Here is a 230,686-nt window from a genome sequence, read left to right on the forward strand (position 1 = left end):
TGCTGCCTCTAATTTAAATTCAGCACTAAATAATCGTCTTGTTCGTTTTGTCATGATGTCACCTATCCATGTTAAGAGGTGATGATATCACCTCTGAGTAGGTGGCCAAATTTAATGTACCACTACAGGGGTTATCACGTAATAGTCTCCACAACCATTTTTGCCAATAATTAGATAACGTTCAGGCCACTTTTCGCCAAAGTAGCCGTGCTCTCTAACTTCCAGATTTTCAGAAATAATCTCTTCTGGATCATCTAGCAGCCCAAAGTCAGGAGCATCCGAATCTAATAGTTCAGATGGGTAATTAGTGACAATATCCACATAACACTTTGGAAACGTCAACCCAGTTTCTTTCTCAATTCTCTTTACATCATCCGGTGTCATGAGAGATCTCACTAAAACATAACGCCCACTTAAGCGGACAAAAATTGTTGGCTATACTTGTTGAGGTACGAAACAAAGCCAACTGTTTTTGTTCCGTTTAAAGTGCTTGTTAGCATTTTACTTTTTCCCATGCACCGAGTTCTGCAACATGTATTTCTTGAACAAACTCATACATTTGATGCGCACCTTCGTTATTTGTAAGGTAAGGCTTAAATTGTAATACTCCCTTTTCAAAACCTAAGACATTTACAAATCCAGTTACGTCTCGCTTTTCCATGTTATTTAAATCAAATACAGTCGTTAATATACCACGTAAATTTCTCGTGATTGATAAGAACCCACCATTTTCGGATATTGCGATTGAGCGCCCCCAATATTGGTGATCACTCTCTTTAATGCCGTTTATATACAATTCAAATAGTGGATCACCAAAAGGAGGTTCAAATGAATATTTAAGAACAATAGAATGCTTCAATTTAGGATGCGATAAAGTTATTTCATCCCCCCAAGCTGAGGTAGTGTTGCCATCTTCAGGCAATTGAAGAGTTTCCATACGGTCTCCGAATGAATGCTAACAGTATATTAATAAGCATTCTTACTTTTACGCTTTATTAATACAGCAAATATTCAACATTCTAATAAATAAAAACATTTATTTTCATTGCCTTAGTCGCAAAAATTAGCATCCACCCGATATATTTACGTTGGTAAAAGTAAGAACGGTATTTTGTCCATCGGATTAAATACAAAAACAGCAAAGCTAGTTATTTAATATCAATAAGTTAAAATCACCACTGAGATAATTAAGAAATTTTTCTGATTAAAAACGAGACTTAATCGGCAAAATTTACGCTTTTCATTATAGCTGGGTAAAAACACAGGTAGTCTCATTACCAGCAAACAAAAGCATTTCGCCTAAATTAGAATAGGAATAACTGAAGTATTAAAGAAGGAAATAGACATAAGAGAGATGGAGACAAAGCAGGGTTCATATCCATGTTTAGGAATTATTGTGGCTAGTGGTCATAATAAGAAACAGCTTAAAGCGAACCAATTTATGTTCATGTTAGCAGGACAACTGACGTTGCCCTCACCGAATAAAACGGTACGTATAAAAGCCCAACCCTTTGCCCTGCTGCCAATATGTCATGCAATTAACGGGAATATTTCGACACAAATAACCGACGTTCAATAATAAGGATAATGGCTTTCACGCTGCAGAACAAAAGAGGTTTTTATTATAAATCAGTGTATTAAAATTACTGGTTTACACCAAGGATAACGCTCGACTTCTTTTTGGCATCACCCTTCATTATCTTTCCAATATTTACTTATATAAGGTGGCTTGGGCTTGTCCAACACTTCGGATAGGTGTCGGCTTCGCGACACATATCCTTATCTGTTATAGGAGGTTACATCAAACCAAGTTTTGGTAATGACGTTATAAAACCATTCAGAGCTATAAATATAAGAACATTTCCAATACTTGTTCCACCGTCACTACGTAATGCTTCTCCAAAGTGCATTTCAGGTATTCGAGAGTTTACATAACTTTCTACCTGCTTTCGTGCATGATTAAAATAAGCTCTATTAGCGTAGAATCCTGTAAAAATCATCATAGTGAAAATTCCCGCTGTAACCGGGTATATAGCGAAAATCGGGTCGAACTGATATTTTTTGACAGATACCAAACCAGCAGCAAGAATCAGACTTTCAGCAATAAAGAGGATTAACCCAAGCTTGTTCAATTTTCTAAAGAAACACCACCTGTACGTCAGTAAAAAAGCTGAAAAATTAAACCCTGTAGAACCTTTCCCTTCTTCGATTTTACTCTTCCACTGCTGAGGGTAATAATCACTCCAGGTAAAAGCCTTATAAGCTTCAATTGATGCCTCTTTAGAAATAACGAGTCTTTCTCTTTCTTTTACAACTTCCATTCCTGTTGGAATCATCTTTCCTCCTAAAACGTCAGCTTAATGGGCTAAAAACGCACTACTCGTGCGAAACAACCACCTTAAACACCAAAATTTAAAAAGACTAAAAATTGATCCAGTACTATCAGTCCTATTCAGCCCTTGTTGAACGAAGCAGCTGCGCGGCAAAGTGAAAAACCATAAGCTCAACTACGGTAAATACACCTTTCCAAAATGAGTATTTATCATGAATAAAGCACAGCAACATCGTTAATTTTATCTTTATGAACATAACCTTACCCATCTCACCTTGCAAGGTAAACGTCCCGCTACGATTGATGCTTATAGTCGTGCACTACGTCACATCACACATCAACTGGATAAATCGGCAACAATTTAACTACCGACGATTTGAAGCGGTATTTTACACAACTGATCAAAACACATTCATGGAGTACCGTGAAAATTGATCGCAATGACTTACAGCTTTTCTTTAGGCATGTGCTTCAACGTTATTAGAGATGGATATTGCAGTATATATTACCGAAAGGATTTCGTCGGGTACGTGATTATGCTTTACTGCGGGGTCATAATAAGAAACAGCTTAAAGCTATCCAATTTATGTTCATGTTAGCAGAACAACTTACGTGGCCCACTCCGAATAAAACGGCACGTATAAAAGCCCAATCCTTTTGCCCCAGCTGCCAACATGTCATGCAATTAACGGGAATATTTCGACACAAATAACCGACGTTCAATAATAAGGATAATGGCTTTCACGCTTCAGAAATAAAGAGGATTTTATTATAAATCATGGCATTAACATTATTGGTTCACACCAAGGATAACGCTCGACTTCTTTTTGGCATTCCCCTTCATGATATTTCCAATATTTACTTATATAAGGTGACTTGGGCTTGTCCAACACTTCGGATAGGTGTCGGCTTCGCGACACATATCCTTATTTGTTATATTTTTACAAAGCCCCTCCGTAAAGGTTTTTGTATTTCTCACTTAGTAATTCGGCTTTGGATAACTCAAACCCCTTACCAATTTTAGGTAAACTCTTTAAGAATTTTTCTACATTTACTCCATTGCTTTTAGCGGTCATGTACCAAGCATACGCTTCGTTATAGTCTAACTTGGTTCCATATCCATAATGATAGCTTGATGCTAACATTCTTTGTGCTTTTCCTTCTTTTAATTTTGCGGAACGCAAGAGTAGCTCATACCCCTTTTTTTGATCTTTGTTAACCCCTTGCCCCTTCATATACAACGTACCTAAATTGATCATTGCAACTTTATTATTATTTGAAACAGCTTTCTTATACCAATATACGGCTTCTTCCAAATTTTTTGATTTTTCAAAAATTACAGCTAGGTTATTTTGTGACCTTGAGTTTCCGCCAGTTGCTGATTTTTGATACCAATAAATTGCTTTATTTTTGTCTTTAGGGAGGCCACGCTTACCGTCAGCATAATAAGAAGCCAAAAAATACTGAGCGGCATGGTCTCCGTTTTCAGCTTTTTCTATGGCTATTTGAGCAAATTTGTCAGGTTCTTTTCCAGTCGAATTGCCAGTTGAGTTACAACTGACGATCAAACAACAATTTATTATTATCAATAGGAACTTTTTCACTATGCCCTCATAGAATATAACGCCCGCTTAACCGGCGCAAAATAGCAGGCTAAAATTAGCGACGAAGGAGCGCAAGCCTGCTGTTTTGCGTCCTTTAGTTCAAGCGCTTGTTATAAACCACTTGCAACTTTATAGTCTGCAACTAAGCCTACATTCTTTATTGGTGAAGGCAAAATATCATCAGAGGTGTTTAGTACGCCATCACGACCATAAGAGCGAATATGGTATGAGCTTTCATTAATTAGCATGTAATAGTAAAGCTTCCCTTCTGTGTTTACTTGCGCTGCATCATGAAGAAAAACCATAGAGTTCTCTGGTAAGGACTTTTGCAACACTTCTAATGACTCAGGGTACTGTCCATTTTGCACTTTATAAAACTCTATTGCTTGTACAGCACTTGTTAATTGTGTTTTAGTCAGTTCACTGCGTAAATCATCATAAACGCCTCCCTCTTGTACAAAGCCAAAGTAACCCAACGAACTATAAAGAATTACAGTAAATGCAATACCGCATGCACCAACAACTTTTAGCTTTGTATGCTTTATTGCAAAGCCCCATATAATGGCAACTATTCCGAATAAAACACCAATTAATGGAATAAATGACATCCCACCAATAACATAGCCTAGACACCCAGCTTCTTTCTTATTTTCTTGTTTATTTTCCATACTACATTGATACTTCTTGTGGTTTATAACAGTATATTAATAAGCATTCTTACTTTTACGCTTTATTAATACAGCAAATATTCAACATTCTAATAAATAAAAACATTTATTTTCATTACCTTAGTCGCAAAAATTAGCATCTATCCGATATATTTACGTTGGTAAAAGTAAGAACGGTATTTTGTCCATCGGATTAAATACACAAACAGCAAAGCTAGTTATTTAATATCAATAAGTTAAAAGCACCTACTGAGATAATTAAGAAAATTTTCTGATTAAAAACGAGACTTAATCTGCAAAATTTACGCTTTTCATTAACTGGACAAATAAACAGGTTATTTCATGGCCAGTAAAAAAGCATTTCGCTTCATTGAAATAGGATTATCTGAAACTCGCAAAGAAAGGAAATGGAGATAAGAAATATGGAGACAAACCGCGTTTATCTCCATATTTAGGAATTATTGTGGCTTGTGGTGATGATAAGACACAGCTTCAAGCTATCCAATTTATGTTCATGTTAGCAGGACAACTGACGTTGCCCTCACCGAATAAAACGGTACGTATAAAAGCCCAACCCTTTTGCCCCTGCTGCCAACATGTCATGCAATTAACGGGAATATTCCGACCCAGATAACCGACGTTCAATAATAAGGATAATGGCTTTCACACTACAGAATTAAAGAGGATTTTATTATACATCAGGGTATTAATATTATTGGTTCACACCAAGGATAACGTTCGACTTCTTTTTGTCATCACCCTTCATGATATTTCCAATATTTACTTATATAAGGTAGCTTGGGCTTGTCCAACACTTCGGATAGGTGTCGGCTACGCGACACATATCCTTATCTGTTATTTACGTTTCACGGCGACCACTGAATATATGTGCCAATGTTTCGTTGCACCTATTGTTGTTTGACCTACTTCATCTCGTTCAGACCAACTAACTATGTCAAAATTAGTTAGCATTGCTCGAATCTCTGATTCTGTGAAAGGTGAAGTTGGAACGCGAAAACCTGAAGCCCAACTATCTTTATAACCCATAAAGTCGCCAGCAAATACCCCACCGACAACTAATGAGGATTCAATGTTATGCCAAGTCGTCGAAAACACAGTTGGGACTGCAAAAAACAAACTGTTATTTGCAATTACTACCCCCGATTTTGGGTACCGAAACGATTCAAACGAAGATTGCTCAATGTTAATTTGTGGATTTGAACCAAATCTATCATTACAAATAGTTATTGAATCAGGATTAACGTCAAACCCAAACACTTTGTAATTTTGACCCGATAGATAATCGATATCACTGCCGGTTCCACAACCACAGTCAGTGGCTACTTTGAGGTTTGATTCATTAAGTCTGACAGCAAATTCAGTACGTTTTGAATGTGGGCGAGACAGTGCCTTTTCGTAGTACTGACGCCAATTTTCAGTATTTTCATCCATAAATATCTAATTTTCCGTAAAAGTACATAACACCTTGCTAAGCGGCAATAAAATAGCTGGCTAAAATGTGAAGCGAAGGCCAACTATTATTTTTCCGTTTAAGCAACTTGTTAGCTTTTAAGAGCCGTCCTTCTAACTTTTCTTCTTCGTTTTTTTATTTTCTTGGTTGATTTCTCTTCCTTCTACCCATTGTATTAAACCATTAAACAAAGGGAAGAATAGTGGCTGATCAAGGCCATCCCAATTAAAAGCACTGTTCTCCAAGTGAAGGACTTCCTTTGCAGATTTTGCATCGATCGCCTTAATGCTAGCAACGTAGTTATAACCGCCTTTCCATTCGACATAAGGTTCAATAATAAGAAAGTTACCTATATGTTTTTGCAAGTTATGAAGACCTATTAAATCAGAGACACTTGAAACCTTATCAGTTAGGTCTTTTTCAAAAACGATCATCTCCATACCTTTTACGTCTACAACCTTTTCAAATTTCTTTGTATTTTCAACGGATTTAAGAAAAAACTCATTATATTTTTTAGATTTTTCGTCAGTTTTTATGAAGACAAGTTTAGAGTATTCTTCTTTATAGTCTTCATTAAGCTTTACTCCTCCATATGAAATCTTATGGTTTGTTTTGAATTCACCTGTTGTGGACCCTACAGTCGTGGGCTTAAGAGTGGTTGAACAACCGCTTAATAAACCAAAAAAAACAAACACTGCATACAAATTTCTTTTCATAATTCTGCATCCCTAGTTGATTTTAAAGTAAAAGCTAACAGCATATTAATAAGTATTTTTACTTTTACGCTTTATTAATACAGCAAATATTCAACATTCTAATAAATAAAAACATTTATTTTCATTACCTTGGTCGCAAAAAAACACTCTCAATTGATTAATTACTCATGATAAAAGTAAGAACTGTTTTTAACCTGTCTGATTAAAAACACAGCTATGAATAAAGCATCATATATATCAATGCTTTATAAATAGAAGCTGAGATAATTAAGCATTTTTTCTTATTTAAAACGAACCCTAAGCGTCAAAATTTACGATTTCCATTATAACTGGGTAAATAAACAGGTTGCTTCATTAGCAGAAAACAAAAGCATCTCGCCTTATTGAAATAGGATTATCTGAAGCTCGCAAAGAAAGGAAATGGAGATAAGAGAGGTGGCGACAAAGAAGGGTTCATCTCCATGTTTAGGCATTATTGCGGCTTTTGGTGATGATAAAAAGCAGCTTAAAGCGATCCAATTTATGTTCATGTTAACCGGGCAACTGGCGTGGCCCTCACCGAATAAAACGGTACGTATAAAAGCCCAACCCTTTTGCCCCTGCTGCCAACATGTCATGCAATTAACGGGGATATTTCGACCCAGATAACCGACGTTAAATAATAAGGATAATGGCTTTAACGCTTCAAAAATAAAGAGGATTTTATTATAAATCAGAATTTTAAAGTTATTGGTTCACACCAAGGATAACGCTCGACTTCTTTTTGTCATCACCCTTCATGATATTTCCAATATTTACTTATATAAGGTGGCTTGGGCTTGTCCAACACTTCGGATAGGTGTCGGCTTCGCAACACATATCCTTATCTGTTATGTGACTATTGATTGAATGCTGATTTGTATAGGTTAAAGCTAGTATTTAGCGATTGTGTTAGGTCAGAAATTTCATTTAGAACAAGCCCCATATCTTCTCTTTCTGTTACGATATAGGCTTCGAACCAAAAACTTAAAGTATCACCGAGCTGGACTTTGTCACCTACAATGGGCGGCAAACCAATAGCTCGAATTTGAACATTATCACCTGACCTAGATAGGTCACGAACCCACCATGAGAGAAATTCTAATGCTTGTAATCCTAATGCATTTTTTTGAATCTCAAAGGCAACATTAATTAAAATTTCATTATTAAGGTTTCCTCCACTCCTCCTATACATTGATATTGGTAGATCAGCATATTCCCCAGAAAAATAGACCTCGTTTAATGTAACAATATCTTCTTTCGAGAAATGATGTTTACCTACTTCGGCACTCCTAATTCCAGGTATAGCTTGAAATGCTTTTTTAAGTGCAAGCACCTCTGAAGGCATATCATTTGCGTAAACAGAACTAGCCGTAAAGACTAAAGCAATCAGTATTAATCGAAACTTCAAAATTACTCCTTAGCACATAACAGTATATTAATAAGCATTCTTACTTTTACGCTTTATTAATACAGCAAATATTCAACATTCTAATAAATAAAAACATTTATTTTCATTACCTTAGTCGCAAAAATTAGCGTCTACCCGATATATTTACGTTGGTAAAAGTAAGAACGGTATTTTGTCCATCGGATTAAATACACAAACAGCAAAGCTAGTTATTTAATATTAATAAGTTAAAAGCACCTACTGAGATAATTAAGAAAATTTTCTGATTAAAAACGAGACTTAATCGGCAAAATTTACGATTTTCATTATAACTGGACAAATAAACAGGTTATTTCATGGCCAGTAAAAAGCATTTCGCCTAAATTGGAATAGGAATAACGGAAGTAGTAAAGAAAGGAAATGGAGATAAGAAATATGGAGACAAACCGCGTTTATCTCCATATTTAGGAATTATTGTGGCTTGTGATTTTTAGCTAAAAACGTATCTAGTTTGTTAGCGAAGTTTTGACGGTCAGCTTGGCTTAATGGTGCAGGGCCGCCTGTTTGTACGCCACTGCTGCGCATAGTTTCCATGAAGTCACGCATTTGTAAACGCTGCTTAATAGTGTCTTTAGTATACATCTCGCCGCGAGGGTTTAATGCATGTGCGCCTTTGGTGATCAGTTCGTCTGCCAATGGGATATCAGCGGTAATCACCAAGTCCCCTGCTTCGGCTTGTTGCACAATATAATTATCCGCAACATCAAAGCCTTGCTCTACTTGAATCGAACGTAAAAACGGTGAAGGTGGCGTGCGAATGTATTGGTTAGCCACCAGCGTTACGTTCACTTTTGCGCGATCAGCAGCGCGAAATAGAATCTCTTTTACAACGTTTGGACATGCATCAGCATCTACCCAAATTTTCATAGATAATCCTTTCATTCTTTCTCTACGTGCCATAAAACACGTAAGCTTTATTTGTAAAAAAGCCGCCCTATCTAAAGGCGGCTTTCAATTAACTTTTTGGCTTAGCCTGTTTTATTAAGTAAAAACTTAACCAACAAGACCTTTCTTCGCGATGTACTCATCGTAAGTACCGTGGAAGTCTTCTACGCCGTCTTTAGTGATCTCAAGAATACGTGTTGCAACGGATGTTACAAACTGGCGATCGTGAGATACGAACATTAATGTACCTTTGAAGTTCTCTAACGCAAGGTTAAGTGCTTCAATAGATTCCATGTCCATGTGGTTTGTTGGTTCATCCATTAGTAGGATGTTAGGACGTTGCATGATTAACTTACCAAACAACATACGACCTTGCTCACCACCCGAAATCACTTTAACTGATTTCTTAATGTCGTTTTGTGAGAACAGCATACGACCTAGGATACCACGAACAGTTTGCTCGTCATCACCTGGCTTTTTCCACTGGCTCATCCACTCAAGCAATGTAATATCTTCTGCGAAATCAGCACTGTGATCCTGTGCGTAGAAACCAATGTTATTGTTTTCAGACCACTTAACCATACCCGCCATTGGCTCCATTTGGCCTGCTAGCGTGTTTAGGAATGTTGATTTACCGATACCGTTCTCACCGATAATCGCAATGCGCTCACCGACTTCTACCAGTAAGTTAACACCGTTGATTAGGATGTTTTCGCCGTAACCTTGCTTCAAACCTTCTACTTCTAATGCGTTACGGAACAGTTCTTTTTCCTGATCGAAACGAATGAATGGTGTTTGACGGCTAGAAGCTTTTACTTCTGTTAATTGGATTTTATCCAATTGCTTTTGACGAGACGTTGCTTGTTTCGCTTTAGATGCGTTAGCAGAGAAGCGACTTACGAACGTTTGTAGTTCAGCCATTTGTGCTTTCTTCTTCGCATTATCTGCATGTAACTGCTCACGAGCTTGCTCTGCAGCCATCATGTATTCGTCGTAGTTACCAGGGAATAGACGAAGCTCACCGTAATCTAAGTCAGCCATGTGTGTACATACACTGTTTAAGAAGTGACGGTCGTGCGAGATGATGATCATAGTGCAGTTACGCGCTAGTAGGATCTGCTCAAGCCATGCAATGGTGTGAATGTCCAAGTTGTTCGTTGGTTCGTCAAGTAGCATGATGTCTGGGTTAGCAAACAGTACCTGAGCAAGAAGCACACGAACTTTAAGACCCGGAGCAACGGCACTCATTAGGCCGAAGTGCTGATCTTCTGGAATACCAAGACCAAGTAGTAATTCACCTGCACGCGCTTCTGCTGAGTAGCCGTCCATTTCTGCAAATTCTACTTCTAGATCCGCAACACGCATGCCGTCTTCTTCTGACATTTCAGCCATTGAATAGATGCGATCGCGCTCTTCTTTAATTGTCCATAGCTCTTTGTGACCCATGATCACAGTGTCTACTACGCTATAGTTTTCGAATGCAAATTGATCCTGACCTAATTTAGCCATACGCTCATTAGGATCAAGTGAAACAGTACCTGCAGACTGCTCTAGCTCGCCACCCAAGATTTTCATGAATGTCGATTTACCACAACCATTCGCGCCGATTAGGCCGTAACGGTTGCCGCCACCAAATTTTACTGAGATGTTTTCAAACAATGGCTTATCGCCAAACTGCATTGTGATATTAGCTGTTGAAATCAATGTACTGTTCCAAAATTTATGAATATATCAAGCATTAAAAAAGCCGCCTACTACAAGCGACTTTTCTCTAAATTGATGCAGAGTATAACAGATTTAGTGACTTACATCACCTTTAAATTAACAACAAAATTGTAACTAGTAATATTGCTGATAACTGTCCTCTTTTTCTTATTTCATAGTCACCTTATTTCAATTAAGTATGTATTTACATTGAGTTAATAAGATTCGAAAAAAGAATAATGAAATATGAAGTTATGTTTTTGTGTAATGATAATGTTTATTCAAAGCGTATAGTAATTTTCAAACATTAGGTTAATAAATAGGGAGTTATTATGAATATCCATTCTTTCGGTAACTGGCTACCAAAAAGCAAAGCACATGTTAATGCTTGGATCCAACACTTAAAAACACACACTGAGCAACATCCAGCAGAGCTTGTTCAACCTATCCAAGAATTTAAAGATTTGGTTGATAATGATGAAAGCCTAAAAGAACTCGCTGAACGTATGTTTAGCTATGCGGGTAATCAAAAAGAATTAACGCCGCTAGGTACACCAGAAGTCATGAGTTTTGATGAATTTATTGTGCTATTAAACGCGATTATGACGCAAGCGCCTGAATGTACTGAATATACCGACCCTAAAACCGGCGAACTCAATCCTTGTGGTTTAATTGGTTTTCCTATTAATGCGTTATTAGATTGGCCGATGGCAACTCCTGCTGGCTACACATTCTTCTCAAATGCATTAGTGAATCAGCAAATTAAGAAAATATTAACTTACTGGTCTTCTTTCCTTTCAAGCTCTGACTCCCGCTACGTATTAGTAAACGATGATCTTAATCGTACACCGAAGGTGTTAGGTTGGTTAAATCCAACAGCTAAACGTGAAATGGTTGGAGTCGCTTGCCAAGCCACTTCTGATCCAGCACTTAAAGCATTACCGTTTGAGCACTTTTTCCAATGTGATCCTGATGATAAGTATTATGGCTTTAAATCATGGGATGACTTTTTCACTCGTGAGTTCGTAAAAGGTGTTCGTCCAATTGCTGAAGGTGATGACATTATTGCTAATGCATGTGAATCAGCACCGTTGCAAGTGGCAGAAAACGTGGCTGAAAGTGCAGAATTCTGGCTAAAAGGTCAGCCTTATTCACTACAGAATATGATGGATTTTGATCCACTCGCGAAACAATTCGTGGGCGGTACAATTTATCAAGCATTCTTAAGTGCATTAAGTTATCACCGTTGGAATAGCCCTGTTTCAGGAACAGTGAAAAAAGCCTTCATTGTTAACGGTTCATATTACTTAGGTAATAAATACCAAGGTTTTGATAATCCAGAAGGGGCTGATGACAGCGCGCCGAATAACTCTCAGCCTTTCTTAACCGCAGTTGCAACTCGCGCAGTGATCTTTATTGAATCAGACAATCCAAAGATTGGTTTAATGTGCTTTATTGCAGTAGGTATGGCAGAAGTGTCGTCTTGTGAAATTACCGTAAAAGAAGGTCAACACTTAAATAAAGGCGATGAATTAGGTATGTTCCACTTTGGTGGTTCTACACATTGTCTTGTCTTTGGACCGGATGTGAAGTTAGCGTTTGACTTCCACAATACAACACCAGGTTTAGATGCAACCAATATTCCTGTTTGTTCACGTATTGCAACCGTATTATCCGATAAATAATACCAAGATTTAAATTAGCTGATCACTAAATACAACAACGCCTTATTACTATGTCACTTTGTAATAAGGCGTTTTTTTATTGCTTAAATATCAGCTTACTCGTAACTAATACTTACTAAACAAAATTATCGACGGTTACGACCACCGCCACGGCTATTACTGCGACCGCGAGAAGCACGTTCTTTGTAAGCTGAAGCCGCTTTTGCTTGCGATGCTAGAATTGATTCAACGGTTAGTTCCATTGGCTCTTTTGGTACAATGCCATCAGCAAAGGTACGCATACGTGGTGGAATTTCTAATTCAGCGGCTGTTGCTCGTGGCATACGCTTAAAACGTGATAGGTAGAAAGCTTCTAGTTTCTCTCTCGCCCACTCTGTTTTCTTCAAGTATTTCACACTACTCGCAATAGACGGTTTAGTATTGAAACAGTTAAAACGCATTGCCGTGTCTAAAATTTCCCAACCGTAGTGATCGACGAGTTCGGTTAGCATTTTTTCAAGGCTCAAGCCATGAAGCGGATTATTTTGTAAAAGTCGCTGCTCTAGCGTTAATTCTTTTTCTTTTTTTGCTGGTTGAGCAGGTTGCTGTTGTTCTTGCATTACCTTTCCTAACGGATATTTACAGATATCTTTGTAGTATAAAGGCTACGAGCAAGAAGTTATAAACAATTTAATTTGTAATGGAATGAAATTTTAAAAGCGAAGGAAAGTATGACGAATAGTGGCAGTCATAAACAGTCAAAATATGTCTGTGGTGTTCGATTTGAATAGCACCGTCAATTCAACCTATTAATGAGATATCGTTGACGGTGCCGTTTTTATTATGTCGATTAAAAAATAACGTTAAATGTTATTCCCAATCAAGAATAACCTTACCAGACTGACCAGAGCGCATAACATCAAAGCCCTGTTGGAAATCATCAATCTTGTAATGGTGAGTAATGATTGGTGATAGATCTAAACCTGATTGGATCAAGGTTGCCATCTTGTACCATGTTTCAAACATTTCACGGCCATAGATACCTTTGATGATCAAACCTTTGAAGATCACTTGGTTCCAATCGATTGCCATGTCTGATGGTGGAATACCTAGCAGGGCAATTTTACCGCCGTGGTTCATGCTTGATAGCATGCTGTTGAATGCCGCAGGGTTACCCGACATTTCCATGCCCACGTCAAAGCCTTCTTTCATGCCAAGCTCTGCCATCACATCCGTCAGGCTTTCTTTAGCTACGTTAACCGCACGGGTCACGCCCATTTTACGAGCAAGATCTAAACGGTATTCGTTCACATCCGTGATCACAACATAACGCGCACCCACATGTTTTGCTACAGCCGCAGCCATAATACCAATTGGGCCTGCACCTGTGATCAGCACATCTTCACCCACTAAGTCGAACGACAGTGCGGTGTGAACAGCATTACCAAACGGGTCGAAAATAGATGCAACATCATCTGAAATATCATCAGGAATTTTGAATGCGTTAAATGCCGGGATCACTAAGTATTCCGCAAATGCACCTTCACGGTTTACACCCACACCAATGGTGTTACGGCATAAGTGAGTACGGCCACCACGACAGTTTCGGCAGTGACCACACGTGATATGGCCTTCACCCGAAACGCGATCGCCAAGAGCAAAGCCACGCACTTCCTGCCCCATCCCAACCACTTCACCGACATACTCATGACCAACAACCATAGGTACAGGGATCGTTTTTTGTGACCACTCATCCCAGTTGTAGATATGAACGTCAGTACCACAAATTGCTGTTTTCTTGATGCGGATAAGCAGATCGTTATGACCGACCTCAGGCTTATCTACTTCAGTCATCCAGATGCCTTCTTCAGGCTTTAATTTAGAAAGAGCTTTGATTTTCATTATATTAATCGCTTATTTCTTTAGGATACAACATGCTTTTCAGCGTCCATCTACCACTGCATGTTATTGAACCTTTGCCTTACCATGCAGTAGTAGCAATATGTTTTCGTCACATTGAATAACGTAAAGCTTTAATTAGATAATGCCCATCTCTTTACCCACTTCGATAAAGGCATCAATCGCTTTATCCAGTTGTTCTGGTGTGTGTGCTGCTGACATTTGCGTACGAATACGTGCTTTGCCTTTTGGTACAACAGGGAATGAGAAACCAACCACGTAAATGCCTTTTTCTAGGGCGCGCTCGGCAAACTCTGCCGCAATTTTTGCATCACCTAACATGATAGGAATGATCGCGTGATCAGCCCCTGCCATCGTAAAGCCAGCTTCTGTCATGCGAGTACGGAAATGCGCCGAGTTTTCCCATAAACGATCGCGAAGTTCGCCGCTTTCCGCTAATAAATCAATAACGCGATTTGAAGCAGAAACAATTGCAGGTGCTACTGAGTTAGAGAACAAGTATGGACGTGAACGTTGACGTAACCAGTCAATCACTTCTTTCTTACCTGCGGTATAACCGCCTGATGCACCACCCATCGCTTTACCTAATGTGCCGGTAATAATGTCGATACGATCCATAACGTTATGGTATTCATGCGTACCACGACCATTTTCACCCATAAAGCCAACTGCGTGAGAGTCATCAACCATCACTAGTGCGCCGTATTTATCCGCTAAATCACAAATCGCAGGTAGGTTCGCTACAACACCGTCCATTGAGAACACGCCATCAGTTACGATTAATGTATTACGCGCACCTGCTTCTTTTGCTGCAATTAATTGTTGCTCTAATTCTGCCATATCATTGTTGGCATAACGGAAACGCATCGCTTTACATAAACGTACACCGTCAATGATTGACGCGTGATTTAATGCATCAGAAATAATCGCATCTTCTGCACCTAAAATCGTTTCAAATAAACCCGTATTTGCATCAAAGCATGAGGTATAAAGGATCGTATCTTCCATACCAAGGAAATCAGACAGCTTACGCTCTAACTCTTTGTGCGCATCTTGCGTACCACAAATAAAACGTACAGACGCCATACCAAAACCGTGCTCATCCATCCCCTCTTTAGCCGCTTTGATCAACTCAGGGTGGTTGGCTAAACCAAGGTAATTGTTGGCACAGAAATTTAAGACTTCTTGACCCGATTGGATATATACCGCTGCTTTTTGCGGTGATGTGATCACACGCTCAGATTTGTATAACCCTTCACTTTTTACATCTTCAATTTGTTTTTGGATTTGGGTATAGAATGCAGAAGTCATGATGTCCCTCACAGTATTATTATGGTTAATGTTGGTTAGCGAAAATTAGCTCACAACATTCTCGTCACATGATATAAACAACTATCATAGCAACTATATCTGAATAAAAATCGTAGCTAGACCTTGTTTTAAGCTATTTGTATTCCTAAATCACAATTAATCCAATACAGATAACTACAAGCTAATATTGCCATTCTAAATCATGCTAAAAACAACTATTATCCCCTGCGATGGAAAATGATTAATGAACTGTAGGCACAAATAAATGGATACACATAAGCTCATCGCACTAATGCCAGATTTAGCCACCTTCATCGTTATTGTAGATGAAGGCAGTTATACTGCCGCTTCACGCAAATTAGGTGTTACGCCATCCGCACTCAGTAAACAAATCGCACGGTTAGAAAAAGCCTTATCGGTAAAGCTGTTAGAACGTACAACACGCAAATTGATGATCAGTGAGTCGGGTAATCGTATTTATAAACAATGTACTCAAATGATTGATGCGGCTAAACAAGCAATTGAAATTTCAAGCTCTGAGCATACTGTGCCCTCAGGGACTGTCACAATTGCAGCACCAAAAGCCTTTATGAACATTCTTCTTCAACCTTTAGTTAAACCTTTCTTAACACAATATCCTGAAGTAAATTTAAAACTAAAAGCCTGTGATGGTGATATTGATATTATCGCTGAAGGTATTGATGTGGTATTTCGTTTAACAGAAAGACCCTCTGAAGGCTTAGTACTAAAGAAAATTGGCAAAGTGAATCTGACGTTGTGTGCCAGCCCTAACTATATTGCCCAACGTGGGATGCCAATACATCCGCGCGATTTGAAACATCACGATTGTTTATACCTTGGTGAAAATAACATCGATCACATATGGGATTTTGATAAGAACGGAGAACAAATAACCGTTGCTGTTTCTGGTCGATATGCCGTCAATCACTCTCAAATGCGATTGAAAGGCGTAATAGATGATTTGGGTATTGGGATATTTCCTGACTTTGTGATTAAACACGATCTTGTTGCTGGTAAGGTGATCCAAGTGTTACCAGATTGGACTATTCGAGGCAATTATCACGGTGATATTGCACTGCAATACGCGCAAAGTAAGTTTATGCCAGCAAGAATTCGTGCAGTCATTGACTATTTTACGGCTCATTTGACTCTTTAATGAAAATTGAAGTTGAGTAATTTGCTCAATCTCTCCTTTTTGGCGTTAGAGTAATTATTTTAATAACAATTCATCGATTATTCTTTCGTGATGGTTGATACTCTATCATCACTAAGTAATTATAAATAAAAGCATTTTTATACAATTAGACGTTAGAAAATGCACTAATACATCAAGGATAGAGCATATGAATGCTAAAATTATCGAAAACCACGATGAGTTGATGTACTGGATGAATTTAGTTGAAAAAGAGTATGGACACTCAATTTTGATTAATACTTCGATTCATTTTGTATCTGGTACATATGAAGATGGCACGACAGGCCATGCGATTGAAATCACTAATGATCAAGAAGAGCTGATTGCACGCTCTCCAGTTAGCCTTGAACTAATGAATTTTGCCAATAAGATGCAATCAGTCGTTTCGGATCAAGGCGTACAAAGTTTAAAAGGCAATACGACTAGATTACATTAAAGATAAAATCCTATTTCCTTTTCTAAAGAATTCTAAAAAGCCACTAACCCAGTGGCTTTTTTGTTAGATGTAAAGCATGATTCAATGACTGATATAAAGTGATTACGATCTTTCAATTAGAAAAGTACGTATTAAGTGATTTGTAGCAAGGGGTCTTTCCAACACTATGAGTAAGAATAACAACAAAAGGCTCAGTATCCTTTTAAAGCTTAAGACCTACATTACACCGTATAAGTGGCGTGTGGTTGCTGCTTTAGCATCTCTTCTCACCACAGCCAGTCTTACACTTTCAATTGGTTACGGGGTTCGTATTTTGATTGATCAGGGGTTTGCCCAACAATCACTGACCGACCTTAGCCATGCCATTCAATTTATTATTGGCGTGACTATCTGTATCTCAGTTGGCACATATTTTCGTTTTTATCTCGTCTCTTCCGTTGGTGAGAGAGTGAGTGCTGATATCCGTCTTGCCGTATTTAACCATGTTATCTCACTACACCCTAGTTACTTTGAAACTAACAGTAGTGGCGACATTATGTCACGACTAACGACTGATACCACTTTATTGCAAAATATAATTGGCTCCTCATTTTCAATGGCCATGCGCAGTGCATTATTATGTTTCGGCGCCATAATCATGTTGTTTGCGACCAACTTTAAACTGACATTTATCGTTCTTGCTTCTGTTCCTTTTATATTGATACCTATTTTATTTTTCGGACGACGTGTACGCGCATTATCAAGAAAAAGCCAAGATACGATGGCTGATATTGGTAGCTATGCAGGAGAAGCCATTGAGCATATTAAAACAGTACAAAGTTTTAGTGCTGAGCAATATGAAAAGCAAGCTTTTGCGGAGGAAGTAGAAAAAGCCTATGAGGTGGGGCGACAACGAGTAAAACAACGCGCTATTTTAATAGCCGGTGTCATTGCCATCGTTTTTAGCGCAATTGCAGGCATGCTATATGTTGGTGGCAGTGATGTAATAAAGGGTGAAATGTCAGCTGGTGATTTAGGGGCTTTCGTTTTTTATGCCATCATGGCTGCATCTTCAATGGCAAATATCTCAGAAGTGCTTGGTGAGTTACAAAGAGCAGCTGGCGCGACGGAAAGACTCATAGAAATCCTGCAAGTAAAAAGTGATATTTGTACGCCACATGATCACGAATCAATTGGCTGTTCTCAGCCATCAGACATTCGTTTTAACAATGTGAGCTTTCACTATCCTTCTCGCTTAAATCATCCTGCTATCAATCAATTAAACTTAGTTGCTGAACAGGGTAAAGTGTTAGCTCTTGTAGGGCCTTCAGGTGCCGGTAAAACAACGCTTTTTGAATTACTTCAACGCTTTTACGATCCACAACAAGGTCAAGTTTTAATTGGTAATAAAGATATTCGTCAATTTGCTCCAAATGAACTTCGTCAACACATGGCACTCGTTCCTCAGCAACCTGCATTATTTAGTAATGATGTATTCCATAACATTCGTTACGGCAACCCAGATGCAACAGATGAAGAAGTGATTGAAGCGGCAAAAAAAGCCCATGCCCATGCGTTTATTGAAAAACTACCTAATGGTTATCATAGCTTCTTAGGCGAGCGAGGCGTGCGTTTATCTGGTGGTCAAAAACAAAGAATTGCGATTGCACGGGCTATCCTTAAAAACCCTAAAATTCTTCTACTTGATGAAGCAACCAGTGCGCTAGACAGTGAGAGCGAACACCATGTACAGCAAGCACTTGAAGAACTAATGAAAGATCGTACTACATTAATCATTGCTCACCGACTATCAACGATACAGCACGCAGATAAAATCGCTGTATTAGAGGGTGGCGAACTTATTGATGAAGGCGATCATGAATCATTACTTAAAAGCTGCGAACTCTACCAGCGCTTAGTCCATCTTCAGTTCAAGCATTTAAAATAAGACTATCTCGATATTACTTATTCACTCGTAATATCACTTCAATAGCCGACACTCCGTCGGCTGTTTCTTAGATCAATTTCAAAACCTTTTGGGCTATTCGCCTATATTTTGGTTTCACTTTTAAAATATATGCAAAGCACTTCGTTAAAATCTATTTAATTATGAAACAGTAAGCTCTAAAGTATGGCTACAGCCTTGTAATATGTATGGAATTTGCGATGGAAAAGTATATTGGCCTAATGTCTGGCACTAGCATGGACGGTGTTGATGCTGTGTTGGTTGAAATAGATAACACTAAAATCACCCTATTAGGCAATTATGACCACCCAATGCCGAGTGATTTAAAGCAAGCATTACTCGACGTTTGTATTGGACAGTCAACCAATCTCCTAGCCATTGGCGAGCTTGATCACCGTTTAGGCCATTTATTTGCAGATGCAGTAAATGGATTACTTGAGAAAACAGCTACCTCAGCAGAGAGTATCAAAGCCGTTGCCAGTCACGGTCAAACCGTTTTCCATGCTCCCGATTCACCCTATCCTTTTACCATGCAATTAGGTGACGCCAATATCATCGCTGCTAACACAGGGATTACTACCGTTGCTGATTTTCGCCGTAAAGACATGGCATTTGGCGGTCAAGGTGCGCCATTAGTGCCTGCATTCCACCAGCAACTATTTAGCGATAAAAACATTAATCGTGTCATTTTAAACATTGGCGGTATTTCCAATATAACCGTTCTGACACCGAATAAACCCGTAATAGGTTTTGATACTGGTGTTGGCAACATGTTAATGGATGCATGGATCAACCTACACCTTCAACAAAGCTATGATAAAAATGCACAGTGGGCATTATCAGGAAAGGTTAACTCAAAGCTATTAGCTAACCTACTCAGCGAACCTTACCTATCACTATCTGCACCGAAAAGTACTGGACGAGAATTGTTTAACTTGCCTTGGTTAGAGCAACATTTATCAGGTTTAACCATTAAGCCTGAAGATGTACAGGCAACCTTAGCGGAATACACTGCAGTAACCATTGCCAACGATGTAAGAAAAACAGCGCAAGATACGCCCGATAACATGCCTAATGAGTTATTAGTGTGTGGTGGCGGAGCCCATAACCCATTAATAATGCGTCGTTTAACAGAACTGCTAATTGATTGGACAGTGACGACCACCAATGAGCGTGGTGTCGATAGCGATAACATGGAAGCAATGGCATTTGCATGGCTTGGCTATCGCACGCTACATGGATTATCAGGTAATTTACCCGAAGTAACTGGCGCATCACGATTAACCACATTAGGTGCAATTTACCCTGCGCCGTGATTTCTGACGCTGACCTAAAATAACGAAGAAACAATCTGTTATACTCATTGCCATCTTTAAAAACCACGCTTTTCAGTGGTTTTTAACATGGCACACGCTAAATTGAAGACAGATCTAATATGAATACAATGAACAATAATGCGTTAGATTCCGATCATATTTGCGCAAAAGATTTGAACCAAATCGCCCTAATTTCATGTTCAACTCAATATGATGAACAAAGCGTCAATAACGTGGTTGATACTTTTATTGCCCATGGTTACATGGTTACCACCAAATATTTAAACCAAGTGATTTCCGACATCGGTTATGTGAATACAGATCAAGAACGAGCAAATAACCTTATTGCCGCTTTACTGGATCCTACGATTGATGTCCTATGGTTCTTCCGTGGTGGTGGTGGCGCGTTAAACCTCTTGCCATTTTTGCACGCTTACAAGACACAGTTGCAGGAAATAAAACCAAAAATGATTGTTGGTTTTAGCGATGTTACAGCTATCCATAGTTTTATTAATAACGAATTAGGCTGGCAATCAGTCCATGCTGTGAACGCCTCAACCAATCAAGCGACCAACGGCGGTAATGAGCAACCTATTCCTGATTTAAAAACCTTAATAAATGACGGGGTGAGCTACAACAACGTATTGCCTCTCAATGATTTAGCTAAGAGCGCATCTGTATCGGGTCAGCTTATCGGTGGTAATCACACATTAGTTTCAGCCACCTTTGGCACACATTACCAACCTGATTTTTCAAATAAAGTCCTACTGCTGGAAGATATTGGCGTTACTTACCGCCAGCTTGATCGCTATCTTCAGCAATTACTGTTCTTAAAAGACTTTGACGTTAATGCGATTGTGTTTGGTCAGTACTACAACATGGATCCTAACGATCAAGACCGTCTAATGTATAAACATGTGCTTGAACAATTTGCTAAACAACTTGGCAAACCCGTGTATTACTTCCCTTTTATCGGTCACGGTAAATATAACCAACCGGTTATTTTTGGTCGTCAAGTTTCGTTACAGCGTCACGAATTAAACGAGTATGGTATGCCATCTGATTACTGTAATTTGACGCAAAATTAAGACATAAAAAAACGGTGAGAGGCTATCAACCTTTCACCGTTTTTTCTAAGCGAGAGTGAATTACTTCGCTTGTGCCTTCAAGAATTTCTTCACTTTCTTCATTGCCATTTGGCGCTTAAGAGGTGATAGATAATCAATGAATAGAATACCTTTTAGGTGATCAATTTCATGCTGTAATGCGATAGCAAGGAAATCATCACGCTCAAGGTGAATATCATTACCATCACGATCAAGCGCTGTTAATTCGATTTTTTCAAAACGCTCTACATCTGCGTAGTAATCAGGAACAGATAGACAACCTTCTTGACCAACAACAGGATTTTCACCACGAACAATCTTAGGGTTTACGAATACCTGTGGCTCGTTGCGCTCTTCAGATAAGTCGATAACAATGATAGATTCTTTACGGCCAACTTGAGGTGCCGCTAAACCGATACCATTACCCGTTTCGTACATGGTATGAAGCATGTCATCAATCAGCGTTTGAATGTGCTCAGCTTTCACGTCTACAACATCTTCTGCTTGAACGCGTAGCTTTGGATTTGGTTCGGTTAAAATTTCTAAAACTGCCATTTTCTCTCTACTTACTTAATGGTGTTAAATACCTTGCTGGGTCGTAACTTATCAGATAGGCGCTAACTCTCAAAGTGATAATTCATATCGATACTTTATGACTAATAAATTACAGAAAATAGCGTGTAAAAAACAATCGTTTTTTTCAATTAGACTGATAGGCAGTATTAATAGGTAGGATAATTTTTTAAATATTGGCAGCCCAATATTCACCATGTTCATTATCAAATGCACGTAGTAAGCTTTTATAAAGCATGATTTTTTCAATCGGTTTCGATACATAATCATCCATACCGACACTTAAACAACGTTTCTTCTCTTCCTCCATGACGTTTGCTGTTAAGGCTATGATGATAGGTCGAGACATTGACGGCATCTTTCTAATTAATTCTGTCGCCTCTAATCCCCCCATATTAGGCATTTGACAATCCATTAATATCACATCGGCGGTATTTTCTATCATATACTCAACCGCCTGTACCCCGTCATTAACAATGGTGATGTTTTTCAAACCAAATGCTGTTAAAAATGCCTTAATTAATTGTTGATTAACCATACTGTCTTCAACCACTAAAATCTTACGATCTTCATACATGCTAAGATTAGTGATTAATGCATGATCTTCGCCATTTTCATTTCTCTGAATATCCGATTGTTTTAGTGGAATATCGAACCAAAACTCTGTGCCATTACCAATCGTACTTTCAACCTGTAATTTTGCTGACATTAATCGACATAAGCTGTTAGATATAGATAAACCAAGCCCTGTTCCACCAAATTGGCGAGAAATAGAGCCATCAGCTTGGGTATAAGAATCAAAGATAAATGCGAGTTTTTCTTCAGCAATGCCAATCCCCGTATCTTTCACTTTAAAGCGCAGCCATTGAATATGTTTATCGTTATATTTTTTTAATTCTTCGCACTGCTGCTCAGGCGGTTCTCGCTTTTCAACCACTAATGTCACAGAGCCTGTATGGGTAAATTTAACCGCATTACCAATAAGATTAATCAGAATTTGTCTTAATCGACCTTCATCTGCAGTATAGCTATCTGCCAACCCCTCACCTATTTCTGTTGATAATTGTATTTTTTTTATCTTGGCTTGATGGATAAATGGAGTCGCACAGCTATGCACAAACGGCTTTAAATTAAATGGCGTCATGTGTAATTCCACATTACCCGACTCTAGTTTAGAGTAATCCAATATTTCATTAATAATAACTAACAATGAATAAGCCGACTCTTTGATATAACCAATCTGCCGTTGTGATTCTTGATCTAAATTTCGCTCTTCTAAGCATTGTACAAAGCCAAGGACTCCATTCATTGGCGTTCTTATTTCATGGCTCATATTCGCCATAAATTCGGCTTTTATTTTTATTGCTTCGCTTAAATCGTTGGCCTGCTCTCGTAATTTTCTATTTAAGCCTTGTAGCTTGCTTTCCGTATTGTAAATACACTCATCAGCTTTTTTTAATTCACTGGCTAATAATGACACCTCCCCTTCTGCATCTTCAACTTCCGCAATATTCACACCACCCGAACCAATTTTAGGAAGTTGACCAATCAAAAACGTTAGTGGTCTTGTCACTTTGCGGTACATGTACACTAAAATAAAGATAATAAAAAACAAGAACGGGAGAATAAAAACAAAAAGCTGTATTAATATCGTCCGAATAATGTCAGCCGAACTGTAATATATAACGTAATTAAAAATATTATCGCCATTAAAAGATACTGGATAAGTAAGGGTATAGTTCCCATCATAAATAGATAAACCAGGGGCTTGTGCTAATGGTGTATAAGTGTTGCCATCATTCTTCTCATAAAAATGGATTAAATCCCCATCTAAATCATACAATGATAAAGAGAGTATTTTTTTATGGGTTTCCAATGAGCGATTTAATTCTATCGACGTTTCTGTATCTTTATAAATAGCGGCATCAATGATTAATGGTGAAAAGGTATTCATCATTACTTTAATGTCTTTGACGACTCGCTGGGTATTGTTGTAATAACTAATATATAGCGCGGTTAACATCACACACAGTAGAACACTGCTCATTACCAGCGCTATTTTACTGAATAAACTCGTTTTATGGTACAAATGATGCACATCAATATCATGTGATATCTTGGCGTTTAATCGCTCATTCTTTCCATTTTTAAGACAATTATCGTCCAATTTATTTTTCATCATTAACCCTTTAGATAATATTACTTCTCTATGGGTAGTCCTTTTGCAGACCAATCTAACCATGAACCATCATAATGAGCGACATTAAATCCAGCTTGTTTAAATAAGAAATAAGATAACGTTGAAGCCGTACCTTTATTACAGTATGTAATTGTTTTCTTGTTATTATCTAATTTACTTAATATGTCAGACAATTCTGATTTAGGTTTTAAGATTTTTTGACCATCTGCATTAGTCGTAAAAAACTCATTCAACTCGATATATTTAGCTTTAGGTATTCGACCATATTTATCAGTCACGGATTTTTTCCCTAAATATTCATCATATGTGCGGCTATCATAAAGCTCATAATTAGGGTTATGGACAGCGACTTTTGCTACTGTCGTACTCGCATAAATATTCGATTTTAAGACAGGAACAAAATCAGACTTAGGTAATCTATTTGCTGTTTGGGACAAAGCATTATGTTGTTGCCATGCATTCAATCCGCCATTGAGTATGGCGACATTTTTCACACCATATAGCTCTAATACCCAAAATAAGCGTGACGCATGCATAAGCTCACCTTGATCATAAACAATTATCTTGGTGTCTTTTGTTACCCCTTTTTTACGTAAAAGAGGGGCAATAGTGACCTTATTTTTAACGTAATACACACCGTCTTTGATAACGTAAGTATCATCCACAGGAAAACTGATTGCGGTAGGTATATGGCCTTTATCATAATCTTCTTTCGCACGGGCATCGAAAATCACAACAGGCTGTTTATCTGCAATCTGCGCTTTTAACCAATCAGGCTCTGCGACCATATCTTGCTGTGCAAAGGCATTACTACTCAATAACGCCCAAGTCATAAACATAAAAGATGCTACGAATTTCGAGAGATCTCGCCTTTGAATCATTCTTGCCATCCTTATCACCCTGCAATACTGAATTTTATCAACACACAATCAAGTGACTTACCTAAAAACAGAGCAATTAACCAGCCAATTTATCAAACAGGCAACTTATTGATTTATCAGGTAATTAAGTCTTATTAATTAAAACTGTTATTCTCAAAATGCATTTTGCAAAGCATATTTGCGCTTTATGGCTAATTTTTTAGACATGATCATTGAATAAAAATAGTGTTTTATATCAATATGATATTTATCTATATCTTCGTTTTATTACCTTTCATAAGTATAGGATGATTACCAATAGATATTTGTTTTATGCTGTTTTAGAATATTATTTTATCGGAAGTCTTTATGATGAATAAGAAGCCCGACCGTAAAACGGCGATGTTGAGTATAATCAGCCAAGTAAAAGAACAATTTCCTCTTTATGATGAAAGTACGTTTGTCTGTGGCCCTGATAACAAATGCGTCGGTTGTCCTAAAAAATTGTTAGAGCTCGTTGATACTGATTTAACCTATTGGGAATCCGCTATTTCACGAGGTGAAACACCGCAATTTGATGAGATCCGTCGATTTGGCAAACTTTGTAATAATGTCCGCCGCGCATTAGTGAGAAACAACATCATTAGTAACTAGTTGCTTTTGTCTTCTCTGCCTGACTACATACAGCTGATTGTTAAGCGTGGTATAATATGTACGTATTTGCGTTAGTTAGTGCTCCGCATTAGCTATTTAATGATTTATTTTGAGATTCTACATGCCATTCTCTAAGCTTGGATTAAACGATTCTATCGTTAAAGCCGTAACCGAAATGGGTTACACCTCTCCTACTCCTATTCAAGAAAAAGCCATTCCTGTTGCACTAACCGGTAAAAACTTGATGGCAGCAGCACAAACAGGTACGGGTAAAACCGCCAGTTTTGTACTGCCTATTCTACAAATGCTAGATGATGGCACCAAAGTTCGCGCAAAACGTATACGTGCGCTCATTCTTGCGCCTACACGTGAATTAGCCGTTCAAGTAGAAGACAATATTAAGCAATACAGTAAGCACTTAAATTTAACGTCAATGGCAATGTACGGTGGTGTTGATTACGAACCACAGAAACGTCGCTTAATTGAAGGTGTTGATATTCTTGTCGCCACTCCCGGTCGTCTATTAGATATGTACACTAAGCGTGCAATCCACTTTGATGCCATTGAAATTCTTGTACTTGATGAAGCTGACCGTATGTTAGATATGGGCTTTATTGAAGACATTAATAAGATTGTTGAGCGTTTACCTGTTGATCGTCAAAACATGCTGTTCTCTGCAACGCTTTCTGATCAAGTACGCTTTCTTGCAAAAACAGCGGTGCGTAATCCCATTGAAATCTCAGTTGCAAAAGATGCTTCTGCTGATCCAAAAATCGATCAATGGCTTGTTACTGTTGATAAAGACATGAAATCAGCACTGCTGAGCCATTTGATCCAAGAACAAAAGTGGGATCAAGCATTAATCTTTATCGAAACTAAACATGGTGCAGCAAAACTGGTTACCCAATTAGAAAAGCGTGGCATTTCCGCTGAGTCTTTCCACAGTGGTCGTAGCCAAGCCGTACGTTCTCAATTACTGGAAGATTTTAAAAACGGTAAATTGCAATATCTTATTGCCACTGGCGTCGCTTCGCGTGGTATCGATATTGAGCAACTGACTCGTGTTGTTAACTACGATCTGCCGTTCCCACCAGAAGAATATGTTCACCGTATTGGTCGTACGGGTCGTGCAGGAGCATCGGGGGAAGCGATTTCATTTGTTTCACGCGATAACTTTAAAAATCTATGCATGATTGAAAGCCTACTTGGTCATTTGATCACACGTAAAGAAATCGAAGGTTTTGTTCCGAAAAAAGACGTACCGGTTTCGGTTTTAAACTATAAGCCTAAGTTTAAAAAACCAATGACATCTCGTGACGGTGATAGCGAAAATTCTGAGCGTAAACCTCGTCGCGATACACGCTCGAAAAACAATGCGCCACGTGGTGAAAATACAAAATCAACTAAGCCTAAACGTCGTAAACCAATTACTGATCGTGATACGGGCATTCCACGTAACCCACGAAATAAAGCGAAACCTGCTCAGTAAACACAACGTTAAACTTTAAGCAAAAAAATGGCGAGATGGACTGAATATACTTTCTAATAAAGTGTATTCAATACATCCCGCCATTTTTATATCTGTCGTTATATTACGCTTTTGCTGTATCTAGTTCTGTTGCCGAGTTTTGCTCTGGACGCTTTAATATCGCGTAAGAAATACCCGTTACTAATGTACCTGCAATAATTGCAACAAGGTAAAGTAGTGGCGGTGTGATGGCGTTAGGGATCAACAGTACAAACAGACCACCATGTGGAGCCATTAGTTTTGCACCAAATAACATCGACAATGCGCCTGTTAATGCGCCACCTAGCATACAACATGGAATCACACGCATAGGATCGCGCGCTGCAAATGGAATCGCACCTTCAGAGATAAAGCATAAACCTAATACGAAAGAGGCTTTACCCGCTTCATTTTCACTTGCTGCAAATTTACGTTTTGCAAGGAACGTTGCTAAACCCATGCCCATTGCTGGTACCATACCTGCAGCCATTACCGCAGCCATTGGCGCATAAGTATGTGACGCTAATAAACCCACACCAAAGGTGTAAGCTGCTTTATTCACTGGCCCACCAAGGTCAAAACACATCATACAACCTAAAATCACACCTAAAAGCACAGCATTTGCAGAGCCCATTGTATTTAGGAAGTGGGTTAATCCTTCCATTGCTGCCGATACTGGACCACCAACAATGTAGATCATTACAAGACCGGTAATTAAACTCGCCACCAGCGGAATGATTAAAATAGGTTTTAATGCATCCATTGATTGTGGCAGTTTCACTTTTTCGGCTAAGAATTTTGCACTGTAACCTGCGAGGAAACCTGCAACAATACCGCCTAAGAATCCCGCACCTGTCGCACTTGCTAACATACCGCCAATTAAGCCAGGTGCTAGACCCGGGCGATCTGCAATGGAGAAAGCGATAAAGCCAGCTAATACAGGAACCATCAATGCAAAGGCAGATTCACCACCAATTTTCATTAAGGCCGCCGCTAATGTGCCCTGCTCTTTAAATGCCTCGATACCAAAAACAAACGACAGTGCAATAGACAAACCACCGGCAACAACTAATGGCAACATGTAAGATACACCTGTCATTAAGTGTTTATAAACGCCTGCTTTTTCTTCTTTCTTCTCGCTATTTTCTTTAACGGTATGTGTATAAGGCGTTGCTTGTTCAAACGCCTTCTCTATTTCTTGGGCTGTTTTCTTTAGTGCCAATCCAGTACTGGTTTTATACAGTGCTTTGCCATTAAAACGCGATAAGTCGACATCAATGTCGGCGGCGATAATCACTAAGTCAGCAGCTTCAATTTCATCGGCTGTTAACTGGTTTTTAGCACCAACTGAACCACGTGTTTCAACTTTAATCTCATAACCTTGACGTTTAGCTTCGGTCTCTAGCGCTTCAGCTGCCATAAACGTATGCGCAACACCTGTTGGGCACGCGGTGATTGCGACAATCTTTTTCTTGGTCGATATCGCTTGAGTTGCCACACTTTCAACCGTCAGTTCTGATGCCAATTCAACCGCTTTTTGTAGCCACGCGGTTGGGTTTTCCATGCAAGCGGTAACATCTGCACGAAAGACTCGCTTACCAACAAAACGTTGCTCATCAATGGCGAGATTTTCATTAGCGGCAATCACAATACAGTCAGCTTGTTCGATCTGTAGTTGTGTCAGCATATTGGTTGCTTTTAACGATGTATGGCGCTCAATATTGGCTTGCCATTTTAATTCGGCGGCGGCTTTTTCAAGTAAACCGGCAGCAATTAAGCTTGTTGCGATACCGCTTGGACATGCGGTAATAATACTAATATTCATTATTCGACCTCTGCACTTTTCACGTTATATTTTTATGTTGTTATGAAAGCTGAACGTTTTCTTCGATTGCTTTGACTGCGTTTATATCATCAACGCCAACACCCACTTGTGTGACCGCATACGCTGATAGCGCCGTTGCAAAACGTAATGTCTCTGATTTTGTCCAATGCTGTAGATGCCCCCAACACATACCTGCAACTAAGGTATCACCTGCACCAACAGTACTAACTACCGTCATTTTAGGCGGCTCGGCACGTAACCAACCTTCATGATTGCGCCACATCACTCCTTTCGCACCCAGTGACACCACTACATTTTCAATGCCTTTAGTAGCAAGCTGCTCTGCCACTTCAATGATTTCTTCATCGCTGTGTAATTCGCATTTTGCCCAGTCCGCTAATTCTTCATCATTCGGTTTAACCAGCCATGGTTTTGCGTCTAACCCTTCAGCAAAAGCCGCTTTACTGCTATCAAACAACACCTGCTTACCTTGCTGTTGAAGTTGCTCAATCCATTTCGCACATTGCTGGGTTGAAATTCCACGGGGTAAACTACCTGCGATAACAAAAACGTCATGGCTATTTGCCAGTTCAAATAATGTCGCTTCAAATTTCGCAATGTCAGTAGCATTTACTTCAACACCGGGGAAGTTTATGTCGCTTACTCGCCCATCTTGCTCAACCAATTTAACGTTAATACGTGTTGCGCCTGCGACCCTGACAAATTTATCAGTAACACCGATCTGTTCAAATAACTGACAAAAACCGTCTTGATTTTCACGGCCTAATAATCCCGTTACCGTTACTTCCGCACCTAATTCCGCGAGTACTTTTGCAACATTAACGCCTTTACCTGCTGGATGAAGTGAACCTGAATCCACCACATTTACCGTACCGGCAGTAAGAGATGATAGGTGCCCAGTTAGATCCAAAGCAGGATTTAACGTCACGGCGACAACTTTAAGTGACGGTTTAATTTCTGTTTCGCTCATTATTTTCACCCTTAAAGTTTCTCGCCTAAACCATCGGCAATAGCTTGTCCGATCGCCGTTAGTGCTTGTTCAGCATCACTACCACTGGCTGTAAATTTCAATTCGTTACCACATTTAACACCAAGCCCAATCACTTTCATTAAGCTCTTTGCATTAACCGCTTTGCTGCCGCCAGAAACATTAACGACTTGTATATCTGCATCAAACTTCTTGGTGGTATTAACCAGCATTGCCCCCGGACGAGCATGTAAGCCATGCGGGTTTTTAATCGTAAATATTGCGCTATTGCCTTCTAATTGAGTTTGAGAAAGCACTGCACACATTTGCTCTGGGCTTGATGACAAAAACGCATCAACCGTTTGGCTATAAATCAGCTGAGTGAGTCGTTCAATATTGGCAATATAGCTACTGTTTTTCGCCGCAATAACAATTACCCCTTTAACTGGATGATTGTGCTCTTTAAAGATTACTGATGGTGTCACAATAGCAATCGCTGTTCGCTCAACCTCTTGATTGCAACTTATTAACCACAATCCCTGACCTAAGTAACTCGGCTCTTTTGCGACAACATCCGCCACCATTTGCTTGCTCGCAAAGCCTTGATGCTTTATTAAACCGGCAGCAACCGCACTTAGCTGTAATAAATCAGTTGCTGGAAAATCTTTTAAAACAAGTTGAGCATTGCATTCTGCTTCCGATTGCTCTGAACCCATTAAAATCGTAATAACTTCATCTGCTGAATCACAACGCTTTAATTTCTCATCGATACCATCTGCTGACAGCACTTTGGTTAATTGCTTTAAAATCTCAAGGTGCTCATCGGATTTAGCAGCGATCCCAATGGCTAAATAAACAGTTTGCCCCTCGCCCCAGTCTACGCCTTGAGGAAAATGATGAACCTTTACACCGGTTTTATTAACAAGATTTCGCGTCTCTGTTGTACCGTGTGGGATAGCTATACCATTACCAAGATAGGTTGAGTTTTGGGCTTCACGCGCCAACATACCATTGACGTATCCCGTTTTAACTAAGCCTTCTGACTCTAACTCTGATGCCAGTACTTTGATTGCATCTTGTTTATTGTTTGCTGATTTACGCAAAGCAATATCGTGTTTTGATAATGACAACATCTCTAACTCCGATAGTATCGAATCTTATTCATATTGGCTGAATCGTTTCAGCAAATGGGCAAATTAAAAGTTTCAGTCGAATTATGGGAACATTTTATACCTATAGATTCTGCTGAAACCTTTCAGCTTGAATACTGAATCGTTTCAGCTTAAATTACAATTGATCAACGCATAGCGATTATTAGATCTATGATGAGACGCACAAATTGGCCTTAAATCTATATCTAATGTTATGAAATAAGGATAGGAATTGCTATTTATAGCAAAACGCGCTGAGAAAACAGCTTTAAATGGAAGTATCAACTGATGACATTGAATGAAATTGCCAAGCTTGCTGGTGTATCAAGAACCACAGCTAGCTATATTATTAACGGTAAAGCTGAGCAATATCGAATCAGTAACAAGACACAACAAAAAGTCCTCGCTGTGGTTAATGCGCACAATTATCGCCCCAATCACGCGGCGTCTTCCCTTCGTGCAGGAAGTAGTCAATCGCTAGGTTTGATCATCCCCGATCTCGACAATACGAGCTATGCAAAGATTGCTAAGTTACTAGAGTTGAATGCTAGAACTGCAGGTTATCAAGTTATTATCTCGTGTAGTGATGATGATCCTGTCACTGAAGTAGACGTCGCAAATCTATTATTAAGTCGTAAATTAGACGCACTTATTGTTGCGAGTGCCCTTCCTGCTGATAATGAGTTTTACAAAAAAGTACAGGCAAAAGGTACCCCAGTTATCGCCATTGATCGCGCGTTAGATGACGAATACTTTGCATCCGTTATCAGTGAAGATCTTGATGGTGCCTATGCATTAACGAACGCATTGTTAGATCAATCTATTTCATCGATCGGCTTAATTGGCGCCGTCGCGGAACTGGGTGTTTCTATTGAGCGAGAGCAAGGTTTTCAAGCTGCAATCAACAATCACCCTAAAACAATGAATGTTAGCCTTGCCTATGGTGAGCAATTTAGCCAACACCATGGTGCACTAATTGCTCAACAATGGATTGATGAAAACTGTTTTCCTGAAGCTATCCTTGCCACTTCTTATACCTTGTTTGAGGGTATTCTAGATTGTTTGTTAAAGTATCCCGATGTAATGGCAAAAACATACTTGGCAACCTTTGGTGATAATCGATTACTTGATTTTTTACCCAATAAAATCCAATCACTCCCACAGCAATTCGATTTAATTGCTGATCATGCGCTACAACTCGCCCTCTCTGCAATTCAAGGTCATTATCAGCAAGGCGTTGAAGTCGTACCAAGAAAAGTGATCCGCCGATAAATAAATATCCATTACAAAATAACAGCATAATTTTTAGTAACCCGTTAGATACCCGATACCTACAACACATAAATAGGTGGATAGACTATGATTTTAATCGCATAATCACAGCAAGTAATTACCTAACTTTATGGCACGCTATGTATCTTCGTTTTAAAAATTTGCTGTTAACGCACGCACAATTTTCTCATGCCCTTCGTGTCACTATGGCTATCGCATTTAGCTTGGTCTTTTATCACTTTATTCCAGTACCTCATTCAATGTGGGGACCAGTCACAGTCGCAGTGGTGTTAATGCAGCCTTATGCAGGCGTGATCAAACAAAAAGGCTTTCAACGTGTAGGTGGAACATTACTCGGCGCCATTTTAGGTTTAGTTACTGTCTTTTTTCCACAAAACCTCGTTGCATTTATTCCTATTTGGATACTAACCTGGTGTTTTTTACTGTCGCTTAAGTCACATGGTAAAAATACATATATCTTTTTCTTAGCCGTAATGACGCTGATCATCGTGGCATATCAAGGTAACAGTGCCCAAGAAGTCTCTGTTGCATTATGGCGAGTCACTAATATCATTATTGGTAGTTTGATCGCGATGTCTTTTTCAATGCTCTTCCCTATTCGCGCTAAATATTCATGGGATATGCTATTTAATCAAAACATGCATGATTTACGTCAGCTTTATCAAGCACATGCATCAGCCCATATACCAAGTATTAAGATCCTAGCGCGGATCAAAAACCAAGTGAATGAACGCCAAATAAAAATGATTAGTTTGCTGGCGAATGTACAAAAGGAAAACCCAAAGTCAACAGGACACTATAAAGCGATTGTAACGATTCAAAGTTCAATGATTAGCTTAATTGAACAACTCATCGAAACCCATTGGAGCTCAGATATCGGTCGCCGTAAGTTATTAGAGCAAACAGGATTGAAAAACTATCAGCAGCAAATAGTGTTGATTTTAAATCAATTAGCCGATGATAAAGATCTTAATATTGAACTGCCGGACATTCATCAACTAAAACAGATGGCATTACAAATATCACAACCAAAAGACTCGATTTTATTGGGCCCTTATGGTTATCTATGGCTAACACGTCAATTGGTTTATCGTTTAGATGAGTTAATTGTGCAATTGAAATTAATTAAGAATACAAAACCTTATCATGATGATACGAATGGTGAATAATCGGTTTTGATAACAATTTTGACACTTGCATTATGTCTAAAAGAAAGAAATGCCAAACGGTAAACAACAACGTAAACTGACTCAATAATATATTTACAGCTATGTCGGGAGAATCAGCAATGACTCATAAAACGAAAACAATGGAAGTACCTGTAGCCATCGCCGATCGAGTACAGGCTTTAATTGATGCTTTTGAAGCCAAACAAAAGTTTAATGCTAAGCAGAAAGAAATAGTAAACAACTTCCTTGCTATGGATGGTTTGAGTTGTGAAATGGCCGTTTATAGCCTACCTCAAGCAGAATTAATGGATACATTACGCTTTGCTTATGAGCTCTCAGGTACGAACAGTAAATTTGTCACCAGTATTTTGACGCTAACCCGTGAAAACCCGAAAAAAGTTTTATCTGACGCTCAACGCGCTTCAGCAAAAAGCTTGTTATTTAACCTAATCAACGATCCTTCTGTTGTTTCTGCTATGCAAGAAATGGATTAATTCAGCCTATTCTCTTTATAAAATACAAAATATAACGGCATGGTTAAAATTAACCATGCCGTTTTTAATTCTATAGCACTAACTATTTAGCATTAGCTCAACATATAACGTGAGTGACACCTTGCTCTTGTAACCATGAACTAAAACGTGGTGAGTCTTCAATAAAACGACTGTATACCAAGCACGGCTTATTCGAGTTTCCAACCGAGGTTAATAACATTTTCACTAACAAAAGTAGCGCGTCGTTTTGTGCATCCGACATGTAGTTTAACGATGTATTCTCAATATCTTGACCAAGAGTAAATTGCGCTAATTGTTCAACATCAACAATAAAACCATCAAAATACTGCAAGAATGTTTCTGCTAATAATGCATTAGAAGGGACACTACACATCATAAAGACTTTTAAATCATCAGCACCGCGACATAATCCTTGCTCAGCCAATAAATCAATCACTGTTGCCGCTTCACTGAACGTACGAACAAACGGTACAACAAGTTCGATATTTTTCGCATCAAGGCGTGCGCGTTTAATCGCTTCACATTCTAGCTCAAACTCTTTTCGGTAATCGGCATGACCTAGTCGAGATGCACCACGTAATCCCATTGCTGGGTTAATTTCGTCTGGCTCTACTTCCGCACCTAATAAATGGCTACGAGAATATGAGTTATCACTGGTTAAACATACTTTTAACGGCGCATCACCTTGTGTGGCTGCCGCTGCAATTAATAACTGGCTAAGTTTGGTTACAAATAACTCAGCGACAGGCGTTTGATTATCGGCTTCTAGCGCATCAAAAATAGCCGCTGTCGTTTCAGTAGAAAGTGATTCATGCTTTGTAACAGCACAAGGGTGAACACCAATATCATGAGCAATAAGATCATCGAGTGAGACAATCCCCACCTCACCACTTTCAAGTCCAGTTAACTGCACTGATGACGTCAACATTGCAGTTAACGTTAATTCATTTTCAGTTGTCATAAAACACCAATACTTCCTTGTTAATAAGACGAGTATTTAAATAAATCGTCATCTAAACCCTGTGTATTCAAAAATACATTAAACACCATTACTGTATATCGACCTTACTTTGTGTTGAATTATGAGGCAAGAACTAAAGCTAATTACTGATAACTTATTCATATCAATCAAACTTTAAAGTTAGATCATTTCTTGATTACAAAATCATCATTAGTTTTCAATCGTAGTCATAGGATGGTTAGAAAGCTAAGTGATATCACAAGTTTGGTTTATTAAAATCGATTTTTGGGATATCTTAGCGGTGTTATTACAGAGATCCCCAAGGTAGGCAAACATATTATGCCAATGAAAACAGATGAACTTCGCACCGTGAGTTTAGGCTTGATGCCAACTCCTGCTGAAATTGAAGCAACATCACCAATGACTGATGAAATTGCGGCGCATGTAGACCACTCTCGCAAACAGATTGAAGCAATTTTAACGGGTCAAGATTCCCGTTTACTGGTGATTGTTGGTCCATGTTCTATACATGATACCGATGCCGCAGTTGATTATGCGAAACGCCTTGTTGCTGTACAAGAAACATATAAAGACCAATTGTTTATCGTAATGCGTACCTATTTCGAAAAGCCACGCACTGTTGTTGGCTGGAAGGGTTTAGTTACTGATCCACATTTAGATGGCAGTTTAGATTTAGCAACTGGTTTAAAAAAAGCACGCAAACTATTAATTGATATTAACTCGCTAGGCTTACCTACTGCGACTGAATTCCTCGATATGATCACTGGTCAATACCTTGCTGATCTTATCAGTTGGGGAGCCATTGGTGCGCGTACTACCGAATCTCAGATCCACCGTGAAATGGCGTCAGCACTGTCGTGTCCAGTTGGCTTTAAAAACGGCACTGACGGTAATACCAAAATTGCGATTGATGCTATTCGCGCCACACGTGAATCTCACCTTTTCTGCTCACCAGCAAAAAATGGACAAATGACAATTTACCGTACTTCCGGTAATCCTTACGGTCATATTATTTTACGTGGCGGTAAAATGCCAAACTACCACGCTGAAGACATCGCAACAGCATGTGAGGCATTAGCCGAGTTTGAATTACCACAGCGATTAATTGTCGATTTTAGTCATGGTAATTGCCAAAAACAGCATAAACGTCAATTAGATGTTGCTGCTGAAATTTGTGAACAATTGAAAAATGGTAGCCATTCAATTGCGGGCATCATGGCAGAAAGCTTTATTGAAGAAGGGAATCAAGCGGTTATTGAAAACAAACTTGATGAGCTTGTTTACGGTAAATCTATTACTGACCCTTGTATTCATTGGAAAGACACGCTTAAGATGCTCGATATGCTAGCGGATGCTGTTAAAACAGCACAACGCTAAAATATCAATAAAAACAATTTGATGATATATAGTACCGAGATAGAAAGAGAGGCATAGATTGCTTCTCCTTCATTAATAAACGGTATACTATTCGTGTTAATGTAGATGGGAAATATTCCCTTAGACTTATGATAAGAGGCCATAAACATGCCATCTTTTGATATTGTTTCAGAAGTAGATTCCGTAGAAATCAAGAATGCGGTAGACAACTCAAAGCGTGAATTAGACACGCGTTTCGACTTCCGTAATGTTGAATCAAGCATTGAATTAAATAAAGAAATCGTAAAAATCACATCTGAGTCTGAATTCCAAGTAGACCAAATTGTTGCAATTTTACGTAGTAACCTTGCTAAACGTGGTGTTGATGCTAATGCGCTTGAGCGTAAAGCAGTCACTTTCTCAGGTAAAACTGCGTCTCAAAATATTGAATTTAAGCAAGGCGTAGAAACCACAAACGCGAAGAAATTAGTGAAAGCGATTAAAGACGCTAAACTGAAAGTTCAAGTTTCTATCCAAGGTGAGAAACTGCGCGTAACGGGTAAGAAGCGTGATGATCTACAAGCGACTATGTCACTGGTGCGTGAACAAGAGTTAGGCCAACCATTCCAGTTTGATAATTTCCGCGACTGATTTTATCCAAATAGTTAAAAAAGGAAGGCTCTTTGCCTTCCTTTTTTTAAACTTTTTTTGCATGCATTAAAATAATATTGTAAAAAATATACTCAAGGCGCATTATTCAAAAATATAGCTTAAAAGTCATTTTAATCATACAAATTGCATATTTTATCCAATATATACACTTTTATGACATAAAACCCCTACCATTATCACTACATAATAATGTTATTAATATAACGTTAACGCACTTGCATGCTTTTTAAGCAAACGTAAATTTTTTCTCTGCAAAATTTGTTGAACCCAAGTTTTTTCCCCTATAATGCGCGCTCTTCGATAAGGGGACTATTTACAAGGTTATTATAAGAGAGAATCACAGCAGACATTGTTTATAACTTGCTTGATGTAAGTATGGAAACACAAGAATGACAACGGACCCGTCACTGAATATAGAGTATATATCCTATATTTCACCATCAAATCGCACGTTCACTACTTCTTATTTTTTGAAGCTTTATCTGTTGCTCTTCGCGTATGCGACCAAGGAAGATCAGAATAACTCAGCCCTTTGAAAGTTAAACATAATACTTATAAAGGAGATGTCCATTATGGACACCGCACAAAATTTAACGGCGACGACTTCTGCACAAAGCAAAAAATTAGGGTGGAGCAAAAGTGATACATTATGGATGCTTGGCCTATACGGTACCGCCGTGGGTGCAGGTACTCTATTTTTACCCATTAATGCGGGTGTTGGCGGTTTAATTCCATTACTTGTAATGGCCGCTCTTGCATTTCCAATGACATTCTTTGCCCACCGTGCGATGACACGTTTTGTGTTATCAAGTTCGAATCCGGGTGCTGATATTACAGAAGTTGTTGAAGAGCATTTTGGTAAGGGCATGGGCAAAGTGATCACATTACTTTATTTCTTTGCTATCTACCCCATTCTATTAGTTTATAGTGTTGCACTAACAAATACAGTTGAAAGCTTTATGCTTAACCAGTTAGGTATCGAGCCACCAGCACGTGCAATTTTAGCGTTAGTATTGATCCTTGGTTTAATGGCAATTGTTCGTTTAGGTGAGCAGTTAATTGTTAAAGCGATGAGTATCTTAGTATTCCCATTCGTTGCTGTATTATTAATGTTGGCACTGTTTCTTGTACCGTACTGGAATGACTCTATCTTCCATAACATCATCCCAGCAGACGGTGGCTTAAACTCAGTAATGCTTGCTGTATGGTTAATCTTACCGGTAATGGTTTTTTCGTTTAACCACTCACCTGTTATCTCATCATTTGCTGTCGCTAAGCAAAAAGAATACGGCGAAAACGCAGAGCGTCAAAGTTCACGTATTCTAGCCCGTGCACACATTATGATGGTATTAACCGTAATGTTCTTCGTTTTCAGCTGCGTATTAAGCTTATCACCTGAAAATCTAGCAGAAGCTAAAGCAAATAACGTATCTATTCTAACTTACTTAGCGAACCACTTTGATACACCGATCATTGCTTACGTTGCGCCGATTGTAGCGATTATTGCAATTACTAAGTCTTTCCTTGGCCACTACTTAGGCGCCAGTGAAGGCCTAAATGGTTTAGTGATCAAAGTTACTCGTGATAAGAATAAAGAGATCTCAAAAAAAGCACTAAACCGCTTTACAGCAATCTTTATGCTAGTAACAACATGGGCTGTAGCGACACTAAACCCAAGTATTCTAGGTATGATTGAAAGCTTAGGTGGCCCTATTATTGCGATGTTGCTTTTTATTATGCCAATGTACGCAATCAAAAAAGTACCATCTATGAAGAAATACTCAGGCGCAATCAGCAATGTATTTGTGACGGTTATCGGCCTTGTTTCTATCTCTGCAATCTTCTACTCATTATTTATATAATGTATAAACAATGAGTTAAAAGGCTAGCTTAGTGCTAGCCTTTTTTATTTTTAACTCTTACCACTCTCAATATTGTTAAAAATTTGCTACATTAATCATAACGTATGCCATTTTTTATGACTTAAATATTGGGAAGCCAATGACTAATCAGCCAATTGATTTTCAACTCGAACACGAGAACCCGCTTATTTGGCCGATCCTGTCCTTACTGCAACACCAACCAAAAAACTGGATGATCCACACCCTTAGCCAAGCATTACGTGAAAAAGAAATGTTAGATACGCTTGATAGTGACAGCAATAAGGATCTCTTCAAACGTAATTTCTTATTAATGAATGCACTCTACCAACTCCAGATTTTATTGTTTCCAAAACAGTGGCTACAAGTTCAAGCAATGGATATTCAACTGCTTAATATTGTTTATCAGACCCATCATATAGAACAAGAAGATCCGCTACGGGAGTATTATTTAGACTGGAAGAACTATCATGCTAATGGCGATGCGATAGAGCAACTACTGAGCTCTTTTTGGCGACGATACCAGCAACATATTAATAACCAGCCAATTAATATTACCACGACATCCATTGATGATGATTTTGATTTATTTTCTTTATCCAATACAGCATCACTAGCGGAAGTCAGAAAACAATGGCGTCGTTTAGCATTACAATGGCACCCTGATCGTGAAAATGGTGATAGTGAGAAATTCAAACTACTTTATAACGCTAACCAACGATTAATTAATTACTTAAAGAATAGATAGCGACACTGATAATCATACGGCTGATATTTCACACATAGCTATCACACAGTTCTGACAGCACATTAACCTTCATCACCTACATTGTCCGCGACATTTATTTTTGGCTGCGAGACAATGAAACGATACTCTATATTGCTACTTTCCCCCCTTTTGTGTCAGATGGCTTTCGCAACAACGTCATCCAATACAGCACAAAGTACCCCAGCCTTTGATGGTTCAGCAAAGCTGGGCTTTATCTATTCAAAAACGACCAACACTTCTATGTCGTTAAATTCCGGTACTGATTTTAATTACGATAAAAATAATTGGTCGAATAAATTATCATTAAGCTCTTTTTATACCGATAGCACTAAAGAAGAAGATGGTGTTAATAAATACCAAATAGCACTAAAAAATGAATATGCTATCGGGCCTCATTCTTTTACTTATTTAAGTAATACCTATAACCACGATCAATTTGGCACATACCACAGTGAATATATTGTCTCGACCGGTTTAGGCTACAAATTTTATAACACCAAAACAACAAAACTAACGGTTGGTGGTGGTCCGGGTTATCGTCATAGTCGTCGCCAAAAAAATGATCCCGATTATCCAAATCAAACTGAAAAAAACATGATTGCCAATGTATTCTTGCGTGCAAAAAAACAGTTCACTCCGACTTTTTCTGCTGGGCTTGAAAGTAATATTGACTATGGTCGTTCAAATACAACCTATGATGTAAAAGCCTTTGTAAAGAACCGATTAATTGATCATATTGCACTCATGTTAGATACCCAATATATCTACAATACAGAAGTAGCAAGTGATAAAAGTAACGATGAGATATACAGTACGGTCAGTATTACTTACGACTTTTAATATTTTCCCTGATAGAAAATATTAGGTTAGATATAAAAAAGCCGAAGATAATAACCTTCGGCATTTCTATTCTCTCTTTATATATTCGCTATCTTTGTCTAACTACTTATATAAACATGGTTCACCCTCTGGGCGAGTTTTAAAGCGGTGATGTAACCACATATATTGCGAAGGTGCTGCCAAAATAGAGTGCTCTACCGCTTTATTAATATAAGCCGCAGCGGCATCTGGGTCGTTGTGTGGAAACGCTTCCAAAGGTGGAAATATTTTCAACGTATATTGACCGCTATCAGTATCACGGATCATCGCAAAAGGTAATGGCACCGCATCAGTATTATCAATCAATAAACTGGTACCTGTCGTTGTACACGCTTGCTCTACCGCAAATAAAGGTGCGAATGTGGAATTTCGGCCACGACCATAATCATGATCCGGTGCATACCACAGCATTTCACCCTGTCTTAAATCCTGAAACATGCCTTTTAAATCTTTACGATCACGCATATGTTTATTTGAACGGACACGCCCTTTAAATTGAAAGAAATCAAAACATGGATTGTTATTAGGACGATATACGCCGACACCTGGCGTATGTAAACCAAAAGCACGCGCACCTAATTCAAGGTTCAGTGAATGAACAGCAATTAACAAGATCCCTTTTCCTTGTTCTTGCAGCTTATAAACATGCTCTAAACCTTCAACCTTAACGTGGCGCTCAACCCGTAAGTCAGGCCAAAACCATGCCATACTGGTTTCAAATAACGCTAGGCCAGTATTATCGATATTTTGTTTAATAAGCTTATTACGCTCATTAATATCCATATCTGGAAAGCACAACTCTAAATTACGCTCAATCGTTTTACGTCGGTCACGCATAAAATGCATTACTAAACGTCCAACATTTTGACCTAAGCGAAATTGTATAAAATAAGGCAACCAACTAATTAAATACATCACTGCCATAGATATCAGAACAGGCCAATATCTAGGATGTAAAAAAGATGAAGTAAACGTTGGAGCTGTGAACTTTCTCATAGCGACGATAATCCCGTTACAATGTATGTCTGCTTAGTGAAGTATAAATTTCTAATTATATTGATAGTATTTCTAAGCAGTTAGTAACAGTATTTTATGTTGAGTTATGGAATAGTTGCAAGCTCAAGTGTGATCATCATCGCAAATAGACAGCTTGCGTTAAGATTTTGAAAAATAAAAAGCCTGCAATATTTGCAGGCTTCAAAGTATTAATCAGATAGCTTAGGTTATTTATACAAGCATTCTTGCCCTTCTGGGCGAGTTTTAAAGCGACGATGTAGCCACATATATTGGCTAGGCGCAGCCATAATTGATTCTTCAACAATTTTATTGATGAAGGCTGCAGCTGCATCAGGATCTTTTTTCGGAAACCCTTCAACCGCTTTACGTAAGGTTAGTGTGTAATGCCCTTTATCGTCTCTTACCATAGTAAAGGGTACGATAACGCAATCAGTATTATCAACTAACAAACTTGTACCTGTTGTTGTACACGCTTGCTCTACTGCAAATAATGGCGCAAATGTTGAACGACGACGACCATAATCATGATCGGGTGCATACCATACTCGCTCACCCGTTTTTAATGCCTGCAACATTGATTTTACGTCTTTACGATCAATCAAAGTACGGTTTGAGCGTGAACGACCTAAATACTGAAAGTAATCAAAACAAGGGTTACTATTAGGACGATAAACCCCCATACCTGACATTTTAATGCCAAACGCACGCGCACCTAATTCAAGATTCATTGAATGCACAGCAACCATTAATGCGCCTCTGCCTTCTTTGGCAAGTTGTTCCATTTGTTCAAGACCCACAATTGTCACATGGCGATTCACGCGTTCATCAGACCAAAACCATGCCATGCCAGTTTCAAACAGCCCCATACCTGTATTATCGATATTTTCTGCAATTAAACGTTGTTTGTCTTCTTCCAGCATCGTAGGAAAACATAGCTCTAAATTACGCTCAATTGTACGGCGACGTTTTTTCATCAATTTAATCGCTAGGCGACCGATGTTTTTACCCATCGTTAATTGCCATGAGTACGGAAGACAACTCAGCAGATACATTACGCCAACGAGAATAAGCGTCCCCCAATAACGGGGATGAAGAAGAGATAGGGTAAATTTTGGAGTGTTATTTTTTGTCATATTTATAGCCTTCTGCCTCCTATCGTGCAAAAAGACAACAGAACGCATAATCATGTAGACGGACATAATAAGCGGTTAACAACTAATGAGGTAGTAAAATATTGTAAATAAATTATTTCCCCTAATTCATTTGATATACATCTCAATATTTACTCATAACATCGTACTAAAAGAATCATTATTGTAAGTTGGTTTTATTTAAAAATTCGTTAACCAATTAAAAAATAAATGTTTATTATTTAAAATTAGCTCATAATTAAAGGTATTAGTTCATTTTGTAATAAGTTTAAATTTTTACAAAAATAGAACATAAGTTTATTGACTTATCCCCCAGGATAATTTTTCAACTCAACGGAATCTGTATATGGAATTAAGCAAAACAAAATCGAGTTTTTATCGTCGTCTTTATATCGCTTATTTAATCGAAAATGGCATTAATAATGTCCCTAAAATTATTGCCTTTTCAGGTATGCCTCGCCGTACTGCACAAGATACTATCAAGAGCTTGATTGAACTTGATATTATTTGTCAATTTACCCAAACCAAGGGTGAGCGACATCAAACAGGCCATTACAGCATTGAACAATGGGGAGCGATTAATAAAGACTGGCTTAACCAGAATATTGAACAGATAAAAGTAGCACTAGATTATCCATAACTCGTTACACATTTACGCTATAACATTGTGCTTTTTTCCGTATAATTTTCTCACTAACCTTAGATAGACAGGTAACGCATTGGAACTGCTTCAACTAGATGACTTTTTAGGTAAACCGCTTCGTTTAGAAGGTTCACTTGCAGGCTGGCAACAGTTGTTCTGGGACAACACGCTAGTTTCACAAAAAGATGCTTCAGCATCAGATAATAACAATTTTCATCACCAATTTGCGCTTCAAAATGGCGATGAAACCATTGAATGCCAGCTATCAGGTAATCTTTCATGGCAACCTTTTTTGATCAGTTACCAAGCGCAAGTGAATAACCAAGTTATCGCGCAGGGTGAGCGTAACGAAAAAGACATAGAGCGCCAAACGCCTCATACACCAATTGTTGCTGAAAGAAGATTCAGCATAATTGGTCTAGTCTCGCTCGGTATGAAGGCATTAAAAAGTGCCAAGCTGATCAAAGTGGTATTAGCGTCAGCCAGCCTTGCTGCCTATTCTTGGCTTTTCTCATTTCAGTTTGCTTTAGCACTTATCGCTTGTTTAGTTTTTCATGAATACGGTCACGTCCGTGCCATGAAATATTTTGGTATGAAAACCAAAGGTATTTATCTTGTGCCTTTTCTTGGTGGGCTTGCGCTAAGTGATGAGAAAATAAATACTCGCTGGCAAGATGTGGTTATCTCTATTATGGGACCACTCTTTGGTTTGATCATGTCTTTGATCTGTATGGTTGCCTATTGGATCACAGGCGAGATGTTCTTTGCAGGTCTCGCGGTATTTAATGCTTTACTGAATTTATTCAATCTACTGCCTATTTTACCGTTAGATGGTGGACATGTACTGAAAAGTATCAGCTTTTCTATGAACAGTAAGCTTGGCATTATTCTATGTGCCGGCGCGGCTATTGGTGGTGTCATTCTCAGCTATAAACTAGGATTAACCCTCTTTGGTTTTTTACTTATCATGGGCTGTATTGAAATCGTTTTTGAATGGAAACAGCGCCATCATAGTCATTTGCTTCCACTTGATCGCTATGGACAGATTTTCTCTTTCGTTTGGTATGTCGGCCTTGTTTCGTCGCTAATGGCAATTATTTGGTACTTTGCAAGTATGGGCGATACCTTACTGAGCCTGCCATTACAGATTCTAGGCACCTAATAGATATTTCAAAACGACAGAAACAAAAAAGGGACGAATTATCGTCCCTTTTATCTTTCTAGCTGGCATAAGCAAGTTATTACTTTTTGCCTTTTTCCATCATTGCTTTTAAATCTGCAAATGGGTTGAACGTAGCAGCTTCATGCTCATTTTCACCAGCACGGATAACACTACTTTGACCGTTATCCGCATCAGTATATTTCTCATGCTCATGGTCGTGACAGAATAAACAAAGTAGTTCCCAGTTACTGCCATCTTCTGGATTATTAGTATGATCATGATCTACGTGGTGAACGGTTAATTCACGGAGATTTGAATATACAAATTCACGAGAACAACGACCACATACCCACGGGTAAATTTTTAATGCTTTTTCACGGTAACCCGCTTCTTTACGTGCATAAGCGGCACTGGTGCCGTAGAAATCAGATGACATATCTTGACCTATCTTCTAACACAACAGCCCATACACTTAAGAACTATCATGCTTTAGTACTAATTTTGCTGTATTGAACCACCACCAAAGTGGTTATATCAAGCTATTCTTTTAAGATTAATGACCTTGTTATCGAATTTTAAGCCATATCTTTTTAATACAATCAGTTAGCTTGAAAACGTCACCCTCCATCCCCATTTTAGCTACATGTCAGAACATCGATGTGTCAAATACGCTAAATACACTAGTATTTAACGTAATATATTGATTGCAAATTAGGCTAAGAAACCGTTTGTTCTCGCTTTTAAGCAAAAAAACACGCTCTAGTAGGCATCTTTTGCATACGTCTATGTTAATATTCGACTAATTATTTGAAGCTGATTCACACTTAATATTTAACCGAATCGCCCTTTAACCGCTAAGAGTAAACAAATATGGCTTTTGATTTTTCTAAGATGCACGTTGATTTGTCGGCAGTGCCAACTACTATCGACATGGGTCACGCATGGTTAGGCGCTCTAGTTCTAATTCTATTGGTTATGTACCTCACGAAAAAAGGCAAGCCAGTCGAAGTTGAAAAGATTATCGAAAAAGAAATCGAAGTAGAGAAGATCGTCGAAGTTGAAAAACCGGTTGAGAAAATCGTAGAAAAGATTATCGAAAAACCCGTCGAGAAAATTGTCGAAGTTGAAAAAGTTGTTGAAAGAATCGTTGAGGTTGAAGTTGAACCTAAGCTAAAAACATCGACCCCTGATGCTGCATTACAACTTCTTTCTCTGCTTCAACAAGAAGCGCGCTTTATCGACTTCATGCAAGAAGATCTTAAAGGCTATGCTGACGCCGATATCGGTGCCGCAGCGCGTGTTATTCACGAAGGCGGTCATAAAGTATTAAATGAATACTTCAGTTTTGCGCCAGTTCGCACTGAAGAAGAAGAGACACGTATTACCCTGCCACAAGGCTTCAACGCATCTGAAGTTCGCCTAACAGGTAATGTGGTTGGTGAAGCACCATTTAACGGAACTTTGATCCACCGTGGCTGGAAAGTAACAGAGGTTAAATTGCCTAAATTGGCAGAAGGCCACGATGCACATATCATCGCAGCCGCTGAGGTAGAATTATAATGCAAGACACACAACAACACCGTTACAGCGTTGGTATCGATTTAGGTACAACACACTGCGTACTCTCTTATGTTGATCTTCAAGATGAGAACGCTGATGTTACGGTTATGCCCATCCCACAATTAACCAATCCGGGTAATGTGGAAGAAAAGAACCAGCTTCCATCGTTCATGTATCAAGCACATGAATCTGAACTGGCTGAAGGTGATACTGCACTTCCTTGGAATGCAAAACCGAATGCGATTGTGGGGGCAATGGCACGTTCATTAGGCAGTAAGACTCCTATCCGTCTTATCTCTAGTGCGAAAAGCTGGCTATGTCACGGCGGCGTAAACCGTCGTGATGCATTCTTACCATTAAATAGCCCAGAAGAAGTGGTCAAAGTATCACCTCTTGAAGCCACACAACAATATCTTGAGCACATGGCTGATGCATGGAACTTTCAGCATCCTGAAACGCCTATTTTTGATCAAGACGTAACGATTACTGTACCTGCTTCGTTTGATCCCGCAGCGCGTGATTTAACCGCAGAAGCAGCACGTAATGTTGGCTTTAAGTACCTTACGTTGCTTGAAGAGCCGCAAGCGGCAGTATATAGCTGGATTAAAAACAACGATGAAAGCTGGCGTGATCAAGTGTCTGTTGGCGATATTATCCTTGTGGTTGATATCGGTGGTGGTACAACAGATTTATCGTTAGTCGCTGTCACTGAAGAAGACGGCAACCTTACTCTGAATCGTGTAGCGGTTGGCGATCACATCCTACTGGGTGGCGACAATATGGACTTAGCTCTGGCTTATCGTTTAAAAATGAAGCTAGCGCAAGAAGGCAAACAGCTACAACCTTGGCAAGTATTAGCGATTACGCATGCATGTCGTGATGCTAAAGAAGCATTACTTAATGATGCTGAATTACAAGCAATGCCAATTGTTGTTCCTAGTCGAGGTTCTAAATTACTTGGCGGCACACTTCAAACTGAACTGACTCAAGAAGAAGTGCAACAGACACTTGTTGAAGGTTTCTTCCCACAAACATCTGTTGAAGAGCACCCAGTTCAAGCTCCACGTGGCGCATTAACCCAAATGGGCTTACCTTACGCACAAGATGCGGCGGTTTCTCGCCATGTGGCAAGTTTCCTTAGCCGTCAAAGCCAAGCAGTTGATGAGCTTTTTGAACAATTTGAACAAATGCACGACGGCTTCATCCGCCCAACTGCAATTTTGTTCAACGGTGGTGTTTTAAAATCAAATCTATTATCTGATCGCCTACTGGGTATCATTAATAGTTGGTTAACTACAGGTGGTTCAGAGCCAGCAAAATTACTTCAAGGTTTAGATCTTGATTTAGCAGTTGCAAGCGGCGCATCCTACTACGGCTCTGTTCGTCAAGGTAAAGGCGTTCGTATCCGTGGCGGTATCGCAAGTAGCTACTATGTCGGCATCGAAAGTGCTATGCCTGCAATCCCAGGTATGGAACCACCACTTGAAGCACTATGTGTTGCACCATTTGGTATGGAAGAAGGCTCTCAAGCTAACGTACCAAGCCAAGAGTTTGGCTTAATCATTGGCCAACCCGTACAGTTCAAGTTCTTCGGTTCTACAGTACGCCGTGATGATGTTGCTGGTACTCATCTTGATTGGTGGCAACCGGAAGAGATGGAAGAATTACCATCGATTCAAATGACACTGCCAGTATCTGATGGCCGTACCGTAGGTGAAGTGGTTCCTGTTAAGTTAGCATCACGCGTAACAGAATTAGGGACACTTTGTCTTGAAGCGATTTCGACTGATAACGGTCAGAAATGGCAGGTAGAATTCGACGTTCGCGAAAGCTAATATCGAACTAACGGCGCATCTTTTGATGCGCCGTTTATCTATATACATACTCGTGGGTTTATAGTTATAACAATACACAATCATCTACCTTCTGTAGGGCTTTCATTTATTCCCACTTGTCAATTTTCCTATTTTACTTTGTGGAGTCGTCATGCCTTCATCTTCCCCTCGCTATTTAGTCGGTATCGATCTAGGGACAACGCACACCGTTGTAGCTTACGCTGAAATTACAGATGACCTTGAAAATAGCCCAATGCATATTTTCAATATCGATCAACTTATTGCACCGGGCGAAGTCGCTCGTAAACCTCTACTGCCCTCTTTCCGTTATCACCCCGCTCAAGGTGAAATGGATGCAACTCAACTTGTCTTACCATGGAACCCTGAACCGGTTAACGGCGAAATTGATACCGTAATCATTGGTGAGTTAGCCCGAGAACTGGGCGCAAAAGTTGAAGGTCGCCAAGTGGTGAGTGCGAAAAGTTGGCTATCTCATCCCAACGTTGATCGTAACGAAGCTATTTTACCTTGGTCATCAACGGCATCTAAATCAGATGTTAAGAAAGTTTCTCCTGTCATTGCGAGTGCCAGTTACTTAAACCATGTTCGTCAATCATGGGATTATCACCATAAGAATGCCAAGCTTGCCGATCAAGAAGTAGTGATAACTGTGCCTGCATCATTTGATGAAGCTGCACGTGCGTTAACACTGCAAGCAGCAGAGTTAGCAGGATTAAAAAAAGTCTTATTGCTAGAAGAGCCGCAAGCAGTATGTTACGACTGGTACGCGCAAAATAAAGATAACGCTGATGAATTATTAAAAGACATACCACTATTAATGGTGTGTGACGTAGGTGGTGGTACAACCGATTTAAGCTTAATAAAAGTCGGTAGCAAAGATAATAAGCTCACCCTTGATCGTATAGGGGTTGGCGATCACTTAATGCTTGGTGGGGATAACCTTGATTTATCCCTTGCTCATGTTGCCGAGCAACGTCTGAACGGTGAATCAAACAAACTCAGTCAATCTGCGCTATCAAAACTTATACAGCAAACACGTAAAGTGAAAGAAAGCTTATTATCAGGTAATGCACCAGATACAGCAAAAGTAACCATGTTAGGTAGCGGCTCACGATTGATTGGTGGTGCCAAAAGTATTGAGTTAAATCGTGACGAAGTGCATCGCATTGCGCTTGACGGTTTCTTCCCTATGACAGCATACAGCGAGCAACCAAGCCAACGTCAAGCGGCTATGGTCGAATTTGGCCTACCCTATGCGGCAGATCCTGCTATTAGTAAACATATTGCACAATTTATCGATCTTCATGATCATGTGTGCCGCGATGCGTTCAAAGAAAATGGTATTGAAATCGATGACGATAAACCAGCGATTCCTGTTGCCGTACTGCTAAATGGTGGTGTCTTTAACAGCCCATTACTGACTGAGCGCACACTTAACGTCATTTCATCATGGCGCGACGATAGCAGTATTACAGAGCTTAAAAACCTACATCCCGATCTTGCGGTTGCCTTTGGTGCGGTTGCTTATGCCAAAGCCCGTCATGGCGCACAACTAAAAATTGGCGGTGGCTCTGCCCGTTCTTTCTTCCTTGTTATTGGTCAAAATAAAGACGTAAAACAAGGTATCTGTTTATTACCAAAAGGTATTGAAGAAAGTACTGAAGTTAACTTAACTCATCGTAAATTTGCTTTAACCTTGGGTGAGCCCGTGCGTTTTAACCTTGTTTCTACCACTGATGAAAAATACTCAGAAGCCGGTGAACTGGTTGAAATTATTGGTGATGGTTTTGTTACTCTACCGCCATTTATTGCGACTCTTGATAGTGAACGAGATCGTAGCGAATTAGCGGCAAACCAGAAAGATCGTGAAGAGGTAACCTTAGCATGTCAGCTAACTGAAGTCGGCACCCTTCAGATCGAAGCGGTTAGCATAGCAGATCCCAAAAAACGCTGGAAAGTTGAATTTGCGATCCGAAAAGATCTCGCAAAATTACATCGTGGTGATGTCGACAGCACCCTTGCTGAAAGTGAGCTTCCTCCACGAATGAATGACGCCATTGATGCTATCAAAAAAGTTTATGGTGGCAGCAAGAATAGCGATAACAGTAAAGCGGCGAAAACGTTGCGTAACGATCTTGATAAGATGCTGGGAAAACGTGATAACTGGGAACCCCCCTGTTTACGTGAATTAGCTAACGCTCTGTTAGAAAGTAAAAAGCGTCGACGTCGTTCAGATCTTCATGAGCGTAACTGGTTAAAACTTATAGGCTTTACCATGCGTCCGGGTTTTGGCTACCCTGCTGATGATTTCCGTATGAATGAAATTTGGGCATTGTACCAACAAGGTATTCAATTTGAATCCAATACCCAAACTTGGTGTGACTGGTGGACCTTCTGGCGTCGTGTTGCCGGTGGTTTAACCCAAGAGCAACAATTAGTGATCTATAAAGACATTGCTAAATACATCACTCCTGGTGCTAGTCGTAATGCCAAACTGAATAAAGAGCTTCAAGAACGTAGTTATGAAGACATGGTACGTTTAGCCGCCTCACTTGAACATTTGCCTTTTGACAAAAAGCTTCAACTTATTGAGTGGTTATTTGGACGCTTACAGAAAACCCAATACGCACAAGCGCATTGGTGGGCGATTGGACGTATTGCTACACGTACGCCTTTCTATGGTTCAACTCATAATCTTCTCTCAGCAGAACATGTCTCTTTCTGTTTACCAGAGCTGATGGAGCTTGATTGGCGTAAAGAACCCTATATTGGCTTTGCGGCTGTTATGATGACGCGTAAAACGGGTGATCGTAACTTAGATATCAATGATGCTTTACGACAGCAAGTTATTGATAAACTTAAAGCAAGTCGTGCACCTGAAAGCTGGATTGAAATGGTATCAGAAATTAAAATATTAACTGAAGATGAAACCAAGCGCGTCTTTGGTGATGCTTTACCTAATGGTTTAAGATTAATTGGCTAATCTGCTAATTTATAAAAGTTAACCTTACTTTTAATTAAAAGGATGAGTTTTTACTCATCCTTTCATCATTTATGAAATATAACATCTGTATTTTATTACTTATCCGTTGATAAATATAAATAAACAAAGAGAATCTATTAAAATTATGAATCAATATCTACTTTTAATAACGAAAGCCTAATCTATTAATCTTCTGTTAAGGTTCATCTTGTTATTGTCTTATTAACAGCATTTGTTTGCTTGTTTTATTAACAAGTAAAGCTATTGGGGGACTCCCTTTAGCCCCTCAATAAAGACATTTAAATATATAGAAGAGTAGAAGTCGCTATGAATAATTCTCAATTCCACATCATCGCACAACGTATTTTTAAGTCAGAAAATCAACGTGTTGCAGTAGCAGCTGTTGTTTTTGATGGCCTATCAAGCTATGAGGCTGAAAAACGTTACGAACTTCCTAAAGGCACATTATCACGTAACGTGCGCAAATATAAAAATGAAGTAAAGTACATTGAATCTGTAACAGCAGCTTAATCTAAATTATAAAATAATAAGCTTTCCCATGCATATAACTGTATAGATAAAAAAACAAACGAAAGCTTAATACCGGTGCGTATAAAAAAAGGAGAGTTGATACTCTCCTTTTTTATTGTCTACTGTTTATTTTCCCGATCTAAATCTGACAGTGAGAATAAAGAAAATAACCGCAATAATGAATAATCCCATCAATGTTGGGCTACCTATTGCCATTAATGTCCCCCATGGGTGATCACTCATTAATATATTAATTGACAGATTGTTGACTTGACTTATCCAATCACCAATGGCACTTGAATTAAAAACAATAGATCCCATTATTTTAGTAAGTAAGATAATCACAAATATTGTAATTAATGGATGCTCATTAAATTGAGAAATAAAGAATATAATACAAGCGACAGGCAATAACGCTAAACTCATGGCTGCCATTGTCGATATAAATTCGCCATAATGCTGTCCCAATGCCACAAGATTAACTGAATAGTCCGTTAATAAACTTTGTGGAAGAAACCATTGTCCGACACACCAAACAGTAAGATCAGCAAACAACAATAGGAAAGAAGTAATAATCGGTATAATCACTAAGGCAAAAATAAGTTTTACAGCTATCGCTTTAGCATCCGATACTGGCATTGAATGCCAAAACGCTAAACTGCCCTCTTTTCTCTCTTTCGACAGTGTTCTCGCTGTATAGGTGAAAAAGCTCACTAATGTCACCAACCCTGCCAGCATGAAATTAATTAGCCCGGCAATACCCGCAAAAGAATCGCTATGAGTAAAATTTGGCGACCAATTTTCTAACCCTGATGATTGCACATTAAATGAGAAGTTCTGGCTATTACTCATAATTAATATGATGCAAATAATCGAAAAAGCAGCAAGAAACAGTGGTAAGCGAGTGACAAGCTTATGCTCAAGCAATTCTTTAGTTAACAATGCTTTTATTGGGTTCATAAAGCCTCCTGTTGCTTGGCAATAAATATATCAGCAAGACTTGGCTTAGTAACTGTACCTAACATTGCTAATTCAGTTGGTGAAATATTTTCAAACAATAAACGGTGTTGGCCTAAACCTACTTTACAACTAATCGGTTTTAACTTTTTCGCTTGATCAATATGTTGATCATCAACCGAAAGGATATTAAAACGCTCAGATAAATCGCTAAGTTGTCCTTGTAAAACAGTTCGCCCTTTTTTCAACACCAACACATTTGTCAGCATATGAGCTATTTCATCAACTTCATGACTTGCAATAATCAACGCTCTTTCGCCCTCATGAAACCATTCCATTAAATAACGATAGAAGGTTTCACGGTACATTAAATCAAGGCCTAGCGTAGGCTCATCAAGAATTAAAACATTCACATCTGTCGCCATCACAAGTGCAAGATGCAACTGTACTTTCATCCCTTTAGATAGCGCGGCAATTTTACTTTTTAATGAAATATTGGTTTGAGCTAAGTATGCTGTCATCTTCTGTTGATCATAGCGAGGATGTACACCTTGTACATATTTCATCACTTGCTTAACAGTCATCCATTCAGGTAATACTGCAACATCCGATATATAGCCAAGACGCTCTACAATTTTTTCCCGTTGTTTTTGTGGCTCTAGACCAAAAATAGTTAATTCACCACTATGGTTATGCATCCCCAGCATTGCTTTAATTAATGTCGACTTTCCTGCGCCATTATGCCCAAGTAAGCCTAAGACTTGTCCCGATTTTAACTCAAAATTAACATCACTTAATACTTCATTATTTTGGTACGCTTTACTGATGTGTTGGGCTGAGATAAATGTTAGATCTACAAAACTTTTATTCACGTCCGCTTCCTTTGGAAATACCTAATAACGGTTATTTATTGGCTTGCTTATAGTAAGAGTAACGAGAAGTTCGGCAATGAATCAACTGTTAATAAAAGAATGGCTTTGCATCGTTTGATTTTTATAATGAAAATCGACAAAATTTGAAAGTCTTTGTATTTAGATGAAATATATGAAGATAAAAGTTAATCGTACTCAGCCTAGCAATAAAAGATCTCATTTATGCAAACTGATAAATAAGAAACGCCTTTATGAAGCTAAATAGCATTATAAATTTATTCTTCTCACGATTATTTAGCTAATGTCGAATTATCATTTCATTAAAAGAAACATCGTGGAAAATTGGACTATCAAGTAATATAGATAGGCTAATAGAAGGCATGAACAAGCGTACGCAGAGCATTGAATAAGCATACGCTCTGCATACGACAGCAATTCGGAGTAATAAAGCAATCTATTATGAATGCGATATATAATTTACATATAAAAGACGATACAAACCTTGTTGTATATTCTATATATAATTATCATTCTTTTTATAAATCAATAAACTGCTTTTTACTGTTTAATCTTCATATTCATCATCTAACAGCTCATAAGGAGAAACATCATCTTTTTCCATCATGGCTAATATTTCAATCATACGCGTTTGGCGTGATTCTTGTTTAAATTCATGCAGAACAGCAATAAGGTTGTTTATTTTTTGGAGTGGTATTCTTTTAATCACTGCTTTTTGACGACCCGGGACTTCATCGGCAAAATCAATCAAAATTTGGCGGTAGTCGACACGTGTTTCTTTAACAACGCCCGTCTCTTCTACACTCTTTAACATTGCACTCAGCGCTTTTTCTGCAGCTGCGAAACTATCCATTAATTACCTCGAGGACACAAATTCGCTACGGTAAAAGTACCGTATCATTTATTCGTAAAATTACTAATACCAAGCTTGATTTTGCATTAGTTTCTACATATTTAGTCTTAATGATATTAACCTCCCAACAAAGGATCGTGGGATGATAACTGTAAACACTAATGAGTTGTTCACCAAGTAGGTCTTATGCTTTAATTATAATTGAAATTTACAATTTCGTATAACAGGGAGTGTTACTTAGACAGATATTACTCTCTGTTTTGATGATTGTGAATACATAATTAAGTAAAAATTTAATTCATAACTTAGAACACACTGGCCACTAATAGAATTGTACAAAAAAAAAGGGCACAATAATGACTCGTCATTCATATTTATAACCAGAATCACATATTGATTATTGTCACTATCATGATGTTTCAATTGAGATTTGTCTAGATAGACTGGTCGATAGCTAAAATCTAACTTTTACAATGACAAAAAGTCACAACTATTAAGGTTTATAAAATAATAGACTATAGTTAGCGCCATATCATCTTTGTTATAGGTTTTACTGTGCGTAAACATCAACAAACACTAACAGCGCTTTGCTTAGGTACACTTTTCTCTTTCTCTAGTTTTGGCTCTTATGCCTCTATTGCCACATCTGGTGGTTTTACAGCAACACAAAATTGCGAAGCCTTCCAATCCTTTCGTAAGCAAACGAACCCTGACGACACTAAACTTGTCGTCGGTAAACAATATCAAATAAAGGCACTCAATGAACGCGATTATCGCTGGGTTCATATACTTGTGCCAGATGCTAAACCTGCTGTTCGCTGGGTAAGTAAAGATTGCGGTACTGTGGATTTAAGCCAAAGCATCAGCGCCCCCGTCAAAAAGCATGACAACAAATATTCGAACTCTCGTAAAAGTTGCAGCACTGTGGGAGATTTTGATTCTTATGTCTTAGCACTTACTTGGCAGCCAGGTTTTTGTGAACACTTTCGCTATAAAGGTACAAAGCCTGAATGTAATGCAATTAACGATGGTAAGTTAAAAATCACCAACCTAACATTGCATGGCTTGTGGCCGAATAAAGCCAGTTGCGGAACCACCTATGGTTACTGTGATCGTTACGCTCGATTAGACCTTTCTCGTAATACCATAAACCAAATTGCACCGTGGATGCCTAACTTCTATTACCAAACAAAGTTTGGTGAATATGAGTGGAAGAAACATGGTACTTGTCAAACGCGTGATGCTAACGACTACTTCTTAACAGCAACAAAGCTGGTTGAAAAAGTAGACGCCTCTCCTATTGGCTTATTTATTAAAGATAATATAGGTCGTAACGTTTCTGTATCTAGTTTCAAGAAGAAACTCGTTGCCAGCTTTGGTAACAATGCCGTTGATCGTATCAGTCTATCTTGTACTCAGGGTAAATACCTCAATGAAGTACGCCTTAATTTAGGAAAAGATATCGATTTGAGTAAACCTATTGTTGATTTACTTAATGCTGGTCCAAAAGGCAGAGCGTTTTACGGAAACTGCCGTAAAATAATTTATATCGAAGATTCTGGTAAATAATATAAAAGGGATAAACATTGTTTATCCCTTACTCTTCACATGTATATTCTTATACAGTGTAAATGTCATTCAATATAATCATATATATGACTATTTATCTCCATTTACACTCCTCTCAATCTACTGTTAATTCTCTTATCTCGCGCGTTATAAAAAAATAAAATGCCACTTAAAAAGTTTAAATCGCTCGAATATTCTTAACCTGTGATAATGCACAGTGTTTATTTGAGTAAGTTCACTATCACCGTATACAAAAATATAACTAATTGATTAAAATAAATAAAACACTGTAACACACAGCGAAATGTAACGCGTTACATAGAATTGATTCTTTTTTTGTGATATAAACCCACTTGGATTTTTAGTGATTCGTGCTACCTTTCATCGCCTTTAGAGCAGCTAAGTCGGTGAGATGGTTGTGATATGTTCACTATAGAATATTCATTCATATTAATTATAAAAAATACCATCATACAAGCCGATAAATTAAGAACACTCACTAAATATGAATGTTCCTATTCACTTAATTATCTTGATGATTAAGTTTTATTTACAGGAAAAATTATGAATTCTACGAATGAAAATTTGCTTACAACTATTAACGATAGTCTGTTAGCAATCATTGGTTCAATCAATGGTGTACTGTGGGGACAAGTATTAGTGTATTTACTCGTAGGCGTGGGTATTTATTTCTCTCTACGTTTAGGTTTTATACAAATCCGTCAATTCGGACATGCGATTAAGGTGCTTAGAAGTGGCCGTGAACTTGAAAATGGAATCAGTTCATACCAAGTATTTTGTACATCAATGGCGGCGCGTGTTGGTACCGGTAATATGGCAGGTATTGCAGTAGCCTTAAGCATTGGTGGACCTGGTGCTATTTTCTGGATGTGGGTTATAGCTTTATTTGGTATGGCAACCGCGTTTATTGAATCCACTCTTGCGCAAGTATACAAAGTAAAAGACGTTGATGGTCAATATCGTGGCGGCCCTGCTTATTATATGGAAAAGGGCTTAGGCAAGCGTTGGATGGGAACGCTATTTTCTATCTGCTTAATTATCGCGTTTGGCTTTGTATTTAACGCAGTTCAAGCAAATACGATTACAGATGCGCTTCACCACTCTTTTGGTTTTAATGAAACAACTCAAGGCATCGTACTCGTCATCTTTTCTGCTTTCTTTATTATGGGCGGTCTTCGCCGTGTTGCTTCAGCATCAGCTAAAATTGTTCCTGTGATGGCAATTGGTTACCTCGCTATTGCTGTTATCGTCGTAATAATGAATATCACAGAAATCCCTGCTGTTCTTTCTCTTATTGTGAAGAGTGCATTTGGCTGGCAAGAAGCGGCTGCAGGCGGTGTCGCATTTACAATTTCACAAGCAATGCAAACCGGTATTGCACGTGGTTTGTTCTCAAATGAAGCGGGTATGGGCTCGGCTGCTAATATCGCAGCAAGTGCAACACCAAACCCTAACCACCCTGCCTCACAAGGCTTTGTACAAATGCTAGGTGTATTTGTTGATACTATTGTTATCTGTACTGCATCTGCTGCGATGATCATGCTTTCTGGTGTGATGGATATGCCAAATGCGGGTCAAGGTATTAGCTTATTACAAACCGCACTGTCTAACGAATTAGGTAACTGGACAACATACTTTATTGCCGCAGCAATCTTGTTATTTTGTTTTTCATCAATTATTGCAAACTACTCATACGCTGAAACAAATATCATGTTCCTAAATGGTAATACCAAAAAAGGTCTGATGCTTTTCCGCTTGTGTGTACTAGGCATGGTGATGTTTGGCTCAGTCGCTTCTCTACCTGTGGTATGGAACTTAGCTGATGCATCCATGGGCTTAATGGCATTTGTTAATATCGTAGCGCTAATTTTCTTATCAAAATTAGCTATCCGCGTTATTAAAGATTACGAGCATCAGATAAAACAAGGAAAAACGCCTGAGTTTGACCGTTCTAAATTCCCAGAGCTTGAAGATCTTGACGGTGCATGGCACCCCGATACCATTGCGAAAGCGCGCCGTAAACACGGTAACCATTTCACTAAATAATCTATAAGCGTTTTTAAAAGCCAGTATTGATATTCAATACTGGCTTTTTTCTTTTCTAATCTCCGATATTACATCTTCAATTGTTGCGTAATTGCAGCAACCATTTCATCACTTGTTGGTGATAGACTTGATGGAAATACGCCGACTACTTGCCCTTGTTTATTTAATAAATACTTTTGGAAATTCCACCCAACCGACTTACCAGACTGTGCGATTAAATGTTTATAGAATGGATTGGCCTTACTTCCCTTAACACTTGTTTTTGTCATCATAGGAAACGTTACGCCATAATTGCTATAGCAGATATTAGCCGTTTGCTGATCGCTACCTCTATCTTGCTTAAAGTCATTAGATGGAAAACCAATAACCACCAATCCCCTGTCTTTATACCTTTTATATAATTCTTCCAGCTGTTTAAATTGAGGTGTAAAACCACATTGGCTAGCCGTATTCACCACTAATACCACTTTGCCAGTCAATTGCTGGCAAAAATCATAATACTCATCGCTATTGAGTTTCTTTAAAGGATGTTGATAGAGCGTTGGGCAACTTGAAGCATTCGCTGATGTTGTAACAAGAGAAGTAAAAAGGATCGAACTTATTAATAAAATAAGTCGTAAAATAAAACGATTATTACTAACCACTTGCATGCTGTTTCCCTTCTATTTATCAATTAATTATTTAGCTAATTAGTCAACAATACGAAAAAGGGCTAAAGAAAGTTTATTTCTTTAGCCACTATTGAAGAGAATAAAACATTAGATATAACCGTTTTGAAATTTCCACGCCTCGCTCATCTTATCAATAACACAAGCAGGCAATGGTCGATGTGCTTTAGCTGGCTGCGTAGCAATATTTCGATAACCGCACCGTTTTAAGCGCAAATCAAACGCACGATCGATTTGCATTCCAGCACGAGCGAGATCCCAACGAAATACTCGGAGAGCTAAATATTCATGCTGCTCTAATTCACCTCCAAATGGGTATTTAAGCACTTTATTGTACGCCGTTTTTGCTAAATCGAAGTTCACTTGAATCATAAGTTCCTCCTTAGCTTTCAGCCATTAATATAAATTATCGGCTAACTTCAAGCTAAAACGTTACAGTGTCGCAAGCAAGCTTTTTCGCAATAGAAATGACAAGAAAGTGCAAATTTAGATAAATAATGTGATGTAAATCCGCTGATAATTGGTTGTTAATAGTAAATATGGCTAACAATCAAACAAAGCATAAAGAGATCTACCATCGATTTTGCTTTTCGGTAAGAAAGGCTTTTATCCGTAATTAAGCTGAATTATTATGCTTTATCGAACAACGCTAGGAACTCAATATGCAACAAATTAAAATCGCCGCTAATTCGCAGATTGCCGTTATTTTTAAGACTTGGTCATCTGAATGGGAATCGGAAGTGGAAGCAGATAAAAAAGATGCTGCGAACAAATTCCATACAGTTTATAACATTGCCGCTGAGTTGTTCGCAAAAGGCGGAGAAATTGAAATTTCTTTTATTTCTGCGCTATTTAATGATTGTAAGCAAAAGACTGAAATGGCAGAGCAAATGATCAGCAAGATCAAAGCTAGCCTAAAAGATGATCCAGAACGAGCAGAGAAATACATCGCTAAAGTTAATACCGCAGCGCAAGATGCTGCATTTTCGATGAACTACCTTGGCCAACTACTCTTAAAATCAGCTTAATGTCGCCACTTTCTAGAGCCCTTAACACAAGGGCTTTATTGCATTTATTTGCTGCAATATTTAACTAATAAGCACTAAATAAGTCTTATACTGAGAATCCTCTTGTAAAGCCTCTTTCATGGGCATACATTACGCTATAATATACCTCTTACGAATTCCGTTAGTTTTATACTAACTCATCTCTATATTTCTTGCGTTTGTACTGTAACTAATGAAAAAGCACTCTCTTCGCTCTCTATGGTCTCGTTGGTTTTCTAATGCGGCAGATATACCTGACTCTATTCGCATTACCATTCCTATGGTGATGTCACTCGGCTTATTCTATTTTTTTGGTTTTACCGCTGCTGGAATATCAGGACTCATCACCGCTTGGCTACTCGGCACTCAAGCGCGCGATCTCCCCTATTTAAAGCGCTTACAAATCTTATTGATCTCAGTGCTTTTAACCGCTTTATCAACCTACCTCGCTTTTAGTGTCTTTGATAACTTATGGCTTAGCGCCATTACATTATGTAGCATTGCAATTGTATATGGCTTGATGTCTAACCAACGTCCGCATATTCGTTCGTTTGGTTATAATTTTGGTTTCACTTACATTATGTCCATTCATTTTGCGAGCACCGAAAATTCCTTTTTCATCATTCTGTTCGCGAACCTGTTTGCCGCAGGCAGTGTAATACTAACGTCACTGATCTTATGGCCTTTTTTCAAAGGACGTATTTTACAAAACCATATACACTCAGTGACGTTTACTCTTGCTGACTGGCTAAATACAGTCCGTTTAACCGATGATGAATCTGTTCTAGAAGAGAAACGACAGCAATTTTATTTATGCGCGCACAAAGTCGCTTACTACAGCAATTCAATTACTTCAGTTAAACGAACTGAACAAGTGCGTATGGATTTACAACGTTCACTTGAAGTTGCTGAATATGTAATTAGTCTTGAGCGTATTTTAAGTTTCAATTTACAAGAAAATACGCGCAGCCGTTTATCTAATTGGATTGAGCAAGCTGCGAGAGAAATCAAACACCACCAGCAAATTACAGCGATCTTTGATGTCAACGAGCATAAAAACAACCAATACATTGTCGATTTATTAGAACAACTTAAGCGCTGTTATAATTTCTCAACCTTTTCTACACTCGATTACAGTAAAAATATTTATCTTTTCACCTCAGATACGGTGTCCTTTTTACGTAATTTTAAGCATGCTTTACATCTTAAATCTAAAGAATGGCGACACGGTGGTAAAATAGCCATTACATTAGCGATTACGCAATTTTTAACGATTTTCTATCAAATCCCTCAAGGTTATTGGATTTCATTAACAGCCTTTATTGTATTACTCACCTCGTCAATAGGTGTAACTAACCACCGCATTTGGCATCGTTTTTATGGTACTGCATTAGGCGGTTTATATAGCTTTGTATGCTTATATTTTTTTCCAAATCAACACTTGATTATACTAACTAGCATCTCTGTCTTTTTTGCTTTTACGACATACCATAAAGAGCGCTATGACATTCACGTATTCTGGTTAACATCGATGATTGTATTCTCTATCAGCTTACTCTCACCGGATAATACCTATGTGACGTTTTATCGTATTATTGATACCTTATTTGGTGTAACCATTGCCTTTTCTATTAATTATTTTGTCGCGCCGAGTTGGACAATGCGTTGGTTAGATCTCTATATTGCACGCATGATACGCTCACAGATTTTGTATGTAACAGTACTCAATAAGCCACTGTTTGAGCAGAAACTAAACCTGTACAAAGCACAGGATAATTATTATGCCCTTAAAGCTGAGATATTTAATTTACTAAAAGAACCAAATCTTAGCCCTCGTACCTCTCAAGATTGGAAGAGTTTGTTGGTTATCTTACGCCGTTTAAGTGATTCACTTTTATTAGCAACCAAGCTTGGACTGAATACTCCTGATGATAATAACTATACCCAGAAGTGGATTAAACAGCTTTCTGACATTGAAAAACGATTCCCACAACGATATGAGATAGATCAACCTATTGATATTGATACGGATAATTATGAACATTCGGCTGATATGCTATGTTCATTAATTGAAGAAGATATTAATCAATTAGAATTGTGGCTATGTTATCAACAAGCATTTCCATTAAAATAAGCTAGGTTTACAGTTCAGAAAAATCTACTTTCACTGTTTATTTTGAGAGTCATTCACCCTTCTAACACTGCCAGTCGCAACATTCACGGCTAAGTAATGTTGCTGACTGTTAGCATTATCAAGTTCTTCATAACTAAATAAATAGCAGGTTTGACAATCAAAAATCGGCTGGTTGTAATCAAGCTCTAAATTAGTCCCGTTCGCTTGATAATATTCACTATCTATTGCTAATCCTACGGCTTCTAATGCTTGTGCTTTATCCGTATATTTAGCTGCTGTCGTTATCTTTTCATTATAGGTTTTATCTGAATATTGAATGATATACGTTTGATTATTAGATGTTAATAAAATATCTTTCCAACCGTTATTCGTATCATCACCTACCAACACAGGTTGTTGAATTTTTTCCCACTTTGCCATTAATTGATATTGGTCATCAAATAAATAGGCCTTACACTCATCTTTCTCACAATAACGTTCGCTCTGCATAAGCACAAAGGTTTCTTCTTTACCGTTATTATTTAAATCCGCTCGCCCATAGAGGTAATAAGGTAATTTCTGATCAGTATTAGGTAAGGTTTTATCTGGGGGTAAGATCTGTTTTTCTATCGCGGAGGCTAACTTTTCTTCCATACTTTGTTGATGTACTTCTTGTTCCCTTAACGCAAACACAACAAGAGCAATTACAGTGATGACAATAGAATAAAATACAATGTGGCGGTGTCCCATAATGCCTTCCTATTGATAACAACACACTCGCTCCTATTAGTGTAAGTCTAATTCAGCATCCTTGCTTTTATTGCTATAAGAACAGTTGTAATAATCTATCCATTCAACTGTTTTTTCTCATCAATGCGTTTACGGTGCCAGATAGAATAATGACGTAATCCCGCTGGACCATGGGCAATAAATACTGAAAGTAAAATCACTGCTATATAGATATGTGCTTGATGTGCTGGAAGCCAAATAATAGATAACAACATGAATAATTTAACAAAGGTTAAAATACCTTTAAGCTGAATGAGCCATAGTTTTGAACGATAAATTTCTAGCGACATCATGGTAACACCGCTCATCATGGCTAAAACCCACCAATTGATCCAAAGTGCTTTATCAACAGCGAACATAAAACCAGCACTAGATACTGCAACCCCTAAAATATGTAGTGCTCTGATGGTTGTTTTTGCTAAACGCTGGCACCAAAATCGCGTTTCAGAAATAGTGTAAGGCTGGCCTTTATTCGGGTGTGGTTTATGTGTTCCACGTTGATGCGTTGATTTTTTATCGGTCATAATCGTCGGTATTAAGCGAGTAGGCGCGCAAGCATAACTGATCTTCAGTTAACACTACATATTTGCAGGGCGGAATTCTTTCATTTCTCCACCAGCGACTAAATAACAGTCCATGCCTGCCGATTTAGCTGCTTGGCAACCTAATTCGGTATCTTCAAACACCACACAATCTTGTACTGCAATACCTAATTTTTGTGCCGCTAATAAGAACGTTTCAGGAAGCGGTTTATGCTGTGTAACATCATTGGCAGTGACAATAGCATCAAGATACGGCATTAAGCCTGCACTGGTTAAAATTTCTTCAGTGTGGCGACGCTGACATCCCGTCCCTATTGCAGTTGGAATACCTTTCGATTTTGCTTGTTTCAATACCTCGAAAGTCCCCGTTATCACCTCACCTTTATGTGTAATATCATCAAAGTGATGGAGTTTTGATTCAGCAAGATAAACAGGATCTACATCTAACTGATATTTTTCAATGAGAGCTTTTGCCGTATTTAAGGTTGGTGAACCGCCCATGGTATAAAACCAATCGTGATCAAAAGGAATATTGTGCGCTTCACACGTGAGTTGCCAAGCATAAATATGAGCTGGCATAGAGTCCACTAAGGTTCCATCCATATCAAAAATGACTGCTTTGTATTTACTAATATCCATTGATTAAATCCCTTCTCAATCGTTTATCGTTACTTTTTTGCGGCGTAACCTGTCATAAATAAATCAACACAGCTTTCAATATAAGCATCATTTTCTTGCTCTGTCATATCACAAGGTTGACCTAGTTGCGCTAAAAATACCATTCGACCATGCAACATTAATAATAACTGCATCGCTGCGTCAGAGGCTGAAATTGAAAAATTCAACACACCTTGTTGCTGTTGAACAGATAAGTATTGAGCCAACATTTCAATAGTCGTTTCAGGTCCGGCAGAAACAAACACTTTAGCCAGATCAGGATGCGATTCTAACTGACGAATCGCTGTTCTATAGGTCAAAATAGCTTCTTCTGTTCGTAAAATCGTTTGAAAACGTTTAGCAAAATCACACAATACATCTCGTGGCTTTCTTCTATCATCTAATGGCAATTTATCCATCTGGCTTTCCATGCATTTAGCACGAATACACGTTTCAAACAGATCATCTTTAGTTTTGAAATGCGCATAAACCGTTTGTTTAGAAACATTCGCAGCCAATGCAATGCTATCCATAGAAATCGCATAACCATGTTGAGTAAAGAGCTCAGTCGCCGCATCTAATATTTGTTGTTTCTTTAATTGACTTCTTGCTGTTAGCAATTTTCCACCTACGAGCACATAAATGCTAATTATTTACATAAATACACGCATTCAAACTAGACAGTCTAGTTTGAATGGTATACTTTTTAGTCATATGGACTTGCCAGTCTAGTTTAATATTAGGATAGCCATTAATGCAACGGATAACCAAATCTTCTTTAGTGTTATATGTGATAATGAGCACTGCTACGCTAACTGGGTGTGATGCGCCAGCAAAAGAAGAAAATAAAGCATCATTACAACTGCTTAGTGTAGACACTCATCAACTCAAGCAACAACAAGAGTTTGCGATTGAGCGTGAATACGTTGGATTTGTTCAAGCAGGTCAACAGGCAAACCTTGGCTTTGAACTCGGCGGTAAAATTGACAGTATTTATGTCAATGTGGGTGACACAGTTCAGCAAGGTGATCCTCTTTTAGCACTCGATACTTTATTACTTGCAACTGAAGCCGACCAATTAAAAGCCCAACAAGCTCAAATATCAGCGCAACTTGAGTTAGTTAATGCTAATTTAAAACGCCAAAAATCACTAAAATCCAAAGGCTTTAGCGCGGCATCGGATATAGATAGCCTGACAAGCCAACGTAAAGAGCTGCAAGCGAACTATCGTCAACTCTCAGCGACCCTTGCAGCAAACCAACTACGGTTAGTGAAATCCACCATTATTGCTCCCTACAGTGGGGTCATCAGCGCCCGTCATGTTTCCCATGGCGATGTTGTAAACGCGGGCTCCCCTACTGTTACTCTGCTGGCGAATAAAAACAAAGAAGTACATATCGGTATTCCTATCGACAAGGTACAAGGCGTGACCCAACAAAAATCATGGACAGTACGAGTAGGTAAAGATACTTACCCTGTCACCTTGCTCAATCCGGGCGCTACCGTGAACCTTAATAGTCGTGCAATTAATTTCCGTTTTTCATTGCCAACGAATGCCAATGTTATTAACGGTCAATTAGCCTATCTCAATTACAACGATACACAACAGCAAGCAGGATTTTGGGTTCCCTTATCAGCGTTAACTGATGGTATTCGCGGTACATGGAATATTTTTGCGGTTGTTGAAAATGGTGCGGGGCCGGAAGTTGAACGACGCTCAGTACAACTCCTCTATGCGGCAAATGATAAAGCCTATATCCAAGGTGCCATTGATGAAGGCGAACAGATTGCCGCAACAGGATTACATCGTTTAGTACCGGGCCAAATCGTAACAATAAACCCAAACGTAACACCGAAACAAAAAACAGCCACCAAGCCAGCATTAACTGACGATAATGGGGCTTAAGATGAAACGTATTCTTTCTAATACTCGCCTACTGGTTTTGGCTGTTGCTTTATTGATCGTTAGTGGTCTTTCTGCCTTATCTTCGTTACCAAGAGCTGAAGATCCAATTATTAACAATCGTAACGCTTCGATTATTACCCATTACCCAGGGGCTACGGCTGAACGTGTTGAAGCGCTCGTTACCGAGAAAATTGAAAATAAACTACGACAAATAGATGATATTAATAACATTACATCGGTTTCTCGTCCGGGTATTTCGCTTGTCAGTATAGAACTAAAAGACAGCGTTACCGATTCAGAACCAGTATGGTCTGATGCAAGAGATAAACTCTCTGATATCACACCGAACCTACCAGAAGGTGCTTCTGTTCCTAATTTAGACAGCGATCATTCTTATGCCTTTACCGTCATTACCGCGCTTACTTGGCAAGGTCGCTCTCCCACAGATTTACTCACTCTACGCCGTTATGCCATTGAACTAGGTAACCGCCTACGTGCACTTAATGGTACAGAGTTTGTTGATGAATATGGCTTACCCGAAGAAGAAGTGGTGGTAAAAATTGATCCTGTTGCCGTTAGTGCATTAGGACGCTCAGCCATTTCTATTTCTTCTGCCATACAAGGTGCAGATGCAAAAAATGCTGCCGGTGAACTGGTAAATGGACAAAGTCGATTTAGTTTAGAAATTGCCGATTCTTTAGACTCACTCGACCGTATCAGACAAGTACCTATCACTATTGATAGTAACGGTCATCTTGTGCGGTTAGAAAATATCGCCACCATTCAACGTCAGCAAACAAACCCAGCAGCTGAGATAGCTGTTATCGATGGAAAGCTCGCTGTTATTGTTGCTGCGCGTATGCAGCCTCATCTACGCGTTGATCAATGGACAAAGAGCGTTAATCACTTTCTGACTCAATTTGAACAAGAGCTCCCGAGTAATATAAAACTCAATCGTATCTTTGAGCAGCAAGGATATACACAAGTTCGTCTTACTGATTTAGCCCAAAATTTATTGCTCGGCTTCTCGCTTATTTTAATCGTATTATTTATTACGCTTGGGATCCGTTCTGCGTTTATTGTGGCACTATCATTGCCACTTACTTGCTTATTCACCCTCGCTTTAATGCATTTTACGGGGTTACCGATGAACCAAATGTCGGTAACGGGGTTAATTGTTGCGCTTGGGATCATGGTCGATAATGCGATTGTAATGGTAGATACTATTCAACATTATCGTAAGAAAGGTTTTGAACGAATCGATGCAGCCTTAAAAGCTATTCAACATTTATGGGTTCCGTTACTCGGCTCAACACTGACAACCATTCTTGCCTTTGCCCCTATTTTCCTAATGCCAGGTCCTGCTGGTGAATTTGTAGGTGCTATTGCTATCACCGTATCTTTTTCTCTGATCGGTTCTTATCTTATTGCTCATACTCTGGTTGCAGGATTTGCAGCGCGTTGGCTTCCTAAACAAACCCAACATAATGAATGGTACCAAACAGGCTTAACCCTACCATGGCTTGCCAATGCATTTGGCAATACCGTAAAAATGGCAATTAAGCGTCCGTTATTAGCGCTCATTACAATGTCAGTATTACCTTTTGTTGGTATCTGGAGTGCATCTCAGTTAACCGAACAATTTTTCCCACCTTCTGATCGTGATATGTTCGAGATCCAAGTGTTTTTACCGCCACAAGCGAGTATCAATGCAACAGAAGCAACCACGGAAAAAATCGATCACTTACTTAAAGAATATAAGGATATCGAACAAGTTAATTGGTTAATTGGGACTAATTTTCCCTCGTTTTACTACAACATGGTCGCCAACCAACAAGGCACACCTAACTTTGCTCAAGCGATGATCAAAACCACTAACTTTAAAGTTGCTAATACGCTGATCCCTAAACTGCAAAAGCAATTAGATAATGCGATCCCAGAGGCGCAAATTTTAATACGTAAGTTAGAACAAGGCCCTCCGTTTAATGCGCCACTTGAAGTACGTTTATACGGCAATAACCTTGATATGTTGAAAACCATTGGTGAAGATATCCGCTTATTGATGGCGAGTACGCCAAATGTCACGCATACCCGTGAAACATTATTATCAGGTTTACCGAAAGTCAGTGTGGATGTGAATGAACAAGCCAGCCAATTAAGTGGTTTAAACCTCTCTCAAATCGCAGATCTCTTGCAAGCATCACTGATTGGGATCACTAACGGCAATATTATCGAAGGTGCAGAAGCAATCCCTATTCGTGTTCGTGTGGATAACCTCTCTCGCGAAAATATGACGAACTTAGCAAACCTTCATATTCCAGTGGTTAATAACCATGCAAGTGAGCAGTTTTCAGGTATTGCTATTTCATCCATTGCTGATCTATCACTGACCCCAACACGTGGTGCAATACCACATCGAAATGGTCAACGCATTAATGTTATTGAAGGTTATTTAGAAGCCGGTGTTTTACCGCAAACAGCATTGAATGCATTTAAAGTAAAGCTCAATCAATACATGACGACATTACCTGCTGGATATACTGTTGAAATTGGGGGGGAATCTGCACAACGAAATAAATCTGTAGGCAACCTCATCACCAATTTATCCATGGTATTTACACTCATGATCATGGTGGTTGTGATTTCATTTAATTCCTTTAGATTAAGTTTGATCATTTTCACCGTTGGCTTTATGGCATCAGGGTTAGGGCTGCTCTCAGTATGGCTGTTTAATTATCCGTTTGGCTTTACCGTCATTATTGGTTTACTCGGTTTAATTGGTTTGGCAATAAATGCCGCTATTGTCATCCTTTCCGAGCTAAAAGCAGATCCTAATGCATTAAATGGCGATAAACAGGCCATTCATATTGCCGTAATGAGTTGTACGCGACATATAACCTCAACCACGATTACAACCGTTGGTGGATTTATTCCTCTGATGTTAGAAGGTGGTGGTTTTTGGCCTCCGTTTGCCGTTACCATTGCAGGCGGTACAGTATTAACAACATTACTTTCTTTCTACTTTGTACCTGCTGCTTTTACACTATTAATGAAGCGTAAACAGCAACATGTAATGCCATTACAAACAGCCTAATAAAAACAAAGCCCAATGCTTATCACTTCAAGTGAGGCATTGGGCTTTATTTATAAGCCGTTATCACAACGCTGTTGCAGTATTTTATTAGTATTTAAAAAAGAGGTATTAGAAAAATACTCTCTATTAATTTTAATACTTTGACTATTTACCCAGTGATCCCGTTCTGAACCTATCCCATAGGCAATGTTATAAACCAAAAAATTCTGCTGCTGGTACATAAAACGTAAATTAGCGGGCAATGCCGTTCGTTGCTGAGTCATATTGACATAATAATAAAAATGACGATCACAGCGCTGCACAATGTAAGAACCTACTTGATTACGTATTGCAATGTAAGGTGGTTGATCTGTTGGTTGGAATAAAGTCCATTCTCCGACGATTTGTGTTAGCTCTATTGGTCGATGTGTCGTTAATTCTGGCTTAGGGGAAATAAGCTCTTCAACAGCGACTTTTTGTGGAACTAGCGATGGCTCTATCAACCTATTTTCTCTTTTGAAAATTACACGATCAACAACATTAGACTTGGTAAGTGTTATTGCAGCAACTGCTAATCCAACATTTAATACAACAGAAGATATAACTAATCCATATTTAATTATTCGATATCTTTTTTCCCACGTCTTATTTTCATAAGGCAGCACTGTGCTAACAATCTTTTTTCTTTGTTTCTTTTCTAACGTTTCCGTTAATCGTTTATTCTCACACGATTGATGTTCTAATTTTTTTCTTAATTCTAAGACTTGTTGTTCTAACTCAACATTCTTTCTTTTTTGCAGTGCTAACTCTTGCTTTACTTTTTCTGCATACTTCTTTGTTAATAATATTTTTTCATGATTAATATGGGTTAATTCGCAATGCCTATTACCATTACCACATAATACTTCATTATAAGCATGCGAGATTAATTGCATTAAAATAACAGAACCTGATTTATCAGGATGCAATCGATGAGATAACAATTTATAACGTTTTTTGATATCACTTCTTGTGAAGTCTTCTGTTGTTCCCAGCAGTTCATGGTATGTTGTCATTGTGAATATTAGTAACGGTGACGTTAAAATACTCTGCAATGAAGATGTTCGTTAGGCAACTATTAATTAAATTTACTACAAAAAAATTCATTTTTTTTGACGACTGGCACGAAATTCACCAGGGGAACAACCAATATGCTTTTTAAATACTCTTGAAAAGTAAGACACGTCTTTAAATCCAGCAGATGAGGCAACGGCTGATATTTTTTCTTGATCTGAACTTAAGAGGCCACAAGCTAAATCTAACCGCTTTTTAATAATGTACTGCTTGAGTGTCACTCCCATTATGTTGTGAAATAAACGAGAGAAATACGTCGATGAAAATTGACACGCGCTTGCTAACTCTTCTTCCCGCAAGGGGGCACTGATATCTTTGTCGATAATTGTTAAAGCAGGAAGGATCGAAAGTTCTCGCTGAGAAATATCTTCAACATTTATCATATTATCGTCATGGGTATGTAAGCGCGTTAAGCAGGCATCAACTTTTTGACGGATTGCATTACTCGATAAAATATCTTCAGCACCAGATCGCAAAGCAGACACAGCCAATTCAGCGTCTAAATCATGATAAACAATAACAATCTTCACATCAGGAAAGCGCTGCTTTATGGTACGTAATAATTTAAAGCCATTTGATTGTGAGTCTTGTATTTCAATGAAAATTAATTCAAAACCAGTCATTGTTGATAGTATTTCAAATGGCGATACATCAACGAGATTGTGATACTGCAGTAGAATATCTTTAGTGCTGGTATGTTTTTCTTTATGACAACAATTTACCCAAATCACATCATCACCTGTTTGGTTATTCTCTTAATAAAATTCTTTAATGATCATCCTTTATCAAAAAATAATATTGTTCCTAATTTACTCAGATATTAATTATTAGATACTTATTAATATGGCTAATAATGGTTATAAACACTAATTTATCCAGTCATATTACATATTCTTAATTATTAATAACGAGATAACTATTTTGTTCTAGTCCGAATTAATTATCAACTATATACATATATTTGTTATTTATAGTGATTCCTTTATAACATAACGAACCATCCAACATCCGTTAAAATAACAATTCAGTATAAAAAAAACAGAAATACTTTGTAGCAAAAAAAAAACAAATACCGTATTTCTAATACAAATTTTTACATGTAAAATTTTCTTTTTAGTGTATCTTTGTGATCATTGTCATAATGTATAACAATTCACATAACTCAATAAAAACAAACAACGATAGTATACTTGTTTTATATTAATTTATGTTTCGCGATTAGGGATCTATCAATGCGTTATTTCTTACGGAATTATTATCTTCCCGTTATTACCGCAACTTTAATTAGTTGTTTCTTTTCCAATCAAACCGCAGCTCAGTCAATAACGCACTCAACACCTGTTATTGCTGCATATTATCCAGATTGGAAAGTGTATACCCCTAAAACGCCATACAGTGCCAACATGCTTCCTGTTAATGATCTAACGCATATTATTTATGCTTTTCTTGCTGTGTGCGGACCTGTTGATGCCTCTCCCGACAACATAAAAAAAATAATGAAAACCCAATGTAAGGATAAACCAATAGGTACCGCTATTGTCTTAGATGACTATGCCGCACTTCAAATGAAACTAAAAGGTAAGACATCAAGTAAAGTCAGTTACCGTGGTAACTTCGGTCAACTAAAGTTACTTTCAGACGAAAATCCAAATTTATCTATTCTTCCTAGTTTTGGCGGCTGGACATTATCAGAGCCTTTCCATACAGTCGCGTTAAACGATGAATACAGAAAAACATTTGTGGATAGTGCTATAAAATTAATCCAAAAATATGATTTCTTCGACGGCATTCAAATCGATTGGGAATACCCCGGTGGACATGGTTTATCAGGCTTAGGCAATGATAATGTGGAAAGTGAACGTCTTGCATACACAAAGTTAATTCATGAACTTCGTACCCAATTAAATACGTTGGCTATAAAAAATAATCGCACTTACCAACTTTCAGCGGCAGTAAATGGTGCACCTAAAACATTACCCGGTATTGATTGGAAAAAAGTATCACAAGATCTCGATCAAATATTCTTAATGAGCTTTGACTTTTTAGGCAGTTGGGGTCCTACGGTTGGTCACCATAGCAATTTATATAGTACGCCTTTAACGCCTGATGACATGTCAGTTGACAACCAAGTAAACGCTTTATTAAAACAAGGCGTTGACAGACAAAAAATCATTATTGGCAGCCCCTTTTATGGTCGTGGATGGAAAGGTGTCGACAAAGCTTCTGCTGAAAGACTCGAAGGGCTAAGTAGTAAAGGAACAATGGAGAAAGGTTCAGATATTGCTGACCCTGGTTATTTTAACTACTCAGATATTATGAAATATCTAATAAATAATAAAAAATTGGGTTACCAGTACTATTACGACGAAAAAGCTGAAGCTGCCGTCTTATTTAGCCCAAAGAAAAATGAATACATTAGTTTTGAAGATAAGCGTTCGTTACAAGCTAAAGCTGATTATGTGAAGAAACATCAACTCGGTGGCGTTTTTGGTTGGGAAGTGACATCAGATAACAACCATGAGTTAATAAAATTACTCAGTAAAAACTTCAAACAATAACGACGTCTTGTTTATATAAACTGATTCCACATACTAATAAGCTTACTTTCCCGATAAGTAAGCTTGTTTTTTGTCCACCAACAAATTTCTGCCCCCATCACCCGCTTATTTTTTTCACATTTAGACTTTTTTCACTGTTTGCACATTTTTTTTGCTGACAATCACATTTCATTCCCCTAACATTGCAATCCGAAATATGAGTTCCGATGAAGACAGCAGGAGAGCGGCAAAAGAAATTACCATGATGGTATCTCTTACGCCCGCCGAAGAAGTAAGCGTTTTTAATAAGTTGAGCCCTCAATTTATTAAATCGTAAATCTTTCAGGCACCATGTCGTATTTTACGATAGGTATGGACTGTTGTTGGAGGAGCCTCTGGAGAGACTCGTTAAATCGAGCGCCGAAGGAGCAAGCCCTATATGGGTGAAACTCTCAGGCAAAAGGACAGAGGAGATAAGAGCAGCAACCAGATATTATCTGCATCCAACATTTATGTTGTTCTATATCTCTTCCTTTGAAGTTTAAAGGAGGAATAATGAATCCACTACACGATACAATTTTTAATTTTCTTAAAGCCTTTGACAGTCTTGTTTGGGGACCGCCATTACTGATCTTACTAGTCGGTACAGGTTTGTACTTAACCATCCGTCTTGGTTTTATCCAAGTCCGTTATCTACCACTGGCATTGCGCTATGTATTTGGTGGCAAAAAAGATGCTGATAGTAAAGGTGAAGGCGATGTTTCTAGCTTCGCCGCACTATGTACTGCCCTTTCTGCAACAATTGGTACCGGTAATATTGTTGGTGTAGCCACTGCAATTAAACTTGGTGGCCCTGGTGCACTTTTCTGGATGTGGCTTGCTGCTGTATTAGGTATGGCAACTAAATATGCAGAATGTTTATTAGCGGTAAAATACCGCGAAGTTGACAGTAACGGCCAAATTTTAGGCGGCCCAATGTACTACCTCGAAAAAGGTGTGGGTAGCAAATGGCTTGCGAAACTGTTCGCACTTTTTGCTGTTGGTGTTGCATGTTTTGGTATTGGTACTTTCCCACAAGCGAACGCCATTGTTGAAGCCGCACAGCTTTCTTTCAATGTACCGAAAGAAATCACCGTTGTTATTTTAACTGTATTGGTTGCGACAGTGACACTGGGTGGTATTAAATCCATTTCAAGTGTTGCAAGTACTGTTGTTCCACTCATGGCTGGTTTTTACATCATTGCTTGTATCAGTGTATTAGCGAGTAATTTTGACGCCATTCCAAATGCTATTAGCTTAGTTATTGAATCTGCATTCACAGGGCATGCCGCTACAGGTGGTTTTGTTGGAGCAGGGATCATGCTTGCTATTCAGTCTGGTATTGCGCGCGGGGTATTCTCAAATGAATCTGGCTTAGGTAGCGCACCTATTGCAGCGGCTGCAGCACAAACTGATTCTTGTGTGCGCCAAGGCCTTATTTCTATGACAGGTACTTTCTTTGATACCGTCATTATCTGTACGATGACAGGTCTAACATTGATTGTTACTGGCGCTTGGTCTTCTGATTTTGCTGGTGCTGCAATGACAACCCATGCTTTTGCTGAAGGTCTACATTCGAGCTATTACGGTCCATTAATGGTCTCTGTTGGCTTAATGTTCTTTGCCTTTACCACTATTTTAGGTTGGAATTACTATGGCGAACGTTGTATTACTTACCTTTTCGGTGTGAAAGCGATTTTACCTTACAAGTTATTTTTCCTTGTACTTATCGCTGGCGGCGCCTTCATGCAGCTAGATATGATTTGGGTAATTGCAGATATTGTTAATGGCTTAATGGCTATCCCTAACCTTATTGGTCTCGTTGTATTACGCCACGTAGTCATTGCTGAAACACAGGCTTTTTTCGCAAAATTAAAGCAAGAAAATAGCCAACCTATTTCAGCGCTATAAAATAGAATATCTATGGGCCTCACTATTGTGAGGCCCATTCTTCACTCTTTGCTTACTTTTACACAGCAAAAATCATCTTTTTTGACATTACTTACGTAATATTGATTTAATCTATAAGTAGATTAAACAATCAGCTTTATCCATCACTCGTCTATATTAGTAGTAGATGATGCGTAGGTCACTTATTGATTATCCCCTACTTTAATAATTAATAAGTTAAATGAGTTGAAACTCATGTGCTTAAAAAAGGACATTGCAATGAAAAATCAATCTTCACGTCGACGCTTTTTACAATTGACTGTTGGTGGAATTATTGGTCTGAGTATTGGAAGCAAGCTATTAGTAAAACCGGCCCAAGCGGCTGAACTTCCACATTTGTCTACCGATGATCCACAGGCAAAAGCACTAAAATATGTTAACGAATCCACTAAAGGCGACAGTAATTGTAATAGCTGTATGCTTATTGAAGGTGATGCAAGCGCGGCATGGCGCCCATGTAAAATATTCCCTGGTAAGCTTGTTAATGCTAAGGGATGGTGTTCTGCTTACGCCCCTAAACCTGCCTAGCTCTTTTCAAATAAAAAGGCCATATCAAAGGCCTTTTTATCACTTTATTAGAATTAACGGTAACAACGTTCAGCCCAACGTGCTAATCCAGCAGTAACTGAACCAAAAAAATTACCACTTACAATAGGAATATCTGGCAACTGCAGCTCAATACACTGCCTCAAAATTGGAGAACGTGCGGTTCCTCCCGTCATAAACACCACATCTGGTTTTTTATTACTCTGTGCTAGCACTTCCACGATAAGATCACGCATCTTATCTGTCGGGGTTGCGATCGCTTCTGCAAATTGCTTAACAGTAATATCGACTGCAAATACGTCGTTGATTATTGCCATATCAACACGATATTTATTTTGCTCAGATAACGCTATTTTAGCTTCTTCTGCACGTCGTACAATTTGGTATCCCAAGGTCTCATGATAAACATGAATAAGGCGGCTTAGTTTTGCAGGATCTGCAGCGTCATAACGTAACTTTTCTAACGCGCGTAAATTGGCTTCAGAATAAAACTCAGTTTGTGCCGCAACATTATTAATCGCGATAGGATTCCAAAATTGATTAAACGGCATATCAATGCCTCGTGCAGTTCTGCTCCCTAAACCAAATTCTGGCATCAATTGCTTAAAAGCAAGATGAATGTCTAAATCATTCCCACCCACACGCTGTCCGCTATGTGCAAGTAGAGACTGTGTTCTATCTTGCTCATTAATCCATTTAGGCCCCATTTCTATGAGTGAGCAGTCTGTAGTACCACCACCGATATCAACCACAAGTACTGTCTTATTCTCAGTTAATGTTGATTCAAACTCTAAACCAGCTGCAACGGGTTCGAACTGAAACGAAACATCTTTAAAACCTGCGCGTTTCGCTGCTTGAGAGAGAATTTTTTCAGCCTGAATATTTGCAGCTTCCCCCCCTGTCCCTTGAAAGTTGATCGGACGACCAATCACGGTTTGTGTAATATCTGATTGAAGATGCTGCTCTGCATTATGTTTAATATTCGCCATCATAGCGCAAACAAGATCTTCAAAAAAACTGATCTGCGCGTCACGTAAGCCATTGGCACCAAGAAAAGATTTAGGAGATTTAACGTAATAGACTTCTTCAGGATCAGACAAATAGGTATTTAGTGCGGCTTCACCAAACTGTAAATCACCACGGAAAATTTCAATATCTTCTTCACGGTTAACAGCCATTGCGCGACGTAATACTTGCTCTCCAACACTGTCTGTTGGGGATATCCCCATAAAACGGTATAGATACTCTGATACCGCCTCTCGTGTAGGGGCACACAACGTTGATGGAATAAAATGATTATTGTGTTCTAGCGGTAACAGTTCGGGGTTACCATTTACCATTCTTGCGACTGAACAATTTGCCGTCCCATAATCAAATCCAATAAACATTTGAAGCACTCAAAGCAATAATAAAGCCAGCAATAATACCCCATCAACATAGGCTTTTCACTGAGTTATTCACACTATTTCTTTACGTTTATTCATCAACAAAATAACGCTAACATTAGACAATTTGGTGTTATTTTGTAACTTTACGATGCAATGTTATTTAATTATCGCCATAATACTCTTTATTTAATTCTATAAAGAAGACCACAATGAAACGTATTTACCAATCTTTCTTCGTTGTACTATTAGCAGCACTAACATTAACAGCATGTTCTGATTCTAAAACACCCCAAGAAGGCGATAAGTATTCAATAATTCCAACCCCTATGCCTAACATGCCCGCTGTCACAGAGATTTTTTCACTGTCTTGTGGGCACTGCCGTAATATGGAAGGTATGCTGCCAGAAATTCAAAAATTAACAAACACTAAAAACATCAATCAAGTACACGTGACTTTCAATGAAAGCGCGCAAAAAGCGGCTTTTATTTTCTACGCAGCAATGATTCAAACGAATAACGAACCTAGCCATAAACTAGTAGAAGCGTTATTTTCTTTCGTACAAGACTCACCAAAAGATATGACAGATGCGCAACGTAAAGTCGCATTATCGAAAATCTTCCATGATAACGGTTTAAAAAGTCCGTATGAATTAACAAAACAACAACAAGCTGAAATCTTTAAGCTACTCCAACAATCTGAAGATACCGTTCGCAATGCTGCATTACAATCAGTGCCCGCATTCCTGATTAATGGCAAATATCTTGTAAATACAAGTGCTCACGACAGCTTACAAGATATGGCAAACACAATTACATACCTTAAAAACAAAAAATAAATACATGCTCTAAAAAAATACCTACCTCATTGGTAGGTATTTTTTTATCGATGCAACCCTTATTTTTATTCCCCCCAATGTAAAAGTCTGCAACAACCGCACTATTAATTGAATAAATATCAAAGATACATCTATCAGTAATATTTTTCTCTTATCATTACATAAACTTATATGTGCATACTACACAGCAAACGCTCTCGTATGCATATCAGTGATTAATAATGGATAAGGCAAATGGAATTATGATCAACACACTTAAGCACAAATTATTACTACTAAGCTTATTGCCTATGATCGCTATTCTCGGTATAGCGATGTGTATCGTCATCTATTTAGAGAACCAATCTCTAACAAAAAATGTGGCACATTATAAGCAAGAGCTTATTTCAGAAAGACAACAAGAACTCAAAGACGCGGTTATTATTACCAAGCACGCCATTGAAAATATCATTTCTAAAAACAGTGATGAAGCAACACAGCTTGTAGAAATCCGCCAACTTATTACGCCTATTCGATTTGCAGCCAATGATGCAGGTTACTTTTTTATCTACACAATGGAGGGAGTAAATGTTGCTCACCCTCTTAAGCCTTCAATTCAAGGTACTGATCAAATTGGCGCGACGGATGCTAACGGCGTTGCGTACATCAAAGTATTAATTAATGCGGCTAAAAATAATGGACAGTTTGTTAAATACAGCTTTCCTAAAAAAGCGAACCAGCCAGCCCAACCAAAAGAAAGTTATGCGATTACACTTAATAACAATAAATGGTTTATTGGTACAGGCTTATATCTAGATGACATAGATAACAGTGTTGAACAATACACAGCACAGATTCATGCTGATATGAAAGATCGTATCAATACCGTCGCTTTTATTTCGATCATTTTAGCCGTAATTTCTGCCATGATTATTTTATTGATCACAAGCCGTATCATTAAACCAGTTGAGCGTATGGTTAAAACACTTAATGATATTGCAGATGGTGAAGGTGATCTAACCAAACGTCTGGTGGTTGAAGGTAATGACGAAATTGCACAACTTGGAAAAGCATTTAACCGTTTTGCTAATAAACTACAAAGCATTATTTCCCAAGTTTCAGCGACGACAGATAGCCTGACAACAACGGCGCATAATGTACATAATCAAACTAATGCCTTAACTGCTAAACTGAACGAGCATAATTGCGAGACTGAACAAGTCGTTGCTGCCGTTGAACAAATGAGCCTAGCTGCAAATGAGATAGCAGAGAACACAAACGATGTTGCTTCTGGTACTGAAAAAATGAGTGATGTTGCGCTTATCGCTCAACAACAAGTGGATACATCATTAGTATCAATAAATACATTAGTAGATGAAGTAACCCAAGCCTCTGGCTACATTGATGCACTAAATCAGCAATCGCATAATATTAATAATGTACTAAAAGTGATTGGCGATATTGCTGAGCAAACTAACCTACTTGCATTGAATGCCGCTATTGAAGCTGCGCGTGCTGGTGAACAAGGTCGCGGTTTTGCCGTTGTTGCTGATGAGGTTCGTGGGCTTGCGAGTCGTACTCAAAGTAGCACATTAGAAATTAATGAAATGCTAGACCAATTACATAACTTGGTTACACAAGCCGTTCAAGCGATGGATAAAAGTCAGACGTCTTGTAATGATGCGGTAAGTTCGACGAATCAAATTTCAAATAACCTTATTTCAGTCACAGAAGCTGTGACTGAAATAAATGGTAAGATTAATCAAATTGCAGCGGCCTCTACCGAGCAAAATGCAGTAACAGGTGAGATAAGCGGCAACATGGGTTCTATCCAAAATATTGTGACCGACTTGATTCGAGAAAATAAAAACTCTGAACTTATCGTAAGTCAACTGGATGATGCGGGTCATAAATTGCAGCAACTAGTAGGACAATTTAAAACACAATAATTGCCATTCAAGCTAATAATAAAACCGACTAAAGGCACTCTATAGTGCCTTTATTTTTATCAAACGTTCACCAACCTGACACATGTTTCAGGTAAATGACGAGTTCAATCCTCACAATTAAATAGTGACTTTCATCACATTCTTTGTATGATTTAGAAAATTTTAACGAATGTTTTGTATGAAGAATTATTCTCGCTTTGCAATCAAATATTTCCGCCAACTACTTGTGTTTCGCGTGTTTGTTGCACTTAGTATTATTGTCTCTATTATTCAAATATTTAGCTTACCTTATGGCTCATGGGCGCTGATTACTACAGTAACAATCATGGGCAGTATTCACTTTCTTGGTGGTGTTTTATCCAAAGCTAATCAACGAATAACAGGAACTATATTAGGGGCGATTATAGGTTTATCTCTCTATTTAATACCCACTTCATACAGTTGGCTCCACCACATTATTTTAATCACTACGGTGGTTACAGCAATTTACTATACACAAGGTAAGTATTCTTATGCGGCACTTGTTGTTGCTATTACTGTTGTTGTGGTTGCCGGCGGTGGCCCAGAGGATTTACATGCTGCAATGTGGCGCACAATCAATGTGTTTTGGGCCGCTATCGTTGCTATTTGTTGTAGCTTATATATTTTTCCTGCTCGTGCAACGGAGCATTATCTTAATTACACTCATCAGTTCATCAAGCTCTGTTGTAACTATTATCATCAGCATAACCAGCAAATAGCGGCAGAAAACTTTCAACTTATAGATATCAATCCCCTATCAAACATACTTGATAAACAAACTAGCCTTCAGCCACATACTAAAAATGAGAATATTGCCAGTAAACAGCTCTTAACTGAGATCATGCTGACAGAAGAACAAATATTTACCATGATGGGATCAATGCTACACACAAGGTGGGATAAACAGTTAGGACAGAATAAAATTAACGACATGCCTGGTCTAATGGAGGCAAAAGAGCAATTAGCAGACCGATTCTCACGTCTAGCTATTCAAATAGAAAACCAACATATTTTACCTGTTAAACAAGAAGAAATAAAAATGCTCTCACTTTTACCTCCGGCAGAAAACCATGAGCAAAGTGATGCCAGTAATATTAGTTATTATGGTTATTTATGGCTTAACCGTGAGATAGCTCGCCAATTTTCAGTGCTTACTCATTTATTAAGTGAATACTACTCTCACTTGAATAACAAATAAAAATAAGGGCATAACGTTATGCCCTTTTACCTTATAAACATTAAATATGTTCAAGTAGCACCATAACTTCAACATGCTCTGTGTGCGGGAACATATCAAACCATTGTAACTTCATTACCTTATATCCTGTTAACCTCGCTAAGTCTTGCTCTAGCGTATAAGGGTTACAACTTGAATAAATAATATGTTTTGGTGCAAAATCATTTAGTTGTTGGCACAGTTGTTCACCAATCCCCCGCCTCGGTGGATTCACCAATACTAATTCTGGCGCACTTTTATTTGATTGCGAAAAACTGGTTGAATCTAAAGCTGCAAACCGTAAATTCGTCACCCCCATAATTTCAGCAGAATGTTTAGCACTCTCAATGGCTTCTGGCTCTATTTCGATACCAGTAACATGCTCTACCTCTTCAGCGCAATGTAACGCAAAACCACCAACACCACAGAATAAATCCCACATAGAAGCTGGCTTTATCTCACTAACCCAACGTTTTGCTGTTGCATAAAGGCTCTCTGCCACTTTTGGATTGGTTTGAAAAAAGCTTTTAGGTCTTACAACTAATGGAACATGATTAAATTGTTCTAATAAATAATGATCAGAGGTTAAGAAAATTTCTTCTTCCCCTTCTAAGCGTGCCATGTGTACAGGCTGAATATTCACCGATACGACTTTTACCGTAGGAAATGCCGCCATTAGTTCAGGTAAATTATTAACAATACGAGCGATAGCCTCATGGCTTCTCAATACAAATCGAAGCATAAACTCACCTCGACTATCACTGCGTGTTAATAACACAAATTTCAGCTCACCTTTCTTTTTCTTTACGTTATAAGGTGGAATACCAGCACAACGAATCCAACGCTCAATATAGATCAACAACGCTTGCATATCTGCGGGATACAAAGGACAAGTACACAAACTAATCGGTTTAGATCCTGCCGTTGAATCCTCAGTCTGCTTTTGAATACCTAAACATGGTTCATGAGCTGCGCCCAGCACCACCATTTTGGCTTTATTACGATAGCCAGAAATGGCACTTTCTACTGGTGCTAACCATTGCTGTGGGTGATGTTCTGAAAACAAACTACGTAACACATCATCTTTTTGTTTAATCTGCTGCGGATATGAAAGCGAAGCTAAAGGGCACGATTGGCATACCCCTTGAAGTGAGAATGGACAATGCATAGTTCAAACGTTTACAGGAAAAAATGGTAGTCTAACCTGTGAAATAAAAATGACTATTTAGATTACAAATCATCATAATTAAAAATTTTTATCACCCATTTAAATGTCGCATTTTATTACTGCATATCATCAATAAATCAATACCATTTGCCTAATCAACAAATACTAAATTTTCAATGCCTTGATAATTCACTTTTACAATCCCAGTACTAAATACCTTCTCTAACTGTGAAACAATCATTACCTCCTGCGTCCTACCAACAGCAAAACAATGGCCTGCTTCTAGCAATACCACTTTGTCGGCTTCGCGTAATGTCCGATTCAAATCATGGTTAGCCATAATCACTGCGATCCCTTGTGACGCAATCTTCCGTATCAATTTATACATAGACGCTTCTTGGCCAATATCTAAAGATGCAGCGGGTTCATCAAGTAATAGAAATTTAGCGTCGGGATTTAATGCAGGCCAAACTTGTAAACAAGCGGAAGCTAATCTGACTCTCTGCCACTCACCACCAGAAAGTGTTTGTATACTTCGCGATAATTTATCAACAATACCTAAATACCCACACACTTCATCAATTGCAGCTTGTTTAATCACGTCTTTTACTTCACCCAACGCCGTAAAAGACATTAGAAGATACTGGTATACAGGAATGGCAAAATTTGGCTTATCTTGCTGAGACATATAACTACGCACACGCGCTAATGAAGCAAGATCATAATCCATTAGATCAATTCCTTCCAAAGTGACATTGCCAGCCGCAGAAAATAACCCAGAAATAAGCCCTATTGCGGTACTTTTGCCACTACCATTAGGACCAATAAAATGCACGATCTCACCGCTATCAACAGAAAAGGTTAAAGGCTCTAATCGATGTTCAGCAGCAATACGATTAATCATTAACATATTATTAATCCAGTTGTGCTCGCATAAGCATCCAAATAAACACTGGTGCACCCAGTGATGTAGTCACAACGCCAACAGGAAGATCAGCAGAAGGCAGTAAAATACGTGATAACGTATCGGCGAAGGCTAATAATACCCCTCCAGCTAAAGCAGATAACGGCAACAAAAAACGATTTTCTGTGCCTAACATCAAACGTATCAAATGCGGAACAACAAGCCCAATAAAGCCAATAATCCCAGCTAACGCGACAGCACTACCGACTAATAACGATACCATTAAGATCAATTTCCAACGTAGAGTCGCTACGTTCAAGCCAAGTTGCCGCGCATGGAGCTCTCCCAACATTAAAATATCGAGTTTTTTCCCCTGACAACATAAAACAGCTAACACAGGAACAATAAAAAATAGCAAAGAGAGTTGCTGCCAATTAACCCCACCAAGGCTTCCCATAAGCCAGTACATTAACTGTCGCATATTAAGATCATCACTAAAATAAAATGCCCAAGTAATAACAGCACTAGACAAAATACCCAACGCGACACCAATCAGTAATAAACGAGTCATTGAAACACTACGTCGACGTGAGAGCCCTACGAGAATTAATGTAAATAATAATGCGCCTCCCATCGCTGTAAACATGGTAAGCATTGGAGATGGTGCAAATGGCAAAAAGAATAATACTGCAACTAGTGCTAAACTTGCACCACCGGAGATACCCAATACACCCGGCTCTGCTAATGGATTACCAAGTAATACTTGCAGAACGGCACCAGAACTTGCTAAAGCAGCCCCTATAGCCAGAGCAGCTAATAACCGAGGCAGACGTAACTGTAGGAGTAATTGTTGTTCTAAGCCGCCTTCAGGTGCCCATGGTGTGATCCACAACTCCCCAACGGATAAGGAAAAAAAACAAACAAGAATAAGTAGTAAAACTATTAGCCAAAAACTAAACCGCCAGCGTGATTGCTGACGGGCTAATAATGCATTAAGAGACATACGATCCATCGTCAAAATGGTAAAAGCCCCCTACCCTACAACCTTCGTAAAAGAACAAAAGTATGAGATTGTAATAATGAAAAACATGATTTTTTAAAACTTATCCACATAACCGTATCTGCTCATCAAAGATGATATGTGCTTTTTTTACCATTAATGCTGCTCGTTGGCCTAAAGCTACATTCGCATTAGGAAAAACAACAGCCTCTCCTTTTTCATCCGCAATAAACTCTTGTTCTTTATCGCTACCTAAATAGGTGCCTTCTTCGAAAAATGTAAAATTTGGCAAGTCATTCGGAAAAGAGAAATTGAAATCGTCAGATTGCTTCAGCAGAGTGCGGCTAACGCGGTAGACCTCGACATCATTATTCCATGTAATAGGCAAGGAGCTTTCAGTCACCAACTTCATCATCGCTCTACTAAAATGCGCCAATAGCGCTAAATTGTTATTGCCAAAATCTGCAACTTTACCCAGTTCAATCGTCAGCGCTTGTGCGCCATGATATTCCGCACTAAACCAACTAAAAGTAGAAGAAGGATCGTTTGCCAATAACACCGCTTCTATTTTTGCATGCTGAATAAAACTAAACAGACTATTGCTACGTGATAACTTATGGCTATATGGACTAATCGCAAAGGTATAGTGTTCTGAGCGTCGAATTGCACAGTGAAGGTCAAGATGCCACTTTTCTGGTTGAATAGCTGTAGAAGAACCATAAAAGCTATTTACAGCCTCTTGCAGTTGATTTGCAATCGTACAGTCAATGTTCCTTTCTTGATTCCGAACTTTGAATAAACGATTCATATTTTCATCAATGAAGCGTGTTTTGTTATTAATAGCTTCAGGGTGAGCAATAATTAACAGTAACCGATGAACAGGTTCAATATGCCCAAGTAAAATACCTTCCGCTAACTGTTGTATTAATTCTATTGGCGCCGTTTCATTACCATGCACACCAGAAGATAAAACAATATCTTTTGCCGTACTTATTTGCTCTACCGGCGTGATTTGTAGTACACCACGCTGCAACAATTTACAATGAATACCAGATTCCAATATCCATTCGCCGACCGTGAATGGTAATGATAAATCACAAGTTGCCGATAAAAAACGGCCTTTTTTCACTTCATCAACAAACGTCATATTACCTCCATGTACATAAACGTTATGAAATACAATCGCCCAATAGCTTTAACCTCCAGTATAAAACACCAAACTTTAAACACAATAGCAACATAATGACAACCAACAGCCTCATGAAGGTTCACTTATCTCAGCAAGAGGTAATAAAAAACCCAAGAGAATAAATTCACTTGGGTTTCGATTTGACTAAGCGTTAAACGGGCTTATTTAGGTACTTCTAATGTTTCTACACGTGCTTTTAGTTTCTGACCTGGACGGAAAGTGACTACACGACGCGCAGAAATTGGAATATCTTCGCCAGTTTTCGGGTTACGCCCTGGTCTCTCGTTTTTGTCTCGTAAGTCAAAATTACCAAAACCAGACAGTTTTACTTGTTCGCCATTTTCTAGAGCCTTCCTAACTTCTTCAAAGAAGACTTCCACCGTATCCTTGGCGTCCCGTTTGCTTAATCCAACATTCTCAAACAGGTTCTCAGCCAAATCGGCTTTTGTGAGCGCCATAGATAACTCCCTCAAGACTATGTTGAATGTATAGTAACAACACTGGCATCATTCCAATTTGTTACTGTGAATAAGGTTACGTTAATAAGGCTAATAACACCTATAGTTGGTGCTTGAAGAGATTAACATCTCAACTTCCTTATCAACTAGAGTCAAGTCTAAGCCAACTTGCTGATTTCCGCCAACTTTTTTACGTAAACTTCACGTTAATTTCTTAATATATTTTTGCTTCACACACTTTCCATTGTGCAATCAGTTGAAATAAAAACAAAACAGACCAACAATAAAATCATTTAAAAACAAACAGTTATCATCTTATGTATTTTATAAAACATAGAAAAAGTAAAAAATATCTATTAATCAGAGTCTTATTAATTTTTTGGAGAAAGATCAAAAAAAAAGCAGCCGTTGCTGGCTGCTTTTAAAAAACAAGGAGTTAAACGCGTCAATATTTTGTAATTAACGCTATTAACTTTTATTGACGAGTCTTAGTCACGTAGTGATGCACCGAACTTTTCAGCAAGTGCAGCAACAATAGCTTCTACTGCTGATGCAATATCGGCTTCTTCTAATGTGCGCTCCGCTGATTGTAGCGTTAGTGCGATTGCAAGGCTCTTGTTACCTTCTTCAACGCCTTTACCCGTGTAAACGTCAAATAGGTTAACATCTGTCAGTAGCTCGCCACCGTTTTCACGACAAGCAGCAACAACATCACCAGCTAATACATCTTCGTTTACCACAACGGCGATATCACGACGGTTTGCAGGGAACTTAGATACAACTACCGCTTCAGGAAGCATACGAGTGTTAATTGCCGCCCACTCGATTTCAAACATGATTGTACGACCATTCAAACCGAACTTACGCTCTAGCTCTGGGTGTACAGTACCAATGAAACCAACTTCTTTGCCGTCAACAACGATTGCTGCTGATTGGCCAGGGTGAAGTGCTGGGTGTTTAGCGGCTTTGAAACTAAATGCTGCTTCATTAGCTGTTAGCTCAAGTACGGCTTCTACGTCACCTTTAAGATCAAAGAAATCTACAGTGTTAGTTGCAATATCCCAGTGCTCATCACTACGGTTACCTGCAATCACACCAGCAAGCATCATTTCTTGACGCATACCGTTTTCTGCTGATTGCTCAGGAACAAAACGTAAGCCCGCTTCAAATAGACGAACACGTGGTTGCTGACGCTTCTGGTTGAACACAACTGTATTTAGTAAGCCAGTCCACAAGCTTAAACGCATTGCTGACATATCTGCAGAAATTGGGAAAGGCAGAATCAATGGCTCAATTTCAGGCACGATAAGTTTTTGTTGCTCAGGCTCAACGAAGCTGTAAGTAATCGCTTCTTGGTAACCACGATCAACAAGCAGATCACGTACACGCTTAAGCGGAAGGTTCGCTTCTTTGTGTAAGTTCATGCTTAGTGCAGCAACTGGCGATTGATTTGGAATGTTGTTGTAGCCGAAGATACGACCCACTTCTTCCACTAAATCTTCTTCAATTGCCATGTCAAAACGCCACGCAGGTGCTGTTGCTTTCCAGCCAGCATCTGTAGTTTCAACGTCACAGCCTAGACGTGTTAGGATTTCAACCACTTCCTCAGAAGCAATTGAGTGGCCTAATAGACGGTCTAACTTAGTGCGACGAAGTTCAATCGTTGCAGCTTTTGGCAAATCAGCTTCTGATTCAGCTTCAACGATTGGCGCAACTTCACCACCACAAATTTCAACGATAAGTGCTGTTGCACGCTCCATCGCCTTCATTTGTAGTGTTGCATCAACACCACGCTCAAAGCGGTGTGAAGAATCAGTGTGTAGGCCATAGCTACGAGCACGACCACGGATAGCATCAGGAGCGAAGAATGCACACTCAAGTAGTACGTCTTTCGTCTCAGTGTTAACACCAGAGAACTCCCCACCGAAGATACCAGCAATCGCTAGTGCTTGCTTGTTATCAGCAATGACTAGGGTGTTGTCGTTAAGTTCAGCTTCGTTACCGTCAAGAAGTGTTAGTTTCTCACCTTGCTCTGCCATACGAACAACGATGCCACCGTCGATCTTAGCAAGATCGAATGCGTGCATTGGTTGACCCATTTCAAGCAATACGTAGTTAGTGATATCTACAATTGGATCAATTGAGCGTGTACCACAACGACGTAGTTTTTCTTGCATCCATAATGGTGTTTCAGCTTGAACATTAACATTACGAACAATACGACCAAGGTAACGTGGACATGCCGCAGGTGCTTTAACATCAATAGCAATAGTGTCAGCAGCTGTAGGTGCAACGATCTCAAATTGAGGCTCAGTGACTTCAGCACGGTTAAGTACGCCAACTTCACGAGCAAGACCTGCAATACTTAGACAGTCAGCACGGTTAGCAGTTAGATCAACGTCGATAGTAACATCGTCAAGACCTAGGAATTCACGGAAGTCAGTACCTAATACTGCATCCTCTGCAAGTTCCATGATGCCGTCAGATTCAACATCAATACCTAGCTCAGTGAATGAACAAAGCATACCGTGAGAAGGTTGACCGCGTAGTTTTGCTTTCTTAATTTTAAAATCACCAGGAAGCACAGCACCAACCGTTGCAACCGCAACCTTGATACCTTGACGGCAGTTAGATGCGCCACAAACGATGTCTAGAAGCTCTTCAGCACCTACATCCACTTTTGTAACACGAAGTTTATCTGCGTCTGGGTGTTGTGCACACTCAACCACTTGACCCACTTTAACGCCAGTGAATTCACCAGCAACTGCTTCAATACCGTCAACTTCCAGACCAGCCATTGTGATCTGGTGAGCTAGCTCTTCGCTGTTTACTGCAGGATTAACCCACTCGCGTAGCCAAGATTCAGAGAATTTCATAGATTTCTAGCCCCTAGTGCTTACTTAAACTGTTTTAGGAAACGTAAGTCGTTCTCAAAGAACGCACGTAAATCGTTAACGCCGTAACGAAGCATAGTTAGACGCTCAACGCCCATACCAAATGCAAAGCCTGAGTATTTCTCAGGATCGATGTTAACTGAACGTAGAACATTAGGGTGTACCATGCCGCAGCCTAATACTTCTAACCACTTACCATTCTTGCCTTTTACATCAACCTCAGCTGAAGGCTCTGTAAATGGGAAGAACGAAGGACGGAAACGTACTTCAACTTCTTCTTCAAAGAAATTACAAAGGAAATCGTGAAGAATACCTTTTAGTTGCGCAAAGTTTACGTTTTCATCAACTAACATACCTTCCACTTGGTGGAACATTGGTGTGTGAGTTTGATCGTAGTCATTACGGTAAACACGACCAGGAGCAATGAAACGGAATGGCGGTTGACCATTTTCCATTGTACGGATCTGAACACCTGATGTGTGCGTACGTAGCATTAGATCTGGGTTAAAGAAGAACGTATCGTGGTCGGTACGTGCTGGATGATCTTCAGCAATATTTAGCGCATCGAAGTTGTGGAAAGCATCTTCGATTTCAGGGCCAGCTTCAGTTGTAAAACCAAGCTCACCAAAGAAACTTTCAATACGCTCAATGGTACGTGTTACTGGGTGTAAGCCACCATTTTCAATACGACGACCAGGCAGAGAAACATCGATAGTCTCAGCCGCAAGCTTAGCTTCAAGCTCTGCACGTTGTAGGCCATCTTTACGCTCTACAAGGAGTGTTTGCACTGCTTGTTTCGCTTTGTTGATCTCTTGACCAGCAGTACGACGTTCTTCTGGTGGTAATTTACCTAGGGCTTGAAGTTGAAGAGTTAAGTGACCCTTCTTACCTAGGAATTGAACTCGGACTTCGTCCAGAGCGACTAATGAATCAGCCTGCTCAATAGCTGCCGTTGCGTTGGCAATAATCTCGTCTAGATGTTGCATCGTATCCTCATCCACCCACAGGTGGCGTCCTTAAGGGAGATATAAAATCGCGTATTGATACATACTAAAGAAAGCAGCGTCTAAATCCAAATTGAATCGTACTAAAAGCGCAAGTTTGGACGAAAAAAAAACGTCTTTATCAGTTGAACGGCAAAAATTGAGGATTTCAATCAATTAGCGCCTAACAATAAGAAAATCATTACATTGTATGAGCATTCCTATTTATCATTTTTTTACCTATCAAACTTTCTCTACTGAGAGTAATTTTATTACGTCTTTTTTGAGGGAATAACAGTGGACATTAAAGATTTCACAGCACTATTAAAAATCTTAAGAGTCACATTACTGCTTTGTATTGCCCTCATAATCATGGCCAATATGGGTATGTTCTCTAGCATGCCTATTATGGTTTAAGAACCGTTAATAACTCAGTTTTATATCGACTATATACATGTGCTGTATTACTTTGCTTTTAATGGTTTATTTGTGGGATTTCTCATCTCTTTATTAATGAGTTTTAAACACACTAAAACACAGACCAAAAACTATATTCAGCAACATTGAGACCCTTTTATTTGTTAAATAAAAGCCAAAATTGATAACAAAATATCAATATAGATACGCAATCATTATCGTCGCTTTTTTTATACTTCTGACGATAAATAGTGAAATTAATTATCAAACCTGTTTTAAAATTACATTTTTCAGTGTAAATTATGATCAAAATCAAAGTTAGGAAGTCTCTGATGAACAATAAAGATCTAGCTGCACTATTAAAAATATCAACAATTGCAATGATCCTTTGCACCGCATTACTTGCTCTTGGTAACTACGGCCTAGCGCATTCAATGCCTATTAACTCAGCTGCAGGATTTAACATTGTTAACCTTGTATTCTTCATTGGTCTTAACGCTCTTTTAGTTCCATTCCTTGCGTTTCTATTTAAAACTCGTGCTCGCGCAAACAAGCAGCGTCGTATGATTAAAGCATAAGTTTTATTTTCTTTAATTTTTAAACCAGCACCTCTTTCTAAAGTGCTGGTTTTTTTATATCTGATAAAAATAAAATACACTGTTGAATTATTTAGCAATATCACATATCATAATCGAACACTGTTTTATTTAATTAGGATATAACATGAAAAAACAAGATAACTATTGGTTAACGTATGCTAAGGCTACTTTTGTCATTGCGACCATCGCAATGATCATTAGTATCGTCAAATTACCGGGCGATTTAATCGTGAAAGGCTATTACAGTATTTGTAGCTTATTTCTTGTCAGTGCAACGATCACTTTAAGTAAAGCTATTCGTGATGAATCTGAATCAAATCGTTTAATCAATCGAATAGAAGAAGCGAAAACAGCTAAATTACTTAATGAGCTCGATGAATAACATAGCTATCAGCCATGACGAATATTTCCTTCAAATACCTCTACTTTCAATATTCGCAATTAAAACAAGTCATAACAACATTGGAAGTAAAGAAGAGTCAGTTGCTTGAGGATGAAAAATGCCTCAAGCAGCAACTTACCGATGCTGATCAACATTTCTTAATGCTTATTAACAATCCACTACCAGAGCCTCACCCTTCTAGACCAAGAATATTAAAAGATAACCCTCAATTAAAACCTAAATGCACAAAGCCTATTCACCATGCTTTATTTGCATTAAGTAAACAGCAACAACAATTAAACAAAGATCTCATCAAACGACAAAAATATAAGGAGAAGACTAAACGTCTTTTAATTCTTTTTAAAAAAGCAATATCTAATGAAGCTTACTTAGATATGGAGCATAGAATGCAAATAGAACAATTGAGTTTACAGTTAGAGCTATTACTTGCAAGCCATCTATAAATCAATAGAGAAGTGAATATTTAGAAGAAATAAGTATGATATACAACGAAAAAAGGAGAGCCGAGGCTCTCCTTTTAACTTAAAAACTAAACTGAGAAATTACAGTGCAGCTTTTGCCTTTTCCACAAGAACAGTGAAAGTAGCTTTGTCGAATACAGCGATATCTGCAAGGATCTTACGATCGATTTCGATAGATGCTTTCTTCAGACCGTTGATTAGACGGCTGTAAGACATACCATTTTGACGTGCAGCAGCGTTGATACGTGCAATCCAAAGTTGACGGAAAGTACGTTTCTTCTGACGACGGTCACGGTAAGCGTATTGACCAGCTTTAGTAACAGCTTGGAAAGCTACGCGGTAAACACGTGAACGTGCACCGTAATAGCCTTTAGCTTGTTTAAGAACTTTCTTGTGACGTGCACGCGCTTGTACACCACGTTTTACGCGAGGCATAGGAGACTCCTAACTAAAATAATAAAATATAAAACTAAAAACGATTAAGCGAACGGAAGCATACGAGCAACTGCAGCCACTTCACACTTAGGAAGGATTGCATTTGGACGAAGCTGACGTTTGTTCTTAGTAGTACGTTTAGTCAGGATGTGACGCTTAGTAGCGTGCTTAAACTTAAAGCCACCAGCTGTTTTTTTGAAGCGCTTAGCTGCGCCACGATTTGTTTTCATCTTTGGCATGAGATGATAACTCCGCATTGTTGATAGTTAATAATCACAGTAATAGGGCGAACAAAAAGCGCTGCTTAAGCAGCGCTTTTAGCTACTTGAATGCCTTTATTACTTCTTCTTTGGGGCAAGCATCATGGTCATTTGACGACCTTCTACTCGATTAGGGAAGCTTTCACAAACCGCGATTTCTTCAAGCTCACTCTTAATACGATTTAGAAGTTCAATACCAATGCCTTGGTGGGCCATTTCACGACCACGGAAACGTAGCGTTACTTTACCCTTGTTGCCCTCTTCTAAAAAGCGAGTCAGGTTGCGTAGTTTTACCTGATAGTCGCCTTCGTCTGTACCAGGTCGGAATTTAACTTCCTTGATCTGGATTTGTTTCTGGTTTTTCTTTTGCTCTTTAGCAGCCTTGCTCTTCTCGAACAGGTACTTGCCATAGTCCATCACACGACAAACTGGTGGCTCGGCATTAGGGCTAATTTCAACTAGATCCACACCAGCGTCTAGAGCAACTTCCATTGCTTCATCAAGTGAAACAACACCAACTGATTCGCCATCAAGGCCAGTCAGGCGAACTTCACGTACGCCACGAATTTCTTCATTTAGACGATGCGCGTTTTGCTTAACTGGTGCTTGGGTTCTTTTTCCGCCTTTAATACCTTATTCCTCCACAATATTGAGCTTACGACTGCTAATTTCTTCTTGCATAAATGCAACAAGTTCATCAATCTTGAATTTACCCAAATCTTTACCCTTGCGAGTACGAACTGCTACAACGCCTGCTTCGACTTCTTTGTCGCCACAAACCAGCATGAAAGGCACTCGCTTCAAAGTATGTTCGCGGATTTTAAAGCCAATCTTCTCATTTCTCAAGTCCGCATTGACTCTAATTCCACATTTTTTCAATTTTTCTACAATTTCTTGCACATATTCTGACTGAGCATCAGTAATATTCATCACTACAGCTTGTTGAGGCGCTAACCATGTTGGGAAGAAGCCTGCATAATCTTCGATAAGAATACCGATGAAACGCTCTAGTGAGCCAAGAATTGCACGGTGAATCATAACCGGTGTGTGACGTTCATTATCTTCACCTACATAAGTAGCGCCTAAACGCTCTGGTAATGCAAAATCTAGCTGAACGGTGCCACACTGCCATGCGCGATCAAGGCAATCGTGAAGAGTGAACTCGATCTTAGGACCGTAGAACGCACCCTCACCTTCTTGAATTTCAAATGGAATTTCCATTGATTCAAGCGCGGTAATTAAGTCTGATTCAGCTTTATCCCACATTGCATCAGAACCTACACGTTTTTCAGGACGTGTTGATAATTTAACAACAATGTTGTCGAAACCGAATGTCTTGTAAGTATCATACACCATTTCGATGCAAGATGTAACTTCTTGTTGTACTTGAGCTTCTGTACAGAAAATATGCGCATCATCTTGGGTGAAACCACGTACACGCATAATGCCGTGAAGTGAACCTGATGGTTCGTTACGGTGACATGAGCCAAACTCAGCCATACGCAATGGAAGATCACGGTATGATTTCAGACCTTGATTAAAGATCTGTACGTGACCTGGGCAGTTCATTGGCTTGATAGCGTATTCACGGTTCTCAGAACTTGTTGTGAACATCGCATCTGCGTACTTATCCCAGTGACCAGAACGTTCCCAAAGCACACGATCCATCATTAGAGGACCTTTAACTTCTTGGTAATCGTATTCATTTAGTTTTTCACGAATGAATACTTCTAGCTCACGGAAGATAGTCCAACCGTTGTGATGCCAGAACACCATACCCGGTGCCTCTTGCTGCATATGGAACAGATCAAGTTGCTTGCCGATTTTACGGTGATCACGCTTAGCCGCTTCTTCTAAACGAGTAAGGTGTGCTTTTAATGCTTTTTTATCGTGGAATGCAGTACCGTAGATACGTTGAAGCATCTTATTGTCGCTATTACCACGCCAGTATGCACCCGCAACGCTTAATAGTTTGAAGTTTTGACAAAAGCCCATGTGAGGTACGTGTGGACCACGACACATATCAATGTATTCTTCGTGGTGGTAAAGACCTGGACGGTCATCACGCGCTACGTTCTCATCAAGAATTTCAATTTTGTAAGTTTCGCCGCGAGCATCAAATGCATCACGTGCTTCTTGCCAGCTTACTTTTTTCTTAACAACCTGGTATTTGGTTTTAGCAAGCTCAACCATGCGCTTCTCAATCACTTCAAGATCTTCTTGAGTTAGTGATTGCTCTAAGTCGATATCGTAGTAGAAACCGTTATCGATTGTAGGACCAATAGCCATTTTCGCATCTGGGTAAAGCTGCTTAATTGCATGGCCTAATAGGTGAGCACATGAGTGACGTACAATCTCCAAACCATCGACTTCATCTTTTGCAGTGATGATTTCAAGGCTTGCGTCGTTTTCAATTAGATCACATGCATCTACGCGTACACCATCAACACGCCCTGCGATCGTTGCTTTAGCAAGACCAGGACCGATTGAAAGTGCCACGTCCATAGTTGATACAGGCGCGTCGAATTGACGTTGACTACCGTCAGGAAGAGTAATTACAGGCATGAATAATGTCCTTTAACAGTGGTGCCACACACCAAGTAGCACATGTTGAATTTATAAAGCTTTCAGAAGCTTTTACGAATAAAAAACGCCTTACTTTCGATACCGCAATACTGAGCGGCACACTAAAAGAAAAGCGAGGCTGTACTATAGCAAACGGATTAAAAGGATTGCAAAGAATCCTCTTAAATTAATAACAATAATTTAGTCAACGAGGGTGTAACTAACAACGTACAGTTTTTCTATCCCAGGATAGATATCTTGTATAACGCTTTTAAGCACATCGAGTGTCATATTTTCTTGTTTAGCATGAAAATCATTTAGTTCAGAAAACAAGATAGGCTCTACCCTATCGATTTGTAAGGTACAAAATTCACGGCCATCTTCAAATGTGGAGACTTTTACTTGTGAACCTGGAACATAATGACTTTCAGACTCATCACGAATAGTGATTGTCTTTTTTCCTGAAAGAATATCGGCTTCAAAACGTTCAAAAAATGTCATGTCTGTTGGTATGATTTTCTGGTTCATATTTTATATCTTTTCCTAAAAGTAATGTGCTGTAGATTACCTGCATTCTCAACGTGAATACATTTTGTTTTGTAAGTATCTTTATCAATTAGTGTCTAATTACTTTTTATTGAATCGCCATCTAAGATTTACGCATATTTTTACGATGTGATTATTTTTTATTTAAAAAAGAAGAACATATATTTTATGCGGTGGTTTATTTTAATACTTTGTTTTTGTTGTTCTTTCTATCGTCTGAATTCTAAGTTTTTAAAAACAGTAACTAAAATCACACTGAGTTCACATTTCTTCACTCGATATATAGTCTAAGATGTTGATAGACAAGTTGTATACATAAGTTTCAGTGCGGAGGATGATTATGTGGCAAGCCATTTCTCACCAACTGTCAGATGTACTAGGTCGACCATTTAAGATTATTGAGCGACAAACGCTTGAAGGGGGCGATGTCAATGAATGCTATTGCGTTAGCGATGGTGATCAACGTTTTTTTCTCAAACTCAATGATAAAGAACAGCTCGTTGTCTTTGAAACTGAATCAGAAAGTTTACGTATTCTTAATGAAGCCAATTGTGTTCAAGTACCTCAGTATATCCATGTTGGTACATGCCGCGATAAATCCTTCCTCACACTGAATTATTTACCAACAAAAAAAGTCGATGATAATGCTGGTTATCAATTAGGTCAGCAATTAGCAAAACTGCATTTATGGGGTGAGCAAGCTGAATACGGTTTTGATTTTGATAATTATGTTGGTTTAACGCCACAACCTAACCGTTGGCATCGCCGGTGGTGTCGTTTTTTTGCAGAGCAACGTATCGCATGGCAATTACAACTATGTGAAGAAAGAGGCATTATATTTGGTAATATTGACATTATTACTAGCAATGTCATTAAACACTTAGTTAACCACCAGCCGAAACCTTCTTTATTACATGGCGATTTATGGCATGGCAATACTGCTCTAACTGTATCTGGCCCAATTATTTTTGATCCCGCCACATACTGGGGGGATCGCGAATGTGATATTGCTATGACAGAACTGTTCGGTGGTTTCCCAAACAGCTTTTATAAGGGTTACAATTCAGTCTATCCTCTTCCCCCCGAGTATCAAGAGCGTAAAGAGCTTTATAACCTTTATCATATTCTTAATCACTGCATACTCTTTGGTGGCGAATATATGGGCCAAGCTGAATACATTATAGCCAAGCTTAATCTATTAGATGAGTAATTAAATTCTATGTATGTGTCGACGTAAGGTATGTATAAGCTTTTGCATATCTTTCGTCGTACATTAGTTTTCATTGATAGCTATTATCACCACAGTAAAATAAGTTTACCTGCAAACGCTTTTGCCAGCGTCTAGGCTATCAATAGTATTTTTAGTTATAGCGAATATTATCAACATAACCTAAATTAAATTTGCTGCTGATAACTGACTGCGAGTGAAGGAGTGCAATAATGAAAAACTATTCAGAACAAAGCGTTACCTGTCCCCATTGTGGACAAATCATACGCATTGAATTAGATGCAAGCGCTGGTAGCCAAGAGTTTTATGATGATTGCTCTGCATGCTGTAATCCGATTCATATCAATATGCAGGTTGATGATCTCCACAAAACCATTAATTTATTTATCGATGCTGATGACGAGCAAATTTTTTAATACTAATTCCATGATCAATTAACTAGACCAGTTACGCTAAGCGGTCTAGTTAATCTCTCGTTTATGATTTTGCTGCCATTACACGCTCAACAGTATCAACTATCGCTTGGGTTTGAGGATCTATTTCAATATTAATCACATCACCAATAACACGACTTTTTAAATTTGTACGCTGTAATGTTTCAGGGATTAAATTCACATTGAAACGATTTTCGACCACATCACCTATGGTGAGGCTTATACCATCAATCCCTATATAGCCTTTAGTGAATACATACTTCATCTGTGCTTGCGGTAAAGTAAACCAGATCTGGTGATTATTTTCTGATGTAACAACATTAGATACTTCTGCTGTACACATAATATGTCCAGACATAGAGTGCCCACCGATTTCATCGCCAAACTTTGCTGCACGCTCAACATTGACGACATCACCTTCTTTAACTAAACCAAGATTAGTGATATTTAGTGTCTCTTGCATCAAATCAAATGACCACAAATCATCATTAATCTCCGCCACTGTCAGACAACAGCCGTTGTGAGCAACCGAAGCCCCTAGCTCTACATTACTTAATAAATTAGCAGGCATACGTATTACGTGAGTTTGAAAATCTTGTTTCTTACTAATCGAAATAATTTCTGCTGTTCCCTGTACAATTCCCGTAAACATAACGCTCCTAACTGAGTTAATAATTAACTTAGGCTGTTAATCAGTATCTTGATTTTATAGCTCTTTTTTATAGAAAAACTATCAAATAAGCCAATATTTAAAAGTGAGTATTCAATGTCTTACTTTTACTTTTCTTATACAGCATTGATTAACCTTTTCTATGTTATTCACCAATGACAATTAATTGTCAAAAAAACAACTTGGCAATGAAATCCATATCCCTTCTGAGAATAAAGTTATAAAGTGTATTCTTACAGCAATAAGATAACGAATACAAAATAATATAGGTATATTATGACTATTGATGTCGCTAATGATGCCATGCCAATAAGCACTAAAAAAAACCATTCTTGTACAACATTACGTATTACGCTACTAACGTTAATTACGATCTTATCGTGTTATTATCTTTGGGTTTTATATAAAGCAGTAACCCCGAACGTAAGTATTGCGTACAAGGCGTATTACATTAAAACTCAGACTCTCTTTTGGCAGCCTAAAGAGCCTAACCTTGCTCTAAAGATTCCATCATCGCTAGAACTTTCAACAAAAGTTCCCTATTTATCACGCGCAGGATGGAATGAAGACGCTGATAATGGTGCTCGATTATTAACAAGTACTGGCGGGTTTTATTTCACGCTTCCGCATAAGGTAAAGCAAAAGGTTAAAGTCAGTATCACATTAGCATCTTCACTATCCTCACCATTGCACTTTTCAGTAAACCAATGGCATGGCGTTTTTGCACCAACAAAACAATCTAATGTGTTTGATGCCATTATCCCAGCATCTGCATTTAAGTCTGGCGATACATTACAAACATTGCAGATAAAGGCATTAACACCGTTGGCATTTAAGTTGGTGGACTTTGCCTTTTTATCTAAAAACGATAGTCATCAAGCAACAAAACCAACAATCGCGTCACCTTTTAATGATCAATAACTAAGGTAAATAATATGAATAATAACCTTAAAAATACAGACTATACCCTGTCACTTATCGTTCCTGTATATAACGAAGAAGTCGCTATTGAGCCATTTATTAACGAAATCAATAATAAGCTTTCCTCCATCCGCTCACATATTGATATTGTTTTCATTAATGACGGTAGTAAAGATAAAACACAGTCTGTAATTGAAGCTCAAATAGCCAAAGATGATTCAATTAGCTTAATTAACTTCGCTCGTAATTTTGGCAAGGAAGCAGCCATGACCGCAGGCCTTAATTACGTAAAAGGTGATGCTGCTGTGATTTTAGATGTTGATTTACAAGACCCACCAGAACTGATCCTTGAATTTATCCAATTATGGCAAACAGGGGAATACGATACAGTTTATGGTGTTCGTGTTGACCGTTCACAAGATACTTTGTTAAAGCGTGTGACTGCAGGCGGTTTCTATCGTTTCTTCAACTTTTTATCTGCAGAAACAATCTTACCCGAAAATGTCGGTGATTTTCGTCTCATTGACCGATGTGTTATTGAAGCAGTAAAACAATTACCTGAACGTAACCGCTTTATGAAAGGTTTATTGGCTTGGTCTTCATTCCGCTCAATCGGCGTCGATTTTCAGCGTCCTGAGCGAAATGTTGGTGATACTAAATTCAACTATTGGAAGTTATGGAACTTCGCAATGGATGGTATTACAAGTTTTACTGCTTGGCCTCTACGTGTCTGGGGGTTTGTTGGTTTTGGTATCTCGTGTTTATCTTTTACCTTTTTAATGTATGTATTAGTCAGTACTGTTTTCTTTGGTATTCATACACCAGGGTACGCATCAACCATTTCCGTTGTTCTGTTCCTTGGGGGGATTCAATTAATTTCATTAGGCGTAATTGGTGGCTATATCAGCCGCATTTATACCGAACTAAAGCAGCGCCCTATTTACCTTGTTGAAGGTGTCTATGGGAAATATAGTGAAAAAAACACACAACCTCTTGTTACAGAGACAGAAAAAGAGTTAGAAACCATCAATGAATGAGTCATTTTTAAAGCACTTTTGGCAATTAAATCGATTTGCAATTATTGGCTTACTTGCAACAGCCGTACACTTGTCTGTTGTTAGACTATATTTTTTCCAAATCCAAGATCCATCAGAATACAGTGCCAACGTGATCGGTTTTAGTATTGCTTTTTTAGTGTCTTACTTTGGACATCGCCACTTTACGTTTGGACAGAAAGGATCATTTTTAAAATTTTTGGCCGTATCATTGATGGGCTTTTTTATTAACAATTTAATCCTTGCTTCATTGTTGAAATCTGCAATGTTCTCAGGTTGGCTGGCGGTAACAATATCAACCCTTTGCGTACCTGTAATTACCTTCATCTTGGCTAAATTTTGGGTGTTTAAATGACTACATTAAGCTTACCTTCAATCAAAATTAGTCAACAAGAATGGCTGACCATTATATTTGCCGTTATTGTGAGTCGCACCGTTATCTACTGTTTAGGTTTATGGGGAGTAGCCGAGTTTGCTTCTGGACATTATGCTGAACAGCCTTTATTGCAAACTATTTGTCGCTTTGACTGTGTCTGGTTTTATCGGATCATCGAAAATGGCTATGATTTAGTGCCACAATGGCTAAGTCAAAAGAATGCGGCTAACTGGGCATTTATGCCTCTACAGCCCTTTATTGGTTGGATCTTTTCAAAATTTTTCTTTTTTGAAAACCCAATTAACAATGCCCGCTTAGGTTTAGTCATAGCGTCAAACTTAGCGTTTTTATTCAGCCTGCCGATTATTTTAATGGCGTTAAAGCAGCTTAATTTCAGCAAAGCAACGCAGTCTGCTGCTATCTGGTTATTGTGCTTTTCACCTTATACTGTGTATTCAACTGCAGGCTATACCGAACCGCTCTTCATTGTTTTCGTGACTGGTGTATTCCTGTTTAGTTATCGCCAACAATGGGGATGGGTCGCTATTTTAGGTCTATTAGCCGCTATTACCCGTAACCTTGGCGTGTTCTTGGTTTTTCCTGTACTCATTATTGCGATTCAACACTACGGTATAAATAGCTTTTTTCGCTTAAAAACCCCGGCACTGAAAGCAATTTCAGCCATATGGGTGATCCCTTTCGGCTTTTTCACCTATATGGCTTATCTCTACTTTCATGTAGGTGATGCGCTGGCTTTTGGACACATCCAAATTGCATGGGGACGTCAATTAACCAATCCGTTTCACTGGCTCCTCTATGGTTTTGAAACAGGCGGCCCTAAGCTTTACTTAGCCATCATGGCGATACTCGCGTTTATACTAAATATCTATTTGGTCGCGCGTAAATACTACGCTGAAGCCATATTTATGTTCATTTGTTTGATATTACCGCTGTCATCAAATTTAAATGCGATGCCTCGTTATGCGTTTGGGTTATATCCAACCTTTTTTGGCTTACTTTTACTTATTGAACGTTATCCGAATATTAAAACACCAATGCTATGTGTCTTTAGTGCAGCAAGTACTTTTATCGCGATTGGCTTTTACAGCCATATGATGTTTACGGTTTAACTTTCTCGATAAAACAGCAGCTTAATGAGTAAACACTATCTACTAAGCTGCTGTTATTCCCACCCCAAAGCAATAATTATGTAAATTGCCAATATTCTGTTTTGGTTATACGCCTTTTGTTTATATAATCCTGAAAAATCATTGGCAGTACAAAATAGAATGCCATAGAAGCATTTTAATACTTGACTCCTCCCCTTTATATTCCTCTTTTTGGAGCCAAAAATAGTGCATAACTATAAAAAAGAAACCGCGCAGCTTATAAAGCTTGCCGTGCCTGTGCTCATTGCCTCTGTTGCACAAACATCGATGGGCTTTGTTGACACAGTGATGGCGGGTAGTGTCAGTGCGACTGACATGGCAGCCGTTGCTGTTGCTGCAAGTATTTGGTTACCTTCTATCTTATTTGGTGTTGGTTTACTTATGGCACTTGTGCCCGTGGTGGCACAACTTAGCGGCTCAGGTAAAAAAGAGCGTATTCCGTTTGAAGTTCAACATGGCTTCTACCTTGCGATCTTAATATCCATCCCAACCATGTTGATATTGTATAACGCGGGTTCTTTAATCCATTACATGAATGTAGAGCCTGTATTAGCAGAAAAAACGGTCGGTTACTTATATGCCGTACTTTTTGCTGTACCTGCTTTTTTGTTCTTCCAAACTCTAAAGAGTTTTTCTGAAGGTTTATCTTTTACCATTCCAGGCATGGTGATCGGCTTTTTAGGCTTACTGGCCAATATCCCACTAAACTGGGTTTTCGTTTACGGAAAGTTTGGAGCGCCTGAATTAGGCGGGATCGGCTGTGGTGTGGCAACAGCTATCGTCTATTGGTTCATGTTTTTTGCGTTACTAGCGTATGTCTTAATTAATAAACGGTTAAAGAGTGTTGGGGTATTTAGCACATTTTATCGCCCTCAATTAAAAGCGCTTTCACGTTTATTTAAACTAGGCTTTCCCGTTGCAGCTTCGCTATTCTTTGAAGTTTCACTGTTTGCTGTTATTGCCTTACTGATTTCACCATTAGGCCCAAATAAAGTAGCGTCGCATCAGATAGCGATGAACTTCTCATCACTGGTGTATATGCTGCCAATGAGTATTGGTGCAGCGGTGAGCATTCGTGTTGGCCACAAAATGGGACAACAAGATATTGATGGTGCACGTATTGCAAGCCATTGCGGTTTAATTGTCGGTACGGCTTTAGCTATTTGTACCGCTATGATGACGGTTATTTTCCGCGAAGACATTGCCGAGCTCTATACTCATAATCCACAAGTCATCGTGCTTGCTGGGCAATTATTACTACTTGCAGCGATCTATCAATGCAGTGATGCCGTTCAGGTTGTTGCTGCAGGTGCGTTACGTGGTTATAAAGATATGCGTGCCATTTTCTTTTGTACATTCATCGCTTACTGGCTAATAGGACTACCATCAGGTTACGTCTTAGGCCTAACAAACTGGATTGTGCCAGCAATGGGCCCGCAAGGTTTTTGGATTGGTTTTATTCTCGGCTTAACTGCGGCAGCCATTATGCTTGGTTGGCGAATACACCATGTGCATAAACTTGATGCTGAAAAGCAACTTGAAATGTCATACCGATAACACAAAAAGGCGATCATCAGATCGCCTTTTTTGATCTAATATTGATAATAATCAGTATGATGAATATTCACTTAATGCTTTAAGAGACGCCTATGCCTTTATCTATCTCTACTTTCCTTCATAGACTGTCTCTACTACTGATCATCTCAATATTGTTGATAAGCTGTAAAAACAATAACAATGAAGAAGCCTTTAATACCTATCATCAACGTTTAGCTAATGTACTCGATATAGACAAAGCCCCCTTTCCTGAAACGCCTTTACTGGTTTTACCCACAAAACGAGAGCTTACTCAGCCTTTAGCGGATATTAGAATTGGTCTACTTGATGCCTATGAATTACGGCAATGTGGCTTATTCCAATTGATTGCAGAGCGAAATTCGATTTTGGGTAAAGTTCAAGATAAAACCCGCGGTCTCCGCTATGAACTTTTACTATTAGATGGGCTACAGTATTGTTTAGAAACACTGCCTAAAGACTCTGATTTATTAACCGAGCTAGCACCTATTTATCAGCAAAAGAAACAGCAGCTCCCATTGGTTTTTTGGAACACGCTTTTTACTGGAGAAGAATGGCGTAAACAGTTAACGCTAGGCCATCATCTACTTGAAAGTAATCAAACCACTCAATTTAACGCTAGCCTAAGCGCATTTAGCTATATCAATAATTTACTTTCAAATAGCATCAAACGCTCAAATAACATCACTGCACCTTATTCTAACAAGGATAAATATCAGGATCTTTTTGAGCACCAACAACAAATTTATAATAGCCGATATATAGGTGATCTTTTCTATTCAATGCAACGCACCACAACATTGCTGAACACAATTACAGAACAACTTACTCAGTCACAAGATGCAATTTTGTGTGGCAAAAATATGAATCAACAAAAAGCACAATATCTTCGTAATGTTTTCTATAAGTTTTATGTTCCAACTATCCAGCCTTATTTATCAACACTTGATTCACAATATCGACAAATACAGCCCGTTTTACAGCAGATACTTCAACAATTGAATCAACCGAATATTCACCTCTCCTCACCGATGCAAACCTATATAGCATTCTATGTTGATGGCGATCTGTATCAGCAATTTCATGAAGCCACATTAGCGCACGTTAAATTCTGGCAACGTCTGTTTAAACAATGTAAATTCAAAGTTGGACAATAACTTTATTCTAATTTGATAGAATAACTTTGCTTCAAAAATTTGAGCTTTAAACTAAAATTTAAACTCAGCTTCTACAGTCGCGAAGACAATAAATTTGTATATATTTTCGCTAAGGGATATAGGAGATACGCATGAAGAAAACCAAGAATGAAGCAAAACTTCTCAAAAAAGCATTAGAAATAGGCTTTGCATTCGCGAAAAAACAAGGTTTTGGCGATTTAGACCGCAGTGTTGGCTCTACCGACCGTGTTGAGTGTATTTATCGCTTACTGGTTGATTGTAAACAAATCACTCCTCTTGCCGTGGATCAAGAGGACGGCGTTCATATGAAACATAAGCTGGTTTTATGGATCAGCCGCTTACTTCCGCCCGATCACGAACTTTTAAACTAACCTATCTGCTTGTGTAGCGCACATTCTGTTGCGCTACACATTACATTTAATTGGCAATGCCCTACTTAAAAATATGACTTCGACTATTTCATCACCATAATTTTATTAAAACTGGCTATTGTGCAAGCAAACGCACTGAATTTACTAAAAAATCCAACTTTAATACTTGCCTCGTTACAAGTGACTCGCTAATATGCTTGTCGTTCACTAGAACATATTACGAGCGTAGCTCAGCTGGTTAGAGCGCTACCTTGACATGGTAGAGGTCGGTGGTTCGAGTCCACTCGTTCGTACCAATTTATGATTAAAACCAGAAATCATAAATATACAATTTGCGTCTGTAGCTCAGCTGGTTAGAGTACTACCTTGACATGGTAGGGGTCGGTGGTTCGAGTCCACTCAGACGCACCATTTATATGTGCATACTTATTTAAGTAAACGCTATAGAAAATTGGAACCGTAGCTCAGTTGGTTAGAGTACCGCCTTGACATGGCGGGGGTCGGCGATTCGAGTTCGCCCGGTTCCACCAAATTTCATTCGTTGTTTTAAGATGCCGTATAGATAACATATTTGGATCCGTAGCTCAGTTGGTTAGAGTATCGCCTTGACATGGCGGGGGTCGGCGATTCGAGTTCGCCCGGATCCACCAAGTTTCATAAAAAAGCCAAGCGTTGTGCTTGGCTTTTTTGTATCTCTATCAAACAAATCTTAAATTCCTACTTTATCAATAAGAATTAATGTGAATTTATCTTCATTACCCTTTTTCACTATCTTCGATTTAAAAATCAAAAAACAATCAATGTGACCAAAAATCACGAATTACTGAGCACCTTTTATTTTGCAATTAAGTCAGACTCATGTAACCGTACTATAAATCAATAAATCTCATGACTTTCTCAACATAAACTACTTTGAGTTATTGTCCCAATCTAATTTATTTTTCTCTTTACGGTCGTTATCGACTTTGAAATTCGCTGTATCATAATCCAAGGACGCCACTCGAAATCTATAATCTTTTTCGATTTCAATGAGTTCCTCATTCGTAATTGGGTCTAGCTTTTCATTACAGAACCGACACTTTTTTGCCTCTAACCGAACTCTTTCTGCACATGTCGGACACTTTCGTAATTTATCTATTTGCGCTTGTTGTAACTTAATATTATTCCTTTTTCCAGCATTAGAAAAATAACCTAAAACTAAAAATAAAATGATAAATAATAAAATCCAAAACATACCTCACTCCTTAATGATTGATTATTTTTAAAATTAGAAATAACTCTTTACAGCTTCTCTAATTTTCTATCTTTTAGGTAACGCTTAAATGGCGGCCAAACCATAACAACGATTGTGATAAGGGTAATAAAACCCGACAGAATCCAATAAACAGGCGTCATCTGATCGTCGCTAAGAGCCATAATTGTTGCAATCGAACTCGCTGGCACTAACAGTGCAGCCACAAGGGAAACCAGTAAAAGCACCGTATTTGTAGATTCTTCTCTCTCCTGTTTCCAAAGCGCATGATTGTGCTCTAATTCAATAAACGTTTTATCTTCAATCGACGACAAATCAGCTTGCTCGCAAAAGTACTGGTAAAGCCTTTCAGCAAAGGGATATGTCGAAATATGCGTTATTTTGTATTGCCTTCTGAAATTAGAAATACGCTCATATAACTCGCCACGCTGCTTATTACTACAAAGCATCATTTCATCTTTAAAGCGATTTAATATCGTTCTTTGATAAATAACAGCGGCAAATAAATCGAGGTAATAGTGATTAGTAGATAGATTCCATTTCAAAGACGATTCTTCAGGCGTTTGATCCACAAAAACTAAACGATTTAGATTAAATTGACAGCGCCAATCTGCCCAATAATCGAATTGTGAATCGACCAATCTCTGCTTCTCTGTTTTAGACAGTTTATACCTTGGATCATTGCAATTAATGCCTGCACTCAACTCACTAACGCAAATAGACTTATCGTCTTCGAATCCATTTATTTGCTTAATCCAAGTACAATTAACCAGTTCATGTCCGAATGTATCTTCTTCATAATGACTGTCTTGCTGTAGGGAAATATCTAGCAACTCGCTAATATGCTGTTTTAAGCCTTGGGTCTTATCTTCAGCACTAAGCCATTGGCTTACTTTATGTTTTTCAGTTCTTGGCTCCCACTGAAAAACGGTTTTATTTAGCTTAGAAATATCAGATTCAGTAAATGTTAATGGTGAGTCAAAATGAATATACAGCAAGCTCACCTCACCTAAAGCAAGTAACTGTAGCTGAGTAATATTAATAACTTTTTCATCATCTTCATTTTTACTGGGTAGTGACAACGAAAATAGTGGCTTAGTATCACTGCCCTGACTTATCACGTACCTTCCAGACTCAATTGGTCTTAATAAATCAGCACAAGAACGCGAATAAAACCTTCTTTTATCCTTAATTTCATCAACCGTCAGATCTTCTGTCCAATGTTGCCACTTTTCATCGCTGACAATTTTTGCGAATGCTTGCTTAGAAATAAAGAGGGGGAAAAAACCCCACCCTTGCCATTTATATTCCGTCATTAATCTACCACTACTTCCTGTTTGGGTAAGGATTTACTAATCCGTGTAATCGAGTATCGCTCTGCAAGTTCTCGTAACTGTTCAATTTCCTTACTCGGTAGTGTCTTCTCTACATATTTCGCAATCGTTGGGTACTCTCTTTCATCCCTTGGCGTTAACATATATGCGTCACACATCTCCACATATTTACGCAACTTAGCAGCGTCATCTTGCAAATTCTTTTCTCTAAGAAAATAGCGAATTGTCAGCCCAGATAAACTTGAAAACTTGCCCCATGCTTTTAAACCTAATGGTTTAGCGGCTAAATCATCAGTTCCACACATTAGAATACCTTGTTGTCTTGACTCTACGTCTTTAGACAACCACTCAACATTCGCTTTAGTAATGTTGATAATAGGCAAGCCAAATTCATCAAGCGCAATCTCACCTTCACCAAATAATAGTTTTTGTTTTTTCTCTTGTTCCTGATTGAACTCACCCAGTTTTCGTACAATGTTAGGATCTTTTAATGCTGTAATCGTCGCTAAGATTTCCTTTAAATCATATTCGATACACGTCTTACCAAAAGCGACCATCGCTCTCTCTGGCTTATTCCGACCCACTAAAAATAACCTTGTTTGCAGGTATCCTGAGGAATAACCCACGATATCACCAAATGCGAGTGCTTCATCTGTAATGCCAAGGTCTCGTTTAGATTCAATTAGCGAGAGATCCATCCCTTTCAAGTTAACTAGCTGTGACTCTTCTAAAATATGGCTTGATATTATTTTTCCTGTGAATTCCTTACTTCGTAAGCTATCCAGCTCTGTATAAGGTAGTTGGTATGCCTCTCGCGGCAACAATTGTTCTGATACCGCACAATAACGAAAAGCACGCTGAACAATTCTGACAGGCACACCATGTTCAAGGGTTTCTTCACCAAGATCCGTCAGCAGTAATTTACCTTCATCCATTTCGACAAATGAACGGCCAGCCATTTCACTGATATGTTTTGTCACCAACTTCTCAGCAAGACCGGTTAAGACCACAATTGAATTAATAGAGCTAATACCTTGTTCTATTAACTTGAAGATCATCAAGTCAATATCACTGAGCTCCTCTCGGCTACGCTCTTTGACTAAAATTTTCACGTTGAGTATTGGTAATAAATTATCACGAACGTAAAACAGCGTTTCATCTGGCTTTATTTGAGAATTCAAAACCTCAGCGTAGCTTTTTGACATATTGAAATAAGGGTTAGTTGTTTTCTTTTTTTTAGCCATTTTCACTCACCAACGTTTTCTTAGCAGATCGAGTATTTGAGTTTTTACGGTTATTTGATGCGGTATTATATTTTGGTCTTTGAACCGTTTTTGCATCAGGAAGGAAGCGTGAAGCTTGCAGCAATGCGCCTTTCTTATGACACTGACTTTTTAGCAATACCATTGCTTTTTTAAACTCAACATCATGGGCATTCTGTCTGTCAGCACCTTTGGTCAGCGTCTGGGAATCACCAATCATTACCAATTGTTTCTTAGCACGTGTTTGCGCCACATTCAGACGTCTCCAGTCTGATAAAAAGCCCACTTTGCCCTGTCGATTTGAACGCGTAAAAGTGAAAATAATCAGATCGCGCTCTTGCCCTTGGAAGCTATCTACTGATGCAACTAACTCATTTAGAGGCATGGTTAACTCAGACAATTGCCCTCGTTTCTGCTCTCTTCTTATTGCTTTTTGAATCGCCTTTACGTGATTAGCGTAAGGAACAATAATCCCAATCTCGCGATTTTCAGCAAGCTCAGGCATCTCTTTTATTGAAGACTTAAGCAGCGCGATAACAAGCTCAGTTTCACAGACATTGTCTTGTACAACAGCGCGTCCATCTTCAGACGTTGCTTTTTCAGCCTTTTCTTGGAGCCAAGTAGTATCAATCCAGATCATTGGCTGAGGACAATAAGAAAGTAATGGTTGCTTCTTATCCATCCCTACACCCGCAAAATACTTACCTTCATAGAATGCTTCAGAAACAAAATCACTGATCATAGATGGACATCGGAATTGCGTGTCTAACATAATTTTGCGGTCTTCAGGGGCGCCATTCCAAAGGTGTTCAAACCAGCTAAGACGATAGAGATCTTTATAATCACCAAAATCTTTAGCTTCGACTTCTTCTAGAACTTCATCACTCACAACAGGTGGAAGTTGTTTGTGATCGCCAACAAGAATTGCCTTATTAGCACGTGATAACGGAACGATTAAATTATGAAGTTGGATTTGTCCTGATTCATCGACAATAACAACATCAAAATCGAGTTCCCTAAACAACGCCTTCGTATTGATACCAATACAGGTAGCCCCAACCACGTTTACATTTTCCATTAAAATCTTATATAAGGCTTGCTGACGTTCCGTTTTTAATTTATTGAACCATTCGGTAAGGTTGGTATGAATACTGGAAACCTTTACTAGTAGCTCATCAAGACTTTCCATCTCGAATTTAGTCACTTTTTTTCCACTGCTTCCTGGAATATTAATATCATCAACCAGTGAGGTGACTTGTTCGAAATAGCCTTCAATCTGACAATGAATACTGTCCATAAGGCTGTGAGCTTGAGTAATTTTCGATTCAGTTTCCTCAATAGTATTGCCAAGCTGAAAACGCTGATCTTTTAACTCACTCGTCTTGAGATTAACTTTATTGATCCGATAATTAATTAAACTTATTTTTTTGTTATTGAGCCAACGCGACACAGATTTAAATATTGGCCATTCTTTTTGTTGAATCTCACTAATTTGTTCACTTAGTTGCTCTAAGGTATTATTTTTTAAAACAATATCTCGCTCAATTTCAACCAAGCTATCTTTAAGTTCTAATAAGGTGTTGGTATGGTGAGTATGATCACTTTGAGCCAGTTCTGCAGCGTCTAATTGTTCAATGATCTCATCTTTACTAACAAGTAACCCTTTTATATGCGCCAATTGCTGCTCAAGTACTTTCAGCGTTTCATCTGCCGAACTGAACATCCGTTCCTGTAACTTCGCAGCTTTGTTGTCTAATGTAATATCTTCAAGGCATGAGCTGATCTTATTCTCATTACCGATACGAAGACATTCAAAATCATCCTCTTCAGCAAGGCGCTCTAAAACGTTATCAACGGCTTTATTATTTTGCGACGTAACAAGTACCCGTTTACCTTGTGCAGCAAAGTACTTCACCCATTGAAGAATAACTGTGGTTTTTCCCGTCCCAGGAGGCCCTAGAACAAGGGTATAGTCATCACTACCCGCTCCACTATCAATCGCTTTAACTTGAGAAGGCGTTGGTGGGAATTTGCTTGGAGGAACAGGTACTTTTACTGGCGTTAATGGGGAGTGATCGTATACACCTGCAGCCAAAGATAGCAGCCAAGGGTTTTTAGATGTTTCTGACTCAAGCGAATCAACCACTGCATTACGCACCTTCTTCAAGGTTGGTAATGCCGCAACATTCAATAACGCTTGCTCTGGTATTTGCGAATCTAATGCTTGTTTTTCAATACTGACATGGATAATAGGTTCATTCTCAACAGGGTTAAGATCTGCTATCTCCATTAAGATATCTGTCGGTTCACGCATCTCATTCAGCATTTCCAACAATGTTGGCTGCGTCTCAACAAGGCGAGAATAGTCAAACTCATCAAATTTCAATTCATAATGAAGTCGGTAAGTCGTCCTTTCACTTCGCGCAGTGATAGACGTTGCTTGAAAAGGCATACATTGCTGGGCGGCTATCCTTTCAAGTTCGTACTCCGAGTCAATAAAACAGCGAAGTACTTCAACCATTTCTTGCTCTTCAAAAGACAACGACTCTTGTGTTATATCATTCTGCTCTCGCTCTTCTCCTTCAACATTCCAAGGTGACTTAATAATATCCAAAAGCTCTGAAGCGTATTCTCCTGAGCTGTACCTATAGTCAGTCTTTTCTAAGCCAACACCGAACTCTCGGCCAGATAAAAGCCGTACACCACCAAACTCTAAAAGTACGCCCTTTTCAAGCATACGTTGGCGATCTTGGTTGTTTGCATAATAAATACGACCTAACCACAAGCGAGGATTATCATCACTTTTGGCAACATTCATGGTTACTTTGTACTTACCTACAAGCAAGGTAACAAATATGGAATCATTCCTTTTAAATGAGGTAACCCATCCCTTTTGAGCCGATCTTATTTGTTTAATAACCGCTTCTTGAGACTCACCATTATCGGGCCAATTTTTATCAAGATAATTTTTCTCCACTTTATAAAGTAAAGGCAAAATTGATGGGTATTTAGCGGTTTTTTCCTCTGGCCAAAAAGGAACGGTTTGATTGTGTGCCAACATAGTCATTACCTTTTGCTATTTAATTGTTTTGATACGTCTTGTAGCGCTTTCACAATGGTAAATACCTGCTTACTGCGCTTTCGTACGTCAAATTCCAAACCCTGCATTAAGGTATCTTTGAGTTTCTGAGGAATGAGTGGCGGTAATTCAAGGTTCAATTCATCCCAACCAGAACCATCAAAATTAGGTTGAAGTAGAATCGGTGAACCCGTTAATAAAAAATGAATTAACTGAGAAAATGAGAAAATATCAGAAGCATGTGTAAGCCCTGTCTGCCTTACAAATTCCTGTTCGGGCGAGCGATAATGTGCAGTTCCCTCTTCCATCTGGCGTTTTTGGTTAGATAAACCAAAATCGATAAAACTCACATCTCTGACATTGGCGTTTTTATCACAATGAATGATGATGTTTTCCGGTTTCAAATCCCTATGAGTGACATTGTAACGATGAAGTTCAACTAACTTCCATCCCACTTTTTCCGCTATTTTAATTCGCTGAGCGAACTCACGGCGATTTGTTGGTGCTGAACGGATAAATTCATTAAGAGGAATCCCCTCTATCCAGTCCATCAATAAAAAATGCTTATTTCCTTCTTGCCAATACTGATGACATTTTGCAGCAATGCCAAAAGGTAAACGGTTTAACGCAATGATTTCATTTTTAATTTCTTTTATTGCTCTCGCTTCCGCTACCTCAATTTCTTTAAGCCCGTAATACAAGCCAAGTTGAGGAAGCTTGACACGATAAAAAGCCCGTTTAGTTGCATGGCATTGATAAATTACTTTATCTCTAGGGTACTGTTGTGCATAACCACTTGTTGTCATTTCCATGTCTTTAAGACCTCTAACACTTGTTCAATGGTTGGGCGATATTTTGGTGTCACATGAAGAATTCGCTGCCAGAATTCAGCATGTTTTGGTGATACATCCAGCTGTTGACATAACTGCTTCCAAAATACAGGGCGGCGTCCTTTGGTTACCAATTCCTTGGCAGATTGTTCAAAAGGCAATTCGCCAGTTAATGAAAACAATATAATTAAGCCAAAACTGAAAATATCGGCCGCAAAAGTCAGTGATTGACCAGGCTCATTCACTTCTGGCGCTTGATATTTTTGCTCAAACGTTCGGCGTGCATTAAGCGGTAACGTTGCCACCATTTCTTGTTGGCAAAGCTCAAAGTTAATCAAAATAGGGTTACTGTCGTCACCAACACGAATATTCGATAAGTTAATCGCACGGTGAATGATCTCTGGTTCGCCAACAGACTGAATTTGTTTCATTGTCTCAGCGATAGCAATAAGAACATTCAGCCGTGCTTCTTTCGCTGGCTGCGTTTGTAACCATTGTGCCAACGTTGTCGTAGGGGCTTTTTCAACAAACACATAGAATTTATCGTCAACCAACTCCTTATCTTGATAACGTTGCACGCCTTCAACTCGACTCAACCTTTTCAGTACTAACGCTTCTCGACCTAAACTTTGAAGTTCACTTTGGCGATGAACCGCACTCAAATGGTCTAGATCAAAACACTTGGCCCATACCTGTTCATTAAATAAATGGGCGTTATATACGGTGAAATAATCAGTCGATTCAGCTTGTATCGGTGTTAATTCCAGCTCGTAGTCACCTACCGTAATAGCTCCCTGTGCAGGTTGCGTTGGCAACGTAGTCAAATCTTTTACTAACTGATTAATCTCAGAATCTGTCAGTCTTTTCTTCAACTTTTTGCCAAACCTTGCACGGCAGAACTGAAATAGCAGCTCGCTTAATTGCGTTGATTTAGCCACCATAACCTCACCTGCGTGCATAAATGGCGCAGGTGTCGATTGCCCATCAAACACACATTCAACCTCAGCATGATGCGAGGTAAAAATCACAAGACCGGCGTTTTTCAACTCAGGCGTTAAGCCTTTTAATTGAGGCAAATCGCCAAATCGCCTTAAAGATTCACGTAATTTTGTGGCTGGGTTTGATAAATAACTTCTGCCAAGATCGTTTTCCACCAGCAAGCTATTACGCTTATTCGTTCCCATATCAATGGTAATAGCGCCATGATGATCTTTTAATTCCAGCGGAATAACACCGAATGGGTACACCAATAACCCATCAAACAGCCGAGACGAGTTTTCACTTAAAATCGGCGGGCACGAGACAATGCGAAACCCTTCAAACATCGGTTGTTTGAATAGCTCTGTCGCTATTTCAGCCAGGCCTCTTCGTTCATGTAAGCGATCTTCCTGTGGCCCAACAAAAGGGTTATAAGGCCAGTGATGATTAACAAATGACTGGGCATTTGCCATTGGAAAAACAAGTGCCGACCAATCTTGATCACACACTGCTGGCAGTAATTTACGATGTAACTGACCACCACTCAGTGTTTCTGAACTCAGCGCTAATGAGCGCATAAGTGAGCTGTCTAGCCCGTCACTGGTCACTATAAATTTAGTGTGATGATCAGGGGTGAATACCGTGTGCTGAATATGTGGTGAATATTCACTGCCGACAACAGATAAAGGATGGATCTCATCCCCCACCTCTTTGATCTGCTCAACCTGTTTTTCTACTCTGTACAGCCTTATATTGCCCACTAAATGAAGTTCAAAACAGGCTTGTTGTTGCGTGATAATACCTAGCGTCGATTGAACGTTGTTTGCCTGAAACAAATCATGCAGTTCCGCAATCACTTGTTCAGCATTAAAAGGTTCATTCGTTTGATTAACTGTTAGCCAACTACTTAATAAATCCAGACCTTTGTGAACATCAGAACCCGATACCATGTCCGCAATTAACGCTTGACGTCCAGACTGGTGTATCCACGTAAAATCCCCTACGTTGTCTTTACCCGAGACATTTTTAAACTGCAATTCCATTGTCGTTTTCTAGCCATTTTTATATTTATCTTTATCCCAAAAGCTCACAGCTTTCAGGGTATTGTTTTTGGTATTCTTCGATCCGTTTTTTGGTCTCTCTGTATTCTTCCAAACCACATAAGCTGATGCTTAAATGGTCAGACTGAAGCCCCTTTTCTGGCGCAACAGCAAAGCCTTGCCCAGCCTTAATTGCTGCTTTATCAGTCAGTACATATCTATCGTGGATAAACTGATTTGGTACTCGTACATAACTGATTTTTATTGCTGTATCGAGCAAGTGTTTATATTCACGGTCAAACACCCCCGAAAGATTGCTGCACTCCATCGTAGTAACAAGCGTTACTTTCTTTATTTCACCTAACATCGCTTTTTTTAAAATGGCTTTAAATAACGCGTTGTTTGGTAGCTTAAAATAGGGATCGGCAATAATAAGCTCTCGGCCAACATGTATTAATGGCTCGACCACCGACACAATGTCTTCAATACTTTTATCAATCCAACGTGTTGGCGGCATTGCCCATATTTCCGCTCCCTCGATAATTTGCTCATAATTAATGTAAGCCGCCCCGTCTTTTTCAGAAACAACGGCATTAAAACGTCGTAACGATTGTTGTGACCCAATCCATTGCAGCCAATTCTCATAGCCCTTTTGGGTTGTTAAACAAGCGCGATCTGTAGGTAACACAATTAATGGATGCGCCTTTTCCCTCTGTAACTTATTAAGAAAATTCGTCACCGATTTTTGTTTTGTCGGCGAGATGCTAGAAGCCTTAACACTTTTGTAAGCCTCTCTGACCCATTCTTTGGTAGGCGCAATAACATAACGCCCGCTTTCAAACCCAAACGCACTTTTTAACAGACCGTAATAATGAAATTCAGACATACAGTGAGGATCGAGTGCTATCTCTTTATACATCAGAACAACTCCTCATCCCTTTCATCAAAGAAGCCGTTAGGCCAATCTGTTTCAAGATCGCCATCATCAGTTAATAATGTTCTATGCGCGATAACGCCAGACTCAGCAGTTTCGAGATAAATAATCGAGATATCTTCTTTTTTAACCGGCGTTAAATGTTTAGCCAATGTGCCCTCAGTGGTTTCACGCACACGGCGAAGTAAACGTAAAATTAAATGTTCACTGTGGGTTTCAATTAAAAACTGATTTTTCTCATCAACTTGGGTTAATAAATCTCCCAACCCAACTTGCGCTTTAGGATGGATATGTAACTCGGGTTGCTCTACGCAAATTAACCCTTTATTCGCGTAAGCGGCTGCGACAATTAAAGGAAATACCTGAGAAACACCGGCACCAATATCAGCGGCTGATACTTCAATATCATTATGGAGATCCCAAAGCGTAATATTGTTGTTACGGTAAGCCATGGTGGCAATATAAGGCGCAGGCAACGCTTCATCGCGCCCGCTGTCAATTAACTCCTGCGTTGCCTCGCTGAAACTATCGGGATCATGGATATATTCAATCTGGCCTTGTTCACATTTACGAACCAGCGCATAGCCTAAATCCAACTGATCTTTACCTGCCAACCAATGGTTTATTTTTGATAACAACGTTTGCTCAGCATGAAAAACAAGATCCCAACTGGCTTTTCCGTTGTACCAGTCTCTTTGCTTAATATTGGTGTCTGCATCAAAGGTCGAATCAGGAATATGGCGCAGTGGGCCAATGGTTAAGCTGTCTTGCAGCAACTCCTGTAAGTTATCTAAACTGGCAACAAAAATATCACTAAATATTTCTTCTATACGTTTGGTATTTAATGCATCATCCGCTTCAATACTGGTTGTTAGCACTTTGCCAAGCTGAGGAAGTACTCCCCCCATCGATTTGTACTGAAATAACGCATGTTGCTGTATTTGTTGAAGGTGTCGACTGTACATGGTTTCTGCTTCTGAGGTTGCAGACGCCAAAACAAAATCATGAAATTCACCACAAAGCCCCAAAGTACTCGCTTCATGCCCACTAGATATTGATGAATGAACACCTTGCCCCTTGTCTTGACTAGCAAAGTCAGGATGAAATACGCCACCAGCCTCTGTTGACGCGACCCACTCATCTTGCTGATCGGTAATTAACAATGGATGGAGATAATTCACGACATGGACCTGCGCGTTCGGTGAATATTCCGTATTGACCGACTCAGCAATAAACTCGTTGTCTAACCACACAGCCTGACGACATACAAACGCGGTATTCGCAGCCTGCGACCAAGCAATTTCGATTTCGACAGCAATATTATTGGCCCACTCTATCGGGCTACTCATCGATAACAGCTTACGTTGTGTGCCTAATGGATCGTTATTTTCTCTTTCTTTACAATCATCAATAAAAAACAAACTATCGTCATAGCTATGACCAGCCATGACTTCAGGTTTTTGATATTCCACCTTGATCGTAATATTTTTAGATAAATCTTTGCCATGAACGAGATGTTGAAAACCACCGACATACTTGTTATTCATCGCTTCAAGGCGCTGTGGGTTGCACTGGCCTTTTTCGACTATCTGTTGCAGGTAGAATAGCGCCATCAGTACCGTACTTTTCCCCACACTATTAGGGCCAAAAAGCAAAGTAACAGGGGCAAACTCAATGGTTTGAGTTTGTTTAAAAGAGCGGAAATTGGTTAGTGATAACTTTGTAATCTTCATCATTCATTATTTTTCGTTATTGATTATTCGATTTTTGCCTATATAAAAACAGTCACTTAGGTAAAAAGCTAACACCTGCTTAGATATAATCACAGTTTGAACATCACAATTTATAAATAATTTTAATTTTAAAGTTTCGCAATGTTATGCAAAGCAAACATTTGAAATTAATTGCAAAAAATAACTTGTCACTTCCAGCCTTTGTTCTAAAAATTTCACTGCCTAGCAGCAACACTTCAATCGTCACCAGAGCCAGCCTATATAAAGCACCTATCCTCTGTTGTTCTTAGATACTTCCAATAAACACGCCAAGTTATAATTCATTGTTTTTATTGAAAATAGACAAAATCACCCAGCATAAAAAGTAAAATAATTTACTAATGGTAAATATTTTTACAGACATAACAGCGGAGAAAAGTATGGGGATAGAACTCGACTAGAGTACGTATTTTCAAAGCAATAATAGAGAAATGCGCGATTGATGAGATAGAGACAGATGCAAATATGCCTTGAGATATATCCCAAACTCTGGGCTCTAGGGTTATAGAGAAAAATGAGAATTGAGGGTTTACGATTGAGAAATTATTAGCGCAGCTTAATTGACACAGTAAACGTTAAATAAAAAGAGACACCCGAAGGTGCCTCTAAATTTATAGTTGGCCCGAGAAGGCTTTTTGGGAAAGAGAACCGAAAAAATCATCCGCTTTCGCATCTGAGATTTCAAGAGAAGTTAATGATCTCATCACTTTCCAATAAATCTCTTTGAATTTCATTTGCTTTTCAATCGATGGAAATATAGACATCGTCTGTTCAAATTTAGCTTTAGATATATTCAACATCGAACCACTTGAACCTGTTGCTTGGGAAGTCAACCGTTCTTTAAACCTTGGCTGTTGTATTAACATATGCAGAAATTCAGGTATCAAATCTTCATTTGTTTCGACTTTCCATAGTTTATCAGGCAGAAAAACATTATCGTAATCTCTTGTCACTATGCAAGTCGCCGCAACAAGTTCACGAGTGTTAGCACGACTAAATAATAAGTCACCCTTCCTAGGAAAAAGTAAACTCTTTCCCTCTGGGACAATTTCCCTCGATACGAACTTATTTTCGTACTCTTTGAAGTATCCGCTAGTAACGGCACTAACTTTCAGCACTCCAAGTTCGTTCGACGCACATGGAAAACTTTCACCTTTAGCACTCCAACCTGACTGAACTTTATAAAGACCAGTAATTAGTTTTCTTTCTTCCCATCCCTTCGGATTCGTTACCGGATCACCAAACATATCCAAAAACACGCTGCGTAAAAACTCATCGGCAAGTTCAATCGCTTGTTTACGCTTTTGGCGAATCGCATCCGCTTTATCCAAAATAGCCGCGATGCGTTTTTGTTCTTCTAATGGTGGTAGTGGGATTTCTTGTCTCGATATCGTTTGATGACCTAAATGCTTTTGAATCCCACCTTTCATTTGTTGCTGCAATACACTTTGAAATGCTTCCGAAGAAAGTAATAAGTAAAGATAATCTCTATCCACTACCCCTCTATCAAAGGTAATTTTGAACAAATTATTACTTAAGATGCCTTCTTTACCCTTAAAGACACGGCCAGGACTCCCAGTGTTAGCCATAACCAGATCATCAGTAGTAACCTTTTTCTTTTCGAAAGCATCGTCCACAAAGCTAAGCTTTTTATCACTAATAAAATCAGCAATATAAAGATACCTAAATCCTCCTTCATATAGCTCGCTTTGAGTGTTGGCTTTCGTAATCTGTACACCTTGGGTTGTTTCGCAGATATCACCTAGCTTAACCAACGGCCAACTCATAGCATCGACTCCAACTCATTAAGATCAGCCAGAATCTCGTTTTCTAACGCTTTCAATTTGCCAAGGATCACTTTAGGTTCTTCATAACTTTCTTGCTCGTAGACTACTTCTTTATAGCGGTTGATAGACAAGTCGTATTTGTTCGACTTAATGTCATCTTTTGCCACTAAGAAGGCTTTTTGAGTTTTGTCCGCCCATTGTTCGGTAGACTCACCTGCCATCACTGCCGCTTGGTAAGCTTTGTATTGCTTAACCAGATCAGGCAGGTCATTATCTTTAATTGGGGTGCGCTTATCATCGAGCGATTTACCATCGGCTTGTACATCGTAGAACCACACATTATTGGTGCTACCGCCTTTGGTAAAAATAAGAATCGCGGTAGAAACGCCTGCGTATGGTTTAAACACCCCACTTGGTAATGAAATCACCGCTTCTAACTGGTTGTCTTCTATTAGGTGTTTCCGCAGGGTTTGGTGCGCTTTTGAACTACCGAATAACACACCATCAGGTACGATGGTGGCGGTGCGGCCACCTACTTTCAACATGCGTTGAATAAGTGCCACAAACAGTAATTCAGTCTTTTTGGTTTTCACCACTTTTAGAATTGCGGGATCAACGTCTTCTTCATCTAAGCTGCCTTTAAATGGCGGGTTCGCTAAGATGATATCGAAACCGTTTTTCGCTTCATCAGGAAAGCGCTCAATAAAGCTTTGGCTCAATGTGTCTTGATAGTGAATATCAGGCTGTTTCACCCCGTGCATTACCAAGTTCATTGCTGCTACACGTAACATGGTTGAGTCAAAATCAAAACCGTGGAACATGTCGTAATCGATATGTGTGCGCTTTTCGAGCAAGTCACCTGCGTATAAATAATTGAATACTGGGTTACCATGCACGTCTAATACTGGCTTACCTTCTTTATCAAACGCTTGTTCTTTTTCGGTGCCTTCTGGTGAAGAGTACTTTTCCAGTAAGTATTCATAAGTCGATGATAAGAAACCGCCCGTACCACAAGCCGGATCACAAATGCGGTGAGTTTCTTCCACGTCTAACATTTCGATCATCGCACGAATAATATGGCGCGGTGTACGGAACTGACCATTAATGCCTGCGGTAGTCAATTTAGACAATAAGTACTCGTATAAATCGCCTTTTACATCTTTGTTTTCTAGTGGCAGTTCACTGACTAACTCCACCGCTTTGACTAATAGTGATGGCTTTTGGATCATCAATTGCGCATCTTTCATAAAATCCGCAAACAGGGTGTCATCAGATGTGAGATCTTTGAAGTTCGGGAATACTTCATCTTTTACGAGTGGGTATAACTTTTCTGCGCCAAGGTGACGGAAGTTTTCCCAGCGAATGTGTTGTTTATCGTCAGCAAAGCGGCGGTTAAAAGGCTTACCTGTACGAGCACTGCGTTTTTCATCATTACGCTCATTCATGTCTAACATACGGGCGTACATTAAATAGGTAATTTGCTCAACAACGGTTAATGGGTTGGTAATACCGCCAGTCCAAAACTCTTCCCATAACTTGTCAATTTGGCTTTTTAATGCGCCTGATGTGATCATTTTTATTCTCTTTGTTTATTGCGCCAGCCCTTCAACAGTGAGGCCAGTGCGTTATGTATTGTTGTTATGCGCGTTAACGCTTTCTCGTGTAAAAAGAGTTTCGCGCTAAAGCGGCTGTTATCAAGCCGCTTATAATTATGCGTGGTAGTTTACTCGCTTGATTCTTGATACCAAATGCTAATTTACGACTTTCTCAACACTTGTTTGTTTATCCCCCAAATGGACACTAAAGCGACGTACAAATTGTTCAACCACGTCGGCTTGTGCCGGGTTTGGGAACACGCCATCTAGCCCTGCATCATCAATTTGATTAAACGGCGCATCGTAGAGCTGTTCAATATCAACACTACCGTAGCGGCAAAGGTGATTTTTGAGCATGCCGATAAAACGCTGCTGTCTTGCGTTTAAATGGGTATGCACGTTTTGCACAAAAGCCGTGAACTCATTTTCTATTTGCTTAGCATCCATACCGACAATCGTGCGCAGGATTTGATCTAGCCCTGAGGTTGATTCTGGGAAGAACTCTTTAAGGGTTCGCAAGTCAACATTGGGGTTTTGGGTCAGTACCAAGGCGCTTAATGTCGCTAAGTCGGCTTCTGTTACCGCTTGCCCACCACGGATTTTTTGCAATACGTCGTTAGTATCAAACAGTGGCGTTAAGGTCTTTTCTACCTCTTGGCGGTAGATTTCATAATCAACCGTGATGATGTCTGTTTTGATCTCTTCTGTTTGATAAAGGCTTTCATCTTCACGCACATCAATTACAGGAATATGAGTTGATGCAGGTGCTACCCCTTTATCACGTAAGTGAATCACACTGCGCAAGTTATGACGACAGGCCTCAACGGCAAAGTAATCGGCATCACTCAAGTAGTTCTGTTGTTGTATCTGTTTGATGGTGGTTGCTTTGCTTCGCACTTCATTTAGGTGCATAGACAAGCTAGTCACCTTATCTAAAATAGGTTGCGCTTCAATATCAACCTTACTTGGCTGTTGTAATTTCGTCAGTTGCAGCTGAAGAAATTGCAGATCTAAACGAAGGGCTTCGCTTTCGCCTGTGGTTTTCTTCCATTGCATCAACGGCGCCATTTCATCAAACAACAACGTTTTGGTATCTGGCGCCATTTGCATTAAGCGTTTTTCTTCGCTCAATTGGGCTTTCAGCTTCCACTTTTCACGCACAGCAATGGTTTTATCGTTGAGCGAATCGATATCCGCTTTGATCTGGTGAACAGCATCAGCAAAAATCTCCATTTCTGCTTTCTTTAGTGCTTCAACAGCCAAGTTGAGTTTGGCTTCAAACACTTTTTGCGGCAGAGATTTAGTTTGCGAACCTTCATCTTCTTCTGGGTTCATTTTGAAGTATTCAAAGTTGTCCCAATGGTCAAAAATTAAGAAGTGCTTTTTATCTAAACCAGGACCGTAGAGATTTGCACACAAGCGAGTACCACGACCCACCATTTGCCAAAATTTCACTTTCGATTTAATCGGTTTCGCAAACACCAAGTTGACACATTCAGGGACATCAATACCGGTATCTAGCATATCGACCGATACCGCGATGGTAATGTCATCATCGTTCCCTTCTGCGCTTTTGAAGTTGTCGATTAACTCTTCAGCCCGTTCGTATTTAGAGTGGATAACGCGGCAGAAATTACCGCCCAAATCTGGGTACATTTCACTGAAAAGTTCAGCCAAAAGCTCTGCATGGGCAATGCTGCGGGCAAAGATGATCGATTTACCCGGCAGTTGGTTATCTTTATCTTTTAAGCCTTTTTCCATTAAGTTACGAATAATGGCTCGGTTGGTGTCTTTATTGAATATCGCTTTATCAATTTGCTTAGAATCGAAATCTAAGGTATTAGGATCAATGCCCTGATCTTCTAACTCTGCAATTTGCTCATCCGTCAGTTCGCTTGCTTTGATCCCTTCACGTAAAAATTGCGTGGTATGGGTAACCACCTTAAACGGGACAAGGTTCTTCTCTTCAATCGCTTGCTCTAACGGGTAGTTTGCTGTGGGCAGTTTATAGTCACAGCCAAACAGTTGGCTGGTAGATCGTGAGATCATCTCAACCGGCGTTGCTGTTAGCCCCACCTGTAGCGCATCGAAGTATTTAAATAGCTCGCCATATTTGTTGTAGATAGAGCGATGAGATTCATCGGCAATGATCAAATTAAAGTGACCGACATCGAACTCTTCGTAGTTTTGAATCATGCCCGGGTAAGTCGCTATTACGATACGCGCATTGGAAGCCGCATCTTTTTTACTTTTCCCTTTGATGAAAAGCGGCTCTTTGGTGTGTTCATTAAACGCATGACCTGCCTGTTTACGTAACTCTTTTCGGTCACATAAAAACAGAACACGCTTCGCCCATCCCGCATCAAGCAGACGTTTTGCTAATGCAATAGATACACGGGTTTTACCTGTCCCTGTTGCTTGTACCACCAACGCTTTGCGGTGTTTGTCTGAAAAGCGTTCACAGACACGACTGATGCTTTCCATTTGATACATACGCCCTGCTACCTTGGTGTCGATAGGCGTTGTATTAAGATCTTGTTTAAGAGTTCGTTGTTGGATCAGGTATTGAAGGCTGTCTTTGGCGTAGTAACCGAAGATAGCGCGTGGTGCATAACCTTGAGCATCATCCCAAATATAAATTTCATAGCCGTTGGTGTAGAAAATCACAGGACGTTGGCTATAACGTTTTTCTAGCGCATCAGCATACAATTTTGCTTGTTCGCGCCCGGCTTTGGCATCTCTCTGTGTACGCTTGGCTTCAATGACCGCTAACGGTTTACCATTGTCGTCCCAAAGTACGTAGTCACAATAACCAATGCCTGTTTGCGTTGGCTGCCCATCAACTTCAACTTCTTTGGATACTTGCTCTGTACTCTCTTCATCAAGTGCAACATCCCAGCCACAGCTACGCAGATCTGCATCAATGATTCGCTTGCGGGTCTCTTGTTCATTAAAATCAAAGCTGCTCTTCATTGCTAGCGTATTGCTACGAAGTTTATCTGCTTTGGCTTGATCCACTTGTGCTTTAAGCTGTGCCGCTTCTTTCTGAGCCTGTAATTGAGCAAGCTTAGTTTCTTCCAGCTCTTTCAATGCCTGTTTTAAGATCTCATCATGCTGTTTAAGCTTTTGTTGTAATTGCTTATTCTTGCGCTTAAATTCGCCTTTGGATTCATCTTCTCTTTGGCTATTTTCAGGTGTGGTAAACGATGGGCAATCTTCTAGTTTACCCTCGCCATATGCCATAAATAGCCAGCAGCCAATGAAATAAGATTCTTTTAGCAACCAAATGGCATCGTGTTGGCTAACTTCGCCTTCATGAGCGGCTTTGTTTCCGCCTCGACGAACAGCGTGAAACTTATCAACAATGGTTTTATCAACGATAGATGTGAATGAACCGCTCACCAACTTATCATGCATAGAGGCGTTAGGTGCCACAGGAAGGTGAAGCTCTCGGTACAAGTAGCCTACAATTTTTTCGACGTAGCAGCGCAGCTTAACCAGTGCACTTTGCGGATCACTCACGGCATAGGTTTCAGCAAATGCGCCAAGCTCTGCCAACTCTGGCCACTGGTTACGTAAATGTTCGAAATTCATGGACGTTTTCACCTTAGTTGCTCTCCTTTGATACCTATGCCTATCGCAACGTTTATGCCATTCGCTTTTCTTTGTTTCATCAAGCATCTAAATCGTACGTTTTGAGCCAATTATTCAATGTTTGATGATTTTTTAAACCTAATGATTTAGCAGCCTTAGATTTGTTTCCACTGGCAAAATCCATGGCAGAGATAATCGCATCTTTTTTAATATTATCAATATATTGCTGCAAATCGCCCGGAATAAGGAACTTATCTTCAGCGGACGGTGTATTATCTAAGCTTAATGTGGCTTTTTCGATATCCGCTCGGCTTAGCTCTTTATTTTCAGACCACAGCGTAGCACGGTTTAACGTATTCCAAAGCTCACGAATATTACCCGGCCAGTGATGTGAAACGGTAAAATTTATTGCAGCATCGGAAATGTTTTTACTTTCAAACAGCGGATGCTTTTCCATCTGTTGATTGATGTCTGCCATGAACGTGGTAATGATGTCGGGAATATCTTCAGCGCGCTGCCTTAATGGCGGTAATGTGATAACGCCAACAGCGAGGCGATAAAATAAATCTTCACGAAACGTTTCATCAGACACCATACGAAATAAATCACGATGCGTCGCTGCGATTATCCGTACATCGATGGTGCGGGTAACGGTATCACCCACACGCGTGATCTCTTGTTGTTGTAACGCTCGTAATAGTTTGACTTGCACCACTAAAGGAAGCTCACCGACTTCATCTAAAAACAGTGTGCCGCCGTTTGCTTGCTCAAACAGTCCTTCATGATCACGCTCAGCTCCCGTGAAGGCTCCCTTTCTGTGACCAAATAAAATTGAATCGACGAGGTTTTCAGGTAGCGCACCGCAGTTGACGGCTTTAAATGGCTTTTGCTGTCGGAGGCTGGCTTGATGAATAGACTTTGCAAGTACCTCTTTACCCGTTCCGCTTTCACCTAATAATAATGCTGGTAGATCCGAATACGCTAAACGTTGCGCTTTTTTGACGGTTTCTTGCATTACTGCGGAGTTGGCGGTTATTGAGCTAAAAGCACCTTCATTTTTGGGGTGTTTAGAGACCAGTTGTGAAATCGCAGTAGATGAAGATTTCGCATACTCAGAGGCAAAATCTACCGGGATATCGACATTATTGATTTCCCCTTGTGGCGATGTTTGAACGAACTGACATTTAGCATTACCCTTGCCCAGCAGCACTGATACAACAGTCATGGCTGGGGTACCTGATGTCAGATTGATATACACCTGAGTCGCATCTGAGGAAACGTCACTCAATTGCTTTTGCATGACTTTCGTTATTGATAAATAATCAATCGGTGAAGTTAATCTGACACGTTTTATCTCTACTGATGTTTTAGAACGCCCAGCACATGCTAACTTTCTTTTTAACCAGTCCTTGTAGTCAAACCATTCGTCATCCCATGTACTCGCAAGAATAACGACACTATCAAGCATCGGCCCTCTAAGAGCGAGGGTTGCAATGGAAGCTGGTTTATCTAGCTTCATTTGATCTAAATCTGTTCTACCAAGCCAGCTAAGCAGAGTTGCCATTTTAACGTCCGTGATTTTAGTTTTGTTTATTTTAATCAATCTGATGCGGTAAAGGTGTGAGGTAATCTACAGTGTCTTAACCGAGCAGTTGCATAATACATAATATGTCAATGAAACTAATATTGTTTTTATTGCTCGGGTTCTTTGTCGGGGAATGATTATTTCACCTGACCATTACATCTTTGGTTTTTATCTAACATGAATGCTGATGTAACCCCTTATTTTATAAGTACGTGACAACAAAACGTTTATCTATTAGGATTTGAGAGTTAGTCGGGGGGCATTACGCTGAGATCACAATTTAAGTGGGACCCGTTGAACCTGAACCAGTTAACACTGGCGGAGGGAACTAAATAAACAATATCCGTATTGTTTAGCCAAGTTATCACTGGATCTCATCACTTCACATCAACCGATCCTTTCAGACTTGGCACCGGTTCCTAACGCGTAATTAGGAATCTGTTATGTCATCACACACCAATAATACATCCCATGTTACAACGCCTATCGTTTTAACTATTGCTGGCTCTGACAGTAGTGGTGGCGCGGGTATTCAAGCCGATATCAAAGCTATTTCAGCAACTGGTGGCTATGCTTGTTCGGTGATCACTGCAATTACGGCGCAAAACACCCAAGGTGTTAGTGGTATTCTTCCTATTCCTCTTGTGATGATAGAACAACAGTTAGATGCTGTTTTTACCGATCTCAACATTCAGGCCGTTAAAATAGGCATGCTTGCCGATAGTGACATCATCACGCTGGTTGCGAACAAAATAAAAGAGTACAAGCCACGCTATCTTGTGATTGATCCCGTTATGGTTGCCACCAGTGGTGACTTATTATTACAACAGTCAGCCATTAGTACATTAAAGCAAAAACTACTTCCATTAGCTGATCTCATCACGCCTAATTTAACTGAAGCCGCTGCGCTGACAAACAGCGAGATCCCACACAATCATACGGATATGTTGGGATTAGTCAGCAAACTGCGTGACATACAAACAAAAGCCATACTGCTTAAAGGTGGGCACCTAGAAAGTGATTCAGAAAGTAATGATTTATTAATATTAAGTGACGATATTATCGAGCTAAAAACAAAACGTATTGATACCCACAATACCCATGGTACTGGCTGTACCCTCTCTTCAGCTATTGCTTCTTACCTTGCTCAAGGTTATTCGATCGAACAAGCAACACAACGTGGCAAAGAATATATTACCTCTGCCATTTCAGCGGCTGATCAGCTCAATATCGGTAGTGGTCATGGTCCTGTTAATCATTTTTTTACACAGGATCAAAATAGCTAACAAGACATGAAACATCACGCAACATGATATAAAAAAGCGGTGATTTAACTCACCGCTTTGATTTATATAGTAAATATTATGTGATTACAGTTTTGTCCAAGCATCTTGCCAATAAGCACTGCTTGCTGGGGCATAAGAAGCACTTGAGCACCAACCTGAATTAGGCCACGGTTTACATTGGTATAACTGCTCATCGCTAGCACGAACAATATCCCCTTGTTGGTAAACTGTGCCCGCTTGATACGTTGGATATTCTCCCGGCGCAGGTGGCGTCACTTCTGGTTTGACTGAGGTACAACCTTCGGTTGCAATTTGTTTCCAAACACCCCACTCACCCGTTGTTCCCGGCTCTTCACCTTTTGTCCACCAACCTGCTAGCCATACCACACCGTTGTGGCTGACTTCATCTCCTGCAACATAAATACTTTGTGCACTCCATGTGTTTTCGCACACTGCGCTACCTTCAACCGTCACAACACGTTGCGCTTCTGTGGTTTGTTGTGCGCTGTCAGTAATACGGTAATTCAAAGTGTAGTTACCAGCTAGGCTCGTATTGACTTCACCTTTGATAATAATATTGGCCGTTATGTCGCCATCTTCTGCATCTTTTGCGGTAATACCTGTTTTTGCATCAAAGGTATCACCGAGTTGAATAGTCGTATCGCTAATCCCTTCTAACACAGGTTTTGCACTAAACACTTCAACTTTACGCGCAACAACAGATTCACTTAAAGCACTGTCATAAGCTTTGTAAGTTAGCGTGTAATGACCCACTTTATTGGTATCAACAGTACCTTCAACCACGATAGAGGCAGTGACATCACCATCGTAATCATCTGTCGCTGTTACTCCTGCAAGTGGCGCAAATAAATCACCATGTGCAACAACAATATCGTCAACACCTGTGATAACGGGTGCTTTTCCTGCCTCCGTTGTCACAATACTTGCTTTTAACGACGCTTTTGCCGGCACTATATCCATTGTATTTAATACTTCACCACCACAGCTAACTTCTGCGCGGTATGGTTTCAGTGCACTTTCAATATTGATGTGAAAACGGTTCATGTGACCATCTTGCAAACGACGGTTATACAGGTTAAACGTTTTGGTGCCACCGTTTTGCGTCAACACATCCAACTGACATGTTGAAGCCGTGAAGTTATCAAGGTAAACATTACCGTATGCACCATGCAGAGCTGGGTAGATGTAGCTTGGTAGTGTTTTCTGTGGATCGTAATACCCTACCAAGGTTGTTACCTGTACGCCTTGCTTGTATGGGATAAGATCAATATTACCGCCCAGTGTTGAGTTTTCTTCTAATACCCACTGTCCATTGGCGTAAGTGAACGCATATTTTTTGTCACGCTCTAATGTAAAACTTTGATCATTATAATGAATATTGGTATTCCATAGCGATGTCACTTGAACAAGTGCTGTTTTACCTTCAAACGCTATATCGCTTGGCAGGTGAACATTACCAATCCATGCGTGGTTTTTCACTAAGACATAAACAAGATCATTTTTTTCAAATAGCTCATAAAACTTGTGACTTTCTGGACCAAATTCATCAGGCCCTAAGCTTTCATTCGGACTAACAACAACAGAGATCGCTAAATCATCAACCACTGAATGCGTCCATGGCTTCATCACTTGTTCTACATGATCCCACTTGCTATAACCTGTTGGGGACTCTGGATCAAAATTCGCTTTATTTTCTACGAAATCTTGAAACACACTCAGCTCATACGGTGCATGTAATGTGTATGCATTGTATTTAGGGTAAAGCGGTTGACCGCCAGACATGGTACCAAAACCAAAACTGTGTCCTTCAAAAGGTGCAACACATTCCCCTTCGTAGCATGACTCTTGATTCGTCACCCCTTTAGTGAAATTAGGAATAAAGATATTTTTATAAACATCCCACCCCCATGTAGAGTTCACTTCAGTAGAACTTTTGTGAATTGCTCCCGTAAAGCCACCAGGATAATGTGCACCGACTCCTAATTCGTGACCTACTTCATGACTAAATTCGTTACCCGTTGAACTCACGACAGAAGCTACACCTGCGTAAGAGCCCAACATACCGTGTGCAATTAAACCATCAGTATAATTACCAATTGAGTTATTCACAGTCACTTGCGTTGCATGGTATGGCGCTTCAATGTTCCACTGACTTGCAGGACGTACTTTTGATGAATTCACACCATAGTTAGCACTGTTAATACCTGAAGAGATCAGTTCACGTGCAATACGGTAATGTGAATCACTGCCGTAACCGTCTGCATCACTAGGATCAACACCTTGAAGTAAGCGACCATCAGGCAAAATGATCTCTTTAAGATGTACTGATTCATAAGGGTTAACAATCAATTTACTGATCTGAAGACTTTGGAAATACTGACGGTGTAATTCTGGATCATCGATAAAGATAAATTGATCTCTTGGCTCTGTTAATAAACCAATATCGATTGCATTTAAGATCATACTGGTATTAGCACCGATCTTAATATCTGAAACCGTCCCTTCTTTCTTATTTCCACTGGTGAAAGTTAAGCGTAAACCCAGTTTAACGGCTTCTGCTGGAAGTACGGCAGAGTAAGCTTTATCGCTATATGAAATTCGGCTGATTGCCATATCCGACTCACCATACCAAACACCATCAATATTCTGATAGGTAAATTGGTTACCACGGCTGATCGTATCTCTGCCTTGTGTATATTCAATTTGAGAGTTGTAGCCAGCATCTGAAATAAATGTGATCTTCTTATTATTAAAGCTTTTATCATCAGGCAAAATAAAATGCCCCGCCCAATGACCATCTCCAGTTTTAACTAAAACTGTATCGTGCTGATCAAGTAGTGCTTTAAAATGTGTTGTACCCGCTTCGCCAGAGATGTCATGAAGATCGCTATTGCTAGTAATAGTTAGAGAGAACTGCGATGGCTTCGTTATCTCAACATACTTGTCAAGCTTACCCGCCACTTGTGGCAACTGTTGTGGTTGACGCATCACCGTGTGATAAACCACGTCGTTTTGTTTATTTTTAGCAGTAACAGTGACAACTTCGTCTTGCTCTAACATATCTGCGTGAGGTTCAAACAGCACCAATGTACGACGAAGAGAAACAAGATGTGGTTGGCGATCATTTTCAATCTTATTGCTCGTTTGCATGATCACGCTTTGAGCAACACTAACACTACCTTGCAGTGTGCCTTGAGTGTCTGATGGCAACGCTTTTTTATTAAAATAAAGTGTTTCTGGTACTGTGGATCCGATTGTTTCTGCTTGTCCATATTGCGCCATAAGCAATACTGGCAATAGGCTGACTAAATACTTCTTTTTCATTATTTTCGCACAATGTTAATAATATGTATTTGGCGAAATATAAACAATAACAATACAATTTAGAATTAATTTATCTATTTGATTTGTAATAATTTATTATTAGATAAACCGTCAAAAACACCACTTGATAAACACTGTTTTCTTGACGCTTTCGATTACGGATGAACAACAATTTCACGTTTATCACATACTCCATTAATACAAGCAGTGATACGCACCTTACCCGAGTAATCCACTAATTTAATTTCATTACCAGTAAATGGTTGGTTATTTACATACCAATCAACCTTTACGTTTTCATCTAGCGTTTGTAGCGGTAATACGTCTAATTGATCTTTATAGTAATGCTGCCCTGTCACTATTTGCTTGATATACGGCGCAACATTTCCGTTATCCTTATGTGAATCATCTTTCCCTTTAGGCGTTGAAATCCCCCCTCGTTGCCGTTGCCAGTTTGCTAGAAGTTTCGGCCACGTTGTTTGAGCCGTATCCAAACTTGGACGTAAAAAACGCCCATCAGTTTCCAACGTGGGTGGCGTAATTCCTCTTACGGTATAGGCTTTTCTTTGCGAAACACATTGTGCACGAGGCGTAATTTGCTTATCACGCCCACTCGGCCAACAAATGGTCTTTGTCACAACGTCTTTAGGTTTTATTCGTTGGTGTTGATCGCGGGGTAACTGATCAAAGGCATCAAACATAATAGGTGCGGCTTGTGTCGCGCCTAAATAACCCACAACAGGGCTAGAGTCTGGACGACCTATCCACACGCCAACTGTAAAATCTGGACTAACGCCTATCGACCAAAAATCACGATAACCATAGCTAGTTCCTGTTTTCCAAGCAATTTGACGTCTTATCGATGGTACGACTCTATCTGGCGCGCTTATTTCACTCAGTGTTTTAAAAATAATCCAACTTGAAGCCGGTGAAAGGAGCGGTTTACTCACAACGGATTTGGCATTTTGTAGCAGTTGTAAAGGCTGATATTGCCCATTCGTTGCCAGTGTTCGGTACATAGCTGCCAGTGTAATTAAATTGGTTCCTGTCCCGCCTAATCCCACCGCTAAATTTGATTTTTTATGCTGTAATTGAATCCCAGCTTGTTGCAGTTTTTGATCAAAAACCTCTGGTGTTTCTTTATTAAAAACTTGTATTAAAGGAATGTTCAGTGACTGCTTTAATGCTTCACTCATACTCACTGCGCCTTGAAATTTGCCATTTAAGTTTTGTGGCTTATAGCCTGAAAACGATGACGGAATATCACTGAGTAAACTTTGAGAATGAATGATCCCAAGATCAAGAGCCGTACCATAAATGAATGGTTTTAACGTTGAACCTGGTGATCGAACCGCTTGCACCATATCAACATAAGAAAATCGGCTAACATCATTAAAATCCGCCGAGCCTTGATAGGCAATAACACTGGCAGACGCATTATCAACCACAACGATAGCCGCAGAGTTTTTAGCTGGTAAGCGTTGAGAAACCGTCGTTAGCAGTCGCTGAATTCGCTTTTGAATATCCGCTCGAATAGTGGTTTGAATCACCGCTTGGTGCGGATAACCTTGCTGTAGCATACGGCTCAATAATGGCGCTTGCAGTGGTTGAAAATAAGGGGCAACAACGACAGGTTCCTGTTGCAAAAAGTTCGCACTGTATTGATCGAGCTTGTTATAACGCACTAATCGTTCAAGCACTTTATTACGCATCGCTTTTGCACGTTCAGGGAAACGGTCTGGGCGATATAACGATGGTTTTTGCGGTAATACCACCAGTAATGCCGCTTCTGACTTTGTGAGCAATTGCGCAGACTTTCCAAAGTAACGTTGCGCCGCAGCCTCAACCCCTTCGATATTGCCGCCAAACGGGGCAAGATTTAAATATAAGGTTAAGATCTGCTCTTTACTAAAAAACCACTCTAATTGAAGCGCTCGAAATAACTGGGTTAGTTTGCCTGATAACGAACGTGAATGCGGTGAGATTAAACGGGCAACTTGCATGGTTAATGTTGAGCCACCAGAGACCACATGCCCATTAACCCCCCATTGCCATGCAGCCCGAAAGATCGAAAAAGGGTTAAACCCGGGATGGAAATAGAACCATCGATCTTCATAGGTTAATAACGCTTGTCGATAAAAAGGATCAACTTGATCCGGTGATGTTAGTTGCGTTCGACGCACCCCTTGCATATCTGCAAATGCTCGCAGTACCTCTCCCTCTTGGCTTTTAATAACAACCGCAGAGCCATTCGGATAAAGTGGCGGTAATGGAAATACGTAATTCAGCACCACACCACAAGTAGCTAATAATACAATGGTTATACAACAAGCCCGCATCCACGTTTTATAACGTGATGCAGGCTGTTGCGCAAAATAATTACTTTTCAATGGTTACCATGTCTTGCTTAGGCCAGTACACAGCATGTTGTGATGGCTGGTACATCGACTCCATGTAAATTGGCGGAATAGTAAAGGTTCCCGGTACTTCAGCACGAAGTAAATACGCAAATGAATAGGTTTTATCCTTATCAAATGACTGAGAAATCACATAACGATCATTACGATGTTCACTATGCTCTGGTGAACTTAATGTCACATCGTTTGGCGCTAATGCTGCTACATCAAGCCCTTGATTAAGTGCAGGGTTTTCTAACACAAAACCTGCTGGGATCATCTTAGACAGTAACCCTTCATTGACTCGCTGGTTGAGATTAACATTCAATACAACCAATAACCGCTGACCAACTTTTACTGTATTTCCAGTAAATGGCTTGCCGTCTAATTGATAAACAGAGCGTGAAAGCGTATTCACTTTCAATGTATTCAACGGATTATCACTATTTGATACCGCTTTATTGCGTTGCTGGTACCCCTCACCCTGTAACTTAACGTACAGCGGCTTGGTATTATGGTTGGTAATTGTTAATCCTTCCGTTAATGGTACTGAAAATGGACCGGTATGTTGCTGATCATGACCATTAATTGTCACATCAAACGGCTGATCTTTATTCAATCTTTGGGTCAATATCGCAGCTTGTAACAATGCACCACGCTCTTGGGTGCTCAACCACAATTTATCGCCCGACTCTGCAACAAGTTGTTCTAATAACTGCTTTTGAATTTCCGCCGCTTTTTGAGCCAAAATACTATTCGATTTTAGTTGCTGCAAAATCAATACAGACAAGGCGCTATCACGCAGGTTAGATCCATAATCTTGAAAATAGCTGCTGTAACGTTTAACCGTATGGTAATTATTTAACAGTGCTAATGCCTTATCACTATCGCCCACATTGGCATAACTTGCCGCAAGCTGTAATTCACTTAGTCCAGATGGGAAGAGTTTAAGACCTAAATTATCAATATCGCTCCACTGGAGCAGTCCTTGTTGAGACAACACATATGCCGCATAGGTTAATGCACTATCCGCATTTTGTTGGTTATACGCCCATTGCTTCATGCGTGTTGGGTTCTTCACATATTCGAGGATCTCGTCTTGCGCTCGTTTCAGCATGGCTTTCGGTACTATATTTGGAAATTTTTTATCAGCACGTAGCAAAAAGTCAGTCACATAAACAGTTAACCAAGGCTGATCGTTAACACGACTGCTATAGCCATCACTTGGCCACAACGAAAAACCACCTTGTGATGTTTGCATAGGTTTCAAATTCATTATCGCTTGATAAATCATATCCCTATCAGATGGCATCGCTTCAGCATTAGGTGCTTTTCCTTGCGCTTTCAATCGCTGCTCAAAAGCGGCTTTTTTAAAGCGAGTTAATTCTGGTAAATCATATAAATACGGTAATGCTTTACTGGTTGTTTGCTCTGCACAACCATACGGATATTGATAAAGATCTCTTGCTTGCTCTATCACGCTTAGCATCGGTGTTTGGCTGATATAGGCAAAGCCTAATTGATCTGGAATCGTATCAAGCCCTTGCCACAACGAAGATGTCACTGTCAGCCTTTGTTGCGGCTCTAACAGATCCGAATGCATCTTATAAACCCACGGCATTACTGACTTGATCGGCGTTGTCCATGAACGATCAATATGGATCTGATTGTTGCTGTTTTGTGACAGCGAGTGTGCTTGCAGTTTGAACTCTGTACGGTTAACAACTATTGGTGAGTTAACCGTAAACGGGACGTTGTAACTTACATGCTCGCCATCTTGTAATGTCACCTTGGCAGGCAGAAGTGCAATCGCTAAGTTCACGCCTTTGTTGGCGCTCAATGCCAGTGATAACGTCTGCGCTGTTCCACTAATATTGTGAATATCTACCGTGACACTCGATTTATCTCCTGCAACGAGAAAACGAGGAATACTCAATTCAGCGACAACGGGGGCTGCAATTTTATTGCTTGATACACTTCGACCCACTTGTGAATCATTAAATGTCGTAATGATTAACTGCCCTTCACCATTGTAATCAGGGATAGCTAATTTCACATTCGCCTTGCCGTTTTTAACCATTATCGGATTGGACATTAAAATTACGGTTTTACTTTCAACTAAATCGTCATTTTTATTATCAGTACGCGTAACGCTATCACTACCGAAACGCGATTGAGCAAAGGGATTAGGACGTAAATCATAAAGACGTGAATACAGATCAACCACATCCGCGCTATAACGACGCTGTGCAAAGAAGTAGTTAAATGGATCTTGTGGTTTAAAACGGCTGAGGTTAATAATGCCCTTATCCACCAGCGAAACCGTTACCCAAGTATTATCATTTTGTTGCTTCTCAATACCAGCAACAGTAATTGGGATATCTAAGGTCGTTAACGGACGAATAATTGGCGGCATTGTCGCTTTGATTGAGAGTTTTCGCGCCTCACGATTAAGCTTAACTGGCTTAATGCCAAAATAACGTTTCGGCGCATTATCAACATTACCTGTTAGCGTAGCGGTTAAATAAATATCGTGACGATTTAGTCCCTGTGGCAGTGGGATCTCAATATCTTGTTTGCCTTTCGTTATCTTAGTGCGTTGCGACCAAATCACTTTATCTGTTTCTAGCGTCACTAATAAGCTACCTGCAATTGGTGCGGTGATCGCTGAACGGATATTTTCACCTACGTGATAACGTGATTGATCAAAAGCAATATCAAGATGTTCAGGCTTGGCTTTTATTTGCTGATAACCATCATACCAACCGGCATAGAATTGATATTCAGTAACGGTTTTACTCGCTTGATCAGTCACTGTAATACGGTACTGACCCCATTTAGTCGCAAAAGATAATCGATGACTTTTACCTGCTTCAACATGAATCGTTTGCGAAGAGATCGATTTCCAACGCGCTTGTTTCTTACGCTGCCAACCAACACCTTGCTCATATAACCAATAATAAGGCCCCTGATCGTAATCCACTTTTACGGTCAAATCACCAGCAAGACGATGTTGACCATCATGGCTTAATAGTGCGATATCAAATTGAGGGTTAGCATCATAACCGACACTTTTTTGCAGCGGCTTTACTCCAGCTATTGGACTATCTTTCCACACCGTGTAACGTAAATCCCGTTGTACAGCGGCCCCACCCGTTTCTAATAAACTGAAATTAACGACCGCATTAACTGGTGATTGAATTTTAGCAGCAGAAGGTGTCGGTAAAACTATCTCTGCTTTCCCTTCTGCTGATAATGTTTGCTTATCTAATTGCTGATAACGGCTAGCCAATGAAAATCGCTTACCGACTCGATAATCACTGTATTTACCGCTAAAGCTCGACGTTGGGTTATACATAACCTCGGCAGTAACTTTATTACCTGCCGCTGGGCTACCAAATAGATAGCGCCCATTTAGTTCAACCTTGGTTTGACTGCCCGCCATAACAAGCTTTGCAGGATCGGAAAAGGTTAAATCCATTCGCTCAGGAACAAACTCTTCCAATTCGAAAAAATATTGGCTGATCGGCTTTTGCGCTTCAGGATCGAGCCTTACTTCAACGGTATAGCGCCCCGTACGCCAACTAGATGTCGTGTTCAGTTGCTTAGAATAAAAACTCGCTGCTTGCGGAGAGAGTTGCTCAGATAACACAACATCATTACGTGGATCTAATACCGTTAATGTGATCGGCTGATCTTTAATCGCCAGACCGTCTTGATCACGCAGCAAAATATTTAACGGTAATGATTCACCCGGCTTAACCAAATCACGGTTGCTGTAAATAAACGCTTCATAAGGTTGATAAGCTCGCCCTCCTACTTTGCTATCCGATAAATCTAAGGGCGCTTCACGCAGAGGTAAAATACCGATCTCTTGTTGTGACTTATGTTGTAATGAAGGAGCGAGTTGGCGTTCTGCTGTTGTTTTATTAGTACGAGCAATAACGATATCGGTGTTTTTCGCCACAATATCAAAGTTAGCTTCACCTTTATGGTCGATGGGTGCTGTTCTAAACAGTTTATGATCGCGATAAATATCAACGCTACCTGAAGTAACAGCGTCACCCGTTGATAAACGTGACACAGAAAAACTCGCTTGGTGGGTATTTAACCGTGCTTGAATACCAATATCTGTTAATAACACATGTTTAACTTTTAGCTCATCAAACGCGCCAGGTGCCTTTAACACCACAACATACCAACCTGACGGCAAATGATGTGAAAGAGGGATACGTGCTGCAGTTTGTTGATTTAACTTGCTTGGTGGCAGTGTAAAACGATCAGCATAAACACTTTCATAAGCGTGTTGTAAACGCTCTAAACCATAAGGGCTTAGGTTATCTAATAGGTAACTGTCATTTAAAAAGGTGTCGGGATCAGTTATATGTAAAATTTCAACATCAACTTTATCAAGATTCATAAAGTTAATTGGAATTGATTGGTGGTGAGATTGCGGAACTAAAGGGCCATTACCAATCACTTCCACCATCGGTGGCTGACGAATGGGATCTTTCTCTTGATTAGCGTAAGCGGTGCCAAACAACATAAAACTAAAAAATAACGCTATTAAATATAATCCAGCTACCGATCGTTCTGATCCCATTATTCGCATCACTTTCCCCTTTAAGAACCACTCAACTCTATGCACTGCATACGGTGTAATTCTATACAGAAAAGCAGATATATTCATCCGAACATCGCTATATGTTTTCTAAAACATTCTAAATTTTCTAATAAAATTAATAATATATTTCGCCATTTCTTCATGGCTAGCTGTATACACAGGCAATTGTCCTTTTTATCTTGGTGTCATTATCCGTTATAATCATCATCACTTTTTTAAAGATATTACCTACAGGTGTAGCGACAATATGGCTAATCAACCTAATTTTACTGATGAAGAATATAAAGCATTCGCGGAATTAATGGACTCATACAATCGTACGTTCGCCGTATCTATCACGACATTAGTATTAGCCGTAATTGGTTTTATTATTGCAGAAGTTCAGGTTGGTTATTTAATGACTAACAATATTCGTTGGCTGTTCGGCTTACTGGTTATGCTCCCTCTTGCCGTCACCTCAATTGGGAAAAAATACGACTTCAACCACCTGACTTTTAGTATGCCTAAAACTATCTTATATAGCGTACTCAATGTCATTGCTCTCATTACAATTATCGCGATCGTGGTTATGCTTAATCGCTGAGTCCATATTGATAAATATCGTACAGACAAAAATCTCCTTGATCGTATAACGCCCGCTTAGATGTGAGCAACGAAATACCAAAGCCGCGCATAGTGAAAATGCTATGCGTTGTTAATCCCTCTTAAACAATTTTTTCTGTTCTCAACCTACGCAAAAATAGATTACTCCTGTCATTCAAATCAAGCTGAAGCTCCAATATTCCTTTCGACTCACTTAACTTCTGAAAACCAACTAAACTATACATTTCTTTAGCCTTATTATTGCTAAACACACAACACTTGATGTACGGAACGCGAAGTGATGTAGCCTCTTTCACTATGTGTTTAAATGCCCGATAGCCTAATAAACTGCCTTGCTCTGACTTTGTAATTTGTAGCGAATGTATAAATAAACACTTTTCATTAGCTTCAATTGAAAATCCAGCAACAATAATATCGCCACTTTTAATTACCCAATTATCTTTAGCCCTATAATGGCGCTTTATACCCTCGGCATTCCAAGGTAAGCCAAGCTCGGATTGTAGTTGATACATATTTTGATAGATCAAATCGTATAGCGATTCAAAATCAGAATCATCAGCTTTATTAATTGTAAACACGTAACCCCTTCTAATCACTTATGCCAATGTATTAATAGGCATTCTTATCACGCAAAAAAGACCTATGAGTTTATCTTTATCATACGCGATATAATCATTATTATTGACGTTGAATTCTCTAGAAATTCAACGAACGTTGACATTCACACAAGCCAACGCGATTTGATGAATACTTCTCAAATTTATGAAATTAACCAGCAAACTCGCGCAAGTAATATGTCGATTAATTATCATGATGAAGAAATAGGTGGTTATATTCATCGTGAAAACGAAGAAAAAAAAACCACAATAATTTTTTAAGTTCAACTTCATATAAAAAGGAGAAAGTATTTAATTACTTTCTCCTTTTTATTTGTCATGTTTAATTAAATCATAATCACGCCATACAGAATAATTACGCATTTTTACTCCCGCATCCATGCAATATTAGTGTGCATCAAGCTAAAAAAATTATATGACGAATATCACGTTTTATATTTCATTCAACTGCAAGAATATTCGTTCAATGCCTATAACTTAACGATAATTAATGAAAAAGATAACATTACTTTCCGCACTTATTACTTCAGCTATTAGTGTACCAGCATTTGCCTGCACTACGATTTTAGTAGGTAACCAAGCAACAACTGATGGATCTTTTATTGTCGCACGTAATGAAGACTATCAAGCCACTAATGCAAAACAGTTTATCTACCACCCCGCTGAAGCGAAACAAAAAGCTGATTTCAAATCTAACGCCAATGACTTTACTTACCCTGCAGCAAAAAATGCACTGGAATACACGTCATTATCAGATTTTGACACCCATGGTACCAGTATGGGTGAAGCTGGATTTAACTCTGCTGGGGTTGGTATGTCTGCAACCGAAACCATTTATAACGGTACTCAAGCACTCGCGGCGGATCCGTATGTAACCAAGACTGGTATTGGTGAAGATGCAATTGAAAATGTCATTTTGCCACGTGTAAAAACAGCCAAAGAAGGCGTTGAACTGTTAGGTAAGATCATTGAAAAACAAGGCGCATCTGAAGGCTTTGGCGTTGCCTTCGTTGATAAAACCGGTATTTGGTATTTAGAAACCGGCAGTGGTCACCAATGGATGGCACAAAAAATCCCAGCTGATAAATATTTCGTTTCAGCTAACCAAGGTCGATTAACTACCTATAAACTGCATAATCCCGATTATTTAGCTTCTCCTACGCTAGTTAGCTTTGCCGAACAACATGCTTTATATACTCCTGTTACAGGAGAGGCTTTCAACTTCCACAAAGCTTACTCGCAAGATACCAAGAATGATCAAACGTACAATTATCCACGCGTTTGGACGTTACAACACATGTATACAAAAGGCTTAAATACCAAGATAACGCAAGGTGAAAGTTTCCCCGTATTCTTAAAACCAAGCCAGAAATTATCGGTTGCAGATGTTGAACAAGGGCTACGAAACCACTATCAAGGTACGTCACACGACCCATACGCGAATAGTAATCCGAAAGAAGCATACCGACCAATATCCGTATTTAGAACTCAAGAATCACACATATTGCAAGTTCGTCCTAATCTACCTATCGCTATCGGTGAAACCGAATACATGGCATATGGGATGACAGCACTTAGCGTTTATATTCCTTATTATCAAGGTATGACAGAAGTGCCTAAAGCATTAACCATTGGCACAGATAAAGCAGACAACCTATCTGCAAACTGGCAATTCCGTAAGTTACAAACCATTGCCATGACCAACTGGAATGAGTTCTCGCCAATTGTTCAAAAAGCCTATCAACAATTTGAGCAGCAAACAGCCGTTAAGCAACAAGAGCTTGAAAAGCAATACCTTGCGATATACAAAACGCAACCTAAACAAGCACAGGCATTAATCAATCAATTTGAACAAAAAACAGTTGATAATGCATTGGCATTAACCAATCAATTAACCAATACCTTATTGACTAAAATGACCCACAACACCGATATGCTGTATCACTTTGAAGGCGCATAAGTTGATAAAACATAATCACTAGCAATAATCGAGAGATAACCCAAGGTTATAACATTAAGGGTTATTTCTCGTTTTATCTTTTCAATGTCGCACTTTGAAACAATATTTATACCGATTCTTTTTCCGCATCTTATATCATTTGCTCATTCTGTTATGAGCACTCTCGACAATGCGAACACTACTCACCTTTCTTAACCTTATTGTTCTTGTCTTTATCCCTTGTTCTGCATTGGCAACAACAAGTGAACAACAAGCTCAGATCACCTTAGGTCGCTATTTATTTAATGATGTTCGCTTGTCAAAGCTCGGCAATCGCAGTTGTGCCCTTTGTCATGCCGTCGATCTTGGTTGGACCAATCGATTCAGCAAAGTGCCAGATATCCATGGCAATCCAACAACGCTAAACACGCCAGCATTACTCAATGTTGCCCACTATGATCAATTCATGCAAAGTCGTGAAGGATTACATAACTTAGAACAAGCTATTTTGTTGCCTTTATTTAGCACAGCCCCAACAGAAATGGGGATGACAGAGCCGTTATTAGTGCAACGCTTAAAACAAGCATCTGATATCTATACCCCACTATTTGAAGCCAGTTATCAATCAGCAGATTTCACAACCCAAAAAGTCATTAACGCATTAGCGAAATATGTAGAAACAATTCAAAGTGTTGATACGCCCTATCACCGTTATTTATCAGGTGATACTGATGCACTGAATAAAGAGCAACAACTAGGATTAGCACTGTTCAATAGTGATCGCCTTAAATGCTCCCAGTGCCATGGTGGCGAGCTATTAAATACCCCTAAAAACAACACCGATCCACTTTATGTCAGCACAGGGTTGTACGGTATAAAAAATAAAGATGGTAAATACTTATACCCTGAAAATGAACGTGGCAAAGCCAGTTTTAGCCATAAAGAAAGTGACGACGGAAAATACCGTATACCTTCATTGATCAATGTGAGCGAAACAGCACCTTGGGGACATGATGGCAGCGTACAATCGCTTGAGCAGTATATTGAACATTATGCCACCGGTGGACGAATACTTACGATAGGAAAAAATACAGGAGATGGTCGTTATCATCTCAATAAAGACAATAAGATCTCAGGTTTTAGTTTATCGAATAAAGAGAAAAAAGCGCTCGTTGCCTTTCTCAATAGCTTAACCATAACTCGACTACCAGCACAGCAACACCAAGATCCTTTTTGCCAGTTAGTCCCATTAAAAAATAAAAAAGACAGCCCGAACTGTCTTCCACCTTTTAAAGTGAAGTCATGAACACCATAAACAAGACCATGAAAAAGACGATTCAGCTAATAACAATAAGCACCTTGCTAAGCCAATCAATGGCCGTAAGCGCGAACACCGACATTAACCCTGAACACAAAGGGCGCAATGATTATTTTGCCAAAAGTTATCAGCCACTATGTAACTTGCCAACAAAGACCATTGCTACAGCTTCAACACTTGAAGAGGCCAGCCAGCAAGAATTTATTTTAAATAAAGAATTAGGCTTGTCCACCCAGCTAAATTCCCAAGGTGAAGCTTATATTCAACTGGCGATCAAAGAGTGGAATGAGAAGTTTATCGTCGGTGTTACACCGAAAACCCACGTATCAATGGCGGGTGCAGATATTCAAGGTGCAGATATTGTTAACTTGCAATGTGCAGAGCCATCACAATACCTTACCCACTTAAACACCCACGAATGGGGAAGCTATACTCTGAAACTCACAGGTAAACCAAACCAGTTAGTGAAAGTACAAATCACCACAACAGATAAGTAGAAACAAGCCTGAGCAATCTTTGCTTAGGCTTATTGTTTCAAACTTATAAACCTGTGCTGCGATGATATTCTTGCTCAGCAAACTCTTTGCCTTTTTGTGCCGCTGCCGCACATGACTCTGGCGCAATATCACCACGCTCAGTCACATATTGCCTAAGCTCCGCCGCTTTCTCTGTGCGATTAAAAAACTCATGATAGCCAATGTTTTTACATAGCTCCCATGACGATACACCCGCTGCATTTTTTAATGTATAGCTATTTGATGGTGTTCCAGCACACCCCACTAGCCCAAATGCAATCAGTGAAAATAACACCTGCTTTTTCATCAAAAATCCTTTGTTTCAACTTTATCTCAATGATTTAACATACAATATCACATCATCTATTACTTATGTTTTAGTATAAACATGATACTGATTCAAAGCTTCATTATTGATTAGACGTTAATAGGATAATTTCCTAATATACGCATGGTTCAAATACGTTTATGATCGTTGCCAATGTAACCTTCATCGCTAGAGCTATTTTTAGGATTCACCATGAGCAATTTTAATCTTTATACCGCCCTTTTACCTTGTTTCGATTGCCGTCAACAAAAAGCAGAAGCAAGCTTAGGTTGGCTAACCCCTGCTATGCATGAAGCGGTTCTTGCGCAAGTTAATACCATCATTACAGCGAGCAATGATTACCCTGATGATCTTGTTACTACTGTTACTTGTTCTGTTGATGAAGCTAAGTATTACCTATTGTTAAATGCATTTGCTTATTCAGAAGAAGAAATGCAAACAGCAGGCGTAGATCCAGACGACCTTGTTGAAATTGAAAAAGAAATCAAAGCAAACAAGAATGCTGATGGCATGATTGAGCTTGAGCATGACATTGCGCTACAAGGCTGTACTGCTTGCTGCCCTGACGCATAATTCCATACTATTTACTATGGTGTACGCGATGTACGCCATAGTCATACTCCCTCCTCTCGCCTCAACATACCGATTTAAGACTTGAAATTACGCTGACTAGCCCCATTTTATTAATACGACAATTAATAATAAGAGCAAAAGTAAGATGAACAGCCCTATTTTAGATGACTTAAATTGGCGTTATACCACCAAGAGTTACGATCCTAATAAAACCATCTCAACAGAAAATATTGCCATCATTTCAGAAGCACTACGCTTATCAGCATCATCAATCAACTCGCAGCCATGGCGCTTTATTATTTTAGAATCAGATGATGCTAAACAACGATTTAGCAATACCTTTGAGACTAAGTTTTTAGCCAATAAACCTCACGCAACTAACGCCAGTCATATCATTTTATTTACTCACAACCCTCATTATTCTATTGAAGATTTTGAAGCCGTGATTGATAAAAATATTCTTGATGGCCGAATTAAGCCAGAGAAAAAAGACGATGCCGTGAGCAAGTTTAGCTTTGCGGATTTATACACCGAACCGAGTGGCTACAATGCTAATTGGACAAAAGCACAACTTTATCTTGCTTTCGGTAATATTCTGCATGTTCTTGCACGATTAAAAATAGACTCAACACCACTTGAAGGTATTGACGTAAAGCGTGTTGAGAAAGAATTTAGCCAAGAGTTAAATGGCTTCTCATGCCCAGTCGCACTCGCGATTGGCTACCATGATGAGTCTGATTTTAACGCACGCTTACCTAAATCTCGTATGCCACTAGAAACGGTTGTTCATAAAATCTAACAGCGAGTGGAATGATAAAGTGATAGGTGCCCCTAAAATAGTAAACCTACACACTAATAACATTCTTCAACCAGTCCATGGTTTATAATCTATTAACTATAAAAAAGCCGCTGATTAATCAGTGGCTTTTCTTTTAAAACTTGGCGGAGAGATAGCTCTTGAATTCTCGATACGCGATAAAAACAATTATAACTACCAAACTTTACACATAGTAAAATGCCACACGTGCAAATCGCGCTTTAATTATTTGTTATGTGAATTATTTCAGCGCAATGTAGACGCTAACTTTACTCGCGCTTTCGTAGTGTTCAAAATCTGTTGTATAAGCCCTTTCATGCGCACAATTAGAAGAAGTAAAGTACGACCAAACCGACTGCCACGCAGCGATAACAGCAGCAGGAAACTCACCTTCAGATTCAAACTTAAGGTAAGAGCCAGGAAGAACAGATACCGATGACAGCGCAACATTTGAAGAGGATATTTCGTCCGCCCCCATCAAAACATCAAAGTAGCCATCAACATCTGACTCGTAATTGCAGTAGACACTATAAGCCCTTGCCCCCGATTGATAGTTGATGACTAAGTTCGAGTCAACGTATTCAACATGTTTTGGGATATTCGCCGTTTCAGGATTCATCTCAATTTCATTGCGGGTTCTTAAAACTAAACCTTGGATTTCAAAACCTTTTACTTCAACAACTTCCATTTTTCACTCCATTTATATAGCGTTAGCATAACGGGCGTCCTCACCGAATAAAACGGTACGTATAAAAGCCCAACCCTTTTGCCCCTGCTGCCAACATGTCATGCAATTAACGGGAATATTTCGACCCAGATAACCGACGTTAGATAATAAGGATAATGGCTTTCACGCTACAGAATTAAAGAGGATTTTATTATAAATCAGGGTATTAATATTATTGGTTCACACCAAGGATAACGTTCGACTTCTTTTTAGCATCACCCTTCATGATATTTCCAATATTTACTTATATAAGGTAGCTTGGGCTTGTCCAACACTTCGGATAGGTGTCGGCTACGCGACACATATCCTTATCTGTTAGGTGCGTAGTCTATTCTTGTACGATCTTTACCCATTTTGACCGCCATTCTTGCGCTTCCATAGAATCAGGCCAAAACTCTTTTTGCTTTCTGATTAAACCGTTTTCAACGGTATGAAAAGTAATAGCACGGGCTTTTTGGACACTATCTGTAATCGAGACATCAGTTACGACCATTGGACCATCGCAGACTACCGAATGAACTTCAAACTCCCAAACACCGTTTGCGGGATAGTAGGAATTAATGGCTGTGAAGTTTTCTCTACCAACTATAAGTTCACCTGATTGAGGCCAAAAACCTTCGAAATCAGGGCTCAGCCATTCACTAGCTTTTGCAAAGTCATTAGTTTTCATCGCGTCCCAAAAAGCTAGGACGATTTCCTTTGAATTCATTATTTCCCTCTAGTACCTAACGCCGCGTTAAGTAGTGAGCAACGCCACCACGAAACCTAACCATACCACCGTAAACACAAAACCGAACGATGGAATGAAAAATGCCAAGCGTTGGAAATCTGTCTTAAACGCTTTGTTGAACGAAGCCGCTGCGCGGCAGAGTGAAAACCCGTAAGCTCAACTACGGTAAATACACCTTTCCAAAAGGAGTATTTAGCATGAATAAAGCACAGCAACATCGTTCAGATTATCTTTATGAACAACACCTTATCCATCTCACCTTGCAAGGTAAACGTCCCGCTACGATTGATGCTTATAGTCGTGCGCTACGTCGCATTACCCATCAACTGGATAAATCACCAGACACATTAACGACCGAAGATCTGAAGCGGTATTTTACACAACTGAATATCAATAATGATCAGGTGACACTTCGTTATTAAAGAGAGCCAAACTCAAACGATGAAACACGCACATTAACCGTGGTGAAATTTCTCTGGTTGATATTGCAGCATGTGTTACCAAAAGGATTTCGTCGGGTACGTGATTATGTTTTGCTGCGGGGTCATAATAAGAAACAGCTTAAAGCGATCCAATTTATGTTCATGTTAGCATGACAACTGACGTTGCCCCTGCTGCCAACATGTCATGCAATTAACGGGGATATTTCGACCCAGATAACCGACGTTAGATAATAAGGATAATGGCTTTCACGCTACAGAATTAAAGAGGATTTTATTATAAATCAGGGTATTAATATTATTGGTTCACACCAAGGATAACGTTCGACTTCTTTTTAGCATCACCCTTCATGATATTTCCAATATTTACTTATATAAGGTAGCTTGGGCTTGTCCAACACTTCGGATAGGTGTCGGCTACGCGACACATATCCTTATTTGTTAGGTGCGTAGCCAAAGTTGGTAAAAGTCGGTTTCATCGTGCTTGGGATTCTTGCGCACGAACTCCCAACCATGGCGCTTGTAGAATGTGAGAGCTCTATGGTTAGTTCGGCTTACTGAAAGTACAGCACGCAAACAACCCGCCGTACTCAATACGCTTACAATATAATCCTGCAATTTTGCAGCGAGTCCTGAACCACGAAAATTCGGTTTTAAGTAAATGAGATGCACATAGCCAGTCTCCGGCTCGGGTGAAAAGCTACGAAACTCTAACTGCCCTGCAAACTGACCATCCACAAATATATGGATATAGAACCATCCTGATGTTGCTAGCCGGTCTAATACTCGTTCACGATAACCACTGATGAAGTCGTCGAAACCATCGTAATGCCCAAAACTACAAAAGTATGCATCTTTTCTCGCAGCTACGCACAATTCGAAATCATCAATGTTTATCTGCTGAAAAGCAATTTCCATACTTACCTTTTCCTTCAAGCACCTAACGCTCGGCTCAGGCGCAACCAGCCAGAGCGGGGTTTGTGCCATAATTGGCGCTCGCGCCACTGGCACAAATGGCGCGGCGGCTGGTTGTCGCTTGGAGCCGTTTGTTATATTTATATCAAGGCTATCAAACTGCGAATCCTATTTTAAATAGCTACTTGTACAACCAAATGCCAACCCAATCGCCATGGTGCATCTTACACTCCACATTATCAGCTTTGTATCTAACCTTAACCGTTTTATCCGCAGCGATACTTGTAATAACGGTTGAAAGCATACCATCAAAAGCCGCACTTTTTGAACTCACACTAGCAGAACCGCCACGCTCAAATGTTATCCATAAATGCGCGTCAGACTGGTTAACCTCAGAGGTGCCGACGAAATAATTTACAATCTTTTCTGTACACTCAGTGACAGCATATGCATTTGATGTAGTGAGCAAAATTGCAAACGCGAAATAAATCTTAAACTTCATCATTCATCCTTACTTAACTTAAATATAACAGTATATTAATAAGCATTCTTACTTTTACGCTTTATTAATACAGCAAATATTCAACATTCTAATAAATAAAAACATTTATTTTCATTAACTTAGTCGCAAAAAAACCTTTTAATTGATTAATTGCTCTCGATAAAAGTAAGAACTGTTTTTAACCCGTCGGATTAAAAACACAACCATGAATGTTACATAATATATATCAATATCTTACAAGTCTAAACTGAGATAATTAAGCATTTTTTCTTATTTAAAACGAAGCCTAAGCGTCAAAATTTACGATTTGCATTATAACTGGACAAATAAACAGGTTGCTTCATTAGCAGAAATCAAAAATATCTCGCCTAAATTGATATAGGAATAACACGAGTACTAAAAGAAAGAGAATGGAGATAAAAGAGATGGCGACAAAGCAGGGTTCATATCCATGTTTAAGAATTATTGTGGCTTGTGGTCATAATAAGAAACAGCTTCAAGCGCAGTTCTTTAGGTATAGAAAGGTATGTAATAAAGACAGGAAAGTAGTTTGTCCTGAAGCCTTTGTAGCACTCCATTGGCATCAGTAGTTTCAATACGCTAGATACGAAAAAGCCGCTGATTAATCAGCGGCTTTTCGTTTTAAATATGGCGGAGAGATAGGGATTTGAACCCTAGATACGCTATAAACGTATGCCGGTTTTCAAGACCGGTGCTTTCAACCACTCAGCCATCTCTCCATGGCGCGAATAATAGCGAAGTGAATACCGAGTGTAAATAGTAATAAGTGCTATCTGGACAGACTTTAATCGAATTTAACGGATTATTATTTTGGAACACCGCAATCTGTTAAAAAACGTTCAAAACCGTAATTTTCTAGCCATTGCAATTGTTCAGTTGAACTCACCAAAAAGCGGCCAATAAAATTCACCCCATGCCCTTTTATTTCGCCAACTTGATTCTTTGTGCGAGGAATAAGCAACATCCAACGTTGTGTTAATAATATATTATACGGGTGACATTCTGTTAAGCCATTGATACTCGATGTCATATACAACTGCATTGATTCCATAACCGACAAATAATGCTGGTAAAGATCTGCTGCATTTAAATATTCGAATCTCATCAAGTTATGTTTAAAGGGTAATAGTCCCTGAAGAATTGTCTTTTCTAAAGGCAGTGATGTTCTAATAAGCTGCATATGCCGATGCATTTGACTAGAACCTGCTATCGCACCTGAATTAAAAAAACCTAAGACGCTATCATCCGTTATTCCTTCTATCCAAGCTTCAAAATCCTTTAACACTAATGGCGACGTTTGCGGAATATAATTTTTCGCACAGATAAGTAGATGAGGAACAACAATAGGAAATTTATTTAATAAACAAACGTGTTGCTCTCCAATCGTGTTGATATATGCTGAAGGATTATATGGTGATACAAACGGATCATGAGTGGCTACAGATGGAGAATGTTTAACTTTCATATTCTCTGTCTCAACATTAACAATAAACTCTATCCCATTTTGCTCAATGATAAGATCGTTTGTTATTAACGGTAGTAACTCGCCTGACGCTAAACCCTTGTTCGACTTTTCATAACCGATATCCCACAGCATATTCTTTCCTTTACCACTTATTTAATAGTCTTCATCAATCTCAGGAGTACACTCTTCACAGCTTTGTAACGCAATCTCATGTTTAAACATTGCAACACCTTCTGATGTCATATGCTCTGAAATGAGATCATTCACTTCGGTTGAATCTTCTGAGTTAACTTGTCCATGGTTAATTTCATGTTCAGAATAACCATAATAGTTCAGTAGCAAATAATCGCGCGCTTCATCTTCTGAACATATGATACTGACTGAAAAATACTCTTCATAGTCTGTATTTGATTGAGAGATAACGCTTTTTATCTGTTCAAGCACATCGTCTTTCATACTTGGTGTAAACCATCCAAGTTCAGTTTTAGCCATTCGTTTATGACAGATAAAGCAAGGTAAATCTTCGCTGTAATATTTAAAGTTAGTCATTGTGAAACTCCATAAAAGAGGTACACGACAAAATATTCCTAATATAAATAAAATAATAGCTATAAAAATGGAATTTTGTGTTGCGTTTTGAGCTTTTATTCTAAAAATAATAACGTTAGCGAGATCATATGTTTTATAAATATAATCTCTTTACTTATTTTATTGACTCGAGATCACAAGTTAACAACTTTGTTATAAATTTTATGTTTTTAATAGCTATTCTTAAATAATCATAAATTGAATGCTTAACAGGATGTAAGATAAGCATTAGCTCTTAAATGGATTAGGAGGTTCAATCGGGGTGCAAAATAATAAAGAAACAAAAAAACAATGGATTATACCAGCAGGGATCAGCTTACTTATGGCTGTTCTCGGAGTAGTTATTCTATCTCCATTTATTAATATTTAATTTAAATGGGGAGTTCCTTCTCCCCATTTACTTGTTACTAAACATTAACTTACAGATTCCATATTGAATGGATAATAATATTTTGGCATCTTCGCAAGCCGATTAATGTTTTGTCGTTCTTCTTCTGTTAATGCTAAATTATCTCTTGCAGTATATAAAGCGGATTGAAATATAAGCCAACTATTTAGAAATAATTTATCTCCTGTTTTAGCTGTATAATCCAATAACTTATATGTAAAATCTTTTTCTTTTTTTATAACACACCGCTGAAGAGCCATATTATTCAATTCATTAAGTATTATCTTTTTTCTTTCTAAAGGTTGGCTACTTAACCATGAGTCATTAATAGGTTTTAATTTTCTATTTTCAAGTAATTGACATTGATGAATTTGGTTCTCATATTCTTGTTTAACTTTTAACAACTGCATTTTCTCTGAAGAGCTATTTATGCTTAATGAAAATGAAGGAAAAGAGATAATTAAAAATATATACAATAACTTATACACTTATAGCTACTCAATAAGAAATAATGCTCCGGTGAGAAACATTAATTAAATGATGTTTTATATCTCGGTCGGCAACCTTACAGCAATAATTAATGCAAAACAATAAAGACACTTATCGATAAAAAATACAAATCACAACCATAAAAATTTCTTTATTAATTTATTAGCTTTTCATTTTAATTTGATTGTTTAAACTCATTTTTTACTACAAAATAATAACGCTGTCTTTTTCACATACACTATGTTTAGGGATAAAATAATGCATTTCGAACAGCAATTAGCCTTAGCACATCAAGAATTAACGCGCTATGGCATTCAGCCATCGAATAGTCATCCTATCAGCTTTCAATTATTGCACTGGTCAGGATTACAAGCACCTCTCCCTCATTATGGCCATTTCAAAACCAACTTTTCCATTTTTACTGCATGGTATAGTCTTATTTTTGCAATTATTTTCATTCTTGCAGAGATAATCAGCGATACGCCTATTGCTCTTTTTTCTGCTATTTTTACCTCTCTATTTGCAGGCATAACCGCAGGTATTTCAATGGCTACGTATTATTACTACAGCGCAAAGCGTTTTAATTTAAGCCCTTGGCATCAGTTAAAATAATATTAATTATTGAGCCAAACACAACCAGAAGCCTTAAAGGAGTATTTCAAAACAAAAGCTTTGATTTATTCACTTAGGTTTCTTGTCTGCGGTTTTCAGGTTATGTTTATCGCGACGCACTTACCAAACTATTTCACAGATAAAGACTTACCTGCACCAACCGCTGCTATTGCGCAGACCTATGTCGGTATCTTTAATATCCTGGATCTTATTTTTGGGGCATTTGGGGTGACCGATTCGACAAACGCGATGAAATAGCATCACTCTACCTGCAATAACAGGCGTCATTACTGCGTTTTTACACTGCCTGTAACTGAAAATACTGCGGTTATTTCTGATGGGACTATCGTTTTTTGCTGGCTGGGGACTGTGCCATTAACTTCTGGCGTAGTTCGACAAGCCTCTTTCTCGTTTTACTTGCTCACTACGCAAGTTAAACGCAAAAAAAACCCTACTAATTTTCATTAATAGGGCTTTATTTAACGCTTTCTAGTTGAGAAAGTGTCTTTGTCGATTACTTGTTTAAGTACTCGCCTTGACGAAGTGCTTCAATACGTTTTTCTAGTGGTGGGTGAGTCATGAATAATTCAGATAATGACTTCTTACCATTAATACCAAACGCCATCATTGAACCTTCTAATTGTGGCTCGTGGCTCACTTTTAGACGCTCAAGTGCTGCGATCATCTTCTCACGACCAACAAGCTTTGCAGAACCCGCATCAGCGTAGAATTCACGATGGCGGCTGTACCACATTGTTAGAATACTTGCTAAGAAACCAAATAGAATTTCCATGATGGTCGATACGATAAAGTATGTCATGTAGCTACCGCCACTTTCACCTTCTTCATCGTTATTGTTCACACCACTGATTGCGCCAGCCACTAAACGTGAAACGAAAATAACAAAGGTATTCACAACACCTTGCATTAACGTCATTGTTACCATGTCACCATTCGCCACGTGACTCACTTCGTGAGCAAGTACAGCTTCAGCTTCATCACGTGTCATACTGTGTAATAATCCTGTAGAAACAGCGACAAGTGAATCATCACGTTTCGCACCTGTTGCAAATGCGTTAATATCTGGCGAATCATAAATCGCGACTGTTGGCATACCAATACCCGCCTGTTGTGCTTGGCGAGATACTGTTTCCATCAACCAGTGTTCTGTTTCGTTACGTGGGCTTTCGATAACCACACCACCAACAGAACGAAGGGCCATTGACTTTGACATCATCAAAGAAACCAATGAACCACCAAAACCAAATAGTGCAGCCATAACTAGCAAACCAGAAAGGCTACCGGGTTGCATCCCTGTTACAGCATAAACAATGTTCAATACAACACTGAACACCAGCATTACTGCTAAGTTTGTTAATAAAAACAATGCAATACGCTTCATATTTCTAATATTCTCCACTTAGAAATTATTTCAATTCCTACCGTTATCAGTAGAATCGATGCTATCTCTTAATACTGACTCTATAGTAAACAAAGTCTGTAACTTAACACTATATTCAATGAATATACGTATGATTTAAAGAGTTTAATTGTTACTAATTCTTTATATATGTTCAAAGTGGCAATTTATCAATAGCGAACACAGACAAAGGTTTTGCTTTATTTTTTTAATATCCTCTATCTATGACGTTCTTTAATCCTCTTATCCCTCATTAATATAAAATTAATATCATATTCACCATGATCATTAACTACATAATATCAATAAGTTATGAACAATAAATGTGCACTATCTTACTTATTAGACTTTAGTCTTATTGCCTCAGAAAACATTCTCTACTATTGTGGCTGTGTTTATATTAGACAAAATGTTGAACCAGGGAGGATTCATGGCTAGTAAAGAGAATTACCAAGTTGCCGTTGATATTTTACGTTGTCACCTTGGCATGTCTTTAGAAGAAGCACATAAAGAGCTGGGTATTGATCAGGTATCAAAATCATCAGCAACAGAAACACAAGAATTACTCATTGGCCTTAACCAAGATAATTAATTGTGTAATACCGCGGTCAGTTATAAAGATAAAGGCACTCAATGAGTGCCTTTATCTTATTCTGTGTATAAAAAAACGATGATTAAACGCTATAACCCAAGCTTTTCTAATTGAATATACGATGATAAATCACGCCTATTAATACCTGGCATATAAGGAATTTCCCCTAATTTCACACCCGGTAAATTAAGCTCTAGCATTTTTATCATTTCTGCGTAATTTTCAACTCCAGGGTTAACCCGATTAGCAACCCAGCCAACCAGCTCTAAACCATCAGCTTCAATAGCTTCAGCCGTAAGCATGGCGTGGCTTAAACACCCTAATTTAATGCCTACCACTAAAATGACAGGTAACTTTTCTTGTTTAACCCATGTAGACAAGAAATCGGTACGTGTAACGGGCACACGCCACCCCCCCGCTCCTTCCACTAATACCACATCAGATTTCGCTTTAAGGTGTGCTAAGCCCTGTGAAAGCACATCAAAATCAATGGTTTTACCTTCTCTTTCTGCAGCCAAATGCGGCGAGACCGGATCTTTAAATGTATAAGGGTTCACTTCTTGATAAGTAAGCTCAACCGGCGATGCTTGTTGTATAAATAAAGCATCTGAATTGCGAAGTCCTTCGGCTGTTTCTTCACTGCCTGAAGCAATAGGCTTGTAACCTGCCATTTGAATATTGTGCTGACTGGCCGCTTGTAAAATAGCGCGACTACTGACTGTTTTACCGACTTCGGTATCCGTCCCAGTAAGGAAAAAAGCATTAGTCATTAATTAAAACTCCAAAACAAACTTGATACGTGGCGGGTAATAAATGGCTTTCATCACGATAGGCATCATAGGCATGCTCTAACGCGTTCAATGTTTTACGACCTAATAACACATTTTTCCTTTTTTGTTGCAAATGTGTAGCGCCAATGCCTTTTAGATCTTTCATTAACCCCAATGCTGATGGGTAATGAACGACTATGGGTGAGAATACTAATTTATCTATCTGTGTTCCTGTTTGCGCCAGCGCAACTTTTATTTCATTTTCTGTTTTAAAATCATTAACATGTTGATATTGATCAACTTGTGCCCACGCATCTTTTAACTCATTTAACGAGCCATCAACCAACGTTGTGAAAAAGATCATACCGCCCGGCCGAACAATACGCTTTAATTCTTGAAGTGGTACAGCTAAGTCATCACACCACTGTAACGCCAAGCTACTAAATGCAATATCATAGCTATTGTCTGCCAATGGCAAATTTTCAGCATCAGCCAATAGATAATCACAATCACTATTACAGCGTTGCTTGGCTTGCGCTAACATTTCTAAAGACAGATCAACTGCCGTCACATTAAAGCCAAGCTTTACCAATTCCGCACTAAAATAGCCCGTACCACAACCTACATCGATCGCTTTTTTATGGCTTCCTACGGCATGAAGATGAGGTAATTCCTCTAATAATAAATGCCCAACTTTACGTTGAAATGCCGCGGCGTTATCGTAATTTTTTGCCGCTTTACCAAAAGCCGATGCAACCGCTTGTTTATTTATTGGCATCGCTGGCTCGGTATTTAACGCCGTATTAAATTTATCCATTATATTGCTCATTAATTACCTCATTTAATGATGCAGCAAGCAGACGAATATCTTTATCATTGTGTGTCGCTGTTAATGTGACGCGAAGACGAGCTGTATTTTGAGGAACCGTCGGAGGACGAATTGCACCTACCCATAATCCACGCTGTTTTAACTGCTCAGATATCGCGATAGTTTGTTCACTACTACCAATAACTATCGGTTTTATAGGGGTAATGGTGTACTGCAACGGTATAGAAGCATCGAGGTGCTGGGTGAACAAATCACTTAACGCTGTTAATTTTTCTCGTCGCCAAGGTTGTTGCTGTATCACTTCACATGCTTTACTTAATGCATAGGCTTGAGCTGGCGGCATTGCTGTTGAGTAAATAAAGTGTCGTGCAAACTGAATCAAATATTCAGCAGTGTCGTTATCACATAATATTGCAGCGCCTTGAAGCCCAAACGCTTTACCGAATGTGATCACTAAAATATCTGCTTTTATTCCGCTCGCTGCACAACTCCCTCTTCCTTCATCGCCAAGTACACCACACCCATGTGCATCATCAACCACTAACCAACTTTTTTGTTTATCACAAACATGACGTAATGCTTTAAGCGGTGAACAATCACCATCCATGCTAAATACGCCTTCTGTAATCACCATTCGTGCTTGGTTAGGTTCAAGGACTTGTTTATCAAGTAATCTATCTAGTGCATCAATATCATTGTGTGGAAAACGCTTCATCATTGCTGGTGATAACATGCCCGCTTCCATCAATGAAGCATGATTCAACTTATCTTGGTACACACTGTCGTGCTTTTGTAATAGCGTAAAAAGCAAAGCTTGATTTGCGCTAAATCCGCTACTGAAAAGTAACGCCCTGTCATAACCGAGCCATTCCGATAATTGCGCTTCTAGATTTGCATGGGGAGAGTGATAACCTGTCACTAAGGGTGATGCGCCACTGCCAGCACCATATAGGCTCAACCCTTGCTGCCACGCTGCGATGATTTCAGATGACTGTGCTAATCCCAAATAATCATTACTTGAAAAGTTAACAAATGATTGTTGATCCGCAAAAATGTGTCCTGATTCATTACCCAGCTTACGAGATAAACAAGTACGGCTACGATAAAGCCTTTGTTTATCTCGTTCCTCTAACGCATGGCGAAAGCGTTGACTAAACAGAGGCATCGTAAAAGATGTCATCTTTAGTCGGGCGAGATGCCACACGTTGTGCCACTTTGCCTAATAATTCATGCTCTTGAACTTCATCAGGTTTCGCTGCTTGTTGCTCACTGTTAATCCCTAACTTAGCAAACAACTGCATGTCTTTATCTTCACCTGGGTTTGGTGTTGTCAGTAATTTGCAACCATAGAACACAGAATTAGCACCCGCCATGAAACAAAGCGCTTGCATCTGCTCATTCATGTCTTCACGACCAGCTGATAAACGTACCGCTGACATTGGCATAATAATACGGGCAACCGCAATAATACGTATAAAGTCAAAAGGATCGACATCATCAACACTTTCTAACGGTGTCCCTTTCACTTTGACCAACATATTAATCGGTACACTTTCAGGGTGAACAGGCAGGTTCGCTAGCTCAACCAATAATCCGGCGCGATCACGCGAGCTTTCACCCATTCCAATGATCCCACCTGAACAAATTTTCATCCCAGCATCACGAACATGAGATAACGTATCAAGTCGATCTTGATAAGTACGTGTGGTGATAATATTGCCGTAATATTCAGGAGAGGTATCAAGGTTATGGTTGTAATAATCTAAACCAGCATCGGCAAGCGTATCGGCTTGATCACTGGTGATCATACCCAGCGTCATACACGTTTCTAAACCCATTTCTTTTACGCCTTTAACCATATCGAGTAGATACGGCATGTCGCGCTCTTTCGGGTTCTTCCAAGCCGCTCCCATACAGAAACGGGTTGCGCCTGATTGCTTTGCTTTATTTGCAGCGTCTAGGACACGCTCAACTTCCAATAAGCGTTCCTTATCTACATCGGTACGATAATGAGCACTCTGTGGGCAATACTTACAATCTTCAGGACATGCGCCTGTTTTAATCGAAAGCAAAGTACTGACTTGTACTTGATTAGGCTGATGATATTGACGATGTACTTGCTGTGCTTCAAAGACTAAATCCATAAAGGGTTTATCGAATAAAGCTTGGACTTCCTCTACTGTCCAATTATTACGTACTTCCACAGTCTGACCTCAATTATAGTTATCTTACGACTCACAAGGACTTGCTCGATCCTTCATGTTTACCTGATGTTTCACAGCTCTATTTGTTAACGTCTTGTTTCACTTTTACTAAGTAAAAAGCTATTAAATGATAACTCTATGAACTATTACTACTTGGCTAGTCTACTAACAGCACGTAGACTGTCAACTATGGATAATAACAGAGGTTTACATCTGTGCAAAAAACAAACAATATAGATATTGATTTTGATAAAGAACACGTTTGGCATCCCTATACATCAACAGTTACTCCCCTACCTTGCTACCCTGTTACATCAGCCCAAGGCGTTTATCTCACCCTTGAAGATGGTACGCAGTTAATCGATGGTATGTCATCATGGTGGTCGACTATTCATGGTTATAATCACCCAGTTTTAACTGAAGCGGCAAAAGCGCAGCTTGATAAAATGTCACATGTGATGTTTGGTGGTATCACCCACCAGCCAGCCGTTGATTTGTGTAAAAAACTCATTTCCATCACCCCAGATCCTTTAGACAAAGTGTTTCTTGCCGATTCTGGCTCTGTTGCCGTTGAAGTTGCTCTTAAAATGGCATTGCAATATTGGCACGCACAAAATGAATCTCGTACAAAATTTTTAACGGTTAGCCATGGCTATCACGGTGATACTTTTGCCGCGATGTCTGTGACTGATCCCACCAATTCCATGCATAGCATTTATAAAGGTTTTTTACCTGAGCATATTTTTGCCAAATCGCCAGAATGTGGATTTGGGGATAATTGGGATGAAACTGACATTGCTGACTTTGAAGAAAAAATACGTCTTCATCATCATGATCTTGCTGCGGTGATTATTGAACCCATTGTTCAAGGTGCAGGTGGCATGCGTTTTTATCATCCAACGTATTTAAAACGTATTCGTGAGCTCTGTGATCAATACAATGTTTTACTTATTGCTGATGAGATTGCTGTCGGATTTGGTCGAACAGGTAAATTATTCGCCTGTGAACACGCAGAAATAAGCCCTGATATTATGTGCTTAGGTAAAGCGTTAACGGGTGGATATATGACCTTGTCAGCCACGCTGACCACCAAGCATGTCGCCGATACCGTATGCAGCGGTGAAGCGCAATGCTTTATGCATGGACCAACATTTATGGGGAATCCCCTTGCTTGTGCCGTCGCAAACGCCAGTTTAGATTTATTAGCAGAAAATAAATGGCAACAACAAGTCAAAAATATAGAGCAGCAATTAGCGCAGGAACTGCCAGTAATTGCAGAACTTGAAAATGTAAAATCTGTCCGTTGGTTAGGTGCCATCGGTGTGGTTGAACTGCATCACCCTGTTGAAATGAAAAGTATTCAAGAGAAGTTTGTTCAACAAGGCGTTTGGGTTCGCCCCTTTGGCAAACTTGTCTATATTATGCCGCCATTCATTATTAGCTCTTCACAGCTAACCCTACTGACGACTGCAATTAAAAAAGTTATAAGTTCAATATAACGGTCATTAATTCTAGCGAAAATATCGCATGATTTATCATAAAGCAGACAAAAATCTTATTTATGTCTGCTTATACTTTAGGTCATGATGCCAGTACTAAAAATAATAATAATTTAAGTACAGTATCGATGAGAGTACGTCAGCTAGGGCTAAGATTATGCAAATACCTCTGTTTCCACTAGATGTTTATCTATTACCAGGCGGGATCAGCAAATTAAGGATCTTTGAACCTCGTTATATCAAACTGGTAAAAATTGCAGCTACAAACAAAAATGGATTCGGTTTGTGCATGTCAATCGATAATACGATCTGCCACTTTGGCACACGCGTAGTTATCACTGATTTTGATTCCTTACCAGACGGTGTATTGAGTATCACAATTCAAGCCGTTGAGTTATTTCTTATTGACGATCATTGGCGTGATGAAGACGATCTTTTCTTTGGCAGGATATCTTCCGTCCCTAATTGGCAAAGTACTGATATTAACTATACCGATGTTGAGATAGCAAACAGCCTTAAAGTACTTTTCCAAGAACATCCAGATCATGCAAGCTATTACCCTGCCCCTAATTTTGAAGACATGACATGGGTATGTCAGCGCTGGCTTGAAATTTTACCCTTAGAAGTCAACCAAAAGCAGTGGTTCATGAGCCGAAACGACCATACTGCCGCCTTATCTTTTCTACACACGGTAATTGATGATAATTTGCAGAAAAATGATCCATAACTAAATTAATGACGTATCACTATGTAACTATTCACTATTTATATCAATACACATTGAGATTATGTCTATTATTACATACCCTAATTCTCAATCTAGTCATCATTATAGGTTGAGAACACCCACAATGAATGAGATCAGTATTGAGCAACAAAAACAATTACTCGTTAGTGTAGCAACAGACCGTGATAAAACGGCCTTTTCCGCTATATTTTCTCATTTTGCGCCAAAAATCCGCTCTTATGGTTTAAAACACCTCAAGCATGATGCGAATGCGATGGAGCTTGTTCAAGAAACAATGCTTACTGTTTGGCGTAAAGCACACCTTTTTCATCCTGAGAAAGGGGCAGTATCAACATGGGTTTACACAATAATGCGTAACCAATGCTTTGATATTCTACGTAAGCGTCAAGCAACAAAAGAAGATAATTACAGTGATGATATCTGGCCTATTTTTGAACAGAGACTCGTCACAACATCTGATGATCCAAGTAACGAACAGCTCAGTGATGAGCTCGTTACATTAATAGCAACATTACCAAAAAATCAACAAGTTGTAGTGAAGGAAATTTATCTCAATCAGCGTTCACATCAAGAACTTGCCGATCAGTTAGGACTCCCAGTGGGGACCGTAAAATCAAGGTTACGCTTAGGCTTGCAAAAGCTGCGTTCGCATTTGGAGAGTGACGATGCCTACTAATAATATATCGTTAATCAAACATCACCCCAATAAACAATTACTCGAGCAACACATAGAAGGTAGATTACCCCTTTCTATGTCGCTGGCTGTGGCAGCACATATTGAACTTTGCCCTCATTGCCAACAGTTAGAATCACAATTAACACCTCAAATTGCTAATGCTTCTTGGGCGCAAGCAAAAGATGCACAACGTGATTTACAGCATGATCTTAAAGTAGATGCATGTTTTTCTGCCATGCTGAGTGACATTTTAGAAAGTAGTGATGACAATACGCCACACCATGAGCCAGAGTCCCTTACTATTGAATGTAAAGGTATAACCTATGCATTACCGAGAGCATTCACTAAATTTCATCAGTTAAATTGGCGCAATTTAGGGAAAATTAGTCGTGCTCGATTACCCTTTGAAGAAGGTGAAGTCAGATCCAGCTTATTGCACATAGGCAAAGGCGGTACTATCCCGACTCATACTCATAGAGGCTACGAACTTACGCTGTTGCTTGCTGGGGATTTCGAAGATGAAAACGGGCACTATGTTGCTGGTGATTTTATCTTACTTGATGAGTCACATTCAGGACACAGCCCAAAAACTTCTGAAGGGTGCCTTTGCTACACCGTCTCAAATGCCCCACTTCATTTTACTCAAGGTGTGAGCCAACTGTTTAACAGTATAGGTAAAGCCATATACTAAGACTTACTTACAGCCTCTCGCTAAATTCCTTATAGCTAGAAATACCGTTGAGAGGCTCTATAACCCTATTCATTTATTGACTCATTGCATTTATAATTTTTCACTTCACCTCGACAATATATATTTAACCTGACCATTCATTTACAATTTCAAATATAAGAACAACCTTATTTATAATATAAACAAAATAACGTCGTTTTATATTTCCATTCTTATACAAAAATAAAATCGCACTTGTAGTTTAATTACAACAAATACGATTTCATTTGAAAATAAGTCTTATTTTATTTTTTACTAAACTTATCTATTATTCAAAAAATTAGCATCTTTATTAGGTTGGAATCGCAAAATGTTTGTTTCCAATACTCACCTAATCAATTATTAAACACTCTCTCCAGAAACACACAACCCATTGATTATAAATAAATATAAAAATAATCGCTGATACATAATTGTCAACTAGCATCACATTTCTTTTATTTTTCATCACCTTTGGGATTAAAAAATAGATAGTCATCATCTATTTCCAACCTAAAATACTCTCCCCACTGCGGTTATGCGTTCAGTTATTACGTGTCACTCAGTAAATAATTAAAAATAACAACAAAACAATTTCGTGAAACAACGAAATAACCTAGGTGGGAAATATGTTAAATCTTGCAATATCGGTTATCCCTATTTTGCTTTTAATTTGGATGATGACAAAAAAGAATGCGTTACCATCACATATCGCATTACCAGTGACGGCACTCATCGTTGGTTTTTTACAACTTGTCTATTTTGGTACAGACAGCCAACTTTTAGCCGCAAACGTCATTTCTGGTGCATTATCCGCGATAACGCCAATATCAATTATTGCAGGTGCTATTTTATTAAATCGTACGTTAAACGTATCTGGTGCTGAAGATGTGATTCGCCAATGGTTAGAAGGCATCAGTAAAAACCAAGTCGGTCAGTTGATGATTATTGGTTGGGCATTCGCTTTTATGATTGAAGGCGCATCAGGGTTTGGTACGCCAGCGGCGATTGCAGCGCCGATATTAGTCGGTCTTGGTTTTAATCCATTACGTGTAGCCATGCTAGCACTGGTTATGAATTCTGTTCCAGTCTCTTTTGGTGCAGTGGGTACACCTACATGGTTTGGTTTAGGCAACTTAGGACTTCCCGATGCAGAATTGCTTGATGTCGGTCGCCTATCAGCAATTATGCATACAGCGGCAGCTGTGGTTATTCCCGTCATTGCGCTTAAGTTTGTTGTTAACTGGCAACAAATAAAACGCAACTTTGTGTTTATCCAACTAAGCATTTGGTCATGTACTATACCTTATGTATGTCTAGCCCAGTGGAACTACGAGTTCCCAGCATTGATCGGTGGCGCAATTGGCTTAACGCTGTCGATTATTTTTGCTCGTTACAATATTGGTTTAGAAAAGCAGACAGATGCTGACAACGATGAAAAATTAGCAAGATTACCATTTGGTACTGTTTTTAAAGCAATGGCGCCAACACTATTACTGATTGTTATTTTAATCGTAACCCGTATTAAGCAACTTGGTCTCAAAGGCCTATTAAATGATGCAACGCCGATGTTACATCTAAATGTAGGTTTTGCTGATTTACATCTTAGCCAAGCGTTAATCATTCAGCTTAGTCATATTTTAGGTACAGATACATCTTGGGCATATAAAACACTCTATGTGCCAGCATTAATTCCGTTTTTTGTGGTAGTGCTTATTTCAATTCCTTTCCTAAAAATGAATATGCAGCAAACAAAACAAGTATTTAGTGATACCGCATCACGCATTAAAACACCGTTTATCGCCCTAGTAGGCGCGTTAATTATGGTGAAGTTTATGATGATTGGTGGAGAGCACTCACCCATTATGACAACGGGTAATGCCTTTGCTGATCTAATGGGTAAAAACTGGCAATACTGCGCCGCTTATTTAGGTGCGCTTGGTGCTTTTTTCTCAGGATCAGCAACCGTTTCAAACCTAACCTTTGGCGCAATTCAGCAGAGTATCGCGCACAATGTTGGGTTGCCTGAAACCACTATTTTAGCCATGCAATCTGTTGGTGGTGCGATGGGTAATATGGTGTGTATTAACAATATTATTGCGGTATCGACCATTCTTGGTATTGCAAATAAAGAAGGCTACATCATTAAGCGTACAGTGATCCCTATGATTTTGTACGGTGTGATTGCAGCATGTGTCAGCATTTTTATCTAATTGTCCCTACATAACATTAGATAAATGATTGGCTTGCTTTCGGGTAAGCCAATCTCAAATATGAACAATCAGGCGGTAACCCGCCACTGGAGCAATAAAATGAAGGTAAACTTTTTTGTCACCTGCCTAGGCGATACAGTAAAAGCTGAAGTTGCCAAAAAAACAGTAGGTTTACTAGAACAACTTGGCTGCGATGTGATCTTCCCAGAACGTCAAGGTTGTTGTGGTCAGCCTGCATTAAATAGTGGCTACATTGAAAAAAGTAAGCCGGCAATGAAAAGTATGATCCAAGCTTTTGAGATCAATGACTTCCCTATCGTAACCCCTGCCGGTTCTTGTGCGGCTGCGGTTAAAAAGTACCCTGAGTATTTAGCAGATGAACCAGAATGGGCAGAGCGCGCGAAAAAAGTCGCTGATCGTCTGTTCGAACTAACACAATTTGTTGTACGTCAGCTAGGTGTTGAAAACGTCGGTGCTCGTCTTGAAGGTAAAGGTGTTTACCATCCTTCTTGTAGCTTGATCCGTAAACTTGGCGTACGTGAAGAACCTCTACTTCTTCTAAGCAACGTTGAAGGACTTGAGCTTTTACCTATCGAAAACCAAGAAACATGTTGTGGTTTTGGCGGTACATTCTCTGTGAAAATGTCTGAAATCTCCGGTGAGATGGTGACAGAAAAAGTGCGTCACATTAAAGCAGCAGAGCCTGATTTCTTAATCGGCGCTGATATTAGCTGCTTATTAAATATTGGTGGTCGTATTAGCCGTGAAGGTCAACCAATCAAAGTGATGCACATTGTTGATGTGCTGATGAGTCGTTAAGAGGTCATTATTATGTCAATGAAAACAAGCAACCAAAAATTTAAAGATCGTATTCATGTAAAAATGAAAGACGAGTCTATGCGTGCCGCTGTTGCTAATGCACAAGAACGTATGTTCAAAAATCGCGCTGTTGCTGCGGAGAAACTCGGTAACTGGGAAGAGTGGCGCGAAATGGGTATGGATATCCGTAACCATGTGCTTGAAAACCTAGACTACTACCTACAACAACTTAGCGATAACGTTGAAAAGAACGGTGGTCATGTATTCTTTGCAGCAACAGCTGAAGATGCAACTAACTACATCGAAAAGATTATCCAGCAAAAGAATGCGACAAAAGTGGTTAAGTCTAAATCCATGGTGACCGAAGAAATCGGTATGAACCAAGTGATTCAGCGTAATAACTGTGAAGTGATTGAAACCGATCTTGGCGAATACATTCTTCAAGTCGATGATTGTGATGCGCCATCACACATCGTTGTACCAGCACTACATAAAAACCGTACTCAAATTCGTGATGTTTTCAACAAGAAACTCGGTTACGAAGGCTCTTCTGATCCAGAAGAAATGACACGTTTTGTTCGTAAACATATTCGTCATGATTTCCTTGAAGCAGAGATCGGTATTACTGGCTGTAACTTTGCTATCGCAGAATCAGGCACCGTCACCCTTGTTACCAATGAAGGTAACGCACGTCTTGCAACCAGCCTACCGAAAACGCATATCGCGGTAATGGGTATGGAGCGTATCGTTCCTACGTTTGAAGAATTCGATATTGTTGCGAGTTTGCTATGTCGAAGTGCAGTAGGTCTACCTCTAACAGGTTATGTGACAGCACTTACAGGTCCTCGTGAAGACGGTAACTGTGATGGTCCTGAAGAGTTCCACTTGGTGATTGTAGATAACGGTCGTTCTAAAATTCTTGGTTCTCAATTCCGCTCTATCCTACGTTGTATCCGTTGTGCAGCGTGTGTTAACACGTGCCCTGCATACCGCCATATCGGTGGTCAATCTTACGGCTCAATCTATTCAGGCCCTATTGGTGCGGTACTTTCGCCACTACTTGGCGGCTATGAAGATTTTAAAGATCTACCCAATGCTTGTAGCTTATGTCGTGCTTGTCATGACGTATGTCCGGTGAAAATACCATTGTCTGATTTGCTGCTTAAACACCGTCAAATCATGGGTGAAGAGAAAATCACAGATTCCATGGAGCGAGCTTCCGTCAGTGGATTTAGCTTTGTAAATGCTCACCCTGCACTATGGGATAAAACCGTTAAGATCGGTGCTATCGTTGCAGGTAAACTGATTAAAAATGGTCAATTACCATTTAAAGTTGGTCTACTAAACGCATGGACTCAGACGCGTGATTTACCAAACCCATCGGGTGAGTCATTCCGCAGTTGGTTTAAAAACAAAAATAAATAATTAAGGAGCTTTCCGTATGTCATCTCAAAATGAGCAACGCATTTATAATCGCGATAGTTTCCTTAACAACATCGCTAAACAACTTGGTCGTGAGCGTATTACTACCCCAGTAGAGCGTCCGAACCTAAAATATAACTGTCACAAAGACGTATTTGCTGATAAATCACAAGATGAATTAAAAGATATCTTGGTCGAATACACGCAGTCTTCTTTAGGCGCACAAGCTGTTGTGACAACCAAAGCACAGTTAGCAGAAGCACTGCGTAATGTTTGTTTCAAATATTGCAGCGAAGACGAAACAAACATTGATCCTGTTGGTGAAACCATCTTTACCGCAGATACTCGTCTACTTAACATTATTGACCCGAAAGATTTGAGCTCCGATAAGCATGGTGTTTACATTTGGGATCACTCGGCGGGTTACGAAGCAAACATCACAGTAGCTGAACGTGCAAAAGTTGGTGTTGTATTCGCTGAACAAGCGTTAGCAGAATCAGGCACAATGGTACTTTACAGCAACCCAGCACAGGGTCGCGCAGTAAGCCTATTACCAGAAGCTTCTGTATTCGTTGTACCTAAAAGCTCAATCGTTGCTCGTTTAACACAAGCAACTGAGATTCTGCATCAAAAAGCCATGAACGGTGAACGTGTACCTTCATGTGTTAACTTTATTTCAGGTCCGAGCTCGACAGCAGATATCGAGCTGATCAAAGTTGTTGGTGTGCATGGGCCCGTCTTTGCCACCTACATCATTATTGATGATATGTAAGCTTACTTATCACCAATAGTGATAGCAAACTAGTAGGATACTAGTGGTTAAGCACATTACGGGAATACGAATAACGCAGTCTTCGGGCTGCGTTTTTTTATCTAGAATTTAATCTTTTTAAGTATATAATCCTTCGCCTATTAGGCTTTAAGTGGGATAAATAATGCCAGCTATCGATGATCTCGTTTTATTCACTCAAGTTATTGAACATGGCTCATTCAGTAAGGTTGCTGAACTCAATAATGTGACTAAATCCGTTGTTAGCAAGCGTATTAGTAAACTTGAAACCGAATTAGGCTTACAACTTATATATCGCACCACACGAAAGCTAACACTCACAGAACCCGGTGAAGTGCTTTACCATCGTGCTAAAAGTATCAACCATGTTGCTCAAGCTGCTTTTGACTCTGTGAAGGGCTACAGCGAAGCACTCTCTGGTAAAATTCGGATGTCAGTACCGACAATTTCAGGCGAATTAGTATTAGCAAAAGCCGTGTCTGATTTTTGTCAGAAACACCCCGGTCTTTCGGTTGATATGTCGCTAAACAATCACTTTGTCGATCTCGTTGCTGATAACTACGATTTGGTGATCCGTACCGGTTATCTCGAAGATTCAAGCTTAATCGCTCGTCATATTTTTAATTCTCGCTGGGTAATATGTGCCTCACCCGCTTACATTGAACATTATGGCAAGCCAGAAAAACCTAAAGATCTCAATAGCCATAATTGTCTAGGTTATAACCCTCAAAGTACTGGCCCTTTTGACTGGCAATTTATTAAACAAAATAAAATTTACACTCAAAAAGTCAGCGGAAACTTTTCATCCGACAATGCGATAGCGTTGAAAAAAAATGTCCTCGCAGGTAATGGTATCGCTTATCTACCCAATTGCTTAGTTCATGATGAATTAGAGCGCGGTGAGTTAGTTGAATTGCTCTCGGCACATGCGGGTAAAGTGGTGGGGATTTATGCTGTCTATCCGTATACCAGAAAACCTGCTAAACGGATTCAAGCACTGATTGAACATATTCGAGAAAGCTACATGGAAATTAAAGAAAAATTCTAATATCCATGTAGTATCAATTAGTTATAGCAATCAGTTAAATCAATTATAATTAACCGTCGACGAGTTTCATCAATAAATGCCCATCGTACAACGCTTGTTTAACCAAAGCCGCTCCCGGCATCGTCGCTTGAGTGTAAAAACAGCTTTCTTCTATTTCTAAGCCATCGAAATAAACAGGTAAGGTTTGCGAGCTAATACGATCCATAATCGCAGGATAAAGTACCGATTTAGCACGATTAAACTCCCCACCAATCAAAATGCGCTGAGGGTTAAATAGGTTAACCATTATCGCAATGGCTTGCCCTAAATTATGACCTAACTCCACAATAATTTGTCGCGCTAAACTGTCACCTTCTACTGCCGCATCACATACTGATTCAATCGTTAAAGGCATATGATTCAGCATCGATTCATGTCCTGCTTTAAGCTGCGTTTTCACTTGTTCTAAAATGGCCTGTAAACTCGCAACGGTTTCTAAGCAGCCATGATTACCGCAAAAACAACGTTTGCCAAACGGCTTAATTTGAATATGCCCAAGCTCACCCACGTTACCGGTTTTCCCTTGCAGCACATTATCATCAAGGACAATCCCCGCTCCCACACCATGATGAATAGAAATCAAAATGGAGTTTGCAATACCACGAGAATTACCGAACAATTTTTCTGCTAAAGCCCATGAACGTGTGTCATTACCGATAAAAACAGGCAGTCCAGTTTCATTGTGAATAATTTCACCCAAGGGTAAATTAGACACATTATAATGTGGCATCTGTAATACCATACCTTCACTGGAATTAACTAACCCTGGTAATGACACTGCAATCGCTGTCATTCTGTCTAGTTCGCTAACATGATTGGCAAAGAAAATGTTTATTTCAGCTAATAACTTTTTAACCACATCTTCTTGATGCAGTTGCTCAATATCTTGACGTTCTTCTACTAGAATTTCGCCGCCAAGTGCATGTAAAGCAATAGTAAGATAACCACGACCTAAACGAATAGATAAAAATTGCCACCCTTCATTGGCAGGAACTAGCCCAATAGCAGGTCGTCCACGGCTGCTCGGTTCTTGAAATTGCGTTTCTTTAATTAAATGCGCATCAATTAATTCACGGGTGATCTTAGTAATACTTGCGGGGGCAAGTTGACTGCGTTTAGACAATTCAATGCGCGAGATCGGCCCATACAAATCAATTAGTTTATATACGCTGCCGGCATTATTTCTTTTTATATGATCGATATGGCCTGGCTGAGCGACGTACATGTCGATACTCCTGAGAAAAATCAGCTTAAAAACCTTCGGAAACTAATTTTTTTACTTTGCGAAGTAATTGTGAAGCCTCTTATCGTCAGTACGTGACAAGTATCACTATCAACGACTAAAGACATTGAGTTTCGCTTCTGCGATAATGAAAAAAAGGCTTTTTTGCCTACTCTTTTTTTTAATTAGCGGATTTATTTCACGCAGTAACTTTTCTAATAATGATCATGTTTCATTGACACTAGAATGGTTATAGACGTGAAAATAAGAGGTTCAACGTGTACAAAATTAACGAAGTATTCGAAACAATTCAGGGTGAAGGTGTATTTACTGGCGTGCCTGCAATTTTTGTTCGATTACAAGTCTGCCCTGTTGGCTGCTCATGGTGTGACACCAAACAAACTTGGACAGCAGAGCCACAAGATTTAGTTAGCTTAGAGCAGATCATGGCTAAAACTGGGGACTCACCACTTTGGACTAATCTTGACGCTAATGGTGTAGTGCAATTATTACAAGATCAAAAATATACGGCTAAACATATTGTTATTACAGGCGGTGAACCTTGTATTTACGATCTTCGTCCTTTAACTCATGCACTAGAAAAAGCTGGCTTTAATTGTCAGATCGAAACCAGTGGCACATCTGAAATTCAAACCAGTGATAATACTTGGGTAACGGTATCGCCAAAAATTAACATGAAAGCAAAGTTGCCCGTTTTAGCTTCTTCCCTCGCGCGTGCTAACGAGATCAAGCACCCTGTCGGCACTAGCAAAGACATTGAACAACTTGATGCGCTCATTGATGGCGTGACGCTAAAACCTGATGTCACGATTGCGCTTCAACCTATTAGTCAAAAGCCACGTGCAACAGAACTATGTATTGAAACATGTATTCAACGTAACTGGCGTTTATCGATCCAAACACACAAATATCTAGCCATCGCTTAATCGCTCTGTACTTTGCTTGATTTATAAAACATTTATCAAAAAACCGCTTCGCTTTAATGTTTTACAACGCTAAAGCGAAGCGGTTTCTTGCAAATGACCGATAATTAACCAACTATCACCTCAAATTGCCTATTTCTTTCATCAATTTATCATTTGATTGATATCAATACTTGATGCTTGTCGTAAGAAAGGTAATATTGCTAATACATAAATATCTTTAAGCACGAGATACTTTAATTCCAAAGTCAGTGCCTAAACGGAGAATGATTTAAACATGACTTACGCGCCTGTAACAGACGTATTAAGCGGCAAACTAGCGGTAGACAGTGAAGTTACTGTTCGCGGTTGGGTTCGCTCACGTCGTGATTCCAAAGCTGGGATCTCTTTCCTTGCCATTTATGACGGCTCTTGTTTCGACCCGATTCAGGCCGTGGTCCCTAATGAGTTAAATAATTACCAGGATGAAGTACTTAAGCTTACAACTGGTTGCTCTGTTGAGGTTACCGGTACAATCGTAGCATCTCCTGCTAAAGGTCAAGATTTTGAACTAGCAGCAACCAACGTGAAAGTCGTTGGTTGGGTTGAAGATGCAGATTCTTACCCAATGGCTAAAACTCGTCACTCAATTGAGTACTTACGTGAAGTTGCACATCTTCGTCCACGTACTAACGTGATCGGCGCTGTTGCACGTGTTCGTAACTGTCTATCTCAAGCGATCCACCGTTTCTACCACGAGCAAGGCTTCTTCTGGATGTCTGCACCACTTATCACAGCATCTGACTGTGAAGGTGCCGGTGAAATGTTCCGTGTATCTACGCTAGACATGGCTAACATTCCAATGACTGATAAAGGCGAAGTAGACTTTGACAAAGATTTCTTTGGTAAAGAAACTTTCCTAACAGTCTCTGGTCAGCTAAATGCTGAAGCATATGCGTGTGCACTAAGCAAGGTTTACACTTTCGGCCCAACATTCCGTGCTGAAAACTCAAACACAAGCCGCCACCTAGCTGAGTTCTGGATGGTTGAGCCTGAAGTTGCATTCGCAGAACTTGACGATGTAGCTAAACTTGCTGAAGACATGCTGAAGTACGTATTCAAAGCGGTACTTGAAGAGCGTCGTGACGACCTTGAGTTCTTTGCTCAACGTATCGACAAAGACGCAATTTCTCGCCTAGAGAAGTTCGTAACATCTGACTTTGCACAAGTTGATTACACTGATGCAATTAAGATCCTTCAAGACTCTGGCCGTAAGTTCGAGTTCGATGTTGAGTGGGGCATTGATATGTCTTCTGAGCACGAGCGTTACCTTGCAGAAGAACACTTCCAAGCACCTGTAATTGTTAAGAACTACCCGAAAGACATCAAAGCATTCTACATGCGTTTGAATGACGACGGTAAGACAGTAGCAGCGATGGACGTATTGGCACCTGGCATTGGTGAAATCATCGGTGGTTCTCAACGTGAAGAGCGCCTAGACATTCTAGATGCACGTATGATTGAGATGGGTCTAGATCCTGAGCACATGGGTTGGTACCGCGACCTACGTCGTTACGGTAGTGTTCCACACGCTGGTTTCGGTCTAGGCTTTGAGCGTCTAGTCTCTTACGTAACTGGTATGGGTAACGTACGTGACGTGATCCCATTCCCACGTACTCCACGCTCTGCAAACTTCTAATCGTATTTAGTTTAGAATTGCAAAACGCAAAAAGGCTGCCCTATTGGCAGCCTTTCTTTTATCATCCATTTTGAAGAAATCTGATTAACAATGACATTAAACGACGTTAATCATTAAAGTCTAGGTTGTTAAACGGCACAGGTTTTGAGTAATAATACTCTTAAATCTTCTTATCAAGAGATATAATAGGTTGATAATATGAAATAAATTCATTATTTTTTCACCCTACTCCTAATAACTTTTTAATCCCAGCTGAGAATGAAATAGTCAATAATACCCGCTGCGATCAAGCACAATAATAAGAAATATATTAACCAGTAATAATAAATATTTCTCTGGTTTAATTTATCTTTTAAATAACGATTAACGACAACCAGTCCATTCAAATGACCTAAATCAGAACAGATTATGAACCAACTTGTGGGTGTAAAACTATCATCATATTCAGAATGAAAAGATAAACACTTATTACAAAAATGATTGGAAAGTCAATGAGTCCGTTCGAAGTGCTTAGTTTATCCGCTCCTATTTTTACACCAATATAGCGGATATCATGACTATCATATTCTAACACTCTTAATTGTATTTGAGCGGCTTTGCTACACGTCGATATTTTTCGATTTATTGTCTTTCTAACCAATAATCTGTATCTAATTTTTTGCCATAATCTTTTATATCAGAAACAATAGTCGAATAGGTAATAAGGTAAGATAACCAAGATGCAGTTATCTTTTCGAATCCATAACTCATGAAAATAAGAATAGCAGTCAGCTGTCTTGATATTTTTACAATAGGATTAAAAACACCGCTATGACCTTACTCAAAACCCATAAATGTGCTTTAATTGTATCTAATATGAATAAAAAAAATTCGATAGATTTTACTTCTTGATACAATAAAATATTCTCATTAAAGATATGGCAAATATGATTGAATTTATACCTTTAAGATATAAAATCCCATCCTTAATTTCTTGTATTGATATTGCAAATGTTTGGTAAGTTGACAAATAAAAACAAAAGTTTAATCAGTAGCCTTAAACTTTTCTCTCTTTTATTCATAGGAATATCAGGTGGATATTTCGCTTACAACGCCTATCATTTAGACGAATTTCATGAGCAATATTTTGAAAAAATTAATTCTATTTACTCTGTAAGTCGACGTTTTAGTTCATACTACAACAATACAAGCACCACCTTTATCCCAAAAGGGTTGCACGATTACAATGACGTTGACGTTTGGGTAAAAAAACCTTCAGATGTGAAATTATTATCAACAGGAATAAACCGTCTACGCTCTCAACTCGATGAGCTTACAGATAATAACATCTGGACGATTGCTGTTTTTGAAAATCCTGCTGACTATGTCCATTTTGATCCCGCTAGACCCCTTTATTTAGAACTTTATAAAAATAATCATGACAACGATATAATAAAGCGAATTATTAAACGAGAGGGTCTTGGTGAAACTTACCGCTATTTTTATGGCTGTAATTTAAAATTGACTGAAAGGTATGTAGAAGAAGGATCTAACCAAAATATCAGATCATTATATTACCCTATCTACAATAATCGTAAGTTAGATGCATTGCTGGCTATTGATATCAAAAGTAACTTACTTCATGAAGCACTTAAAAGTTACAATAACGAATTCAAAACGGTGCTTTATGAAAACCCAGCAAAGCATGGCTATAACATAAAAGAACTATTACCTTGTGCTAGCCAAGATCCCTTTTATGTAGGTGTAAACTTATTGGCTATTTTAAAAGTATCGCTTACGCCTGCATTATTTTTAACCTTCATGATTCAGCTATTACGTTCAAGATTGAAAAGAAGAAAATTTTCGTTACAACGCGATCTTATGACGCATTTCTATCGACGTGATTACTATGAGAAAAAGCTTCTTTCTCAAAAAAGCTTCTATTTGTTAATTATTGATATTGATAACTTTAAGTCTATAAATGATACCTATGGTCATGAAATGGGCGATGAAGTAATACGTACTGTCGCGGAAAGAGTTAATCAATGTATCCGCCAAAGTGATATCGCTATACGTTGGGGCGGGGAAGAATTTATTTTAAGCTTCCCGGTTATGACAAAAGAGCAATTAGAGCTGAAGGCAGAAGAAATACGACATATTATTCAGGTATACCCAATCCATGGGATTGATGTCACAATTTCAATTGGGGGTACGGTGTCGGACACATTATCATTTACTGAAGCATATAAAGTCAGTGATGATGCGTTATATCAGTCAAAACATAACGGCCGTAATCAATCAACGATTATTTAATGACGTTATTGCTGACGACTGCTTACTTTTGATACTAAATTAGCAAATAATGACTGTAATATGCCATCCTTGATAGATCACTCATTGTTCAAGGATGGCAACATGATCACTTCATCTTTATCAAATCATATTCTTACGCTCTCTATTGACCGCCCTTCCGCAAAAAATGCACTTAGCCTTGCTATGTATCAAGATCTTGCTCAACAGTTAGAACGAGCAAAAAATGATGATATATCCGTCGTTATTATTACAGGCAATGCTAATATTTTTTGCAGTGGTAATGATATTGAAGATTTTATTCAGTTAGCACAGGCAGATAGCACTCAAACACAAAAAAATAGAGCGATTATTGAACGCTTTATGTTCGCTATGATTGACTGTCCTGTGCCTATTATTGCTGCGGTTTCTGGTGCTGCTATTGGAATAGGTATGACACTGTTACAACACTGTGACTTTATTTTTGCCACTCCTAATACAATCTTCACTCTTCCCTTTGTAAAGCTCGGATTATGCCCTGAATTTGGTTCAAGCTTATTATTACCGCAATTACTCGGCGAACGAAAAGCCAAAGCAATGTTACTGCTTGGCGAGGAAATGACAGTAGAAGAAGCGCTATCTCTTGGTTTTATCAATCAAATAACCATTCAACCTGAACAACACGCTGTGCACTGTGCTAATGCACTTATCGCTTTACCTAAAGAAGCATTGCAGCACACTAAAAAACTCCTATCTGACCATTCACGCCAACAGCTAATTGATTGTATTGACAAAGAGAATGACCTTATTTTTAAGCTGATTAAACGCTCAGAAGCAACCAGTGCATTGTCTCGATTTAAGGAAAAAAAAAGTCAGACTTAATTCATGAATAAAAATTATGACTAATTTGTTGCATTTTCTTGTAAAGGTTCTATGACAAAGGGTATAAATAGACATTACCATTTATTAACGCCACGGATGACCAAATATGTTTGAGAAAATTACAGCAGCTCCTGCTGACCCAATTTTAGGTTTAACAGAAGAATTCAAAGCAGATACACGCGCAACAAAAATTAATCTAGGCGTTGGTATTTATAAAGATGAAACAGGTAATACGCCTGTCCTTGCCACAGTAAAAAAAGCAGAAGCTATTTTACTTGAAAAAGAAACAACAAAGTCATATTTAAGCATTCCTGGTACGCCTGAATACGGCCTAGCGGTTCAAGAGCTGCTTTTTGGTAACGATGCAACAATCATCACTGAAAAACGCGCACAAACCGCTCAAGCACCTGGTGGTACTGGTGCATTACGTGTTGCCGCTGAATTTATTAAGCGTCAATTGGGTGATGTAAAAGTATGGATCAGTAATCCTACTTGGGCTAACCACCATGGTGTCTTTGGCGCTGCTGGTCTTGAAACACAGCAATACTCTTACTATAACGCTGAAACAAGTGATATTGACTTTGACGCGGCTATTGCTGATTTAAGCCAGGCTAGCGAAGGCGATATTGTTCTTCTGCATGGTTGCTGTCATAACCCAACGGGTATTGATCCAACAACAGAACAATGGCAAGTGTTAGCAAAACTCTGCATTGAGAAAAAACTACTACCAATGTTTGATTTTGCTTATCAAGGCTTTGCACGCGGTGTAGAAGAAGATGCGCAAGGTTTACGCATCTTTGCAGATCAACTGCCAGAATTACTGGTAGCAAGTTCATTCTCTAAGAACTTTGGTTTATACAATGAACGTGTAGGTGCATTTACACTTGTAGGTAAAACTGCAGAGCAAGCAGCCACAGCATTTAGCCAAGTGAAATCTATCGCACGTGTTATTTATTCTAACCCACCAGCTCACGGTGCTGCGATTGTAACAACCATCCTAAACAACGCTGAGCTGCGTGCAGAATGGGAACAAGAAGTTGCTGATATGCGTGATCGTATCCAAGAAATGCGTACGCTATTTGTAGCAACATTAAAAGAGTTAGGTGTCACTAACGACTTTAGCTTCATTGAACGCCAAAACGGTATGTTCTCGTTCTCTGGTTTATCAAAAGACCAAGTTACACAACTTAAAAATGATTTTGCTATTTATATTGTTGGTTCAGGCCGTATTAGTGTTGCGGGTATGACAAAAGATAATATGATGCCTTTATGTAAAGGTATTGCTGCCGTCTTATAATATAAAAGATGAGCAATAAAAGAGGACATTATGTCCTCTTTTTTATTTCCTACCGTAACAGCTATATGCCTTTTTTATGCAAGTTTGACTAATTTAAACAACATAAAATTAGCCAGATTTATTTAATGGCAATACATTACAATATAAATCTCGCTCGTAATTTCTATTTAGTTGTTCCTTCCAAGGCCTTTTTGCAATAGGAACAAGATAGAACATTTCACGTGTAGTATCAGTTACAAAAGCCATATTATGGCGCATCACTTCATAGTGAATATCATGAACAAACCCTAACGAGAAACTTTGTCTACCCGTTAATATATTTATATCTTCCCGCGTTAAAGAAACGCCTTGATTATCTTCAGCAAAACGATCAATCAACCAATCTGAAAATTCTCTCGCACTTATCATTGTCATAGATCATTAACTCCAAATGCTTCGAGCTCCTTGAAATTAACATCCAAATAAACGCTATATAAAACGTAAGCTAATAAATATTAAACGTAATCTAATAAATTATGGATATTAATTCATTATTATATTTATAGCATTAAAATAATTATTATTATAAATAATCGGAACGATGCATAAATAATAAAGTAGAAGTTAATATTAGCAGAAGAAAATATTTTAGAAGGGATATAAATAAGAATAAAAACCCCCGCTTCTTAAAAAGAAGCGGGATTGGCTGATTAAAGTGCTTTGTATAAAACTTTGTTGCCAGCCAATTGGATGCGCTCAACTAACCCTTCTTCGGTCAATTTTTTTAACGCACCTGTAGCCCAAGAAGCCGCTTTCGCATCTTCCTGGCCAGCTTCTAAGCCAATGCCTTTAGGGTTTAAACCTTCAGCATTTTTCACAACAATATCTAACACTTGTTGCTGCTTAGGAGTTAATGATACTGCCGTTGTTGCTTTAGCAGGTGTCGGTTTAACTTCTTTTTTTGCTTCTACAGCTTTTGCCGCTGGTGCAGCTTTCACTGTTTCAACACTTGGTGCTTGTTTAGCTGCTTTTTTAGGCGCTGCTTTGGTCGCTAATTCAGCAAAAACAGGCGTCTGTTTTTGAAGTTTTAGCTGTACTTTACGTTTGTGAGAGATTCTCATTAAATTTCCTACTCCGTTGCACTACTTTCAGTCACCACTATGCCAGCGGGAAAAAGTAAGCGCGTTTTATATCAAGTATGTCAGAGAAATGCCAGCAAACGACGACATATCAACCGATAAATATGATTTTAAGCAAAAAATTCCTTCTATATTCTTCATATATACTTAATAAGTACAAAACATGTAGGCATCTATCATGAACATGCCGTTGATGTGCAATATTTTGAGTAATCAAAACGATCGCTACGCATTTCCATAACGTAAGATAAATTGATGATTTGATTTGGAGTAAAACAATGGAAACCTATCATGTAAAGTCAGCCCCTATTACCCCTAATGTAATGCTGTTTGTTTTTTGTTTTACAGCGTCGATTAGTGCTAGCTGCCTTACCTTTTTTATTCCTAATATGACACTGCAAACAACCATTTTTACCACTATTATTATTGGGGTTAGTGCCGTTATCGTTATTCGTTACATCTGTGACTCAAAATATCTGTTCACACTTACATTCATGCATTGCCAATATCATAGTCGTTACGGTGGTTGGTCAACCACTTGGAATAATATATCTCAATTAGGTAAAGCTGAAATAAACCACCAAGGCTGGCAACAGCCTGTTCCTTGGATCGGTATTAAACTCAACGATTATGATGATTTTATTAACAGCATCAGTCCTCGATTGGCCGCACGCATTATTATTGAGCAGCGTATTTTATTAGTTATGGCCATTAAAAATAGTGACGTTGCGAATAACACAATAGAAGATGTGTTATTTGATGATGAACCTTACCAAACGCCAAATGGTCATGTCTTTAAAGGCTTAAGAGCGATGCTAGCACACCGTATGAAATATAATCGTGAGTTCTTAGGCTTTGATTTCTTCATCTCTGAAGACGCATTAGATAGGCCAATTAATGATTTTATTGGCCTATTAAGGCGTTATAAAGCGGCCGCTATACGCCAATAGCGTCGCCATGTTGCGCTCTTAAAAATGGTAATAACAATAACCCTATCGCAGCAGCCGCTACAGAAATAACGACAAAGAATCCCATCCAATGGTAATGCTGCATAATTATCGCTAATGGGTAACCCGCAAGTGCTGCGCCCATATAGGCAAATAGCCCTACAAATCCGGTTGCAGCACCGACAGAGTCTTTATGTGAACACTCAGCCGCCGCCATCCCAATAAGCATTTGAGGGCCAAATACAAAAAAGCCAATCGTAAATAAACACACCGCCTGTAAAACAAAGCTCGAGATTGGAATTAACCACAGCGCGGCGACAGACAAAAAGATACCGATTGAAAACAATAAGATCATCGGCCCGCGATTGCCTGAGAATATTTTATCCGATCCCCACCCAGCCACCAGCGAGCCTAAAAAACCGCCAATTTCAAATAATGATAACGCGCTATTAGCCGTGATCAAGCTATAACCATATTGTTCGGTAAGGTATAAATTACCCCAGTCGTTAATCGCTGTCCGAACGATATAGACCAGAATATAGCTAAGGCTTAATAGCCAAATATATTTATTATTGAGTACATAACGAAACAGGATCTGCTTTTGTGATAACCCCTTGCCTGTATTTTCATGGGCAATTTCTAAGTGATCTTTGCGCCAGTGTCCAATACTGGGTAATCCCATTGACGTCGGTTTATCGCGTAAACGCCAACAAAGAAATAAACCGATAACCACAGCAATGATGCCAGGAATATAGAAACTGTAACGCCAGCCAAAATGGAGCACAGTGAAACCAACAATAATGGGGATCATTGCGCCCCCCATATTATGTGCAGTATTCCAGATAGACCACCACCTGCCACGCTCAGAGCGTGAATACCACGTTGTTAATAACTTGGAACAGGCAGGCCATCCCCAGCCCTGAAACCATGCATTTAATATCCATAATATGCTGAGCGCGACAATCGAACTAGATAAGCCAAATAGAATATTAATTACACCGGTCGCAATCAGCCCAATACCCATAAAGTAACGAGGATTAGAACGATCACTAACAATCCCAGAGATGAATTTCGAGCAGCCGTAAGTGATATAAAATAATGTGCCCATTAGGCCAATATCGGCTTTATCCCACCCCAAATCAGTAATAATTGCAGGCATGGCATAACTGAAGTTTTTACGGGTTAAATAAAAGGCAGCATAACCAATATACATACTCACCATAATGTGAATACGCCAATAACGATAACGTTGAGCCGTGTCTTGAGTCGCGTCTATATTCATAATTCTATTATCGTCTAAAGGTTCTAAACCTATGAGAGAGAGCTAAGTTGTGGCAGTACAACACGAATGTTAGTCCCAGCTAAAGGCGGATGGTCATAGTACATCTGTAATTCAGCTTTTGGCTGAGTATGACTGGTAATAACACACTGACCGCCTAATGCTTCAATACGCTCTTTCATCCCACGTAAACCAAAGCCTTTCAATGTATCACTGGTTTTAAAACCCACGCCGTTATCTTCTATTTCCATCGTGATATTGTCATCAACCGACAATGTGATCAGCACTTCCGTTGCCTTTGCATATTTTGCAATATTATTAAGTGCTTCTTGTGCGACACGAAACAGCGTGATTTGCAGCATATCTGACATCACATCATCAATACCTTTTGGATAAGACATTGCGACATCAATCTCTTGTGCTTCAAAGTGTAAATCTCTGATCACTTGTTCAATCGCTGCTTTTAAGCCTAAATCATCCAGTGTTTTTGGCCGTAATTGCGACAATAAGCCTTTTGTTGTGTCATAAATATTTAGCGATAATTGCTCTATCGAAGAGGCACAAGATTCACCAGCCTGTGATGTTTCGACACGTTTTAAAATACTGGCTTGAGTGCGTATTGCGGTAATATTTTGTCCAATTTCGTCATGTAATTCTCGCGCGATATTTTGTCTTACAGACTCTTCAGCCGTAACCAACTGACGTGATAAGGAAAAATTGCGTTTTAATTGTTTCGACAGTTTTTTATTTAAATCTCGCTGATGTTGGATCCCAATCCCCAGCAAGATCCCGGTGATACTTTGTGCTGATAACGACAACAACAAATCAACGGTTTCAATTGAACTCACTTCACTACGAACGGCAATTAAAGCAATACTATTAAGTAAGGTGCCCAGTAATGCCCCTTCCCAACCATAACGAAACGCTAATACTATAATCGGAATTGCCAAACAAAATGGCGCAAACAAACTCAATTGCTCAGGTAAATGCACCTGCAATAAGATGTTGGCAATGAATAATAGGCAGAAAAAGAACAGATGCTGGCTACGAAATTCAACCGGACGAGAAACCACATCGACTGTTAATGGTATCCACTCCTTTTGAAACAAATAATTCCAAATCAAATAACAGCTCGGTACCAACATTAAGCCGCTCGTCATACTAATAAGGAAAATAAAACCGAGTCGGCGAGTATTGAAAAGGTCAAACAAGTGCACCCCATTCAATACCAACATATTGATCAGTGCTAATGTTGTTATCGCTATAGCCATAACAGTAAGTAACCGCCACTGCACACCTTTATAGTGACGCCGAGCAAGTAAGGTAACAGGTATCGATAACATACTGGCAATAAATAAAGCCAGCCAACTATATTGCGGCAAAGATAATGCCAGTAATAGTAATCCGCTCCATTCTGCACTATAGATAGCAAGCCAATACTTTTTAGAGCTATGAAGAGTTAAACCAAGCCTAAGTGCAAAAGGAAAAAACACAGTTGCGAGAATAGGATCCATAATGAAGTAGTATGAAATACCCCATAAGCAGAACCAACTACAGCAAACAAATAACCAAACACAAAGTGATGTTAGGCTAAAGCTACGCACTAGATAACATCCCCGCTAAAGAACTTAGCAAGCTCAACATTATTTTTTACGCCCAATTTATCCATCGCATTCGCACGATGAACATGTACCGTTTTATGGCTTAAACCCAATTTTACCGCGACGGCTTTAACATCAAGCCCTGTTGCGAGTAATTCACTAATTTGATGCTCACGTTTCGTCAATGTTCCTAATGCTTGTTTATTACAATTAGGTGAGACTAAATTAATCGCGATATCAGGAGTTAAATAACAACCGCCTTGCGCTGCTGTTCTCACTGCTTGAACTAATTCATCAGGGCTACAACGTTTACTTAAAAAACCTTTAGCGCCGAAACTTAATGCTTTTTCTACTACCGTTGCAGAGTCATGAACACTCAGCATAATACTGGCAATACCTGATGGAAGATCTTCAAGTAACGTTAAACCACTTTCGTTAGGCATAGAAATATCTAAAATACATACCGTAGCATCTAAACCAGGTAAACCTAATCGCGCTTCTGCAGCAGAGCTGAACTGTCCAACAACCTCCATATCAGGCTCTAAGGCTAATAGCTGAGCAAAGCCAGAACGCACAATAACGTGGTCATCAACCAAAGCAATTTTGATCATTACCTGAATACCTATAGAGAAAAACGCCATAAACTACCCTTTCATATTACTGTGAGCAAGTGCTTTACTTGAGATTTATTCCCTATTGGCATTCATAAATACATGGATACAAAAAAGCGCTTTGGTGATCAAAGCGCTTTTCTAAAACATTAGCTGCTAATTAGTTAGTTGCTAATTGCTGGTTTTCTTTCTTTTCACGGTAAATCTTACGCTCTTCAAGGACAGCAACAATTGCCATGATCACACAACAAATGACTGCAGCCGTATCTAGCGCAACGAATGTACCCGCCCAACCTGTTTGACCGAAAATAGGCGTACCATCAGCGATCATACCTAAACCTAATTTCGCAAAGCTATCACCGATTAGGTAAGCAAACGTACCTTTAATACCATCGGCAACCGCGATACCTTGCTTAGGAACAAAGCCAACTGCCGCAACACCAATAAGAAGCTGTGGACCAAAGACTAAGAAACCAAGTGCAAATAATGATGCTCTGTAAGCAAAAATTGTATCCGCATGTTGGTAGAAACCTAATGTTGCAATCACGCCAATAAGCGCAATACACGCAACTAAGCCACGACGACCATTGATTAAGTCAGAGAAGAAACCCCATAAACATGTGCCGATCAATGCGCCCGTTTCAAACATGGTGAAACCAGAAATAGCCGTTTCTTTATCAAAACCAAGTATTTCGTAACCGTATACCGTTGACCACTGGTCGATACCAATACGTACCACGTAAAGAAATACATTAGCAAAACATAGTAGCCAAATAACCTTGTTGTACAACACATAGGTTTTGAAGATTTCCAGCTTGCTCATCTGGTTTTCGTTAACCGCTTTATCTTCTTCAGAAATTGGCTCTTCAAATAGCTCCTCAGCGGTACCTAAACCATAAGATTCAGGGCTATCGTTACCCATGCTAAAACCAATTAACGCAACAACAATTGCAATAATTGACGGCACGATAAACATACCCGCAACATTACCATTAAAGAAGTAGTTTGCACCAAATAGTGCAACACCTGCGGCACCCGCACCACCGATGTTGTGCGAAATATTCCACATACCAAGGAACGTACCGCGGTTCTTTTTACTGGTCCACTTTGAAATAGTGGAGTACGAGTTAGAGCCACCCACACTTTGGAATAAACCCGATAATGCATACAGGCCAATCATCATGTAAAACGAGCCCATTGATGGCCCCATGACTAAACCAAAGCCCAGCATACATAAACCAGACAACAATAAGCCCAATGGCAAAATATTTTTCGAGTTCTTACCATCACACCAGTAGTTTAATGCTGTTTTACCGATGCCATAAGTAATAGAGAAACCAAGACCAATGGTACCTAGTTGCGTCATACTCATACCGTAATCAGAGATCAGGTCGTTTTGCGCAATATTGAAATTCTTACGGATGAAATACATCACCATGTAGCTAACGAACACCACAAGGTATGAACGCAAGAATGGTGCAAGCCACATTTTCTTACGAACAGCTAAAGGTAAATCAAGCGTTGGTTTTCTTACCTGTGTAAGCAGTTTTAACATGTGAAATCCTCAGATAGTCACTGAAAAATCGATGCTATGGATGTTTTTATGATCAATACGCCCAATCGGAGTACTGTTATTACCATTAACATTCACAGTGCAGGGATCACCATCATTCAAAAACGTGTGATTAAATTGGGATATACCAATAAAAATGGATAGATGATCATTGCCGAGGATTTTATCGATGCCTAACCGTTGAGGCATGAGAAGGCGACCTAAAATAACTAGGAATAATTCCTAATTCAGGTGAAATTGACGTAAAAATGTGACGGAGCGCAAACTGAAGATATGTAGCAAATAGAAGAAAGTGAGGCTAGCGCCTCACTTTATAGAATAGAAAATCGCATTAATACAATGGCATTTCATCAGCAACAAATGGGTTTGTTGCTCGCTCATGACCAAATGTCGATAATGGACCATGACCCGGTACAAAAGTCACATCATCACCTAATGGCCACAGCTTAGTTTTAATCGCGTTGATCAATGTTGGATGATCACCACGAGGAAAATCAGTTCGACCAATTCCCCCTTTAAATAGCACATCGCCAACAAATGAAACATTAGCGTCATTGCTAAATAAAATCACATGTCCAGGTGTATGTCCTGGGGTATGGAGAACTTGCAAAGTTTGATTACCGACATGAATTTCATCACCATCGTTTAACCATTGCGTTGGCTCAAATGCTTCCGTCATCGGAAAGCCAAACATTTCACTTTGACGCGGTAGGCCTTGTAGCCAAAACTCATCATCTTTATGTGGGCCAATAACCGGCACATTTAAAGACTGAGATAAAGGCGCTGTACCTCCAACATGATCAAGGTGACCATGGGTTAAAATAAGTTGAGTAACCGTTAACCCTAGTTCGTCAACCACCTTGGTTAATTGTTCAATGTCACCACCAGGATCAACAATCGCCGCTTGGTTTGTTTCATCACACCAAATAATTGAGCAATTTTGCTGAAACGGTGTAACAGGAACAATTTGATACTTAAGACTCATACTCGCTTAACATCCTAGCCATAAACATAAGCCGAAAGAATGCCACGATTATTTATAAAAATATAGCGACGATTTATAGCATCTAATTAACCGCGCCAGTTACGTACCGGACCTGTGTCAATATGCACAAACTGGCTTCCAGGGTAATAACCCACACCACCAATTTTCAGATCCATTGCCGCTTGGCGAACTTTTGATAATGGAACACCTTCAAGATTAAAATCGATAGCTTGTGCCTTCATGTGATAACTCTTTTTCGCCACGCCACCGCTGCGTTTTGCCAACATTTTGTTGGTTTTTGGCGAACGATAGCCCGAAATAAGTTGAGCATAGCCTTCATGGCCTAAATATGTCTGAATTTGTGAGATTGCATCATATAAACGACGATCAATGCGAGCCACTTCATTTTGCCTAAAATCACGACACAGATGATCAATTTGTCTTACCGCAGAGCCGACATACGTTTTTCCATTAAAATACTTTGTTTCTAACTCTTCACCTGTATGAAGATTACGAATCAATAGATCACGAGGATCGGAAGCTTTAAATGGGCTGGCAATTGCTATATTAGGTAATAAACAAGAACCGACAACCGCTCCGCCGAGAGCAAGGAATTTACGGCGATTAATATTAATTTCTGACATACCAACTCATGATAAAAAAACGTGCTATTTATTGGAATAATGCAAGGCGTATACCACCCGCTTTTTCCAGCACGATATCCATCATTAATAAAGTAGTCAAAGAGCCATGTCACATATTTTTAATGGCGAAAGAACTACTATTTATTTTCATGGGGTTATCTAGTTCAGTAATTGTAAGCAGAAATTAACGAACTATTATTTCCTTGATCGCGGTCATACTGATATATGTCACTACGATAATTCACTAAGCCTAACTCATCGACCCACGCAGTCTGATAAATTAAATCTACAGGTACATTTTTACTATCACCTAACACTATCGTGCGCGTTTTTTTACTTTCAGATAAATGATTAAAACGTTCTTCACTACTTCCTGAATATTCTAATAGTATCTTTGCTAAATTTTTTGCCTGTTCAACTCGAATACAACCAGAACTTAATGCACGGTCATGCTTTTCAAATAAAAATCGCGAAGCGGTATCATGTAAATAAATAGCTTGGCTATTCGGGAAATTAAATTTAAATACTCCTAATGCGTTTTTCTTTCCTGGCTTTTGTCTTAAACGATAGGGAAAACGATTCGGTGATAACAAATAATATGGAATTGAATTAATAGCTATTTTTTGTGCATTCTCCCATCCTTTTAGCACTTCATAATTATTGCTAGACAAGTAATTTCGATTTATTCTCACCTTCGGCATAATATCTTTTTTCATAATAGAATGTGGGACATTCCAATAGGGATTAAAGACAACCGATTGAATATCAGAATCAATCATAGGCGTTTGTCTTGATGGGCGTCCAACAATGACTTTACTTCCCAGTACCCTTTCACCGCCAAGCCATAAGTCCATATGATAACTGGGAATATTCACCACAATGCCAGTGTCTGGCTTGACCGACCATAATCGCATACGTTGTGCATTTAGTGCCAATAGCCGAATACGCTCTTTGATATTTAATGCTAACCATTGCTGGGTGTGGGCGCCTATTACGCCATCACTCTTTAAACCGTGTCGCTGTTGAAAACGCTTTACTGCGAGCAAAACAGGGCCTGTTAAATATTTTCTTTTTTGAGTACGTACTTTCTTCGCTTCTAATGCCGTCATATCGCCTAATGTTTCCAGCACAGTGACAACACCCTCAATATTGTTAACATACTGTCCTGGGTGAATATTGCCTTTAAATAAAAAGACAGGCCATCGAGTATCTTTTATCTCGTTAAGTTTATTTAACGCAGTAACAAGCTCTGTATATTCATTATCGAATGGTTTTAACCTAGCAATAAAGTTACGTAAACGTTGTTGTTCATGGCTTGTTAATAATTTGTCTATAAACCCATCAGAAGGTAATGGCAGTATTGTGGGAGGTATATCACCAAATAACCATAAGTTTCCTTTTTTCTGTACCGCTTCAATAAAACCCATATATGCAAATAATGTATCAGTTGCCAGCACATCGTAATAGCGCCAATCATCACTCTTTCGATAACGTTTTAAATTATGATAACGACGGGTTAAATCAGGAGAAACTTTTGTTAATGACAATAAATAAAGTTGATCTTCAAATTCAGCCATAGCAATTTGATCTTGCCACACTTGACTATATCCAATCGTAAAATACAACTCAGCCAATTTATCAAGATACTGAATACCTTGTACATTATTAGCAATATCTGTTACCCAGCCTTTCGCTATTTGATATTGCTGACTAACGGTATGATTATTGCTAAATATTTCTTCACCTGATGAATGTATTAATTCAGACGTAATAATTTGCTTATCTTTTATTTCAAGCGTTTTATTTTCTGTTGTAGAGTGAGATGATAAATCAGATGAAGCTGCAAGATTAATAGAAAATAAGCATAATACAGAGGTGAAATACCAATACTTACAAATAGTCATAGAAGTCCCCAAGCACTACTTCGCTATTACTAATAATAGTATTTAGAGAATTAAATGTAGACGCAATTTAGTTAAAGTTAAATATATCTACAAGAATAGAAAGGAAACGGGGAATTAATAGCAATAATGTTTGCATATTGCAAAAAACAATGCTGTTTCTTAATAATAAGAAGAAACAGCATTTATAATTAAACCGTAGAAAATACCGTGATTAGACAGCAGACAGTGCCCAATGGTTATCCCACATAATCGCACTTTGTTTTGACGTCTTTTTAAAATGGGTATCAATACTGAGTATTTTCCCTGCGCCTGAGCCAACAACCCAATGGTTATCTAGCATTGCAACGCCAGAAGCATCAACCAAAGGCTTCACCTCAACTAACTCTCGCGTTGATTGATCCCAAATACCGTAACAATTCCCTCTTGGTGAGGTTGCTAATAAATAGCCATCAATCGAACCAATACTGGCAATGTAATGATTAAACCTCAACCATTGTTCATCTTCCGCCAATAAAGAATGCAATGCCTGACCCCGTTGATGGGTTGCCACCAGCGGTGCGGCCTGTTCAGGCTCACCACGATACTGTTGACCGCAAGCTATACCGCCATTATCCATTAAGCTAAGGTGGCGAATACTAAGACGCTTATCTGCAAGTTCAGCTTGATCAACAATCTCACCTCGGCGCTTATCTACATACACTAATGCAGGCTGCATTGAATCAAGGTTTAACGGTGTTCTTCCTTGGGTATGCACCCCTCCAACCCCCACCGCTAAGGTATTATTATCAGCCCAAATCACCTCATGAGGACCAATACCAAAATCGCTAAACTCAGCCACTTTAGGTAAACCTTGCCTAACCTCATAGACCCCAATAATACCGCGACTGGTTGCGGATTCTCCTTCCGTTGTATACAAATACTGACCATCATCAGAAAAAACACCGTGGCCGTAAAAGTAACGATTAGGATCTGCTGCTCGTAAGCCCCACTCTGTACCTGATTTATGATCAAACACTTGAACATATTGCCCAGGACGGCGAGAAAACACCGCGGTTAATGAGCCATTACGTTGCAACGCAATACCATGACCTCGTGCAGGTAGCATAATTTTCAGCAGTGGATTTCCTGATAAATCAGCCACAATAGCTGCAAATTTCCCTGCTGCGGTTCGACTACAACCAATCAGTTTGGGCTGACTGTGTGATTGTACTGAAACACCATGTCTCGCGCTGGCATCACAGCCTGTTAACGACATAAACGGTAAAGCACTCGCTGATGAAAGCGCATAACGTAATAATTTACGCCTCGATAAATTAGTCGCCATCGGTTGCATTAAACCCCATCACAATACCTAGCTCTGCCGCAACATCATCGTGTAACGCTAACTGAATATATTCCAGCCCATTAAACACATTAATTAATTCACGGTATCCAGCTTTTGTTTTGAGTAATGCTCCCATGCTCTTTTCTTGAGGCCAATCGGCTAACAACAGTTCAAAGCGCTGATTAATACGATTTGCGGTGATCTCATGTCCTTCATTAATCAATAAAGCATGTAGACCTTTACCATTGGCTAAATATAACTGGTGTAATGCTTCAACACTCGCTTTTAAACTCACCATTGATGTTTGTGAACGCCACGCTTCCGCTTGATAGGGTTTTGGCTTACCCGGTTTACCCATTGGACGCGTCAGTTTTTTAAGGGTGTAATCAAGCTGGTTATTGAGTGCGCCTAAATATTCACCCAAGGCTAATGGCGGTGGTAATGTTTGCCATGGGTTATGTTTCCACTCTGAGACTAAAGCTGAAGCGGTTTGTACCATATGCCCTGTTATTGCATCGGCTAACTGACAATAATTAGCCTGAGATAACTGCTTTTGCTCTTGAAATAAAAACCACTCAGCAGCACCTAAACCTTGCACAACCACACTTTGATCAGCAATGTCTTGGCTACTAAATGTTTTTTCTGACTGTAATAACTGTTTAAGCTTTCTACCTGTGGTGTTCTTTTTGTCAGGCCAAAATTGCACTTGCCAGCTTAACGCTAAAGCTTCTTCACTACCTTTTTCTCGGCCTTGTAATGCCATCCAGTTTTGCATGGTTGTTAACCATGCCTCTTGCGCCGCTTTTACAGATGCATCACTGTACTGAGTACAAATATGATTTACGCTATCATGCAGTAAACGGGTCGATTGCTGATACTTTGTTGCGGCATCCAATGACAGTTCATAAACAGGCGTAAGATTAAAACCTAACGTCTCCGTAGGTTTTACATTTTCAATCAGTGGCGTTGGTTTGGGCTCTGATTGTGAAACGTCAGTACTATCGTCGGTGCTATCTTCACTACAACCTGTGGTCATAATACTTAACGCCACTGTACAAACGGTAAGAATAATCTGAGATTGGCTTGCATACTTCTTCATTACAATACCGCTCCTTTTACAGTGAATTTAAAAACGCGACTAATGCTTGGCGATCAGATAACGGCAGTTGCAACACTTTATCGCGGCTCATTTGTGCTTCACCGCCATGCCATAACACCGCTTCCATAACTGTTCTAGCACGCCCATCATGTAAAAAGTTAGTGTGTCCGTTCACTTCCTCGGTATAACCTAATCCCCATAACGGCGGTGTTCGCCATTCTTGCCCATTCGCTAAAAACTCCGGACGATTATCTGCTAACCCTTCACCCATATCGTGTAGCAATAAATCGGTGTAAGGGTTGATAGTTTGTTCAGATAACGCTGGAAGATCAGGGACAGTAGCCGTTTTAATATTCGTGCGGTGACAACTTTCACAGCCAATATCAGCAAACAACTTTTCGCCTTTCATAACTTGAGGATCAGTAATATTTCGACGCGCAGGTACCGCTAAATGCTGCGAATAAAATTCAACAAACTTGAGCACTTTGTCTGTGACTTCATGTTTTCCGCCATTAGGCAGTTCTTGGCAAATTGATTGCGCATCACTACAGTTTTCTTGTTCAAATAACGCACTGGTTAAGCCTAAATCACCATTAAACGCAGCAGCATTTTGTTGCATTAAAGTGGGTTGCCCCGCTTTCCAACCAAAGCGTCCAATCACCGTTTTATTCGCTTGCACATCCCACACTTGGTTTAATTTTCCGCTTACGCCTCTGCCTTCATCGGCTTGTGCAGTAACAAAAGACTTCAATGTCGCCTCTGGGATATGCTCCAACAAACCCAATCCGATCATTGGTGGCGCAATACGTGCAGATAACATTACATCTTCCACCATTGGGCCATAATTGAGATCCGTAATAGTTAAATTAGGCTTACGTAGGGTTATCACCTCACCGTCAGAAAACGTCACAGGTACATCAGTGTAGGTTAATGCTATTTGCCCTTCTGGTTTAGCTTCAGGCAAGGCAAAATCTTGTAATTGGCCGCCATAAGTCGGCTCTGGAATTGTGCCAGTTTTAATCAACTGTTTTTTCTGGGCATCTGTTAGTGCTGGAATACTTAAACGCACCAGCATAGAGACAGCATTAATATCGCCTTTTTCAGGTGGATGACCGCGCCCATCCTTAATGTGGCAATTCTGACAACCGTTGGTATTAAATAACGGCCCTAAACCATCACGGGCATCGGTTGTTGCAGGGGCTTGTACCCAAGGATTACGAAAAAAACTGTTACCAACACTGAAATCTAATCGCTTAGACATTGGCAAATTACTTGAAGGCAAAGAAAAGGCATTGGCACCTGTTTTTGGCGTGGTGGTATCACCGCCAGATTTAATTTTTGCCAGTTGCTCTTGGGTATACTTTGGTTTTGTATCAGGAAGAGATGATTCTGCCGACGCGATAACAGGCAGTAACCCTAACGACATCAATATCGTTGCTAAATACTTCATACTCACACTCATAGATTCTTATTATTAAAATACGAATAAAGTCGCCCTAACTGCTGGCGACTTATTCTTTATATTTTTGTTGAGCAGTAAGTCGTTTAGAACTGATGATCTGCTGTATCAGGATTTAGGTTACTTACCCCAATAATACTTGCCGCTTTTTCAATTTCAGCCGTTTGCTGCACTAACGCCATAATAGATTTATTCACCAACGCATGGCCGGCTTTATTATCTGTAGCAATAAGTTGATCAAAGTGTTGGTTATCTTTTTCAGCTGAATCAACCAGTGTTTGGAGTTGAGCGCGAGTTTTATCAAATTCAGCTTTAATTTCAGCCGCGGCTTTCTTATCTTTCGCTGCCACTAGGTCATTAATACTTGGACCTGTTAACACTTCACCATTAGTACGGGTGTAAGTACCCGTGTAAACGTTATAGATACCTTGCTCATTGTAGTAATGCGAGTTATGGGTGTTATCTGAAAAACAATCGTGCTCGTCTTCCGTTGAATTGGCTTCTAATGCCACCTTCATACGCTCACCAGCAAGCTCACCTAATGAAAGAGAGCCCATACCAAATAGCATTTTACGCAAACCGTTATCTGCTGATTCTGCTAGTAGTTCACTACGGTAGTTCTTCGCATCTGTTGCTGACCACTGCTTTTCCATCCATTGCAGATCGTTAATCAACAGTTGAGAAGAAGCCGTTAAATAATCAGCACGGCGATCACAGTTACCGTTAGTACACGCTTCGCCTTTTACAAAATCTGTAAATTTACGATCGCCAGCGCCACTCTTAGTACCGTTAAGATCTTGTCCCCATAATAAGAACTCAATCGCGTGATAACCAGAAGCCACATTTGCTTCAGAACCGCCTAATTCATTTAACCCAGCAATCAATTCAGGCGTGATCTTAGTAACATCAATCTCTTTATTACCCACATTCAGGGTTTTGCTTGCTACGATATTCGCTTTTGCACCTTCATTACCAAGCTCGTGTTGGTAATCATTCGCTACGTAGTCAATTAAACCTTCATCTAACGGCCATGCATTTAATTGTCCTTCCCAATCATCAACAATACCGTTGCCAAAACGGAATACTTCAGATTGTTGGTAAGGAACACGAGAAGCTTTCCATGCGGTACGTGCTGCTGAAAGTGTTTTTTCAGAAGGATTAGCAACAAGAGCAGCAATCGCTTTATCTAAATCTTTTGCGGTCGTTAATGCATCACTATAAACACTGTGTGCAAGATCAGCATAATGCGTCACCACCTCTTGCTTGGTTGCCGCTAGTGTCACGGTAGGCAACGTAAAAATCGCTGCTGCAATCAGAGTGTGAGTCAATGTTTTGTTCATTAAAGCGCCTTCCTTGTTAGAGCGTTTCTTAATAAAATCAAGAATAGAAATCTAATTGATAATTGTTATTATTTACAATAATATCAGATTGGTAACATTTTGAAACACATCAGCCGCATTTAATGATAATAATTTGCATTTAATTTTTTAAAAAAACCATAACTCGAACAGATATAACGATTATCTCGATGTTTTTCACGTATAATCTTTGCTATAGCTAGCGTAATCATACATATTGCAACATTGAGATTTATTACCGCAGTGATAAATCTCAACACGTAATATGCCGCTGTAAGATTTGGAGATTTACATGGACAAGCACGAAGAAGTACTGATTGCTCTTCGACAAATTATTCGCGCTATCGATCTGCATTCAAGAAAATTGAACAAAAACGCAGGATTGACAGGGCCTCAATTAGTTTTGATGCGAGCGATTAAAGCATCAGGTGAAGAAGTAACTATTCGTCAGCTTTCTAATAATACTAATATGAGCCAAGCAACGGCTACGACCATCCTTGATCGACTAGAAAAACGCGGTTTAGTGGTACGTCAGCGTAGCCAATTAGACAAGCGAAAAGTGCATGCTCACCTTACCGAAGATGGCTTAGCGCTACTTGAAAAAGCGCCATTGCCGTTACAAGATAGCTTTATTTCTCAATACCAAGAATTGGACGATTGGGAACAATCACTGTTACTGTCATCAGTACAGCGTATTTCAACCATGATGAATGCCGAGCACCTTGATGTCGCTCCTCTACTTGAAGTAGGTAGCATTACTCAGCAAGAAAAAACCAAAAGCGAATTAGAAGAATAACTCGCAGATATCATATTGATTTAAAATATAAAAACCGATCAACTGATCGGTTTTTTACTTTCTCTTACTTGGATGTTTTTACAGTGTTTGGAAACGTCCACCGTCCATCTATACTATCAGGTTAGCTTGATAGATCCGAACCATGAAAGCGGCATAATCACTCGCTAAATTTTCTCTGTTTAGCTCATAAACCACCACTAGCGAAACATACCGATCCTTCATTTCTAGGAGGGTATCTGTACTCCAGCAACAACATCAGAACACCCGCCATATAAAGTGTCTCTTGATTCATTCTAATCATTGATTGCGGTTCAATCGATGTTGGTGTGTCTTAACTGATACCCATGATTCACGCCTTTTACTCATTTCTGAATATCGATAAATTTTGCTGGATTCAACATTCGTTCTCAATTCTATCGTCATTGACAGTCCTAACCTATCTAAAGCTAAAGAGTGCAATCAGCCAATAATCAAGAAAAAAACATAGAAAGTTAAAACAAACTAACCCCCATCTTTAATGTTTCGATTTGGTAACAAAACTTAAATTAGCAATAAAAAAAATGAGATCTCAATCACCCAAGCGTTTTGGGTTAGAAAATCATAAAAACATCAGGAACAAAGTGACTCACAAAAATGATCCATATCGTACTTTAAAACATAAAATATTAAGAAAATCATAACCAAAGAGAATGCAAGCAAAATTCTTAAGTTACATAAAAGTCCCTATATTAGTCACTCGAATCATTAAGCTATGTATGTACACATTCATTAAAATTTGAACACAACACCATTGTTTTTTTGTACGAAATCAGTGAAAATTTGCAACGAACATCATCATTTTGCAACAAAATACAACATGTGTTTTACATTGCTTTCTTTTGCCATTAAATTGCAGTCATAAACCTTATGAACAAAAGAAGGAAATCAGACACGGTTAATATCTATAACGCATAACAAATTTCTAAATTTTGTTTACACGTTAAATAATTACAAATCAATAATAAATATTTGACAATTCTTTTAAAGCAGTCTTCTGATTTTCATTACTGGATTAAATGAAAGTAGTACAAGGTCAGGGAGGAAAAATGAAGATAACACGTAGCAGGAAAGTTGGGATAACGATCCTTGCAATATTATCAGTAGCACTTTTAACGTTTCTATTTACTAGCAGTAACATGGTTCTATTCGATTCAAAAGGTTCGATTGGCCAAGCCCAGTCTACACTGATCATTACATCAGTACTTTTGATGGCGATAATTATAGTCCCTGTTTTGCTGATGTCCGTGTATTTCCCTTATAAATACCGTCACAGTAATAAAGATGCGGAATACAAACCAAATTGGGAGCACTCCACAAAAATCGAAGTGATTGTGTGGGCCGTTCCTTGTTTAATCATTCTTGCGCTAGGTTGGATCACTTATCAAACCTCATATTCTCTCGACCCGCGTAAAGAGATTGCGTCTGAAGAAAAACCGTTGACTATCCAAGTTGTTGCAATGAACTGGAAATGGCTGTTTATCTACCCTGAACAGCAAATAGCAACGGTTAATGAAATCGCGCTTCCTGTAAACCGCCCAGTGAGATTCTTAGTTACATCTGATACCACGATGAATTCATTCTTCATCCCACAACTTGGTAGCCAGGTGTACGCGATGGCTGGGATGGAAAATAGACTTCACCTAATGGCAGAAGAAGAAGGCGTTTATCGTGGCATTTCTGCGAACTATAGCGGCTTTGGTTTTACCAACATGAAGTTCAAAGCACACGCTGTAGACAATGCCGACTTTGACCAATGGGTTCAAAAAGTAAAAACATCCGACAAAGTATTGAACGACAGTAGTTACGACGTACTGACAGCCAATGCTAAAGAGCAAATTAAAACAGCTCACCCTGTGACTTATTTTGCTTCTGTCGATCCTCTTCGATTCAAAGATATCATTGAAAAACACGCGGGAGTCCAAAATGGCTTATAAAGGCGATGTCTACGCCGATCCGGATCCTATCTTCGGCAAACTAAATTGGGATGTAATTCCATTTACAGACCCAGTCATATTACCTGTTATGCTAGGCGCTCTTTTGGGTGGACTAGCACTTGTGGCTGCAATCACTTACTACGGTAAGTGGAAGTATTTATGGGAACAGTGGTTTACTTCCGTCGACCATAAGAAAATCGGTATCATGTACATCATTGTTGCGGCAGTGATGCTTTTCCGTGGTTTTGCTGACGCCTTCATGATGCGAACCCAGCAAGCAGCAGCAACCATCAATGGAACGGGTTATTTACCTCCAGAGCACTACGACCAAGTCTTTAGTGCCCATGGTGTAATCATGATTTTCTTCGTTGCCATGCCATTCGTGGTTGGCCTGATGAACATCATCGTTCCACTTCAAATTGGTGCACGTGACGTAGCCTTCCCATTCTTGAACTCTTTGAGCTTCTGGCTATTTGTTGTTGGTGCAATTCTGATTAACATGTCTCTGTTTATCGGTGAATTCGCTGCAACAGGTTGGCTTGCTTACCCACCATTATCTGGTATGGAATACAGTCCTTGGGTAGGTGTCGACTACTGGCTTTGGGCGCTACAGATCTCTGGTATCGGTACCCTACTGACCGGTGTTAACTTCGTTGTAACCATTATTCGCATGCGTGCACCAGGTATGAAACTGATGCAAATGCCTGTGTTTACATGGACATCGCTATGTGCGAACGCACTGATTGTTTTGGCTTTCCCAATTCTGACAGTAACGTTAACGCTATTAACACTTGACCGTTACATTGGCACCCATTTCTTCACCACAGATATGGGCGGTAACGTAATGATGTACGTTAACCTTATCTGGGCATGGGGTCACCCTGAAGTATACATTCTGATTTTACCTGCTTTTGGTATCTTCTCAGAAATCACAGCGACATTCTCACGTAAGCGTCTATTTGGCTATGTATCACTTGTGTGGGCAACAGCCGTTATCATGATTCTGTCATTCGTGGTATGGCTACACCACTTCTTCACCATGGGTGCAGGGGCAAGTGTTAACGCCTTCTTTGGTATTGCTACGATGATTATCTCTATTCCAACCGGGGTTAAGATATTCAACTGGCTATTTACCATGTACAAAGGTCGCGTTGAGTTTTCAGCGAGCATGTGGTGGACAATTGCATTCCTGATTACCTTCACAATTGGTGGTATGACAGGTGTAATGCTTGCAGTTCCAGCAGCGAACTTCGTACTGCACAACAGCTTGTTCGTTATCGCTCACTTCCATAACGTAATTATCGGTGGTGCGCTATTCGGTTACTTTGCAGGTTTCACTTACTGGTTCCCGAAAGCAACGGGTTTCAAGCTAGACGAAAAACTAGGCAAGCTTTCTTGTCTTCTTTGGACTATCGGTTTCTTTGTAACCTTCATGCCAATTTACGTTCTAGGTTTCAGCGGTATGACACGTCGTCTAAATGTTGCTGATAATCCTGAATGGGCACCACTACTTTGGATCTCTGCATTTGGTGTATTCATCATTGCATCGGCTATTGCGACTCAGTTCTACCAAGTTTACGTAAGTATTCGTGACCGTAAGCAAAACCTTGATCTTACTGGTGACCCATGGGATGGACGTACGCTTGAGTGGGCAACCTCTTCGCCACCAGCGTTCTACAACTTCGCAGTTCTCCCTAAGATTCACGACCGTGATGAGCACCACTATGCAAAAGAGAACGGTTTAGCGTACAAAGCGCCTGAACGTTACAAGCGCATTCATATGCCAAAGAATACTTGGGCAGGTGTTGTGATCAGCGCATTCGCATTAACACTCGGTTTTGCTTTTGTATGGCACATCTGGTGGATGGTAATCGCTAGCGGTGTTGGTATTTTGGCGTCATGGATTGCATATAGCTTTGAGCGCAACAAAGACTACTACGTTGAAGTTGCTGAAGTTGAAGCAATTGAGCGTGCACATCTAGCACGTGTTTATGGCGAACAAGGTTCGACAAGCGAAGAAAACAAAGACGAAGATCAGGATGAAGATGATTCGTCTGACCTAAAACCTGTTACGGCATAGGGACTGACAGCAATTATGACTACAGAAGTTAAACATACATTTGAACCAAACGTCGCTGCTCAGTCACATGGCGGTCATGATCACGACGATCATGACCATCATGATTACGCAGGCGATACAGTCTTTGGTTTCTGGATTTATATCCTTAGTGACTGTTTATTATTCGGTACGCTTTTCGCAGTGTTTGCCGTTTTCTCAAACAGCTTTGCTGGACAAATTGAGCCAACTGAACTGTTCAACTTAACTTTCGTTGCTGGTGAAACTGCCCTACTTCTTCTAAGTAGTTTCACTTTTGGCATGGCAATGCTTAAGGCGAACAAAGAAGACATGAAAGGTATGCTCAAGTGGTTGGGCATTACCTTTGCGCTCGGTCTGTCTTTCTTAGTAATGGAGCTTTATGAGTTCTGGCATTTCAGTAATGAAGGTGCCACTTTCCACAGCAGTGCATACTGGTCATCTTTTTATGCACTTGTTGCAACGCACGGCCTTCACGTATTTGCTGGCCTGATTTGGATGATTGTTCTATTCGTCCACTTCAAGCGTGATGGTTTTTCTGAAGATAATAAGACGCGTCTAGCTTGTCTGAGCTTATTCTGGCACTTCCTAGATGTTATTTGGATCTGTGTATTCAGCGTTGTTTACTTGATGGGGGTATTGTAATGGCTAATTCATCTGAGCACGGCCAAGGTGGACAGGCTCACGGTAGTGTAAAAGAGTATTTAAATGGCTTGATTCTATCCATCATTCTAACTGTAGTACCTTTTGTTATGGTGATGGCTGGAATCGGTTCTAAGCCGCTCATTATCGGCGTAATCATGGTTTTCGCCGTCGCGCAAATTTTTGTTCAACTTGTTTACTTTTTACATATGAACACCTCATCAAAGCAGATGTGGAATACCTCCTCCGCTGTTTTTGTTGTGGTAATTGTCGCAATTATCCTCATCGGTTCGTTGTGGATTATGGAACACCTAAATCACAACATGCTGATGGGTCACTAATAGGGTTACAGGATGTATAGACCTTATCTAAAAATCACCAAACCCGGTATTATCGGCGGCAACTTAGTTGCCGCCATCGGTGGTGTGCTTCTCGCTTCTCAAGGCAATATCGATTGGCTATTACTGCTTGCTGTTTGTATGGGTACTAGCCTAATCGTTGCGTCTGGCTGTGTTTTCAACAACGTGATCGATAAAGATATCGATCGCTTAATGAAACGCACCTGTGAACGAGAGCTCGTTAAAAATGTTATACCTGTATCTCATGCGCTTATCTGGGCTACGGTATTAGGTTTATCTGGCTTTTATATACTAAGTCAATTTACAACAACGGTTGCATTGCAATTTGGTGTGCTCGGGTTCGTTGTTTATGTCGGTTTATATAGCCTTTATTACAAGCGTAAATCCGTTTACGGCACATTGATAGGCGGACTTTCAGGCGCATGTCCTCCGGTTATCGGTTATTGCGCAGTAACAGGTCACTTTGATGCAGGCGCTGCAATCTTATTCATTACTTTCTGTATCTGGCAACTTCCGCATTCCTATGCCATTGCCATTTACCGATTTGATGATTACAAAGCAGCATCTATTCCCGTTCTACCTGTAGAAGTGGGTATCGCACGTGCTCGTTTACACATCATCGCTTACATTATTGCCTTTGCTGTTGCTGCTTTAGCACTTAACTACCTAGGTTATGCGGGTAGCTGGTATGCACTGGGTGTGGGTTTAGTCAGTCTTCACTGGTTATATATTGCCAAAGTGGGCTACCAAAAAGTGCCAGATGCGCAATGGGGCAAACAGATGTTACTTTGCTCAATCGCTAACATCATGGTGTTTTGTTTACTTATTTCTCTCGACTTTTCAGCGGGAGACCTATCAGAAAATTATCAAGCTAGTAATACAGTAGTTTCTACTCTGCTGGAGCGAAGTTAATGACGAAAAACCCTGTAAAAATTGTGCTCCTTCTTGGAGCACTTGCCCTCGCTGGCATTTTCGCGCTTTACATAACTAACAGTACAACCCCGATTGGAGATAGACAGAAAGCACTGAAAGATCTTGGCGGTGAATTTCAACTAAATAGCCGTGATGGCACCGTCAGCCTTGGTCAATTTAAAGGACAAACTGTCGTTCTCTACTTTGGATTCCTAAACTGTGCTGAAGTCTGCCCTTCTTCTATGGGCGTGATGTCGACAGCTTTTTCTATGTTGCCACCTGAAGAATATGCCAACGTACAAGGTATCTTTATCAGTGTCGATCCAGGTCGTGATGATCTTGATTCTCTTGACAAGTTTGCTAAGTATTTTGATAAACGCATTAAAGGGCTAACAGGAACAAAAGAAGAAATAGACGCTTTAACAGAACAATATGGTGTTTACTTTGATTTAGTTGATATGGCGTCTTCTGAACTTAGCTACACCGTAGACCACGCTTCTCGTTTCTATATTATAAACCCAGAAGGAAAGCTGGTTGATGCAATGAGCCATACAACGACACCTATTGAACTAGCTGCTGGTATTGACCGTGCACATAGCAACGCGCTTGCTAAAAACTAAAATGTATAGGGAAAATAATGAAAAAGACCGTATTATCGATCGCGTTGGCACTGGTTGCATTCCAAGCTTCTGCACACGACCACAGTGCTCATGACACTGCAGTGGCTGACACGAAGACATACCATCAAGTACAAACCGTTAATGACGTCCTTACGATTGAAAATGCTCGTGCTAAAGCCACTATTCCAGGGGTAAAGGTTAGCGCAGGTTATATGAAGATCACCAACGATACCGATGAGCCTATCCGCCTTGTAGAGGCAAACTCATCTATCGCAAAACACACAGAGTTCCATCGTATGTTTATGCGTGATAGTCAGATGGCGATGCGTAAAGTTGATGCTCTTGAGATCCCTGCAAATGGTTCTATTGAGCTAAAACCAAAAGATTACCACCTAATGTTTATGGGTGTTAAAGAAGCTTTAAAGCCAGGCCAAGAAATCAAAGTGACTTTAGTTGCTGACAACGGTGAAAAGTTTGACGTGCAACTCACTGTTATGCCGATGACCAAGTATTGATTCGGAGTATAAATATGAAGTTATTTGCTTGTGTGCTAGGTTCGCTACTCGCGTTACCCAGCTTGTTTAATATCGCTCAAGCGAAAACATCAATGGACAGTATTCTTGAGAGCCAAGCTATCCCCTGCTCTTCTGAGCTAAGGGATTTGGCAACAGTCTCGTTAAAAGATAATCCTCATCGAATGCTGCCTTACGTGAGTAAGTCTGATGATGTGCACCTTTTCAATGCACTGGCGGTAACCACTTATCGTGATCGTCAAAGCCATGTGACTTTTCATGGTGTGAAAAATATCGAAGGTGGATGTGACACTTCAGTCACTGAAAGTTATATTTTGCAAACGTCTTGTGCAGACGCTCGCCATGAAGCTTTTAGCAAATGGGATTTCGAAGGGAAACTGAATGAACATACCTATGTGCTAAAGAGCAAAAAAATCAAAGGCAAACAAGCGTTTCTTACCGAGCAGTTCTCGAACTTTTGCTTAGTAACAACACGACAAGTGATTAGTAACTAACTACAGCCATAATCAATATCAATGCCCTGTTTCTTGATTATTCAAGTACAGGGCATTTTTTTTGCACTGAAGATAAAAACCGATCATCAGATCGGTTTTTTGTATCTAAAATATTAGATCGTACTTTAAGTGAGATCAGGACAATCCGCAGTTTTCGCCATTTTCACTTTCATTACTTCCGCTTTACCCGCTTCTTCATCGACTAATTCAATACCAGCACCGCCAACAAACGCGCCAATTTTAATAAATTGATTAATGAAATAGTTTCTACCCGCTTCAGTAAATAACGTTATATGGTTTTCAGAAAATTCAGATTCAGTACTGACTACGTGTTCTTCACCCGCTTTTACTTCATGGTAGAAAAAGACACCAGGTGCCGTTTCACCGACACATTCTTTATCTACATAAACATATTTTTTTAATGCTCCGCCGACAATAGAGTCCTCACGATAAATATAGATACCCGCTTTACCTTCTTGTGGCGCAGTAAACTTTTTCGCTTCATTAGACACCGCTGTATCAACAGTCGGAACAGATGCACAGCCAGATAAACCTAATAGTGCCGCACTAACTAATAATTTATATTTCATAAAACCTATCACCAACAAATCCATGACAAAAATAAATAAACAGCCTTGTTACTGATTAAATGTTACTCAAGCTAGTGCTTAATTAACATGAACTTAATAGCAAATTTTTACATTTGGCATTATCTATTTTTGTATCTGATACCGAGCAATAAAACGCTAGTTAAAATATGAGTAAATAGACATTTGTTATCTATGAAGGTAAAAAAAGACCATAAAAAACCGATCATCAGATCGGTTTTTATGTGTTTATCACGCAACGAAGCATGAACGTTAGCCGTTATAGCCTTTGTTTGAAGTCAGTTTCGCTAAGCCTTTCACCATGCGGAAGATAAACCAAATCCACACAGCAAAAAGCAATAAATAACCGACAAAGAAAGCAATTAACAAAACACCAAGAATGGATAAGCCAAAAAACCACCAAAATGTTGTAATGATATTGCTATAGTGATCAGCAAAGATAGTCCCTTGCGCATCACCTTTTTTTACCATCGCCCAAATTATACCAATAATAGTCAAAAAACCTGTTAACAAACCAACTAGCATCAAGCCATAGGCAATTAATGCGTTTGTTTTTGCAGCTTTATCTTTTTCTGTCATGGTTGGATTAATCACCACTTCTTCTTGCATCTCTGACATGTAAAACTCCTAACGTTGTCAGTTATTCATCCGATCAATATGATGGTGAAAATACTATATAGGTCTTTTTTTACTTGCAACGTAACACCTTGCTATGAAACGAGATACACAATGTTATTCGATGAATATCTAAATTCATTATTTATGGCGCATCAATTCATCAGCATGTTGCCAGCAGGTGAAGCACCACAATATACCGAAGGGCGCGAAGGTTATTACTGGGTAAAAGAAATGACAGGCAACAGTGCTAAAACAGTACTGAAGCTTGATATTCGTGATTTCAGCCAACAGGGCTATCGCGATCGCATGGCATTTTTACAAAACCTTGCCGATAACTGTGCCACATTGTGGGGTGAATCAACCATCTCGATTCAATTAGATAACCGCTACAAGAATGTCGCAAATAGCTTAGAAGGTGAAGCGAGATTCCCTATCGATATAGCCAAAGAAGCATACACACGCAATAACATAGCGATGAACGCGATCCCAATGCGAGGCGGCTATGATGGCGCAGTGTTGTCACAAAAAGGCTTACCTTGCCCTAACCTTTTCACAGGGGCACATAACTTCCATTCTATTTATGAGTATCTGCCGGTTAAGTCGCTACAAGCGGCGAGTTCTGTTGTAACCGAGATAATCAAAATCACCTGCGAGCGATACAGTAAATAAGCTAATAAACTTATTGCTACGCCGTTTAGTAGACTCTGATTAATAAAAAAACCGATCGAATGATCGGTTTTTTATTGAAGATAGAGTGAGCTTATTTTTGGACAGATATGAGCTAAATAACATCGCTAGATACTGAGGATACATAAGAAAGCAAAGATATACATTTAAGCGCATTCAACTTGGTACCATAATCTAAATGCCTTGAATCACCATGTAATATTCCATTTCTATTTGGGGCAATTCCCTTATCTTCAGCGGTAGAGTTATCGATTGTCTTTTGAAACTGAGTGTCCGCAAGAAGTGGTGCTAAGGCAAATCCTAATTCTGGTTTTTCTTCAATTAATGTCTTAATAACTCTATGCCTTTGGTCTTTTTTTGTATAAAGATATTTATTAATTTTTTCAAATAATATACCGTCAGATTGAGTTAATAATAACGGAATACAAGCGATATAGTTTCCACCCCTGAATAAATTAAACGCATTATTTATAATATGGCTTCTATTTGGATGATTTCTTACAATGCTTTTCTCAATATAATCAAGTTCTATAGTAATCTCTTCTGACATGTACTCATCTAATTCATTTTGCCCCTGAAGTACACTGTTTACATAACTAAAATCAATAACATCACAGGGAAACCATCCCATTTCAGCAGATTTTTTATACATTTTACTCTGATGAATATAGGATTCATTCAAAGCTTCTGCCATTTGATAAAAAAGCTCTTTAAGTTCTGCATTTATATCTGAAAAATTCATTAATATACTTTCCTAGTGATTTTAATCATATGCACTGTGAATAATTTAACTCTATAAAATCAACAAAACACTCCCCCTAAAGCCCCACAATCATAATCAATTTAACTCATAAATATCATGAACTTGATCGCATCATTTTGTTTCAAAGTATTTATTTGAAATGTAGAAAGTAAGAAATATTTCAAATAACCCTGATTGACGTAGAATTATATAAACAAAACTAATCCAAAATCACTTTGTAAATACGGGGATTCCATATACGTTGGTTCATAACCGAGTCAACGCAGATCTCGCTGAATCGAAGATGGACAGCAATGTGTTAATTACTTAACTCTATTTGGACTAATAGATATTAGAAATAACTATGAGGGATATTCCTTTTGTTGAGTACTTTAAATTGGCTGTGCAAAAAACATCCTTATTTATTAGTTTTTCTTTTAAGTATTTCAAATTTATATTTTATGTGCAGTGAAGATTTTTGGTTACAAGGTTTAATTTATAAAGTATTTATCCATTTTTCTTTCTTGATTAATAATTTCTGAAATTACCTTATTTATATTGTGTATTCTAGCTATCGCATCAATTTTTAAAAACTCAGTAAATTTTTTATCCTGCTTTGCTCTATTACATTTTATACACAATATAATGGCATTATTGACCAGATATCCATCATTAGTTCTCATTACAAAATTACCACCCTCGTTTTTACTAAATATAAAATGATCTAACTCATAACCATTGTACATATCAAAACAATTAGCGCATTGGCAATTAAAAGCTTTAAGTACTGTTAACGTGTAAAGCTTTTTATATTCATTTTCAATTTTATTTCCCCGCTTGTAATCATTGTCATTAATAACATAGTCAAATCGATTAATAGAAGGTTGTTGTGTTCTTATTTTTTCTAGTATCAATGAATCTTTTAGCTGTTTATTTTCATTATCTTTGCGTAACTTTTCTTCTTTTATTCTTATCGCATTTTGGTGGTTTTTTATACGCTCTGCTTTTGAAGATGCTTTTTTTTCAACTGCTTTTGCTGTGTTTTCTTGCAAATTTATAAAGCGAGAAGTTAAGTTATTGTAGTCAACTTCTTGTTTTATTTTTGTGTCAGTAGAAACAGAAAGATACTGTTGATAACTATATCCTTTCTTCACGCACTCTATTGCTCTCATTTACTCTATCAGGAAAGTTATAACAACATAAACAGGAGTTCTGTTGTGTAAGTTTAGTTTGAGTAACTATACTCGGTTACGTATATAAATCACGGTACCAGATACATTTTCTTACTATAAAGTCTAAAGACTAAAAATTTTATTAAATTTAAAATAGAGAGGTTAGAGGAATTATAAAATTTATCTTAATTTATGTTAATACTATATGAAGAGTATTAGGCCTAACTTATAATGGAACAATTATGAATTAGCTAGTAAGTTAGCAGCAATAAGTAAGCACCTCGCCTCCTCTCCTATAATCACGTATGATTAATTCCTCTCTTTCATCAATGGAATGAACTATGTTACTCGAAGGTATTGAAACCTTATTAGTGTTAGCGGAAGAAGGCACCATGAGCCGTACGGGTAGTCGTTTGTATATCAGCCAATCCGCAGTGAGCAAACGGATAGCCAAGTTAGAGGCAACATTGGGCACTAAGCTGATCATTCCTGCGGGGCGATTAATTAAGCTAACCCCTGACGCCCATGCGCTGATTAACAATGTAGGGCCGAGTTTTAATGAAATTCGAGGGCTGATTTTTGAACATCAGAATTTAGACGATCAAAGCATTATTACGATTGATTGCTCTGAAACCTTAGTCGCGGGTTATTTATCACAAGCGATGGGGCAATATTTCCAGCACGATAAATACATTTCAATTACCACTCACCATACCCCTGTGATTGTCGAAAACGTGCAATCTGGTAAGGCTTCAATTGGCTTTTGTGCGGGACATCTACCTGCAAACTATAGTTTTATTGCCGAGCATTTAATCGATGAGCCTTTTAAGGTGGTATTTAACCAACCCTTAACGGCATTACCGAAAGCGTTAGTGGTGAATGATTTAAAAAACCCAGCCAATTATTCTCAAGCAGCAATATTGCAAAAAGTCGGGATTGCACCATTAATGGAGATGGATTCTTACACTGCCGCAGCACAGTTAGCCTTGGCAGGTATGGCGCCAGCACTTGTGCCCCTGTCGATTGTGAACACACTACAGATTGAAGATACGTTCTGTTTTGATTTTGAAGCGTTATCTGGCTTAACCCGCCCTATTAATCTGATTTATCGTCAAAATAGTTACAAGCTACCTAGGGTCAAAAAACTGGTTAAGACTATCACTGATGTTGTGATCCCAAAAACAATATAACTGATCGCTATCCCGCGAGTAAAAACGCTATTTATTCGCGCTTAACTGCCCTAGCGTGACTTTGTTTTTACCTGTTTTTTTAGATACATATAACGCTTCATCAATACACTTCATCACACTGGTTATTGTAAAATCTGGGGAGGTGAATTCACATAACCCGACAGACGATGTCACTGAAAAGTGAGTATCACCAGAGGTAATACGATGCTGTGACAAGGTGTGAAGAATCCGCGTACAAATTTCTTGGCCATGATGACTGTCGGTATTTTCCATTAACAACACAAACTCTTCACCGCCCCAACGCGCAATGATATCGGTGGAACGTAAGTTCGATAAACAAATGTTGGCAAACGCAACCAGTACATCATCACCAACATCATGCCCATAAGTATCATTAACCTGTTTAAAGTTATCGATATCGAATATCGCAATACTGTAGGTTTGGTTGTTGGTTAATGTTGAAATAGCGTCTAGTTTTTCATTTAACAAGCGCCTGTTGGGTAGATGTGTTAACTCATCGGTATATGACGCTTTTTGCAGCATCATATTCATATCAAGGATAGAGTTCTGGCTCCGTTTCAGGTACATCTCGCGCTTATAGACATAAATGCAGATCAAGCAAGAGAGAAAATAAAGCAAGCACCTTAAATAGAGACTGTTGTCTTGGTAGTTTTTTTGTTGGTTTTGAATAACGAACAACCACTCACCATTCGGCACTTTGACGGTAAATGAGCTATCGGTTTTTTCGCAACTCTTTTCTATGTTATTAAAAATAGTTAATCGATGGCCATCTGGGTTAAAGCCAAGGATTTTATAATAGCTATTATTTAGCGCGAGTTTTTCTCGAAATGTATCAAGGTAACTGATCGCATTTACAAACCCTGTAAACTCTTTTTTTTCATTAAATAAGGGTAAGCGTAGAATAAACGCCAGTTTATCGTTTTGAATAAGCTTAACGGGGCCAATTAGGCTCACACTTCGGTTTTCAATGGAAAGTAATACGCCTTTTTTGCGCTCTTTAATATGGTTAAGATCGTGCCCTATCGCGGTATTTTTTGTCTGGTTAGGATAAATGTCGGTAATAATACCTAAAGGCGCATATTGAAGTTCTGAAATAACATCGTTATCAGCCATTACTTTTTTAGCTATTACATCAAATGCTTTCGTATTTTTACTATTTTGAATATTTAATGAATAACTTAATGCTTTAAGGCTAACAACCATACTATTAATTTGTTCATTAATTTTGGTTGTAATGGTCTGACTGATATTTGCAGTATCTTTGTTGATCAATAAATCATGTTTCTTTTTGTTATTAAAAAAGAACAACTCGATAACAATTAACAGTAATAATAAAGAAAATAATATAGCAAAGCTAGAATGCGTTATTCTCACTTTAAATTTGTTATCCATAATGAATCGCTGCCAGCATTAGAGTTGAAATATCAATCGCTTAATCGCACAAATATACTTCATTTCGAATGAAATTAATATCTTATGTGCAAAAAACAAAACAATTTCTTACAACGCTAGGATTTATTTAGAATCTTAAAGAGTAAAATATTTATTTATTATGATTTAGCCTTTTTTTATTTGTTATTCCTATCATTTTTCTTATCTCTTCTTTTATGTAGCACATATGCCACGCTAAATATATGTATAGTGTGGCATGCATTTTATTTACTAATTTTAGAAACCAATAAATTGAAACCATTGTGGGTGTTGATCCCAAAGCAACTTAATCGCCATAATCATCGACATGATAATAACCATTGGACGAATAAACTTTTGTCCTTTATTAATCACAATGTGCGCTCCTAATCGCGCACCAATAAAACCACCAGCTGCCATAATTAAACCCAGTTTCCAAAGAGGTAGCCCCGCGATAATAAAAAAGATAAGCGCAGCGATATTAGAAGTGAAGTTTAATATTTTGGTTCTTGCTGTTGCCTCAACTAAGCCAAACTTGGCAATCGCAACGAAACAAATGGTAAATAAAGAGCCGGTTCCTGGGCCAAAGAAACCATCATAAAAACCTATGGATGTACCCACAGCAAAAGCAAACATCGCTTCTGATAGTTTTGGATCGCCCTGCGGTTTACCGATATTAGGGCTAAAAAGAAAATACAGTGATACAAATATTAATAAAAGAGGAATAAGACTGGTTAATGTACCTGCATCAATATGTTGAACCAACAACGCGCCAATCGCTGAGCCTGTAAAGGTACAGGCTATAGCTAGGCGCATGTCTTTAAGTTTCACTAATCCATTACGGACAAAATACAGTGAGGCTGAAAAGCTACCAAATGAGCTTTGTAATTTATTGGTAGCAAGTACTTGTGCTGGCGGAATACCCACCGACAATAAGGCAGGAACGGTTAATAACCCACCGCCACCAGCAATGGCATCAATAAAGCCGGCTAATCCTGCGACAAAAAACAGTAGTACGAAGATCTCTAACGTTAATTCCATTGCAACTCACATTGTAAGTTATTCTTTAATATCGTGATATTAACGTTATGAATAAAAATACAATAGAGAAAAACAAGACGACAACCTATTCCAGCTTGGAATAGGTTGCCGATATAGAAAATGATTGCTTAGCGATTACTTTCTGTTACGACACATTTCGGCGGGGAAGGAAAGCTGTACCATGACGTAGCGTTTGAAGGTTTCTTCATAAGGCTGATCGTCTAACGCTTTTTGCATACACAATAGCCATGCATCTTTTTCTGCTAAACCAATATCTAAATGACGGTGTGCGCCCGGTATATTGATCGAACCATACATTTCTGCGTAACGAGAAGGGCCACCCATCCAGCCGACTAAAAATGTGGTGAGTTTCGCTTTAGATTCCGTTAAATCAGGGTGATGCATAGCACGTACTGTAGCAGCAACGGGCAAGGTATCCATATAGTGATAAAAGGCATCCACTAATTGTTTTACACCTTGCTCACCTCCCGCCGCTTGTAAGGTGCTGTCTCCCACCCCATATACGGGCGCTTTGGCTTTCTTTACACCTGAAAACTCATCTTGCTCTGGGTATTCTGAACTATCCAATCTCGACTCACTGTCTTTTACTGCTTTTATTTATTTTATTATATCTAAAAAAAATAAAGAGCCCTGTTACTGGCTCTTTATTGTTTGCTTGATGTCACAGCAATGGTTGATTTACTGCTGCTGTTATTAAGCCTTAAGTCACATAAATAGGCCCACTGAATGACGTCACAGGTGGCACTTCGCCAGTGAATTTTTCAATATCAACAACAACGGTATTGGCACTGGTTGCTTGCGCTAACTGTGAGGTTGGAATATCAATGGTAACGGTATTAGGATCGCCATAAGTATCAATCGCACCAATGTCGTTATTCAACGGCCCAAACCATGCCCCTTCGTAAATTCTTATTACGCCTGTTGGGTAATCTTCCGATAATACCGCCCCTGCTAATAATTGCCCGCGATCATTAAAGACTCGAACAATATCACCGTCTTTAATGCCTTTTTTCTTAGCATCATCGGGATTAATATAAACGGGCTCATGATCTTTTACTGCATAGGTATTACGGTATTTTTCCGAATCACACATTTGTGAGTGTAAACGTTTATTGGGATGGCAAGATTGCAGCCAAAATGGAAATTGCTTCGATTTCGGCCCACCATGTGAACGCTCTTCTTTTTCAAACCACATTGGGTGGCCTTGGCAATGTTCATAGTTATAGCGCGCTATTTTTCGACTATAAATTTCAATGAACCCTGACGGTGTACCCAGTGAATTGATTTCAGGATCTTTTCTGAACGCTTCGTGGCTTACGTAGGTTTGGTCGGTTTTAAATTCGACGATGCCATTTTTCCAAAATTCGTTAAATTCTGGCATTGGGTTACTATTTTTGTTTGCCTCACGACAATCATTATACAGCTGATGTATCCACTGCATTTCTGTCATGCCGCGAGTATATTGCTTACTTTTCCCAAATCGTTCGGTGAGTTCGGTGAAGATCTGAAAATCTGTTTTTGATTGGTATAAGGGATCAATCAATTTATGCATCGCCAATACACCAGAGGTAGAATACGTGCCGTATTGGTCGAGATCATTACGTTCAAACTGCGTACATGCCGGTAATACGATATCAGAGAAACGACACGTTGGCGTCCATGTGTAATCAATATTGACGACGGTTTGTAGCTTTCTAAACGCTTCTTTCATTCGGTTACGTTGTTGATGGTGATTCCATGGATTACAGCCACTAAACACCATCATTTTAATATCGGGTAATACGACGTTACCGCCGTTAAATTTGATCTTTTTCCCCGGTTCCATAATCGAATCAATCCAACGAGCAACAGGAATAACTGAACTATAACCTTTGAAATCATTGTTATTCCAAACTGGCACTTGCCCTTCATCGACATTTCGTGGAAAACCACCTGGCCCTGCTGCGGTACTAAATGGCAGCCCAACACCACTATAGAAATGAGAATAAGACACCCCACCACCGGGTAAGCCTATTTGCCCAAGCATGGATGCCAACACGGCTCCCATCCAATACGGCTGTTCACCATGTTGCTGGCGCTGTACTGCCCAGCCAAACATTATCATGGTGCGATCTTTCACTAATCGACGAGCAAATTTACGAATGTCGTCGGCTTTAACACCACAAATTTTTTCTGCCCATTCTGGGGTTTTCTCGATTTTATCTTTGCCGGTACCAAGTAAGTACGGCAAAAATTCGTTAAACCCTAAGGTATACGTTTCTAAAAATTGTTTATCGTAAAGGTTCTCTTTGTATAAGGTATGGGCAATACCTAACATGAAAGGAACATCGGTTTGGGGGTTCACGTATTGGTGTTCACAACCGAAATATTTTTGGCTTTTCGACACCACAGGATCGACGGATATCATGGTGATCTCGCCCTTCGCGACTTTGTCTTTTAATTGGGCGTAATAACCATAAGAGCCGTGCGTTTCACACTGCCAACCAATCTGGCTATTTTTGATCGGATCGTTAGACCACCAAATTAAGGTTTTGGTATCTTTTAAAATGGTTGTCCATGTGGTTGCTTGGGCATAAACCTCAGTTGAACCTAACACGTAAGGCAAAATAACTTGTCCTGCCCCTGTGGAATAATCCCCCACTTTTTTAATGAAGTTACCATGCATCCCCACCGCACGTTGCATGTGTGAGGTACAGCTTTGGAACTGTCCGGTTTCACGCCAGCCTGTTTGCCCCGCATGCAGTGCCCAAGGACCATAATCTTTTTGGATACGTTGTAATTCTTGGTAGAAGAGATCTAACGCTTCATCCCACGTTACTCGAATAAAGCGATTGTTACCTCGTGTTTCACCACTGTATTTGTTTTTCTTAAGCCAGTCTAACCGCACCATGGGATAACGAATTCTTGAAGGACTATAAATTAACCCTTTAATCCCGTTTAGCATATCAGTTGGATGCTTATCTAATTCAAAGGGTTTAATTTCTGCAACTTGACCGTTATAAATACGCGCTCTGAATGCTCCCCAGTGTGAACCTGTCACTTTCCAAATACCGGGCGGCTCTGTTGATTTTGTGACTTCTTCAGCAGCTTTAGCCGCTTGCATCAGCAATCCAGGACCAATAACAGAAGCGGCACTCGTAGTTGCTAAGCCTTGCAAAAATTTACGTCTACTCAGTGACATAAAAAAATTCCTCACGATTAAAACGTAAAAAGGCTGCTGAACATAATGTATGTTTAGCAACCTTTAGTTTGATTAATGTTCAGCTTTAGAAAAGTCTGACGAATGGTTTTGTAAATATTTCAAAACAATAGCTTCGCTATCTGTATCAAAATTCACAAATGCAAGCATACCGTTAAACATGCCAGGCCAAGTATTTGCGTCAAAATGGTTTTCTGCTGGCTGGGTATGACATACGCTACAGTTGGTGTTGTAGGCCGATTTTGCGGCACTCCAAATAGTACTGACATCACTAACAAAGTTCTTTTTCTCAACCCATAATGTTGCGGTTACTTGTTGCCATTCTAGGCCTGTGACGTCATCTTCTTTTTTCTCGAAACCTTTTACAATATCCGCACTTTGCGCAGCATTTTTACTTAAGGCGGCTGTCGGTATATTCATTCCGAAATCTTGATTAATCACCCGACCAAAACCTTTTACTTTTCGCCAACCGTTCAGTTCAATTTGCAGCATGTCGTCTTTAATGGCCAACACTTTCACTGCCGATGCAGGCTCTAAAGAACCCCCGTCTTTCGTTTTGGCTTCATCTTCATAAAGAGGCAAAAATTGCACGCTGTAGTAGGTATCACCGTCTGAGTAATCGGTACTATGTGATGCCGCAGTCAATTCAGAGACAATCCCACCAGACGAGGCCATATCCGCTGGTAAGTGATGGGCTATACCTTTGTGGCAGTCTATACAACTTTGATCTTTAACCGCAGCTTGTTTCATTTGTGCCTGCGCCCGAGGTGACATTTCATCCCATTTCATGCTGGCATAACTGTGGCAACTCTTACATTCTAGCGAACCGTTCGCTGCAAACCGTTTCCATTCGTGTTGGGCTAATTCCAGCCTTTTTGCCTCAAACTTTGCAGGTGTATCAATGGAGCCAACAATGGCGCCAAAGACTTCTTTACTCGCCTGCATTTTTCGAGCGATTTTATCCGACCAATTATGCGGAACATGGCAATCAGGACAGGTTGCCCTAACCCCTGAATTATTCGACCAATGAACGGTGCCTTTTAATTCAGGATATACGGTGTCTCTCATCGAATGACAACTGATACAAAATTTTTCTGTGTTGGTCATATCAAGGGCAGTATTAAATCCCCCCCAAAATATAACCCCCGCGATAAAACCACCTAATGCGAGTACGCCAAGGCTTATTTTTGTTGCTGGGCGCCACAGGGTTACCCAAGCTTTTTTTAAGGACGACTTCATTATTTACCTACCGTTTTTTATTCAATATTGACGTGTGCCTAACCATGACCCGGAGGCCCAAGGAAAAACACTTGCATCGCCCAAATAAAAAAACCATACCCGCCCACAAAAATGACAGATAAAATAGGAAACAGTAAAACAATGATAAAGAGAAATGTTCGCCATTCATAACGGCCTCTCTCTTGATCATCCATTTCTTCACTTAACATTATTGCTCTCTCACTTATTAGTAAGCCTTATTATTCTTAATAGGCTTTTCCAGTGCTTAAAGTGAATTATAGACAATGCTTTTACATTTAATTTTCAAGCTTGTTAAAAAGCCAATTCGATCACATTTTTTTCTTATCTTTTACAACCTTATTTTTTATCTAACCTTTTGTTTTAGATATAAAAAAAGGCCAGCACTTCTGCTGACCTTTTTTGCGATATTTAACGAAAAGTTAGTCTATCGTGTCGATATCTAAGACTGTTTGGATTGGTTTTTCATGTTTCGTTGTATTACCAAAGCCACGTAAACCTACCACGTGTACGTGTTCACGATCTTTGAAAATCTTACGTACTAGTTTGTAGGTTGTCCCCTTTTCAGGACTGATATTTTCCGGTGCCGCAATCAGTAACTGCATGTCTAAGCGTTCACATAACTCAAACAATGTTGCGATTGATTTACCATCAAGTCGTGCCGCTTCATCCAAGAACAAGAGTCGACAAGGAATGATATCTTTACCACGTAAACGTCGCGATTCTTCTTCCCAGCTCTGAACAACCATTAACAGAATTGCTTGACCTGTACCAATCGCTTCACCCGTAGATAGCGCGCCTGATTCCGCTTGTAGCCAGCCGTCTGTACCACGGTTAACTTCAATGCTTAACTCTAGGTAATTACGGTAATCTAACAGCTCTTCACCCAAGATTTGCGGTGAACGTTGACCCATATCGATATGTGGATTCAAACGTTGGAACAACTTCGCAATCGCTTCCGAGAATGATAAACGGTTATTACCGAATAGATCGCTATGCTGATCTTTATTCTCAACAAGTCCTGCAAGTAATGATTCGTGCGTATCACGTACTTTAACGTTTAGGCGCACACCATTTACCTGACCAAAGCCAATACTTTGCAAGCCTTGGTTTAGCATACGAATACGGTTTTGCTCACGCTGGATTGTTTTACGAATAATATTCGCAACGGAATCTGAACTGATCGCTAAACGTTGTTCACGCGCCGTTAGCTCTTCGGTTAAACGTCCCAGCTCTGCTTCCATTTCTTCGATAGCTTCTACTGGATCGTCAGTACGAATAATATCGTGACGAATACGCTCACGTAGATGCTGGTAAACCGCGATGTAGAACAGAACTTTACGTTCAGGACGCGTCACATCTTCTGACGCGCGTAATGCATCACGTAAATCTTCGTTATCCGCAACCGCAAGACGCAGTGAACCGAGCGCTTTATCCGATAGTGAACGTAGTTCATCTGCCGACATATATGCCATTTCACGACGGTGTAAACGACGTTCAACATCGCTTTCACGTGCTAAACGTAATACCGCGCACCAACCCGCTTTCGCGTTAACCACTAACTTACGGAAGTCTTGGTAATCTTTACCTACTTTACGTAAACGCTTCACTAACGACTTCATTTCAAGTTCGATAGAGGTGGTTGATTTTTCTAACTGGCTACGGCGACTACGTGAACTGTGTAAACGCTCATTGAGTTCATCACGACGAATACGCGCGCGTTCTTCTGCTTCAACATCTGCACGTACACCTAGCTCTTGCAGTTCACGTTCAAATTCTTGAACGGTTTCCATTTTCGCTTGGTGCGAGCTCTTCAATGATGCCATTAGCTGGTTGTACTGGTTTGCTTGTGCGCGCGCTTGTTTTAAGCTTTCACGGCTGCGACCACGGGCTTGTTCTGCGGTTGCAAGTTTCGCTTTAAGCTGCTCGTTTAACTCTGAGCTCTTGCTTAGTAGCTCTACCGCATCGGCATAGCTAAAGTAGTGACGGCGTTCGGCCAAATCAGCAACCGCAAAGATCAGGGTTTTGAGCTCTTGTAGCTTCTTATCTGCCGCTTCGTAATCAGCTTGTAGCGCATCGAATTGCTCGGGATCAGCGTCCAGCGAAGACACTAATGTTTCAAGCTCGGCTAACGCTTTACCATGACGGTCAAGGTAGTTACGTGCTTCATCCATTTGTGAAAGTTGTTGTTCAACTTCTTCAAAACGTGCGCTTAGGGTGTCATCTTCAAGCAGTGTTACTACTGGGTTTAATTTACCCAATAATGCAAGACCTTCACGTGCTGCCGCTAACTGGCTACGCTGTTGTTGTTCTTGCGCTTGTGATTCTGATAACTGACGTGCAATTTGGTTACGTTGATCACGTGCTTGCTTTAATTCTACTTCTGGATCTGGGTTAAATGCCACAGACATGTGGGTGGCTACAAAGCTATTGAAGCTTTGGTACAAACGCTGAAGTTTTTGCGAATCAAACGATGCTTTTGCGTGATCTTCTACAACTTGATCTTTCTCATCACGTAAGAACTCTAAACGTTGTTCACGTGCTGCACGACCAAATAGTGGCATTTCAGGGAAACGTGAGTAACGCAGTTGGCGATCGTTTAAATGAACACATACTGCATCTTCGAGTTCATCAACATCAAAGCCACTGTCATCAAATGAATCCGCGTCACCTTCGATGATGTAAAGATCATCTGGACAATCATCTAGTGTGACTAATTTTTCTTTAATGCCGCTAAGATCAGGAACAATAATCGCGTGTCGAGCAGGGCCGTACATCGCACTGAAATATGGTGCATCATCAATAGTGATATCATCATAAACTTCAGATAACAGCGTACCGCCAAGGGTATCGGCTAGGCCACGTAAACGTGAGTCATCACTACCGCCAGGCTGTGCTAAACGCTCAATATCAGCATCAAGTTGCTTCTTACGTGCGGCTAATTCATCACGTTGACGCGAAGCTTCACGCTCGTTATCCAACGTTAGCTGCATTGCATCCATCACCGCTTGGCTACTTGAAAGATCAGCATTGGCTTGCTCTGCTAATTTTTCAAGCGCATCAGAAGCTGCAATCCATGTTGGAGCTTGCGATTCTAATGTCGCGATACGAGAGACTAAACGTTGCTCGTCATGGCGCATGTCGTTGCGTTGCTCAACCAGCGTTGCTTGATCTTGCTCTAGGCTTTCAAGCGTTGCTTCATGGCGCGCTTGTTCTTCAACTAACGCTAATTCGCTATCTAATGTGGTGGCGAATTTCTTGGTATACGTTTCAGCTAATTCAACCGCTTGGCGTTGACTACGCACGCTACGCTCTAAATCACGGTATTGCGCTTTTAGCTGCTCACCACGATCTGAAATCGCACGTAGTTGACGACCATGATCAATCAATTCACGGGCTTTGTTACTTGCGTTTGCGCGATCAACGGCACCGGCAATGGTGGTAATGATCGCTAAGCCTTTATCAAACTGTTGCGCCGCCGCTGACGACATATCCAGTTTGTGTTTAAGGGCTAATAATGCTGTTGTTTGGGTATCTTGCTGTTGTTTAAGTTGCGCAAGATACGGTGGCGCTTGATCAGGTAGCATTTGATGATCGCCAGACAAATCACGTGCTTTTTCTAATGCCTGTACCGCTTGTTGGTACTGCAATGCACGGGTTTGCTGCATATCTAATGCTTGCTGGTAATCGGCTAACTGGGTTTTTAAGCTATCAACTTCTTCTTCCGTTAGCTGTGATTGTTCTTCGGCAATCGCAAGTTGCTCTGCCGCTTCTTCAACCACCATGACCTGCTCTTCAAGACGCTCTGTTAGCTCTTCAAGATCTTCTTTGTAACGCTCGATTTTCTCAGCTTGACGGACTGCGGTTTGTACTAGCTGTAGGTGATCTGATGCAGCTTGATGATCTTGCTCTAACGCGCCTTCTTGCTCGGTCAATTCATTCAGCTCTGCGGTCATGTTATTAAACGTAGACTGCTGATCGATTAAGGTTTGACGTGAGCCCATTAGCTCACCACGTAAGCTTAATGTTTGCTCTAGCTTCTTCTGACGCTCGTTAGCATGACGCATATAATCGGCAGCAACATAGTTCGTTGCTTCAGAGATCAAATGCTTAAACAAGTCACGGTCACGCTGAGTCAGTTTGATCGCTTCTAATGTCGAACGGTTTTCACGCAGTGCTGCTTCCATATCTTGGAAGGCTTTTTTAACACCGGTGTTGTGCGGTAATAGGTAATCACGTAATGAACGTGTGATCGCACTTGAAATACCACCGTATAGTGATGCTTCAATTAAGCGGTAGAACTTAGAACGATCTTGGCTGTTACGTAATTTCTTCGGTAACACGCCCATTTCAAACATTTGAACGTGGTAATCAGTTACCGAGTTAAATGCTTTAAATTGCACGCCTTCATATTGTGCAACAATGTCTTTAACATCATTAAGCTGGCGAACACGCGCTTGGTTTTCTGATAGTGTTTCAATTAACACATCAGTGGGTTTGATGTTTGAAGGCAAGCCTTGAATTAAGAAAGGCTTAATATCAACTTTCTTATCACGACCCGCGACTTGCTGTAATTTTACAGCAAAGATAATGCGTTGCTTTTTCGAGTTAACCACATCAAGCGCAGCATAACAGGCACCCGGCTTCAGTTTACCGTGAAGACCTTTATCGCGTGAGGCATTTGAACTTCCCGCTTCCGTTGTATTTCGGAAGTGAAGCAGGCTTTGATCAGGAATGAGTGTGGTAATGAAAGCAGCCATGGTTGTTGACTTACCCGCACCGTTACCACCTGAAAGCGTTGTCACCAAATTATCAATGTCAAAGGTACGTGCAAAGAAGCCGTTCCAGTTGACCATGGTGAGCGATTGATACTTACCGCGTTCCATTAAATACTACTCTCCTGTTCCACTTGTTGTGCATCTGCATTTTCAAGTGATTCTTGACTGTCTTGTTCGATATCGTCGAGCAAACTTGATTGGCTTGGTTCTTGATGATGCACAACGGCTTCACCGTCACGGATCAAGCGTAGCTGCGCTTCACGCATATCATCACCTGTTCGTACATCGGCACCAAAACGGAATACCGCTTCACTAATACGGAATTTACCGTGATCACCAATTGGAATTAACATCCCTATACGGCGTAAACGACGCAATGATGTTTTCACTTTATCGAACAGTTTTTCACGATCAAGATCGGAACCTGTTGCGCGGTTAGTCACTAATTTCATTAGCTTTTGTTCATCTGCTAATGTCACTAACTCATCAAACAACTCTTGGTTAGTAAAAATACCTTCGTGCGCTAAACGCTCTGGGCTTAGGTAAAGGAAACACAACACTTTACCCACCAGCATGTCGATTTCTGATAATACAGAACGACCAATCAATGAGGTTGAACGTGGACGAAGGTATAAAAAGCCTTCTGGCGCACGGACTAATTCTGCATTGTAACGCTTGTAAAACATGCCGAGTTCTTGTTCAAATTCGATCAAAAAGGCATGGTTATCTAAATCTTCACTAGAAATATGGCGACCTGAACGGAGCGCGTTATCCAGTGCGGGGAAAAGTGGATTAGCAATCGCTTTTGCTAAATTTTCCGGCATGAATTCTTCAATATTTGTCAATGACATGAGCTTGTACCTTGGCTCCGTATTCGTTAATTGCTTCCCAATCCGGCTGAATTGCATTGAAGTCAGCCTCTGAGTATCCCATTCTTACTGCTTGATCAATCACGATTCTTGCCAAATCAAAATGCTGGGCAAATGGGTGTTGAGCCAAATAATCTTTGAGCAGTGAGCTTAGGTTGATGGGTGCGCCTGTCGATTTGTGCGCTTTTAGCATTGCTGCAACTTTTTCTGCCAATATATCATTAACTAAGTCGAGCTCTTCAAATTCCATCTCAGCGGGAACAATACCTGTTACTTCATCGTCACGAAGCACTAATGCTTCATCACGCATGTCTAATAAACGTTCAGCATCTGCATAGGTCAATAACCATGGCGCATCAAAATAATCAGTAACCGACTGGCGTAAACGCTGACTAAATGCACGGTTCTTGTCCATGTCTATCGCGGTACGAATAAACTTATGGACATGGCGATCGTAGCCAATCCATAAATCAATCGCTTGCTGACCCCAACTGATAATGCGATCCAGTTTTGCTTGTAGGATATACACCATCCCATCAACATAATCTAAATCATCACGACCTTGTGTGGATTCTTGAATCGTCAGTAACTGCGTTTGTAGCTGATCGCCTGCCGCTTGTAGTGTGTCTTGAAGCTCTTTTAACGTCGCAGACGTTTCATCAAGTAACTGCTCACAACTACTGATTGCCGCGCGCCAGTCTTGGTTTAGCAATTCAGCAATATCGACTTTGACTTGCTGCTGTTGCTCATCCATGGTGCGCTGGTTTAAATCGATGCGATCGAATATTTCAGCTACTGAGTATTTCAATACGGCATGAACATTTTGACGCCAGTGTTTTTCATCACCGTCTTCTTGTGCCGCCGTTGCTGCTTTATTGATTTCGTCTGCCACCATTGCTAACTGGATAGATAGCTTGAGTGTTGAAAACTCTCGTTGGCGAACGTAATAATCAGTAATGCCTAACGCTAATGGGCTTAAACGATAAATACTAGCGCCATCAGTTACTTCACTAGTAAAGCGTGAAATTAATCGCTGTCTTACCAATTCATTAATGGCGTTGTTGGCGCGAAATGCCAGGGTTTCTTTGGATTGGCCGAACATATCACTTACGATGCGAAATGCGTCAACCAGTTCTCCTTCCCCTAATTCTTCATCAAAGCGATCACCGCTTAAAACGGCAATGGCTAACAAGAACGCCAGCCGTTCCGTTGGTAGGTTTAAAGCAAAATCGTTTTGCTTTACCCAGTTAACCAACTCGGGAACCGTCTGGGTAACTTCACTCATCCCTTGTCCTTATTGCTGTTATTAGAGTTTGTCGTTGTTGTGTGCGTTTCTTTCGCAAAAGGCTTACGGGCATACACATGAATATAACGCCCCAACGACAAAAACGGCTCTTGACGGCAAAGCTTCTGCTCCATCTCAAGAACCTGTTCAAAACTGTAGTCACCTACACGGAAAGTTTGCATATAATCATGGAAGGTTCTCACCCCTGTTTTACCCATGATTTCAAACCCTGCATCGGTTAGGCACTGATAAACATCTTCTGGTTTTATCCCTTGCTGCGGCTGTAATTTAAAGCGCTTGCGATGTGGCATTCCTTGCTCAATATGAGTCAAGTTACCGCAAATTAAGTTTTTAAACAGTAGACCGTTATAGTTATAAAACATCACGGAAATGGCACCGCCTGGTTTCACATTGTCTAATAGACCAGTAAGTACCTCGATTGGTTCAGCTAACCATTCCATTACTGCATGAAATAAAATTAAATCGACAGGTTCAGATATGAACTCATCAATTTCCTGCACAGGACAATGCACAAAACGATATTGCTCAAGCAAACCGTTTTTAGCAATTTCTTGTTGAGCTAATGTCAACATTTCGCTAGAAAGATCACATAACGTTACTTGATGTCCAAGTGATGCAATTTTTTGTGACAATTGTCCAATACCTCCCCCTGCATCTAATACAGTAAGAGGTGATACACTGCTAAGCGAGGTAAGAATTTGTTCAATATCTTGCCATACGACAGTTTGTCGTATTTGCCCTTTTGCTGTGCCATATATGTTTTCAGCGAACTTTTGCGCTAAATCATCAAAATTTCGGTCTTTGATCACGGCTGCTTTACGTTATGATAGCGAATCTAAAAAGTGACTCATTTTCTCACAAGCAGTAAAGGAATAAAGGCTTGTGATGCTTTTTCAAGCTCAACTGCTGAAATTTCGGACTACATTTCATGTTTGAATTAAAAAAATTAATCGCAACACTCCTTATGCCCCTCCCAGCACTGCTGATCATTGGGGTTATTGGATTATTGGTTTTATGGTTTTCGCGTAAGAAAAAACTCGCTTCGGGAATTATTGCATTCTCTTTTTTAGGTATTTTTGCCGTCTCTTTTCAGCCTGTTTCTACGAGTTTATTGCGACCATTAGAGCAACAATATCCCGCTTTTGTCGGTTCATCTAAACCTATCGATTTTGTTATGGTGCTTGGTAGTGGTCATGTGATCGATAAAACGTTTCCCATCACCTCAGAACTTTCACGTACTGCGTTAATGCGTTTAGTTGAAGGTATTCGTATTGCGCGAATGTATCCGGGATCTAAAATAATCCTCTCCGGTTACGGTGGTGGAACCAATATCAGTCAAGCTCGTATGATGGCTAAAGTCGCCCTAGCATTGGGAGTGAGTAAATCGGATATTCTGTTGTTGGAAACAGCGAAAGATACCTGGGAAGAAGCGCATCAAGCTGCTTCTGTTGTTGGTGATAAAAGCTTAGTACTTGTTACTTCAGCCAGCCATATGCCGCGAGCCTTGTATGAATTTCATCAAGCTGGACTGTATCCAATTCCAGCACCGACTAACTTTTTAGCGACGAACAAAATTAAACAACCTTGGATACGCTACGCGCCAAGCTCGCAGTTTTTAAACCAAACTGAACGTTATTGGCATGAAAAACTAGGGAGTTTATGGCAACAATTGCGTACATTTCTTGCTAACCATAAAGAACAAAGCACGGATGGAAACAATCATGATAGTGCGGATGCGTTAACAGTTGCTGGCTAAAACCATATAAAATGCCCTTATCGCCCAGTAAATCATTACTGGGCTTTTTTTTGTCTACATCACTTACTTTTCTTTACTTTTCTGAGTAGTCCTCAACGTATTATCACAAACGCATATAACTAAAAGCTATATATATAAAACAATTAAGCTAAAAAACGTCATAAAAAATGTATCTGAAAAAAGCGTTAGCCACTATGATTCCCCTCCAATGAGAAACAATAATTGCTTAACATTTTAATTTCTAAATTTTACAAGCATCAGTTTATTTAACTGCAAATAATTGCTTTCTCGTTTTTATTATATTGATAATTTAAAGGTTAGCAGTATGTACCAAATTATAAATTTAGCCGTCTTTACGGTACTGATCGCCTTGTTGATTAAGCAGCAACGTACCGATAGCACCCTGTCAAAACGCGTTTTTACCGGATTAATTCTCGGTGTCTTATTTGGCGCTGCTCTACAGTGGTTATATCACCCACAAACTCCTGTCGTTAGTGACACCCTTGAGTACATTAATATTGTTGGGGCTGGGTATATCAGCCTGTTAAAAATGATTGTTATGCCACTCATTATGGTTTCTATCATTGGCGCAATTATTAAGGTTAAGGATTCAAGTGCGCTGGGTAAAATATCATTTCTCACCATAGGTATTTTATTAGCAACAACAGCAATCTCTGCTTTAATCGGCATAATGATCACTAACCTATTTGGTTTGACAGCTGATGGTATTGTTGAAGGTGCGCGTGAAATTGCCCGTGGCGAAGCATTACAAACACGCTTGGGCAGTATTGCGAATGTGTCGTTTGCCGACATGATAATTTCATTTTTCCCTTCTAATCCTTTTGCTGATTTAGCGGGTACGCGTCCTACTTCTACGATTGCCGTTGTGATTTTCTCTGCATTTGTTGGCATGGCGGGATTAACGGTAATTAAAACAAACCCAGAGTTAGGCGCTAGCTTTGAAAAGTTTGTTAATGTTGCCCAAGAAATTGTTCGTACACTCGTACGTATGGTGCTGAGCTTAACACCTTATGGTGTGATGGCATTAATGACGAAAGTGGTTGCTGGCTCTAACTACGACGATATTCTAGGTTTATTGAATTTTGTTATCGCATCGTATGTTGGCCTTGGGTCAATTCTGGTATTACATTTAGTACTCGTTAGCTTTGTTGGGGTCAATCCTCTGCGCTTTTTCAAGAAGATTTTACCCGTACTAACGTTTGCTTTTACCTCGCGTTCAAGTGCAGGCACAATTCCGTTAAACATTGATACTCAAGTAAAATCGCTTGGCAATGGCGATGCGGTTGCTAACTTCTCTGCTTCCTTTGGCGCTACTATGGGACAAAATGGCTGTGCGGGGTTATATCCAGCTATGCTTGCCGTAATGATTGCGCCGACAGTGGGCATTAATCCATTAGATCCCAGCTTTATGATTTCCCTTATTGCCATTGTAACCGTCAGCTCTTTTGGTATTGCAGGTATTGGAGGTGGTGCGACATTTGCCGCTCTTATCGTTCTTTCAACATTAGGTATGCCCGTTGCACTTGCAGGCTTGTTAATTTCGATTGAGCCTTTAATTGATATGGGAAGAACTGCAGTAAATGTTAGTGGCTCAATGACGGCAGGAACTATTACTTCTCGTATTTTAGGCTTAAATAAAACGACTGAGATAGATAAAGAGAAACAACCAAACGTTATTGACACACACGCTTAAACATAATTTAGCTATGATTGCTCTTGTATTAACAAATAAAAATCTCACTTTTTTTTAGTTTTTCACTTTTCAATCAAAGATTACTTTTTTAGTAAAAAACATAAAAATTACATTTCATTAACACTATTTATTATTTAATTTTAATAAATAGTGTTTTTTTCATTCTTATTCGATAAATACTTTATTTTTCATTATTACCATCACTATAAATTGTTTATTAAGCAATCAAGACCTTCCTCTTTTTAACAAATCCTCTTATGGTAATTAATGTGACGTAGATCACGTTAGATAATCATTTTTAGACTAGTCTTATTAAGCATAAACTCCAACACATTATGAGTAACTTATTATGACCATTAAAATTACAGCACGCGGTTTTGAACTTCCAGACTACCTAGAACAACATATTAAAGAAGCATTCTTTAAGTTTGATAAATTCAAAATTACTTTCCAAAGCAAAGATGTATTTATGAAACTTGAGGAAGGCCGTAAGTTTACTGTTGAAATCGCAACTAAGTCTAACCTAGGTAAAATCGACGCTACTGGTGAAGCTAACGAGCTAATCGATGCATTCAACGAAGCCTTTGACCGTCTAGAGCGTCAAGTCATTAAGCACAAAGAAAAACCACAAGCTCACCTCAGTGAAAAAGCACAAAAAGAGAAAGAAAACTTAATTAAAGAAGAAGACGAAACGTTAGCTAAGTTATAAATCATCTTGCCACTAAAAGCGGTCACTGTTTTACATCATTTATTTCGGTGATCGCTTTTCAATATAGGTAATAGAAATATCTGTATTCCTCATTTCTTACTCCGCCATATACCTCTCTTCGATATTTTTCGTGTTAAAATAGTAAAACACACCAAATAAAAGATCTCTAAATGAAAATTCTAGTTCGTAACCTTTCTCGTAGCACCACTGAAATCCAAATTCGTAAAATTTTTGAAGAGTTTGGCAAAGTAGGAAACTGTAACCTTGTTTTAGATACAATTACAGGTAAGTCAAAAGGCTTTGCTTTTTTAGAAATGGACGATGAGCAACAAGCAGTCCGTGCGATGAAAGCTTTAAATGAAACGATGGTAGACAAAAGTCGTATCCGTGTAAAAACAGCACAGTAAAAAGTCTATCTAACAGGGCAATACATTGCCCTGTTAATCAGCTTTACGCGGACTATTTTTATTATCCTTTACTCTGTAGCTACTATCTTTATAAGTGATATTAATAGCAAAATTGCTTAAAATTAAACCTATAAATATAAAGTTATACATTGCATGTAATATCACCAAGGCTTTCGCATCATGTCCGATTGGTGCCATGTGCCCATACCCTATTGTTGTCGCCGTAATAAAACTAAAATATATCGCATCAAAATTTGAGACTAGATTGCTCACTCCACCTGTCGCTTTATATAAAACAGCAAACCCCAAGCAGACTTCGATATAATTAATAACTAACATTAAAAATGAACGTTTTTTAGATATTGGCGGGCTATAGATATCTGAAAGAAAAATGATACTTAATAAATAAAGCAATGTTTCTAATAGTAAATAAGATATAAATAAAATAGAGAATGGTGATGATTCAAGATTAAAATTAAAGATCAGTATCGGTGTTATTAATTTAAGAATAACATAAACTTCTGAACATATTTTCCTTGCTAATAATCCAAACTTACCAGAGATATGTCGAATATACAGCCCAGGAAAAATATATGATGATAGAACAAGAAAAAGTTTGAATAATCTCTCGATGCCAAATGTATTTTCTTTTTCATCATTCCAGACTTGTTTTACATGATCATTTTGATTTTTTATCGCAGGTTTGACGTAGCGAAAATCAGTGCTCCATTGGCTTAAAAATAACTTCTTAATAAATGCCATGGATTATTTCCTCATCCGTTAAACCAAGTGACATTATCACTGTAACACTTGTTACTTACGACTTTGTATTTAATAGATATAAAGCCTGATCTCTATTCCATAATCAAGACAAATAAAAAAGCCTAAACTCTGTTTAGGCTTTATCTGTTATTGCATTTTTAACCCACGAACTGACGAACTTTCTCCAGATCTTCTGGCGTATCTACACCCGCAGGAGGTGCATCAATTGCCACATCAACATGGATTTTTTCTCCGTGCCAAAGCACGCGCAATTGCTCTAGAGACTCTATTTGCTCAAGTGCACTTGGTGCCCAATTGATATAGGTTTTAATAAACCCTGCACGGTATGCATAAATACCAATATGACGAAGTAAATTATGATGCACAATTCGTGGCTGCTTGGCAAAATTATCACGATCCCAAGGTATGGCTGCACGGCTAAAATACAATGCATAACCATCTTTATCCGTAACAACTTTTACAGCATTTGGATTAAATACTTCATCATAGTGATCAATTTCTACCGCTAATGTCGCCATAGGTGCGTCTTTATGCGCAATATTATCAGCAACTTGGCGGATAATAGTGTCAGGAATAAGTGGCTCATCCCCTTGCACATTAACAACAATATGATCATCCGATAGTTGATATTTTTCAACCACCTCGGCTAAACGCTCGGTACCAGATTCGTGATCTGTGCGTGTTAAACACACCTCACCACCAAAACCTTTCACCACATCAACAATGCGTTGATCATCCGTTGCAACAATCACTTGATCGGCACCGGACTTTATCGCTTTCTCGTAAACCCACTGCACCATTGGCTTACCTGCAATATCTGCCAACGGTTTACCCGGTAAACGTGTAGATTGATAGCGCGCAGGAATAATAACGGTAAATGTCATTATTTAACCTCGTCAGAGCTTAACGTACGTGCTTCTGGCTCAAGTAAAACTGGAATGCCATCTTTAATAGGATAAGCTAAACGATCAAATTTACATACCAGCTCATTATTTTTTTTATCGTAACTCAACTTGCCTTTACATACAGGACAAGCAACGATTTCAAGCAGACGATGATCCATACGTTTCCTTTACCTCAATGATCTTATTAATAATGTCTGTTGCCTGAGGCTGAGCGATATCTGCATTAACGGGTAAATACCACCAGTTATCTTCAGCAAACGCATAGCACTTCACGGCATCTTTTTCAGTCATTACTAAATGCTGCCCTTGATGGGCTAACTCTAACAATGTTTGTTTTTCAAATGCTTGATGATCAGCAAAAGGCTGACATAAAACAGGGGTTACGCCTAATTGATTTAGGGTAGAAAAAAAGCGAGGAGGATGACCAATACCCGCAATAGCTACGATATCTTTTAAGTCACCTATCAAGCAACGCTCACCTGTTTTCACATTAATTAAATCGGTTGGGACTAATGTCATTGATGCTTCATTTGCTTGCGCTGAACCACCATTACAAATCAGAAAATCAACGCTATCTAAACGCTCACAGGTTTCTCGTAATGGACCCAATGGCAATAAATGCTCGTTACCAAAACGACGTTGACCATCAATCACAACAATTTCAATATCACGATCCAATGCATAATGCTGAAGACCATCATCAGTGATGATCACATCTACATTGTGATCTAATAGCATCTTCACCGCTTCACTGCGTTTAGGTGCAACAGCAACGGGGGCGTTCGTTCTTCGTTGAATAAGTACGGGTTCATCCCCTGCTATATCTGTGCTAGTTGTCGCTTCAACATAATAGGGATAATGCGGCGCTTTACCACCATAACCACGAGAAACCACACCCGGTTTTAAACCTTGCGCTTGTAGTTGTTCCACCAGCCACACGACAACAGGCGTTTTACCATTGCCACCCGCAGTAAGATTGCCAACCACAACAACAGGTACAGGCGCGCTATACGCTTGTTTTTTACCAGCAGAATATTGTCGTCTTTTATGTTGGCTAATCACCCCAAATAAAAAACTTAAGGGTTTAAATACAGGCCAAAGCAGAATGTAAAGTAACAGCATCCCCCCTTTAGGCGGATGCTGAAACCACATTTTTTCAATAAGGGATGCCATTAGTCACCAAACTGAATTCGATGAAGTTGTGCATATGCACCATCATGGCTAATTAGCTCTGCGTGAGTACCGCGTTCAACAATTTCACCATCATCTACTACTAGGATTTGATCGGCATTTTCAATCGTAGATAAACGGTGAGCAATTACCAGTACCGTTCTGTCTTTTTGAAGTTCATCTAAGGCACTTTGAATTGCGCGCTCAGATTCAGTATCAAGTGCTGATGTTGCTTCATCAAGAATTAACACAGGCGCATCACGTAACAGCGCACGAGCAATCGCAAGACGTTGACGTTGACCGCCCGATAAACTGACACCGTTTTCGCCGATAATAGTATCTAAGCCTTTATCCATGCCTTTGATAAAGTCCATCGCATAAGCCAGTTCAGCTGCACGTTCAATATCTGCACGACTGTATGCACCTTCACTTGCATAAGCAATATTATTTGCAATAGTGTCGTTAAATAAGTGTACGTTTTGAGAAACAACCGCCACTTGGTTACGAAGATTGGAAAGTTTGTAATCTCGAATTTCAACCGAATCAATGTTTATTTCACCTGACTCAATGTCATAGAAACGCGTCAATAAGTTTGCAATGGTACTCTTACCAGAACCCGAACGACCGACTAATGCTAATGTTTTACCTGCCGGTATGCTAAAGCTCACATTACGCAATGCTGGAGTGTCCTTTGTCGGATAAGTAAAGGTTACATTCTTAATCTCTACATCACCCTTCACACGTTTAACTTCAACTTTACCATTGTCTTTTTCGGTTTCTAAATCCATTAATTCAAACAGGGTGTGACAAGCAGCCATACCGCGTTGGAACTGAGAAGTAACACTTGTAAGCGCTTTTAATGGACGCATCAAGCCGAACATCGAACCAAATATAACGGCAAACGTACCTGGTGTTAGTTCCGCTCGTAAAGATGGCGTATTTGCCAAAATTAACACAACGACAAGAGCAAAAGACGCTATAACCTGTATTACGGGGTTTGAAATAGCCTGAGCAGAAACAAGCTTCATGGTCTGGCGACGCATTTGATTGCTCACTTTATCAAAGCGCTCTTTTTCTACTTGCTGACCACCGTAACTTAATACGACTTTGTGACCTTTTAGCATTTGCTCAGCAGATGACGTCACAGACCCCATCGCATCCTGCATATTTCGTGAAATTTTACGAAAACGCTTTGATACAATACGAATACTGATTGCAACAACAGGGGCAATCACAATCAAAATTGCGGATAGTTGCCAACTATTCCAGAACATCAATACCATTAGACCAATAATAGATGCCCCTTCACGTACAATGCTCACTAATGCACTACTGGTAGCTGACGCAACTTGCTCTGAATCGTAAGTAATACGAGATAACAATGCCCCTGAAGATTCTTTATCGAAAAATGAAACAGGCATTTTCATGAAGTGTTGGAATAACTGACGACGTAAGTTCATTACAACATTGCCTGATACCCAAGATAAGCAGTAAGTTGCTACGAAGCCACTTGCACCACGCATTATCATTAAGCCAATTAAATAGATTGGCATCATCGCTAGGAAATTAGAATCAATTTTGTCTAATCCACCAAAGCTTTCATCAAGCAGTGGCTTGATCATTGAAACCAATAAGGTATCACCAATCGCATTGATGATAAGAGCGATCACTGCAACAGCAAGGCCTGCTTTATAAATGCTAATGTAGGGCCATAAACGCTTGTACGTTTCGCTTGATGATTTTTCTGTTAATTGAGTCATGAAAACCAATTTATTACTAATACAGTTTTTATATTCTACCCTTAACTTCCTTCTCTACCAAATTTGTATCTCATCCTTTTGAAAAATTTATCTTTAGCGCAAAAAAAAGCAGCAATAAGTGTTCTTTATCCAAGCGATGAACATCCTAAATTGAAAAAAGGACACTTATAACCAACGAGGACGATACCACTGTGTGGCTGAGTGTTGTCGCTCAGTAATAACTTGGTAGTTTCGTCCGTTAATAGTCACGCTTATCTGCCCCGAATTTCCCGTTGATAACCACTCAATCCCTCGATCCTGATACCGTGCTTTGATACTTTTTGCTGGCAAATTCCATGCATTATAATAACTAGTAGAAACAACGGCTAATGAGGGCTTTATCGTGTCAAGAAAGGTATGCGTTGATGACGTTTTGCTACCATGGTGAGGAACTAACAAAATATCAGCATCCAGTGTCGGTGCGCTCTTTAACATCATCAACTCAGCAATCGCATCAATATCACCCGTTAATAACACGGATGGGCCTTGAAGCTCACTATTTTGAACATGGATAACGCAAGAATGAGGATTTCGGGCATGATACACGCGCTGTAAAGGCCATTGGACTTTGAATGTCAAACCTTGCCAATGCCATGTTTGGCCTTTCTGGCATGGCAAATATCCCTTTTCAAAATTACTACTGTACTTATATTGCGGTGATAACTTCTCGATAATGATTGTTTTTCCACCCGCATGATCACTGTCATCGTGACTAATAATTAAATAATCTAATTGCTTTATACCTAGCTGTCTCAGAATCGGTAGAATAGTGGTTTCAGCAACGGCTCTATCCTCCCATCGATTGCCAGTATCATATAATACAGCCTTGTTATTTTTAATAATCAGTACCGCTAATCCATGTCCAACATCAAGTACCAACATTTTCCAATCCGACTTTACCGGCTCTTTAATAAACCAACACAATGTAATTACTATCAACGAGCTATATAGCCACTTAAATGACGATAAAGGCAATAACATCAATGCAACAAAAATGATGATAACTCCCCAAAGTAAAGGGGTTAGGTTCACTGATAATGGATACCACGCACCTTCCAACCATTGGATCCCTTCAATGATAGGAATTAAAGACCAGTCAGCACATTGCCAAAACAATGAAGAAACGGGTGGAAACCATAACGTCAGCAGTGCTAATAATACTAAAGGAACCGTGATGATACTGACCAAAGGAACAGCAACTATATTAGCAATAGGAGCTGCTAGCGATACGCCACCGAACCATAACCATTGTATGGGTAACATTAGCACCAATAGCCAAAGCTGAATTTTTGCTAGTTTAAATAAAAACGCTTTGAAGCGATTGCTCGATATCGAGTCATCAAATACGCTTCTTCCTGTAAAATAGCGCTGGCTTAGGGTAACTAAAATCAAAACACCAACGGCATAAAATGATAGCCAGAAAGAAGCACTATAAATGGCGAATGGGTCAATAAATACACTTAATGCTAACGCAGCTAATAATAGTTGCCAATGGCGCCAATACACATCTGTTGTTTTCAAGATCCCGAGAAAGACACACATAATTAATGCACGTATGGTCGGCGTAGTGAAGCCACTTAACCAGGCATAGGAAAATGCGATACATAACCCTGTTATCATCGGTAACCAAATAAAGTAACGCTTCTGCGGCAAGAAAAGCTTACATTTTAGGCCTATTTGCCATCCTAATAACATGGCAAGTGCGATGTGTAACCCTGAAATAGCTAACAAATGAGCCGTTCCACTGTCTCTTAAATGAAGCCAATCTACTTTCGTTAATCCACTTCGGTCACCAAACGCTAATGCTAATAGGTATGCTTTATTCGGCATATTTTCGACATAACCTAACGCCTTATCATAGAGTTGCTGTCGCCAAGTTATTCTTGATGGAAGTAATAATGGCAGCGATGATAATCGATGACGCACCACAGCATTACCATGTACATTTCGACTCACAGCATATCGTTCTGCATCAAAGCCAGCTTGATTTACACGTCCAACAATTCGACTCAACTTAACAGGTAAGTGCCAAATTTGACCTTGCTTTAATGTTGGCGCATCCGGCCAGATCAGAAATAACCTATGAGATGCATCCAAAACAGGATTATCAGGCGGTGAATGAAAATAATTATCAACAACCTCCACTTCAATATTTGAAATTGGTATATTTTCATTTATTACAGCACTTATACGAACATTTATGGTAAGATTTGTGCGATTTAGCGGAATGTCTTCAACTTTTTTACGATATTGTTCGGCACATAACACCGCTAGAAAAGCACTTATTGAAAACCAGAAAAGAAAATGGTTTTTACAATAATAAAAAATAACAAGGCTGACTATTATTGCTGTCATATACCACCAGTACGGTGGTAGAAATGATAACCAATGCAGTGAATGAAAACCTATTGCGATACCTAATGATGTTTGTAACATGCTGTTATCGCCATTTTAATAAATACTAATTATGCCTAGACATCTTATAAAAAAGTTCTTACCAAGCCATGAAGTCATTAAGCGCCAAAAAGCACTTAAGATCTTTGGTAATGTACTTTATAACCCGAACTTATGGTGCTTAAACCGTCGTTCTGCGTCAGGTGCATTTGCCGTTGGCTTATTCATGGCTTTCGTACCACTTCCTAGTCAAATGATTATGGCAGCTGGGTTAGCTATTTTATTTGGTGTAAATCTGCCTCTTTCAGTGGCTCTCGTTTGGGTAAGTAACCCTGTGACTATGCCTGTTTTATTCTATGGTGCTTACAAGTTAGGCGCTTGGGTATTGAATAGTCCTAACATCGCGTTTCACTTTGAGCTTTCATGGGATTTTTTACTTAACCAAATGAGCCAAATTGGCCCCCCATTTTTACTTGGCTGCTTTATTTGCAGTGTAGTATCAGCGCTTATCGGCTATTTTGGCATCCGTAGCTTATGGCGTTATTCCGTTGTGAGAAGCTGGAATAAGCGTAAATTCCGAATTGGTAAAACCCACTAGCTTTAATACCTTTAAAATATAAATAAGCAAAAGCCTCTATGACGAGAGGCTTTCTTCTTTTATCTTTATTTTTTAGATCAAAAAAACACATTTAATTACCCGCCTGTTTCATTTTTCACAATTTTCATTGCCAGTTCAATTTTCGTTAATACTCACTATCCATTTTCATCATATGTTTTATTCAAAAACTTAAATTACTGTTTATCAATAGAGGTTTTACTAGCAAATCAAATAATTACGTCTAGTATTAGGAAAACATTTAAATTACACATTTTACTTTTAAGGTACTTATTATGGATAACCCTGTGAGCTCAATGCTTAGCAAAGGCTGGAAATGGTTTATTATTGTTGGAGTTATTGTCGCATTAGCCGGTGTTTTTGCAATTAGCTTACCTATTGCTGCGGGTATGACAATCACAACAATTGTAGGGACCATTTTCCTTGTGATTGGTCTAGTACAGGTCTATCACACCTTTAGTATTCATGATTGGAAAACTAAAATTTGGTACGTTATTAGTGCGCTATTCTATTTAATTGGCGGCTTATTTATTCTAAGCCAACCGTTTATTGGCTTAGTTACTATTACCGTATTAATGATTGCCACAATGATTTTCAACGGTGTTACGCGTATGCTATTTGGTTTTAATAGTCGTAAACACCTTGCAGGTTGGCGCTGGATTGTAATCAGTGGTTTGATTTCTACTGCTATTGGTATCTATTTCTTTACTCTGATGAATAATCCAGAATTCTCTATGTCATTACTGGGTATTTTTGTTGGTGTATCACTACTATTTGAAGGCTTCAGCTTTATTTTCATTGGTACTCAAATGAAAAAAGTGGTTCAAAATAAATAACATAAAAATGGAATCTAAATAAAAAGCCTCAATATTTTTGATATTGAGGCTTTTTTAATTCAGATACCATCGCGTATTTGCAATATTTGTACACAACTAAAC

201 protein-coding genes, 5 tRNA genes, 5 pseudogenes and 2 riboswitches are annotated in these 230,686 nt (G+C 39.3%); of the genes and pseudogenes, 99 read left to right on the forward strand and 112 right to left on the reverse strand.

Annotated elements, in window-relative coordinates; all coding sequences use genetic code 11:
• Positions 1–111: 111 nt before the first annotated feature.
• Positions 112–384, reverse strand: coding sequence for an SMI1/KNR4 family protein (locus tag C9J40_RS00005; protein WP_107245282.1), 273 nt, complete (start codon positions 382–384; stop codon positions 112–114).
• A 109-nt stretch (positions 385–493) separates the two neighbouring features.
• Positions 494–937, reverse strand: coding sequence for a hypothetical protein (locus C9J40_RS00010; RefSeq protein WP_107245284.1), 444 nt, complete (start codon positions 935–937; stop codon positions 494–496).
• Positions 938–1,396: 459 nt separating this feature from the next.
• Between C9J40_RS00010 and C9J40_RS00015 the strand changes: the two genes are divergently transcribed.
• Positions 1,397–1,579, forward strand: coding sequence for a hypothetical protein (locus C9J40_RS00015; RefSeq protein WP_233220280.1), 183 nt, complete (start codon positions 1,397–1,399; stop codon positions 1,577–1,579).
• 217 nt (positions 1,580–1,796) lie between these two features.
• Here C9J40_RS00015 and C9J40_RS00020 read toward each other — a convergent pair whose 3' ends face one another.
• Entirely contained in the window at positions 1,797–2,336 is a 540-nt protein-coding gene (locus tag C9J40_RS00020) for a DUF2628 domain-containing protein (RefSeq protein WP_107245286.1), read from the reverse strand.
• A 241-nt stretch (positions 2,337–2,577) separates the two neighbouring features.
• Here C9J40_RS00020 and C9J40_RS00025 point away from each other — a divergent pair.
• Positions 2,578–2,810: pseudogene (locus C9J40_RS00025) on the forward strand (phage integrase N-terminal SAM-like domain-containing protein); the annotation flags it as partial.
• Between the two features lie 463 nt (positions 2,811–3,273).
• On the opposite strand, the gene C9J40_RS00035 reads toward C9J40_RS00025, so the two are convergent.
• Both C9J40_RS00035 and C9J40_RS00040 read right to left on the reverse strand, forming a co-directional pair.
• Complete coding sequence (locus C9J40_RS00035) at positions 3,274–3,936, reverse strand: tetratricopeptide repeat protein (RefSeq protein WP_107208490.1); 663 nt, start codon at positions 3,934–3,936, stop codon at positions 3,274–3,276.
• Between the two features lie 110 nt (positions 3,937–4,046).
• Positions 4,047–4,604, reverse strand: coding sequence for a type II secretion system protein GspG (locus C9J40_RS00040; RefSeq protein WP_107208491.1), 558 nt, complete (start codon positions 4,602–4,604; stop codon positions 4,047–4,049).
• 463 nt (positions 4,605–5,067) lie between these two features.
• Here C9J40_RS00040 and C9J40_RS00045 point away from each other — a divergent pair, with 463 nt between their 5' ends.
• The gene (locus tag C9J40_RS00045) at positions 5,068–5,238 is read left to right on the forward strand and encodes a hypothetical protein (protein WP_233220281.1); all 171 of its coding nucleotides are present in this window, start codon (positions 5,068–5,070) and stop codon (positions 5,236–5,238) included.
• Positions 5,239–5,459: 221 nt separating this feature from the next.
• Here the strand turns inward: C9J40_RS00045 and C9J40_RS00050 are convergent, their stop codons facing one another.
• Together C9J40_RS00050 and C9J40_RS00055 are read right to left on the reverse strand one after the other, a co-directional pair.
• A complete protein-coding gene (locus C9J40_RS00050) occupies positions 5,460–6,056 on the reverse strand; it encodes a bifunctional 2-polyprenyl-6-hydroxyphenol methylase/3-demethylubiquinol 3-O-methyltransferase UbiG (RefSeq protein WP_107208492.1) in 597 nt (198 codons plus the stop codon).
• 132 nt (positions 6,057–6,188) lie between these two features.
• Entirely contained in the window at positions 6,189–6,791 is a 603-nt protein-coding gene (locus C9J40_RS00055) for a hypothetical protein (RefSeq protein WP_107245287.1), read from the reverse strand.
• A 435-nt stretch (positions 6,792–7,226) separates the two neighbouring features.
• Here C9J40_RS00055 and C9J40_RS00060 point away from each other — a divergent pair, with 435 nt between their 5' ends.
• Positions 7,227–7,439 (forward strand): hypothetical protein, encoded by a 213-nt coding sequence (locus C9J40_RS00060; protein WP_233220282.1) that lies wholly within the window; start codon positions 7,227–7,229, stop codon positions 7,437–7,439.
• Between the two features lie 229 nt (positions 7,440–7,668).
• Here C9J40_RS00060 and C9J40_RS00065 read toward each other — a convergent pair whose 3' ends face one another.
• From C9J40_RS00065 to C9J40_RS00075, 3 genes are all read right to left on the reverse strand, one after another.
• Entirely contained in the window at positions 7,669–8,220 is a 552-nt protein-coding gene (locus C9J40_RS00065) for a hypothetical protein (RefSeq protein WP_107245289.1), read from the reverse strand.
• 450 nt (positions 8,221–8,670) lie between these two features.
• On the reverse strand, positions 8,671–9,126 hold the full coding sequence (locus C9J40_RS00070) for a YaiI/YqxD family protein (RefSeq protein WP_045082884.1): 456 nt from the start codon (positions 9,124–9,126) through the stop codon (positions 8,671–8,673).
• A gap of 126 nt (positions 9,127–9,252) precedes the next feature.
• Positions 9,253–10,848, reverse strand: a complete 1,596-nt coding sequence (locus C9J40_RS00075) for an ABC-F family ATPase (protein ID WP_105060337.1) — start codon at positions 10,846–10,848, stop codon at positions 9,253–9,255.
• A 332-nt stretch (positions 10,849–11,180) separates the two neighbouring features.
• Here C9J40_RS00075 and C9J40_RS00080 point away from each other — a divergent pair, with 332 nt between their 5' ends.
• Positions 11,181–12,533, forward strand: coding sequence for a phosphatidylserine decarboxylase family protein (locus tag C9J40_RS00080; protein ID WP_107245290.1), 1,353 nt, complete (start codon positions 11,181–11,183; stop codon positions 12,531–12,533).
• Between the two features lie 125 nt (positions 12,534–12,658).
• Here C9J40_RS00080 and C9J40_RS00085 read toward each other — a convergent pair whose 3' ends face one another.
• The 3 genes from C9J40_RS00085 to C9J40_RS00095 form a co-directional block, all read right to left on the reverse strand.
• The gene (locus C9J40_RS00085) at positions 12,659–13,132 is read right to left on the reverse strand and encodes a VF530 family DNA-binding protein (RefSeq protein WP_005367537.1); all 474 of its coding nucleotides are present in this window, start codon (positions 13,130–13,132) and stop codon (positions 12,659–12,661) included.
• 250 nt (positions 13,133–13,382) lie between these two features.
• A complete protein-coding gene (gene tdh, locus C9J40_RS00090) occupies positions 13,383–14,414 on the reverse strand; it encodes an L-threonine 3-dehydrogenase (protein WP_107205913.1) in 1,032 nt (343 codons plus the stop codon).
• Between the two features lie 135 nt (positions 14,415–14,549).
• A complete protein-coding gene (locus C9J40_RS00095) occupies positions 14,550–15,743 on the reverse strand; it encodes a glycine C-acetyltransferase (RefSeq protein WP_107205912.1) in 1,194 nt (397 codons plus the stop codon).
• A 265-nt stretch (positions 15,744–16,008) separates the two neighbouring features.
• Between C9J40_RS00095 and C9J40_RS00100 the strand changes: the two genes are divergently transcribed.
• The 5 genes from C9J40_RS00100 to C9J40_RS00120 all read left to right on the forward strand — a co-directional run bounded on the left by C9J40_RS00100 (position 16,009) and on the right by C9J40_RS00120 (position 21,744).
• A complete protein-coding gene (locus C9J40_RS00100; protein WP_107205911.1) occupies positions 16,009–16,920 on the forward strand; it encodes a LysR family transcriptional regulator in 912 nt (303 codons plus the stop codon).
• A 187-nt stretch (positions 16,921–17,107) separates the two neighbouring features.
• Positions 17,108–17,395, forward strand: a complete 288-nt coding sequence (locus C9J40_RS00105) for a hypothetical protein (RefSeq protein WP_107205910.1) — start codon at positions 17,108–17,110, stop codon at positions 17,393–17,395.
• A gap of 166 nt (positions 17,396–17,561) precedes the next feature.
• Entirely contained in the window at positions 17,562–19,322 is a 1,761-nt protein-coding gene (locus C9J40_RS00110) for an ABC transporter ATP-binding protein/permease (RefSeq protein WP_107245292.1), read from the forward strand.
• 218 nt (positions 19,323–19,540) lie between these two features.
• Positions 19,541–20,656, forward strand: a complete 1,116-nt coding sequence (locus tag C9J40_RS00115; RefSeq protein ID WP_107205906.1) for an anhydro-N-acetylmuramic acid kinase — start codon at positions 19,541–19,543, stop codon at positions 20,654–20,656.
• 119 nt (positions 20,657–20,775) lie between these two features.
• Positions 20,776–21,744 carry an LD-carboxypeptidase gene (locus tag C9J40_RS00120; RefSeq protein WP_107245293.1) on the forward strand — a complete coding sequence of 323 codons (969 nt, stop codon included), beginning with the start codon at positions 20,776–20,778 and terminating at the stop codon, positions 21,742–21,744.
• 60 nt (positions 21,745–21,804) lie between these two features.
• Here the strand turns inward: C9J40_RS00120 and def are convergent, their stop codons facing one another.
• From def to C9J40_RS00135, 3 genes are all read right to left on the reverse strand, one after another.
• The gene (def, locus tag C9J40_RS00125) at positions 21,805–22,317 is read right to left on the reverse strand and encodes a peptide deformylase (RefSeq protein ID WP_005367524.1); all 513 of its coding nucleotides are present in this window, start codon (positions 22,315–22,317) and stop codon (positions 21,805–21,807) included.
• A gap of 187 nt (positions 22,318–22,504) precedes the next feature.
• The gene (locus C9J40_RS00130) at positions 22,505–24,382 is read right to left on the reverse strand and encodes an ATP-binding protein (protein ID WP_233217600.1); all 1,878 of its coding nucleotides are present in this window, start codon (positions 24,380–24,382) and stop codon (positions 22,505–22,507) included.
• A gap of 152 nt (positions 24,383–24,534) precedes the next feature.
• Positions 24,535–25,425, reverse strand: a complete 891-nt coding sequence (locus C9J40_RS00135; protein ID WP_233217601.1) for a sulfurtransferase — start codon at positions 25,423–25,425, stop codon at positions 24,535–24,537.
• Between the two features lie 342 nt (positions 25,426–25,767).
• Between C9J40_RS00135 and C9J40_RS00140 the strand changes: the two genes are divergently transcribed.
• Together C9J40_RS00140 and C9J40_RS00145 are read left to right on the forward strand one after the other, a co-directional pair.
• Entirely contained in the window at positions 25,768–26,049 is a 282-nt protein-coding gene (locus tag C9J40_RS00140; protein WP_173425657.1) for a hypothetical protein, read from the forward strand.
• A 121-nt stretch (positions 26,050–26,170) separates the two neighbouring features.
• Positions 26,171–27,538: a DEAD/DEAH box helicase gene (locus C9J40_RS00145; RefSeq protein WP_107245295.1), complete on the forward strand. Its 1,368-nt coding sequence runs from the start codon at positions 26,171–26,173 to the stop codon at positions 27,536–27,538.
• A gap of 103 nt (positions 27,539–27,641) precedes the next feature.
• Here C9J40_RS00145 and fruA read toward each other — a convergent pair whose 3' ends face one another.
• Genes fruA through fruB form a run of 3 tightly spaced genes read right to left on the reverse strand, consistent with a single transcriptional unit; the run spans position 27,642 to position 31,502 of the window.
• Positions 27,642–29,381: a PTS fructose transporter subunit IIBC gene (gene fruA, locus C9J40_RS00150; RefSeq protein WP_107245296.1), complete on the reverse strand. Its 1,740-nt coding sequence runs from the start codon at positions 29,379–29,381 to the stop codon at positions 27,642–27,644.
• A 40-nt stretch (positions 29,382–29,421) separates the two neighbouring features.
• A complete protein-coding gene (gene pfkB / locus C9J40_RS00155; RefSeq protein WP_107245298.1) occupies positions 29,422–30,372 on the reverse strand; it encodes a 1-phosphofructokinase in 951 nt (316 codons plus the stop codon).
• Positions 30,373–30,383: 11 nt separating this feature from the next.
• Positions 30,384–31,502, reverse strand: coding sequence for a fused PTS fructose transporter subunit IIA/HPr protein (gene fruB, locus C9J40_RS00160; protein ID WP_107245299.1), 1,119 nt, complete (start codon positions 31,500–31,502; stop codon positions 30,384–30,386).
• A gap of 306 nt (positions 31,503–31,808) precedes the next feature.
• Here fruB and cra point away from each other — a divergent pair, with 306 nt between their 5' ends.
• The 3 genes from cra to C9J40_RS00175 all read left to right on the forward strand — a co-directional run bounded on the left by cra (position 31,809) and on the right by C9J40_RS00175 (position 34,476).
• Positions 31,809–32,792, forward strand: a complete 984-nt coding sequence (cra, locus tag C9J40_RS00165; protein ID WP_107245301.1) for a catabolite repressor/activator — start codon at positions 31,809–31,811, stop codon at positions 32,790–32,792.
• Positions 32,793–32,932: 140 nt separating this feature from the next.
• Positions 32,933–33,982: an FUSC family protein gene (locus C9J40_RS00170; protein WP_107205897.1), complete on the forward strand. Its 1,050-nt coding sequence runs from the start codon at positions 32,933–32,935 to the stop codon at positions 33,980–33,982.
• Between the two features lie 119 nt (positions 33,983–34,101).
• Positions 34,102–34,476 carry a hypothetical protein gene (locus C9J40_RS00175; protein WP_107205896.1) on the forward strand — a complete coding sequence of 125 codons (375 nt, stop codon included), beginning with the start codon at positions 34,102–34,104 and terminating at the stop codon, positions 34,474–34,476.
• Between the two features lie 97 nt (positions 34,477–34,573).
• Here C9J40_RS00175 and C9J40_RS00180 read toward each other — a convergent pair whose 3' ends face one another.
• Entirely contained in the window at positions 34,574–35,458 is an 885-nt protein-coding gene (locus tag C9J40_RS00180; protein ID WP_107245302.1) for a putative PEP-binding protein, read from the reverse strand.
• Positions 35,459–35,797: 339 nt separating this feature from the next.
• Between C9J40_RS00180 and C9J40_RS00185 the strand changes: the two genes are divergently transcribed.
• The 5 genes from C9J40_RS00185 to C9J40_RS00205 all read left to right on the forward strand — a co-directional run bounded on the left by C9J40_RS00185 (position 35,798) and on the right by C9J40_RS00205 (position 40,996).
• Positions 35,798–36,856: a 3-deoxy-7-phosphoheptulonate synthase gene (locus tag C9J40_RS00185; RefSeq protein WP_107205894.1), complete on the forward strand. Its 1,059-nt coding sequence runs from the start codon at positions 35,798–35,800 to the stop codon at positions 36,854–36,856.
• A 147-nt stretch (positions 36,857–37,003) separates the two neighbouring features.
• On the forward strand, positions 37,004–37,486 hold the full coding sequence (locus C9J40_RS00190; protein WP_005367504.1) for a YajQ family cyclic di-GMP-binding protein: 483 nt from the start codon (positions 37,004–37,006) through the stop codon (positions 37,484–37,486).
• A gap of 593 nt (positions 37,487–38,079) precedes the next feature.
• Positions 38,080–39,369, forward strand: coding sequence for an HAAAP family serine/threonine permease (locus tag C9J40_RS00195; RefSeq protein WP_107245304.1), 1,290 nt, complete (start codon positions 38,080–38,082; stop codon positions 39,367–39,369).
• Between the two features lie 139 nt (positions 39,370–39,508).
• Positions 39,509–40,135 (forward strand): DNA-J related domain-containing protein, encoded by a 627-nt coding sequence (locus tag C9J40_RS00200; protein WP_107205892.1) that lies wholly within the window; start codon positions 39,509–39,511, stop codon positions 40,133–40,135.
• Positions 40,136–40,249: 114 nt separating this feature from the next.
• Positions 40,250–40,996, forward strand: coding sequence for a YdiY family protein (locus C9J40_RS00205; RefSeq protein ID WP_107245305.1), 747 nt, complete (start codon positions 40,250–40,252; stop codon positions 40,994–40,996).
• 102 nt (positions 40,997–41,098) lie between these two features.
• On the opposite strand, the gene lpxL is transcribed toward C9J40_RS00205, so the two are convergent.
• Both lpxL and C9J40_RS00215 read right to left on the reverse strand, forming a co-directional pair.
• On the reverse strand, positions 41,099–42,031 hold the full coding sequence (gene lpxL / locus C9J40_RS00210; protein WP_107205890.1) for an LpxL/LpxP family Kdo(2)-lipid IV(A) lauroyl/palmitoleoyl acyltransferase: 933 nt from the start codon (positions 42,029–42,031) through the stop codon (positions 41,099–41,101).
• Between the two features lie 227 nt (positions 42,032–42,258).
• Positions 42,259–43,185 (reverse strand): LpxL/LpxP family Kdo(2)-lipid IV(A) lauroyl/palmitoleoyl acyltransferase, encoded by a 927-nt coding sequence (locus C9J40_RS00215; protein ID WP_107245307.1) that lies wholly within the window; start codon positions 43,183–43,185, stop codon positions 42,259–42,261.
• A 364-nt stretch (positions 43,186–43,549) separates the two neighbouring features.
• On the opposite strand from C9J40_RS00215, the gene C9J40_RS00220 reads away from it, so the two are divergent.
• Together C9J40_RS00220 and C9J40_RS00225 are read left to right on the forward strand one after the other, a co-directional pair.
• Positions 43,550–43,843, forward strand: coding sequence for a helix-turn-helix domain-containing protein (locus tag C9J40_RS00220; protein WP_107205888.1), 294 nt, complete (start codon positions 43,550–43,552; stop codon positions 43,841–43,843).
• Positions 43,844–43,922: 79 nt separating this feature from the next.
• Complete coding sequence (locus C9J40_RS00225) at positions 43,923–45,008, forward strand: site-2 protease family protein (RefSeq protein WP_107205887.1); 1,086 nt, start codon at positions 43,923–43,925, stop codon at positions 45,006–45,008.
• 79 nt (positions 45,009–45,087) lie between these two features.
• Here C9J40_RS00225 and C9J40_RS00230 read toward each other — a convergent pair whose 3' ends face one another.
• The gene (locus tag C9J40_RS00230; protein ID WP_005367488.1) at positions 45,088–45,444 is read right to left on the reverse strand and encodes a YajD family HNH nuclease; all 357 of its coding nucleotides are present in this window, start codon (positions 45,442–45,444) and stop codon (positions 45,088–45,090) included.
• 455 nt (positions 45,445–45,899) lie between these two features.
• Here C9J40_RS00230 and C9J40_RS00235 point away from each other — a divergent pair, with 455 nt between their 5' ends.
• The 4 genes from C9J40_RS00235 (at position 45,900) to C9J40_RS00250 (ending at position 51,938) form a co-directional block, all read left to right on the forward strand.
• On the forward strand, positions 45,900–46,568 hold the full coding sequence (locus tag C9J40_RS00235; RefSeq protein ID WP_199188044.1) for a DUF2760 domain-containing protein: 669 nt from the start codon (positions 45,900–45,902) through the stop codon (positions 46,566–46,568).
• Positions 46,568–48,403, forward strand: coding sequence for an Hsp70 family protein (locus C9J40_RS00240; protein ID WP_107205885.1), 1,836 nt, complete (start codon positions 46,568–46,570; stop codon positions 48,401–48,403). Before C9J40_RS00235 ends, C9J40_RS00240 begins: the two co-directional genes overlap by 1 nt.
• Before the next feature lie 151 nt (positions 48,404–48,554).
• Positions 48,555–51,407, forward strand: coding sequence for an Hsp70 family protein (locus C9J40_RS00245; protein WP_107245309.1), 2,853 nt, complete (start codon positions 48,555–48,557; stop codon positions 51,405–51,407).
• A 327-nt stretch (positions 51,408–51,734) separates the two neighbouring features.
• The gene (locus C9J40_RS00250; RefSeq protein ID WP_005367479.1) at positions 51,735–51,938 is read left to right on the forward strand and encodes a hypothetical protein; all 204 of its coding nucleotides are present in this window, start codon (positions 51,735–51,737) and stop codon (positions 51,936–51,938) included.
• A 126-nt stretch (positions 51,939–52,064) separates the two neighbouring features.
• Here C9J40_RS00250 and C9J40_RS00255 read toward each other — a convergent pair whose 3' ends face one another.
• The 3 genes from C9J40_RS00255 to C9J40_RS00265 form a co-directional block, all read right to left on the reverse strand.
• On the reverse strand, positions 52,065–52,898 hold the full coding sequence (locus tag C9J40_RS00255) for an ABC transporter (protein WP_107245310.1): 834 nt from the start codon (positions 52,896–52,898) through the stop codon (positions 52,065–52,067).
• Positions 52,895–53,767, reverse strand: coding sequence for an ABC transporter ATP-binding protein (locus C9J40_RS00260; RefSeq protein ID WP_107205882.1), 873 nt, complete (start codon positions 53,765–53,767; stop codon positions 52,895–52,897). The genes C9J40_RS00255 and C9J40_RS00260 overlap by 4 nt, the downstream gene beginning before the upstream one ends.
• 565 nt (positions 53,768–54,332) lie before the next feature.
• Positions 54,333–54,638, reverse strand: coding sequence for a hypothetical protein (locus C9J40_RS00265; protein ID WP_107205881.1), 306 nt, complete (start codon positions 54,636–54,638; stop codon positions 54,333–54,335).
• Positions 54,639–55,193: 555 nt separating this feature from the next.
• Between C9J40_RS00265 and C9J40_RS00270 the strand changes: the two genes are divergently transcribed.
• The gene (locus C9J40_RS00270) at positions 55,194–56,207 is read left to right on the forward strand and encodes a ribonuclease T2 (RefSeq protein WP_107245312.1); all 1,014 of its coding nucleotides are present in this window, start codon (positions 55,194–55,196) and stop codon (positions 56,205–56,207) included.
• Positions 56,208–56,771: 564 nt separating this feature from the next.
• Positions 56,772–58,274 (forward strand): sodium:alanine symporter family protein, encoded by a 1,503-nt coding sequence (locus tag C9J40_RS00275; protein WP_107205879.1) that lies wholly within the window; start codon positions 56,772–56,774, stop codon positions 58,272–58,274.
• Positions 58,275–58,342: 68 nt separating this feature from the next.
• Here the strand turns inward: C9J40_RS00275 and C9J40_RS00280 are convergent, their stop codons facing one another.
• Positions 58,343–58,924 carry a glutathione peroxidase gene (locus C9J40_RS00280; protein WP_107245314.1) on the reverse strand — a complete coding sequence of 194 codons (582 nt, stop codon included), beginning with the start codon at positions 58,922–58,924 and terminating at the stop codon, positions 58,343–58,345.
• A gap of 108 nt (positions 58,925–59,032) precedes the next feature.
• On the reverse strand, positions 59,033–59,314 hold the full coding sequence (locus tag C9J40_RS00285; RefSeq protein WP_005367462.1) for a hypothetical protein: 282 nt from the start codon (positions 59,312–59,314) through the stop codon (positions 59,033–59,035).
• A gap of 290 nt (positions 59,315–59,604) precedes the next feature.
• On the opposite strand from C9J40_RS00285, the gene C9J40_RS00290 reads away from it, so the two are divergent.
• Together C9J40_RS00290 and C9J40_RS00295 are read left to right on the forward strand one after the other, a co-directional pair.
• Positions 59,605–59,970, forward strand: coding sequence for a hypothetical protein (locus tag C9J40_RS00290; protein ID WP_107205877.1), 366 nt, complete (start codon positions 59,605–59,607; stop codon positions 59,968–59,970).
• 211 nt (positions 59,971–60,181) lie between these two features.
• Complete coding sequence (locus C9J40_RS00295) at positions 60,182–62,122, forward strand: FUSC family protein (RefSeq protein ID WP_107205876.1); 1,941 nt, start codon at positions 60,182–60,184, stop codon at positions 62,120–62,122.
• Positions 62,123–62,152: 30 nt separating this feature from the next.
• Here the strand turns inward: C9J40_RS00295 and C9J40_RS00300 are convergent, their stop codons facing one another.
• From C9J40_RS00300 to C9J40_RS00315, 4 genes are all read right to left on the reverse strand, one after another.
• The gene (locus tag C9J40_RS00300) at positions 62,153–62,851 is read right to left on the reverse strand and encodes a hypothetical protein (RefSeq protein ID WP_107245315.1); all 699 of its coding nucleotides are present in this window, start codon (positions 62,849–62,851) and stop codon (positions 62,153–62,155) included.
• A 95-nt stretch (positions 62,852–62,946) separates the two neighbouring features.
• Positions 62,947–63,414: a hypothetical protein gene (locus C9J40_RS00305; protein ID WP_107205874.1), complete on the reverse strand. Its 468-nt coding sequence runs from the start codon at positions 63,412–63,414 to the stop codon at positions 62,947–62,949.
• A 54-nt stretch (positions 63,415–63,468) separates the two neighbouring features.
• A complete protein-coding gene (locus tag C9J40_RS00310) occupies positions 63,469–64,071 on the reverse strand; it encodes an HAD family phosphatase (protein WP_107245317.1) in 603 nt (200 codons plus the stop codon).
• 29 nt (positions 64,072–64,100) lie between these two features.
• Positions 64,101–64,709 carry a TetR/AcrR family transcriptional regulator gene (locus C9J40_RS00315; protein WP_107205872.1) on the reverse strand — a complete coding sequence of 203 codons (609 nt, stop codon included), beginning with the start codon at positions 64,707–64,709 and terminating at the stop codon, positions 64,101–64,103.
• Between the two features lie 134 nt (positions 64,710–64,843).
• Between C9J40_RS00315 and C9J40_RS00320 the strand changes: the two genes are divergently transcribed.
• On the forward strand, positions 64,844–65,995 hold the full coding sequence (locus tag C9J40_RS00320) for an efflux RND transporter periplasmic adaptor subunit (protein ID WP_107245319.1): 1,152 nt from the start codon (positions 64,844–64,846) through the stop codon (positions 65,993–65,995).
• Position 65,996: 1 nt separating this feature from the next.
• Positions 65,997–69,089, forward strand: coding sequence for an efflux RND transporter permease subunit (locus C9J40_RS00325; protein WP_107245321.1), 3,093 nt, complete (start codon positions 65,997–65,999; stop codon positions 69,087–69,089).
• Positions 69,090–69,139: 50 nt separating this feature from the next.
• On the opposite strand, the gene C9J40_RS00330 is transcribed toward C9J40_RS00325, so the two are convergent.
• On the reverse strand, positions 69,140–70,123 hold the full coding sequence (locus C9J40_RS00330) for a DnaJ domain-containing protein (protein WP_107245322.1): 984 nt from the start codon (positions 70,121–70,123) through the stop codon (positions 69,140–69,142).
• Between the two features lie 87 nt (positions 70,124–70,210).
• The gene (locus tag C9J40_RS00335) at positions 70,211–70,912 is read right to left on the reverse strand and encodes a DNA-binding response regulator (RefSeq protein WP_107205868.1); all 702 of its coding nucleotides are present in this window, start codon (positions 70,910–70,912) and stop codon (positions 70,211–70,213) included.
• Positions 70,913–71,413: 501 nt separating this feature from the next.
• On the opposite strand from C9J40_RS00335, the gene C9J40_RS00340 reads away from it, so the two are divergent.
• The 3 genes from C9J40_RS00340 to C9J40_RS00350 all read left to right on the forward strand — a co-directional run bounded on the left by C9J40_RS00340 (position 71,414) and on the right by C9J40_RS00350 (position 75,235).
• On the forward strand, positions 71,414–72,739 hold the full coding sequence (locus tag C9J40_RS00340; protein ID WP_107245323.1) for a glycoside hydrolase family 18 protein: 1,326 nt from the start codon (positions 71,414–71,416) through the stop codon (positions 72,737–72,739).
• A 364-nt stretch (positions 72,740–73,103) separates the two neighbouring features.
• Positions 73,104–73,196, forward strand: a riboswitch (glycine riboswitch).
• Positions 73,197–73,273: 77 nt separating this feature from the next.
• Positions 73,274–74,668: a sodium:alanine symporter family protein gene (locus tag C9J40_RS00345; protein WP_107245325.1), complete on the forward strand. Its 1,395-nt coding sequence runs from the start codon at positions 73,274–73,276 to the stop codon at positions 74,666–74,668.
• A 258-nt stretch (positions 74,669–74,926) separates the two neighbouring features.
• Entirely contained in the window at positions 74,927–75,235 is a 309-nt protein-coding gene (locus C9J40_RS00350; protein ID WP_107205865.1) for a high-potential iron-sulfur protein, read from the forward strand.
• Positions 75,236–75,288: 53 nt separating this feature from the next.
• On the opposite strand, the gene yegD is transcribed toward C9J40_RS00350, so the two are convergent.
• A complete protein-coding gene (gene yegD, locus C9J40_RS00355) occupies positions 75,289–76,641 on the reverse strand; it encodes a molecular chaperone (protein ID WP_107205864.1) in 1,353 nt (450 codons plus the stop codon).
• Between the two features lie 209 nt (positions 76,642–76,850).
• Between yegD and C9J40_RS00360 the strand changes: the two genes are divergently transcribed.
• The 3 genes from C9J40_RS00360 (at position 76,851) to C9J40_RS00370 (ending at position 80,624) form a co-directional block, all read left to right on the forward strand.
• Positions 76,851–77,477 carry a thiol:disulfide interchange protein DsbA/DsbL gene (locus C9J40_RS00360; protein WP_107205863.1) on the forward strand — a complete coding sequence of 209 codons (627 nt, stop codon included), beginning with the start codon at positions 76,851–76,853 and terminating at the stop codon, positions 77,475–77,477.
• 242 nt (positions 77,478–77,719) lie between these two features.
• A complete protein-coding gene (locus C9J40_RS00365) occupies positions 77,720–79,405 on the forward strand; it encodes a methyl-accepting chemotaxis protein (RefSeq protein WP_107245694.1) in 1,686 nt (561 codons plus the stop codon).
• 178 nt (positions 79,406–79,583) lie between these two features.
• A complete protein-coding gene (locus C9J40_RS00370; protein ID WP_107245326.1) occupies positions 79,584–80,624 on the forward strand; it encodes an FUSC family protein in 1,041 nt (346 codons plus the stop codon).
• 40 nt (positions 80,625–80,664) lie between these two features.
• Here C9J40_RS00370 and rlmC read toward each other — a convergent pair whose 3' ends face one another.
• From rlmC to pheS, 7 genes are all read right to left on the reverse strand, one after another.
• Complete coding sequence (gene rlmC, locus C9J40_RS00375; protein ID WP_107245328.1) at positions 80,665–81,810, reverse strand: 23S rRNA (uracil(747)-C(5))-methyltransferase RlmC; 1,146 nt, start codon at positions 81,808–81,810, stop codon at positions 80,665–80,667.
• Between the two features lie 151 nt (positions 81,811–81,961).
• Positions 81,962–82,720, reverse strand: a complete 759-nt coding sequence (gene btuD / locus C9J40_RS00380) for a vitamin B12 ABC transporter ATP-binding protein BtuD (RefSeq protein ID WP_107205859.1) — start codon at positions 82,718–82,720, stop codon at positions 81,962–81,964.
• Between the two features lie 4 nt (positions 82,721–82,724).
• Positions 82,725–83,717 carry a vitamin B12 ABC transporter permease BtuC gene (gene btuC, locus C9J40_RS00385; protein ID WP_199186998.1) on the reverse strand — a complete coding sequence of 331 codons (993 nt, stop codon included), beginning with the start codon at positions 83,715–83,717 and terminating at the stop codon, positions 82,725–82,727.
• A 100-nt stretch (positions 83,718–83,817) separates the two neighbouring features.
• Positions 83,818–84,861: a succinylglutamate desuccinylase gene (gene astE / locus C9J40_RS00390; RefSeq protein WP_107245331.1), complete on the reverse strand. Its 1,044-nt coding sequence runs from the start codon at positions 84,859–84,861 to the stop codon at positions 83,818–83,820.
• Between the two features lie 203 nt (positions 84,862–85,064).
• The gene (gene ihfA / locus C9J40_RS00395) at positions 85,065–85,361 is read right to left on the reverse strand and encodes an integration host factor subunit alpha (RefSeq protein WP_005367406.1); all 297 of its coding nucleotides are present in this window, start codon (positions 85,359–85,361) and stop codon (positions 85,065–85,067) included.
• 488 nt (positions 85,362–85,849) lie between these two features.
• Positions 85,850–88,237, reverse strand: a complete 2,388-nt coding sequence (gene pheT, locus C9J40_RS00400) for a phenylalanine--tRNA ligase subunit beta (RefSeq protein ID WP_107245333.1) — start codon at positions 88,235–88,237, stop codon at positions 85,850–85,852.
• 20 nt (positions 88,238–88,257) lie between these two features.
• Positions 88,258–89,241 carry a phenylalanine--tRNA ligase subunit alpha gene (gene pheS, locus C9J40_RS00405; protein WP_005367402.1) on the reverse strand — a complete coding sequence of 328 codons (984 nt, stop codon included), beginning with the start codon at positions 89,239–89,241 and terminating at the stop codon, positions 88,258–88,260.
• Between the two features lie 746 nt (positions 89,242–89,987).
• Between pheS and C9J40_RS00410 the strand changes: the two genes are divergently transcribed.
• From C9J40_RS00410 to C9J40_RS00420, 3 genes are all read left to right on the forward strand, one after another.
• Positions 89,988–90,233: a phenylalanyl-tRNA synthetase subunit alpha gene (locus C9J40_RS00410; protein ID WP_107205855.1), complete on the forward strand. Its 246-nt coding sequence runs from the start codon at positions 89,988–89,990 to the stop codon at positions 90,231–90,233.
• A gap of 145 nt (positions 90,234–90,378) precedes the next feature.
• Complete coding sequence (locus C9J40_RS00415) at positions 90,379–90,636, forward strand: YiaA/YiaB family inner membrane protein (protein WP_107205854.1); 258 nt, start codon at positions 90,379–90,381, stop codon at positions 90,634–90,636.
• A 14-nt stretch (positions 90,637–90,650) separates the two neighbouring features.
• Positions 90,651–91,100 carry a hypothetical protein gene (locus tag C9J40_RS00420; RefSeq protein WP_107205853.1) on the forward strand — a complete coding sequence of 150 codons (450 nt, stop codon included), beginning with the start codon at positions 90,651–90,653 and terminating at the stop codon, positions 91,098–91,100.
• Positions 91,101–91,199: 99 nt separating this feature from the next.
• Here C9J40_RS00420 and rplT read toward each other — a convergent pair whose 3' ends face one another.
• The 5 genes from rplT to yqfB form a co-directional block, all read right to left on the reverse strand.
• A complete protein-coding gene (gene rplT / locus C9J40_RS00425) occupies positions 91,200–91,553 on the reverse strand; it encodes a 50S ribosomal protein L20 (RefSeq protein ID WP_005367388.1) in 354 nt (117 codons plus the stop codon).
• 44 nt (positions 91,554–91,597) lie between these two features.
• Complete coding sequence (rpmI, locus tag C9J40_RS00430) at positions 91,598–91,792, reverse strand: 50S ribosomal protein L35 (protein WP_005367387.1); 195 nt, start codon at positions 91,790–91,792, stop codon at positions 91,598–91,600.
• A gap of 99 nt (positions 91,793–91,891) precedes the next feature.
• Entirely contained in the window at positions 91,892–92,443 is a 552-nt protein-coding gene (gene infC / locus C9J40_RS00435; protein WP_107205852.1) for a translation initiation factor IF-3, read from the reverse strand.
• A 3-nt stretch (positions 92,444–92,446) separates the two neighbouring features.
• Positions 92,447–94,378, reverse strand: coding sequence for a threonine--tRNA ligase (gene thrS, locus C9J40_RS00440; RefSeq protein WP_005367384.1), 1,932 nt, complete (start codon positions 94,376–94,378; stop codon positions 92,447–92,449).
• A 201-nt stretch (positions 94,379–94,579) separates the two neighbouring features.
• Positions 94,580–94,906 carry a N(4)-acetylcytidine aminohydrolase gene (gene yqfB / locus C9J40_RS00450; protein ID WP_107205850.1) on the reverse strand — a complete coding sequence of 109 codons (327 nt, stop codon included), beginning with the start codon at positions 94,904–94,906 and terminating at the stop codon, positions 94,580–94,582.
• A gap of 358 nt (positions 94,907–95,264) precedes the next feature.
• Here yqfB and C9J40_RS00455 point away from each other — a divergent pair, with 358 nt between their 5' ends.
• Both C9J40_RS00455 and C9J40_RS00460 read left to right on the forward strand, forming a co-directional pair.
• Entirely contained in the window at positions 95,265–96,134 is an 870-nt protein-coding gene (locus C9J40_RS00455) for a fructosamine kinase family protein (RefSeq protein ID WP_107205849.1), read from the forward strand.
• 230 nt (positions 96,135–96,364) lie between these two features.
• The gene (locus C9J40_RS00460; RefSeq protein ID WP_107245335.1) at positions 96,365–96,568 is read left to right on the forward strand and encodes a CPXCG motif-containing cysteine-rich protein; all 204 of its coding nucleotides are present in this window, start codon (positions 96,365–96,367) and stop codon (positions 96,566–96,568) included.
• 61 nt (positions 96,569–96,629) lie between these two features.
• On the opposite strand, the gene C9J40_RS00465 is transcribed toward C9J40_RS00460, so the two are convergent.
• Positions 96,630–97,238 (reverse strand): riboflavin synthase subunit alpha, encoded by a 609-nt coding sequence (locus C9J40_RS00465; protein WP_107205847.1) that lies wholly within the window; start codon positions 97,236–97,238, stop codon positions 96,630–96,632.
• Positions 97,239–97,532: 294 nt separating this feature from the next.
• Here C9J40_RS00465 and C9J40_RS00470 point away from each other — a divergent pair, with 294 nt between their 5' ends.
• The 11 genes from C9J40_RS00470 to C9J40_RS00520 all read left to right on the forward strand — a co-directional run bounded on the left by C9J40_RS00470 (position 97,533) and on the right by C9J40_RS00520 (position 104,551).
• Positions 97,533–98,177, forward strand: a complete 645-nt coding sequence (locus tag C9J40_RS00470) for a riboflavin synthase subunit alpha (protein ID WP_107245336.1) — start codon at positions 97,533–97,535, stop codon at positions 98,175–98,177.
• Positions 98,178–98,191: 14 nt separating this feature from the next.
• Positions 98,192–99,214: a glycosyltransferase family 2 protein gene (locus C9J40_RS00475; protein WP_107245338.1), complete on the forward strand. Its 1,023-nt coding sequence runs from the start codon at positions 98,192–98,194 to the stop codon at positions 99,212–99,214.
• Positions 99,207–99,587 (forward strand): GtrA family protein, encoded by a 381-nt coding sequence (locus tag C9J40_RS00480; RefSeq protein ID WP_005367375.1) that lies wholly within the window; start codon positions 99,207–99,209, stop codon positions 99,585–99,587. The genes C9J40_RS00475 and C9J40_RS00480 overlap by 8 nt, the downstream gene beginning before the upstream one ends.
• Positions 99,584–100,738 (forward strand): hypothetical protein, encoded by a 1,155-nt coding sequence (locus tag C9J40_RS00485; protein ID WP_107245340.1) that lies wholly within the window; start codon positions 99,584–99,586, stop codon positions 100,736–100,738. Before C9J40_RS00480 ends, C9J40_RS00485 begins: the two co-directional genes overlap by 4 nt.
• A 225-nt stretch (positions 100,739–100,963) precedes the next feature.
• On the forward strand, positions 100,964–102,334 hold the full coding sequence (locus C9J40_RS00490; RefSeq protein WP_107205844.1) for an MATE family efflux transporter: 1,371 nt from the start codon (positions 100,964–100,966) through the stop codon (positions 102,332–102,334).
• Positions 102,335–102,426: 92 nt separating this feature from the next.
• Positions 102,427–103,509, forward strand: coding sequence for a DUF3080 domain-containing protein (locus tag C9J40_RS00495; RefSeq protein WP_107245341.1), 1,083 nt, complete (start codon positions 102,427–102,429; stop codon positions 103,507–103,509).
• 131 nt (positions 103,510–103,640) lie between these two features.
• A complete protein-coding gene (locus C9J40_RS00500) occupies positions 103,641–103,901 on the forward strand; it encodes a DUF5062 family protein (protein ID WP_005367367.1) in 261 nt (86 codons plus the stop codon).
• Between the two features lie 219 nt (positions 103,902–104,120).
• Positions 104,121–104,197 (forward strand) — tRNA-Val (locus tag C9J40_RS00505).
• 38 nt (positions 104,198–104,235) lie between these two features.
• Positions 104,236–104,312, forward strand: a tRNA-Val gene (locus tag C9J40_RS00510).
• A 42-nt stretch (positions 104,313–104,354) separates the two neighbouring features.
• Positions 104,355–104,431, forward strand: a tRNA-Val gene (locus C9J40_RS00515).
• A 43-nt stretch (positions 104,432–104,474) separates the two neighbouring features.
• A tRNA-Val gene (locus C9J40_RS00520) sits at positions 104,475–104,551 on the forward strand.
• 257 nt (positions 104,552–104,808) lie between these two features.
• Here the strand turns inward: C9J40_RS00520 and C9J40_RS00525 are convergent.
• The 12 genes from C9J40_RS00525 to C9J40_RS00580 form a co-directional block, all read right to left on the reverse strand.
• Positions 104,809–105,135: a hypothetical protein gene (locus tag C9J40_RS00525; protein WP_107245343.1), complete on the reverse strand. Its 327-nt coding sequence runs from the start codon at positions 105,133–105,135 to the stop codon at positions 104,809–104,811.
• Between the two features lie 47 nt (positions 105,136–105,182).
• On the reverse strand, positions 105,183–106,469 hold the full coding sequence (locus C9J40_RS00530) for a hypothetical protein (protein ID WP_107245344.1): 1,287 nt from the start codon (positions 106,467–106,469) through the stop codon (positions 105,183–105,185).
• Positions 106,469–107,731 carry a hypothetical protein gene (locus C9J40_RS00535; protein ID WP_107245346.1) on the reverse strand — a complete coding sequence of 421 codons (1,263 nt, stop codon included), beginning with the start codon at positions 107,729–107,731 and terminating at the stop codon, positions 106,469–106,471. The genes C9J40_RS00530 and C9J40_RS00535 overlap by 1 nt, the downstream gene beginning before the upstream one ends.
• Positions 107,724–110,810: an AAA domain-containing protein gene (locus tag C9J40_RS00540; protein ID WP_158259535.1), complete on the reverse strand. Its 3,087-nt coding sequence runs from the start codon at positions 110,808–110,810 to the stop codon at positions 107,724–107,726. Before C9J40_RS00540 ends, C9J40_RS00535 begins: the two co-directional genes overlap by 8 nt.
• A 5-nt stretch (positions 110,811–110,815) precedes the next feature.
• Positions 110,816–111,640, reverse strand: coding sequence for a protein kinase (locus C9J40_RS00545; RefSeq protein WP_107245349.1), 825 nt, complete (start codon positions 111,638–111,640; stop codon positions 110,816–110,818).
• The gene (locus C9J40_RS00550) at positions 111,631–113,679 is read right to left on the reverse strand and encodes a protein kinase family protein (protein WP_107245351.1); all 2,049 of its coding nucleotides are present in this window, start codon (positions 113,677–113,679) and stop codon (positions 111,631–111,633) included. Before C9J40_RS00550 ends, C9J40_RS00545 begins: the two co-directional genes overlap by 10 nt.
• 31 nt (positions 113,680–113,710) lie before the next feature.
• Positions 113,711–114,595, reverse strand: a complete 885-nt coding sequence (locus C9J40_RS00555) for a hypothetical protein (RefSeq protein ID WP_107245352.1) — start codon at positions 114,593–114,595, stop codon at positions 113,711–113,713.
• A complete protein-coding gene (locus tag C9J40_RS00560) occupies positions 114,595–116,346 on the reverse strand; it encodes a DUF3696 domain-containing protein (RefSeq protein ID WP_107245354.1) in 1,752 nt (583 codons plus the stop codon). Before C9J40_RS00560 ends, C9J40_RS00555 begins: the two co-directional genes overlap by 1 nt.
• 647 nt (positions 116,347–116,993) lie before the next feature.
• The gene (locus C9J40_RS00565) at positions 116,994–118,169 is read right to left on the reverse strand and encodes a restriction endonuclease subunit S (protein WP_107245355.1); all 1,176 of its coding nucleotides are present in this window, start codon (positions 118,167–118,169) and stop codon (positions 116,994–116,996) included.
• A complete protein-coding gene (locus C9J40_RS00570) occupies positions 118,166–119,743 on the reverse strand; it encodes a class I SAM-dependent DNA methyltransferase (protein WP_107245357.1) in 1,578 nt (525 codons plus the stop codon). Before C9J40_RS00570 ends, C9J40_RS00565 begins: the two co-directional genes overlap by 4 nt.
• 177 nt (positions 119,744–119,920) lie before the next feature.
• The gene (locus tag C9J40_RS00575; protein WP_107245358.1) at positions 119,921–123,358 is read right to left on the reverse strand and encodes a DEAD/DEAH box helicase family protein; all 3,438 of its coding nucleotides are present in this window, start codon (positions 123,356–123,358) and stop codon (positions 119,921–119,923) included.
• 79 nt (positions 123,359–123,437) lie between these two features.
• Positions 123,438–124,922: a sigma-54-dependent Fis family transcriptional regulator gene (locus tag C9J40_RS00580; protein ID WP_107245360.1), complete on the reverse strand. Its 1,485-nt coding sequence runs from the start codon at positions 124,920–124,922 to the stop codon at positions 123,438–123,440.
• 264 nt (positions 124,923–125,186) lie between these two features.
• A riboswitch (TPP riboswitch) is annotated at positions 125,187–125,287 on the forward strand.
• 99 nt (positions 125,288–125,386) lie between these two features.
• Here C9J40_RS00580 and thiD point away from each other — a divergent pair.
• Positions 125,387–126,229: a bifunctional hydroxymethylpyrimidine kinase/phosphomethylpyrimidine kinase gene (gene thiD / locus C9J40_RS00585; protein WP_107245361.1), complete on the forward strand. Its 843-nt coding sequence runs from the start codon at positions 125,387–125,389 to the stop codon at positions 126,227–126,229.
• Between the two features lie 84 nt (positions 126,230–126,313).
• Here the strand turns inward: thiD and C9J40_RS00590 are convergent, their stop codons facing one another.
• The 3 genes from C9J40_RS00590 to C9J40_RS00600 form a co-directional block, all read right to left on the reverse strand.
• Positions 126,314–129,574: a M66 family metalloprotease gene (locus C9J40_RS00590; protein WP_107245363.1), complete on the reverse strand. Its 3,261-nt coding sequence runs from the start codon at positions 129,572–129,574 to the stop codon at positions 126,314–126,316.
• A gap of 155 nt (positions 129,575–129,729) precedes the next feature.
• On the reverse strand, positions 129,730–131,964 hold the full coding sequence (pbpC, locus tag C9J40_RS00595) for a penicillin-binding protein 1C (RefSeq protein ID WP_107245365.1): 2,235 nt from the start codon (positions 131,962–131,964) through the stop codon (positions 129,730–129,732).
• The gene (locus C9J40_RS00600) at positions 131,954–136,582 is read right to left on the reverse strand and encodes an alpha-2-macroglobulin (RefSeq protein ID WP_107245367.1); all 4,629 of its coding nucleotides are present in this window, start codon (positions 136,580–136,582) and stop codon (positions 131,954–131,956) included. Before C9J40_RS00600 ends, pbpC begins: the two co-directional genes overlap by 11 nt.
• A 259-nt stretch (positions 136,583–136,841) precedes the next feature.
• Here C9J40_RS00600 and C9J40_RS00605 point away from each other — a divergent pair, with 259 nt between their 5' ends.
• Positions 136,842–137,177, forward strand: a complete 336-nt coding sequence (locus C9J40_RS00605; RefSeq protein WP_107245368.1) for a hypothetical protein — start codon at positions 136,842–136,844, stop codon at positions 137,175–137,177.
• 121 nt (positions 137,178–137,298) lie between these two features.
• Here the strand turns inward: C9J40_RS00605 and C9J40_RS00610 are convergent, their stop codons facing one another.
• On the reverse strand, positions 137,299–137,775 hold the full coding sequence (locus C9J40_RS00610; protein ID WP_107245370.1) for a GNAT family N-acetyltransferase: 477 nt from the start codon (positions 137,773–137,775) through the stop codon (positions 137,299–137,301).
• Between the two features lie 165 nt (positions 137,776–137,940).
• Between C9J40_RS00610 and C9J40_RS22320 the strand changes: the two genes are divergently transcribed.
• The 4 genes from C9J40_RS22320 to C9J40_RS00625 all read left to right on the forward strand — a co-directional run bounded on the left by C9J40_RS22320 (position 137,941) and on the right by C9J40_RS00625 (position 141,568).
• Positions 137,941–138,075, forward strand: coding sequence for a hypothetical protein (locus C9J40_RS22320; RefSeq protein WP_255418989.1), 135 nt, complete (start codon positions 137,941–137,943; stop codon positions 138,073–138,075).
• A 229-nt stretch (positions 138,076–138,304) separates the two neighbouring features.
• Positions 138,305–139,774 carry a C69 family dipeptidase gene (locus tag C9J40_RS00615; protein ID WP_107245372.1) on the forward strand — a complete coding sequence of 490 codons (1,470 nt, stop codon included), beginning with the start codon at positions 138,305–138,307 and terminating at the stop codon, positions 139,772–139,774.
• 169 nt (positions 139,775–139,943) lie between these two features.
• Positions 139,944–141,059: a cytochrome-c peroxidase gene (locus C9J40_RS00620; protein WP_107245373.1), complete on the forward strand. Its 1,116-nt coding sequence runs from the start codon at positions 139,944–139,946 to the stop codon at positions 141,057–141,059.
• Positions 141,056–141,568: a hypothetical protein gene (locus C9J40_RS00625; protein WP_107245375.1), complete on the forward strand. Its 513-nt coding sequence runs from the start codon at positions 141,056–141,058 to the stop codon at positions 141,566–141,568. The genes C9J40_RS00620 and C9J40_RS00625 overlap by 4 nt, the downstream gene beginning before the upstream one ends.
• Positions 141,569–141,611: 43 nt before the next feature.
• Here the strand turns inward: C9J40_RS00625 and C9J40_RS00630 are convergent, their stop codons facing one another.
• Positions 141,612–141,893 carry a hypothetical protein gene (locus C9J40_RS00630; RefSeq protein WP_107245376.1) on the reverse strand — a complete coding sequence of 94 codons (282 nt, stop codon included), beginning with the start codon at positions 141,891–141,893 and terminating at the stop codon, positions 141,612–141,614.
• A gap of 213 nt (positions 141,894–142,106) precedes the next feature.
• Here C9J40_RS00630 and C9J40_RS00635 point away from each other — a divergent pair, with 213 nt between their 5' ends.
• Positions 142,107–142,487, forward strand: a complete 381-nt coding sequence (locus C9J40_RS00635; RefSeq protein ID WP_107245378.1) for a hypothetical protein — start codon at positions 142,107–142,109, stop codon at positions 142,485–142,487.
• Between the two features lie 145 nt (positions 142,488–142,632).
• On the forward strand, positions 142,633–143,286 hold the full coding sequence (locus tag C9J40_RS00640) for a nitroreductase family protein (protein ID WP_107245379.1): 654 nt from the start codon (positions 142,633–142,635) through the stop codon (positions 143,284–143,286).
• 259 nt (positions 143,287–143,545) lie between these two features.
• Here the strand turns inward: C9J40_RS00640 and C9J40_RS00645 are convergent, their stop codons facing one another.
• Together C9J40_RS00645 and C9J40_RS00650 are read right to left on the reverse strand one after the other, a co-directional pair.
• Positions 143,546–143,992, reverse strand: a complete 447-nt coding sequence (locus C9J40_RS00645; RefSeq protein ID WP_107245381.1) for a GyrI-like domain-containing protein — start codon at positions 143,990–143,992, stop codon at positions 143,546–143,548.
• 367 nt (positions 143,993–144,359) lie between these two features.
• Positions 144,360–144,740 carry a nuclear transport factor 2 family protein gene (locus tag C9J40_RS00650; RefSeq protein WP_107245383.1) on the reverse strand — a complete coding sequence of 127 codons (381 nt, stop codon included), beginning with the start codon at positions 144,738–144,740 and terminating at the stop codon, positions 144,360–144,362.
• A 218-nt stretch (positions 144,741–144,958) separates the two neighbouring features.
• Here C9J40_RS00650 and C9J40_RS00655 point away from each other — a divergent pair.
• Positions 144,959–145,147, forward strand: a pseudogene (locus tag C9J40_RS00655) (phage integrase N-terminal SAM-like domain-containing protein); the annotation flags it as partial.
• A gap of 25 nt (positions 145,148–145,172) precedes the next feature.
• Positions 145,173–145,354, forward strand: a pseudogene (locus C9J40_RS22375) (transposase); the annotation flags it as partial.
• 288 nt (positions 145,355–145,642) lie between these two features.
• On the opposite strand, the gene C9J40_RS00665 reads toward C9J40_RS22375, so the two are convergent.
• The 6 genes from C9J40_RS00665 to C9J40_RS00695 form a co-directional block, all read right to left on the reverse strand.
• Positions 145,643–146,119, reverse strand: coding sequence for an N-acetyltransferase (locus C9J40_RS00665; protein WP_053809142.1), 477 nt, complete (start codon positions 146,117–146,119; stop codon positions 145,643–145,645).
• A 178-nt stretch (positions 146,120–146,297) separates the two neighbouring features.
• Positions 146,298–146,621, reverse strand: coding sequence for a hypothetical protein (locus C9J40_RS00670; protein ID WP_146144951.1), 324 nt, complete (start codon positions 146,619–146,621; stop codon positions 146,298–146,300).
• 646 nt (positions 146,622–147,267) lie between these two features.
• Positions 147,268–147,358 (reverse strand) — tRNA-Ser (locus C9J40_RS00680).
• 86 nt (positions 147,359–147,444) lie between these two features.
• On the reverse strand, positions 147,445–148,236 hold the full coding sequence (locus C9J40_RS00685; RefSeq protein WP_107245390.1) for a phosphorylase: 792 nt from the start codon (positions 148,234–148,236) through the stop codon (positions 147,445–147,447).
• Positions 148,237–148,257: 21 nt separating this feature from the next.
• Entirely contained in the window at positions 148,258–148,653 is a 396-nt protein-coding gene (locus tag C9J40_RS00690) for a hypothetical protein (protein WP_107205815.1), read from the reverse strand.
• 453 nt (positions 148,654–149,106) lie between these two features.
• The gene (locus tag C9J40_RS00695) at positions 149,107–149,568 is read right to left on the reverse strand and encodes a hypothetical protein (RefSeq protein ID WP_233218461.1); all 462 of its coding nucleotides are present in this window, start codon (positions 149,566–149,568) and stop codon (positions 149,107–149,109) included.
• A 259-nt stretch (positions 149,569–149,827) separates the two neighbouring features.
• Between C9J40_RS00695 and C9J40_RS00700 the strand changes: the two genes are divergently transcribed.
• A complete protein-coding gene (locus C9J40_RS00700; RefSeq protein WP_107205813.1) occupies positions 149,828–150,181 on the forward strand; it encodes a DUF6404 family protein in 354 nt (117 codons plus the stop codon).
• A gap of 12 nt (positions 150,182–150,193) precedes the next feature.
• Positions 150,194–150,607 (forward strand): annotated as a pseudogene (locus C9J40_RS22195) (MFS transporter); the annotation flags it as partial.
• Between the two features lie 88 nt (positions 150,608–150,695).
• Here the strand turns inward: C9J40_RS22195 and htpX are convergent.
• Positions 150,696–151,583, reverse strand: coding sequence for a protease HtpX (gene htpX / locus C9J40_RS00705; RefSeq protein ID WP_107205812.1), 888 nt, complete (start codon positions 151,581–151,583; stop codon positions 150,696–150,698).
• 448 nt (positions 151,584–152,031) lie between these two features.
• On the opposite strand from htpX, the gene C9J40_RS22080 reads away from it, so the two are divergent.
• A complete protein-coding gene (locus tag C9J40_RS22080; protein WP_199186999.1) occupies positions 152,032–152,193 on the forward strand; it encodes a hypothetical protein in 162 nt (53 codons plus the stop codon).
• 89 nt (positions 152,194–152,282) lie between these two features.
• On the opposite strand, the gene bioD is transcribed toward C9J40_RS22080, so the two are convergent.
• Genes bioD through bioB form a run of 4 tightly spaced genes read right to left on the reverse strand, consistent with a single transcriptional unit; the run spans position 152,283 to position 155,996 of the window.
• Complete coding sequence (bioD, locus tag C9J40_RS00710; protein ID WP_107205811.1) at positions 152,283–152,963, reverse strand: dethiobiotin synthase; 681 nt, start codon at positions 152,961–152,963, stop codon at positions 152,283–152,285.
• A complete protein-coding gene (bioC, locus tag C9J40_RS00715; protein WP_107245391.1) occupies positions 152,956–153,780 on the reverse strand; it encodes a malonyl-ACP O-methyltransferase BioC in 825 nt (274 codons plus the stop codon). The genes bioD and bioC overlap by 8 nt, the downstream gene beginning before the upstream one ends.
• On the reverse strand, positions 153,773–154,957 hold the full coding sequence (gene bioF, locus C9J40_RS00720; RefSeq protein ID WP_107245393.1) for an 8-amino-7-oxononanoate synthase: 1,185 nt from the start codon (positions 154,955–154,957) through the stop codon (positions 153,773–153,775). Before bioF ends, bioC begins: the two co-directional genes overlap by 8 nt.
• Positions 154,944–155,996 carry a biotin synthase BioB gene (bioB, locus tag C9J40_RS00725; RefSeq protein ID WP_107205808.1) on the reverse strand — a complete coding sequence of 351 codons (1,053 nt, stop codon included), beginning with the start codon at positions 155,994–155,996 and terminating at the stop codon, positions 154,944–154,946. The genes bioF and bioB overlap by 14 nt, the downstream gene beginning before the upstream one ends.
• Positions 155,997–156,211: 215 nt before the next feature.
• Here bioB and bioA point away from each other — a divergent pair, with 215 nt between their 5' ends.
• The 9 genes from bioA to C9J40_RS00770 all read left to right on the forward strand — a co-directional run bounded on the left by bioA (position 156,212) and on the right by C9J40_RS00770 (position 165,920).
• Positions 156,212–157,495, forward strand: coding sequence for an adenosylmethionine--8-amino-7-oxononanoate transaminase (bioA, locus tag C9J40_RS00730; RefSeq protein WP_107245395.1), 1,284 nt, complete (start codon positions 156,212–156,214; stop codon positions 157,493–157,495).
• 157 nt (positions 157,496–157,652) lie between these two features.
• Positions 157,653–158,222 carry an LON peptidase substrate-binding domain-containing protein gene (locus C9J40_RS00735; protein WP_107205806.1) on the forward strand — a complete coding sequence of 190 codons (570 nt, stop codon included), beginning with the start codon at positions 157,653–157,655 and terminating at the stop codon, positions 158,220–158,222.
• A gap of 124 nt (positions 158,223–158,346) precedes the next feature.
• Positions 158,347–158,919 (forward strand): sigma-70 family RNA polymerase sigma factor, encoded by a 573-nt coding sequence (locus C9J40_RS00740; protein WP_107205805.1) that lies wholly within the window; start codon positions 158,347–158,349, stop codon positions 158,917–158,919.
• On the forward strand, positions 158,909–159,610 hold the full coding sequence (locus tag C9J40_RS00745; protein ID WP_107245397.1) for a ChrR family anti-sigma-E factor: 702 nt from the start codon (positions 158,909–158,911) through the stop codon (positions 159,608–159,610). Before C9J40_RS00740 ends, C9J40_RS00745 begins: the two co-directional genes overlap by 11 nt.
• Before the next feature lie 647 nt (positions 159,611–160,257).
• Positions 160,258–161,841 carry an L-lactate permease gene (locus tag C9J40_RS00750; RefSeq protein ID WP_107245398.1) on the forward strand — a complete coding sequence of 528 codons (1,584 nt, stop codon included), beginning with the start codon at positions 160,258–160,260 and terminating at the stop codon, positions 161,839–161,841.
• 99 nt (positions 161,842–161,940) lie between these two features.
• A complete protein-coding gene (locus C9J40_RS00755) occupies positions 161,941–162,660 on the forward strand; it encodes a (Fe-S)-binding protein (protein ID WP_107205802.1) in 720 nt (239 codons plus the stop codon).
• Positions 162,661–162,672: 12 nt separating this feature from the next.
• Entirely contained in the window at positions 162,673–164,085 is a 1,413-nt protein-coding gene (locus tag C9J40_RS00760; RefSeq protein WP_107245400.1) for a LutB/LldF family L-lactate oxidation iron-sulfur protein, read from the forward strand.
• A 16-nt stretch (positions 164,086–164,101) separates the two neighbouring features.
• Positions 164,102–164,854: a lactate utilization protein C gene (locus tag C9J40_RS00765; protein WP_107245402.1), complete on the forward strand. Its 753-nt coding sequence runs from the start codon at positions 164,102–164,104 to the stop codon at positions 164,852–164,854.
• A 163-nt stretch (positions 164,855–165,017) separates the two neighbouring features.
• The gene (locus tag C9J40_RS00770; protein WP_107205799.1) at positions 165,018–165,920 is read left to right on the forward strand and encodes a LysR family transcriptional regulator; all 903 of its coding nucleotides are present in this window, start codon (positions 165,018–165,020) and stop codon (positions 165,918–165,920) included.
• A 49-nt stretch (positions 165,921–165,969) separates the two neighbouring features.
• On the opposite strand, the gene C9J40_RS00775 is transcribed toward C9J40_RS00770, so the two are convergent.
• On the reverse strand, positions 165,970–167,184 hold the full coding sequence (locus C9J40_RS00775; protein ID WP_107205798.1) for an ROK family protein: 1,215 nt from the start codon (positions 167,182–167,184) through the stop codon (positions 165,970–165,972).
• Positions 167,185–167,459: 275 nt separating this feature from the next.
• Between C9J40_RS00775 and queE the strand changes: the two genes are divergently transcribed.
• The 5 genes from queE (at position 167,460) to C9J40_RS00800 (ending at position 174,250) form a co-directional block, all read left to right on the forward strand.
• On the forward strand, positions 167,460–168,128 hold the full coding sequence (queE, locus tag C9J40_RS00780) for a 7-carboxy-7-deazaguanine synthase QueE (protein WP_107245403.1): 669 nt from the start codon (positions 167,460–167,462) through the stop codon (positions 168,126–168,128).
• Between the two features lie 274 nt (positions 168,129–168,402).
• Entirely contained in the window at positions 168,403–169,803 is a 1,401-nt protein-coding gene (gene asnS / locus C9J40_RS00785) for an asparagine--tRNA ligase (protein ID WP_107205796.1), read from the forward strand.
• Positions 169,804–170,793: 990 nt separating this feature from the next.
• Positions 170,794–172,095: a GGDEF domain-containing protein gene (locus C9J40_RS00790; RefSeq protein WP_107205795.1), complete on the forward strand. Its 1,302-nt coding sequence runs from the start codon at positions 170,794–170,796 to the stop codon at positions 172,093–172,095.
• A gap of 102 nt (positions 172,096–172,197) precedes the next feature.
• Entirely contained in the window at positions 172,198–172,953 is a 756-nt protein-coding gene (locus tag C9J40_RS00795; RefSeq protein WP_107205794.1) for an enoyl-CoA hydratase-related protein, read from the forward strand.
• 106 nt (positions 172,954–173,059) lie between these two features.
• A complete protein-coding gene (locus C9J40_RS00800; protein ID WP_107205793.1) occupies positions 173,060–174,250 on the forward strand; it encodes an amino acid aminotransferase in 1,191 nt (396 codons plus the stop codon).
• A 108-nt stretch (positions 174,251–174,358) separates the two neighbouring features.
• On the opposite strand, the gene C9J40_RS00805 is transcribed toward C9J40_RS00800, so the two are convergent.
• Together C9J40_RS00805 and C9J40_RS00810 are read right to left on the reverse strand one after the other, a co-directional pair.
• Positions 174,359–174,664 (reverse strand): hypothetical protein, encoded by a 306-nt coding sequence (locus C9J40_RS00805; RefSeq protein WP_107205792.1) that lies wholly within the window; start codon positions 174,662–174,664, stop codon positions 174,359–174,361.
• A 275-nt stretch (positions 174,665–174,939) separates the two neighbouring features.
• A complete protein-coding gene (locus C9J40_RS00810) occupies positions 174,940–175,350 on the reverse strand; it encodes a MarR family transcriptional regulator (RefSeq protein ID WP_107205791.1) in 411 nt (136 codons plus the stop codon).
• Between the two features lie 296 nt (positions 175,351–175,646).
• Between C9J40_RS00810 and C9J40_RS00815 the strand changes: the two genes are divergently transcribed.
• The gene (locus C9J40_RS00815; protein WP_107245405.1) at positions 175,647–176,318 is read left to right on the forward strand and encodes a DUF2982 domain-containing protein; all 672 of its coding nucleotides are present in this window, start codon (positions 175,647–175,649) and stop codon (positions 176,316–176,318) included.
• On the opposite strand, the gene C9J40_RS00820 is transcribed toward C9J40_RS00815, so the two are convergent.
• The 11 genes from C9J40_RS00820 to C9J40_RS00870 form a co-directional block, all read right to left on the reverse strand.
• Entirely contained in the window at positions 176,305–177,597 is a 1,293-nt protein-coding gene (locus tag C9J40_RS00820; RefSeq protein ID WP_107245407.1) for an MFS transporter, read from the reverse strand. The two genes, C9J40_RS00815 and C9J40_RS00820, sit on opposite strands and share 14 nt — an antisense overlap.
• A gap of 29 nt (positions 177,598–177,626) precedes the next feature.
• Entirely contained in the window at positions 177,627–179,198 is a 1,572-nt protein-coding gene (gene uhpB / locus C9J40_RS00825) for a signal transduction histidine-protein kinase/phosphatase UhpB (RefSeq protein ID WP_107245409.1), read from the reverse strand.
• Positions 179,198–179,806, reverse strand: coding sequence for a transcriptional regulator UhpA (gene uhpA / locus C9J40_RS00830; protein WP_107245411.1), 609 nt, complete (start codon positions 179,804–179,806; stop codon positions 179,198–179,200). Before uhpA ends, uhpB begins: the two co-directional genes overlap by 1 nt.
• Positions 179,807–179,966: 160 nt before the next feature.
• A complete protein-coding gene (gene uhpT, locus C9J40_RS00835; RefSeq protein WP_107205787.1) occupies positions 179,967–181,361 on the reverse strand; it encodes a hexose-6-phosphate:phosphate antiporter in 1,395 nt (464 codons plus the stop codon).
• A gap of 349 nt (positions 181,362–181,710) precedes the next feature.
• Entirely contained in the window at positions 181,711–182,364 is a 654-nt protein-coding gene (locus C9J40_RS00840; RefSeq protein WP_107245413.1) for an MBL fold metallo-hydrolase, read from the reverse strand.
• Positions 182,365–182,450: 86 nt separating this feature from the next.
• On the reverse strand, positions 182,451–182,999 hold the full coding sequence (locus C9J40_RS00845; RefSeq protein WP_199188045.1) for a YcbK family protein: 549 nt from the start codon (positions 182,997–182,999) through the stop codon (positions 182,451–182,453).
• Positions 183,000–183,172: 173 nt separating this feature from the next.
• Complete coding sequence (locus C9J40_RS00850; RefSeq protein ID WP_107245414.1) at positions 183,173–184,912, reverse strand: murein L,D-transpeptidase; 1,740 nt, start codon at positions 184,910–184,912, stop codon at positions 183,173–183,175.
• A 211-nt stretch (positions 184,913–185,123) separates the two neighbouring features.
• Entirely contained in the window at positions 185,124–186,245 is a 1,122-nt protein-coding gene (locus C9J40_RS00855) for a DUF1513 domain-containing protein (protein ID WP_199187000.1), read from the reverse strand.
• On the reverse strand, positions 186,226–187,335 hold the full coding sequence (locus C9J40_RS00860; RefSeq protein WP_107245416.1) for an imelysin family protein: 1,110 nt from the start codon (positions 187,333–187,335) through the stop codon (positions 186,226–186,228). The genes C9J40_RS00855 and C9J40_RS00860 overlap by 20 nt, the downstream gene beginning before the upstream one ends.
• 16 nt (positions 187,336–187,351) lie before the next feature.
• On the reverse strand, positions 187,352–188,785 hold the full coding sequence (locus C9J40_RS00865) for a di-heme oxidoredictase family protein (protein ID WP_107245418.1): 1,434 nt from the start codon (positions 188,783–188,785) through the stop codon (positions 187,352–187,354).
• A gap of 95 nt (positions 188,786–188,880) precedes the next feature.
• Positions 188,881–190,134: an imelysin family protein gene (locus C9J40_RS00870; protein ID WP_107205780.1), complete on the reverse strand. Its 1,254-nt coding sequence runs from the start codon at positions 190,132–190,134 to the stop codon at positions 188,881–188,883.
• A gap of 310 nt (positions 190,135–190,444) precedes the next feature.
• Here C9J40_RS00870 and C9J40_RS00875 point away from each other — a divergent pair, with 310 nt between their 5' ends.
• The 9 genes from C9J40_RS00875 (at position 190,445) to C9J40_RS00915 (ending at position 198,576) form a co-directional block, all read left to right on the forward strand.
• The gene (locus tag C9J40_RS00875) at positions 190,445–190,948 is read left to right on the forward strand and encodes a MarR family winged helix-turn-helix transcriptional regulator (protein WP_005367205.1); all 504 of its coding nucleotides are present in this window, start codon (positions 190,445–190,447) and stop codon (positions 190,946–190,948) included.
• 1,085 nt (positions 190,949–192,033) lie between these two features.
• A complete protein-coding gene (gene cyoA, locus C9J40_RS00880) occupies positions 192,034–192,921 on the forward strand; it encodes a ubiquinol oxidase subunit II (RefSeq protein ID WP_107205779.1) in 888 nt (295 codons plus the stop codon).
• Positions 192,922–192,949: 28 nt separating this feature from the next.
• Positions 192,950–195,001, forward strand: coding sequence for a cytochrome o ubiquinol oxidase subunit I (gene cyoB / locus C9J40_RS00885; protein ID WP_199187009.1), 2,052 nt, complete (start codon positions 192,950–192,952; stop codon positions 194,999–195,001).
• 15 nt (positions 195,002–195,016) lie between these two features.
• On the forward strand, positions 195,017–195,661 hold the full coding sequence (cyoC, locus tag C9J40_RS00890; RefSeq protein WP_107205777.1) for a cytochrome o ubiquinol oxidase subunit III: 645 nt from the start codon (positions 195,017–195,019) through the stop codon (positions 195,659–195,661).
• Entirely contained in the window at positions 195,661–195,999 is a 339-nt protein-coding gene (gene cyoD, locus C9J40_RS00895; RefSeq protein ID WP_005367198.1) for a cytochrome o ubiquinol oxidase subunit IV, read from the forward strand. The genes cyoC and cyoD overlap by 1 nt, the downstream gene beginning before the upstream one ends.
• Positions 196,000–196,011: 12 nt before the next feature.
• The gene (gene cyoE, locus C9J40_RS00900) at positions 196,012–196,929 is read left to right on the forward strand and encodes a heme o synthase (RefSeq protein WP_045082985.1); all 918 of its coding nucleotides are present in this window, start codon (positions 196,012–196,014) and stop codon (positions 196,927–196,929) included.
• Entirely contained in the window at positions 196,929–197,549 is a 621-nt protein-coding gene (locus C9J40_RS00905) for an SCO family protein (RefSeq protein ID WP_107205776.1), read from the forward strand. Before cyoE ends, C9J40_RS00905 begins: the two co-directional genes overlap by 1 nt.
• Before the next feature lie 17 nt (positions 197,550–197,566).
• Positions 197,567–198,064 (forward strand): copper chaperone PCu(A)C, encoded by a 498-nt coding sequence (locus C9J40_RS00910; RefSeq protein WP_107205775.1) that lies wholly within the window; start codon positions 197,567–197,569, stop codon positions 198,062–198,064.
• A gap of 14 nt (positions 198,065–198,078) precedes the next feature.
• On the forward strand, positions 198,079–198,576 hold the full coding sequence (locus tag C9J40_RS00915) for a hypothetical protein (protein WP_107205774.1): 498 nt from the start codon (positions 198,079–198,081) through the stop codon (positions 198,574–198,576).
• Between the two features lie 125 nt (positions 198,577–198,701).
• Here the strand turns inward: C9J40_RS00915 and C9J40_RS00920 are convergent, their stop codons facing one another.
• A complete protein-coding gene (locus tag C9J40_RS00920) occupies positions 198,702–199,166 on the reverse strand; it encodes a DUF2846 domain-containing protein (RefSeq protein WP_107245697.1) in 465 nt (154 codons plus the stop codon).
• Between the two features lie 270 nt (positions 199,167–199,436).
• Positions 199,437–199,802 carry a hypothetical protein gene (locus tag C9J40_RS00925; protein ID WP_107205773.1) on the reverse strand — a complete coding sequence of 122 codons (366 nt, stop codon included), beginning with the start codon at positions 199,800–199,802 and terminating at the stop codon, positions 199,437–199,439.
• A gap of 132 nt (positions 199,803–199,934) precedes the next feature.
• Between C9J40_RS00925 and C9J40_RS00930 the strand changes: the two are divergent.
• A pseudogene (locus tag C9J40_RS00930) lies at positions 199,935–200,471 on the forward strand (peptidase T); the annotation flags it as partial.
• Positions 200,472–200,583: 112 nt separating this feature from the next.
• Here the strand turns inward: C9J40_RS00930 and C9J40_RS00935 are convergent.
• Both C9J40_RS00935 and C9J40_RS00940 read right to left on the reverse strand, forming a co-directional pair.
• Entirely contained in the window at positions 200,584–201,231 is a 648-nt protein-coding gene (locus C9J40_RS00935) for a hypothetical protein (RefSeq protein ID WP_107205772.1), read from the reverse strand.
• Between the two features lie 491 nt (positions 201,232–201,722).
• A complete protein-coding gene (locus C9J40_RS00940; protein WP_146144952.1) occupies positions 201,723–202,385 on the reverse strand; it encodes a hypothetical protein in 663 nt (220 codons plus the stop codon).
• Between the two features lie 359 nt (positions 202,386–202,744).
• Here C9J40_RS00940 and C9J40_RS00945 point away from each other — a divergent pair, with 359 nt between their 5' ends.
• Positions 202,745–203,593: a LysR family transcriptional regulator gene (locus tag C9J40_RS00945; RefSeq protein WP_107245421.1), complete on the forward strand. Its 849-nt coding sequence runs from the start codon at positions 202,745–202,747 to the stop codon at positions 203,591–203,593.
• A 27-nt stretch (positions 203,594–203,620) separates the two neighbouring features.
• Here the strand turns inward: C9J40_RS00945 and C9J40_RS00950 are convergent, their stop codons facing one another.
• From C9J40_RS00950 to cmoM, 10 genes are all read right to left on the reverse strand, one after another.
• Positions 203,621–205,006, reverse strand: a complete 1,386-nt coding sequence (locus tag C9J40_RS00950; protein WP_107245423.1) for a sensor domain-containing diguanylate cyclase — start codon at positions 205,004–205,006, stop codon at positions 203,621–203,623.
• Between the two features lie 276 nt (positions 205,007–205,282).
• Positions 205,283–206,065 (reverse strand): TSUP family transporter, encoded by a 783-nt coding sequence (locus C9J40_RS00955; RefSeq protein WP_107205768.1) that lies wholly within the window; start codon positions 206,063–206,065, stop codon positions 205,283–205,285.
• Between the two features lie 135 nt (positions 206,066–206,200).
• On the reverse strand, positions 206,201–206,653 hold the full coding sequence (locus C9J40_RS00960) for a group II truncated hemoglobin (RefSeq protein ID WP_107245424.1): 453 nt from the start codon (positions 206,651–206,653) through the stop codon (positions 206,201–206,203).
• Positions 206,654–206,786: 133 nt separating this feature from the next.
• Positions 206,787–209,267: a trimethylamine-N-oxide reductase TorA gene (gene torA / locus C9J40_RS00965; protein ID WP_107205766.1), complete on the reverse strand. Its 2,481-nt coding sequence runs from the start codon at positions 209,265–209,267 to the stop codon at positions 206,787–206,789.
• Between the two features lie 72 nt (positions 209,268–209,339).
• Positions 209,340–210,524, reverse strand: a complete 1,185-nt coding sequence (torC, locus tag C9J40_RS00970; protein WP_107205765.1) for a pentaheme c-type cytochrome TorC — start codon at positions 210,522–210,524, stop codon at positions 209,340–209,342.
• A 38-nt stretch (positions 210,525–210,562) separates the two neighbouring features.
• Complete coding sequence (locus C9J40_RS00975) at positions 210,563–210,733, reverse strand: periplasmic nitrate reductase, NapE protein (protein ID WP_107245426.1); 171 nt, start codon at positions 210,731–210,733, stop codon at positions 210,563–210,565.
• A gap of 231 nt (positions 210,734–210,964) precedes the next feature.
• Positions 210,965–215,428, reverse strand: a complete 4,464-nt coding sequence (gene mukB, locus C9J40_RS00980; RefSeq protein WP_107245427.1) for a chromosome partition protein MukB — start codon at positions 215,426–215,428, stop codon at positions 210,965–210,967.
• Complete coding sequence (gene mukE, locus C9J40_RS00985; protein WP_005367158.1) at positions 215,428–216,171, reverse strand: chromosome partition protein MukE; 744 nt, start codon at positions 216,169–216,171, stop codon at positions 215,428–215,430. The genes mukB and mukE overlap by 1 nt, the downstream gene beginning before the upstream one ends.
• Positions 216,152–217,474 carry a chromosome partition protein MukF gene (gene mukF, locus C9J40_RS00990; protein WP_107245429.1) on the reverse strand — a complete coding sequence of 441 codons (1,323 nt, stop codon included), beginning with the start codon at positions 217,472–217,474 and terminating at the stop codon, positions 216,152–216,154. The genes mukE and mukF overlap by 20 nt, the downstream gene beginning before the upstream one ends.
• Positions 217,471–218,304, reverse strand: coding sequence for a tRNA uridine 5-oxyacetic acid(34) methyltransferase CmoM (cmoM, locus tag C9J40_RS00995; RefSeq protein WP_107205761.1), 834 nt, complete (start codon positions 218,302–218,304; stop codon positions 217,471–217,473). Before cmoM ends, mukF begins: the two co-directional genes overlap by 4 nt.
• A 119-nt stretch (positions 218,305–218,423) precedes the next feature.
• Between cmoM and elyC the strand changes: the two genes are divergently transcribed.
• From elyC to C9J40_RS01015, 4 genes are all read left to right on the forward strand, one after another.
• Positions 218,424–219,251: an envelope biogenesis factor ElyC gene (gene elyC, locus C9J40_RS01000; protein WP_107245431.1), complete on the forward strand. Its 828-nt coding sequence runs from the start codon at positions 218,424–218,426 to the stop codon at positions 219,249–219,251.
• A gap of 325 nt (positions 219,252–219,576) precedes the next feature.
• A complete protein-coding gene (locus C9J40_RS01005; RefSeq protein ID WP_107245432.1) occupies positions 219,577–220,965 on the forward strand; it encodes an L-cystine transporter in 1,389 nt (462 codons plus the stop codon).
• Between the two features lie 349 nt (positions 220,966–221,314).
• Positions 221,315–221,674 carry a ribosome hibernation-promoting factor, HPF/YfiA family gene (gene hpf / locus C9J40_RS01010; RefSeq protein WP_107245434.1) on the forward strand — a complete coding sequence of 120 codons (360 nt, stop codon included), beginning with the start codon at positions 221,315–221,317 and terminating at the stop codon, positions 221,672–221,674.
• Between the two features lie 170 nt (positions 221,675–221,844).
• Positions 221,845–222,081, forward strand: a complete 237-nt coding sequence (locus C9J40_RS01015; RefSeq protein WP_107205757.1) for an RNA-binding protein — start codon at positions 221,845–221,847, stop codon at positions 222,079–222,081.
• A 33-nt stretch (positions 222,082–222,114) separates the two neighbouring features.
• Here the strand turns inward: C9J40_RS01015 and C9J40_RS01020 are convergent, their stop codons facing one another.
• The 6 genes from C9J40_RS01020 to C9J40_RS01045 all read right to left on the reverse strand — a co-directional run bounded on the left by C9J40_RS01020 (position 222,115) and on the right by C9J40_RS01045 (position 229,174).
• Positions 222,115–222,843, reverse strand: a complete 729-nt coding sequence (locus C9J40_RS01020) for a potassium channel family protein (RefSeq protein ID WP_107205756.1) — start codon at positions 222,841–222,843, stop codon at positions 222,115–222,117.
• 158 nt (positions 222,844–223,001) lie between these two features.
• Positions 223,002–223,748, reverse strand: coding sequence for a 3-deoxy-manno-octulosonate cytidylyltransferase (kdsB, locus tag C9J40_RS01025; RefSeq protein WP_107245435.1), 747 nt, complete (start codon positions 223,746–223,748; stop codon positions 223,002–223,004).
• Complete coding sequence (locus C9J40_RS01030; RefSeq protein WP_006645988.1) at positions 223,748–223,927, reverse strand: Trm112 family protein; 180 nt, start codon at positions 223,925–223,927, stop codon at positions 223,748–223,750. Before C9J40_RS01030 ends, kdsB begins: the two co-directional genes overlap by 1 nt.
• Positions 223,908–224,942, reverse strand: coding sequence for a tetraacyldisaccharide 4'-kinase (lpxK, locus tag C9J40_RS01035; protein ID WP_107245437.1), 1,035 nt, complete (start codon positions 224,940–224,942; stop codon positions 223,908–223,910). Before lpxK ends, C9J40_RS01030 begins: the two co-directional genes overlap by 20 nt.
• Positions 224,942–226,699 carry a lipid A ABC transporter ATP-binding protein/permease MsbA gene (gene msbA, locus C9J40_RS01040; RefSeq protein ID WP_107205753.1) on the reverse strand — a complete coding sequence of 586 codons (1,758 nt, stop codon included), beginning with the start codon at positions 226,697–226,699 and terminating at the stop codon, positions 224,942–224,944. The genes lpxK and msbA overlap by 1 nt, the downstream gene beginning before the upstream one ends.
• Positions 226,700–226,864: 165 nt before the next feature.
• On the reverse strand, positions 226,865–229,174 hold the full coding sequence (locus C9J40_RS01045) for a DNA internalization-related competence protein ComEC/Rec2 (RefSeq protein WP_107245438.1): 2,310 nt from the start codon (positions 229,172–229,174) through the stop codon (positions 226,865–226,867).
• 31 nt (positions 229,175–229,205) lie between these two features.
• Here C9J40_RS01045 and C9J40_RS01050 point away from each other — a divergent pair, with 31 nt between their 5' ends.
• Together C9J40_RS01050 and C9J40_RS01055 are read left to right on the forward strand one after the other, a co-directional pair.
• Positions 229,206–229,730, forward strand: a complete 525-nt coding sequence (locus C9J40_RS01050) for a DUF2062 domain-containing protein (RefSeq protein WP_107205751.1) — start codon at positions 229,206–229,208, stop codon at positions 229,728–229,730.
• A 293-nt stretch (positions 229,731–230,023) separates the two neighbouring features.
• Positions 230,024–230,584 carry an HdeD family acid-resistance protein gene (locus C9J40_RS01055; RefSeq protein ID WP_107205750.1) on the forward strand — a complete coding sequence of 187 codons (561 nt, stop codon included), beginning with the start codon at positions 230,024–230,026 and terminating at the stop codon, positions 230,582–230,584.
• The last annotated feature ends 102 nt before the right edge of the window (positions 230,585–230,686 follow it).

The sequence above is a fragment of the Photobacterium sp. GB-72 genome (assembly GCF_003026095.1).
GTDB lineage: Bacteria > Pseudomonadota > Gammaproteobacteria > Enterobacterales > Vibrionaceae > Photobacterium.

Excerpts from the sequence above, each read along its gene's own strand:
- C9J40_RS00905 (WP_107205776.1), top strand. The coding sequence starts at position 196,929 with ATGACGAAAAACCCTGTAAAAATTGTGCTCCTTCTTGGAGCACTTGCC.
- C9J40_RS00055 (WP_107245287.1), bottom strand. The coding sequence starts at position 6,791 with ATGAAAAGAAATTTGTATGCAGTGTTTGTTTTTTTTGGTTTATTAAGC.
- msbA (WP_107205753.1), bottom strand. The coding sequence starts at position 226,699 with ATGACTCAATTAACAGAAAAATCATCAAGCGAAACGTACAAGCGTTTA.
- pheS (WP_005367402.1), bottom strand. The coding sequence starts at position 89,241 with ATGCAACATCTAGACGAGATTATTGCCAACGCAACGGCAGCTATTGAG.
- C9J40_RS00345 (WP_107245325.1), top strand. The coding sequence starts at position 73,274 with ATGAATCCACTACACGATACAATTTTTAATTTTCTTAAAGCCTTTGAC.
- C9J40_RS00620 (WP_107245373.1), top strand. The coding sequence starts at position 139,944 with ATGCGAACACTACTCACCTTTCTTAACCTTATTGTTCTTGTCTTTATC.
- mukF (WP_107245429.1), bottom strand. The coding sequence starts at position 217,474 with ATGAGTGAAGTTACCCAGACGGTTCCCGAGTTGGTTAACTGGGTAAAG.
- astE (WP_107245331.1), bottom strand. The coding sequence starts at position 84,861 with ATGACGTTTGTTGATGAAGTGAAAAAAGGCCGTTTTTTATCGGCAACT.
- C9J40_RS00185 (WP_107205894.1), top strand. The coding sequence starts at position 35,798 with ATGCCAATGAAAACAGATGAACTTCGCACCGTGAGTTTAGGCTTGATG.
- pfkB (WP_107245298.1), bottom strand. The coding sequence starts at position 30,372 with ATGAGCGAAACAGAAATTAAACCGTCACTTAAAGTTGTCGCCGTGACG.
- C9J40_RS00100 (WP_107205911.1), top strand. The coding sequence starts at position 16,009 with ATGGATACACATAAGCTCATCGCACTAATGCCAGATTTAGCCACCTTC.
- mukB (WP_107245427.1), bottom strand. The coding sequence starts at position 215,428 with ATGGAACGCGGTAAGTATCAATCGCTCACCATGGTCAACTGGAACGGC.
- C9J40_RS00180 (WP_107245302.1), bottom strand. The coding sequence starts at position 35,458 with ATGACAACTGAAAATGAATTAACGTTAACTGCAATGTTGACGTCATCA.
- C9J40_RS00420 (WP_107205853.1), top strand. The coding sequence starts at position 90,651 with ATGACGAATATTTCCTTCAAATACCTCTACTTTCAATATTCGCAATTA.
- C9J40_RS00910 (WP_107205775.1), top strand. The coding sequence starts at position 197,567 with ATGAAAAAGACCGTATTATCGATCGCGTTGGCACTGGTTGCATTCCAA.
- C9J40_RS00140 (WP_173425657.1), top strand. The coding sequence starts at position 25,768 with ATGAATAAGAAGCCCGACCGTAAAACGGCGATGTTGAGTATAATCAGC.
- C9J40_RS00665 (WP_053809142.1), bottom strand. The coding sequence starts at position 146,119 with ATGGAAATTGCTTTTCAGCAGATAAACATTGATGATTTCGAATTGTGC.
- C9J40_RS00935 (WP_107205772.1), bottom strand. The coding sequence starts at position 201,231 with ATGAATTTTTCAGATATAAATGCAGAACTTAAAGAGCTTTTTTATCAA.
- C9J40_RS00085 (WP_005367537.1), bottom strand. The coding sequence starts at position 13,132 with ATGCAAGAACAACAGCAACCTGCTCAACCAGCAAAAAAAGAAAAAGAA.
- C9J40_RS00120 (WP_107245293.1), top strand. The coding sequence starts at position 20,776 with ATGAATACAATGAACAATAATGCGTTAGATTCCGATCATATTTGCGCA.
- C9J40_RS00285 (WP_005367462.1), bottom strand. The coding sequence starts at position 59,314 with ATGATTCAAGTGAACTTCGATTTAGCAAAAACGGCGTACAATAAAGTG.
- C9J40_RS00795 (WP_107205794.1), top strand. The coding sequence starts at position 172,198 with ATGATCACTTCATCTTTATCAAATCATATTCTTACGCTCTCTATTGAC.
- C9J40_RS00810 (WP_107205791.1), bottom strand. The coding sequence starts at position 175,350 with ATGAGAATCTCTCACAAACGTAAAGTACAGCTAAAACTTCAAAAACAG.
- C9J40_RS00370 (WP_107245326.1), top strand. The coding sequence starts at position 79,584 with ATGAAGAATTATTCTCGCTTTGCAATCAAATATTTCCGCCAACTACTT.
- C9J40_RS00340 (WP_107245323.1), top strand. The coding sequence starts at position 71,414 with ATGCGTTATTTCTTACGGAATTATTATCTTCCCGTTATTACCGCAACT.
- C9J40_RS00245 (WP_107245309.1), top strand. The coding sequence starts at position 48,555 with ATGCCTTCATCTTCCCCTCGCTATTTAGTCGGTATCGATCTAGGGACA.
- C9J40_RS00815 (WP_107245405.1), top strand. The coding sequence starts at position 175,647 with ATGGAAACCTATCATGTAAAGTCAGCCCCTATTACCCCTAATGTAATG.
- C9J40_RS00250 (WP_005367479.1), top strand. The coding sequence starts at position 51,735 with ATGAATAATTCTCAATTCCACATCATCGCACAACGTATTTTTAAGTCA.
- C9J40_RS00625 (WP_107245375.1), top strand. The coding sequence starts at position 141,056 with ATGAACACCATAAACAAGACCATGAAAAAGACGATTCAGCTAATAACA.
- C9J40_RS00020 (WP_107245286.1), bottom strand. The coding sequence starts at position 2,336 with ATGATTCCAACAGGAATGGAAGTTGTAAAAGAAAGAGAAAGACTCGTT.
- C9J40_RS00465 (WP_107205847.1), bottom strand. The coding sequence starts at position 97,238 with ATGTTTACGGGAATTGTACAGGGAACAGCAGAAATTATTTCGATTAGT.
- C9J40_RS00800 (WP_107205793.1), top strand. The coding sequence starts at position 173,060 with ATGTTTGAGAAAATTACAGCAGCTCCTGCTGACCCAATTTTAGGTTTA.
- C9J40_RS00145 (WP_107245295.1), top strand. The coding sequence starts at position 26,171 with ATGCCATTCTCTAAGCTTGGATTAAACGATTCTATCGTTAAAGCCGTA.
- C9J40_RS00550 (WP_107245351.1), bottom strand. The coding sequence starts at position 113,679 with ATGGAATTGCAGTTTAAAAATGTCTCGGGTAAAGACAACGTAGGGGAT.
- C9J40_RS00350 (WP_107205865.1), top strand. The coding sequence starts at position 74,927 with ATGAAAAATCAATCTTCACGTCGACGCTTTTTACAATTGACTGTTGGT.
- C9J40_RS00095 (WP_107205912.1), bottom strand. The coding sequence starts at position 15,743 with ATGACTTCTGCATTCTATACCCAAATCCAAAAACAAATTGAAGATGTA.
- htpX (WP_107205812.1), bottom strand. The coding sequence starts at position 151,583 with ATGAAGCGTATTGCATTGTTTTTATTAACAAACTTAGCAGTAATGCTG.
- C9J40_RS00480 (WP_005367375.1), top strand. The coding sequence starts at position 99,207 with ATGAATGAGTCATTTTTAAAGCACTTTTGGCAATTAAATCGATTTGCA.
- C9J40_RS00070 (WP_045082884.1), bottom strand. The coding sequence starts at position 9,126 with ATGAAAATTTGGGTAGATGCTGATGCATGTCCAAACGTTGTAAAAGAG.
- torC (WP_107205765.1), bottom strand. The coding sequence starts at position 210,524 with ATGAAGTCGTCCTTAAAAAAAGCTTGGGTAACCCTGTGGCGCCCAGCA.
- C9J40_RS00170 (WP_107205897.1), top strand. The coding sequence starts at position 32,933 with ATGTATCTTCGTTTTAAAAATTTGCTGTTAACGCACGCACAATTTTCT.
- C9J40_RS00740 (WP_107205805.1), top strand. The coding sequence starts at position 158,347 with ATGAATGAGATCAGTATTGAGCAACAAAAACAATTACTCGTTAGTGTA.
- bioD (WP_107205811.1), bottom strand. The coding sequence starts at position 152,963 with ATGACTAATGCTTTTTTCCTTACTGGGACGGATACCGAAGTCGGTAAA.
- C9J40_RS00765 (WP_107245402.1), top strand. The coding sequence starts at position 164,102 with ATGTCATCTCAAAATGAGCAACGCATTTATAATCGCGATAGTTTCCTT.
- hpf (WP_107245434.1), top strand. The coding sequence starts at position 221,315 with ATGACCATTAAAATTACAGCACGCGGTTTTGAACTTCCAGACTACCTA.
- rlmC (WP_107245328.1), bottom strand. The coding sequence starts at position 81,810 with ATGCATTGTCCATTCTCACTTCAAGGGGTATGCCAATCGTGCCCTTTA.
- uhpA (WP_107245411.1), bottom strand. The coding sequence starts at position 179,806 with ATGATCAAAATTGCTTTGGTTGATGACCACGTTATTGTGCGTTCTGGC.
- def (WP_005367524.1), bottom strand. The coding sequence starts at position 22,317 with ATGGCAGTTTTAGAAATTTTAACCGAACCAAATCCAAAGCTACGCGTT.
- C9J40_RS00855 (WP_199187000.1), bottom strand. The coding sequence starts at position 186,245 with ATGCAACCGATGGCGACTAATTTATCGAGGCGTAAATTATTACGTTAT.
- C9J40_RS00455 (WP_107205849.1), top strand. The coding sequence starts at position 95,265 with ATGTGGCAAGCCATTTCTCACCAACTGTCAGATGTACTAGGTCGACCA.
- thrS (WP_005367384.1), bottom strand. The coding sequence starts at position 94,378 with ATGCCTGTAATTACTCTTCCTGACGGTAGTCAACGTCAATTCGACGCG.
- kdsB (WP_107245435.1), bottom strand. The coding sequence starts at position 223,748 with ATGACATTTACCGTTATTATTCCTGCGCGCTATCAATCTACACGTTTA.
- C9J40_RS00310 (WP_107245317.1), bottom strand. The coding sequence starts at position 64,071 with ATGGATATTAGTAAATACAAAGCAGTCATTTTTGATATGGATGGAACC.
- C9J40_RS00870 (WP_107205780.1), bottom strand. The coding sequence starts at position 190,134 with ATGAACAAAACATTGACTCACACTCTGATTGCAGCAGCGATTTTTACG.
- C9J40_RS00325 (WP_107245321.1), top strand. The coding sequence starts at position 65,997 with ATGAAACGTATTCTTTCTAATACTCGCCTACTGGTTTTGGCTGTTGCT.
- C9J40_RS00790 (WP_107205795.1), top strand. The coding sequence starts at position 170,794 with ATGTTTGGTAAGTTGACAAATAAAAACAAAAGTTTAATCAGTAGCCTT.
- C9J40_RS00495 (WP_107245341.1), top strand. The coding sequence starts at position 102,427 with ATGCCTTTATCTATCTCTACTTTCCTTCATAGACTGTCTCTACTACTG.
- rplT (WP_005367388.1), bottom strand. The coding sequence starts at position 91,553 with ATGCCTCGCGTAAAACGTGGTGTACAAGCGCGTGCACGTCACAAGAAA.
- fruB (WP_107245299.1), bottom strand. The coding sequence starts at position 31,502 with ATGTTGTCATTATCAAAACACGATATTGCTTTGCGTAAATCAGCAAAC.
- C9J40_RS00555 (WP_107245352.1), bottom strand. The coding sequence starts at position 114,595 with ATGTATAAAGAGATAGCACTCGATCCTCACTGTATGTCTGAATTTCAT.
- C9J40_RS00235 (WP_199188044.1), top strand. The coding sequence starts at position 45,900 with ATGCACGTTGATTTGTCGGCAGTGCCAACTACTATCGACATGGGTCAC.
- C9J40_RS00010 (WP_107245284.1), bottom strand. The coding sequence starts at position 937 with ATGGAAACTCTTCAATTGCCTGAAGATGGCAACACTACCTCAGCTTGG.
- C9J40_RS00265 (WP_107205881.1), bottom strand. The coding sequence starts at position 54,638 with ATGGATAGTTTCGCAGCTGCAGAAAAAGCGCTGAGTGCAATGTTAAAG.
- uhpT (WP_107205787.1), bottom strand. The coding sequence starts at position 181,361 with ATGTTAAAACTGCTTACACAGGTAAGAAAACCAACGCTTGATTTACCT.
- C9J40_RS00945 (WP_107245421.1), top strand. The coding sequence starts at position 202,745 with ATGTTACTCGAAGGTATTGAAACCTTATTAGTGTTAGCGGAAGAAGGC.
- rpmI (WP_005367387.1), bottom strand. The coding sequence starts at position 91,792 with ATGCCAAAGATGAAAACAAATCGTGGCGCAGCTAAGCGCTTCAAAAAA.
- C9J40_RS01015 (WP_107205757.1), top strand. The coding sequence starts at position 221,845 with ATGAAAATTCTAGTTCGTAACCTTTCTCGTAGCACCACTGAAATCCAA.
- C9J40_RS00530 (WP_107245344.1), bottom strand. The coding sequence starts at position 106,469 with ATGACGGAATATAAATGGCAAGGGTGGGGTTTTTTCCCCCTCTTTATT.
- C9J40_RS00590 (WP_107245363.1), bottom strand. The coding sequence starts at position 129,574 with ATGAAAAAGAAGTATTTAGTCAGCCTATTGCCAGTATTGCTTATGGCG.
- C9J40_RS22320 (WP_255418989.1), top strand. The coding sequence starts at position 137,941 with ATGAATACTTCTCAAATTTATGAAATTAACCAGCAAACTCGCGCAAGT.
- C9J40_RS00410 (WP_107205855.1), top strand. The coding sequence starts at position 89,988 with ATGAACAATAAAGATCTAGCTGCACTATTAAAAATATCAACAATTGCA.
- C9J40_RS00685 (WP_107245390.1), bottom strand. The coding sequence starts at position 148,236 with ATGCTGTGGGATATCGGTTATGAAAAGTCGAACAAGGGTTTAGCGTCA.
- C9J40_RS00975 (WP_107245426.1), bottom strand. The coding sequence starts at position 210,733 with ATGTTAAGTGAAGAAATGGATGATCAAGAGAGAGGCCGTTATGAATGG.
- C9J40_RS00050 (WP_107208492.1), bottom strand. The coding sequence starts at position 6,056 with ATGGATGAAAATACTGAAAATTGGCGTCAGTACTACGAAAAGGCACTG.
- C9J40_RS00360 (WP_107205863.1), top strand. The coding sequence starts at position 76,851 with ATGAAACGTATTTACCAATCTTTCTTCGTTGTACTATTAGCAGCACTA.
- bioC (WP_107245391.1), bottom strand. The coding sequence starts at position 153,780 with ATGGATAAATTTAATACGGCGTTAAATACCGAGCCAGCGATGCCAATA.
- C9J40_RS00255 (WP_107245310.1), bottom strand. The coding sequence starts at position 52,898 with ATGAACCCAATAAAAGCATTGTTAACTAAAGAATTGCTTGAGCATAAG.
- yegD (WP_107205864.1), bottom strand. The coding sequence starts at position 76,641 with ATGTTTATTGGATTTGATTATGGGACGGCAAATTGTTCAGTCGCAAGA.
- C9J40_RS00500 (WP_005367367.1), top strand. The coding sequence starts at position 103,641 with ATGAAGAAAACCAAGAATGAAGCAAAACTTCTCAAAAAAGCATTAGAA.
- mukE (WP_005367158.1), bottom strand. The coding sequence starts at position 216,171 with ATGTCATTGACAAATATTGAAGAATTCATGCCGGAAAATTTAGCAAAA.
- lpxK (WP_107245437.1), bottom strand. The coding sequence starts at position 224,942 with ATGGCATCCCTTATTGAAAAAATGTGGTTTCAGCATCCGCCTAAAGGG.
- C9J40_RS00175 (WP_107205896.1), top strand. The coding sequence starts at position 34,102 with ATGACTCATAAAACGAAAACAATGGAAGTACCTGTAGCCATCGCCGAT.
- asnS (WP_107205796.1), top strand. The coding sequence starts at position 168,403 with ATGACTTACGCGCCTGTAACAGACGTATTAAGCGGCAAACTAGCGGTA.
- C9J40_RS00110 (WP_107245292.1), top strand. The coding sequence starts at position 17,562 with ATGAGTAAGAATAACAACAAAAGGCTCAGTATCCTTTTAAAGCTTAAG.
- C9J40_RS00130 (WP_233217600.1), bottom strand. The coding sequence starts at position 24,382 with ATGAGCAGTGTTCTACTGTGTGTGATGTTAACCGCGCTATATATTAGT.
- C9J40_RS01030 (WP_006645988.1), bottom strand. The coding sequence starts at position 223,927 with ATGGATCATCGTCTGCTTGAAATCGTTGCTTGTCCTGTATGTAAAGGC.
- C9J40_RS00040 (WP_107208491.1), bottom strand. The coding sequence starts at position 4,604 with ATGGAAAATAAACAAGAAAATAAGAAAGAAGCTGGGTGTCTAGGCTAT.
- C9J40_RS00535 (WP_107245346.1), bottom strand. The coding sequence starts at position 107,731 with ATGGCTAAAAAAAAGAAAACAACTAACCCTTATTTCAATATGTCAAAA.
- btuD (WP_107205859.1), bottom strand. The coding sequence starts at position 82,720 with ATGTTAATGATTAATCGTATTGCTGCTGAACATCGATTAGAGCCTTTA.
- C9J40_RS00915 (WP_107205774.1), top strand. The coding sequence starts at position 198,079 with ATGAAGTTATTTGCTTGTGTGCTAGGTTCGCTACTCGCGTTACCCAGC.
- C9J40_RS00865 (WP_107245418.1), bottom strand. The coding sequence starts at position 188,785 with ATGAAGTATTTAGCAACGATATTGATGTCGTTAGGGTTACTGCCTGTT.
- C9J40_RS00320 (WP_107245319.1), top strand. The coding sequence starts at position 64,844 with ATGCAACGGATAACCAAATCTTCTTTAGTGTTATATGTGATAATGAGC.
- C9J40_RS00575 (WP_107245358.1), bottom strand. The coding sequence starts at position 123,358 with ATGAATTTCGAACATTTACGTAACCAGTGGCCAGAGTTGGCAGAGCTT.
- C9J40_RS00690 (WP_107205815.1), bottom strand. The coding sequence starts at position 148,653 with ATGACTAACTTTAAATATTACAGCGAAGATTTACCTTGCTTTATCTGT.
- C9J40_RS00470 (WP_107245336.1), top strand. The coding sequence starts at position 97,533 with ATGACTATTGATGTCGCTAATGATGCCATGCCAATAAGCACTAAAAAA.
- C9J40_RS00860 (WP_107245416.1), bottom strand. The coding sequence starts at position 187,335 with ATGAAGAAGTATGCAAGCCAATCTCAGATTATTCTTACCGTTTGTACA.
- C9J40_RS00755 (WP_107205802.1), top strand. The coding sequence starts at position 161,941 with ATGAAGGTAAACTTTTTTGTCACCTGCCTAGGCGATACAGTAAAAGCT.
- yqfB (WP_107205850.1), bottom strand. The coding sequence starts at position 94,906 with ATGAACCAGAAAATCATACCAACAGACATGACATTTTTTGAACGTTTT.
- C9J40_RS00645 (WP_107245381.1), bottom strand. The coding sequence starts at position 143,992 with ATGGAAGTTGTTGAAGTAAAAGGTTTTGAAATCCAAGGTTTAGTTTTA.
- C9J40_RS00240 (WP_107205885.1), top strand. The coding sequence starts at position 46,568 with ATGCAAGACACACAACAACACCGTTACAGCGTTGGTATCGATTTAGGT.
- C9J40_RS00840 (WP_107245413.1), bottom strand. The coding sequence starts at position 182,364 with ATGAGTCTTAAGTATCAAATTGTTCCTGTTACACCGTTTCAGCAAAAT.
- C9J40_RS00460 (WP_107245335.1), top strand. The coding sequence starts at position 96,365 with ATGAAAAACTATTCAGAACAAAGCGTTACCTGTCCCCATTGTGGACAA.
- C9J40_RS00875 (WP_005367205.1), top strand. The coding sequence starts at position 190,445 with ATGGACAAGCACGAAGAAGTACTGATTGCTCTTCGACAAATTATTCGC.
- C9J40_RS01045 (WP_107245438.1), bottom strand. The coding sequence starts at position 229,174 with ATGTTACAAACATCATTAGGTATCGCAATAGGTTTTCATTCACTGCAT.
- C9J40_RS00540 (WP_158259535.1), bottom strand. The coding sequence starts at position 110,810 with ATGTTGGCACACAATCAAACCGTTCCTTTTTGGCCAGAGGAAAAAACC.
- C9J40_RS00650 (WP_107245383.1), bottom strand. The coding sequence starts at position 144,740 with ATGAATTCAAAGGAAATCGTCCTAGCTTTTTGGGACGCGATGAAAACT.
- C9J40_RS00570 (WP_107245357.1), bottom strand. The coding sequence starts at position 119,743 with ATGATCACATCAGGCGCATTAAAAAGCCAAATTGACAAGTTATGGGAA.
- C9J40_RS00750 (WP_107245398.1), top strand. The coding sequence starts at position 160,258 with ATGTTAAATCTTGCAATATCGGTTATCCCTATTTTGCTTTTAATTTGG.
- C9J40_RS00305 (WP_107205874.1), bottom strand. The coding sequence starts at position 63,414 with ATGACCGATAAAAAATCAACGCATCAACGTGGAACACATAAACCACAC.
- C9J40_RS00630 (WP_107245376.1), bottom strand. The coding sequence starts at position 141,893 with ATGAAAAAGCAGGTGTTATTTTCACTGATTGCATTTGGGCTAGTGGGG.
- fruA (WP_107245296.1), bottom strand. The coding sequence starts at position 29,381 with ATGAATATTAGTATTATTACCGCATGTCCAAGCGGTATCGCAACAAGC.
- C9J40_RS00525 (WP_107245343.1), bottom strand. The coding sequence starts at position 105,135 with ATGTTTTGGATTTTATTATTTATCATTTTATTTTTAGTTTTAGGTTAT.
- C9J40_RS00560 (WP_107245354.1), bottom strand. The coding sequence starts at position 116,346 with ATGATGAAGATTACAAAGTTATCACTAACCAATTTCCGCTCTTTTAAA.
- C9J40_RS00635 (WP_107245378.1), top strand. The coding sequence starts at position 142,107 with ATGAGCAATTTTAATCTTTATACCGCCCTTTTACCTTGTTTCGATTGC.
- C9J40_RS00290 (WP_107205877.1), top strand. The coding sequence starts at position 59,605 with ATGCAACAAATTAAAATCGCCGCTAATTCGCAGATTGCCGTTATTTTT.
- C9J40_RS00850 (WP_107245414.1), bottom strand. The coding sequence starts at position 184,912 with ATGACTATTTGTAAGTATTGGTATTTCACCTCTGTATTATGCTTATTT.
- thiD (WP_107245361.1), top strand. The coding sequence starts at position 125,387 with ATGTCATCACACACCAATAATACATCCCATGTTACAACGCCTATCGTT.
- C9J40_RS00920 (WP_107245697.1), bottom strand. The coding sequence starts at position 199,166 with ATGAAATATAAATTATTAGTTAGTGCGGCACTATTAGGTTTATCTGGC.
- C9J40_RS00565 (WP_107245355.1), bottom strand. The coding sequence starts at position 118,169 with ATGAGTTGGCCGTTGGTTAAGCTAGGTGATATCTGCGAAACAACCCAA.
- C9J40_RS00005 (WP_107245282.1), bottom strand. The coding sequence starts at position 384 with ATGACACCGGATGATGTAAAGAGAATTGAGAAAGAAACTGGGTTGACG.
- C9J40_RS00190 (WP_005367504.1), top strand. The coding sequence starts at position 37,004 with ATGCCATCTTTTGATATTGTTTCAGAAGTAGATTCCGTAGAAATCAAG.
- C9J40_RS00135 (WP_233217601.1), bottom strand. The coding sequence starts at position 25,425 with ATGGCAAGAATGATTCAAAGGCGAGATCTCTCGAAATTCGTAGCATCT.
- C9J40_RS00485 (WP_107245340.1), top strand. The coding sequence starts at position 99,584 with ATGACTACATTAAGCTTACCTTCAATCAAAATTAGTCAACAAGAATGG.
- C9J40_RS00295 (WP_107205876.1), top strand. The coding sequence starts at position 60,182 with ATGAAAAAGCACTCTCTTCGCTCTCTATGGTCTCGTTGGTTTTCTAAT.
- C9J40_RS00475 (WP_107245338.1), top strand. The coding sequence starts at position 98,192 with ATGAATAATAACCTTAAAAATACAGACTATACCCTGTCACTTATCGTT.
- C9J40_RS00775 (WP_107205798.1), bottom strand. The coding sequence starts at position 167,184 with ATGTACGTCGCTCAGCCAGGCCATATCGATCATATAAAAAGAAATAAT.
- C9J40_RS00545 (WP_107245349.1), bottom strand. The coding sequence starts at position 111,640 with ATGGAAATGACAACAAGTGGTTATGCACAACAGTACCCTAGAGATAAA.
- C9J40_RS00220 (WP_107205888.1), top strand. The coding sequence starts at position 43,550 with ATGGAATTAAGCAAAACAAAATCGAGTTTTTATCGTCGTCTTTATATC.
- cra (WP_107245301.1), top strand. The coding sequence starts at position 31,809 with ATGACATTGAATGAAATTGCCAAGCTTGCTGGTGTATCAAGAACCACA.
- lpxL (WP_107205890.1), bottom strand. The coding sequence starts at position 42,031 with ATGAGAAAGTTCACAGCTCCAACGTTTACTTCATCTTTTTTACATCCT.
- C9J40_RS00200 (WP_107205892.1), top strand. The coding sequence starts at position 39,509 with ATGACTAATCAGCCAATTGATTTTCAACTCGAACACGAGAACCCGCTT.
- C9J40_RS00215 (WP_107245307.1), bottom strand. The coding sequence starts at position 43,185 with ATGACAAAAAATAACACTCCAAAATTTACCCTATCTCTTCTTCATCCC.
- tdh (WP_107205913.1), bottom strand. The coding sequence starts at position 14,414 with ATGAAAATCAAAGCTCTTTCTAAATTAAAGCCTGAAGAAGGCATCTGG.
- C9J40_RS00115 (WP_107205906.1), top strand. The coding sequence starts at position 19,541 with ATGGAAAAGTATATTGGCCTAATGTCTGGCACTAGCATGGACGGTGTT.
- torA (WP_107205766.1), bottom strand. The coding sequence starts at position 209,267 with ATGTCACTGAGTAGACGTAAATTTTTGCAAGGCTTAGCAACTACGAGT.
- C9J40_RS00600 (WP_107245367.1), bottom strand. The coding sequence starts at position 136,582 with ATGCGAATAATGGGATCAGAACGATCGGTAGCTGGATTATATTTAATA.
- C9J40_RS00760 (WP_107245400.1), top strand. The coding sequence starts at position 162,673 with ATGTCAATGAAAACAAGCAACCAAAAATTTAAAGATCGTATTCATGTA.
- C9J40_RS00950 (WP_107245423.1), bottom strand. The coding sequence starts at position 205,006 with ATGGATAACAAATTTAAAGTGAGAATAACGCATTCTAGCTTTGCTATA.
- btuC (WP_199186998.1), bottom strand. The coding sequence starts at position 83,717 with ATGTCTCTTAATGCATTATTAGCCCGTCAGCAATCACGCTGGCGGTTT.
- C9J40_RS00580 (WP_107245360.1), bottom strand. The coding sequence starts at position 124,922 with ATGGCAACTCTGCTTAGCTGGCTTGGTAGAACAGATTTAGATCAAATG.
- C9J40_RS00195 (WP_107245304.1), top strand. The coding sequence starts at position 38,080 with ATGGACACCGCACAAAATTTAACGGCGACGACTTCTGCACAAAGCAAA.
- C9J40_RS22080 (WP_199186999.1), top strand. The coding sequence starts at position 152,032 with ATGGCTAGTAAAGAGAATTACCAAGTTGCCGTTGATATTTTACGTTGT.
- C9J40_RS00365 (WP_107245694.1), top strand. The coding sequence starts at position 77,720 with ATGATCAACACACTTAAGCACAAATTATTACTACTAAGCTTATTGCCT.
- elyC (WP_107245431.1), top strand. The coding sequence starts at position 218,424 with ATGTTTGAATTAAAAAAATTAATCGCAACACTCCTTATGCCCCTCCCA.
- C9J40_RS00275 (WP_107205879.1), top strand. The coding sequence starts at position 56,772 with ATGAATTCTACGAATGAAAATTTGCTTACAACTATTAACGATAGTCTG.
- C9J40_RS01050 (WP_107205751.1), top strand. The coding sequence starts at position 229,206 with ATGCCTAGACATCTTATAAAAAAGTTCTTACCAAGCCATGAAGTCATT.
- cyoA (WP_107205779.1), top strand. The coding sequence starts at position 192,034 with ATGAAGATAACACGTAGCAGGAAAGTTGGGATAACGATCCTTGCAATA.
- C9J40_RS00745 (WP_107245397.1), top strand. The coding sequence starts at position 158,909 with ATGCCTACTAATAATATATCGTTAATCAAACATCACCCCAATAAACAA.
- C9J40_RS00205 (WP_107245305.1), top strand. The coding sequence starts at position 40,250 with ATGAAACGATACTCTATATTGCTACTTTCCCCCCTTTTGTGTCAGATG.
- C9J40_RS00230 (WP_005367488.1), bottom strand. The coding sequence starts at position 45,444 with ATGTCATCTGATTTCTACGGCACCAGTGCCGCTTATGCACGTAAAGAA.
- cyoE (WP_045082985.1), top strand. The coding sequence starts at position 196,012 with ATGTATAGACCTTATCTAAAAATCACCAAACCCGGTATTATCGGCGGC.
- cyoD (WP_005367198.1), top strand. The coding sequence starts at position 195,661 with ATGGCTAATTCATCTGAGCACGGCCAAGGTGGACAGGCTCACGGTAGT.
- C9J40_RS00105 (WP_107205910.1), top strand. The coding sequence starts at position 17,108 with ATGAATGCTAAAATTATCGAAAACCACGATGAGTTGATGTACTGGATG.
- C9J40_RS01005 (WP_107245432.1), top strand. The coding sequence starts at position 219,577 with ATGTACCAAATTATAAATTTAGCCGTCTTTACGGTACTGATCGCCTTG.
- C9J40_RS00670 (WP_146144951.1), bottom strand. The coding sequence starts at position 146,621 with ATGATGAAGTTTAAGATTTATTTCGCGTTTGCAATTTTGCTCACTACA.
- C9J40_RS00735 (WP_107205806.1), top strand. The coding sequence starts at position 157,653 with ATGCAAATACCTCTGTTTCCACTAGATGTTTATCTATTACCAGGCGGG.
- bioF (WP_107245393.1), bottom strand. The coding sequence starts at position 154,957 with ATGCCTCTGTTTAGTCAACGCTTTCGCCATGCGTTAGAGGAACGAGAT.
- C9J40_RS01055 (WP_107205750.1), top strand. The coding sequence starts at position 230,024 with ATGGATAACCCTGTGAGCTCAATGCTTAGCAAAGGCTGGAAATGGTTT.
- C9J40_RS00415 (WP_107205854.1), top strand. The coding sequence starts at position 90,379 with ATGAAAAAACAAGATAACTATTGGTTAACGTATGCTAAGGCTACTTTT.
- C9J40_RS01020 (WP_107205756.1), bottom strand. The coding sequence starts at position 222,843 with ATGGCATTTATTAAGAAGTTATTTTTAAGCCAATGGAGCACTGATTTT.
- C9J40_RS00820 (WP_107245407.1), bottom strand. The coding sequence starts at position 177,597 with ATGAATATAGACGCGACTCAAGACACGGCTCAACGTTATCGTTATTGG.
- cyoC (WP_107205777.1), top strand. The coding sequence starts at position 195,017 with ATGACTACAGAAGTTAAACATACATTTGAACCAAACGTCGCTGCTCAG.
- C9J40_RS00330 (WP_107245322.1), bottom strand. The coding sequence starts at position 70,123 with ATGACAACATACCATGAACTGCTGGGAACAACAGAAGACTTCACAAGA.
- C9J40_RS00080 (WP_107245290.1), top strand. The coding sequence starts at position 11,181 with ATGAATATCCATTCTTTCGGTAACTGGCTACCAAAAAGCAAAGCACAT.
- ihfA (WP_005367406.1), bottom strand. The coding sequence starts at position 85,361 with ATGGCGCTCACAAAAGCCGATTTGGCTGAGAACCTGTTTGAGAATGTT.
- pheT (WP_107245333.1), bottom strand. The coding sequence starts at position 88,237 with ATGAAATTCTCTGAATCTTGGCTACGCGAGTGGGTTAATCCTGCAGTA.
- C9J40_RS00300 (WP_107245315.1), bottom strand. The coding sequence starts at position 62,851 with ATGGGACACCGCCACATTGTATTTTATTCTATTGTCATCACTGTAATT.
- C9J40_RS00700 (WP_107205813.1), top strand. The coding sequence starts at position 149,828 with ATGCATTTCGAACAGCAATTAGCCTTAGCACATCAAGAATTAACGCGC.
- C9J40_RS00770 (WP_107205799.1), top strand. The coding sequence starts at position 165,018 with ATGCCAGCTATCGATGATCTCGTTTTATTCACTCAAGTTATTGAACAT.
- C9J40_RS00955 (WP_107205768.1), bottom strand. The coding sequence starts at position 206,065 with ATGGAATTAACGTTAGAGATCTTCGTACTACTGTTTTTTGTCGCAGGA.
- C9J40_RS00615 (WP_107245372.1), top strand. The coding sequence starts at position 138,305 with ATGAAAAAGATAACATTACTTTCCGCACTTATTACTTCAGCTATTAGT.
- C9J40_RS00805 (WP_107205792.1), bottom strand. The coding sequence starts at position 174,664 with ATGACAATGATAAGTGCGAGAGAATTTTCAGATTGGTTGATTGATCGT.
- C9J40_RS00925 (WP_107205773.1), bottom strand. The coding sequence starts at position 199,802 with ATGTCAGAGATGCAAGAAGAAGTGGTGATTAATCCAACCATGACAGAA.
- C9J40_RS00605 (WP_107245368.1), top strand. The coding sequence starts at position 136,842 with ATGGCTAATCAACCTAATTTTACTGATGAAGAATATAAAGCATTCGCG.
- C9J40_RS00280 (WP_107245314.1), bottom strand. The coding sequence starts at position 58,924 with ATGCAAGTGGTTAGTAATAATCGTTTTATTTTACGACTTATTTTATTA.
- C9J40_RS00640 (WP_107245379.1), top strand. The coding sequence starts at position 142,633 with ATGAACAGCCCTATTTTAGATGACTTAAATTGGCGTTATACCACCAAG.